Source organism: Microbulbifer mixtoriginis (SeqCode), assembly GCF_052466695.1.
On record NZ_CP174285.1, the window covers coordinates 2,937,671 to 3,168,356 of the forward strand.

The window sequence follows — 230,686 nt, forward strand, 5'->3', positions numbered from 1 at the left end:
TTGCCTCTGGGTAATTTGCCACTACTTCCCCCGCAACGATATGACGAAAACCTGGTTCGTCTGCCGTAATAAGAAAGTGGTTTTCTTTATTACCAATTAAGATTTTTTCTCTGGCCATAGCATAAACCTGGAATTCCCACATCCCCCAGGAGCTCCATTTATTCATAACCAGGCATGTAGACAGGGTTTTTAGAGGTTGCTGCTGCTCAATAGCAAATGAAGAACTTGAGAACAGCAGTAGGAAAAATATAATTATTCTCATATTCAATCCCTGAATACTTATAGCAGTAAATAAGTTGACAGATAATCGCAATATCAGTAGTAAATAGCACTACCCAAAGAGAGGTATACTCATCCCAACTATGTCACAAAATTGAGAAGCACTTCAAGATATGATAATATGATTTACCTTTTGGGCATTTATAACCCAAACTTCACTGAAAAAACATAGAAATATCTTGCAGATTTTATTGATAAATAAAGCAAGCTAGAATATAGAAAGTATTTCATTTATTAATAACAACATATCTCCACACTGATAAATATAGCCACTTACACTTCTACTAAACACTCATCCAAGAGGATGATATATCTCCACCATAGAGGATAAGGCACCCCATCAAATATCAACTTTCTTTAGAAATATACCACTGATATTAATTAGAAAACTCAACTCTTGGATCACCAAAGTCACGTCCCATATAATCCGGTGCGCAAGGAATAAGCTCAGCAGCTGGGATACCTGCATCAATCAAATAACGCTCAACTTTTCGACTGCGCTCTAAGGCTAGCTTCTCAAATTCTTCCCTCAAGAAAATAGGCGGCCTACGGTAGAAATTTGATAAAAATCTGCGACTACCGCGTAGACCAATTGTTGAATTTGGATACATTGCATTCCAATCCCTGGCATTGGCAATACCACAAACACCAGGACGGGCATCTGGATGTTTATGTAACACTGCAACCATTTGCTGAAGTTGTGCCAACGCCAATCCACTTAACTCCGCACTGCCGGGAGCAAAATCAATAGAATTAAAGGACTTCGCCATAAATCGCCCCCAGGCCAATTTAGCCAAAAGATAAATACCATAGGGGGTGAAGTAACTGAATAAAGCATCCATAATGGCTTTATGTAATAACTCGCTGAAGACATACTCCATAGAAAACTTTGGATCGCGGATATTGCCGGTTACGGGCATACCAAATTTCACATTCCCCTTACCATCTTTTAACAACCAAAGGGCAAGATTCAGAGGGATAAACCTCTTCTTAACTGGTAATTGATCATCTTTTCGTACACGCCGAACCTTTATTTTTTCCAACACCACATCGGCAAAGGCATTTAATTGATTTTCATAGACATGGATATTCACCACCGCATCCATCTGCCCCTGCAGTATCTTGAAACCAAGTAGCTTGGCCATATAAGGCGTAGCCGGTATCAGGTTTACATTAGCCAGGTAACCGGTCAGATCTGCATTCCATTTTTTTTGCCCCAAGTAGTCTATTGTCCCCCCTAATTGAATATCGCCAAATCCACCGGGGCGGCCATTCGCGACAATCACAGCTGGAGGATGCTCCCCCACATTGCTGATATCACTGAGATTAAGATTGATATCGCGTACTGGCAGCCGTGCGCGAAACTCATGTTTTCGATCCACCCAGGTAAAAGTACCATGGCGTAGGTGGATATCACCAATATGGTATAAGAGTGGAGGCCGGTGTTTTTTCTTCCTATGCAGATATTGATTAATCGGTATCCCTCGCAGTTCGGCAATCTCCCAGGTTACCGGAAACTGGCCCTGCTCATCCCTCAACAAGATAAAACGTGGGCGCAGGAAATCGATAAAATCAATCGTCAATAACTCCATACGCTTATGGAAACTCAAGCCTTTAATATGCAACAACCTAAAGTCCCCAACGGTACTGTGGCGTTCAAACTCGGGAACACCAGGATCCCGGTTGAAGAAATGGAAATGTACGGCCTCCCCCCAGGCGAAGTACCATTCTTCTGAATTCAGAGAAAAGTGGGCAATCTCAATACTTTCCCCCTCTACTAATAATTCGCCTCGTGGTGAAAAAAGATCAATATTCTCAACCTTAAACAGTGGAAGAGTTAGCCCGTGTACGCCATTGAAGTTACCATCCAACTCAACGGCTCCGAGTTTGAAGCAATGAATCCCTTGATCAAAATAACCGGCGGGAATACAGCTGGCGATACTCAGAAGCCGTAGTTGTTGTACTCCTAGAGATCGTCCCTCCAAACGCAATTGCTTCACTTGCAATCTCTGCGTCTTCAACAACGGGAAAGACAATGCTTGCGTAAAGCCCTTCTCATGCATTTGTATTTCCGCCACACTGATGTCCCTGAGCAGAAAAACCCTCCCGGTCGCCCCTTGTAGACTTTCCATACCTCCCAAGCGTAATTGGCTCAACTGATAACAAGGGGCAATATTTTTGTCTTTCAAAAGTCCGGCGGGTAAACAGCCACTGGCACCCTGCACCCGTACCAGTGCCTCCCCCTCAAAAGAGATATTATCCAGCTGAAAGTTGGGTATTTTAATTGGCTCAGTACTTTTGCGTGGAATAGAGAGACCAGCTAAATGTAAAGAGCCCTCAAGAGTAAAAGGCCGACTTAAGGATACGCGCTGCAAACCTGGCATATACAGCTCATCGACGCCATAACAGCTCCGCGTATCTCCAGCTCTGGATCGCTCAAGCCTTTCTATCGTTACAATCTTGCCGGAGTCTGGCAGGCACACCCGGGTATTGAGAATCTTTAAGTCGGCAACAGAAAAGTCCTTCCCACCATTCCAGTTGACTCCCCGCCAACTCAACTGTTGCAGGCCTGCCTGCAGGAAATCTCTGCCTTTTTGCCAAAAAGCGATTGGACCAGTGTAAACAGCGCCAGAACTAATCCGATCAATGCTACTTTCAAAGCCGATACTAATTGGGTTACCCGTAAATTTTATCTGTGGTGTTTCAATACAGTCAGCCAGGTTTGCCCTATCGATTTCACTAGGGAACAGGCGCTGTAAACCACAAACTAAGATATTGTCGATCGTTAAATCGTAGAGATCGATGGAGCCGGGGGAAAAATAAATCCGAGGAATGTCAAGTTTTGCAAACTGCCAAATGGGCTCGGCAGAGGCAGCACGGGTAAATTCCGTCACTCCCAGTGACACCCCACTGCTATTGATAGAGTGCAAGTCCCGACTGTATATACAATGGGGGAGTTTTCCCATTATGCCCTGTCGCTGTGGTAGACAAGCCAAAAGGGACTCTGCAGACAGCTTGTCAAACTTTATTTCTGAAGTGGCAGCACCATTGCGGGACCAGAGAAATTCTAATTCTGGCAGAGAAAGCCGTTGAATATCCAGTGCAGCTATTCCGTCCATCTCCAGCAGTTGAATCTGAGCAATGCTGGAGTCATTCAAATTGGCCGATGCTTGCTGTCGACCAAACTCCAAGTGGAAGGCTTCGCCTAAATGCAATTTCTGAAGGTCTATACAGCGAATGTGAATATCAGAAAGTACCGCGATATCCGGTAGGCAAATATCCAGTATTTCCAGTGCACTTTCAGGCAAGGCAATATAAGTGCTGAGCGCCGCAGACGGTAAATAACGGATTCTAACTAATGGGAAATTCAGGTCTTCAATATTTAGCAGGGAGCGATTTTGTGTCGTGTGTGCCAGAGCACGTTCGATAGAAAATTCTGCAGTGGCAATATCAAAGCCTCCGCGCCAAGCAATGCGAAGAGGCTGTTGTTGGCGCAAGTCACGAAAGTCAAAGCAAGTGGGCATTTTCTCAAGCGGCAGGGAATCCCGGTAAATTAACCGTGCCCAAGAATCTGGTAAGCAACCATCTAAGCGCTGCAAACTGGCATTTTCCAATTTGAAGTTTGGCGCATTGACACTGGCCATTTGGTTACTGGCTTGAGGCTCCTGTTCCTCTAGATTGCCCTTCTCCGTACCATAATCCGCCTCTATCGGGCCGATACTTGATGCCATGGCGCTGGCAGCCCAGGGATCTTCAACGGCTTCGCGGCGAAAATATCCGCTGCCGTTGGCCATTTTCTGTAGTAAAAGCCCTTTATTACCGCTGGGACTATCTCCCAACATGAGTCGTTGCACCCCCAATTTGCCAAAAATGGCATACCCATCCTCACCTGGTTGCCAGGCAAAATTACCTCGTCCCTTAAGACTGCTGAGCTGGGCACACAAGGGCCCCAAGCCCTCAGGCAGCAAGCCACGCGATAAGCAGCCAGACAAGGATTCCAGGGAAAAATCCTGAATTGAGTAAGGTGTATCCGATGCTAAAGTGTCGATACCCTCCCACTTTAATTGACGCAGTCGCAGCCTCTCTTCTGCCAATCCCTCTAGCTGCATCTGTCCCAGATACATTGGCCCACTAGCAGCTCCCCATGGAATCGACTTTGACTGCGAACCAAAACGCAGTGCTACTTTTTCCTCTCCACGTAAACCGGCTAAGCGCACGCAGTGATCGGGTTTACCCCACAATTCACCGGGCACACAGCCGCTGGCACTATTCACCGATAAACTGCCCACCGAGAGAATTCGGCTGGCCTTATCAAACTCCAGTGGACCCAGCCGGGCTTGCTGTGCTGTCAGAGGCTGCCTGTGGGGCTGGGCGACATCCACATAGCGCACCTGTTGGGCGCGACTAGGACCAGTAACTATTTTGAGCGGTTGATTCCAGTCAAACTTGGTAGGACCGGGGAGGTTCAGGGTAGTGGCTCGCACACAAAAGTGGTGTTTGGCATCGCGTAAGTGCTGTGGACACCAATCGAAGGCGGTAGCGCCCGCACGACGCCAGCGCAGCCGTTTAATCGGGCGAACATAATCAAAATCGCGGATAGCAATGGTTTCTGCGCGCCAGTCCTGCCAACGCTGATCGCTGCGCCGTAATATAACGCCTTCGCCATTGGCACGGCGCCACTGCGCCATAGCGACACGACCAAAATCAAATTTTAAATCCCCAGCGGCTTTCAGGCGACGCGCTGCGGCACAGTGGCCGATCAGGCGCTGTAATCCGTGAATCGCATCGGCCCACTGTTGTGGTGGGCAACTGGAAAAAAATTCTGCGTGGAAGGCATCCGCTTCGGTGCGCAAACTAGGCCAACGAAAATCCCCAGACTTCAAGTGCAGATGCGCCAAAGTCGTGTTATATAGCGCAGACTTTCTCTCTCTGGCTAATAATTCGTGTAATTCAATCCCAGCAGCGGCAATATCAACTTTTAGGGGAACATTTCCTTTGCGCCACAGCCCCAGGGTGAAATCCCGCGCTCTTATATCGCCAATGTAAACGCAGGAGGCTGTAGACCAGATGGGCTTGTGTAAATAGCAGAGTTCGCTATTACGAATTCGTGCTCGGTCGATTGCCAGCTTAAAATCCCTATCCTTGCGCTCAACCTGTGCCAAATCCCAGCCGCCCACCTCCCATTCTCTGCGCCATTCTCCCGGCACAGATTGCAGATCCATATAGGCGCCACTAATAGAGACTCGAGGCAGATTGGCGCGACCACGCAGCAACTGCCACCAACTGTAATCCAGCAGAATTTCCTGGGCGGAAAACCCTCTCCCCTCGCGGTTGATTGCACGCGCATCTACAAGCAACAAGCTTAAATCCAGCAGAGACACTCGAAAGTGTTGCGCCTGAAAATCCAGGCCGCGCTCGGCCATCCATGAACTGGCCTTATCGCGTACCAAACCGGAAAGCACGAATGAAAAGCCTTCCAGCAATAATAATCCGCCAATCAACCACCACAGCAGGTGATGAAAGCGGGCATTATGACGGGCAGGCTCTGTTGGCATTGGAAAAATCGCGCCGCGAAATGAGTTGAACGCAAGCTGCAACGACAGCCAAGCCCATAAAGTAAAGACCAGCCCCACAGTTTTTTTTACCCTGGCGTCGCGATTCGCGATAATGAAGGTTGACGTCGTGTGATCAGTCTCGCCCCAACTCACGCTGTCTAAAATTTATCCAGAAGTGAATTTGCGCGGCGGGAGAATTTGGCTGGCGGGCAATGGCTTTACCCCAGCAACTGTTGCAGAAATCAGTAGTGAGCAAAAATGCAGGAGCATCCTAACTACCAGGATATCGTTCTGGTCGGCGGTGGCCACACCCATGCCATAGTGTTGCAAATGTGGGCAATGAACCCGCTGCCGGGTGCGCGCCTGACATTGGTTTCTCCACAAATCCAAACCGCCTATTCCGGCATGTTGCCGGGGATGGTAGCGGGCCACTATTCACTGGATGACACCCATATCGATCTGGCGCGCCTGTGTCGCGCTGCAGGCGCTCGTTTTATTCAGGCCTGTGCCCACCATATCGACGTAAAGGCGCACACGGTATCCCTGCTCGGGCGTCCACCATTAGAGTACGACCTCTTGTCCCTGGATGTCGGTGCCACCCCGGTGCGTGAACTGCCCGGCTCAGAATTGGCAATCCCCATCAAGCCTATCGGGCATTTTTACAACTTCTGGCAAAAACTGCAGAGACATGTACAGAAAAATCGCACATCTCTGCGCCTGGGTATTGTCGGCGGCGGTGCCGGTGGTTGCGAACTGGCCATGGCAATGGCTTATAGCCTGGAGGAGCAGATCTATTCCGGGCGCGTACAAATACACCTGATACACGGAGCTGATGAAATACCGCAAGGCTATCCTTTCCTCGCGCGAAAACTAGTGGCCCGTGAGCTCGATAGCCTCGGCGTAGAGATACATCACAACTGGCCGGTATCAGAAATTACAGAGCAGGGCGTACGCAGCAACAATGGCGAGCTACTCAACCTGGATCAGGTGCTGCTCTCAACCAACGCTTGTGCTCCCCCCTGGCTGGCGGATTCCCAGCTAGCTCTGGACGATAAAGGCTTCGTAGTAGTAGACCGTAAACTGCGTGCCCAGGGACATCAGGAAATCTTTGCCGCCGGTGACGTGGCCAGTTTTTCCGCCGGGCCGCTGCCCAAGGCAGGTGTCTACGCAGTGCGGCAAGGGCCGGTGCTGTTTCACAATCTGCGCGCCACTCTCACCGGACAGCCATTGAAAAATTACCGACCGCAAAAGCGCTTTCTGAGCCTGTTGGCCTGTGGCGGCAAGCGCGCGGTTGCGGTGCGCAATGGACTTGCCGCAGTGGGAGCCCCCCTGTGGCGCTGGAAAGACCATATTGATCGCAACTTTATGCAGCGCTTTAGCGATCTGTCCATCAGCATGGAAGAGATGCCGAGCGCCCAACCTCGCGAGATACTCAACCAGCGCCAAGGCATCTCTCTGGCGAGCATGCGCTGCAATGGCTGCGGTGCCAAGGTAGGCCCTGAAGTACTACGCGGCGCTCTGGCCAAGCTTCCCATACAGCAATCTGAGTACCTACTGCGCGGACTCGGAGATGATGCCGCCGTGATGGACCTGCCCGCCTCGCAATTATTGGTGCAGAGTTCCGACCAACTGCGCGCCCCGGTTGCAGACCCCTGGCTGTTCGGGCGACTTGCCGCTTTGCACGCACTCTCTGACCTGTTCGCTATGCATGCCCGCCCGGTGAGCGCACAGGTATTGGCCACCTTGCCCACCGCGGCAGAAGAAATCACCCAACGGGACTTACAACAGCTGCTCGCCGGTACGATTTACGAACTCAACCGCCACCATTGCGTACTCTCCGGTGGCCACACTGCCGAAGGAGCGGAGATGCAGTTGGGCCTCACTGTGAACGGCCTGGCTGAGCGCGAGCAACTGCTGGAAAAATGTGGGGCTCACACAGGAGACTGTCTGATATTGAGTAAACCCTTGGGCATCGGCACCATTCTCGCCGCCGAGGGGATGGGGGAAGCCAAAGGTCGCTGGCTGCAAAAGGCATTGGAGACCATGCTGCACAGCAATGCCGCCGCTTCCGGGGTTTTCGCCCAACACGGCGCCCACGCTCTCACTGATGTCACGGGCTTTGGTTTACTCGGCCACTTATTGGAAATGCTGAAACCCGACGGGCTCAGTGCCACTCTAATCGCCGAGCCGCTGCCACTGATTCCCGGCGCCCGTCAGTGCATTGAGCGCGGCTGGTTATCCAGCCTACAACCGCAGAACGCCAGTGCCTATTCCTTTGTGGAAAACCCCCGGGAGTGGCAATCCCTACCACACTGGGCGCTACTCACTGATCCACAGACCTGTGGTGGCCTGCTCGCCGCTGTTCCTGCCAGTAAGGCTGAAGCCTGCGTTCGCGCCCTACTACAGAGTGGCTGCAGCCAGGCCGCCATCATTGGAGTGATCAACACTAGGGGCAACCCCAAGCCAAAGATACGCCTGCGTCGGGATGGCCACTGGCGGCAGTTAATCACTCACAATAGCGAGGCGGAACACAGCCAAGTGTAATCATTCCGCTTTTATTTCTATTTATCATCACTTGTTCGGGCCTGTTGATATCACTGCCAATGCGGAGGATACTGGCAGCAAAACAAGCGCCGCTAACCATGTATTGCGGCGATAGGTCTTCACAGATTGGGGAGTCGGCTTATTAGTAATCGACAGGAAGACCACCCACCATGAAAAAAATTGTGATCATCGGCGGCGGCGCTAGTGGGCTACATCTAGCCACGCGGCTCGGGCACTATTTCAGTTTTACTCCGTTCATGGGAAAAAGACACAACTCTCCCACAGCACAAATTACTCTGGTCGATAAGAATCGTACCCATATCTGGAAGCCCCTCCTCCATCAAGTTGCCGCTGGCGCATTAGACGCCAATATGGACGCCCTTAACTATCAAGTACACGCCCGCGCTAACGGCTATGAATTCCAGCTCGGCGCGCTACAGTCTCTCGACAGAAAGCGTCGGGTTGTCACTTTGGGGGCGGTGTTGGATGACGAGGGCCATGAGTTGGTGGCTTCTCGCGAACTGGAATACGATTATTTAGTTCTCTGTATCGGCAGCAAGAGCAACGATTTCCACACTCACGGCGTACGTGATCATTGCGTCTTTCTCGACAGCAGTGAGCAGGCACAGAAATTCCACCAGCAGCTTCTCAATCATTTTTTGCGCCTGGAAACCCACACTAAGAACAGCTTGCAGATTGCTATAGTTGGTGGCGGCGCTACCGGAGTGGAGTTGTCGGCAGAGCTGGTGGATGCAAGCAAGCAGATGGGCAACTATGGGCGAATCAGCTCGGACGCTATTGGTATCACCGTAGTCGAAGCCGGACCGCACCTGTTGCCGGCCCTGCCGGCGCGCTTGGGCAATAACGCCGAGCGTGAACTGAGTAAAATGGGAGTGCGCGTACTCACCGGTTGCAGTATCGCGAGTGCCAATCCCACGGGTCTCACCACCGGTGACGGCATGGAAATTCCCGCAGCGATTCGCGTCTGGGCCGCTGGGGTCAAAGCTCCCGATTTTCTCAACCGTCTCGATGGGCTCGCCACTAATCGCCTCAATCAAATAGAGGTGAAAACCACACTGCAAACTCAAACTGATCCCAGTATTTTTGCCATGGGAGATTGTGCCAGTTGCGTCGATGGTGACGATCAACGGGTACCGCCGCGCGCTCAAGCAGCACAACAGATGGCCAAACTCACCGCCTCCAATTTGATCGCTTTGATTGAGAACAAACCCCTGGAACATTTTTACTATCGGGATCGTGGCTCTCTGGTTTCACTGAGTAAATACACTGCGGTAGGAAATTTGATGGGCACCCTGGTAAAAGGCAGTCTCACCGTAGAAGGGCGTATTGCAGGTTTTGCCTACCGCTCACTCTATCGCATGCACCTGGCAGCAATCCACGGCTGGCCAAAGGCGATGCTGCTTTATCTCATTGGACAGGCCAACCGCGCGGTGAGCCCTCGTCTTAAATTACACTGAGGAAACCAAAAAAGTTATCTCAATAAATTAAGCGGTCAATCTTGGCCGCTTTAACTTGGCCATCTGATTTATGCCTATCAACCGTAATATTTTTCTTGCTCTACATAACTAAAGCTTTCAGGCTTTCGATGAAATATTGATCTCCGTAAACTGTCCAATATATTTTTATGCCCTAATCACAGCAGCTTGACGAAATTATTTCCTATGCAATATCAACGTATCGTGGTGCTGACCGGCGCCGGTATCTCCGCAGAATCTGGTATCCGTACTTTTCGCGGGGCCGACGGCCTATGGGAAAACCAACGTATCGAAGATGTCGCTACCCCCGAAGCTTTTGAGCGTAATCCCCAGCTGGTACAGCATTTTTACAACGAACGTCGTCAACATCTAATATCTGGAGATGTAGTACCCAACGCAGCTCATCAGGCTTTGGCCGAACTGGAAAAAGAATTCACCGGGGAATTTTTGTTGGTTACCCAAAATATCGATGACCTCCATGAGCGCGCCGGCAGTCATCATCTGATCCATATGCATGGCGAACTGCTCAAAGCGCGCTGCAGCAGCAGCGGCCAGCTGTTTTCCCTGCGGGAGGATCTGTTGGTTAGCGATCACTGCAACTGTTGTGGACTATCAGGTACCTTGCGCCCCCATGTGGTGTGGTTTGGGGAAATGCCGCTGCAAATGGAGGCGATTTACGAAGCCCTGAGCCAGTGCGACCTGTTTATCAGTATTGGCACCTCCGGCAATGTCTATCCGGCTGCCGGATTTGTAGAATGTGCCAACCTGGCGGGAGCACACAGCGTGGAATTAAATTTAGAACCCAGCAGTGTGGGCGATGCTTTCACCGAGCACCGATACGGACCGGCCTCAGCGATTGTTGGAGATTTTGTGCGCGAGCTGCTCGACTGGCGTATACACAACTAAGCGGCTACTGCGTTTGTGAAAGTTCAGCTACGTGATGTTGTCTGCTGTCCTTACCGTAGCGTTGTAACAGAGTGGTTACCTGGCCTCGATCACGAATAACAATATAGAGGCGATCGTATTCATTGGATTCTCTAATTGGAGCACCTTGTTCCCCTCCGAGAAGGGCCACCATTTCCGGCGTAGTATTACTATGCCCAACGACCAAGATTCGATCGCCGGCCTGGTCCAAATCCACGGCAAACTCTTTTAATTTACGGTAATCATAGCTTTGTACCCGCAAACCTCGCTGTTCAGCCAATGGGCGGGCAGTTTCCCTGGTGCGAGTAAAATCGGTGCTGTATACCGCATCAATTTCCACACCTTTGAGTATCCGCGCCAACTGCTCGGCACGGGCCTTGCCAGCTTTTGCTAGTTGTGGATCTTTGCCAGCATTAGGCCCCAGCTCCTTTTCCCCATGGCGCACCAAATAAATAACCTGGCTATTGGTCTGGCTATTGGTATTTGATGTCGCGCTTTCCGCCCAAGTGTTGACCCAAGGCGAACTTATAAAGCCAATGATTAGCAGACTGGTAATTCGGGTAAACACAAGAAGATACTCTCAATCCAATAGTGGTTGGAGGTTATGCAAAGGATATAGGGGCAGTAAACCCATATTCGATGAAATACAGGAGAATGCGTTTAAATTTTTAAGAAATGTAAAGAATACCCTGGTGGAGATTATCCAGCACCGGTATTACCGATGCTGGATAGGAAACCTGAGCAGAATTAGATCTTCCACTCTTTAACGGTTTCCAGACCGTATTCATCGATCCACTGGCTCAGCGCTTTAGGGTTGCGCTTTTTCTTCTCTACAGTGGCACCGGTATACGGATTGCGGTAGTGGCCGGTTTCCAGCTTCGGCTCTGCAGACTTGCTCGCAGTAGCTGCAGCACGGCGGCCGCGACGGGGGCTATCACCCTCTTTTTTCAGGTGACGGGCAACGCGAGACTTAAGAGTCTGTACGTAGTCAGGAGCGTCTTCATCATTCAGCTGGTCTACCAGCCACTCAACGACCTGGCGGCCACGTGCAACGAAGAATTCCTCTTCTTCCATCTGATATTCGGCAGCCAGATTAACCAGTGCCTTATCAAACGCGATAACGCCATCTTTTTTGCGTTCTGCCTGAGCCATTTGCTCCTGCAGTTCTTCGATTCTTGCCTGATGCTCGGCAATTTGCTGTTCGAGTTGTTCGTATTCCTGGAACATTCAATAAACCTCAACGACGGTTATTAAAAATACAGAGAAAACACTGTGGCGGAGGCCGACACAGAGTCGAGTCCGGTTATTCGAAATATCAAAATTGTTAACAGCACCACTAGCCGATTACTGGCGGTTAAGTGATGTTATATTCGGCATATTACGAATTAGCCGAATGAAAAACGAGATACCCTTGCACCGGTCGACTCCAGCGCTAGATATATTCGGCAAATGCATTATTAAAAGCTAGCCGACTTCAGCCTTTTCCGGTATTGAAACCGAAACACTGATTATATTTCTCGGCTGAGGTCGCGAATAATAATCTTTCGCCAACAAATATCAACCGTTTACGCTCTATCATTTGAATATAATAGGAATCTTCACGGTTATTGCTAACAAAATGTAACAAAGGCGTGGATATTCGCCTGAACAAAAGGATATTCAAACATCCCTATTTTGTCTATATTGTAACCGCAGTCGCCAATTGCAAATTATTGCGCTGACTTTTGTTATAGCGCTCATTGCCAAAAACCATTGGATACCTGACGCTCGCTATGTCCAATACCCATAATATTCATCACATGCCCACTTTAGCGGCTCTGATGACGCCGTTTCCCTATCACATCGATATTGATGCCACTGTTGAGGATGCCCTTGCGCTAATGGAAGAGCACAAGGTGCGTCATCTGCCAGTAACCCGTGCCGGAGACCTGGAAACGGTCATCTCCAAGGGAGATATCGAAAGGGCCAACGCCCCCGGACACCGACTGGAAGAGCAACAACTCTATGTCCACGACCTGTGCGCGCGCCGGCCCTTTATTGCCGATATCCACGATCCGTTGGATAAAATCCTAATGGCTATGGCCGATACGGGTATCGGCTCGGTGCTGGTCATGCGCGAAGGAGAACTGGTGGGTATCGTCACAGTGACCGATATACTGCGATTTTGTAGCAACTATCTTGCGGAATTAGCGCAGCCTGTGGACGACTCCATCGCCTGAGCTTAGAGCGGCCATACCCACAGCAACATGGGGATACTTACAAGCACCACCAGTATCTCCAGGGGCAGCCCCATGCGCCAATAATCACCAAAATCGAACCCCCCCGGCCCCAGAATCAAGGTATTGTTCTGGTGGCCGACCGGGGTTAGAAAAGCGCAGGATGAGCCGATGGCCACAGCCATTAGAAAGCTGTCCGGATTCACCGCCAGTTGTTCAGCGGTACTAATGGCAATTGAACACATCACCGCCGCAGTAGCTACATTGTTCATAAAGTCCGACAATGTCATGGTAACGATCAATATCAACACCAGAGCTAATACCGAACTACCCTGAGCCAAACTATCCAGCAGCACCTGTGCCACCAAGTCCGCCGCCCCTGTACTTTCCATCACCTCGGCCACAGCAATCAATGTGCCCAACAAAACAATCACAGAGCCATCCAAGGCCTCGTAAATGTTTCGCAGCGGCACAACCTTGAGTGCCATAAAAGCCAGCACACAGGTAGCAAATGAGACCGCTGCGGGGACCAGTCCAAAGGCTGCACCCGCAACTCCCAATGCCATAGCAAGCAGGGCAATGACTGCCTTCTCCTTGTTCGGCATGCCGATATCCCGCTGAGCCAGAGGCACGCAGCCCTGTTCCCGGGCAAACCTATTGAGATGGTTATCCGGGCCCATCATCAGCAGGGCATCGCCCGCCTGTAACGGCGTAGAACGCAGGCGCTTCACCGATCGGCGCCCCCGCCGGGAGAGGGCCAGCAGATTAATCTGATAGTTGGTCGAAAGGTGCAAAAACTGAGTCGAACGCCCCACCAAAATAGAATTGGGCATTACAACCAGTTCGCGTAACTGCATTTCCTCACCGGCGGGGACGCTCTTTTCCTTACTCTTATCCCGAGAATCCTCGTCCTGCAGCGGCTTTGCCCCTCCCAGCTGTACAACCACTTTCTTGTCTTTTTCTGTCTCAGCCCCACCAACCATGGTGAGTCCAAGCCTGGTAAGACTCGCTGCTAAGGATGCCGGCTCTGCCTCGATTACCAGAATGTCCCCGCTTTGTATCCGCTGCCAGGGCGCTACTGCCGCTACCCGAGCATCGCTTTGCACCAACCCGACTACCTGTGCATCCTCAGCCCCCAATACCTTGCCAATTTCACCCAGGCTCTTACCTACTGCCGCGCTCTTTTCCCCAACCAGTGCCTCGGTGAGGTAGGTCCCGGTATCGAAACTGGACGCACCCGCTTGGCCGCGACCTGGCACCAGGCGCCAGCCAAGCAGACCGATAAAGAGCAGGCCAACCAGGGTCACTGCCAAGCCCACCGGGGTGAAATCGAACATTCCGTAACTGCCCGCCCCGGCGCTGTCGCGGAAACCGGAGACCACCAGGTTTGGCGGCGTGCCAATCAGGGTAGTCATGCCACCGAGTATCGTGGCGAAAGACAAGGGCATTAGCACCTTACCCGGAGCCAGGCCCTGTTTTTCCGCCATATCCGCCGCTACCGGCATCAACAGCGCCAAAGCCCCCACATTGTTCATAAACCCTGATAGAAGAGCACCGAGCCCAGTCAGGAGTAACATTGATACTGTGATATTGCCGCTTCGAGGCACTACCCGCTGGGCCAGGGCTCCCATAGCTCCGGTATTCTGCAGGCCACGACTGAGGATCAGCACGCAGGTCACAGTGACCACTGCCGGATGACCAAATCCAGCAAATGCTTTTTCAGGGGGAATTAATCCAAAAAACACACAAGCGAGCAGGGAAGAGAGCGCCACCATATCGTGGCGCCAAGGCCCCCAGATAAACAGCGCTATCGTAATCGCGATAATGATTAGAATAAGCAACTGATCTAGGGTCATAAATACGTATTTCCTGAATGTAGCACTCGTGAAGAATTCCACGGGGCAACTCATTCAGGGTATACAAGGATAAGGTATTGACGGGAATAAAGGCGCCGGAAGACCACTCTTCACTGATCGTTTAGAGGCATAATTTGCGCCAACCAAGTTCAATGGCTCGGTTTCAATGGAAGTCGAGAGCAATCTTCCAATAGTTTTATGGACCAATAGGAAATCTATATTTATTATTACAATTAAGGAAAATTTTAATTGGACTTATGCTAATAGGGCAAAGTGTAAAATTAGATAAAAATATTGGAATATCCGGAGATATTTTCTGCCCAGGTATTTTAGTGGCGTCAAATTTCACCAAAAATTATGATATCCAAACCATAACGGATACCAAATTATTAATAACTGCTCCCTATTGAAATTCTCACCCTATTATTAGCCATATCTTTTCTTCTTATTTATTAATTGAGCATAAAGGGCCCTGCCCTAAATTAACCCAAAGCGTTACATACACCTTCAGCTAATTAGCCACAAGTACTCGCGACTAATGCTCTACTAGCTCCTCAATTATTGGTGGTGACATACCCTGGAGCCATTTTATTCGATTAACCGCTAAAGTGGATTGGCGTACAAACAAGCAAAAGCCTTACAATCGACCAAAGTTTCTTTGATTAACTCTATAAGAGCCTCAGAGTGGTCAGCCCTCATTAATGAGTGAAGCTCTCCACAGCAATATTGGAGACCCTCCTTGCGTAAAAATACTACGAATTACCGTGATCTATTCCTACACGATATTCCGCTAATGGATGTACGAGCACCGGTGGAGTTTCAGCGCGGTGCATTTCCCCATGCAGAAAACTACCCGTTATTAGACGACCAACAACGGGAGTTAATTGGTACCGAGTACAAACAGCAGGGGCAACAGGCCGCTATTGATTTGGGATGGCAACTAGCCACGGATAAAGTCGTAGAGCATAGGCTCAACGCTTGGAGTACATTTATTCATCGCCACCCCCAGGGTTACCTTTACTGTTTTCGTGGCGGCCTGCGCTCGCGCACTACACAGCAATTATTGCGAGATGTGGGAATTGATTATCCACTGATTGATGGTGGCTACAAGGCTATGCGCACCTATCTGCTCAGCAAGTTGGAAGGCCTGAGCCAAGAGCTGCCGCTGATCGTTATTGCCGGTCACACCGGCAGTGGTAAGACAGAGTTAATTCAGGGTGCAGAACGGGCACTCGATCTGGAGGGAATTGCCAGGCACCGCGGCTCCAGCTTTGGCCGTACGGGTTGTGATCAGCCTTCTCAAATTGATTTTGAAAACCAAGTGGGTATCGATTTACTCAAGCTGTCGCAAGCTACCGGACCAGTTTTTATCGAGGATGAAAGCCGGCTTATTGGCCGCTGTGCCCTGCCCCCAGTATTACAAAATGCCATGAAAAGCGCTCCCAGAGTCCTGGTGGAGGAACCGCTGGAGCAACGAGCCCGGCGTATTGTGCAAGATTATGTGTGTGAGGCCCTGCCGCGCTTTAAAACTGCTGGCAACTCCGCAGCGACATTGGGAGAAGAACTGCGCAACAACCTGAGTAAAATCCGCAAGCGCCTCGGTGGATTACGCCATCAAACATTGGATGCACAACTTATGGATGCAAATCGAGAATTACAACAGAGTGGAAACAGTGAGGCCTATATTCCACTGGTGATGTGTTTATTGCGAGAATATTACGATGGTGGTTACAACCACCTGATGGAAAAGCGTGACAGCCCTATCCTATTTCGCGGTAGTTTTTCAGAAGTGAAGGACTGGCTGAATCACAGGCGCGACTGTTAGTTAATGGCTAAAAATTTTTTGTGGATAATTTTAGTAATGCATCGAGCAGAAAAGTAATTAATCACTCAAATGAAAAACACCGGGGAGGCAGTCCTAAGCCTCACTTATACCTTGTGCGCCAAACGGTTTAACTTGAAACGGCGCAATAAAATCCAGTCCCGCAATTTATGCGGTAACCAGCGCGCAAGCCAGGGCAACAGGCGGCTGCGATTGCCGATACGCACCAGTGTGCGCGGCCGTTTACGTAGTAGTTCACGTACCAACTTGCGTGCCAGGGAACTGGCCAGGGTGGCATTTTGTTGAGATTCCTGTGCGCGGGCGCGCACCACCTCCTCCTGGCGCTTATACATTGAATCCGGAGGCAGGAGACCGCGCAGTGATACTTCCGCGTGGCGGCCGAACTCCGAGGCAATAGCCCCGGGTTGCACTGTCATTACGCGAATGCCAAAAGGTTTCAGTTCCAGGCGCAAGACTTCCGAGAGTGTGTGCAGGGCCGCTTTGGAAGCGCAGTAGGCCCCAGAGAAAGGGGTAGCCAAAACACCGGATACGGAACCGATATTACAAATTACAGCACTCTTGCACGAGCGCATCAACGGCACACTAGCGCGCGCCAGTGCCAGCGGTGCAAATACATTGGTGCGAAATTGATTTTCCAGGGAGCGGGTATCCAGCTCCATCAGCGGGCCCATCTGCCCGTAACCGGCGTTGTTGATCAATATATCCAGGCGACCGTAGGCGGCCTTGAGAGCGTGTAGCACCCGGTTAATATCTGCCTGGCTATTAACATCCAAAGCTTCGGTAGCGATGCCCAGGTCCGCCAGTTCCTGCAGGCTTTCCGGGCGTCGCGCCGTAGCGATAACAATAGTACCGCGGCGATGCAAGGCCAGGGCCAGCTCGCGACCAATACCACTGGAACATCCCGTAATCAGAGCGACTCTGTCTGGCGCCACATAGCCACGGCCAATTTGGGCAAGGCTCTCTGCGGCAAAGCTATCAGGAGATTTTCGAAAACTGGAAACTGGTGGTTTGTTCACGGGGACTGCTCCGTTTACTGGTTCGAATCCTCCGACACGGCCTGGGATTGCTCAATCAGGCCAATAATATTGCCGTAAGGATCGAGAAAACTCGCCATCAGTACGCCCTCGCCAACATCCACCACATCGCTGTGTTGTCGCGCACCCATGGCTCCAAGACGCTCGACCTGTGCGGCCATATCCGCTACCGCCCAGTAGGCGATCACCCCATCCGCGCGGCTGATCGCGCTGCGCGCATCCGGATTCAGGCCCAGTTCACAATGGCCGAGATGAAAACCCACATAGCAATCGCTATCGAAATAGGGCTCCTTCTGCAGCAGCTGCGCATACCAGGCACGGGCCTCTGCAATATCTGTTACACCGTAAATTACTGTACTCAGGCCAAGAAACTGCTCCATTAAGACACCCCGTTGTTTAATTTTTATCCGCTGGGTAGGGCACTATGGCGCAGCTTATTGCAGCTCCTGCTCCAATTGCTCCAGCAGGTCGATGGGTTCCAGCTCCACACCTTCCAGCTCATTGTTCCAGTTCAGCCCCACCAGCAGTACATCCTCGTGCATACCGGTGAGCCAGTCATCCATAAATTCTTCCAGGTCGATAGCTACTGCCTGGTATTCCGCCCAATCGCCCTCACAGTGTGCCTGGGCAAATTCCCGCTGGGACCAAAAGGGCATCACTTCGGTCTGTGGGCGCTTTTCGGATTCGCACAACGCAAAGCCCTCTTCCCCCTGCAGCGCCCAGACGCAGCCCTGTTCGGCTGCCTCTGGCAAAAAACGTGCGCAGTTTTCTTCAAAATCATCAGTTAAGGGTTCGCTTTGCATAACATCTTCGCTTGATAAGTTTGCCAGCAGTTTACGCCAGTTTGCCCCCCGCACCAACGCACAGGCCACTGCTCTGGCATCAGGTAAAACTGCTTTACCTCCGCTCCTCAGGACTTTTTAAATGACACACAGAGACGGAAAAAAATTGAATAAATGGCTTTAGGAATCCAGCTCAAATACCGCCATGGATTCCACATGGGCTGTTTGCGGAAACATATCCATAACACAGACCTGCTTAAGGCGGTAACCCAGCTGCGTCAATTCTCCCGCATCCCTCGCCAGAGTCGCCGGGTTACAAGATACGTAAACAATTTTCTGCGCCTTGAAACGGGCGATACCACGCACCGCCTGCAGGGCGCCATCGCGCGGTGGGTCCAGCAAAATTTTATCAAAGCCGTCGCTGGCCCAGGCCTTTTTCACCATTTCCTCGTTCAGGTCGGCAGTGTGAAAGCGCACATTGTTCAGCCCATTAATTTCGGCATTATCCTTGCCCCTTTGAGTGAGAGCACCCAGGCCTTCGATACCGATGACCTCCCCGGCGCGGCGTGCCAATGGCAGGGTGAAATTTCCCAATCCGCAGAAAAGATCCAACACCCTCTCGCCGGGTTGCGGGTCCAATAACTGCACAGCCCGACTCACCATCTGTCGGTTGACCTCGAAATTCACCTGGAAGAAATCCATTGGCTGGAAGTGCAGGCTCAGGTCAAATTCCGGCAGACGATAACTGAGGTAATTCTCGCCATTCTGTGGCCACAGAGGCTGAATCGAAGCCGCATCACCAGGTTGTATATACATGTGTATACCTGATGATTTAGCGAAGTCTTGCCAGCGCTGTCGATCCCTTTCCGATAAAGGCTGCAGGTGTCGTAACACTAAGGCCGCCACATCATCACCGACCGCCGCTTCCAACTGGGAAAAGTGCGCGCGCCCCTCGCTCTCCGCCACCAGTAGCTTCAACGCGGGAATATGTTGAGCGATGGAGGGGTGCAAAACATGGCACTCATTGATATCGGTCAAATCGTTGCTGCGCTTTTTGCGAAAACCAAAAACGAGTTTTTTACCTTTTGCCGATTTCACCAGGCGAATACCGATACGCGCCTTGCGCCGGTAGCCGTAAGGTTCTGCTAGTAGTGGAGGCAAAATTTCCTCAGGTTTAATACCACCAAAACGGGCCAGCTGATCCAACAAGATTTTTTGTTTTTCGACAATTTGCGCATCGGCCTGCAGGTGTTGCAGGGAGCAGCCCCCGCACAGGGACACATGGGGGCAGCGCGGTTCACAGCGCAGTGGCGAAGCCTGAATTATCTCACTGGTAACACCTTCATCGAAGCGAGCCCGATGAGTGCTATAACGAAAACGCACTTCTTCACCAGGCAGGGCGTTATCGATAAATACTGTTTTTTTACCCACACGGGCAAGACCGCGCATATCGTGGCTAAATTTTTCCACACAGGCTTCTGCCTGGGTGGGCAAAGATTTTTTTACCGTCTTACGCGGAGTGATAAAACGCGGTTTTCTGCTCATAGGAAATTACTGAATATTCAAAACATCTGAAATCAATGGGACCTGTCGGTAAAGTCTATACCGTGAGGCGGTGGCCATTATCGCGCAACCAGCGGCGTAGCTCCTTATAGCGAGGGCAAACACTCTGTACCAGCAGCCAAAAATCGCGGCCGTGATTATGGTGACGCAAATGGCTGACCTCATGGGCCACCAGATAATCCACCACCGGTTCCGGTGCCAGGCATACCAACCAGTTGTATTGCAGGTCTCCACGAATACTGCAGTGCCCCCACTTACTCTTGGTGCGGCGAATTCGCAGTGTGGAAAACTGCAAGTCCAGTTGTTCGGCCAAGCGCTGGGACTTTTCTGTTAACAGGGCCAACGCCTCGCGCTGGTAGAGGCGCTGTAGGGCCCCCTGTAATTGCTGCGCTGTGGGGGTTGGCGATAAGGTATAGAGATGAATGGCCTCTTCGGTGATTGCCGCACCACCTCGATTAGACGCGCGCTCCAAGGGGCGCATTTTACCCAGCCAAGGAAAGTGCTCACCAAACTCAAACCGATATTGTGGCACCTGTGCTGCACGCTGGTTGGCAGCGAGCAATTGGGCGCGTACCCACTGGATATTTTCCTGCAAAAACTGATGGCCGTGGCGGGCAGCGCAGCGCTGAGGAATACGTACTTCCACGCCGGATTGAGCCAATACCAGACCCAGGCGCTTGCGCCTTGCCGAACGCACCAAGCGGTAGGGAATATCTTCAAAAAAATATTCCCGCACTTCACTCATAAAAACCGCCTCAATAAAACCCGGTAAAGTTTACCCAGCGGCATGAGCCACAACTGCCATGGTAATTCGGGAGATACAACTCAGTTTGCCATTGGGGGCGTAAATCAGAATTTCCCACACCTGGCTGGTGCGCCCGATATGTACCGGCTTGGCCCGGCCAGTAACTTCACCCTCCGGCACAGGACGCAGATGATTGGCATTAATCTCCTGGCCAACGCAGTAAAACTTACTGGTATCCACCAGCAGATTGGCACCGATAGATCCCAGGGTTTCCGCCAACACCACATTGGCACCGCCATGTAGAATACCGAACGGCTGGCGAGTGCGATGATCCACCGGTAACTTGCCCTCCAGATAATCCTCACCGATTGCGGTAATCTCCAGGCCCAGATACCCGGGCATACACTGGGCGGTGCCCCGGTTAATCTCTTCCAGGGTGGGAGTAACGTGCCAAATTGCCATGGGAATAACTCTCTTGAAAATCCAAACTGGGATCGGGGGAAATGACTGAATTGACTAGCCATATCAGCCCACTAAATTCACCAGTAAAAAAAACCGGATGAAAAAAAGCCGCGCGGATAAAAACCCGGCGTGAAATAGTCTGGGCCAAAAAGGCCATAGCGGTGCAGTTCTAAATCCAACATGCGCAACTCCCATTCGAGTCGGCTGTGCTGGAAGTAAAGCGCACGCCTCTGCTTGTCGCTATCACTGTGCCTAAGGGCGCGATGTAGGGAATAAAGCTCACGTTCTAAATTATCCCGACGCCACAATAAATCGCGATACTCCTGCGCTACGCGATAGTCGTCCAGGCCACGCTGGTAATTCTGCAAAAAAATATCTGCGGTGGGCCCAGTGCATACGCCCTCATATTTTCGCCCCTGACGTCCCTGAGCGTAGCCATTTTCAGCGGTACAAAATTGTTCCACACCCTCTTCGTGGCCCCTCAACCAAGCCTCGCTGTCCACATAGATTTCGTAACTTTGGCATTCCTTGGCGATATCGTACACCAGCTCTTGGGAGCGCCCGCGGGCGCCGTCATGTAGGCCGCGCTCATACCAGAGCCCACTGCGGCAATCCGCCTCGGAAATAACAGCGCAACCACTAATAGCAGTGGCCAGAATCAACAGGAAAACACTCAGCTTTACAGGCATGGGAAGGGTCTCCCGATGGATTATTGTTTTACCGGTACCGCCTATCAGCCGAAACGTTTATCGGCGACGAACGGATTGGTCTGACGCTCCTGACCAAAAGTGGACATAGGACCGTGACCCGGGACAAAGCGTACATCGTCACCCAGTGGCCACAGGCGCTCGGTGATCGAACGAATCAAGGTATCGTGATCCCCCTGGGGGAAATCGGTGCGGCCAATAGAACCAGCAAATAGCACATCACCCACCAGTGCCAACTTGCTCGGACGATGGAAAAAGATCACATGTCCCGGGGTATGGCCAGGGCAGTGATGCACCTCCAACTCCTGGTCGCCGACAGTCACGGTATCGCCCTGCTGCAACCAGCGATCCGGGGTGAACACCTCCACTGAAGGAAAACCGAACATCTGCGCCTGCACCGGCAACTGCTCGATCCAGAAACCATCGCCCTCATGGGGGCCCTCAACCGGCAACTGTAATTGTTTGGAGAGCGCCGCAGTACCACCCACGTGATCCAGATGACCGTGGGTAAGCAGGATTTTCTCAATGTTGAGCCCGCGCTCTTGCGCAGCCGCCAGAATTTTGTCGAGGTCGCCACCTGGATCCACCACTGCGGCACGCTTGCTGTCTTCGCACCAGAGCAGGGTGCAATTCTGCTGAAAAGGAGTGACCGGGACCGAGTGAAATTGCAGCGACATGGTAAAACCCATCCTTATTCGGGAGTAGTGGCTAGTGCCGCGATTATACCGCGACTGCCCGCCGAGATCGCTGTGCGGATGCGCCTGCCTTCGGCTTGGTGTTTTGCAGAAGAGTGCTCAGGTCCTTGCCGAGCTGCTCCCACACCAATTCATTGCGCCAGTAATCCTCCGGTGGCAGTAGCTGCGGACCGGCCAGGGCCTCGTCTGGATCGGACAGTGGCCTTGTCGCGTAATCCCGAAATACCGCTTGGTTATAACTGGGGCTGAGAGGCTTTAGGGGCCAGCCGAGCAGGTCATCTGGATGGTAGAAATTTTTCCAACGGAATTGATACCCGCGGGAGGCCGTAGCCACCGCCTGGATCTGATCCCGCTGCTTGGCCCCAAACCACAGCGGCGTGCCGGCCCCGAGGGTATACCAATGGCTGAGCGTTTTCAGGCGCAAAAAGCGCTCCCGCGCGGAGCCCTTGCGCACCTCGGCTGGCCCGCCATCGCGCCAGACACCGTGGTTAACGCTGGGCCGCTGGGCATCCCACAAATAGTTGGACAAGCTAATACAGCTGGCCGAATGACTGATAAGCAACACCGGAGCGCAATCGCCAGCGGCGGCTGCAGCCTTTTGTAGAGTTTGATAAATGGCTGTCTGGGTCCTCTCGTAGAGACCACTACGGCTATGGATATCCCCCAATTGCGCCGAGTTCTCAGCCAGGGTGTTGAGCAGGAATTTGCGCGCGCGCAGACTATCCACCTCGCACTTGCGCATATCTTCAAATACTCGCTGGGTATTACCTGGCAGTGCTTCCACAGTAGGAAAAGTATCGCAATGAAGGCGCGCCCAGTCGTCATCCAGGGTTTCCCTGAGCATGGAAAACAAGTGCTTTACACAGTTCCTGTGTGCGGCATCCACAGCCGGCGCTGCCAAAACCACAATATCGGCCATAACTCCCTCTTTTTTATTATTGTTGTCGAAGCCGCACCTACTTCCCTGACGGCATCAGTTATTCACCAAATTTTTTTCGGAAATAACTCTGTTTTTTCATAATCCAGTGATCCAAGAATTCCCCACTGCGTACAAACGTTGGTGTATTACGACAATGAATGTCAGCCGGGAAAGCAGATAACGCTGTCGGGTAGCTCTACGCCGGTCTCGGTGAACACAGGGATGTGTTCCTGACACCGGACACCGGACACCGCAAGCCAAAAACTGGCCGCAGGGTCTCTTTCTGATTGTTTTGTCTCTTTGGGCTGGATCGGTAAGACTGATTGGATCCGCCGATCAATATACCGTCATAAGCAAAGCCACTTCTAGTATTAGCCAAAGAGAATCCAGCAAGTCGTCCTATCCTCAGCGCAAATCTGTCACAAAAGCGCTCTGCTAGTGCATAATATCCCTGTATAAAAATCAGACATTTAAAACAATCCTGCCCGCAGCGATGCTTTTAACTTCCAAATACAGCCTGCCGGACTGCCCCGAGCATACCCTGGTGCGCCCGCGCTTACTGGCACTGCTCGACGACAGCCACAGCGACCAGCTGCTGCTTGTGACGGCACCGGCAGGCTACGGTAAAACCACGCTGGTCACTTCCTGGGCCTCGGCGCAGGAAAATCCAATGGCCTGGTATACCCTTGATGCCAGCGACAATGAACCGAACCAGTTTTGTCGTTATCTGGTAGAAAGCGTGCATCGCGCTACCGGCAAAGGCGTACCGCAAACCTGTCGCTTATTGGCGGCGCCACAAAGTCCGGATCCAACAACTGTCATCAGTCATCTGCTGGGTGAACTGCGCAGCTTGCCCAGCGAACTGCGCATAGTGCTCGACGACTACCACCATATCGACAACCAGGCGGTGCACAGCGTCACTCGCTTCCTGTTACGCCACGCACCACCAGGCGTCGGGGTCCTTCTCACCAGCCGCAGCCAGCCGCCCCTGGGGCTGGCCACCCTGCGCGTACAAGGCCGCCTATTAGAGCTGGGCAGCGATCAACTGGCCCTGAATACCGAAGAGATCGCACGTCTGCTGAAGCAGCGCTTGCCATTTAATCTCGATGGCGACCGCGCCGCTCAACTGCACCACCTGAGCGAGGGTTGGCCACCGGCGGTACAACTGTTCGCCCTGTCGGTGCGCGATCGCCAAGAAGTAGACCGCTACCTGACGGAACTGGAGCAGGGCCACAGCCATATCCTCGACTATCTGGCCGAAGAAGTGCTGGAAAGGCTGGAGCCAGAGCTGCGCGAGTTACTCGCTCGCACTTCGATCCTCACCCGTGTCAATGCCCAGCTGGCGGAACGCCTGAGTGGCCGCAACGATGGCCAACAACTGCTGGAAGAGGCGGCGCGGCGCGGACTCTTCCTGCAGGCACAGGACTCCAGCCGCCAGTGGTTCCGCTTCCACCCGGTATTCGCCCGCTTCCTGCAGCGCCAGCTCACCAATCGGGAGCAGCTGTTGCACCTACACGCTCTCGCTTGTGATTCCTGGCAGGAAATGGAACAGCCGGTGGAAGCCCTGCGCCATGCCCTCGCTGGCAGTGACCGCGAGCGCCTGTGTCAGCTGCTCGATAGCCAGGGAGAAATACTGCTGCGCGGCGGGCAGTCGCGCTTGTTGCGTGATTGCCTGGAGTGGCTCGGCAGTGAGGCGTTGCAGCAGAGTGCGCGCTTCACCCTGCTCTCGGCAAAAATGGCGCGGGAGAATTTTGAATACGACCAGTGCGAAAAAATGCTCGCCAGCGCCGAGAGCTGGCTGCAACGGCAGGACCCACAGCAATGGCGCCAGTTTGAAGGGGCCTTCGCCACCATGCGCGCCCAGGTGGCCATCGCTCGCGGCCAGACCCTGCAGGCCAAAGAGTATGCCGAAGAGGCCCTGGGACTTTTACAGCCCAACCAATTAGGCGAGCGGATTTCGGCACTGCTTGTCACCGGTGAGACCAGTTTTTGCCTGGGCGCATTAGAGCCCGCCGCGACCCATATGTTGGAGGTGGAGGCCCTGGCCATCGCCGAGGGAGATATTCCCAGCGCCGCCTGGGCCATCTGCCAACAGAGTGAGATTGCCTTCGCCCAGGGGCTTCTACAAAAATCTGCCTCACTGCAGAAAAAGGTGTCCAACCTGGTGCAGAAACACCACCTCTCCACCCTGCCCATCGCCGAGTTTGTCTGCCGCCTGCTCGGACAGCTGCAGTGGGAAAAGGGGGATTTGGAGAGCGCCGAGCACTCGGCCCGGCGGGGAATGCAGATCAACCGCAAGGTGGGTGAACACTGGCTACTGCCGGAATACACGCTGCTCCTGAAACTCGCCCAGGCGCGCGGAGAAAAAGAGGAGTCGCTGGAGTGGCTGGCCCGCATCGACCGCTTACTCTCAGATGGGCGCTACCACCGCGACTGGGTTGCCAATGCCGATGCCGCGCGTATTCGCACCTGGCGCGCCCTGGACAACCAACAAGCCATTGCCAGCTGGTTGGAGCAAGCTGCGCCAGTTGCAGACAGGCCCAGTAATCACTTTGAACAGTGTCACGGCCGCAACCATGTGCGCGCACTGATCGAACTGCACCGCTGGTCCGACGCCAATCGCCTGCTGAGCCGCCTGCAACAGGTCGCGGAAGAGTGTCATTTAGTCACCGATCGCCTGCGCAACCGTGTGCTGGAATCCCACCTGTTGTGGCTGCGCGAACAGCACGGTGAGGCCGTGGAGGCCATTAGCGAGGCACTACTGCTGGCCGCAGGTAGAGGATTTCGCGCCAGCTTTCTACAAATTGGCAAACCCCTGATTGTGATTCTCAAGGCTGCGCTGGAACGAGGCTTGGATGAGGCGTCCACCGACAAGGCCCAAGTACTGATTAAACTCGCCCAGCAGCAACCTGAGTTGGACGGTGGCATTCGTATTGAGCTGGACGACACTATTATTCGCGAGATTCTCGCCAGCGACGCGGTACCGGATTTTCTGCGTCACTCACCACTCACTCCGAGGGAGTGGCAGGTTTTAAACGCTATTCATTCAGGCCTTTCGAACGAGCGTATCGCCAGGCACTTCAAAGTGGCGCCGAGTACCATCAAAACCCACATCCGCAGCCTCTACCAAAAGCTGGATGTCAAAGACCGCCAGGAAGCGATTACCCTGGCCGAACAGATGCTGCGCTCGGTGCAGGACCGCCCATAGGATAAGCCGCAGCTCGGGGCACAGGGATGTGCGCAAAACCCCACTGCAGGATTTCTGCACATCTCTATTTGAGCAGTTCCCGAAACTTGTTACTCCTGCTCTAAATCCCCCCGGTCAGCCCCTCCCCCCCTCTATGGGGAGGAGGAACGCGGCTCCGCCCTTCGCCATACTCACCCTATCCTTTCCTGAGTGGGCCCGCCCACCCTTCGAATAATGAGACAAGGCAGTAATCCATGAGCGGCAACAGCACCGAGTGGTGGCGCAACAGCGTTATTTACCAGATTTACCCCCGCAGTTTCTGCGACGCCAACGGCGATGGTATCGGCGACCTGCCAGGTATCACCCAGAAGCTGGATTACGTGAAATCCCTCGGTGTGGACGCTATTTGGATATCCCCATTCTTTAAATCCCCCATGGTGGATTTTGGGTATGACGTGGCGGACTATCGCGATGTGGACCCGATTTTCGGCAATCTGCAGGACTTCGACCGCTTAATTGAGGCCGCCCATGCCCGCGGCCTGAAAGTTATTATCGATCAAATTCTGAGCCACACCTCAGATCAGCACCCCTGGTTCGAGGAGAGCCGTTCCAGCCGCGACAACCCCAAAGCCGACTGGTATGTGTGGCAGGACCCTAAAGCCGATGGCAACCCACCCAATAACTGGGTATCTGTTTTCGGTGGTGGCTCCTGGCGTTGGTGTACCCGCCGCCGCCAATACTACCTGGCCAACTTCCTCAAAGAGCAACCGGATCTCAATGTGCACAACCCCGAGGTGCAGGCGCAGTTGCTGGCGGATATGAAATTCTGGCTGGATCGCGGTGTGGATGGTTTCCGCCTGGATGCGGTGAATTTTATCTTCCACCAACAGGCCCTCAGCGATAATCCTCCCCGCCCGCTTAAGCTGGATCAAAAAGGACTGCCGCCGGTCAATCACTACGATTACCAATGGCACAAGAACGACAAATCCCAGCCAGAAAACCTGGTGTTTTTACAGCGTGTGCGCCAGCTGATGGATCAATACCCGGGTACCGTTACCGTGGGCGAAGTGGGTGACGATAATACCCATAAGATCATGGCGGACTACACCACGGAACAGCGCCTACATATGGCCTATTCCTTCGATTTATTAACCGAGGATTGCAGCGCGCAATTCCTGCGCGAAACCCTGGAAAAGAACCGCGCGGTAATTGAAAAAGGATGGCCCTGCTGGTCCATTAGCAATCACGATGTTCCGCGCTCTATCACCCGCTGGAACCGCGGCCTTAGTCCGGAGCTAGCGCAAAAGCGCGCGCCCCTGTTCCTACTGATGCAACTTGTACTGCGCGGTAGCGTATGCCTGTATCAGGGGGAAGAACTGGGTCTGGCGGAAGCGGATATCGCCTTTGAGGATTTGGTGGACCCCTACGGTATTAACCTTTGGCCCGAGTTCAAAGGTCGCGATGGCTGCCGCACGCCTATGCCCTGGACCGATACCGCTGATCAAGCCGGCTTCACCAGCGGGAAACCCTGGTTACCGATTTCCCAGAGTCATCGGAACTTAGCCGTGAATCTGCAGCAAGACAGCCAGCACTCTATGCTCAACCAGTTCCGTACATTGATCGAATGGCACCGGCAACTACCCCAAAGCCTGGCAACCGCACATCAGGAAGTGCTCGATACCGGCAATGATTTATTGGTGTTCGTGCGCCGCGCAGAACAGGAAGTGTACCTGGTCGCCCTGAACCTAGGCGCCACTGAGGAAAGCTACACTGTGCCACAAGAGTTTTTTGGGGCCGAGGATATTACTCCAGGCCTGTTTGCAATGGAGCTGAGAGAAAACACGCTGGTTTTGCCCGCCGCTGGCGCCGCTGTATTGCGAAACAATAATTAATTTCAGGAATTAATTTCAGACTTTAACAGCCCGTCAAAAAATTTTACCAGCTGGTGGCAACAACCACCGGCTGCCAATTTCAGAAAAACGGCAGTATCTCTCCCAGGGCTATAAGTTGGTTTTTCTGTCTCTCTGCAACGTCATTTATCCTTTCGACGTCTGCTTCTCCGCCGGCCCAAAGCCGGCTTTTTTCTTTGCTTTATTTTACTTTGCTGTGCGCCTCATAGATCAGATTGCTTCCAGAGCTACCTTAGCCTGAGTTAAGGCCGTCTCTTTGTGGTCATCCCCCATATTCAGCCCTTCGGCATAAATGACCGTGACATCGTCAATGCCAATAAATGAGAGAAAATGCCTGATGTAGGGCACATGAAAATCAATAACAGAATCTTTATAGAAACCCCCAGATGTCGTGACCAAGACCACTTTGGTATCTCGAATCAAACCCTCTGGTCCATTTTCTGTGTACGTAAAAGTCACTCCGGCCCGCGCTAAGTGATCAAACCAAGCTTTCAGAGTAGATGGGCTACCAAAGTTATACATGGGTGCTGCAATCAGTACCGTATCTGCATTTTTGACCTGTTCAATAAGATTGTTCGAATACTCCGTTAGCTCTTTCTGGGCTGCACTTTTCTGTTCCTCAGGGGTGAAGAAAGCACTTACCATTTCACCGCTCAAATGCGGAACCGGGTTAAGACTTAAATCCAACTCGGTGACTTCAGTGGCAGCCTGTCGTGACAGCCAGTGCTTAGCCAGTGACCTGGAAGTCGAATGGTCCCCTAAGGCAGAGGCATAAACGGCAAGAATTTTGTGACTCATAGTCTCTCCAGCTAGTGAACATCAATGATGCGGAGACTATAATCTCTGCAAATTGGCAGCTAAATTATCAATTTATGCAATTTATAATTGCATATATGCAAAATGATGGACTGGAACGATCTTCGATACCTGATAGCCGTGGCAGATCACGGCTCCCTACAGAGTGCAGCCAAAGCCTTGGGGGTAAACCATTCCACCGCCTGGAGGCGTCTGCAGGCCTTGGAAAAAGATCTTGGCTGCCAGCTTTTCGTGGCAGACAGGCAGGGCTATTTCCTCACAGACGAAGGGAATGCGGCTTTAGAACACGCCAGAAGAGCCGCTGAGAATATCAATGCCATTGCCTTGAATACCGGCATTAAAAACCTGGAAATGGAAGGCATTATCCGTATTACCTCAATCGGCTCTTACTCTTATGAGGTGATCCCAAAACTCTGTGCCGCCTTTCGCTTACACCACCCCAAAGTTGAATTTGAACTCATAGACTCGGCGGAACACCTATCACTGGAGAAGAGGGAGGCGGACATTGCCTTTCGTGGATCACCTAGCGCTCCGGATAACCTCATTGCCAAGAAGCTCTTTGATATCAACTGGCATATTTTTGCCCATCCAGACTTGGTTAGCGGTCCAATGACACTGGATGAGATTAAGCAGCAGAATATTATTGGTTATCGCGGTTTGAGTTTGCCGATTGGTCGCTGGAGTGAAAAAATATTTAAGAATAGCCGCAAAGTAATTTACTGTAATTCGGTATTGGCGGCGGCAGGTGCAGCCAATGCAAAACTGGGTTTTGCCATTTTGCCCGAAGGGGACCAAAAAATGGTGCAACCTTACAAACTAAAGAAAGTATTCGAGCTTAAAGAGTTCCAAAGCCATTTCTGGTTACTCTCTCATCCTCAAATGCGCAATTCAGCACGCGTTAAAGCCTTTTGGGACTTCAGCCTGGACACCTTTAAAAAAGGATGTCTTTAAGCTGATCAAGGTGAAAATTATTAGCTACGGGTGCCTATCAGATCACAGCCTATAATGTTCAATTAATATGGATGCACCGCCCAATCATTCAATAACGATTAGCCGTATTTAACCCCAACTGTCGTTAACAGGCGGACCATTCGACGGGAAATTATTTTCAACAGGCGGAATCGATCCGTGCCAATACCCGGGCCAAAATCCGAAAGCGGAAACGTTAGTAAAGCCGACTTAAAAGGCTCCCAGGTTGACCTGCAGAAAGCCGATTTACCCTCCATTTACCAGGCACTCAACACCTCACCTCAGGGGTTAAGCCAGGCCGAGGCCGAGACACGTCTACAACGCTATGGCCCCAATAGCATCCAGGAGAAAGAACAAAGCGCACTACTCAAGTTTCTGCGTTTTTTTTGGGGGCCCATTCCCTGGATGATCGAAGCCGCCGCCCTGCTATCGGCACTTATCGGTCACTGGCCTGACTTCGCCATTATTATGGCGCTACTACTTTACAACGCGGTGGCGGGATTTTGGCAGGAGCACAAGGCCTCCAATGCTCTGGCCGCGCTCAAGGCCAGCATGGCGCCGCAGGCGGAGGTGTTGCGCGATGGTAGTTTTCATACTATTGACGCCGCCGATGTAGTTCCCGGGGATATTGTGCGAATCAAACTCGGCCAGGTGGTGCCCGCAGATGTGCGCTTTTTCGATGGCAAATCCATCAGTATCGATCAGGCTGCTCTTACGGGTGAGTCATTGCCGGTCAGCAAAAAAATAGGAGACATCGGCTATTCCAGTAGTATCGCCAAGCGCGGCGAAATGACCGCCGTTACAATTGGCACCGGGCGTAATACTTTTTTTGGCCGCACCGCAAAGCTGGTAGCCGGTGCCGGCCAAGGCGCCTCCCACTCGCAAAAAGCCGTTACTCATATTGGCGATTTCCTGATAGTGCTGTGCCTGGTGCTGGCTTTGTTACTGGTAGGTACCCAGCTCTATCGGGATATCGTAGTGGCCCCCAGCTGGCACTGGTCGGACATTATTAATATTTTACGCACAGTCCTGGTGCTATTAATTGCCTCGATTCCCGTTGCAATGCCCTCCGTAATCACTGTCACTAACGCACTCGGTGCCCTGGCGCTATCCCGAAAAAAAGCCATAGTCTCACGACTGGAGTCCATAGAGGAGCTTGCCGGGGTCGATATACTCTGCTCCGATAAAACCGGAACGCTCACCAAGAACCAACTAAGCCTGCACGACCCCAAATTATTTGTCGCCAAGAGCCCGGAACAGTTAATTCTCGCCGCGGCACTCGCCTCGGAAAAAGGTTCTAGTGATCCGATCGATCAGGCAATTTTTGCCGGCCTCAAAGATAAGAAAGCACTTAATAATTACCAGCTCAAAGAATTCACTCCTTTCGACCCAGTAATCAAGCGTGCCCAGGCCCAAGTAGTCGATGACAGTGGAAATTCTTTGTTTTATTGCAAAGGTGCGCCCCAAGCGGTGATGCAATTGTGCAAGCTCAGTGGTGATAATGAAAAGAAAGCCTCAGACTGTGTGCAAGAACTCGCCGCACGGGGTTTACGCTCCCTGGGTGTGGCGAGTTCCAATGATGGGAAAAGCTGGAACTTTCTTGGCATCCTCTCTCTAGAAGATCCGCCTCGGGATGATTCCAAACAAACCATCAGCCGGGCCAGGGAGCACGGGCTGCAGGTAAAAATGATTACTGGCGACGACGTCGCTATCGGCAAAGAAATCGCTGCTCAGGTGGGGATTGGGCAGAATATTTACGCCGCCGCCGATGTTTTTACCGACTCGGAGAATATGGACCACTTATCCAAGCAGGTGGTCGATTGTGTTGAACGTGCCGACGGCTTTGGCCGTGTTTTCCCCGAGCATAAGTACGCAATCGTAAAAGCCTTACAAGAGAGAGGGCACCAGGTGGCAATGACCGGCGACGGTGTCAACGATGCGCCTGCCCTAAAACAAGCTGATTGCGGAATTGCTGTTAGTGGCGCCACCGATGCGGCCCGTGCCGCAGCGGCGATTATTCTCACTGCTCCGGGCCTCTCCACTGTAGTGGATGCTATCGACGAAGCACGCAAGATCTTTGAGCGCATTATTAATTATGTGCTCTTTAGGGTATCCATGACCCTGGATATTATGGTGGTGGTGGTGTTTGCCACTATCCTCTTCGGTTTTTCTCCCCTCACCCCAGTCATGATCGTATTAGTGGCACTGCTCGACGATATCCCCATTATGACTATTGCCTACGACAACACCCTGCTGCCTAAAGAGCCAGTGCACTGGGAAATGCGTGATTTATTACTGGGTTCGACCATTATCGGCATTTTTTCTATCGCACAAACCATGGGGCTCCTCTTGATTGGTATGGAATGGCTTCAAAATAGCCAGTGGCAATCCTGGATACCCCTGGATAAGTCTCAGATCCAAACGATTATTTTTTTACAAATTGTTGCCGGCGGTCACTTACTACTTTTTGTCGTGCGCTCCCGCTCTGCCTTCTTCGCAAAGCCACTGCCCGCAATGAAGTTATTTATCGCTATTGTCGGCACTCAGGCGCTCACGGTTTTAATGTGTGGATTTGGTTGGCTGGTACCTGCTATTCCCTGGCGTATTATCGGGCTCGTTTGGCTCTATATGATTTTGTGGATGTTTATCCTGGATCTGGTGAAGAAGCTACTCTACCAACGTCTGCAGGATATTTAATCCATTCTGTATGGATAAATCATTTAACTTATCATGAAGAAATAAAACTATGAATTGCTTCGAAGCATTCCAGGTGAAACCTGGCAGCAAGATACAGTTAGATAAGATCGATGCCAGTTTTAAAGATTGCTATAACAATCGCGAAGAGGCTCAGCCGGTCATTGATAAATTGGATGAAAGAATTCGCGCACAGCAGTATCTTATGTATGCTGAGCACAAGCGCTCTCTATTGATCTGCCTGCAGGGTCGGGATGCCTCCGGGAAAGATGGCACGATTAATCATGTGCTTGGAGCAATGAATCCCCAAGGCTGTACAGTGACCAGCTTCAAGCAGCCTTCTAAAGAAGAAGCCGCCCATGATTTCCTATGGCGATGTCACAAAGTCACCCCCGCACAGGGACATGTGGCGATTTTTAACCGATCCCACTATGAAGATGTATTAATTCAACGGGTGCATAATATGGTACCAGAGAGCATCTGGTCCAAGCGCTACGATCATATCAACCACTTCGAACAATTATTAGCCGACCACAACACCCTGGTATTAAAATTTTTCCTGCATATTGATGCAGATGAACAACTGAAACGCTTTAAACAGCGTATTGATGACCCAAGCAAACACTGGAAAATCAGCGAGAGCGATTATACGGAGGCAAGCTACTGGGATGCCTACACCCAGGCTTTTGAGGATATCCTAAAAAAATGCAGCCACTCTCATGCTCCATGGTTTGTTATTCCCGCAAACCACAAATGGTTTAGGAATCTTGCGATTGCCTCCATAGTGGCAGATGCAATGGAGTCCTTAAAAATGACTTTTCCCAAGCCCAGCGTGGATATCAATGAAATCAAGAGGAAATATCACCAGCTGGACAAAAAAGAGCTACAGGAAGGGCTAATAAATACCCTCCCTTCAAAAAACAAATGATCTTAAAATATAGAACCACTTGATCAACAAATCAGGACATAATACTACTGCCTACTTGCACACAATTAATCCTTTTTATCACCTAAATATTTAGCATTAAAAATTTTATCAAATGCATCATATACAGCAAGATGCAGCGTATCACCATGATCCAGCTGTTCAAAATAACCGAAGTGTATATTATTTTTATTACCATCTAACTTATTGAATAAAGTTCTTGCCAGCCGCTCCATGACCTCCCCTTCTTTCCCCACACCTACATAGACCGACTTATCATCACAGCAATCTTTAGGAACTTGTTTCAAAAGAGACTCTCCGCTCCACCACAAGCTTGGACTAATAATGATGTAATTATCGAAGAGATCTGCATGTTTAAATAGAATTTCTGTAGCCAAAAGCCCCCCAAGGGACTGGCCAATCAAAGTAGAATCTCCATTTACACGATAATTATTTTCAATTAGAGGCTGAACTTCTCTATCAAGAAAACCTATAAAATTATCCGAACCACCAGAGGTTGGAAACTCTTGCCTATCCAGCTTCTTAGCTGAGGGGAATGTAAAATCCCGTTTCCTGTCTACATTTACGACTCCAACAAGAATCGACTCCGGTAGCATATTAATCCAGGAAAAGGATCCAAATTGCAATAAACCAGCTATATGAACAAAATCTTCATTCATAGAACCATCTAAAAGATAGATTACCGGGTAACTTCTTTTAGTGTCGCGTTGATAACTCGCTGGTAGGTAAACATTCAACATGCGCTTTTCATCTAAGATTGCGGATGAAAAGCTTATCGAATCGCCAACTATCAATGGTGACTTGTCAACCTCTACCCCCAAAGAAAAAGAGGACATCAAAAATAAATACGCAAAAATCCAACATCTGAACATGAGCTCACCCCATATGAAATTTTATTTTTATTAATAAAAAAGTAAAGCTTACCCAAATTCACACCTATCAAACCAACAATGTTTAACTTTAAGCCAGCCTCAACCTTACTCGAGATACTACATCTATACGGGGGAACACTTAACCACAAAAACAACAAACTGAAAAGATATTGATGATGCAGAAATCACCTTCTATCTATAATTTTTCTAATCTTCCCTGATTTCTGACTAATTATACCAGGCTGCAGGATATCTATATTTAGTCTTGACGCAGACTCAAGCCCAAGGAATATCATACGAAGCGTTAGATCAAAACTAGTCAACTCTCTATAAAACTCACCCGCCAAATACTCTTTCTCCTGATCATCAACATTATCTTTAGCTTCAATTTTAAATGATAATTGATCGTGCCCATCAATCTTATCAATAATGCAATGGTAAAAGGAGCTGAGTCCAGGAATGGCTGTAACAATATTTTCCAACACAATTGGATATATATTTCCCCCATTGATTGTGAACATATTATCGCGACGCCCTCTGATGGGGCCCAAATAGGCTCCAGTTTGGCCACACTCACATGGCTCCTTATACATTTCAACCAAATCGTGTGTGTTAAAACGAATCAGAGGAAGAGCTTCACGTTTCAGCGCTGTTATTACTAATTCCCCTGTAACGCCATCTTCACATAACTTACCCGTATCTGGATCAATAACCTCTACATGAAAAAAATCTTCCCAGACATGTAAGTTATGATATTGGCATTCACTCGCTATTAGCCCAAATTCCGTACTTGCATACATGTTAATCAACTTGGCGTTGAATACCCCCTCATAGTAACTCCGAAAAGTCTCTGAAAACAATTCACCCACTACGAATATTTTCCTAACACTCAAAGACGCGGGCGATATGTTTTTTTCCAGACAGTAACGCTCTAGCCTCGGTAACAATGAAGGTAAGCAAACCATATAATTCAGCTTATCTTTTTGTAGACTCTGTAGCTGATGATCAATTCCTAGAAAAGAATCTGCAGGAATAGTGAGACCAAAAATTTCACTGGCAGCATGACAGATCATCCCACTAGGCCAAGGACCATAAGTCATTGCACATAAACACTTATCGAATGGTTCAACACCTGCAAGCAAATAGCTTCGAGCCTGAGAGATTATTGCCAGCTCAATATCTTTACGTGTATAAGGCACGCGCTTGGGTGCACCGGTACTGCCTGAAGTATGGCAATAACGAACAATATTGTCATAACTCATACTAACTTCTGACATAGAAGTTGAAAATACTTCCGAACTTATAATCGGTAGCTTATATAAATCTTCAAAACTTCTTATTTCCTCTATGTCAATGTTATTATTTATAATTAGCTTGCGATAATAATCAGATTTTTCAAAGGATTCTCGCAATAATCGCCTCACCTGTTCATCTTTTAAACTCTGCCTTTCAATTTCAGGCTGACTATTGACATGTAAAAATTCAGCTCGTAGCTCATAATAATTCATAAAATCCACCAATTAATCACTTATAGTACTTAATCGGTTTTTCAGCAGAAAAATGTACACGATGTAATTCTCGTCGTTGATTGTAATCATTGACGGCATAGTGTAAGACTTGGTGATTATTCCAAATAACCAAGGTCCCAGGACGCCATTGCACTCGACAATTGAATTCTGGTTTTTCTATATGCTGAAATAAATAATTCAAAAGCCCCATACTCTCATCGCATGTCATTCCCTCAAATTGCGAGGTGGTAGTTCGGTTTAAGTAGAGAAAAGGCTTACCGGTTACAGAATTTTTACAGACTGCTGGATGTATAGCAGATTCTAGTGGCATCAATTTTAGTGCTCGTTCTATACTTGAATCATCTCCATCTTTACCTTTTACTGATTTCTTCAGCGGCTGTTTTTTAAGCATCAACTCTGTCGTATGTATCACATTGAGTGAACCGACTAACTGTTGCATTACAGTTGACAGATTCTCATAAGCAAGCGTTGAACTTGTAAATAGGGTATCACCACCCCTAGGAGGAATATCAATACCGTACAATGCGATACCTTTTACCGGGTTGGAGTAATAGCCCTGATCGTGATGCCATATTCCTCCTGTATTTTTCTTTTCACCAGGCTCTTTAATAATTTTAGCAACTTGTGGATAACCCTCTGAGTGACCTTGAAAGAAGAAATAGTTCTTCTGAAGCTCCCCAAACAAGCTGCAGAACCTAACAAATGCCTGAGTATCCAGGTCCATATCTCGGATAACTAAAAGTTCATGTTCAAGCCATAAATTTTTTAATGTTTTCTTAGTGTCCAGATCTAATTCAGAAATTTCTTTAGCGGAAATCTCAATACCAAAATTTCCTGTTAAATAGTTAAATTTCATAGAATGCTCTCTAATTGAGATGTTGTATATTGCGGCCAATTCACTAATTTTAATGCTTCTGGCAAATCGCCACTTGAACGCATTATTGCTGCCCTAGCTGAGCAAAAAGTCGCTGCTCGAATAATTTCCCTTAAACTATCCAGTTGGTCACTGATATTATTGAGAGCAGTCATTCCGCAGGGAACCAAATCCTGATTATTTCCTTCACACGAGAAACTCATCTGACGCACAGGTGTCGATCTAGCTTTTATTTCCTGGAATAGAGCCGACGATAACTGATGAATTCCTTTACAGTGGTTAAACGATTCGGCATTTAAATTATCCGGCAGTCCTCCATTCAAGCGATGATCCATCAAAATCAATATTTGTCGATCAAGCATTTCGGCTAAGCGATGGATAATTTCCTGCATAAACTCGGCAGAAGCTGCCAATCCAATTGCATAAAACAATCCGCCATGCCATGGACCTGATTCAAGAATTAGAGGGTTATCTGCAACGGCAGTGGCTTCGGAACGAATTTTTGCCTCTGAATAATCCAATAGGTCAAGGCAGTGGCCTAATATCTGGGGGGCACAGCGAACAGAATATCGGGCTTGTAATAAGCTTTTTTCACCCTCGATAACTCTTGAGGAGCGCAGGTAATCACGTCGTAACAGGGTAAGTAATTGGCCAGCACGAGCATAACTACCGTGCACCTCTCCGTAGCTCAACCCTTCGGAGAAGTGTTCATCTCCCGCCCCTATGGCCATGGAGGTTAATGCCACAGATTTGAAACAATCTCTTAATAGCTTTCTTAGCTGATAATCATGCTCAATAGCCCAGGAAGCCATCATAGCATTGGTATTTACAAGCCCAATGACATCACGGGGGCCTCTTGGCCCTTGTTCAAATAGTGGTGAAATAGCATGGGCCATGGAAATCAAATCACCACTGGCTCCAAGGCTCCCTTTTCGAGGTACTCTCGGAAGCGTTTCACTGTTGGCCAGCTTAAGAAGTGCTTGATAAGTGGAAGGATGGATACCAGATAAGCCGTGCGCTGTTTTTAGAGCCTGTAACTTTAATGCACGCCTGACTACCGATTTCGGTAATGGCGCACCAACACCAACTCTTAAGTACTCCAGAAGATTGACTTGTGTCTCTTTCCACTGATTTGGATCTAAGCGATTGCGTTCATTCTCTCCATAACTTGTGTGCAAACCGTAGATAGGGTTTCCATCATCTCCAAGCTGTTCCTGCAGTAATGCATAGGAGTGCTTAACTCTAGAAAGGTCTATGTCACTCGCAGTAATTGGATTATGTAAGTATCCCCACTCATACCAAGCATGTAGAGGAAAAGTTAAAACTGAATTGAAATTAGTTTCATAAGTTACCGCACTACCATTCGCTACCGCCGGATAGCTTAGAGATGATGTAGACACCCTGACTCCAGAAATAATTTGAATACTAGGAAGGCGAAGAAATTAGCATGGGAGTTGAAACTTGAAAAATAGATGTCGTCGCTGGTTGCCATAGGCAATATCTATGGCAACAAAATAAATGTCGATGTAGACTCAACTTAAACACACTGGCTTTTTAAGTGGCTAAATAAGTTATACCTATGTTTCCACACGCTGATGAACTCAATTATTTTATTGAAGTTGCTAAAACAAAAAATATCTCAAGAGCTGCAGAGAGATTAGGGATTCGGCAGCCGAGTTTAAGCGCGGCTATCAAGAGGCTGGAAAGACAGCTTGGTACAGAAGTAATCATACGAGAAAAAACTGGTGTGCAATTGTCTCGTGCAGGGTTAAGACTATTAAAAAGTGCTCAACAGTTACTTGATGATTGGGATGAGGTAAAGTACTCAGCGCTGCGCGAAAACAAAGAAGCTGTTGGTCACTTCACTATCGGGTGTCACAGCTCCATCTCACTACATATGCTGCCTGAAAGGCTAGCCGGATTCATTGCTCAAAATCCAGGTATCGAATTAAGCTTCCAACACGCGCTTTCTCGGGAAATTGTCGAATCAGTGATCAGCTGGAAAATTGATATCGGCATTGTGGTAAATCCCGTATCCCATCCTGATTTGATAATAAAGCACCTCTGTCATGATATGGTGAGTTTTTGGCATAACCCTGAAAAAATACAGTCTAGGGACGTATTAATTTATGACCCAGCGCTGATGCAAACAGACTGGCTGATAAAAAACATGGAAAAAAATAACAAATATAAACAATATATTACTTCCTCTAGCCACGAACTGATCACAAATATGACACTTGAGGGGGTCGGGGTCGGTATTATTCCTGGTCGAGTTGCTCAAACAATTGGAAGAAATCAGCTTCAATGGGTTAGTAAAGACCAACCAGGCTTCAAAGATGAAATCTGCTTGGTGTATCGAAGAGAAATAACCCATAGCTTAGGTGCAGAGAAGTTAATTAAAGAATTTAAACTTACAAATTACAAAAAATTTGGTTAACAGAAGATATATTTAAACTACAAAATTCAATTATTTTTGAACTTCATTTTAAGTTTATTCGCGATAAAATATTGCCAACCATACCGTCGCCTCATCAGAGGATGTCTTAATCACCCGGTGCTTTCTTCCAGCCTTTATCAATAAGCAATCACCAGACTTCAGCTGACATATCTCCCCGCAGTCAAACTCCACCACACCATAACCACTCAGTACAAGCACCCATTCGTGTTCACTCTGATCATACCAACCTTCCTTCGGTGAAGACTGTCCGTATGAAACAATTCTTTCAATTCGTATAGCATCACTTTTTACGATGTCCTGGAAGTGCTCAACCTCAGTGTTTTTCGGAAGGTTTTCTAGAATATTTATCATATTTACTCCTGCCAACTAGAAAAGTGATCCATTAGATAATCAATGGCCATTCTCGCTCGTATTGGTAAAAAGCGGCGATTCTGATACACAATCCAGCTGCTGGCTCCGCGCCCCCAAAAAGGCTCCAGTACGGGCTCTAATAGCTGTGACTCTATAGAGCGGTTAAAACTGCTTTTTGGCATATAGGCAATACCTAGGCCTTTTTCACATGCGTTAACCACTGTATGGGCATTATTACTTCTCCAGCGTCCATTAACGCGAATAGACTCCTCGGTGCCTTCTATATCAAATATCCAGTTCTCATTATTCGCAACAATACAACTGTGCGACTTTAAATCCTGTGGGTGGATTGGCCTGCCGAATTGATCAAGATATTCAGTGCTGGCAACTGCCATCATCTGGCGTCCAGCCAGCTTGCGAGCCACCAGCCCAGAGTCCTCAAGGCGGCCATAACGGATCGCAAAGTCGATACCATCCTCTACAAAATTGGCCATTCGGCTGTTGAAATCAATGTCGATCTTTAAGTCAGGGTGTTGTAAGGCGAAATTCATCAGTGCTGGAGCCACATACTGTTCAGCAAATAAACCAGCGCAGCTCACGCGCAACGTGCCACTCAGCTCATACTGCTGCAGGCTTAGCTGTTCATTGGCCTGTTGCAGACCCACAACCAGCTCTTTACAGCGCTGGTAATAAACAGCCCCAGCCTGAGTCAGGCTGACCAAGCGCGTTGTTCTAGCCAGAAGCGCACTCCCCAGACGCTCCTCCAAGCGAGCCACCTGCCGGCTCACATGGCTGGTACTGCACCCCAGCTGCTTGGCGGCCGCAGAGAAACCCTGGCACTCAGCTACAGCAACAAATTCGACTACACCGTCAAATGTATCCATACCCCACCATTATTGCTATTTAGCAAAAGTATTTCACAGAAATCTCATATTATCATCTAATCAGGGACAACCTAGAATCCTCCCCACTGAATGCTTAACACAGAGGACAGATTCATGAAGAAAGTACTTATTCCCGTAACCAACCATGCAACCCTCGGGGAAACCGACCAAGCTAATGGCACCTACTCCCCTGAGCTGACTCACGTCGTGCATGTACTTAAAGAAAATGGCATTGATTACGATATTGCCTCTATTAAAGGTGGCAAAGCACCACTCTACGGTACAGATATTGAAGGAGATGAGGTCAACAGCCAGGTATTGGCCGATGAAGACTTCCAGAACCGTGTCAACAACACTATTCCAGTAAACCAGTTGAATACTGCTAGTTACGATGCGGTGTTCTACCCAGGTGGGTTTGGTCTACTTTCCGACTTAGCAAGCAATGAGGACTTTGCCAAGTTATCTGCAGAGCATTATGAAAATGGCGGCGTACTTGCTGCCGTGTGCCACGGACCAGCTGGCCTGCTGCCTATCACTTTGAGCAATGGTGAAAGCTTACTGGCAACTAAGTCTGTGACTGCATTTACCCGAGAAGAAGAAATCGATTTTGGCACCATTGAAGATATCCCCTTTCTGCTTGAAGAGGCTATCAGCAGAAAATCTGCTCGATTTAACAAAGTGCAACCCTGGCAGGAATTTGTCATCGAGGATGGCCGTGTGATTACTGGACAAAACCCAGCCAGTGCACATGCTGTTGGTAAAGCGATCGTTAAGCAGTTAATAAACTAGCCGTTTATAACGAATCAATAATGCTGGCGCAAACTGATGTCCCTGCGCCAGCTTTCCATAACCATTCAGCTTCCATTGTGAGTCAACACAACTCATCTACATGAGCAGTTATAGCCTTAAAACCCCTTCCGTGAGGTTCCAGCAGTGCCTAGCTCTATTCTTTATCCGTCGCTAATGTTAATTGCCGGAATCGGCATCCCGGTGATGGCCACGTTAAATAGCGGTCTAGGTGTGAAGCTTGGCAGCTCTGCTCTCGCTACGACGATTTTGTTTTTTGTCGGACTGACCATCTCTATTATTTACTTATTTAAAACTGAAGGTTTCCAAATAGCCGGTTTTCACAAAGATATCTCCTGGCACCTTTATCTTGGCGGGATATTAGTTGCTTTTTACGTACTCAGCGTCACCTGGGTTTCACCAAAATACGGCGTTGGCAATACTATATCCTTTGTGTTACTTGGCCAGCTCTTTGCTATGGCCACCATCGACCATTTTGGCCTCTTTGGCGCACAACAAACCAGCCTGGACCCCAAAAGAATTATTGGATTTATTCTGATGATTACAGGCATCTTACTAGTGGTAAAACGCAATTCATAAATATATCTGGAGATCCGACAATGCCCAATCTATATGTAATGGCAAAAGTGAAGTCTAAACTTGGAGAAACACAGAAAGCTAAGAACATTCTGGCAAGACTGGCAGCGAACTCTGAAAAGGAGAGCGGATGTTTGAGTTATCAGATTTTATGTTCGAGTGAGGAAACAGATACCTTTATGACGTTAGAGATATGGGATTCAAAAGAAAGTGAAAGAAAACACTGGGATGAGCCCCATTTAAAAGAATCATTAAAAGAGTTAGAACCAATTTTAGCTAAAGAACCAAGAATCGAAAAATATCAGCATACTTCCGATTAAAAACATACGATTTTCTCCAGCAGAATAAATAATCATAGGCCCACAACAAAATTAGTGTGGGCCAAGGAGAATATTCAGAAAGTAACAGGAGACACTTGAATCATAAAAGGGCAGTACATTTATAAGGTTCATCAGCAGTGAAAAAAAATCTATTCCCACTGAATTAAAAAACTATAAGGACCACTCCCCCTAAACGCTTGTGTCATTACTCAGGAAAATTAAAAACAGGATTGGTGGTCAACATTTCCGACCAACTAACACGCTCTGCTCGGTAAATCGTGCTATCGTACACTTTTAATTCCCACGCAGTTTCCGCTGGGCTAGTCGATGTTACCTCTATCAAGTAAGCATTGCGATCACTCCCCGTACTGATATCCGATGGGCCACCGGCACATAGTAATATATTTCCACCGGCAAGCTCATCAACATCACCCAATGATTGAGTATACTTGGGCGCTATGTATTCCCAGGTTTGCTCAGCACTCATTGTCGATGTATTGAGCAGAAACTTTACTGCACGGCTATTGTAGATATTGCCACTCAACTCAGCTTCATTTCTGTTATCGTAAATCAGAATTTCATGATTACTTGTCAACATTGGCGCATGCTGCGAAGCCATCCAGGAACCAGTATGTAGTGTAAAGAATTTATCCTTCAAATCGCTCTCAATATCTGAATCCCTCCCCATTATCCAATTTACCGCACCAGACTGATGATCAATACTGACCACCCAGCTCTGAGAGCGGCTAGAAAGCAAAATGGAATTATCCTGAGGAACATAATGCAGTGCATTAGAGTGGCTCCAGTCAAGGGCTCCGTTATCCAAAACCCTACTGGCCAAAGCACCGGGGAAACGGCTGGTATCCAAGTGATCAAATGCTGACCATCGCCAAACTGTGTTCCCTTCAGTATCGATTTCCAAAATGGCATCTCCTTGTAAAAAATGCTCACCAAACTGGCCAGTTTCGTTGGTTAACACCAACAGATTGCCATTCTCCAGCAAATGGACATCGTGGTGATAACTCGGCAATTCGAAAGAGGACAACACCTCTCCGGAGAAGGAGATTACTCGGGCCTCCCCACTGAGTAATAAAAGTAAACGCCCATCCTGTAGGTTTCTCGCTACTGGGGCACCAGTTAATGGAACATCACCGTGCAGATACCAAACAACCTCTCCCTCTTCATCAAATCCCCAGAAAGTACTATCCCTCTCCGCTGATGGCGCGAAGATAGTGATGCCACCCTCGGACTTAACCGTTTTATTCAAAAGCCCAACAGCGGGGACCCCCTCAGGCACCGACCCTGTTTTAAACTCTACGATTTCACTGTGAACAACCTCACCACTTTCTAAAAGTGCAACCGCAGTAAACCGATAGGTAGTATCAGCGCGCAGGCCGACCACGGTTACTTCGTGGTCTGTGCCTGGCTCACTATAATCTGTACGTCGTCGGCTGGTATCTGCAGATTTAAACCTTATTGCCACTCTCGCCGCTTCCGCAGTAATCACGCTGGCATTCACCATTAGATGGTTCTCTGGGTGAGCGCTGAGTACTAATTGAACAGCATCATCTTCCTGCGCAAAAACCTTAGGGACAATACCTGTTAAAAACAGTAAGAATACTGATTGAAAAACAGCCAACCTAATATATTTACTCATTGGGGGTCTCACAGTTTGTTATGAATACAACTGTTTAACGCAACCATTGCCTCCTGGTTTACAGAGAAATTGACTTTTCAAGAGACTGTAATCGATAGTAATGGATAATTATTGACTAAGCGCACCTAATGCTGCACTATGCGCCAAAATTGATAACTGGTACGCATTTACCAAACTTCAAAAAATGCATTACAGAATTTGATACTTCACCTCTCTGCCAATTCATCACCACAAAATACTCACCGCTGCCTACTTATCCAGGTAGGTGGTCTTTTATATTGATGTAAGGATATCCTTTGAAAAGATTTATTCTCAGCTCCGTTATCGCTCTTTCCGCATCCAATACTATGGCAATGGAAAACAGCTTCTACCTTAAGTCATCTTATGGAAAGGTAGATACAGATGTTTCTTCACAAGAAGCTCAGGAACTGTTCGGAACAAAACTCTCAGATCCTAACGGCTGGTCTTTAACACTGGGATACCGCTTCAATAATTTTCTTGCCATCGAAGGCGGCTATGCAGACTTAGGCGAGGCTGAAGCTAAGAAAAGTGATAATGATGTAATTCCTGACATGAACGGAACTTACTATTACGACTATAGCTATAAGGCCGTACTTAACGCCCAAACTAAAATGCTGGGCATGTTCCTCTCCACCGATGTCAGTAAAAATTTTTATGCTGGCATTCGTGCTGGATATCAAACATGGGATGCAGAATTAAAAAGAAAGGGAAATTTCAATGCAAAATATGAATGGAATGATGACTTCTCTCAAGTCTTTGATGATATTTCTTATAATGAAAGTTTAGCTAATAGTGAGTCTACTGATGGTAGCGACCTCTATTATGGTGTTTCCGCTGGTTGGAGCTACAACAACTGGAGCCTAAGCCTGGAACACACTATTTTCGAAATGGATGAGCAAAAGCCCAGCCTCTCCTCCCTGGGACTAACTTACAATTTCTAAAGACCGCTCTTACTTTTTTCAGCAGCCAAATCGGCTGCTGAATTTATCTCTAAAAAACTCTAAAGCTACTTTATCCCCGCAAACAATACCTCAAACCAGCGCAAATCCTCCGGCCCCAATTGAGCCTTTTTGGCCAGTCTCTTATCTCGATACACATCCTTATATACATGATAAACCGCTCGCTCGGTCAACTCGCGCCAGCGCTCGCTATCCAGCTCAGGGATTGAGCCATCGGCTAAATTGGGATCGGTCAATGGGTCGTGCTGGGCTTCAGTGGTTCTCAGCGCTAATTCCAATTCTTGCAGAATAGGATTGATCACCTTGAGGGTATTCGATTCGGAAAACTGCTTGGCAACATCTTCCTCTGCCTGACGAAGCATTTTTTTGCTCTGTAATTCCGATAGCTTTTCTCCGGCTGGGCGCAAGCCGAATTTATTGACCAGGCCACTCATACCGGGCAGCACCGCCTTGGCTGCCAGCCCGGCACCGATCAGGGGATTAAACACTGCGGCAACACCCCCAACTAACAGCATACCAACGGTCAATTTTCTATCGAGTTTGTCGATATCATCCGCCAGTCTTTCGAGCGAACTCTTTCCAGAATTTCCCCTTTCCAGGGATAACTCTACGGCGCTCTCCACCATAAATTTACGTAAACTCCCCTCATAATGGGAGTTGGGAAAGTGAAATATTCGGCGTTTGGGTAGATCATTTACCTCTGGGGCATCATCAGGTAAACAACGCATTGTGTGCAGAGTAAAGCCAGTTTGTGAGAGCTGATAGGGAATCACAAAGTAATGTTTTTCATCGTATCTCTGCATAAAATTCTCACTGCGCTCCGCAGAAGAAAATATTGGCAGTCCGGCAACTACTTCTTGAAAAACTTTTAAACTGCCGGTGATTTCAGCTGGCACTTTACGGGAAAGGTCAACCAGGCCCTTCTTGCCTTTATCGAAATATTGTTTCATATCTATTGATTCACAGAGAAATCGAGAAAAAGCTGGCCTGATCTGCAGTATCCGCATCCCCTCGGCCATCCCCCCCTGTGAAACACCTCCCTATGCCCTCTAATAAAAGCATAACTACCTTAGTAAATGACGTCTTTAGTTTGCCTCAGCATAAATCCAGGCTTCTATACCAGATTTCAATTTGGCGGCAACCCGCTGATAGGCATCCACTTCATAGGCATCAGACTGAGCAAGCTCTTCGGCAGAGATTTCAAAAACTGTACCCTCAACCGTATCAAAAGAACGCCCTGTGTACTTCAGTATGGGGTGAAACTCCTTGCCGCTAGTTTGCACAACTTGTGGATCTATAATTCTTATTTCAGAAAGCTGGTAACCAATTAAAGTATCCTCAGATCCTTGTAACTTACGGCCAAAAGTCTCCAGTTGTACATTCTCTTGCTGAAGAGTGCCATAGGTAAATAAACGCTCCATAAATTAACCCCTGATCCCGCTAGTGAATAGTTCACTAATGTGGCAAATCCGCTGGTACTTTATCGGCTAAAGACCCCGCTAAAGAAGTCTCTTTAAGATAATTCCTCAGATTGGAGCTCTAACGCCTATCAATCCCTTCGCAAACCATTCTTGCAAATGTCTGTGAGATTAATAACCAGCAATTCACTTATTCCTTTTTGATGTGACTGGCCCAAGACACGGACCTTACCATCCCTTGGACCTGCATTGGTGAAAACCTGTGCTAACCCATCCCGCAGCTGAGGCCGAGTATACGGGGAGCTGCTTTGGGGAAATCTCTGACCTGCGCCGTGCTTCTGATTGGGTGCTAGGGATACCGCACCCTGGCAGGCAATGGTTAGGCTCTAAATCCATGGTTGTTTACACGGCCCACTGGCAATAGAGAGGTGTGTAATGCATAACCGACCTTCGCTGCAAAACCATCAAATTATACCTACACGACAGAAAACATCCCTACAAAAGGTACAAGGAGCTCTACGCAAAAACGCTTCGTTCGCCGCTGCGCTGATGGTTGTTGGATCGGCAATATTGGCCCCCCTGGCCTATGCTGCGGATTATTCCAATCCCTATTCCCGCCAGGGCTCAAGGTATGTCGCTCATCAGGGGCATGGAGGGCATTATGACCGGCACTCCAGATATAGCAGAGATTACAGGTACCGGAGAGAGTATAGGGGACACTCCCGATACAATAGGAATCAAAGGAGCTACTCTCGATACAGCAGGAACCAAAGGGCATATTCTCGATACGGCAGATACCAACAAGCTCAACCACAAAATAGCCGGCATATGTGGTTTAAAGGCCATGTACAAGGTACACCGCGTATTGTGATCGACTTAAGTGACCAGATGGCCTACTTCTATAAGGGAGGACGTCTCGCCGGCATGTCCCCGGTCTCTACCGGTAAACCAGGCCATCGAACTCCTACTGGTAACTTTCGTATTTCACAGAAGAAATACAGCCACCGCTCCAACCTGTACGGTCACTATATAAGCTCTCGTGGCCAAGTACTGCGCAGTAATGTGGATGTACGCCGCCATCGCAAGCCTGCCGGGTCTCGCTTCCGCGGAGCCTCAATGGATTACATGATGCGGATTAATGGCCCAGTCACCATGCATGCCGGTTATGTACCCGGTTACCCGGCCTCCCATGGCTGTATCCGCATCCCCTGGCATATGGCGAAGATTTTCTACCGCCACGCCAGAGTCGGCACAAAGGTGTCCGTTGTACCTTAGGTAAAATCTAGACACTTGTGAAAAGGCACCATAAAAAAGGCGGACTATTAAGTCCGCCTTTTTCTTTGCCTGGAAAAACGTCTGCTATTGAGAGGACTCTGCCCCCTCCCGCTTTGCGACTTCCATACGGGTGAAATACGCATGCGCTGCACGGTTTACATGCCGTGCCAGCAGTAATGTGGAAACCATAGTGGGCACAGCCATTACGGCGTACATACCAATAATAATGCTATTGACCGCGCTCAGAGAAGCCACCGCACCCAATACAATCAGTATCATATAGAGCCCAGTATAAAGACCCTGCCAGCGGCCACCGAAAAGAAAAACATAGCACTTCATACCGTAATACCAGCAGGTAACGATAGTGCTGAAAGCCAGCGGAAGGACCATTAGCAGTAGCAAAATTGGGCCGAACTGCCCAAACACCTGAGAAAATGCCTGTGCAGTCAGGGTGACGCCGGCAATATCCCCTTCCTGCTGCCAAGCGCCAGTCAGTAGTATCACCAGGGCAGTGCAAGTGCAGATAACCAGTGTATCTACAATAGGGCCCAGCATGGCAACCACGCCTTCTCGAACGGGCTCACGGGTTTTAGCTGCACCATGGGCCAAAGACTCTGTGCCTATACCCGCTTCATTAGAAAATGCGCCCCGGCTCACCCCTACTGTGATGACCGAACCCAGAGTACCTCCAGCAATAGCTTGACCGCTGAAAGCATCCGAGAAAATTAGCGCAAATGCTGCCGGTACCTGCTCCCAGAAGCTGGCAATTACCACAAGGGTCATGCCCAGATAAAATAGCACCATGCCCGGCACTACTCTTGCGGAGAATTTACCGATACGCTGGATACGACCGGCTATAACATAGGCCGATGCAACAGCAATTAACAAGCCAATAACAAAATCAAAAGTGAATGAACCTCCGGGCGCTACCCAACCCAAGGGCTCAGCAAAAGACTCCCGCAGTAGCTGCGTGGTTTGATTGGACTGAAACACCGGCAACATACCGCAGAGTCCCGCCACGGCAAACAGTACCGCGAGCGGCATCCAGCGTCGGCCCAACCCCTCGCGAATAACATACATAGGGCCACCTTGCAGTTCCCCGGAGGCATCGCGACCGCGAAACATCACCGCCAGCGTTGCTGTATAGAACTTGGTAGCCACCCCCACCAGGGCAGTTACCCACATCCAGAAAATCGCCCCAGGCCCACCAATCGTAATTGCGATGGCAACCCCGGAAATATTGCCAAGTCCCAGGGTTCCCGAAAGCGCTGTGGATAGCGCTTGGCTGTGATTCACTTGGCCAGGGTCATTGGGGTCATCATATCGGCCACTTAAAAGCCCAATACTGTGCCCAAGATGGCGGTAGGGACGGCCACGAGAATAGATTAATAGCGCGAGGCCTCCACCAACGAGTAGCACTAATAAAGGGGGACCCCAGACAAAACTGGCAAAAGCCTCTAATGCCTGATCAATAGCAGGGAATATCGACATAACTTAATTCATTTCCGGTGAGATCCGCCCAGTCTAGGTACGCTCACACCAGACTGTCAAAATGCTGCCATAAAACTCCGTAGCCCCATAAATGCGAAAACTTTGGGAAAACCTGGAATCCCGGCAATAAAAAAGCCCCTAACAGGGGCTTTTCTAACAATCTTTTACAACTTTTTATCAAGCTGTAGTAGTTGCCTTTAATGCGGGCTCGGGTTCAGAACTCTCCCTCACAAGCGTCACCGATATAGCTCCAAGCAACATACACACCCCCGCCAAAACAATGATGTAAATTGCCTGGTTTTCGAAAACTGTTTTCAATATCAAGCCAGCAACCAGGGCGGAAACAATCTGCGGGGCTGCGATAGTGAAATTAAAAATCCCCATATAAACACCAGTCTTATCCGCCGGCAGCGAGTCAGAGAGGATCGCATAGGGCATCGCCAGAATAGCGGCCCAGGCAATGCCCACACCCACCATCGGTAGCAATAATCCCAGGGCGCCACTGGGTACGGAAACTTCTGTAATCAACAGATTCACCTGTGTGGGATCGCCCCCCTGGAAGAACAGGAAGCTGATGTATCCCAAACCGCCCAGTGCCAGCGATAGAGAATAAGTGAGCTTACGCCCCAGCACCTGAGACAAACGGGCCAGGACAATAGAGAAGATCGCTGCAAACAGGGAGTAAGCAGCAAAAATAATTCCTACCCAGTCACCGGCAGCACCCTTAGCGGCAGCGATATGTGCGGGAATTTCTTTGACGCTTTCCAGATAGGCGGGATCAAACCACTTGGCTTCCACTCCCCAAACGTGCTGAGTGATCGCAGGCGTGGTGTAAACCCACATAATAAACAGGGCAAACCAGGAGAAGAATTGCACCAGGGCCAGCTGGCGCATGGTGCGCGGCATTTTAATTAGCAGCTGGAAAAAACCGATCAAGCGCTTTGCCAGTGGGGCTTTTTGCTGTCTCTCCCGCTCAAGTTGCGCGGAGTCGAGACCTTTATAGGCGTTGTACTGCTCCGGCGGATACTCCTTGGTACGCAGCACAGTCCACAACACACTGCCCAGCAGCACTGTGGCGCCGATATAGAAAGCCCATATAACGGAGGGCGCCACCTCTCCCGCACGGGCAGTATTTTCCAGACCGATCACATTAGTCAGGATGAATGGCAACATGGAGCCGAAGATGGCGCCAATGTTAATCAGCAAAGACTGTATCGAGTACCCCAGGGTGCGCTGCTCTGATGGCACCATGTCGGACACCAGGGCGCGGAAAGGCTGCATGGTCACGTTAAAGGCCGCGTCCATCAGGGCCAACATAACGCCGCCGAAAATAATTGGGGCCACTATCGCCACCACAATCCCGGCATTGGGCATAAACGCCATCCCCAGGGCTGCGGCGATGGCACCAAAAAGGATAAAGGGGTTGCGGCGACCGAAGCGACTCCAGGTTCGATCCGAGGCCGAACCCACGATCGGCTGTACGATCAGTCCCATGAGCGGCGCTACTATCCAGAACAGGGATAGAGAATGAAGGTCCGCCCCCAGGTCAGACAAGATTCTACTGGCATTGGCATTTTGCAGAGAAAAGCCAAATTGCACCCCGAGAAAACCGAGACTGACATTCCACACCTGCCAAAAGGGCAGACGGGGCTGTTGAATAGGATTGGGCTCTGATTGGCTCATAGGGTCACCGCATCTCTCGTTATGCTTATTTTGCCATTCTGACACGCCCACCACAGACCTCCATCCTCCCCCCACCGGGGAGGATGCGGGCCAGATTCTGCGCTTTAGGATAAACTCAGGCCCAGCGTACGCGTCGGGCCAACACGAAACTGTGAATCCTAATCAAGCAACTGAAGTCCCGCGCGATGATCCTAAAACTCCCACTCCTGCGCCTGGTGTGCCTCGCAGCTACACTCTGCCTGAGCGCTCAATCCCTGGCCGCTGAACAGCGCAACTACCGCGATCACACCATGAGCGAAGACTCACTAACTTTACAGACGAGTGAGGGCGAGGTCACCCTCACCCCGGTTGGTCCGTCAGCGCTATCGGTGCACTATCGACGCGAAGGCCTGAAGCAGTTGCCCTCATTCGCGTTGGCCACCAATTCTGCTGGCCGATCCGAGGCGATGCTGGAGCAACAAGGGGACAAGCTCGTTTACCGCACTGGCTCGCTTACTGCAGTCATCCACAAGTCTCCCTTCCGAATCGAGTACTTGCGCGGTAGCGAACAAATCCTGAGTGAAGAGAGTGGTTTCTTTGCCACCGAAACGATGCGCGGATTCCGTTTCGCACTGTCGCCAGAGGAAAAACTGTTGGGTGGCGGAGAGCGGGTTATGGGGATGGACCGTCGCGGTCAACGCCTCCCTCTGTATAACCGTGCCCATTACGGATACACCACCGAATCCAACCAGATGTATTTTTCCCTGCCAGCAGTACTGTCCAGCAACAAATACATTCTGCTGTTCGACAACTCTGCCACCGGCACCCTGGATCTGGGCGCAAACGAAGAAGATATCCTGCAATTTGAAGCTGTAGCCGGGCGCACCGCTTACATCGTGGTAGCCGGTGAGACTTATCCACAGTTGCTGGAAAATTATGTATCCACCACCGGCAAACAGCCCCTGCCACCCCGTTGGGCCCTGGGTAACTTCGCCTCCCGCTTTGGCTATCACAGCGAAGCTGAAGTCCGCGCAACCGTGGATAAGTTTGCCGAGGAAGATTTCCCCCTGGACGCCATGGTGTTGGACCTCTACTGGTTTGGCCCGGATATCAAAGGCCATATGGGCAACCTGGCCTGGGATAAGGAGGCCTTTCCCGAGCCAGAAAAAATGATGGCCGACCTAAAAGATCGCGGCATCAATACCATCCTGGTGACCGAGCCTTTTGTCCTATCCACCTCCGAACGCTGGCAGGAAGCCGTGGCGAATAATGCCCTGGCGAAAAACCTGGCCGGAGAGCCCAAGCGTTTTGATTTCTACTTCGGCAATACCGGCCTGATCGATGTCTTCTCCGAAGATGGCCGCAACTGGTTCTGGAATATTTACGATGGGTTATTGGAACAGGGCGTAGCCGGCTGGTGGGGCGACCTGGGTGAACCGGAAGTTCACCCCTCCGATACCGTTCACGCAATCGGTATGGCCGATGAAATCCACAACGCCTTCGGCCACGCCTGGGCGCAATTACTGCACGAACGCCAAACGGCAAAACACCCTGAGCGCCGCCCCTTTATTATGATGCGCGCCGGTTTTGCCGGCTCCCAGCGCTATGGCATGATTCCCTGGACCGGCGACGTCGCTCGGGAATGGGGTGGCTTACAGCCCCAGGTGGAATTGGCTCTGAGTATGGGCTTGCTGGGCTTTGGCTACACCCATTCAGACCTGGGCGGCTTTGCCGGCGGTGAGAAATTTGACCGCGAACTCTACATCCGCTGGTTACAGTACGGCGTATTCCAACCGGTTTACCGCCCGCACGCCCAGGAGCATATTGCTTCCGAGCCAGTTTTCCACGACCGCCGCACCCGCGATATCCTGCGCGAATATGTAAAACTGCGCTATCGCCTGCTGCCCTACAACTACACCCTCGCCTTCGAAAACAGCCAGACCGGCATGCCACTGATGCGCCCGCTGTTTTTCGAAAACGAAAGTGACCTATCTCTCCTGGACTACAAGGATGCCTACCTGTGGGGTCAAGATTTCCTCGTTGCCCCAGTCGTGGAAGAAGATGTGGATGAGGTCGCGGTAAAACTGCCCGGCGGCACCTGGTTCGATTACTGGAGCGATAAACAATATTCTGGCGATCAGGCCCTGGTAGAAGTGACTCTGAAAACTATTCCTGTACTGGTGCGGGCCGGCGCCATTATTCCCACCATTGACGATGTCCACAGCAGTCGTGATTACTCCAGTAAAAACCTGGCCCTGGACTACTACGCGCACCCATCAGCAGTAAAGTCCGAGCGCTATGTTTATGAAGATGATGGCGCTACCGCGCAGGCTTTTGAAAAAGGCAAATACGAGAAGCTACATTTCTCAGCTGAAAACAAACAGCAGGGTTTAGCCTTCGCCTTTAATCGCGAAGGCGACGGTTATACCGGTATGCCGGAATCCCGCACGGTCACTTTAAAGATTCACAACTGGCAACAAGTGCCCGTGCAGCTGAATATTACCGGCGAATCCCTGCCTATTTTCGACAGTGAAAAAGACTTTGCTCAGGCACCCCGTGGGGCCTGGTACAACAAGCGCAAGCAGCAACTGCTGGTTAAATTTGACTGGCACAAAGAACCGCTGGATTTAGTGCTCAAAAATCACTAATTCAGCAAACCGCTGTTCACTGACAAAAAAATTTAAAGTCATCAGGAAACAATGAAGAAGTTACATTCCCTGTTTATTGCCAAACTCATTTCGGCTTCCCTACTAGGTGCTGCTCTATTCGGCACTGCCGGCTGCAGCCAGGAGAGCAGCCCGGAAGAAATACAGCCCGCTGAAAAAATTGCGGAGAAAAAAGCGGTGATCTACCAAGTGCTGCCGCGCTTATTTGGCAACACTAACAGTACCAACAAACCCTGGGGCACACTCGAAGAGAATGGTGTGGGCAAGTTCTCCGACTTTACCCCAAAAGCACTGAATGAAATCCACGCGCTGGGCGCCACCCATATCTGGTACACCGGCGCCCTGCACCACGCGCTCGTTGGCGACTATACGGAATACGGTATCAGTAACGATGATCCAGATGTGGTCAAAGGCCGCGCCGGCTCTCCCTATGCCATCAAGGATTACTACAGCGTAAACCCAGACCTGGCCAATCACCCGGCAGAGCGATTACAGGAATTCCGCGAACTGGTGGAACGCAGCCACGCGGCCGGCCTGAAAGTAATTATCGATATAGTGCCTAACCATGTAGCCCGCGCCTATCATTCTCTCGATAAGCCCCAAGGCGTGCAGGATTTTGGAGCTGGCGACAACACCCAGGTTACCTATGCCCGCAACAACAATTTCTACTATGTGGTGGGCGAAGACTTCCGTGTGCCCGTTGCAGAAGACAGTTATCAGCCTCTCAATGGCGAGGCCAATGATCTTGTCGATGGGCAGTTTATAGAAAGTCCAGCCAAATGGACCGGTAACGGCGCGCGCAGTGCACAACCTGCCATGCACGACTGGTATGAAACCGTCAAAATTAATTTTGGCGTTCGCCCCGATAACAGTAAGAATTTTTCTGAGCTACCCCAGGAATATGCCGAGCGCGACTACCGGGCCCACGCCCAGTTTTGGGCAGACAAGAAAGTCCCGGACACCTGGGAAAAATTCCGCGATATCGCCCACTACTGGCTGGACTTTGGCGTCGATGGATTCCGCTATGATATGGCCGGTATGGTACCGGTAGAATTCTGGAGCTACCTGAATTCCTCCATCAAAATGCGCAACCCCAACACACTGTTACTTGCCGAAATCTATACTCCAGAGCGCTATCGGGATTATCTGCATCTGGGCAAAATGGATTACCTCTACGATAAAGTCGGCACTTACGACGCTATTCGTGCGGTCATGGAGAACAAGGGCAGCACAGATAAAATCGCACAGGTACAGGCAAGCCTGATAGATATTTCCTCTCATATGTTGCGCTTTATGGAGAACCACGACGAGCAGCGCATTGCCAGCCCACAATTTTCTGGCAACCCAGAGGCTGGCAAACCTGCAATGCTGGTATCCGCCGCGCTCTCTCCAGCCCCTACCCTGGTTTACTTTGGCCAGGAGTTAGGAGAGCCCGCCAACAAAGATGCCGGCTTCGGCAAAGCCAGCCGCACCACCATTTTCGACTACTGGTCAGTACCCAGTGTGCGCCGCTGGAATAATGAGGGCGCTTTTGACACTGCTCTGCTGACAAAAGAAGAAAAAGAATTGCGCAGCTTCTACCAGCGCCTGCTCAACTTCTCCAAGCAAAGCTCTGCCTTACGTGGTAACTATTTAGATTTGCATAACTACAATCGCAAGCAAAGTACTGGCTATGGGGAAAAGCAATTTTCCTTTGCGCGCTGGAATAAAACGGAAAAACTCTTGATCGTTGCAAATTTTGATCGAGAGGCCAGCAAATTCGAACTGCTGATCCCCAATGAGCTACTTAAACAGTGGAAACTGAAAGACGGCAGCTATGCATTAGAAGGGCAGATCAGCAATGCGAAGCAACAGCTGGTTATCAAAAATGGCCAAGGCAGAATAACACTTAATCTTCTCCCCTTTGAAGGCCATATCTTCAAGCTTGACAATTGACTAGAAAATACAGTCTTTTATTACAGAAAACCCGGCTCGAAGCCGGGTTTTCTGTATCAATACTAGATAATATTCACTGGGCTACCAGACTATAAATCAAGGTCTGATCATTCATCTGCACCTTATAGTTCCCTGTAACGGAGGTGTAAATATCAGAACCACCCTGCTCCAAAGTTCCATTAGAGTCACTATCACCATAGTTTTCACTCCAATCGCCACTCACATCAAACTTAAAACGCTGCTGGGATTGACCATCGAAGTTAACTGAAATTTCCCAAAGGTTGTCCGCCACTAACTGCATAGCCTCAGCTCCCCAGTTATTTGGCGTTCCACGAAAGTGTAGAGAGGCAAAATTAGAGGCATGGCTGCCGCAATCCACACAAGTCAGGGTATAACTAAGTGTTTTATCATTCACTTCAACAAGATAAGTACCAGCAACATTGGTATAAATATCATCGCCACCCTGTTCCAGAGAACCATCGGCATTGTTGTCCCCGTAATTTTCATCCCAGTTAGTGCTTACATCAAATTTAAAACGCTGGTTGCTACTGCCATCAAATGCCACTGTAGTACGCCAGATATTATCTGCTATCAGAGTCATGGCCTGGGTGCCCCAGCTATTGGGCGTTCCCCGAAAATGCAGTGCCGTGAAGTTCTGTGCATAACCTCCGTTGGGGTCAGTCACAGTAATGGCGGCAGTGGCACTGTCAGTCAGGCCATCGTTATCCGTTACCGTTACGGTTTCTACATAGGTTCCAGCGTTGGCAAAACTCAGGGAAGTACTAGCGTTGCTGCCACCACTACTCCAACTATAAGACACCACACTGCCATCGGTATCGTTAGAAGCGCTGGCATCCAACGTGATACTTTCATGCACCGCAACGGTTACTGCTGAGGGAGTGACAACCGCAACCGGTGCCTGCTGTGAGGAAACTTCAGTTAGGCTATAGCTCAGGCTCTGGTCGTTAACTTCGATTCGGTAATTACCGCTCACAGAGGTATAAATATCTGCACCGGTCTTATCCAAAGTACCATCGGCACCATCATCGCCGTAGTTCTCTGTCCAATCACCATAAATATCCAGCTTAAAGCGCTGGTCCGCCTGACCATCAAAGTTCACAGCTAATTGCCAGGTATTATCACCCACTTGTTCGAATGCTGTACTACCCCAGTTGTTGGCGGTACCGCGAAAGTAAAGGCTGGGGAAGCCAGGTTCTGCGCAATCGCCACAAGGTGTCGCCAATTGCCCACCATGAATTGCCACGGCAGAGTTGGCAGCGACATTAAAAGTGGCATAGCCGCTACTATCTACAGTAATCACCTCGCCACTACACTCGTTATCGCCCGCCAACACATTGCAATAATCCCCTGCAGGCATGCCGGTGTAGAGCGTCTGGTTCAGAGAGCCCTCCTCATTATTGATCACCACAAATCCTTTGTTGCCACGGCCAAAGGCAATCTGGTTGTTGTCATTGTCCCACCAATTATTCATGGCAGTGCCATTGGTATAGTTACGAAAACCTACCATGTTGGCGATATTGCCCCAGCGATGCTGGCAGACCCAGGCACCATTTTGACAGTTATTCGGGCCACTGCTGGGAGGGCCAATGTCGGTATCGGTAAAGTTATACCCGGACATTACCTTGGGGTAGCCATAGGGATGAGCCAGCATAAAGACATTGGCCAGATTGTATTTGGCCCCATCGTGATAAGTCAGATTCCCACCGCCACCATGGCCCCGCTCACGATCGTGATTATCAATAAAATGAACGGCATCACTGGAGGAGAGCAGTCCCCAGCTTTCACCAATAGTGGCAAGATTTTTAATCTGACCGTTAAAATTGCTGGCTACATCAGTGCCATATTTAAATTCAGTAACCCGGCCTAGAAAGGTATAATTGTAAGGCTGGATTTCTGAGGCCTCACCGGCAGCACCAATAACCTCGGAAAAGACCCAGGGGTTGCCAGCTTGATTCACAATTGCCTGTAAATCACCGGGGGACATGTGCTTGACGGCATCAATACGGAAGCCATCAACTCCCATGCCTTTTAATTTACTCAGGTAACCAGCGAGTTTTCCCTGCACATAACTGGAGCCAGTATCCAAATCTGGCAAACCACTCAACCGACAGCTCCACACATGATTGGCATCATTGTAGTTATTAATGGTGCAATCAGAGTGATAGTCGTTATCAGAAAACTCCGGATGGTCCAGCAAGGTCCACTGAGTGCCTCCCCAACCGGTGCCACCACCATTCCAGGCCGCCGTATGGTTAATTACCGCATCGGCGTAGACTTTTACTCCTGCTGCATGACAACGATTGATCATGCTTTGCAGTTCCTGCTCAGTACCGCTGCGACTGGTTAAGTTGGTATAAGTCACTGGCTGATAGCGCGCCCACCAGGTGGACAGGCTGATATGCTCATTGGGTGGAGATATTTGCACCGCATCAAAACCCTTAGGCCCGAGAAAGTTCTCACACTCACTGGCAATATCATTCCAGCTCCACTCGAATAAATGTACAAAAGCGGTACCGGCATTAACGTGGGCACTAGATAGTGTACCAAGTACAAGGCCTGTACTGGCCAGTAGCCTTTTTAGGGGAAATGGACTGTTCATTATTGCTTTCTCTTAGTCATCTTTTCGCTGTTATTTTTTATAAGCCAGGTATCTGAGCCCTCAATCACACAAACAGCGGATCAAGAGGACTAGATTTCCTGAATTTGAATACCAAAGTCACCGATTGAGAAACAGTAAGCTCTGAAGCTGAGAAAGGTTCTTCCAACAAAGGTTAAAGAAGCCAAGGGCACAACAGTCAATATGAGGTTAAAATTGCCAGGCATTCACGGCTAGGCTCAGCAGCCGGATACATCCAAGCGAAAAGCTGGTATCCGTATGAGCAAATGACTGCCAGAGAATGACAGGCAAGGAAATAGATCAACCTAGTTATTGTTGTTATACCTAACTCAAAGAGTGCTTCTAACCTAGCAACTCTGACACAAGTGCCCACCCTCTCTGGGGTGTGACCTATTGCAGAGTAAAGAAATGGTACTAACGCACACATCCCCCTTCAGGGGGGCGTAGTAGTTTTATCTGCAGGGATTTGAACTTAGTGACATGAGAAGCAGTGCGGTGCTCAAAAAAGCAACAGGATTGATTTTTAGTGGCCGCCAGTAAGTTAAGATGAATTAGTGAGGATGGAGAGCTTAAAACCCAGCATTTAAATCAAGTGACTTAAGCTGGTAGAAATCAACTTATGATAAACAAAGCAATTATAGCCCTAATTACACAAGGTTTGTTGTAGTCTCAAGCAGTATAGGGTTCTAACCTACCGCTTGTAGACAGCCCTTAAAATTTTTAATTCTCTTTTTCAAGGCCACCCTTCCTGCTTAATAATAACCATTGCTGTAGCACCTGAATAACTCAGATCCTTTTCACATAAGTGATCAATTTGACCATGATTTTTAGCTCTTTGTGACTGTTATTTCTGGATCAAGCCAGATACAAGAAAAAATAATTGAGGTCAATATCTTAAGCCAACAAGTAATTATTAGGGTAGTGGTCACTATAACTACTACTTCAAATATGAAATTAGTACCAAATTAATATAAGTTACTGATTTAGCTTACTTTTCAGAAAATTGATGTGAAATTGCCCCCGGAATAATAATCAGGATAATAGTGGTCGTGATTATCACTATATAAATCTTAAATTTCATTATGGTTATATTCGCTGTTACAAGAAAAGGCTACTTAGAATTAGAGCCGATAATTAAATCAGCCCTATATCCAGTATGGGTAGGGGGTGATGTGCTGAATGAACAGGAGCTAGATTCGCTACGTTCAAGTAATATTGATCTAACCAACTTCAGTTACACGATTGCCCCTTGCGATGATAGAGCTCTAGATGAGGCATTAATCACGATTGCAGAGCATCATCCGAATGAGCGGGTTTGGCTAGAGTGTTTGCCTAAAATTTAAAAAGCGGTTGAAGTCTCTGCATAATACGAGGCTGGCATAGCTTACGCTATGCTCCAGCCGCCCCTAACCCGAACGCCATAAATCATGAACAGGCTCAGCACACAAGACACATAGAAATCTAACAAGTAATAGTGTAATCATGATCACTAGTTATCTAACAATCATAAGCAGTAGATCACTTATAAAGTCGCACCTCTACTTTAAGGGATATGATGCACGATGAGTAAATTCAAGTCGACTACCATCGCGATTTATGGCGGTGCTTTAGTGTTAGTAATTGGGCTCATTGCATTTGCGCTAAATTGGAATGTCTGGGGCGGCGGTATGCCTGGGTACAAGATATTTCTATTTCCAGGAAACTTGACTCTTGTATATGTTTGGCACCCACTGCTAACTGAGGAAATAGATTTCTGGCCGAAACTCTTTCTCCACTCGCTAGGTCAATTTACAGTAGCATCTGTTATTGTTTGGTTAAATACTGTTACGATAAGAAAACTACTCGCTGTTCGTTCCTTGTAATGTGCAGAAGTAACTTTGATCTTACAGGCCTGTACTCACTACGTTACAGTGGGTGTTTTACTCAAGTAGGGAAACATGAGAAAACTAATCTCCTCAGGTTCTCATCTGGAAGAGCTGGTAGGCTTTTCCAGAGCGTGCCGAGTTGGAAACCTAATTTCTGTTTCTGGTACGGCACCTATCAAGGATGGCCAGACCGCTTACATTGGTGATGTGTATGCTCAAACGAAATACTGTCTGGAGCTTTCGATGAAGGCCATAGTAGAAGCGGGTGGAAAACCGACGGGTATCATCAGAACCCGTATCATGCTTACCGATATATCCCGCTGGGAAGAAGCAGCAAAAGCACATGGAGAGCTATTCTCTACAATAAAGCCTGCGTGCACGTTTGTCTTTATAGATCTGGCATGGCTTGTGGAAACAGACATGGATTGTGTATTGGGCCAGATATAAAAATTCGCTGAAGTACGCTCCACCCGTCACTGAACAAGTTTACGACGCGTTAATATTACCCGAACCGCCACCTTATCCCTGTATTAAGATTTTATATGAACTGGAAGGCACTAATAGAATTCGGAACCCCTAGGCAACCTCATCAGCCGCCAATTATCAACTTGCTGATAGCTTCAGGTATATTTTTAGGGCTAATTCCTTGGCTTGTGCTGGATGGAAAATTCCTCCTAACAAAGGGAAATTTCCGTCCAGAAGAAATTCTTTTAACTGTCAAAGATCAGCCTGTATTTTTTTGGATTCTAGCCTTCTTCGCCTTCATTTGCGGTGTTGTGTGCTTGCTATCTAGCGTTGGAGATTACCAACTGAATGTTCGAGCACAAAAACTTAATAATCGCAGGCAGTAAACTGGAGTTCTTACTGGCTCCTAGAGGACTGCTCAGGCAGCACCAGCGGTGAAAAATCATAATGAGAAATGGAACACTTGTATTAGTTTGTTTGACTCCACTTATGATAGTAGCCTCACATGTATTTTATGAGAAAAATGACTGTATGCCTGCATCAAAAAAGGAAAACATCTATAATCTTTCACTGATAAAAGAAAGCCAAGGAAATTCTCGCGAAGCTTATTACCTGTTCAAAAAATTGATGTATATACTTGTGATAACTACGAGTTGAGAAGCAAAGCTCTCAATAAAGCCAAGTGCCTAAGAAAGTATTTAGACCATAGAACGGCAGCTAGCGATTCAAGTAAACCCACAATGTAGAATAAAGGCACTCACTGCTCTGTATTCTACCTCTATAAATTAATATTAGTCTTCCCATTGTATATAAAAAGGATTTATATCATTGAACATTAACTTACGAGAAATAACAAAAGATAACTGGGTCGATATGATTGACCTTGACATCACAAAAGAGCAGAAAAACTATGTAGCTCTTCCATCAGAAGCTATTGCTGCATCCAAGTTTTATGATCATTATATCAATCGAGGCGTTTATCTTGGAGACAAGCCAATTGGCTTTATCCAATATTATCCAAATCATAGGGATGGCAAACCAAACGAAATCTTTATAGATCAATTATTGATTGATCTCAGCTTACAAGGTCAAGGCTATGGTTCGGAAGCCGTGAAACTTGTGTTAGCTGAAATCAAGCAGCTTAATGGCTTTAATTCTGTATCCATTTGCTACGTTGAAGGACATGACATCATGAAACCTTTTTTCGAGCGTTTTGGATTTAAAGTCGTAGATCAAGATGAGTTCGATGAAACGATTATGGAGCTCCATTATACTTAAGGGCGCTTCTTCGATATATATTTCAGATAGCGGTAGGGTTCATATTTAGCAGGTTAAAACTGTTTAATGATTTTATAAACTGTTAAGGTATGTTGGCCGGCCTAGCAGTGTCGGCTACATATTTTTATTTATGAAATATACGATAAAGCCACTATGTAGAAGACTTCATCTTTAAAATTCTAGTAGTTAGTAGACCATGAATTTAACCAAAAAATGTATCATCACTGATGGCACAGCAACTATCAAAAGAAATTCTTATTGTGTGTGTTATCTTTATTGTTTTAGCAGGATTAATCTTGCTAACTTTATATATCGCTAATATCACGCTGGATCTTGGTCCTGAGTGGGTTGTTCTCTGTGTATCTCCTATATGGCTCTCCGCGTTATTGGTTTAAGGGGACAGCTCTTCCCTGTGCAGAAAAAAATAGACTTTAATAGAGAGATAGTGTTCATGAGAGAACTAATCCCACGGAAATGGAAGCCCATGTGCAGATTAAAATGGGGACTAAAAGATCTATATATTTCAAGCTATATTATGAACACTAAGCACACACCAGCCGCAAAATTTAATACACTCTGTCTCAAAGCAGGATTGCGCGAATATATGTTATTTGAAAGCATGGATGATTCGGCCATAAGAATGAAAGACTATATTTACGAGAATTCCCTCAATAAGAAAAGGCGTAAATAAACCCACATAGAATAACTTATCTGCCCACTAGTTAATCTCTGGAACACCTATAATAAACACCCCCTAGCACGCACAGCATAAGAAAAATACTACCTGCGTAGACCATTACTTCCAGAGGGGTTGGTGTTGCTTCGTAACCAGCTATAGCAAAGAGTAGCTGCCCGGGGATTGAGTCCTCCCTTAATAGTTGGGAGCTATCCCAAAGGGGCTCTTGCCCAGGCAGTAAATTTGCTTGAATAAATAATTGCGCGGCCTGTAGGATCATTCCGGCAGCCAAGATGATGAGTAATATACAGGAAATCCCCAAAGTATATTGGGGTGGCAGGCTACATAAAAAATAATATAGCAATGCACCTAAGCTATAGCCGATACCAGCACCTAGCAATGCACCGATTATTACAGAGGGTAAGAGTGGTCGGTGCAGCCAAAAGGAAGTGAGGTAAACATAAACTTCTGACCCCTCTCGCATAATCGCGAGTGTGACAGCCAGTAGCATAGCGCCCTGTATGATGGATAAATGGTATTGCTGCTTACGCCAGTTAAGTAACAACAAGGTGGTGACTATTATTAATAATATATAGATTATGATTAATATTCCGGCATTCACCAGCTCCTGGCCTGTACCATTTATTGCCTGGGAGACTCGCGCAAGGTTTTCACCATAGACGATTGCAGCCAATCCACCGAGTAATAGCGCGATATAAAACCAGCGAGCGCGAAGATCCAGTATTCGGGTAGTCGCCAATAGCACACTGAGCAGCAGCGCCACTTCCAACACTTCCCGCAGTACTACCATTACAGAGGTTAACAACATAAGCCTTTCGCTACTGTGCGATAATTTTTCCCTGAGCCGTTATGGGATGGAATTCACCAAAAAACAGATATTCTCCCGCGGGCAAAGGGCCAATAAATAGCACTGCCTTGCTATTGCCCATGATCACTTTTTTTCGGTTGAGCTGGTAACTCTCAAATTCTTCTGGAGAGGCATCTCGATTGTAGATCACCAGTTTAATCTCCGTATCAGCGGGTACTATCAGTTCTGAAGGGTTAAAAAGATGGTTGTGGATTTCTAATTTCACAGTGGGTTTATTGGTATCTGGAGCGCAGGCACTGAATAAAATTGAAACCAAGATCCAAATGCCAGCAGCCAAGGCACCACTCTTTTTCTGCTTGTTATAGTTTTTTCTTCGCCCTTGTAAGCAACTAAGCATCCTTGCTCTCCTTTGCTTTTTTAAAACGCACGGTTATTGAAAGCCCATGGCCAAAATGTGACTGGCCGAGTTCGATTGAAGCTCCGTGAAGGCGTGCAATATGCTGCACAATGGAAAGGCCCAATCCGCAACCGGGGGCAGTGCTCTGATGGCGGTCGCCACCCACTCGGTAGAACCGTTCAAAAACCCTAGGGTACTCTTTCTCTGGAATCCCCGGCCCGGAATCCTCCACTTGTAGAAGAATATCCCCTCTGATTAACCGGGTACTCACTTGCACATGACCCTTCTCAGGAGTGTATTTCGCCGCATTGCGCAGGAGATTTTTTAAAAGAATAGTCAGTGCGAAGCGATCGCCACGCAGAAATACCCTACCGCCCAGTAGCTCCACCTGTTGCTTTCTCAGGGCAAAGATCGGGTATTCCTCTGCCAATACCTCTCGGGCCAGGGCATGAAGATTGAGTATTTCAAAGCGCGCCGGGTAGTGTTCGGGTGTAGTGCGGAATAAATCCAGCATTTGCTCTACCAGGTGCGCCATACGCTGAACACTATCTTCCAGCTTGACCAGACTCTGGGGCATTACTGTTTGCCCTGCCCCCTCAAAATCACTCTCCAGATTATGCGCGTGTACCTGTATGGCGGCGATGGGCGTGCGCAGTTCGTGGGCAGCATCGGCGGAAAAACGTCGCTCGCGCTCAAAAGAGGCCTGCAGGCGCGCGAGTAACGCATTAATGGATTGCACCACCGGGAGCAGTTCCTGTGGGGGGCTACCCTCTGACAGTGGTGTCAGGTCTTCGGCGCGTTTGCTATGCAGGTCTTCGGCGAGTTTGCGCAAACTGGAAAGGCCGCGCCCCACTACAAACCAAATCAGCAACCCGGCAATCGGTAGGCCCAACAGTATCGGTAGTACTGCGGCAATCGCCAATTTTTCTGCCAGTTGGTAACGCAGGTCAGATCTCTCCGCAACGATAATCCAGTGGCCATTATCGGGAAAGTATTCTGCGAGACTGCGCCAACGATAGCCCGAGAAATTTATTTCCTTAAAGCCAACGGCAAATTTACTGAGGGGTTGCTTCGGGGCATCGGCGGAGCGCACCAGTAATTTCTTATCCTCCGACCACACCTGCATCACCATAGCCTCGGGCTGGGCCACCACCCGCTCGGCCCCTGTTGCCACCGGCATATCTGCCAATAACCTGGCGGAGGCGCTTAATTGGCGGTCAAACAGACGCTGCGCTTCCGCCATGGTATCGCGGTAGCCGTGCAGCGCCGAGACAAAATTGACCAGCATGATGATGCTGAGCAACGCGATCAGCAGAAAAATACGGATAGATTTCATGCGCCGCCAGCCGCTTCCAGTTTGTAGCCAACGCCGCGAATGGTCTGAATAAACTCTGGATAGATTTTTTTGCGTAAATTGTGGATATGCACATCCACAGTATTGCTGGAAACCTCCTCGCCCCAGCTGTACAGCTTATCTTCCAGCTGTTCGCGACTGAGAATATGGCCCGGGCGCTCGGCCAAGGCGCGCAGCAGGCTGAATTCCCGTCGCGACAGTTTTATTTCCTGCCCAGCCCTGGCCACGGTATGGCTGGATAAATTAATGGCCACATCGCCAATCAGGATTTCCGCACTGAGACCGCTGCCACTGCGCCTTTCCAGAGCACGCAGGCGCGCCAGTAGCTCGTCTACCGCAAAGGGCTTGGTCAGATAGTCATCGGCACCGGCATCCAGGCCCTGCACTTTAGAGGGGAGATCATCGCGGGCGGTGAGAATCAATACCGGCGAGCGAATCGATTTTGCCCGCAACCGTTTCAACACCTCCACACCATCCAGGTCGGGCAGGCCCAGATCGAGAATAATCACATCCGGTATCGCCGCCTGTGCCAGAGCAATGCCCTCACTGCCGCGGGCCGCGTGATCAACGGCATAGCCCCCTCTCTGCAGGGCGGTGACCATCCCCTCGGCCAGGGATTGGTTATCTTCGATCAGCAGGATGCGCATTGGCCTGGGCTCTTCAGCAATGAAAACAGGTAAGGAGAGCGCGGTGCAACGCCCTCCCCCACCGCCAGAGCATAGTGCCTTTGCCGGGGCAGTGGGTGGTGTGGGAGCGGTTGTTGAATTGGTTGTTGAATGAACAGGCCGGCGCGCTCAAAGCGCGCTGGGAGCCGTCTTATCCTGTACTGTTGGCGGAGTTTCCCCGCGGGCAAATTGGCGAACCAGGGGCAGTTTCTTTGCCAGCGCGCTATCTACCAGAGAGGGCAGGAGCGCATTGACCTTGATAAACAGGCGTTCGGGCCAGCCGATAAAGCGTCTGCGGGCGTGTTTACTCTGGAGCAGACGCAGACATTGGGCGGCGACAAATTGTGGCGAGTCGGACTTGTTACCGAGTGCCCGATTCAAGTCGTTGACTGCGTCACTGTTGAGAGGGGTATCCACCGCCCTGGGCGCCAGGTAGTGCACACGTACCTTACTGTCCGCCAACTCCCGGCGCAGGGTCTCGGTAAAGACGTGCAGCCCCGCTTTACTGGCACCATAGGCCCCAAAGCCCGGATGACCGATATGACCAAAGGCCGAGCCGATATTAATAATCGCGGCGCCTTCGCTGCGTTGCAGTATTGGCAGCAGGTCGCGGGTCAGCGCCATGGGCGCGATCAGGTTGGTATACAGCAGCTGACTAAGTTCCACATCGCCGATATCGCTGAGCAGGGAAAAGGACGCGATAGCGGCATTGTTGATCAACACATCCACACCAGCCGGTAATTGCTTGCAGCTGCGCACCAGGTCGGCGCGAGCGGCCCGATCACACAGATCGGCCACGAGTATCTGATGCCTGTCACTGTGAGGTAGCTCCGCTTTTACCCGCTGCAGGCGCGCGGCATTGCGCCCCTGCAGTAGCAGCCGGTGGCCCTGCTCGGCTAGCAGACGACTGATGGCACCACCAATTCCGCCGCTGGCGCCGGTGACCAGCACCGTGAGCGTTTCTTTTGCTGTCATATCAAGCGGCCTCCTGCACGTTAAAGGGGTTGTCCAGTTCGCGGAAAATATCCCCATACAGGCGGCACATAACCCGCGAGCAGTGCAGGATCGCGGCCTGGTCATCGGGATGATTGATACGATTCATCAGCCCCTTGAAGAAGTCCACATGGCCGATATCCAGATCGCCGTGAGAGAGCAGATAACTGAACGCTTTGTTTGGCAGTCCGTGGGTTTTCTGAATCGCGCGCGCGGCTTTAGTGGCCACGGCGGTACTGGTGCCTTCAAGCACATGCACCATGCCGAAAAAACTGAGAGGGTTGCCGCGGGCGATATTGTCATAGGCGTAGGACACCATCAGTTCGGTACTCAGGTTGGGGCGGCCGTTGCGCACCGCTTCCGCATCGCCGCCACAGGCGGCAATATCGTTGAGCACCCATTCCTGGTGACCGGTTTCCTCCTCGATATATTCCGCAACCGCCTCGCGCAACCATTCCTGTTGCTGAGTCAGGCGACTACCACAGGCCATCAGCAGAGGCACCGTGTGCTTGACGTGGTGATAGGCCTGAGTGAGGAAGGCCACATATTCCTGCAAGGCAATCTCACCTCGAGCGGCGCGCTGGATAAAAGGTACCTCCATCAGAGACTGGCGGGCGTCGGCAGTTTGCTGTTCAAGAAGATTGTAAAAACTCATGAGGAAATACCTCCATAAAGGCTATCGATAGAATTTTGGAACTGCGCGGCGATACGATCGCGGCGCGGGCGGCCATTGGCGGTGAGCAGGCCATCGGCAAACGTTAATGGCGCCGGCAGTGCGGTCCAGGTGCGCACCTGGGCGTAATCCGGCAATTTGCGATTCACCGCCTGCAACCAGCTGTCGAGCTGCTCACGGCTGCTGCCGGGGCGTGCAAAAATCAGGGCGGCACAGTGGGGACGAGCGTCGCCGACCACCACGCACTGTTGCACTATCGGCTCCAGCAGTACCTCGCTCTCAATCCACTCCGGCGAGATATTGCGCCCAAAAGCGCTGATCAGGATGTTCTTGCAGCGCCCGGTGATGTGCAGAAACCCTTCTGCGTCTAACTCACCCAAATCACCGGTGGCGAGCCACTGGCTTTCACCACCCTCGGCACTATCCAGGTAACCCAGGTAGCGGGGACCACGCACCATCACCTCGCCATCGCGAATGGCGATATCACAGTGAGACAAGGGCCTCCCCACACTGCCTGGGCGATCGGCGCCGGGCACGTTCAGCGCAACCACCGAGCCACATTCGGACAAGCCGTAGCCTTCATAAACCGGCAGGCCAAGACTGCGCGCCTGCAACAACAGCCGGTCCGAGACCTTACCGCCGCCCACGGCGACAAAGCGCAGTGCGCTCGGCGGCTGCCAGCCGTTGCGCTCACTGTGTTCCAGCAGCGCTTTCAGCATCTGCGGCAGTAGGATCACGCTGTGGGGACGATACTCATCAATACAGCTCGCCAGCTGGGCTACATCCAGCCCCGAGCTGCCACTGAGGCCCAGACGCGCCGTAGTCGGCACCACCACCTCACCACCACGCAGCCAGCTACTGTAAGCCCCGGCCACGTTCTCCAGCAGAGTGGCCAGAGGCAGCAGGCACAGGTGCACACGGTTGCCCTGAGGATGCAGTTGCCGTGCCAGTACATTGGCTGTGGTGAACTGGGTTCGGGCTGACAAACAGACACCGCGCGGCGTGCCGGTAGAGCCAGAGGTGAAAGTAATTTTGGCGGTGTGTTCCGGCAGCGCCGATGTCGCTTCCGCATGGATATCGATCAGGGCCATACCGGCCAACTCAGCCCGCGCCTGCCCCACCATTTCGAGCGCGGTAAAGCGTTCGCAGCTATCGCTCAACAGGGCCTGCATGCCACTCACGCTCAGGGTATGTGTCAGCTGCTGCTGGGAAAAGAAAACTGGCAGCGGCACTAAAGTGATCTGCGCTATCTGGCAGGCCAGATCCACCAACAACCAATTGGGACCATTGTCGGCGTAGAGCCCCAGCACGCGGATATCGCGCGCCTGCAGCTCCTCGGCGATTTCCTCGGCGGCCGCCAGCAGCTGCCCATAGCTGAATGTGCACTCCTCGCCCCGCAGCGCCAGCTGTTCGGGGTGATTCACAGCCTGCTGGCGAATTTGATCTATCAGTTGCATAGATTGGCACCTCCCGCCGAGGTTGTGAGCACAGGCGACATGGCCTGTGCCGAAGGGCGACAGGCCAGCAGAGTCTCGCGGGTACGAGGATTTGCCAGCAGGGCGCGGTGCTCGGCGACCATATCGATGGCGGTCACCGCCGGAGCCGACTCGTAATAACGACCCCACTCGTCCAGGTTATCCCCCAAACGCCGGCCGTCTGCTTCACATAAAACCGTCTGCCGACCCACTAATTTCTGCAATAGGCCACGCACTTCCGCAGTGGCGGTATAAATGGCCCAATGCACACCGGCGGCGGCAAATAATTCAAACAACATTAGGAACAGCATCTGGCTGCCACCGCGGCTGGTGGAGATCAAATTGCCGATTTCGACAATCTCCGTGCGTTTTACCGAGCCCCCACTGAAGGCGGCAATCTCCTGTTCCACCGGATGGTCGAGATACTGTTCTAGGAATAGAGATCCGCTATCGGCGCGGCGTAGCCCGAGGGCACTACTGAACGCGCTCTCCTGCCAGGCGGATAACAATAGCGGGGCAAACTGGTTCACCTGCGCACCATAGGTATCGGCAAACTTCTGCGCGATAAATCCCTGCACCCGGCTGTGGCCTGCCTGCCCTATACGGGTCAGATCGAAATCCAGTTTGCGCCGCCGCAGCCTGCGCTTGGGCAACGCACTCTGGTCCAGGTATTGATAATGTCTTTGTAGCGCCATTGAAAACCCTCTTTGGGAGTGTCACGGCGAGAGTCTACGGAGACAAAATTAAGGCAAACTTAAGAAACGCTGGAAAAACTCGCCATGTATCCCTCCCCCAGTCAGTGCTTGCCAAACCGGCGGCAGGTCTTGATCTGGCTCAATACGGACTTTCTCCTTTACTTCATCATGCGCCGCTAGCAAGGCCTATCTGGCGCGCTTTTCCTCGTATTGAGACGACAAATTCCCCGCGCCAGAGCCTCTCCGTGATAACTTAGACCCAGGAGTCAACTGCATAAGGCAGGGACCAGAAAGACCCATTGATCTGGAGGAAAGATGGAGCAGCAAAACACCGTATTCGTGGTCGTGGACCCCAACGATGACAGACATGTGGCCCTGGAACGCGCCCTGACCACTTCCCGCGGGCGCAAGCCCCAGCCGCGTTTGGCAGTGTTTGTCGCGGTGGATGGCGAAGCAGTAGATACCCGCGCGGTGAACGACCACCTATTCCGCGATGAATCCTGGTTCCGCGAGCAGATCCGCGAACCTATCTCCGAGGCCGGTCTCTCCTGCGAGATTACTGTGTGTTGGTCCAGCGACTGGCAGGCGGCCATTGTGCAGGAGGCCAAGCGCTGCGATGCGGAAATGATCTACCTGCCAGTGCACAAGAAGTCCAGCCGCCGCTTTACCTTCGCTGAATCCAAATGGCGGGTGCTGAAAACCGCACGCTGCCCGGTGGTACTGATTCGCCCCGGCGCCAAGGCCGAGCGCAAAGTGGTGCTGGCCACCGTCAACTATCAGGCGAAGACCCTGGAACAGCGCCAGCTAAACCGCCAGATCAGTGAGCGCGCCACCTATATTGCCGGCCATTACGGCGCCGAGCTGCACCTGGTAAATGCCTATCTGGACTCCATGCGCTACCCAGATCGCGGCGCCCTGGCCAAGCTCGCCGATAAAACCGGCGTACCCACGCACCGCATTCATGTGAAGCAGGGCTATACCAGCGATGTAGTGGAAGCGGTGGCTAAGGAAGTTGATGCGGATCTGGTGGTAATGGGCACTCTCAACCAGTTCGGTGAAACCGGCTCGCTGTTGCGCGGCAATACCGCCGAGCGGGTGATCGGCCAGTTGGACGTGGATGTGATGGTGTGCAACCAATTCACCAACACGGAAGTGTAAATCCCGTTCGAAACTTCTGCGAAAGCCCGGCAATCATTTGCTGGGCTTTTTCTTTCTTGGGCCGGTTAAAAACCAGGACTACTCTGATTTAGCTGAAAGCAGCAACAGATCCCCACCGGTATTAAAAGTCACACTACCACCCTCAACTTTTGCATGCTCACCGGAATAGTAATCTGTTAACACCGTACCATCGGTAAACACACCTTTTACAGAAATGCGTTTCTCCCCACGGGGCAGCTCCATTGCCACCACCACCGGCTGCTCCCCGGCTAAAGTGCGTGCAAAGGTGTAGGGGTTATCGGCGAGTTTCTTGTGCACACCAGCGCCCAGGGCGGGGTGTGCTCGGCGGAACTGACCGAGCTTCTGCCAATGGGTGAGCAGTGCACGAGTTTCAGCTTTTTTCAGATCACCCCAATTCATGGGGCTGCGCATGGCCGCATCGCCAAAAGCGCGAGCATCGGTCATGGGGCGCGCCAGCTCATCGCCGTAATAAATTTGCACCGCCCCCGGTGCCAGCATCAGTTTACTGGCGGCAATTCGGGTCTGTTGGCGCTCGCGATCGAAGGAGTGGTGGTCGTCATGAGAGCCCAGATAATTGAGCACCCCCAAGCCCTTTAACGCACCAGAATTCAATGCGCTGGAATAACTGGAGAAAATTTTCTCCGCGGGCTCGCCGGCCACCTGGGCAAAATCGAAGTTGATCAGACTATCGAAACCATACTGGTAAAAATCCACTTGTTGATCGCTGTAATCGTAAACACGACCAACGGTGGGACCATAGTTATTCACACCAAAGTGATAAACCTCACCCAGCATAAAGAAATCGCGATCATCGAGTTTTTGCTGTGGATGTTTTGCTTTCCACTCAGCCAGAGCCAGATCCGCCTCTTTTTTCAGAATTGCCCAAGCTTCGGGCTCGACATGTTTTACCGTGTCCACACGAAAGCCATCCACACCGTATTCCCGCACCCAATCGGTCAGCCACTTGATCAGATAGTACTTGGGCGCGCGCGGATAGCCGGTGCGCTCGAAAAATGCATCCAGCTCACTCAGTTCCTGTTGCAAGCGGCCCTCTCGCTGCCACTTATCCACAAGCTGCGGCGGCAGCGCCACGGGCTTATCGCTCTCGGTGAGGATATCGGTGAGGTTGGCGTGGATCGCGCACTCCACATTGCCGGCGTAATCAGACCAATCGCACTGCGTGCCTTTGCGCAACCAGCTAGCGGGCCACTCCGGGTCCTTTGCGGTTATCGGGCCGGTGTGGTTGAGAATCACATCAAGTAACACACGAATACCGCGCTTATGCGCGACCTCTATCAGCTCCGCTAACTCGGCCTCAGTGCCAAGGTTGGCATCCACTGCGGTCCAGTCTTTGGGCCAGTAGCCGTGGAAGGCATAGGTGCGCTTGTCAGAGTCATTGTGACCGTGGATATTCTCAATGACCGGAGACATCCAGATAGCATCTACCCCCAGATCGTTGAAATAGCCCGCCTTAATTTTTTCGATCACCCCGCGCAGATCGCCACCGGCGAATCCGCGCAGATGGGCCCCGTCATCCTTGCGCCCGTAGGGAAAGTCATTGCCCTTATCGCCGTTATAAAAGCGGTCCGGCAACATAAAATAGATGGTAGCGTTACGCCAAAAGGGATCAATTGGCCCCTCGGCCGCCGCTGCCTGAACAGCTCCCAGAAACAGACCTATTAATAAGCTGGTAAATTTAACCATTGCTCTCTCACTTATTCGCCGCGCACATTTTCACCAGCCAACTCTAATCGGCAATGGGATTCCTACATCCTCCCAAGTGGGGGCGTAGCCAGTACTTGTTTTCGTCACTTTCGCAAACAGCAGACGCACAGGATTTTCGCAATAGGCAAAAAGCGAAGCAAATCCCCTTTGCGACCGGCTTCGGCGGAGAGTAAGGTAAAACCCAGACACCACGGAGAAACCGAAGGGCTTTGCCGTGGTCAAAGGGGCACATTCTGATAGCAGCAAAAGGAGGCAGGGAATGTCGGAACAACAGTCTAGGCATGGGTGGATCATCGGAATTATTGTGGTGATCGTCGTCGCCGCGGCAGCCTATTGGCTGTGGACTGGCGAGGAAAAAAAGAAAGAAGTTCCCCCTACCAAAATTATTGAAGAACCCCAAAGCACCCCGGAGCCAGAAACTCTGGAGCAACCCCAGGAACAGGCCACCACGCCTGAACCTCAGGAACCCGCTCCGGTGGAAGAGCCCAGCAGGGAACCACCGCCTCCACTCAATGAGAGCGACAAGGCCGCTTATGACGACCTGATGAGCCTAGCCCCAGACAACGCCCTGTCGCGCTGGTTGGTAAACGATGAGGTGATTCGCAAATGGGTGGCTGCGGTCAACTCCGGTGCACGAGGAAACCTGATCCACAAGCACCGCCCACTGAAAACCATACGCGGCCCTATTGTTGTTACCGGCTCCTCGATAGAGGGCTACCAATTGTCGCCGGACAATTACCGTCGCTACGATAAGCCTGTGCGCCTGTTCGCCTCAATGGATACCGATACCGCAGTGGGCCTTTACCAGTACTGGTATCCGCGCTTGGCGCAGGCCTACGGTGAGTTGGGCATGCGCAATAAAACCTTTCACCAGGTGGTGATTGAAGCCATCGATAAGGTACTGGCAGCCCCTGAAGTTGAAGGTCCTATCAAGCTGGTGCGTCCATCGGTCTACTTTAAGTTTGCCGACCCCAAGCTTGAGAAACTGCCCGGTGTACAAAAATTGATGATTCGCATGGGCCCGGATAATGCCGCGCGGGTGAAGGAAAAGCTCAAGGAACTGAAGCAAAAACTGGAGGCCATGCCGGTTCAGCAGCCAGAACAGTCCCAATAATCCTTCAAAGATCACCGGGCCTTTACAGAGAAGGGCTCGGTGATACCGACTCTTCCACTTCGTCGTTTATACCCCCACACAGATCAACCTCTTATTCAATACAGGCATGGGGTATATTTACCGGCACACTTGGCGGTTAACGGAGTACCGTCACCCGGCGCTGTTCCAAGATTTACAGGCAGCGCTCGAGAAGCTCAGGAGGAGCTACCGGTTTGCTGGGGCCAACCGGTAATTACCTGCATTTCAGCTTTAGCTCGCTCGGTATCCTAATCAGGGCTTATTAGCGCCCATTGCAAAACTATTGAGGCTCACCTTGAAATATCGTTTCCCCGGCCAGCTGCTGGCTGCCGCACTCATCCTTGTCACCTCACTCGCACAGGCAGCCCCAGAACTCTTATTCAGCACTACTCCCGAGTGGGTGGAAATATTAGAACCAGTAGAGTCAAAACGCCCATCGCAAGGCAGTGTGCGGGTGCACCTATCCAACTCCCAGCTACGCCACAGGGGAAAAGAGCAACAGTATTACTTTCAGATCGTGGTCGAACCCCTGAATCAGCAGGGGGTCAGTGAAATTGCCGAGCTGAACTTCAATTTCTATCCGGCCTTCCAAAGGCTGCAGGTGCACGATATCAGTGTACAGCGTAACGGCGAACACCTTGATCGCTTGCAAAAGGATGGTTTCAAGCTTTTCCAGTCTGAGCAGGAACTCTCCAATAAACTCTACTCCGAACAATGGAATGCGCTGTATATACTGGAAGATATTCGCCCCGGCGATATTATCAGCTACGCCTATACCATTGAGGGCAGCAACCCGATTTTTGCCCGTAGTGATTTTGGCCGTTTGTACCTCTCCTGGCCCCAGGCAGTAGATCGTCGTTTTGTAAAAATTAGCAGCGACAAGAAGCTCAATTACCGATTTAACAAGCGCGAATATTCTGTCCAACAAAGTCACCTGCAGGACAATCACACCTATACCATCGATCTGCGCGATGTGGCCGGAGTGCCGATGGAAAGTGAATATCCATACTGGCACGATCCGCTCAATTACTTCCAATACTCCAGCTACGACAACTGGGGACAGGTTAATGACTGGGCCCAGAACCTTTATCAGATCGATCGCACACTACCGGAGTCATTAAAAAACAAACTGGATAACTGGCGAGCACAGCTAGGGTTGGAGGCAGCAGTCAGCAAGGCGATCGAGTATGTACAAGAAGATATTCGCTACTTTGGCATTGAACTGGGTATCAATTCCCACCAACCCAGAACACCACAGGAAACTCTGGAGAAACGCTACGGGGACTGTAAAGATAAGGCCCTACTGCTGACCAGTATGCTCGCCCACCTGGGGGTACAATCCCATCCCGCCCTCGTGTCTTCCTCCCGCGGGCGGGATATCGGCAAGGATATTCCCTCCCCGGAGACTTTTAACCATGTGATAAACCTAATCGAAATGAATGGCCGGGAATACTGGGTGGATGCCACGGCTTCTGGCCAGGGGATTGATATAGAGAACAAAGGCTTTTTCGACTATGAATTGGCACTCCCTATTACTAAGCATACCAACGCGCTAAAAACCGTAAACCCAAGTACGGAAAGTGTTGCCAATCTAAGTGCTCGTATCGAAGAACAATACGATATCAATGCGGCAGAAAATCGTGCGGAGCTCCAGGTAAACTCCCGCTTCTCTCATCGTAAAGCAGAGCAGGTGCGCCAGTTCTTCCTCTCTGCAGACACAGAGCAAATCAAAAATAGCTACACCAATTTTATTGCCGGATATTATCCGGGAGTGAACACCAGCCCCGAGATCACCTACAAAGACAGCCTACAGGAAAACCAGCTAGTGGTATCCGAGCACTATCAAATTGGTGACTTTGCCCAGATAAGTTCCGCACGTAAGATATTTTCCCTGTATGGTTCCGCCTTGGTACCCTATTTATCCAAGCCTCAGCACCCCATTCGTCAGAGCCCGCTGGCCCTGACACACCCCGTGGATATTCAGCAGAGTGCAAGGGTGAATATTCAAGGGGAGTTGCTCTGGCAGGAGGAATTGGGCACAACCACGATCGATAATTCCTGGTTCAACTTCACTCGCAGCGCCAAACTGGAGAACAGTGCCCTCCAGGTGGTCTACAACTTTAAATCCAAAGTCGATCATGTAGAGCCACAGGAGGTGCCTGAATATTTAACCGAGTTCAATAAGCTCGACAGAGCGCTGCAATATAAATTCTGGGCCAAAGGGGAAGCTTCTTCCAAACGCAATAAGAGCCAGGAAATGAAAAACCTGATTAAATCTTTGATCAGGAAGTAAGCCATGAAGAAGCTGCTTTTTGTTCTCACTCTATTACTGCTGGCCTCCTGTGCCTCGCAATCAACAATACATACACCGGTCGATCCCTTACAGGACTTGACCCGACAAGTGGTACTCGCACCCGAATCTGTGCAATACCCCATTTATTGGAGCGAGTACCTAAAGTCTCCTCAATCTCTCAATTCACTAGAAGCGCAGGGGCGTTACCAGGCAGAAATGACTGCGCTAGAGACAGGCAAAAAAAGCTGTGCAGAGGTAAATTGGCAAGAAGTTACCCAGCTCAATAGTATTTCTCTGCTGCCGCACCTGAGTGCCACAGAGTGCTATGAGTCCATTGGTAATGACGAACTCGCCAGCTACCACCAAAATATTTTTAATTTTATTGCCAGAGGAATACTGTCAACGCGCAGAGGTGATACTTTCTATAGCGCTTATGAAGTGGCCAGCTGGGGCGATGCCGAAGACCTGCTCAATATTTCCGGTTTTGAAATACTCGATAGCTATTTTGAATTTGCCGCGAGTCGCAGTGGTCTATACCGGGTTTACAATGTACGAGACCCCAATAACGGAAAAGTCCGAAAAATTTATTTTGACAATAACCGTTTTCTACATCGCTTGCTCGATATCCAATACCCATTCGCGGGTCTCTCCGATGCCCTATATAAAAATATACTGCTACCTCTGGCAGATTCTGACTACTCTGCTCTACACGCTGTAGGCCAGGTTCAAGAAGCCGAAGGGAATTTCCAGCAGGCCGAACAAACGTACTTGAAAGCCATTGGCATGGGCTCGCTCACTGCCAATATCAGCCTTGGTAATTTGTGCCTTGAGGGTAACAGTACAAAGTTCGCAGTGGATGAATGCGCACAACTCTTTGTTGCCGCCGCAGACCTGGGGCTGCAGGAAGGCAAAATTATGCTTGCCTATATCACTACCATCGGCCTGGGAATAGAAGTAGACACGGAGTTGACCAGCCAGTTATTGGCAAGCGCAGCGGAAACCCTACAACGGGGCGAAGCCGAGTACGCAATGGCCTTGCTATTAGCATCTGATCAATACGATATGCCAAGAGCTGACTTGGCAGCACATTACCTGCAGCTTTCCGCAAAGCAAGGCTATGCCCCGGCACTACTAGAGCAGGCGGGCACCCACCTAAAAGATAAGCCTGGGCAACAGAAAATTTTCACAAACCTGATCAGCCAGGCGGCTAAAGAAAACTATCCTCCAGCGCAGTATTACTATGGCAAGTACCTGCTTGAAGTGACAGACGAAAATCAAAGCCATCAAGGCATGTATTTTCTACAACAATCCGCAGAGGCCGGCTTTCCCGCAGCCTTATATCTAAGGGGAAAAATTAAAGAAAATGGTCTCTACCAACAACCACAAGATGCACTTTCTGCGCTGAAAGACATCGAAGCAGCAGCCCTTCGTTGGCACTTGCCTGCACAATTACGTATGGGTCTATTCAACTCCAGAGGAAAAATTGTACGAACCGATCACGATCGTGCCTATGGCTGGTATGCCCTCTGTGCAAAAGTAAACAATCTCGATTGTGTAACCAACCTAGGTTATGCCTCCGCTCTAGGTGTGGGTGTTAAACAGGATTACCAGCGCGCAGCTAAAATCTACCAATATGCCGCAAGCCAGGGATCCACAAGAGCCAGCTACAATCTTGGTTTACTCTACCAAAATGGTCAGGGAGTGGGCCAAGATCTACAGCAGGCTAAGACTTACCTGACGCAAGCCGCCGAAGCAGGTTCTGTCGATGCAATGAATGCCCTCGGGCTTTTATATCTTTCTCAAGATACGGATCAGCTGAATTATGCTGAAGCACTAGCATGGTTTGAGCGCGCCTCTATACGTAACTCTAAGTATGGTTTCTATAATCAGGGGCGCATGTATGAGAAAGGACTAGGCGTAGCCGCCAACAGTGAACGAGCCCTAAGTCATTACCGAAGCGCTTCCGAGCTTGGGCATACCGGCGCCTCCCTAAAACTGGCCAAAGCATATAGTGCGGGAGAGATCACAAATTATGACCTTAAAATGGCCCTGCATTATTTAAAATTGGCCACAGAACAAAGTGGCAACAAAACCATAAAAACGACTTTGCAAAAGTGTCAAAGATCACAATATTGCAACCAAATAGAAGTCGCAGAGTTAATAAGTCTCTTGTCTACTGAAGAATAGTCACTCAAAACACATCTAGAATAAGTGACCAAAAAGAGTTTGGTCACTTTACTCCCCTCTTAGAACATTATTGACACTCAAGTGAAGCATTGCATATTTCTTGCACACAAATTCAATTAAATGCATGAGTACAGACTCAGAACAAAATTTTATTTCGCGGAGTAATATGTGTTTTATTCATACTATGGATATCCAGAATTTACCCGTGTCATAGCTTTCCGTAGAAACCTCAAATATTTATCTGACTTCACAGAATAATAAGCTGGCCTCCCTATAATTCGGTCCGAATTATACCAAATGTAATCGAATCGATCGGGACAGACATGAACGAGCCATTAAAGTTACTTACAGCCATAAGTTTATCCGCTTTTCTTACAGCCTGTGGAGGGGGAGGGGGAGGCTCCGATAATGACAGTAACAATGGTGGCAACCCTGTAAGTGGTGATACAAGTACAGACACAGGCACAGACACAGGCACAGACACAGACACAGACACAGACACAGACACAGACACAGACACAGACACAGACACAGACACAGACAGTGATAAGGACTCACCAGGAGTGATCACTGGCGGTGAAGGGATTGTCACTGAAGATATAAAAACCTCAGCTTCCGGCCAGTTGAGTGATAGCTCTAAAGCCAATCAAAATTTTGAGGAATCAGATCTTCAGGGAAAGTATGGCAACCTCAAAGTTTCCTCAGATGGCAGTTGGAACTACTCTCTAAATAGTAAACTTGCTGATCCACTAAGTGCTAATGAAATTGCCACAGATAAGTTCACAGTTGGTTTTGGCAGTAACGAAGAAACCACTACCATAACCATATCCATAACTGGAACTGATGATCCCTATACATTTGATCCAGGTTCACCTCTCGCAAAAATGGTTGTAGATAGTAGGGAGCACGCTCAAGGAATTATGATAATAGAGGATATCGATGGCGATACTCCGAAATTTGTCGAAGGCACCTTCTCTGGCAATTATGGCGAATTTAAAGTTTCCAATAACGGAGGCTGGGATTACACTCTTAACAACAACACTAATAACCTGAAAGAAGGTGAAACAGTAGAAGATACCATCAAATTCCACTTAACGGATGGTATAGAGCAGTCGGTTACGTTTACTGTAGCTACTATAGATCCGACAGAGAGCAGCATTGTATTTATTCTAATGAACTTCTCCGATGGGGCTGCAACAGACCAAGGCGATCTTACTCATATAGCTAACACTGTATTCAATGATGTAGATTCACTCGATAACGCTTATAGAGAAAACTCTTTCGGACAACTCAAGTTCCTTCGCCATCGTGTCAAGGATAAGTCATTACAGCACTATTGTTACGGTGAGCAAGGCAAGGAAGAAACTTCACTGGATTGCATCGTCTTCGACATTCCCGATAGTGAAAATGGCGGAATCTTGAGTATAGAAAATGCTGTTGCCCGAGCACAGGCCGGCCAAGAAGGGGAGTATACAGATGGTGGCTTTGAATGGCGTGATAAGGCTTATCAATGGGCAACAGACAATCTTTTTGATGAGAATGGCAAACCCCTAAATCTGCGCAACTGGCGTCATCAAGTTTTTATTTACCCAAATGCATCTTACAGAGCAGGTCTTGTCGGTGCAGGCATCGCCAGTGTCGGAGGTGGTATGAGCCTGGTCGCTTCCTTCTCTGATCAAAATGTTATGGGACATGAATTAGGTCACAATATTGGCCTCAGCCATGCAGGCCTCGACAGTAATAATGATGGAGACACTAACGACAGTGGTGATAGCGAATACGGTACTGATGGCTCCCTCATGGGCAACCGATCCCAATCAAGATTATTTGGCAGTGCTCACCGAGAGTATATGAAATGGTATGATCTCTTTCCTGAGTACACCAAAACTGTTGAGCAAGTTGTCCCCTCCTCCCAGGATTTAGAATTAGAAGCCATTGAATTAACAGCCGGAGAGCTTTCCGGCTCTCTGCCTCAACAGCTAAAGATAGAAAGCGCTGGCAGCCAAAATGGCGGAAATCATTATTACGTCAACTATCACATAGCTCACGATATACTTAACCCACGATCACAATTTGAAGGTTCAGTAACCGTTCATTATCTTAATGGTAGAACATCCAACCATGTTGCTGTACTTAAACAACCAGGTGACAGCTTTACCGACTCAAAAATTGGGCTCTCAATTACATATAAATCTAAGAACTCTTCCAGTAAATCAGCTGTTGTTAATGTAAGCTATGGACAATAGTTTCTGAGCAACTTGACCTACTCCAATCAGAATGGTTATTAAAAGGATAAATATTATGTTAAGAATTTTTACACTGATCGCGGGGTTGACTCTCACTTTCTTTGCTCAAGCAGAAGAGGTTGTAACTGGAACCCTGGAGGAAATCATCTCTGAAGATTTTGAGACTGGGAAAGTAGAAAGACGCTTCGCCTTGAAAGATGAGCAAAGTGGCCACTACTATTTTATTGAAGTAGATGAATTAAAACGCAAGGGCATGAAATCTGGAGACCGAATAAAGATTCGTGGTGAGCGTGGCGAAAGGCGTATGCTACACATCAGGGAAACACAGAAACTTAAAGCCGAAGGAGAGGAATAATCCGGATGGCTTACCCTAACAGCAAACCAGTGCTTGAGTTTCTTTAGCAAATTATTTTTAGATCGTGAAAGTGGAATCGTAACCCCAAGCACTTACTTCTTATCGACTTTTAGCCCTGCCTATTGCAGGGCTTTTTACACTTCCCATTAATTCAGCCACCTCCTCCCAACGACAACAAATGAAGCTGCTGCAAATGAGACTTAAAATTAAGGGCGCAACGGCGATTAAAATCCTTGATCTCCTTAATTTTATATTTATGTGCGAGTTCATTCCCCGATCGTAATTGCTCCTGGCTCGGATAAACACCCTTCCCGGTCAACAGGCAATTCCAGGATACATTCGGGAAATAGACATCCAGTTTTTGATCCAGTAGCTCATCAGTAATATTCTTGCCTGCTATCCAGGACATCAAGATTGAACGCAGGGAGGGAGATATCTTTTCATTAGTGCCATTGGCAATCCAATAATCTGTATCTGTTCTCGAACTAATACGGTAGTGACAGACGATATAGTCCCGCACCGCATCAAAACGAGCGCTGATACGATTATTAAAGTCATCTCTATACTTATCTGTATGATCACCATTGTTATAGGCCTCTATAAAGCGCACAACAGTCTCCTGAACCATATCCAACGCCGTTGCCTCCAAAGGCTCAATAAAGCCCTGAGAGAGCCCCACCGCCAAGCAGTTCTTGGCCCAGTGTTGGGCAACCCGTCCCACCTTGAACTTTAATCTACGCGCCTCGACATCACTGTCCAACAACCCCAAGTGAGCGCGAAATTCCGTTTCTGCCTTGTCATCGTCGACAAAGCGAGAGCTGTAAACATAGCCGTTGCCATTGCGATTAGTCAGCGGGATTTTCCAGGCCCAGCCATATTTCATTGCAGTAGAAATAGTGTGCGGTGCATACTCCCTTTCCTGGTCTGTAGCAAATACAACCGCAGAGTCGTTAAACAGACTCTCAGCACTGCTGATAAAAGGAACTTTCAGGGATTGTTGTATAAGATTTCCACGGAAGCCGGAACTGTCCACATACAGATCCGCTTTGAGAACCTCACCGTCAGTAGTTTTCAGGTGATCAATATTCCCCTGTGCATCGAGCATGGCACCAGCCACTGTCGCCACCTTATAGCGAACCCCTTTTTTTTCGGCAACACGCCGCAGGAACTGGCCCAATAAACCAGAATCAAAATGGTAGCCATAGGCAATTTCAAAAGGGAAGTTTTCCGGCGCGACTGGAGATAATTTTTGCCGGATCATCTCAGTTGCTAGAAAGAAGTGGTCCGGGTGTCCCTCCAAGTCAACACCTTTCCTGCGCAGGTAACTATTATGAAAAAATGCCGGAATAGTAAATTGGTCCGGCTGGCCGACAAAGGGATGAACATACTCGGTAAAGCCCGGCTTAACCGACCAATCCCTAAAAGTAATTCCGACTTTGTAAGTAGCGTTACAGGCAGGCATCCACTCCGATTCGCTAACCCCTATAGTCTCCATAAAACCTTTTAGTGGCGGAGTTGATCCCTCCCCCACACCGATAATCCCAATATCCGGTGATTCCACCAGGGTGATTTCAAACCCTTTATTCTGCCAATGGGTCGCCATCAGATTAGCGGTTATCCAGCCAGCGGTACCCCCGCCAAGAATAATTATTTTTTTGCGTTGATTGCTCATGGCGACTCTCAATAACTCGGCACCGCACTTATTGTCGGTCCCTTTAACATTTCAAAAAAAAACCGCCCGGCAAGCGTAGCTCAGCGGGCGGTCTCTTATCACATCTTCGGTTTACACCGAAAGAATCAGCGATACTTAGTAGCTATAGTTCAAGCCGAGGTAGAACTGACGCCCAAACTCAGTGTATTCACCGAGGACGCCATCTACTCCGTAGGATTTCACATCAGCTTCATCAGTAAGATTGTTTGCTGAGAAAATCACATCGATACCGTTATCAAATGCATAGGATATCTGTGCATCGACAGTGGTATAGGCTTGTGCTTCCACAGGTGTTGAGCTACCTGGTACCGGCATATTCAGGATAAATTCATCCCGATAGCGAACATTGACGTGGGAGCTGAAATTACCGATGTCCCAGAATACTGTAGTGCTCCAGACATTTTCAGAGAGGCCCGGCAACGGCAGGTTTTCACCATAGAGGTTACCGCCACTCACTTCGGTTTCACTCTCAGTATATGAATAGCTGGCGGTCATACCCAAGCCAGCCCAAATACCCGGCAGCTGATCAAAGGTTTTGGTACCCGCAAGCTCGATGCCTCGAATATAACCACCCTTGTCGTTGTTCACGTAAGTTTCGAAGGCGCCGGCTTCCAGACCAACGGGAATTTCAATACCCAGGGAATCAAACAGTGCCGTTCGATCAGCCTGGCTGTCCAGGTAGATATACTGCTTTTCTACCAGACTTTCGATATCTTTCCAGAAAATGGCTGCAGTTACCGCGCCGCCATCTTCGAAATAGTGCTCGTAAGCCAGGTCAAACTGGTTTGCACGGAAAGGATCTAGGTAGGGAGAACCCTTGGTCCAAACGTTGTACTCCGTAGCGCCATCGTTGTTAACACTGTTCCAGGAGCCAGCGCCGCCCTTCAGCTGCCCAACCGGCGGACGGCCCATCACTTTAGCTGCAGCAAAGCGAATGTAGTCCTGCTCGGTCAGCTCAAAGTTTAAGTTAAGGGAAGGCAGGGTGTCTGTGTATTCGGGGCCGTACTCAACATAGTCGTAGCTATCTGAAGTTACACCCACGTCATCAGTAATTTCGATACCATTGCCAGCACCCACATTTTGGATACCGCTGGACTTCACATCGGTTTCAACAACCCGTACACCGAAATTACCAGTTACTGGAATACTACCCAACTGGGTTTCGATATTGGCCATCAGGTAGTAGGCAAAAACTTCCTCTTTCACAGCACCGGACTCAACGAAAGTCCAGTCCTGGCTAAATACCTTTTTACCTTCGTAATTACCGGCACCAAAAATACTGGAAGCCAGGGCATCCATATCGTTGACTACGAATTGGGGTATCCCATTGGTAGATTCAATGCTGACATAGCCGTCCAGTAGTTGCGGTTCACAATCGATGTCGGACAGGTTATCCGCACAGTAGTCATTGAATTGACCATCGCGGCTACCATAAAGGAAAGCACCACGCTCAGAATCGAAAGTACGCTCAGAGACACGGAATCCAGTCTCTATAGAGGCAATGGCTCGCCACTCCAAGTCAAACTTGTAATCGAACTTGAAGGCTTCAACTTTATCGGTGTACTCGTGGGGGTACTCTTCGTAGCGCGACAAACGCATGGTATCCAGATCGGTGAAATCTACACCGGAGAAAACGCCTGAGGGAATACCATCACCATTAAGGGAATAGGCAAAGCTCTGCCCAGCAGCTTCTTCCCAGGTCTCTAAGTTCCCATTGTCATCGTAGGTCAGGTCATAAGCGTGCATGGATACAATCTGATCCTTGCGCGTCTTGGTGCCCTTACTGTAGGAGTAGTCAACGGCCAGAGTGTGGCGGTCACCAAAATTCCACTCCAGGTTCAGGCCAATACTATCGCTGTCCGCCTGAGTGGATTGATCCTCAGAGCGGGATTCAAACCAGGGGCTGGAATCGTAAACAGTTTTTGGATCGGTAATAATTACCGTTCCATCGGTAACCACTCCGCCGTTTACTTCGGTATCGGAAAGGGTATACATGTCTGTATTGGCCAGGCCACCAACCGTAATACCGTGGCGAGTATCCACACGCTCAAAGTCAGATTTGAAGTAATCCAACTGGGCCTTGAAACCATCGGTAGGCTCAAAAACGACGCTGGCCAGGTAACCATTACGAGTATCGGTACCATCACCGGACTGCCATTGGAATGCGCGCGGCAAAGCATCTGCGCTGCCGTCACCATCGTAATCGCTTGCCGGCGGTTCATAACCGATCTGGGCGTCTGCACCCGTGCGGGATTTTACAAAGCTATTCGGCTGTTCGAGGTGGGAATAACCCAGGGCTACGCCCACCTTGTCATCCATAAATTTACCCATGTACGACAGCGTGACGCGCTCACCGAATTCGTCGGCACCGACATCGTCTGCTGCGTCGTTAAACGACATACGCACATTGGCATTAAAGTTGTGTTCTTTCTCGGCGTCGAGAGGATTGGCTGTTTTCAGCTCTACAGAGCCCGCTACACCACCTTCGATATGAGAGGCTTTCGGAGTCTTGTAGACCGCTGCCTGATTAATCAGCTCAGCTGGGTACTGGTCAAAAGATATCCAGCGAGTACTTTCGGTATAACCACTGGTAGAGGCCTGCTCACGACCATTCAGAGCGGTCTGCAGGAAGTCGCCGTTCATACCGCGGATATTTAGCTGTGAGGACTGACCGTTGGATCGCACGGTGGTCACGCCGGGCAGGCGGCCCAGGGCATCGGCGATTGATTGGTCGGGAAGAGATGACAGAGCGCCCGCATCTACCACATCGGCCACAACATCGGCGGCGCGCTTGGCTTCAACGGAGTCCAAAACGCTGGTGCGAATACCGGTAACTGTTACTTCTTCCAGTGTTTCCTGCTCCTGCGCATAGGCCCCAACCGAGGTGGACACGGAGGCCGCGATGGCAGCAGATAGCAAAGTGGGTCTGAGCACCCCTTTACCTTTATTGGATAGACTCATCATCTTCTCCCTGGACTTATCGTTATGTTGAGACCCTGCATCCTAGGGCGGCCCCTAATCCATAACATCCTCCCCTGAGGGGGGAGGAGGTGGGAGAAACTGTGACTGCTGTCACGCAGCTATGCCGCTTAATTGTACGCGATAGAGTTAACGTAAAAGATACCTGACAGAAAAGGCGAAAAAGGGATTTATAGCTTCAACACTGTGAAACCTCCTGGAGGCTAGGAGTAAGGGGGTCCTGAGTATCCTCTCAACTATTTTTGTAGCGCCCCTGAAATGGTTGATCTCCTCTTTTCAGGGGCAAAATAGGCAAATCAGCCTTCTAACTGCACCGCAGCACCGATTAGAGCTTGGTAACCGGCATTCAAGGCATATACCGGCACGGCTTCCAGCCACGGTGCAACCCGACCCTTGTTAAGGAAGCGCTGTTCGAACTCACTTTCTGGCAGTAGCTCAGCGATCCGAGGCAGGATGCCCCCTCCCAGGAAAACACCACCGCGAGCCCCCATATACAGCGCAGCATCTCCCGCGGCACTGCCAAGGAAATTGAGGAAATCCAGCAGGGTTTCACGACACATAGGATCGGTATTATCCAGGCCACGGGCGCTCACATCCGGCGGTGTCAGTGCCTCAGGAGTACGGCCATTAAACTCACACACGGCTCGGTAAAGGTTCACCAATCCGCTGCCAGAAAGAACCCACTCATTAAAAACCGGACACCGGCTCTTCATCAGGATCTGTAGAAGTTGCAGTTCGCGTTCAGTGGATACCGTCAGGTTGGCATGGCCACCCTCGCCTGCAAGCACATGATAGCGGCCATCTGCCTCGGCTAGGCCTGCCACGCCAAGGCCGGTTCCCGGACCCAGTACTACCATCGGCGCACCCTGTGGACGAGGCACATCCCTCAGCACGGTATAATCGCTACTGGACAGGCGCGGTAGCGACTGAGCCAGCGCGGCAAAATCATTAATCAGCTCCAGATGGGGGAACTGAAATTCCTCGGCCAGGGCCGTTGCATCAATGCTCCAGCCCAGGTTCGTCATATAAACGCGCTTTCCAGAGGGAGTCTTCTCCAGCGGGCCTGCAGCAGCAATACACACTTTCTCTGGCCTGGGCTGATCGAGGCTATCGAGCCAATGCTGCAACGCAGCATCAAATCCTTCAAAGCGTTTGCAGTCCACTACTTTCAGCCCCTCTAGCTGATAGCCCTCTGCAATTGGCTTGGCTATCGCAAAACGGGCGTTGGTGCCGCCGATATCCGCTACGATACTCGTCATAGTTATCCCTGTTCAGATCCCCAAAAAAAAGGAATATAAGTTACGGTGTCAGAGAAGATATTGCCAGTCCCAAAAGTATTCCTACCGGACTATTCAACCCAAAAAGAAACCGGTTAACCCAGAGAGCCTCTGACATATTTGCAGTAAAATACCGAGTAACCACAATAATTAGACTGCAAGCTTTTGATTGGTCACAGGAAAGAGCTTATTTAAGTTTAAGCAAAACTTTAGCGCGCCTCTGGAGCTACCGCCTTCAGCGATGCAGCAAAATCTCGCATCTCCTCTTTACTGTAGCGACTCAAAACCCGCTTTTGCGATGCAGGCTGAAATTGAATCCCCACCCCTTGGCGTCTCGCCACTTGCGGCCGTACCGGACGAGGGCAAAATCCACCTCCACAATTGGGACAGACATTGCTCAAAATCTCCTCAACACAGGCCTTGCAAAAGGTACACTCATAAGTACAGATCATCGCCTCTACAGAATTAGGGGGGAGATCTTTATCGCAACTCTCACAATTCGGTCTTAATTCCAGCATTCTAGACTCCCTTTATTAGCTAGAAATTTTTGATAATAATCGTTTTCATTACTTACTGTTTATGTGGATAAATTTACCAATACGAAATTTTTAGGTGATTCATATTTCGTCATATCAGGCAAAGAAAAAACCACCCTTTTTTTTGCAAAAAATACAGACTGCTTTCCCAACCGGGACAAATAAGAACGTTCAAAGAAAACCGCCAATATTATCGCAAATTTTGCAAAAATAATGGTATAAAAATGACAATAAGTCGTAATAATCCGTCATATACGTGCGGAACGGAATACACAGCAGTTAATCTTTCGCTTCCCGACCTAGGCAATTAGCATCGCAAGGGCTAATCACAGTCGCACATAATCAAGAATAATTTCTGGTAAAATGTGTTTTTTTCAGAAAGAAAAAGATTTACCTAAACACTACCTTCAGATTCCACAACCAGAATACGAGCCTCACCAACAGGATGAGCTACATGTTCCGTGCCCTCGGAAGCGTGGAATATATCACCAGGCCCAAGAAGTTCCGATTCAGTTCTACCCGCTACTTTGTAAAACATTTCTACATGACCATCGAGAACAGCAAAGACTTCCTGGCCATCATTGATATGCCAAATATAAGGTTTATTAGTCCAATGCAGTTTAGTGGTAATCCCGTTCATATTTGCGATCAGTTGCGATTCCCAGGGCTTACTACCGGTAAAATCTCTGCTACGCACTATTCTCATAATGTTTATTCCAATATCGCTTTATAAAATTTCCGGCACCGTCATTTAGAGAATGGTAACTATAAGGCGGGTTCTTCAGGCGCAGGTGAAGTCATGACACCATTTTCATCAGTCTTTTTTTCTGCCAGCTCATCAACTCGCCTCACCCCAAAAGTCACCGTTGGTGGAATTCCCATCCCCAGATCGATATCCGCAACACGGTAATTGCATCCCCTGGCTTTGAGAATGGCATTCACCTTCTCCTGCTTTTCAACCGCTTTGATAACGGTATTGGCTATCACTTCATCACTGCTAAAAGCGGATACGGACTCATTGACCCTTTCACCGAGTTCCTTGGCTTTATCAAAAATACCCATAATTTTCTATTCATCCTCTATTCATTCGCGGCCGAAATCATAGGTTAATTATCTATTTTTAGGAACCGCAAGCGGGTAGCCTTGACTCCACCTCGGAGCCACAACAATCAAAGGTTAAGACGAGCTGGTCATTTACAGCAGAGACTTTGAGCAATCGATTAAAAGGGGCCCATTAGTCAGCACTCGGCCTTTGTACCGAATAAGCTGACCACCTATTCATGAACCGGCAAATCCGCTGGATTACTCATGACAAAACCTATTTACCCCTATAATTTTGAGACTCTCCCCCTCTCGTCTTGCCCCCCCCAGATTGATATGTCACTATCATTTTTTTGAGGTTTGGTAACGATAAATGAGTGGGCGCAAGCAGTTCGATGAGTCACAAGTACTAGACAAGGCCATGCGCGTTTTCTGGGAAAAAGGCTACAAAGCAACTTCCTTGTCGGATCTTGAATCAGCCATGGGACTGAATAAATCCAGTATCTACAACACCTTCCAAAGCAAGGAAGGGTTGTATGGCCGCTGTCTGGAACATTTCCACACCCAATATGCCTGCGATGCTATGGATACCTTAAACCACCCGGACTTCCGCACAGCTATGGGCGGCTTCCTGGAAATGCTTCAGTCTGGTATGGAGAGCTCTGAAACTCCTGAAGGCTGTATCGCTACTATGGCAGCAATGGAGGTGGGTGCCAGTGAAGGATTTCTCGCTGACCTGGTAGCAAAAGGTACCAATGATATGCTGAACCGGATCGAAACCCGTATGCGAAAAGCTATTGACGATGGCCAATTGCAGGCCGGTGTCGATTGTGCCGCCCTCGCCGCGATGGTTATGGCGGTAAGCCGAGGCGTAGTAGCCCTGAATAAAGGTACGGGCAGTACCACAGCAGGCAAAAACAGTTACCAACAGCTATCCACAATTCTGGACCAGTATACACTTCCCTAAAAAAGCCCACCCCAAAACTTCTTGCCTCTTTGGGGTGGGAATGGGGGTATTCCTGTGAGAATTAACTTTTAAAAATAGCGGCGTAATTCCAACTGAAAATAGTCGTCGTTGCGCAAATTGTAGGTAGGGTCTTCTTCATCGGCATTACCGAAAAAACGCGCCTCAGCTTCCATTAACCAGCGGTCATTTAGTCGGTGGGTCAGTTCCAGATTGGAAAAACGACTACCGTTATCCAAATCGGTACTTACGGCAAATAAAAGCTCCGTATCTTGGGTATTATTTAGGGCGTATCGCGCACCTATCGCAATGTCATTTTGACTGGCCGTAGACCAAGGTCCGGTACGATCATCAAATTGATACTCCATTAATACCCCAAGATCTGAGACCGTTTCGCCAATACCATAAAATGTATATTCGAAACCGCCGACAGCCGCTGTCTGGCGACCTTCACCGCGAGGTTTAAATGAAATAGCTTCAAACTTCCACAACCAATTTCCACGGGTAGTTTGGATGTCCACACCCGTCTGATCGATCTGTGCATAGTAAGGCGCAAGCAAGCCATCTTCCGTAAGCAATAATAATGGATCCCGATTAGTGCCGGAAAAATGGCTGAGGCCCAGGTCCCAATCTCCAAGTACATGGCTGTAACGCAAGGCCCAATCTATGTGCTTCTCCTCCCGGTCAGATTGATAGACCGCAGCATCCTCATCCACCGGCAGCGGAGCACGCAATCGTCCTTCCCGGCCAGCAAACTGACGCTCACGAAAACCCAGTAAACCGTACACCTCCAGTGTTCCCCAATCACGCTCCATCAGGAGGTTAATCATGGGTTGGCCAAGCTTGTCTTCACCATCGATATTTTCCAACGCATCATCCTGGTTAATCACATCCACCAAATGCACGGTTTCAGTAACTCCCCAAAATACTTTGCGCACCCCGGCGTAAAGCTCGAAACTATCGTAAGCTTTCCACCAGTAAAGCTCGCCGAGATCCGCGTGATTGCGATCGCTATCCTCACTGTCCCAGCGCCCAAAGACACTGGCCACAACACGCTGGTTTCCATCGTCAAAATCCCGGTAGTACTCGAGATTTAAAGACGCAGAAAGACCGGCATCACTTTGTGCTGAATCCAAAGGGTCTGCGGTGAATACGCGGGCCTCCAGGCCCGCATAACCGCTCAACTCATTTGCTCCAGCCATATGACTCAACGCCGCCAATAGTGGCAACAAAGTGAGTATTTTTCGGTTAACCATGGGCGCAATCCCTATTTCGCCCTGGAGAGACTATTTTTGGTGAAGTCGCGATCGGTAAAACCATTGCCAAATACCCAGTCGCCGTACAACAACTCTGTGGATTTACCAGTCTGGTGATTAACCATTTCCATTTTATTGGCTCGCCAGTATTGATCGCCGTACTGGTTGTAGTCGGAAATCGTGAGGGTCTTCATCAGGTCCCCTTTTCGATCATAGTAATCCGTTCTCCATGCGCGGTACTCCTCTGTATCAACCCAAAGGTGTTGAATGGAATAACCAGATTTAGGATCAACCGGGTCCAACTCCAGAACAAAGTGATCGCGGCCATCGAAAGACTCGTTGCGCAAATATTTGTAGGTGTATTTCTCCACCTCCTGTGAGGCGATATCTTCATAGGAGAATTCACTACCCATAAATGGTCCAGACTTGTTACTGGAGGAAATACGCTTTACTCGCTTTAAAGCAGGCAAATAGAGCCACTGGTCATCGGAGCCCACTTTATGAGTAAAGGACAAAAATGCTGTGCCCTTTACATCCCGAGGGTTGTCAAAAATCACCAGGGATTTATCTCCGTCATTTTCCTGCTCCAGAGTTTTGGTGCGCATAGCCCGCACACTCTCCTCACCATATTTATTTCGCAGGGTCATTGTAAGGCTGTTGCTGAGATCGCCGAATCCCAAGTCGCGGCGGTCCGCCTCCTTGGCAATTTCCAGACCTTTTTCTGCGGCCAGATCCAATTCACTGGCAGAAACAGATAAAGCTGCCAGAGCCAGGGCACCTGCTAGGGCCCGTGTCAAAAACTGTTTTTTAGAGCGGCTGGGTTGCATAGTTTTGCTCCTTATTTTCAATAGGGGTAATAGCGGGGTCGTATGCCTTGGCATCGAGTTTCATCAAGAGAATCGGAAGAAGTAGGAAATCCGCCAGCAAGGCCATCAAAATGCAAATTGCGGTCAGAAGTGCCATGGAGGAATTCATACCGAAGGAGGACTGGGCCAACACCATAAATCCGGCAATCAGAATGACTGAGGTCACAACTATCGCTACCCCCACTGAAGAGAAGGCGTAACGCAGTCCGTCCTCCACGTTGTAGCCTGCACGGCGCTGGCGCAGGTATTTACTGAGGAAGTGCACTGTATCATCTACCACAATACCCAGTGCCATACCGGTCACCATAGTGACAGCCACATTGACTTCAGCTACCAGTGCACCCCAGAGGCCAAATGCCAGGCCGGCCGGCAACAAATTGGGAATTAAGCTTAAGAAACCGAGTTTGACACTGCGCAGGGCAATACCAATCAGTGCAGAAATTAACACCAGCGCAACCAGAGTGCCCACCAACATGCCCTCCATATTGCGCTCGGCAATATTGGCAAACATGATCGCCGGACCTACGCCATAGGCAGTTACACCAATGTTTTTCTCCAGCCAATTACTGCCGGCATCAGCTACCACTTTGAGTTCTTTCGACTTGAGATTATCGAGAGTTACAATAATCTGCGTCGACGACTTAGCCACATTCAGCTGATTATTTAAATCCAAGCCATAGGGGAGAGACAGCTCGTACAGTAACAAATACTGGGCTGCCAATTCCTGTTCTTCAGGCAACCTGTAGTAGGCAGGATCGTCAGCATGCAGATTTTTGTTCAAGCGCTTGAAAGTATCGCCAATGGTATTGACATGGCGCACCCCAGGCTGGGCCTGCATCCACTCAGTGAAACGCTCCAGATTGGCAAGAAACTCCGGATTGCTAACACCATTGTTGTCACCGGATTCGATCGAGTAAATCAGCTGGTAAATACCAGAGAGGTTGTCATTGATATAATCTGAATCAGTTCGAAACTCCACAGACTCATCAAAGTAACCAACAAAGTCATCATTAATCTCATTGTTTGGAATCATTGCCAATAATCCCAACGAGACAATTACTCCCGCCAGTAGTATCGGGCGCTGACGGCGAATCACAAATTCTCCCAGAGTATCCATGGAGCGTCCAATTTTGGATTCACTGGCGCGACTTTTGGCCGGCAGTATCGCCATCAATGCAGGCAGTAAGGTAACCGATAAGAAGAAGGCCACCATCACACCCATCGCGGTAATATTACCCAGATCGTGGAAGGGAGGCGCATCGGAAAAGTTCATCGACAGAAAGCCAATGGCGGTAGTGATCGAAGTTAAGAACACAGGCCCCATGTTGAGCTGCAAGCTCTCTTTAATTGCATCGTGCTTGCTGAGTCCACGGCGCATTGCAGCAAACAGACTCACCAATATATGTATCGAATCCGCCACTGCGAGAGTCATAATAATGGTGGGCGCAGAAGCGGATGGCGGTGTCAATTTAACACCGATAAAACCGGCCAAACCCATGCCTGCGGCCATGGAGAAGACGATAACCAACAGCGCTGCAAAAGTCGCACTGAAGCTCCGCACCAACAAAAATACAACTGCAATAATCACCAGGTACATGAGCGGAACTAAGGTGCTCATATCTGACTGAGAGGCCTCAAAAAATGCATTACTCAGTAAAATAATACCGGTCGCATAGACCTCTACATCGTATTTTTCTTCAATCTCTTCCATCAATGCCTGTGCAGCTTCAGCCGCTTCAGGGGTTTCATGCATGGATTTTTGTGGAAGCTGGAAGGTGATATTTATCCCTGTAACGGAACCATCACTATTTACCAGGCGCTCCTTCAAGGTGGGATCTGCCAGCGCTACAGCCTTGATAGAGGCCAGGGTTTCTGCATCTAAATTGCTGGCATTTTCCACCAAGTCCTGTACCAGGAGATCATCTTCCTCGGCAATGGTGTGCTGGAAGTTGGTAATTGAATCCACCCGCAGCGCATAAGGTAACAACCAGGATTTCTCCGTCATCTCCTCTACGGCTGCCAGGGCATCATTGGAAAAGGCATTTCCGTCTTTAGGCACTACCGCAAACAGAATATTGTCATTCTTGGTGTAAGTGCGCTGGATTTGCTCATAAGCTTGTAGTTGAGGATTGGCTTCACTAAAGAATGCCCGGTAATCATTGTTGAAACCCAGAAATCTTGCTCCGCTTACCGCAAAGAAGGCTAACAGTAGTGCGCCAATGGCTACCAGCCATCGATATCGAATAAGCCAATCCGCATAACGGCTGACCCAATTCGAGGGTAATTGGGGGGATGACATTAAATCAGCTCCTTCAAACAACTTGATAGAAAATAATTAATCAACAACCTAAGCAAATGGGTATTTACTTACGGCCACAGAATCCCGTAGTAGCCAATATAAGATCAGCTACAAAAGATAAAAAGGCACACTAATGCCATCAGCCAAACCGTAAATATGGCCGAGACATCAATAAGAAATCATCACTTTATACGCTATAAGAACCACTTATTTTTAATTAGCAGTAATCAATCATTAAGCAGAGCTTACTCTCCCCAATACAGAGGCGATTGCCGAAGGGTTTCAGAGTTAAGAAAATATCTAATTTACGTCGATGTAAACCTAACAAAAAATAGAATAATTATTTATATATGCCTAAGACATACAGATATATTAGTTACCTGCCTATTATTATCACTATAAATTAACTCGTTAATTATCCTCTAAGAAAAAAATAGAGCACTCTACAAGTTAAATCATTCTGATTTTTCCCAATCATTACTTTAATCGCGCATTAAGGTCCAAAATGATTGGTCAGCAATACCAATAATCTTGGACCCCGCAGATATTGCTCGATATTCCATTGTGCCTACTGAAACAGAGCACAACAGCTTGCCAAATCCATGACCAATCAGTATCACCCAGTCTCGTGAAAATCTTGAGAACCTCCTGTCATCGTCATTGTCCTGTGGTTACAGCTCTTTCCACAATCTATGCAGAACATCTTGAACCGTTCAGTTCATCATGTCAACAACGGAATTTCAAAATATGTAAAGGCAAACCAGCTCGAGGGAGTCGGTTGCGCAAAATCTGGGTTAGAATCGGGCGACGATAATGAGAATGAAGGAATTGTGCTGTGAAAAAACTGCTCCTGCCCATCGCAATCGGTGCATCGTTGCTGGCTACCCATACCTTTGCAAGCGACCCTAAGCCTCAGCAATTGCTGGAAAATACTGAGCCCAAAGTAATTGAGTGGCGTCGCCACCTGCACCAGAACCCAGAGCTGGGCAATCGCGAATTTGAAACAGCCAAATATATTGAAAAACACCTACGTGCACTGGGCCTTGAGGTTGAAACCGATATCGCCCATACCGGCCTTGTGGGCTTTTTGAGAGGCGGCAAACCGGGGCCAACTGTTGCCTTGCGCGCGGACATGGATGCTCTGCCAGTCACCGAGAGAACCGATGTGCCCTTCGCTTCCAAAGCCAGAACCACTTACCAGGGTAAAGATGTTGGCGTTATGCATGCCTGTGGCCACGATACCCATGTGGCCATGCTGATGGGCGCTGCCGAGGTCCTGACAGGCCTTCGCGATGAGCTGGCTGGAAACGTCTTGTTTATATTCCAGCCTGCAGAGGAAGGCGCACCGGACAATGAAGAAGGTGGCGCAGAGCTAATGCTCAAAGAGGGCATTTTCAAGAAGTACAAGCCGGACGTGGCCTTTGGCCAGCATGTCACTTCCTCACTACCCACCGGTGTCATCGGCTATCGCTCGGGCCCGCTTATGGCCGCTGCCGATGAGTTCCGTATTACTATCAACGGCCGCCAAACCCATGGTTCACGCCCCTGGAGTGGAGTGGACCCTATTGTCGCCGCCGCACAAGTCGTAATGGGCACCCAAGCCATTGTCAGCCGCCAGATCGATATCACTAAAGAGCCCGCAGTCGTTTCCTTCGGACGTATTGACGGTGGTGTCCGCAACAATATCATTCCCGACAGTGTCTATCTGAACGGCACCATCCGTAATTTTGATATGGATAACCGTGCAGAAATTTTCAAACGCTTAAAAACCACTGCTGAGTTAATTGCTGAAAGCTCCGGGGCAAGCGCGGATGTGGAGATTCTGGAGGGCTATCCGGTAACAATAAATAATGCAGAGCTGACAGAAATGGCCCTGCCTATTTTGAGGTCTGTTGTTGGCGAAAAGAACGTAATCGAAATCCCGAAAATTACTGGAGCTGAGGATTTCTCCTACTACGCTAATGAAATCCCAGGCTTATTCTATTTCCTGGGGGTAACTCCAAGAGATCAGGATGCCAGCCAAGCCCCAAGCAATCACTCACCGCTTTTCTATGTGGATGAAGATGCTTTGCGTAAGGGTACTGAAGCGATGACCCTGTTAACTTTGGATTATATGGCAAACTATAAAAAACAATAAAATAAAAAGGGCCTCTTTCGAGGCCCACAACAACAATTGTTCTTAAATTTTATTCAACCAGAAGCATAATTATACTTCTATTAATATCTCCCTGGTCATCCGTGACCGTCAACTGAAATGCTAAAGAAGTATATTCCTCATCACTTTTGTTAGGAGCAATAAATGTTGTTATCGCTGCACTAGCATTTTCTAGTGAAACCTCTGGCCCACCAACTTGCTGCCATTGGTAACTAATTATAGTTCCATCTTCATCTATGGAATTAGATCCATCCAGGGTGACAAGACTATTTTGTTTTACATTTAGCGGAGTAACGATTTGCGCCTTAGGGCTAGAATTACCAACTATTCGGATCGCTAAAAACCCCACCCCGGTATAACCATCATCATCTTTCACACTAAGAGTTACCATTATCACTCTCTGTGTATCAGCAGCAATCTCAGGAGCAATAAAGCTGGCGGTTCCGTCTGGATTATTATTTATCTCCAAGCCTGACGCGCTCCAATTGTAACTTACGATTTTACCGTCTGAGTCATAGGATTCACGACCATCCAATTGAACTAACTGCCCAGGCTTGACCTCTTGAGGCTCCCCAGGCACAACTATAGGAGCCTTCAAACCCTCCGCTATAAAAGCGATTGTTCTTTTTGATTTCTGCCCACCATTATCTTCTACTTCAACCTCAAATACATAACCTTTCAGTAACCCTAATGGCCCACCAAAGACAGGAACGGTAAAAGTAGCAACCCCACGTTCAAGTTGCATTAACTCAACAGGATCACCACTCAACTGAGACCAGCGGGCACTTACAATTTCTCCATCCATATCAAAGGATTCACTGGCGTCCAGCCTGACACTTTGCCCAGCTTTTATCGTTCCGATATTCTCAACCACAATAACCGGTGCCAAGTTAGTTCCCACACGTACTGTGCTTTGATCGATACTGACAAGACCATGATCGTCCTCAACCTCAAGCTCAAAAACCAACTCTTGCACTATGCCTTTTTGCTCAGCTGGAGCAATAAAGTTCACCACCCCATCCCCCGAGTCCATCAAGCTTACAGGCGCGCCAGAAAGTTGCTTCCAATGATATGCAACAATATTTCCATCAGGATCTGAAGACTGGCTACCATCGAGCACAACCAGGGAGCCTCCACCAACAGATTGATCACCTCCAGCAATGGCTTGAGGCGGCTGATTTAATACTACCAAACTCCCTTTTAGAGTTATTAGTCCCTGTTGAGGATTAGCGATAACAATATCAATGGCCCCATCACTATTTATATCTCCCGTAGCTATACTTTGTGGATTGGAATAGTTACCAACAGGAATATTTATTTCGTATTTAGAAGCCTCCAAATTCTGGATAAAATCTCCATAAGCGGTCAGAGAAAATCCCTCCTTGGGCAGCATTAATACCCTAGCGGATTCTTTATCTTGTAATAATGTAGTTAAAATTGGTCCAGGATTATTTTGTGTGGAGAAAAAAACAGGGATTTGCAACTTACGTTCACTATCCTGAAAAAAAACTGCCAAACCGCCTCCTGCAGCGCTATCCCCAAGAGAAACAACCACATCATTGAATCCATCGCCATTGATATCTCCCGTCGAAATACCATTAGCCTGGACTTTACTACCAAAATCATAATAGGCAATTTGGCTGCTAAACGGATTAGACTCCATTACCGCCAACTTTGTACTCAGCGGTTGCTCACTGAGCATCACAATATCATCGACATAATCCCTGTTGACATCCCCCAGAGTCAGCAAAGCGGATTCATGGCCCATCACAAAACTCAGACTTCTTACCTGACCAAAGGGCTGGGGTGCCTGGCGAATACTCTCAACACCATCGCTGGTTTTACTGACCCCAACAATCTCATTGACTCCATCTCCCTTTAGATCTCCAATAGCAATATTGGTAGCATAGCTGGAGAGGTAAGTTTCTCCGGCTGTCAAACCTCCATCTTCAGTTTGTAAAAAGGTTTCAATTTTTTCACCTGCAAACCCAATAGCAATATCCTTGCGACCATCACTATTGATATCACCCACTGCGAGAGACTTCGGCAAGCTCTCTGTCTCACTGGACAGAGGGTAATTTACTGCGTCTTGTAACTGTCCAGCCTGATTCTGAAGAAAGACTTTTAATTGGAAGTCATTGTCTGGATCAAAAGCCTGGGAAGTAATAATAGCCACATCATCTCGTCCATCATTATTCAAGTCAGCTACGGTAACAGCTTCAGCTCTGGAACCTATTGAGTAAATTTCGGCAGGCTGGAATTGAGCCTCACCACTTGCATTACTGGTCAGCAGTAACACAGTAGAAGGAAGAACGAAAAACTTTGAGAGCAACTTCAATTTCACAACATATCCTTGTGTAAATTTTCTTAAATAAGCAAATTTAACTTAACACAAATTTCTGAGAGCAAATGTGATCAATTATGGAATTGATATATCCAAATTAGCCCAAAATAAGCAGACACTGGTTCCAGCTTTTAGTATGGATAATACAAATCACAATAATAATATAAGAATAAAAATAACAACTTCACTCACAAAAAAAGATAAACTTTTCTCAAGCATCTCTGCTGAATAAAACGATAAAAGTAAACAGACAGTGAAAGAAAATAAAGGCGAAAAAAAAAGCGGCCTAGGCCGCTTTTTTATTACCAACAACTCAAAATGCTAAGCGCTTTCCGAACGCCCTCTACTGGGGCGGCGTCTCGGAGCTCTCTGTGGTTTTTGGCCATCACTGCGACCCGATTCAGCGCTGCGAGCCCTGCCAGTACCGCCGGAGCGATTTCCATTGCTTCCTTTACCTGCGGTGGCATTGCTATTGCGACCACCGGTTCCACGTCCTTCTGGTTTACCGCGACCACTTCCGCGATTACCACGGCGCTCATCGCTATTGCCACGAGCATCTCGTCCGCCCTCACTATTTCGGGAACCTACAGGGCGATTACTGGCGCCAGGTTTTTGCTGGCCGCCACGCTTGGGGTTGCCAGAGGCTGGCAACTGATGATCTGGCTCAAAGTCCTCGATTTCCTCGCGGGGAATTGGCTTACCAATTAAGCGCTCGATATCGCGAAGCTGCTTAATTTCATCGGCACTAACAAGGGACACCGCTTGCCCCTGGGCGCCCGCACGTCCTGTGCGACCGATACGGTGAACATAATCTTCAGGAACATTGGGCAAGTCAAAATTTACCACCTGGGGTAATTGATCGATATCGATACCCCGTGCAGCAATGTCTGTCGCAACGAGGATCTGCACCTTGCCAGCTTTAAAATCCGCCAGAGCCCGAGTTCTGGCATTTTGGCTCTTATTACCGTGAATAGCCGCTGCCAGGATGCCATCTCCTTCGAGCTGTTTCACCAGCCGATTGGCCCCATGTTTGGTACGGCTAAATACCAGTGCTTGATGCCAGCCATTCTCTCGAATCAGGTGACTTAACAGTTTTGTTTTTCGAGCCTTATCCACAGGGTGGAGCTTCTGTCGTACTGTTTTGGTAGTGGAGTTTCGCGGGCTGACATCAATCTCCAGCGGGTCTTTCACCAGACCTTTGGCTAGCTGGCGAATCTCAGGAGAAAAGGTTGCCGAGAAGAGTAGATTCTGACGCTTGGCCGGTAAGATCCTCAGCACTCTCTTAATGTCATGGATAAAGCCCATATCCAACATGCGGTCTGCTTCATCTAAGACCAAGGCTTCCAGGCGATCAAAGCGGATTGCCCCTTGATTGTGCAGGTCCAATAGACGACCAGGGGTCGCTACTAGAATATCGGCACCGCCTCGCAGTCGGGAAATCTGGGGATTGATCTTCACGCCACCAAAAACTACCGCATGACGCATTGGCAGGTACTGGCTATAGCTCTGCACATTATCAAACACCTGTGCGGCCAGCTCGCGGGTTGGGGTGAGTACCAATGCGCGCACCTGCCCTTTTCTGGCACGCTCTCCCTGGCTTAAGCGGTGCAACAGCGGCAATGTAAAACCAGCGGTCTTACCCGTGCCCGTCTGGGCTGCAGCCATAATATCACTGCCCTTCATTACCGCCGGAATGGCCTGGGCCTGGATTGGCGTGGGCTCAGTATAGCCCTGCTCTGCAACTGCACGGGCAATCTCCTGGGCAAGGCCCAGATCTTCAAACAACATAAATAACCTCAAACTGCGCCCTGGGCGCAATCAAACACATTCGCACCACGAAGGAGCAAATAGAAAAATCGGAGTTGGCATCCAGAGCAAGTGAGGCTCGATGCACACAGCCGTCAATTCAACGGCCAGCCGGCGCGCGGCATTCAGTAGAGGGTTCCGGGAAGAATTTAGAAAAGTTCACGGGGGGATACCGGTAGATCACCGGCCTACAAATGACGCAGCTGAGAAAAATCAGCTGCAGCACTATACCATAATGAAACTGACTGTATAGTTCTCTCGGCTAAAACTGCTCTTCATAGGCATAGACAAAGGGGTTGTTGGGGACCCAGGCCAAGCGAGCGTAACATAGTTCCACGTTCGCAACTTGAGCGTCTATCTTTGTGATATCCAACCCCCGTTGCGAACCAAAGATGATGCAGCCAGGTGCTGCCGGGATACTCACAGCCATGTCAGAAAATAGCAATGTCAGTAATGAGCACCAGATAGAACTAATTACTCTCGGTAATGGGCGCAGGGTATCAATACGCCCCATCTGCCGCAGTGATAGCCAACTGGAGAAAGAACTGATAGAAGACTTATCTCCAGAAACCCGGCGAGACCGCTTTATCGGCGGCAGCTGTAAAGCCAGCCAAAAGCTGATTGAGCTACTCACCGATAACGACCATCAAGTTCATGAGGCCTTTATTGCACTCTGCACCAGCGACCATGCGCAAAGGGCCGTTGCTACCGCACATTACGCCGTAGATGCAGACGGGCTAGCCTGCGAGTGCGCAGTTGTGGTCCGCGATGATTGGCAGGGATTGGGGCTAGGTCGATTAATGTTAAAGCGCCTGATCGACTGCGCAAAAGAACAGGGCCTACAGCGAATTTATTCCATTGAGTCCGCCGACAACAAACGCGTGCAGACATTTGCCCGTTCGATGGGATTTATTTGTAAAGCCGATCCGAAAGACTACACCCTATTAACTTATACACTCGATTTGCAGGCTGGCCGACAAGCCAACGGCTTTGATACGGCCTCCAGGGAGGCCGGAATTAACCTAAATTAAATACACTCTTAATATTCATGGCGGTTAGCAAAGGTTATTTGGCTGCCGCCATCCTCTAAAAGCCGAACAATTTCCTTTTGCGAGTTCACAACCTCCCCTTACCTCATCAACTTTACCCATAGGTGACCTTCCGGTCAGCATATTCATAGATCTATTTAACTACAGGCATAGCCGATCGGGCACAACGCCAGCTGTAAAAGCTTTAAACTCTCCTAAAGCAATCAAAGAAAAAGTGAAACTTTGCTTACATAAATTTTAGAGAAATGAGCAATTGCCAAAAGTTGATTCAATTTAGCCTAACCACATGTAGTGCGCCGCTACTGATACAACCATAATTCATGGCACTTTATTTTTTTGATTAACACTAGATTTTAGTGACAATTTATGCCTATAAAAATGCAATCAATAAAACTGCTTCTGACCATATCAATTTGTTTACTTATATCATCTTGCGCAGTGAACATCAGAGATTATATTGCAAGCTCAAAAAGCTTCCCTTACGACCACGTAGTTTCAAATGAGCAGATAAAATCATGGGGATTCCATAAAAATAATTACTGTGACAAGCTAAGAAACTTATGTATTAGCTATTTCTCTGCTGCCCCCCTTGAAAAAGGTAAAATTAAATACTCCATAGAAACTGACTCTGGCAATCAAACCAGCCAAGTTAATCTATCTATAAATAAAGAAGCCCTAAACAAACATTATTCTGGGACCATCATTCTTTTACATGGATTCCGAATTTCAAAAGAATTCATGCTTCACTCAGCATTATATTTTCGCCTCCTTGGATTTCAGGTAGTTATTCCAGACCTACTCGGCCATGGTGAATCTGAAGGCCGTAAGGAATATGGGGTTGGTGATAGCGAAGTGATTAACAGGCTAATTGACGAGCTTATCCATAAAGACCTGATAGAAAGCAAAAACGTTTATCTTCTTGGAAATTCCATGGGGAGCCTTACTGCGGCGAGAATCACTCAATCTCGACAAGATATCAGCGGCCTAATATTACAAGCCCCCATGTTGGAATTTGACCAGGCTGTTTATAATTATGCCCAAGAGAATTTTCCCCTACTTAGTAGAGCATTCTCTGAAAAAGAAATAAAAACAGGAGCGTCAATGGCGCTAGAGGAAGCCAATATAAGTCTACTGGAAACACAAATTGAACCTTTACTAACCAACACTCCTGTACCCGTGCTTTTATTTGCTTCCAATACTGACCCAATTTCACCCTATGATCACTTTCAAAACCTGCATCAGGACCATATCAAAATAGTGCTCCTGAAAGATAGAAATCACCCGAGTATGGCGGTTATTGGGGAAATTGAGCATAGCGCTCTACAGGATTGGCTTCCCAAGGCAAGTAATATCACTATTCAATACCATTAAACCTGCTGGCCTAGTATAGGAAGTAGCAAGGCGAAACTCACTAGTTCGGCCTTGCTAAAAAAGACAATTAGCTATTCCTTGAAAAATATCACATTTCAGTTGAAGAAATCTTCACAAGCTAATGGGCCACTAAACTCTAGAAGCCCCTGAGGCATCTGGACAGACTCAACCAAATTTCCCTTTTTATACAAAGAGAAGTTAATATTAGCCTGCATGGATTTCATATATCTTTGCTCACCGCCAAAGATGATAACCGAGGGAAAAAGAAGTGGATAAAAGCTATTAATATCTGCTTGCGCCTCCATAATCAACTTATACTTTATTTTGTTTAGCTCAACTTTGAGACGACCGGCGCAAGCATCCAGCTCCCTTTTTACGGAGAGATTATTAAATGCTGGGTGAAAAATCAGATCATACTCATCTGAAATATATCGGCCTGCCCACATCTCAAAATTAGACTCTCCCAGTTTTGCTCCGGTAAACATATAGTAAAGTTCATCAGACAGGCCCATTGAATAGATCATTCCGGCACTGGATTCTTTGTCATACCATCCTTTATCCAGCTGTGCAAACCCCTGCCCTATTAGGGACTGACCTGCATCACTAAAGTTGTATTCAATAGGAGTCCCAACTGTATAGAGAAACCATCTTCCTCCAACTCCCGGCAGCTCTGGAATAATACCGAACGGTGTCTGACCTGGATTTAAACCATGCCAATAATGATGATGCTCCCCGGCCCAATGCATGGAAAAATTAAAGTCTGAGTGACTTACTCTAAGACCCTCCTCATCTGCCACAACGACCCCCGGAACCTCGTAATAAAAACCATCAGAGCCATCTGGATTAGACAAAATTACTTCGTCCCGGAAAATATCATATTTGACCTCAACACCGCTTCTAGGTGAAAACGCCAAGTGGATATAGGCTTTAGGTGCGGGCGCAACAAAATCAGGGGCAATATAGGTTTGGAGACTTATCTTGAAGTATCCAACATCCGGCACAGCAATATTGTAAAACCATTGTTCTGCCCAGGTTTTATCTGACGTAGGTGTATGGGCCCGGAGATCCTCCAAAGTGGTTGCCGATAGTAAGGAACTGAAAGATCCAAAAAGAAATAAAACGAATACCTGAAATATTTTTCTATAAGACACCGTTTACCCTCTTTCTTAAACTAAATGAATAGAAAACCTCACAAATTCACTACAAATCTACAGAGAGGGCATACTAACAGCATGATTACGGACAAAGCTTGAAAACAAGCAGGCTATTTTTCAGGTTGAGAAGGTGCGCACAAAAATTCAATATTGCAAACAAAAGCTGGAAGCTCCTCAGCTAAAACTCTCATCGATATTCATCCCGAAATACACCACAAAACAAGGCCGATATTCTTCATCTCAAGAAGCGGCGTAAAATACCTCTTTTTTCACTCAGGCAACGCCTAAACTGTTTGGCAATTTCCCACCGGTTACTGGTAAGGCAAATAATATGAATAAATCCATCCCTTCACGCCTTCCTCTATTCATTGATGGCGACTGGGTGCAGTCCACTACCAAGGAGTGGCTGGATGTGACAAACCCCGCCACAGGTGAGGTTTTAACCCAAGCCCCCTATACCACTGAGGCCGAACAACTCCAGGCAATCACCGCCGCCAAGCAGGGATTCATTTCTTGGCGGAACACCCCAGTTCCTACTAGAGCACGTATTATGCTCAAGTACCAAGCTCTCCTGAAAGAGCACCAAGAAGCCCTGGCCGAGATTCTCGCAGAGGAAACTGGTAAAACATTTGAAGACGCCAAGGGGGATGTTTGGCGAGGCATTGAGGTGGTTGAGCATGCCGCCAATATTGCTACCCTGCTAATGGGGGAAACCGTTGAAAACGTTGCCAGTGCTATAGATTGCTATTCCTATATTCAACCCATTGGCGTCTGCGTCGGTATTACGCCATTCAACTTTCCCGCAATGATACCGTTGTGGATGTTTCCGCTAGCGATTGCCTGTGGCAATACCTTTATTCTTAAACCTTCTGAACAAGACCCCATTACACCTTGCAAACTGGCTGAATTATTTGAGCAGGCAGGAGCACCCAAAGGGGTTCTACAAGTTATCCATGGTGGTCGCGAGCAGGTAGATTTCTTACTAAAAAATCCGGATATTAAAGCTATATCTTTTGTCGGTTCCGTGCCAGTTGGGCGCCATATCTATCAGACAGGCACTCAATATTTAAAAAGAGTACAGGCCTTTGCCGGGGCAAAAAACCATATGGTAGTGATGCCGGATGCAAATAAAAATGCCACTATTAACAATATCATCGGCTCTTCTGTAGGGGCTGCCGGTCAGCGATGTATGGCTATTTCGGTTGTGGTATTAGTGGGTGAAGCGCAAAGTTGGATTCCTGAAATACAGGATGCGATGGCAAAGATAACACCCGGGCATTGGAAGAATCCACAATCCGACTACGGCCCCTTAATTTCACCTGCTGCAAAGGAACGTGTGCTGGGTTATATCGAGACAGGCAAAAAAGAAGGGGCGGATTGCCTTCTGGATGGTTCAAAAATTACAGTGGATGGATATCCCCATGGTAACTGGGTTGGCCCTACATTATTTGCCAATGTTACTACCGAGATGTCAATTTACACTGATGAAATTTTTGGGCCAGTGTTATGTCTGGTGAATGTAGATCACCTAGATGATGCAATAAAACTGGTGAATGACTGCCCTTACGGCAATGGAACTTCCATATTCACTGCCAGCGGTGCAGCGGCACGTAAATATCAGCACGAAATTCTTGTGGGCCAGGTAGGAATCAATGTGCCTATCCCGGTTCCATTACCTTTCTTTAGTTTTACTGGCTGGCGCAGTTCATTTTATGGGGATCTCCACGCCTATGGTAAGCAGGCCGTGCGTTTTTATACCGAAACAAAAACCATCACAGCCCGCTGGTTCGATTCAGATATTGAACACGCTGAACAGGCAAATATGACGATACAGTTAAAGTAACTGCACATACCAATAAAATTTAATTTTTTGGATACTGCCATGAATAAAATCACAGCCTTCCTTGGTCTGGGGCATATGGGTGCCCCAATGGCTTTTAACTTAATCAAAGCTGGATTCCGTGTAAGAGGTTTCGATCCAGTAGAGGAGTTGCTTCAGAAATCTGTAGAACAGGGAGTTGAAAAATGTTCATCAGCAACAGAAGCGGTGAAGGGAGCAGATTTTGTTATTAGTATGTTACCCAGCAGTGCTGCGGTAGAGAGCCTTTATATTGAAAAAGATCATCTGCTGGAAGCTATCGAAGAGAGATCCTTAATTATTGATTGCTCCACAATTTCAGCAAGCAGCTCAAAACGCCTACTTAACGCCGCACGAAATAAAGGCCTTCATGCAATAGAGGCTCCTGTTTCTGGCGGAGTCAAAGGGGCCGCTGCCGCAACTCTCAGCTTTATGTGTGGCGGTGAGCACGAGGATGTCGAGCGAGCCAAAACAGTTCTACAGCATATGGGGGGCAACGTTTTTTTTGCAGGCCCTGCCGGAGCTGGGCAAACGGCAAAGATCTGCAACAATATGTTGCTGGCTATTCATATGATTGGCACCGCCGAGGCACTCCAATTGGGTGTGAATAACGGCCTAGATCCCAAAGTGCTAACCGAAATCATGGCGAAAAGCTCAGGCGCCAACTGGTCCCTACAAACTTATAATCCTTATCCCGGTGTTATGGATAGTGTGCCCGCTAGTAATCAGTATCGCGGAGGCTTTAAAGTGGGGTTGATGTGTAAGGATCTGGGGCTTGCTCAGCAAGCCGCCGACAATAGCAAAAGCTACACACCGCTCGGCTCACTGGCCAGAAATCTATTTGGCTTACACAGTCTGAAGGGCAATGAAGAACTGGATTTCTCCAGTATCCAAACAATTTTCAGGAAGGAGGCCGACCAATAGCTAGATTGTTCAGCCTCTTTCCCGATCTAACTCATCTATCGATCCTGGCCTGTAGCGGCTATCTGCACTTCTCGGATATTCACATGCTGGGGCTGGCTGTACATAAACAACGCCGTGCGAGCGATGTCCTCTGCATTAATGGCGCCACCTATGGAGGCCTTCCACTCTTCGTAAGCTTTGATAATCTCTTCAGAAGTGGTATGACTCAGTAGCTCTGTCTCCACAGCTCCTGGGCATAGGGCCATAATACGTACTCCGCTTGCGGCAACCTCTTCACGCACGGTTTCGCTAATCGCCGACACTGCGTACTTGGTTCCGCAATAGGCAGCATGATTGATAAATGTCTTCACGCCGGCAATCGAGCTGATATTGAGGATAGTACCGCGACCACGAGACTTCATATCGGCCAAAACAGCCTGCATGGAGTTCATCAAGGCGAGCACGTTGACATCAAACATCTCCCGCCACTCTTCAGCACTCTGGGTCTCTATGTTCCCCAACAACATCTTACCGGCATTGTTCACCAAACAATCTACAGGCCCATAAAGAGTCTCAGCCTCCTGAATTGCTGCAGATAACGCAGCAGGATCGGTGACATCGACCTGTCTGCAGAGGGTGTTCGGTAAATTCATCGCTTCTAATTTTTCCAAACGACGCGCCAATAGCAACAACGGATGCCCGGCATCCGACATATGCTGAGCTATTGATGCTCCAATTCCAGAGCTGGCACCTGTTATTACAATCAATGGCTTAGACATACTGACTCTCTCTTCTGCAATCAATGATTAAAGACTACGGGATAACCCTTTTGTATCGGCAGTATAGAATTTAGAATTACGTCTATTAACTCAACTAATGTGAAATCATTGTTTGGAATCAATGAACAATATCTCTTGGCGAGCCATACGCGCCTTTATTGCTGTGGCTGAGCGGGGCAGTTTTACTGCTGCTGCGGATCATACAGGTTTCTCCAAAGCTACACTCAGCCAACAAGTCTCCGAATTAGAGTCCACCCTGGGTGTTCAACTGTTACACCGCACTACCCGCAAGCTGCGACTTACTGAGGTCGGTGAAGGCTATTACCAGCGATGCAAGCAGGCAATACAGCAACTAGATAGTGCCGCAGAGTGGGCAACACATGCCAAAGAGGAAATAAAGGGGAAAATTCGTATCAATGCGGTGGGTGGGATTATCGGCGAGGAGATCATTGCCCCCCTAGTCATTAAGTTTCAGAAAACTTATCCCGAAATACAAATACAGCTGGATTTTTCCAGTGTGCGTGTCGATCTCATTGAAGATCGTTACGATTTAGTAATACGTATGGGGCAGCTGCCAGATTCCACCCTCGTAATACGCAAACTGCACAGTATCAAAACCCGCTATGTTGCGAGCCCGGATTTTATCAAAATGCGTGGCCCAATTCTAAAGCCCATGGACCTCTCGAAAGTACCCCTAATTTACGGCAGTGTTAACCAGTGGGTGCTAACGCGTGGTAAGACCAGGCATAAGATTGAGGTGGAACAGGGTATCAAACTGGTTAGCGGCCGGGCGATGCACCTTGCAGCACTGACAGGACTTGGTGTAACTCGCCTGGCAGACATCTACGTCCAGGCAGATATCGAAAAAGGTAAATTACAGGAAATTTTGCCTGGGTGGTCAGAATCCACCCAGCTCTCTATGGTTTGCCCCCCGCTGCGCCATCAATTAGTTCGCGTACGTAGCCTGATGCAATGGCTAAAAGACCACTTTTCCAAAGAATATGGACAGCTACTGAAAAGGGAACCAGCAGAAGACTAATAAACAATAAAAGATATGAACCTATATACAGTAATGCTTACAAACACTAAGCAATTTCATCCGTCCTTTCCTGCTCTTTTTTCAAAATGTCTGCGGGGCTTTCAGCGCTGTTACTATACTCAGGTTCTACCACTTCTTGCCTTTCAGTATTAATGAACGGGTAAATACAAAAGACCAGTGCCAGGAGTACCCAAAAAGCCGTTGCCTGTGCCATAGGCACAGTTAAATAAAGCCAAAATACCTTTTCACCTTTTAGCGCTGCATTAATATAGACCGCTGAGCCACCAAACCCCACCAATACGGGGCTTATATAGGGAATAAAGTTGATCCAGTACCCCTTTAAATCCTTGGCCATACGCTCACACCAGCGAACCATAAAAGGCAAAGGAAAATTAGCAAGAATGATTCCCAGTAAAACTTCAAGAAGCCCAACATTCCAGCCCAAGAGGAAGGCCAGATAAGCAAAGACCAGTATATTCAGGGTAATGCAGAACCATAAAACACCACGAAAATAAGCCACGCTATAAATCCCTTTTAAAAAATCTTCTGATTATTGATCATATCACCATTAGCTCCCAATATCCTTGAGAGAGAAAAAACCATAGAGTTAATCTTATACATTGAATAAAAATATTATTAGACTATCTAGAACAACCCAGGCAAGGATCCTTGCAGCTGTTCAATAGCATCCAGCTCTTCTTCTGTTAAGGCTTTATAACCCCGCAAATAGGGCCAACCATAGCCCCAACGGAATGAGGTTGGCAAGAATAGCGTCCCGCCAACTCTAACCCCTACCAGCAACAACAACGCAATTTCCCTCTCCCCAGTTTTGGCAACACAAACTTCTAGGTCACAATCAGCCTCTTGCCGCTGAGAATAGCTTTCCCCCTTCCAATAGGCATGATCATGGGCATAGCAGCAATCAAGCCATAACTCACTCTGTTCAAGAGTGCCATCAGGAAAGATACTGCAACCATCGGAATGAAACTCCTGTATCTCCACAGCGGACAAGGGAATCACTTTTTACTGACTGCATTGGGTAAAACTAAATCTACTGGCTTTCTAGAATTTACATAATCACGGAATTCAGGAGCTACATATTCAGATCGCAACTCCCATATCCTCTTAAAGGGAATCATCGATAAATATGCAGTATATTGACGAGTCATTGAGTCCCAGATAGTAAAATCCAGCCTGTTTGCCTTATATTGAAAATAGGCCTCCTCTCAAATTTTAAAAAAACGATATACAAAACCAATGATTCTCAAAGTGTCAGCACTAGATAACGAATCAAAATCCTTCATCGCCTTCGCAAAAACATCTGCCATCGGACCTTCACAAATTGCCGCCACAGCTTCTCGATGAGCAATAGATATCTCATGCATAGAAGCAATTTTGGATTCTTTATTCTGAACTCTTATTAAAGTAGCAAGATAGACTAAGGACGCGACAACTGCGAAGGCTCCAACAAGCTCGCCAACGGCACTTAAAGTATCCCACACCATAATCCGACTCTACCCCATCGAACAAGACGGTAATTTAAATAACTTTTAGAACCAACTCTTAGCTCTTACAGGTATACCAACAGATAACGCTCTACTACCAAAAGTATACAATCACCTAACTTAGAACGTTTATTTCCTCTTTATAGGCGTCTGGAAGACTGACAACCTCTAAGAAAACATGAAGATGGTTAACGTATCCAAAACTCTAATATTGTTGTCATCTAACAGATCTCACCAATCAGAAACAAATATTTATACGCCTGAGCACCCTATATACAACCAGCCAACGACATAACCTTTAAATAAAAGAAAAAATAATCCCCCCACCATTAAATTTCAGAGATTTCAAATTAGTAAGTAAAAGTATCCACCAAGGATAAAGCGAGAAGGAAGAGGTGAAACATATCAACCTAAAAAAATCGCGGCATATTTGTTAAACATATTTCTATGCCGACAGAAAATAAGAGAGGAGAATGAAAGATGAGTTGTGAGCGAAATGCAAAGGCATCTCGCTCAGTTGCAGCTACCTAGTTAAGAATTTTCTTCACGTGCCTTCTAATTTTTCTGTGTACATTTCTATCATCAGCGATAGAACTCAGGAATTCCTTGTACTCACTTTTATTAACCGTACCTAGAGCTTTGCAATACCAGGCAAGTGTATCGATATGTAGTTTGTCTACAGGCTGCCTAACATCCTTTTCTACTGCCCTGTAAAACCACTCCTGAATTACGGTTTCAGCAGCTCCATCGCGGACAACTTCCTCAGCGGCAAACCGCTGCATGATCATATCGTTACTATTGAGCAAATTTAGTAAGCGTGTAGTATGCAAGCTATTAGTAGCTACATGGCCTTCCATATTCTGCATCAATGCATTGCGCTTTTGATAAAAACTAAACTTGGTCAGCACATGCTTCGCTCGATTTCTAATCGCACGATTACCACTTTCACGCATTATCTTATTGATAGTGGGTGAATATTTTGTATTCCCAGATGATGAAAGTGTACGTAACAAATTGACGATTTCACTAATCACTTTCTCATCACGTTGAGCAACTGTCATATTCGCCTGGTGTTTTTCCAGGAGAACCTGTTCAGCCGCATCAAATAAACGTTCATCACTTAATCCAGATCCTGTAATACGATTAGCAGTTTTAGTTAAGACAAAGTTATCTTCGCCTTTTAGTTCTGCTATAAAACTATCTATCTCCTGATTAAGTAAAGACTGAATATCTTTTGCCAACCCGGTTAAAGGAGAAACGAAAAAAATAAAAAAGATAAATAAATGGGTTAATTTCACAAAATACCTTCCATAGAGCTTTAAATTGTTGCCCTAGTAAACTAAGGCAACCTAAGAAAAATAGATCAGAGATTAATTAGGGCTTAACCCACTTCAGCCAGATTCCCTTTACTTTCCAGCCACTGCTTGCGATCCCCGGCACGCTTCTTGGCCAAGAGCATATCCAAAAGCTGATTGCTGTCATCGCCGGCATCAATATACAGTTGCACCAGACGGCGGGTATTGGGGTCCATGGTGGTTTCACGCAACTGCATGGGGTTCATTTCACCCAGACCTTTAAAGCGGGTCACCTGTATTTTGCCCTTTTTCTTTTCTGCGCTTATACGATCGAGGATACCCTGCTTCTCCGACTCATCCAGCGCATAGTAAACATCTTTACCGATGTCTATACGGAACAGTGGCGGCATGGCGACATAGACATGACCGTTAGTTACCAGCGGACGGAAGTGACGTAAGAACAGAGCGCAGAGTAGTGTGGCGATGTGTAGGCCATCGGAGTCGGCATCGGCGAGGATACAGATTTTGTTGTAGCGCAGCCCTTCCAGATTGTCACTGCCTGGATCAACACCCAGCGCCACGGCAATATCGTGCACTTCCTGGCTGGCGAGAATCTCTGCGGAATCCACTTCCCAAGTATTCAGGATTTTACCGCGCAGCGGCATGATGGCCTGGAACTCGCGATCCCGCGCTTGCTTGGCGGAACCACCAGCGGAGTCCCCCTCCACCAGAAAGAGTTCGGAGCGGGAGGTATCGGCACTGGAACAGTCCGCCAACTTGCCCGGCAGCGCGGGCCCCTGAGTGACTTTCTTGCGCGCGACTTTTTTTGCTGAGCGCATTCGTTTTTGTGCATTACCAATGCACAACTCGGCAAGCTTATCACCCTCTTCCGTATGTTGGTTCAGCCACAGGCTGAACGCATCCTTGGCCACACCAGAAATAAACGCGGTGGCCTCACGGGAGGAAAGGCGTTCTTTTGTCTGCCCGGAAAACTGCGGGTCTGCCAGTTTGGCGGAGAGTACGTAAGAGCACTGCCCCCAGATATCCTCAGGGCCCAACTTAATACCGCGGGGTAATAAATTGCGGATCTCGCAGTACTCACGCATGGCATCCAGAAGACCCGCACGCAGCCCATTTACGTGGGTACCGCCCTGGGCGGTAGGGATCAAGTTAACGTAGGATTCGGCGGTAATCTCACCGCCCTCCGGCAGCCATTGCACTGCCCAGTCTGCCGCTTCGGTAGAAGCGGCAAAGCTACCCACAAAGGGCTCGACCGGCAAGATTTCCCAGCCTTGATTGGCAGCGGCGAGGTAGTCTTTGAGACCGTCCTCGTAGTACCACTCGTCAGATTCACCATCCTGCTCATTAATAAAAGTGACCGTCAGGCCGGGGCACAATACCGCCTTGGCGCGCAATAGGTGACGCAGTCGCACCACGGAGAATTTTGCGGAATCAAAATACTTGGGGTCGGGCAGAAAGCGTACACTGGTGCCTGTGGTGCGCTTGGCACAATTACCGACAACCTCAAGATCCGAGGCCTTTTCCCCATCTTTGAAACCGATACGGTGCACCTTACCATCCCGCTGGATGGTCACTTCCAACACTTTGGAAAGAGCGTTTACTACAGAAACACCCACACCGTGTAGACCACCGGAAAACTGGTAATTTTTGTTGGAGAACTTACCACCAGCGTGCAGGGTGGAAAGAATCACTTCAACACCAGGGCGCCCCTGTTCCGGGTGAATATCCACCGGCATACCGCGACCGTTATCGCTAACCGAGAGCGATTGGTCTTTGTGCAATACCACTTCAATTTTTTTCGCGTGCCCGGCAAGCGCTTCGTCGACACTGTTGTCGATCACTTCCTGGGCGAGGTGGTTGGGGCGGGTGGTATCTGTGTACATGCCCGGGCGCTTTCGCACCGGGTCCAGCCCTGTGAGTACCTCAATATCTTCGGCGGAATAATTGGCCATAATTTTTATAAATTACTGCTGGTTAAATAGAAATTCGACAATGGGATCGCAGTAACGCGCGAAGCCCTGAAAGCTGTGATCGCCCCCCTCCTCGACAGTTTGACGTTGCCCTTGATAGAAAGACTCTGCATCGCGGTAATCGAGGGTTTCATCGCCTCGCTGTGCCAAAAGCCAATAGCGGCTCAGCAGTGGACTGGGTATCTCTGCTTCCAATTGCGCCATGGTATCAACGTCCGCACCGCTTAGGCGATACTCCTGGGACTCACCACTGTAGGGTTGTAACACCTGGCCGACGTAGGCCGGCATAAAGCGAGATGGGCGAACGGCCGGATTGATCAGCACCGCTGGCAAATGGTAGCGCTCGCCTAGGTAGGTACACCAGAATCCCCCCATAGAGCTACCAACCAATCCTATGGGGCCGCAGTTGTCTGAGCCAAGGAAGCCATCCAATAGCCGCAGTAATGATTGCTGAGCATTTCCTGGATAGGGAGAGACCTGTGGTGCACAGAAAATGATCTGTGGGTGATTGGCAGCCAGCCGGTCCCGCATCAGCTGGCATTTAAAAGACTGAGGCGATGAAAGAAAGCCGTGCAGGTAGATCAGCAGCGGCCTTCCGTTGAGATTTTGTGTTTGCATAGTCGGGGATTATAGCGCCCCACGGCAGCGATGGGGTTGGTCTCCTCACAGTTCCTGCTCTTCTCAGGGACCGATTACAGCAGCGATCTGTTCAAGCTAGCAAAAGCCCGGCGAATATCCACACGCATATCTGACCAAAAGGTAACACTGGTGAAACGTTCCAGCCGTCCACCCGGCCCAGAGGAACCGAGATTCTCACCAATATCCCGCCGATCGCGAAAATGCATTACTGCACTGCCGTTACGATCGTACAAAGTACCTACCAGCTGTGCGTAGGCGCTCTGCTCTGTATAGACACGCCAAGTCCAGGGAGATGGATCGAGCGGTGCAGCCAGGGAAAAATCTTGCAGTGACAGGGATAAGGTGTAGTCGGCTTCCGCCTGCTCCGACACTTGCTGGGCATTGCGCGGTTTTAGCAGCTTATTACTAAAGCTCTGCGCCAACAGTGTATTCAAACGCTGTAGATCCCTCTGATCCAGCTCGTAATCTTTTTCCCGATATTGGCGCCTGGGCAAGGAAGAGAATCGCTTGGTGTAGTCAATTTGAACCGGTGCGATATAAACCTTAGCGCCATTGAGATCCAAGGCGAAAGCTGCCGCGACTTCATCGAGCTGGCTGGGGCGTGCTTCCAGGCCATCGCTACGATCCTGTAAAGTGGACTGCTGACTACAAGCCGTAATCAATAATAAAATTGCGAGGAGAGGTATAGAAAATAATTGTTGCATTTACAAGCTCCTGAATTTTCGAAAAATATCCATTCGGCGAGAGGCTCCAATCACATTATCTATCACCGTTAGGATTCAAACCTCGGCAATTCTAGAAACCACACTTGAATACTTTATTGGCTCACCTTTCACCACGCTTTTCCCATATTCAAAAATCACCGCTCAATACAGGTAATCTCATTGTACGGGGAGGATAGGGGAAAAACACAAGGGATTGGTTAAGAATGGTTTTATTTGGTTTTTTGCTAAAAAGAGAGGGGAAAATACATTGTGCTCAGGTCGCACAAAATAGGAATGGTTGTTACCAATAGGCAGTGATCTGTTTGCTGCCTATTCAGAAAGTAATGCATTCTTTACTGGGGAGCCAATAGCAAGAAGGAAGACTTGAGAGCTTTAGTGAAAGTACCGCTGCGAATTCGCAGCGGTTTGACTTAAATCAATAACCGGATGAGGCGAGATCGACACAATACTTGGAGATAGCCACCCGCTCCACACCGGTTTCGTAGGAGCCATCGCTATACAGTTCAAACCAGCGGTAGCCGGGCATCTCTTCGTCGACAGCGAAGGGGCCACTGCCGGGAGTAAACTGTACCGAAGTAGAGGGAGTGGCATGCAGACCGAGATGGCCTCGGTTGCTGTCAAACTGCTGGTGTACATGCCCCCAAACCAGGGCTTTTACCTGGGGAGCCTGATCAACTATTTGCAAAAATGTCTCACAGCCCTCACGCAGCATATGGCCATCAATCCACTTACTCCCCACAGGGACCGGCTGGTGATGCATCATAATAATCACCGGATGATCGCGAGTCTCCCAAAGGAGCAACTGAAGGCGCTCCAGTTTCGCGCTGTCCAAGCCACCACAAATCTGCCCTGTCACACTGGTATCCAACAGCAGCAGGCGCCAATCCCCCAAGGAGACCAAATCGATACAGCGATTGGGGGCCAGTTTTTTCATGCGGGCACTCACATCGTGATTGCCGGGCAGCCAGTACCAGGGCATGGAAAGTATGCGGGTCTTTTCTAAGAACCGGCAGTAGGATGCCTCAGAACCATTGGCGCTGATATCGCCAGTGGCGACCAGAGCCCGGGCATGGGGCTGCCGGCTTTGGAGAGAGGTCAAAACTTCATCGAGGGTGTGGCCGGTATCCAGACCCAATAATTGATAATCGGGCCTGCTGCCGATATGTGGATCTGTGATCTGGATAAGACGGTGCGAAGTCACCCCCAGGGGTGAATCCGACTTGTTGTGCTCGCGAATCACTTGCTCACCTTGTGTTCACATCCGTGTGTTCTGCAGCAGAATTAAAATCTCTGGCCATCCAACACCAGTTCAAATTCTGCACGACCATTTGCAAGACAGTACTCCAACCATTCACCAAGGAAGCGATTGGCTTGGGGTCTCTCATCTGCATGCTGCATACGGGGATTGGGGTAGGCGGTATCCACTCCTTTACCACCCACCGGCCCGCGACCATTGGCTTTAATCACCTCCGCCATACACGCATCGTGGTAGAGGCGTACAGTCAAGTCGGGAGGTTCCAGCCATTGGCACTCGTTAAGATTTACCTCCGCCGCCAGAGACACCTCCGTGGTATATCTGGAGCGCTCCACTACTCTCAACACCAGAGTGCCGCCGGGCAACTGGTAGCGCCAAAGCGCTCTTTGTGAAAGCTCAGGCAACAATTTGCTCAAGCGCAGGTAGTTGGCGTCACAATCGGCATGATAAGACGGTAGATCGACTCGATACACCGCCCTAGCGTTGCCATTTGGCGACATTTTCAACTTCCGTTGCTGCCGCGCCTTCGCTTCTCCCAGTAGAGCCATTATCAACACTCCAATTCATTGGCCGCCGTGACTCAGATCTCAGTTTGCTCTATACGCAGGTAACATTGCGCAACGCAAGTGACCGTCAGGCAGTTGGCCTGTGTTTTGTTAATTTTGCCCGGTTCAACTGCAGCCACTGCATACAAATAATGGTGGCCGAATTATCGATAGGGTTCTCTCCTGGAGCATAGTCCCCCGCCATGGCGGCGAGTACCGAGTCCCTGGAAAACACCCGCAAGCGGATATCTTCGTTTTCCTGCTCCAAACCAAAGTAACCTTCCGCACAGTTCAAGTCCACCAGCGCACAGTACAGGTGTAGCCGTTCGGAGCTCCCGCCAACACTGGGCATATAACTGTGGATAAAGTGCAATTCCTGCACTTTGAGCCCCGCTTCCTCCAATACTTCACGCCGAGCTACATCTTTTAGGTCTTCCCCGGCTTCCACCATGCCGGCCACCACTTCCAGACACCAGGGGCCTGCCGGCCGCTCTAGGGCGCCAATACGAAACTGCTCGGTAAGCGCAACAAGGTCTCGCTCAGGGTCGTAGAGCAATACCCCTACTGCCGGACCGCGTACAAACAGCTCCCGGGTAAAGATTTCACTCCAGCCACCACGAAAAAGGCGATGGCGCAGCCGTAGCCGCAACATGGAAAAAAATCCCTTATAAACCGTTTCCCTGGAAACAACTTCTACAGAATCTGCGGAAAACTCTGGGGACAACCCCTTTTGACTCTTCATTTTTGACATTAGTTCGCTGACCTTCTGCGCGAGTGGGGTCTGCATACTCGAACACTATATGACCGGGATGCAGCTGTTATACTCTGCGCCCACCGTACCAGCCTCTCTAGCAAGCGGCCATACGTAATATCTTCCTGGATTTTTTTAGAGACCGCACCACCATGAGAGTGCTCAATATCGCCTACCAGCAACTGCGCCGTTACGGTAAGACGCGGGTTAGCTGGGCACAGAAACTGACTTTTGGCCTGATCAAAAACGATCACTATACGCAGGTGTTCAGCGACCGGGATGTGGCAGCCTTCGAAGCGCCCTTCGGAATCCGCGACCTAGGGGTGAGCAAAGCCAATCGCCGCCTGTTAGAAACGGTTGAAGCATTTGAGCCCGACCTGATCATCGCCGGCCACTGTGACATGATCAGTAACGACACCCTGAAGGCGATCAAGCAACAACAGCCCAATTGCCTAATCGCACACTGCAATAACGATCCACTGTTCGTGCCCAGCAATGTTGAGCGTATCAAACATCGCGCCGAAGTGGCCGATGCCATCTTCGTCTCCACCGGCCGTCGCGAGCTGAGTATTTTTGAGGGCATTAACGCCCGGGTTTACCATATGCCCAACCCGGTCGAACCCTCTATCGAAAACCTCAATAATGCCGAACGCACTGATCTGTCTATTGATCTGCTGTTTTGTAGCAACAGCAATAATTTCACCAAGCGCCTGCAAATGGTGAAAAATCTCAAGGATACCCTGGGAGATTCACTGAACTTCAAAACCTTCGGCAGCTTTGGTGAAGCGCCAGTATGGGGACGAGACTACGATCGCGCACTCGCGCAAACTAAAATGGGACTAAATTTTAATCGCCAAGACACCCATTACTGGTACTCTTCTGCGCGAATGGCCCAGCTTGCCGGTAATGGTATTTTGCAATTCACCAGTGACAAGCTGCACTTCGACGAACTATTGCCCCCAGAGAGCGTGGTTTACTTTTCTGATGAGCAGGACCTGTTGGAAAAAATCCGCGAGTTTCATAGCGACGATGCCAAGCGCCGTGCTTGGGCAGCTAAAGCCCGGGAATTTTTCCACACCGAAATGAACTCGAAGCTTTACGCCCAATACATTGTTGAGGCCACCAGCCTGCAACCCTTTAGTCACGATTACGCCTGGGCCCGTGATGTCAATCTGGATGGCACACTGAAATAACGGGTCACCGAAAGAATTACACAGAATACGTTGGATTTATGAGTAACAAGCCAATTCGAGTGGCGCAGGTCCTCGCCGGTGCCGAGCACGGCGGTGCGGAAAATTTTTTCGTGCGCCTGGTGAGCGGTTTGAACCCGCGCACTGAGATTAATGAGAAAGCCTTTATCCGCAACCACGATCACCGTGTGCAAGCTCTGCGTAACAATGGGGTTGAAACCGAAGGTTTTAAGTTTGGTGGCAAACTGGATTTTCTAGGCCGCAGAGTTTATCGCGAGGCACTGAATAACTGGCAGCCGGACATCGTTATGACCTGGATGGGGCGTGCCACTATTATCACTCCCAACTCAAAAAACTATCTACTGGTCAGCCGGCTCGGCCATTACTACAACCTGAAGTACTATCGGCACGCGGATTATTGGATCGGTATCAGCAAGGGTATTTGCCAGCATATGGTTGATGGTGGCATTCCCAGGGAGCGGATTTTTCATATCCCCAATTTTGCCGATGAAACTCCAGTAGAACCGCTGCCACGCAACAGTTTCGATACACCGGAGGACAAGCCCCTCATTCTCGCTGCAGGCCGCCTGCACATCAACAAGGGCTTCGAAGTCCTGCTGCACTCCTTGGCTCAAATACCCAATGCTACCCTGTGGCTCGCCGGCGTAGGTCCAGAAGAGGCCAACCTGAAAGCCCTGTGCCATAAACTCGGTCTGGACCAGCGCGTGCGCTTCCTTGGTTGGCGCAACGACGTCACTACCCTGATGCGCACCGCAGATTTGTTCGTATGCCCATCACGGCACGAGGGGCTGGGTTCAATTGTGATGGAGTCCTGGGCACACCGATGCCCCATTGTCGCCACCAATTCCCAAGGCCCGGGGGAAGTCATCAGCGATGGTCATAGCGGCCTGATCACTCCTATCGACGATGCCGATGCCCTGGCTAAGGCCATCCGCTCCGTATTGGATAATCCAGAGTTGCGCCAGAGTCTGATCGAGAATGCTGCGGAAGTGTATGCGAATGGCTACTCGAAGCAGTTTATCGTGGACTCCTACATTGAGCTCTACAATACCCTGATGCAACGTGGGCGCCCCTAGCCCTTAGCAAAAATTGCAGACTGCCTTCAAAGTATTTTTGCAGCCCTACCTGTGCGGGCCGTAAAAAAACAGGCCAGTAAAAAATAGTAACTGGTAGTTTTCTGATATTTGAGGGGTTTCGCCGGCCAACGGCCGGCGATGAGGAGTCAGTTGGAGGAATTATAAAGAGCCGATAATTTTTCAGTTTACTGGTAGGCCTGAGGCAAATCCCTCAACAATTCATACACGCCCCGTGAGATCAGACGCTGACGCTGCTCAATACTGTCTGGGCGAGTCAGGAGTTCACTGGCCCTACCCCCCCAAATTATCGCGCCGTCGGGGCGACCAATCCCCACACTCATAATTACCAGCGGAGCATCGGTGAGCGGCGGCAGCTCCACGACATCCTGGGGTGCATTGCTATCAAACTGCTTGTCCCAGCTTGGGTCTCGTGTATCGCCGGAAAAAAATTCATCAACCACAGCCACCTGATAATCCACGACCATGTCTGCATTCTGGTCCTGGGCCACCTCTCGGTAACCGCGCTGCTGTAATTGCGCCGCCACCGTATTGCGCATCTCCTCATCTAGCTCTACCAATTGTGCTGAGGCATCCGCATCATTGAGTGGCGTCACCCCCCATTTATAGGTAGAAAAAGCCACCGGTTGGGCCCCCGTACTCACCCGCTCCACTTGCATTTCCTGGCACCCGGCCAAGAACAGCAGAGTCATTAATCCCATGGTTATATAACGCATAAATGCTCCTTACCTTGTTATTTATTTGACCGGTTCCGAATAATTATAAAGCTCTATTTTGGGGCTCCACTTATACCACTTGGGTTCCGCCCGCGGGTAGAGTGGAAAGTGGCTACCGGATTCCACTTCGAACCCCATAAATGGCGGCTCGGGCGTGGCGAAAGCAATGCCCCCTTTAATTAGAGCCTGAGCAGACTCGGTATTAACATTAAGACCACTTTTCAGCCCAAAATTCACATCCACACCACTGGCGTTCCAAAAAACTGTATGCTCACGCACCAGCGGGCGATATTCTGGCTCGATGTGCACAAAGATATATACCCGGTCCGCCCACTCTCCCAGCTCAAAGCCAGTAACCTCCCCCACTTGCACCTGCCGATAATAAACGGGGCTGCCCGCCACCAGAGAACCGCGTCTGGCTGCATCGAGTATTACCGTCAGGCCGGGTCGACTCATAGTTTCGGCAAGATCCTCCTTCGGGGCCTGAAGCTCGGCGTAGAACTCTGTCTCCGGCGGCCCGCCGCCGGGCTCCAGGGCGAGGTAGCGGCCAGTAATCAGTGTGTCCAGGTGCGCGACTTTACTGATACCAATCTGCGGGGACACCACCCAGATACGAGTGCCGGCACGGGCAAAATTGCCACCGCGATGGTAGAGCTTTGCTCGTGCCTGAACTTCACCGAGATCCCTGCCGAGGCGCAAGCGGGTTATTTCTCCAATTTGCACACCTTTGTAACGCAACGGAGCCCCTTCCTTAAGCCCCTCAGCGCTGGGTAAATTAATACTGATTTCAATCCCCTCTTCCATCGCCGCTTCACGACTGCGATACAGAGGAAACTGATCGCCATTTTGCGCAGGTCCACCCTTTTCGTACTCCCCACCCCGGATGCCAAAAGCAACACCACCACGCAACAAAGACATCAACGAATCCGCCTGTATTTTGATGCCACTGCTCAGGCTCGCACTAGCGCGCAATCCACTGATATTCCAAAAGCGGGCACCTGGCCTAACCAGGTGTGCATAGCGCGGTTCAATCACCACATACACTTCTACGCCTTCGCCATCTCTGCGCAATTCCATCCCCTGTACCTTGCCCACTTCGATACGGCGAAAATATACGGGGGCACCGCGCTGCAGTGAGCCCGGGTTGCGGGAAGTGAGGCGTAAGTGCAGTCCAGGGACCCTAGGGTCCATTTGTGGCGCCGAAGCCCGCGCGGAAAAAGTGCGCTGAGAACGCTTCCCCCGACGCAGATCTACCTCGATACGGTTACCCTGTATTAATTCATTCAAGCCGCCACTAAAATCAAAAGTGGGCGGCGCCAACCAGAAGCGAGTATTTTCACTGAGCAGGTCATCGGTCGCCGGGTCCATCAGGACACGTACTTCCATTCCATTCATACTCTTGTTGGCTTTAGCGCGACTGACTTCACCCACTTTGATGCCCTGGTAATACACTTTGGTACTACCGGGTGTCACATCGACACCTCGGTCAAAATTTAAAGTGACGGCAATACCCGCATCTGCGGCAGCGAAGTTTTTATATAACTTAAATTCTGTGCCATTGACCGCCAATGGCGACTGGCGCTGGGATTCCGGCGTGTAAAAACTGACACCACCGGCAAAAAGAGCGGCGAGAGATTCCAGGTTGATACTAATACCGCTGATTCCTCCTTCAATCGAAATCCCGGAACTGTTCCAAAAGCGACTGCCACGATGCACCAAATAGCCGTACTCGCGCCGGATAAATAATTCGATACTGACTTCTCTACCATTTTCGTCGAGGCTGTAATCGGCCACCTGCCCCACACGTAACTGACGGTAGTACACCGGTGAGCCCCGGCTGAGGGAGCCGAGCCGGCGGGATTTCAGTACCACGCGTAAACCGTCTCCGCGTATAAATGCCGGTGGACGATCCAGAGCGACAAACTCCCGTTTACGCTTGCCACTGCCGGACTCCACCGCAATGTAATTACCCGATAGCAAAGTCTCCAATCCGCTGATACCGGTAATGGAGAGTTCCGGCTTCACCACCCAAAATTCGGTGCCCTCAACCAACAGGTACTCGGCACTGCGGTTAAGACTGACTTCAGCCAAAACACCGTCGGCACCATTTAATTCTTTGGCATTGGGTACCAGCCGCACATCCTGCACTATGCCGATATCCACACCGGAATATTTCACCACCGTTTTGCCTTTCACCAGACCATCGCCGGAGTGAAACAGGATGCTCGCGTGCACATCTCCCTCAGCCATATCCTGGTAAAGTAACCAGGCGGCAATCAAACCCGCTACCAGGGGCAATATCCACACAAGCGGCAGGCCGCGACTCCGGCGCACTTGTCCCCGCTGAGGTCCTTCATAGGCGCTGGGTTCTATGGTGTCATTATCCACTGGCGTATTGTCAGCCATTCTCCGCCGCACTCCTGTGAGCCGTTTCCGGCTCTACCGCGGTTGCATACAGGTCGCCATCATGGGCATCCCATATTAGGCGCGGATCGAAAGAACGCGCCGCCATCATGGTGACCACCACCACCGAGGCAAAAGCGGTACTACCCGGCCCTGCTTCCACTCGGGCGATAAATCCCATGTCCACCAGCGCCGCCAGAATAGAAATCATAAACAGGTCCAGCAGCGACCAACGCCCGATTCCGGAAACCACTCGATATATTTTCATCGCTTGAGAGGGCACAAAATGCAATCGCAATTGGATCTGTACCAAGAGCAGTACCAATCCCAATAGTTTCATTACCGGCACGGCGATACTGGCCACAAAGACAATAAGAGCGATGCCCCACATGCCGCTGTTATACAGTTGCATAACACCGCTGATAATTGTGCTGGGTTCACCGGCGCCAAGGTAAACAACACTCATAATCGGCAGGATATTTGCTGGAAGTAACAACAAGGCACCGGTGATTGTCAGTGCCCAGGTAAGCATCAAACTGCCATCAATGCGTCCATAAACACTCGCACCACAACGAGGGCAGCGGCAACGCCCTCCCCGGGCCGGTAAAATAATCAGCTGATGACAGCTCAAACAGCTGCTCATTCCATTTTGGAGGGCTTTCTGCGGGGCACTCATGTGGCCGCCTCACGCAGGACACGCCGCAGCGCAATTCGCTGCCAAATGGCATTTTGGTCGAAACTAAGAGAGGAGAGGTTTGCCACTAACATCATGGCACCAAAGCAGTAGAGTCCCGGCTCCACATCCATTTTGCCCAGGTCTTTCAATTTAATTAATGCCACCAGAATACCCAGCATATAGACATCCAGCATGCCCCACTCTTTGATGTGTTGATACCAGCGTACGGCAAAGGCAACCGCTCGATCCAAAAGCCTCCAGGCACTGCCACAACAAATAAATAACAACAACAGAAATTTGCCCAGGGGCGCCAGCACGCTGCAAAATAAAACCAGAGACGCCAGCCAGATAAATCCTGCTTTGTAGAGAGAGTGAACCCCGTTCAATAGGGTATTATCGGCACCAAAAGAGAAAATTGAGAATTTGAGTAATGGCAGGCTGGCAGAGGGAATAAATAACAACAGCCCGGTGAGACTCAGGGCAATAGTGTAATAGACACTGTGATTGCTATTGCGGTGCAACGTGCAGCGACACCGGGGACAAACCAGCTTTTGACCGGGCGGTGCCACACTGCCGGTCAATAACAGGTCGCACTCGTGGCAGGCACGCTGCCAGGGTATCGGCTCTTTGATGCGCAGCTGATCCATGTGCCAGAGGTCCTTGCCTTATTCTGCACAATTTTTGCCGCATCCAAATACTTCCATGGCGCGTCTATTGCAATGTAGGGGCATTGCCCTATTCAATGCTGCCCTGATACTGCCAGGCAGATACCGGTAAACGCACATTCGCGTCGGTTTAACGAAGATATACCAAAAAGCCGAAAGCGTCGCCTCGACGCTTAGACTGGCCGCGGGTACACTCTCGCGACTGCTAATTGGGGAGACTGGCAGCAACATCGGACCATGCGAGCCAAGGGAACCCACCGAGAACCAAAACTCGAGTGCCGCTCCAGAGAACTGACAGAAGCTTGAAGACCGCACCCGCCACAGGAAGTTGAAACAGATGAAAAGAAGTAACCGCAAAGCGCCGAAAGGCCGCCAGTTGCGTCCACTGAAGAAACTAATCGCCGCCACCCTGCTGGGCTTCGGCGCCATGCAGGCCCAGGCCGACACCCTGTGGGATATTTATATGCAGGCGCTGGATAACGATCCCCAGCTGGCTGCAGACCGCGCAGCCTACCATGCTGGAATTGAGGCAAAAAATCAGCTGCGTGCGCCCTTGTTGCCACAGGTGAATGCTCAGATACAGGCGGCAAGAAATCACGAGTTCAGGCAATTTGGAAATTCAGAACCTGTTGATGAAAACGACGACAACAATCTTGAATTGGTCGATTTCCTCCAACGGGATACAGGTACTTTTGACGACAGAACATATAATGCGAGCCTTAGCCAGGCGATATTTGATGCCCCCGCCTGGTTTGGCTATCAGCAAGGTAAGAAACTAACCGAACAGGCTACGGCAGAGTACAGCGCCAACCAGCAGGATATGATGATCCGCGTAGCCACTGCCTACTTCGATGTATTGCGCGCCTATGATGTACTGGAAGCGGCCGTCTCTGAAGAAAAAGCTCTAGCAAAGCAGCTGGAACAAACCCAGCAGCGTTTCGAGGTGGGGCTGACGGCAATCACCGACGTCTATGATTCCCAAGCGGCTTTCGATAGCTCGGTTGCCCGCCGCTTAACGGAACAGGATAACTTACTCTCTTCCTTTGACGCCCTCTCGGTACTGACCGGTGGCTATCACGATGAGGTAGCCCCTTTGATAGAGAGCTTTCAGGTAGCGCCGCCAGTACCGTCAGATCGAGCCGACTGGGTCGATTTCGCCCTGGCAAATAACTTTACCCTAAAAGCCGCAAGACTAAACGCCGAGGCAGCCCGCTACAATGCTCGCTCTGCCGCCAGCCAGCATCTGCCTACGCTTACAGGTTCTGTCTCGTACAATAAGTTCACCTCGGAAGGTGATCAAAGAACTAGATTTTTATTTGATGAACCTTTTAGGGAGCGGAATCGATCTACGGTATTTCCACGAGATCAGGATTTTCGCGATACTACCGCCGCGATTATCTTAGATATTCCCATTTACACCGGTGGCCTGATTAGCGCCAATCGCCGCGAGGCGCGCAACCTGTCCTTCCAGGCCCAGGATCTGCGCAACCTGACCGAGCGCAACACCATCCAGTCCACCCGTACCTTACACCGTGCGGTAGTGACCGATGTTTCCCGGGTGGCGGCTCGGCAACAGGCGGTGGTCTCCGCCAAGAGTGCACTGGATGCCACCCAGGCCGGCTATGAGGTGGGCACACGTAATATCGTCGATGTGTTATTGGCCCAACGGACCCTGTTCCAGTCTCAGACGGATTATGCCAACGCCCTCTACGACTACATCATCAACAGCCTGAACCTCAAGTTGGTGGCGGGGCTATTGTCGCCAAAGGATCTGCAAGAATTGGATAGTATGCTGAATCCAGCACACAATGTGTTCCGCGTAGGCGAGTCCAGTCCTCCCGGTACACCAGCGCCTTCTAAGTAAGCGCCTATTTATTAGTAGTACCTCTATCAGTGAGTGGACTCTGATCCACTCACTGATCTTTCAAATCAGGCATCAGACTCTCAATTTCATCCAGCAGACGTCGTAAAGCGCCACTATTTTCCTGTGCGACCACTCTGGCATTCTGCCCTGCAGCCATACGTAGGCGATCGTTTTTCAACCAAAGACCCAGCTGTTCAGCTATGCTCGCTGCATCTTCGGCAATCACCATGCCGCCAGCGTCCTTTAGCAATTGGGCAACGGTGGAAAAGTTATGCAGGAAAGGCCCGCATACCACCGGGACCCCCCAGGCTGCTGGCTCAATCATATTGTGTCCGCCCACAGGAACCAGGCTGCCACCCACAAAGGCCATATCACTCGCGCCAAAGAAGCGCAGCAGCTCTCCCATCGTATCCCCCAGGAGTATTTGATCACAGACAGATGGCGCCCGCCCTTCACTGCGCCTAACCACCTGGAAGCCCCTTTCCTGACAGAGCCGTGCAACACTTTCAAAGCGCTGTGGGTGTCGGGGAACCAACACCAACAGCAAATTTTCACTGGTCTTTAGCAATGCCCGATAGGCATCCAGAATAATTTCATCCTCACCGGCATGGGTACTGGCAGCCAGCCACACCTTGCGCCCCTCAGATCCACGCCACTGGTGGGCCAAGGCCTGGGCCTCACTGACCAACCCTAAATCGATATCCAGATCGAACTTGATATTGCCACTGGCCAGCACCCGCGGCGCCGGCATGCCCAACTCTACAAAGCGTTGAGCATCCACATCATACTGAGCGACGACCTTATCCAGATTTGCCAGCATCAATTGGGTAAATTTTGGAAATTTTCCATAGCCGCGCGCAGATTTCTCGCTGAGCCGCGCGTTGGCCAGCAGCGTCGGTATATTGCGCTTTCTGCAAAGGTGCAGGAGATTCGGCCACAATTCAGTTTCCACAATGACAAGCATATTCGGACGTAAAGCCTGCAGGAATGGCGCCAGACACTCTGGCAGGTCGTAAGGCAGGTAGTAATGCAGTAAACGGCCGCCAAGAATAGGGCGCAGCGCCTCAGTCACCCGCTCAGAACCTGTGGGGGTGCTCGTCGTCACCAGCCACTGCCACTGAGGGTAGCGAGCCGCCAGCTGGGTAATCACCGGTATCGCCGCCAGCGTTTCCCCCACAGACACTGAGTGCACCCAGAGTAAAGGCGCAGAACTAAGGCGCTTCGGCACTTTTCCCAGGCGCTCAGCCAGGCGCAGCCGATACTCGGGCTGGCTGCGGCCACGCCACCACAGACGCAGCAAAATAAGTGGCATCGCCGCTCGAAAAATAACGTTATACAGAACTCGCATCGACAAAAGTGCTTCACGGGGAGAAAACAAATACTGGTAAGGCGTACCACCAGCTGTACTGGTTCAGGCTTCACTGCATATAATGAGATCCCTGCCAGGAAGCCAAAACCTGGCCATCATATCATTGGCAGAACATTTTCTTCTTGGTCACTCGGAGCTGGTCACTTGAAAGTTGTGCAACTACTGCCCGCCTTAAACTCGGGCGGAGTTGAGCGGGGAACCCTGGATTTTGCCCGTGCACTGGTCCATGCCGGCCATGAATCCATTGTCATTTCCAGTGGTGGCCGTATGGTGGAGCAGCTACAGCATGAAGGCTCACAGCATATCACCCTGCCAATCCATAAAAAGTCCCTCACCAGCCTGCTACAAGTGCGCCCTTTGCGTAATCTGCTGCAGAAATTAAATGCAGATATCTTGCACGTTCGCTCCCGGGTGCCCGCCTGGCTTACTTACCTGGCCTGGAAAAAAATGCCCGTGGACAAACGTCCCCGGTTGCTGAGCACAGCGCACGGGCTCTACTCGACCAACCGCTACAGTGCGATCATGGCAAAAACCGAGCAGGTTATCGCTATCTCACAGTGCGTAAACGATTACCTGCTGGAGAACTACCCTAATGACCTACAGAGGCCCCCTCAGATTGTCTATCGCGGGGTCGATACCAAAGAGTTTCACCCCCAAATTTGTCTCCCAGCTGACTGGATGGAGCGGACTTGTAAGGAGTTTCCACAGCTCCAAGGGAAACGCTGGTTGTTATTGCCGGGACGCTTGACCCGCTGGAAAGGTCAGGAAGATTTTATTGAGCTAATTGCTAAACTCGCCCCCTTAGACCCCCATATTCATGGAGTAATCCTCGGTGGCAGCGAAGCGAATAAAGCCCATTACGAAGAAGAACTAAAAGAAAAAGTACGAAATCTGGGGATAGAGGATCGTGTCAGCTTTGTTGGGCATCGCTCTGATATCCGCTACTGGTATAAGCAGTCCGATTTGGTTTTCAATCTCTCGCAACGCCCAGAGCCATTTGGACGCACCGTTATTGAGGCCGCCGCAATAGGCACACCGATTATTGGTTATGATATCGGCGGCCCGGCTGAATCCCTGCAGGCCTGCTTCCCACAGGGTCTGGTCAATAAGGGGGACAGGCAAATGCTCCTCAAGAAGACCCTGGAGATACTAGACACTCCTCAAGAAAGACCCCAGCTCACAGAAGCCTTTACCTTAGAGCGACAAGCCGCCCACACCATGGAAATCTATCGCACTATGCTTAACAACAATAAGAGAAATATGGCGCCATGATAGATTTGAACAATCGTGAACCCTTCGCCAGTGGAGGCAATCGCTTTTGCTATCAGCATCCGCAGGAGCCTCACTTGTGCGTCAAAGTGATGCGCCCTGGGCGCACTCAAATACTATTGGATAGGGCCCCCTGGTATAAGCGTGGACGCGGCCTGGATAGCTTTGACGATAACTTGCGTGAGCAGGAGGGCTATAGCCAAAGTGCCCTTCAACGGGATAGCGCCGGACTGTGGCAGCACCTACCCCGCTGGTATGGAATCCAGCAGACCAGCCTCGGCCCCGCCGCAGTGACCGATATGATCTTAGATGAGAGCGGAACTCCGGCACCTACCCTACGCCAATATTTAAACAAACACGGCTTGGATGAAGAGGTGCGTATTGCACTACAAGAGTTTGCCAGTTGGCTCTTGAAATACGGTGTACTGACCAAAAATCTGATCGCGCACAACCTAGTCTTACGCCGAGAAAACGGGCGTTTGCAGATTTACCTTATCGATGGCCTGGGCTGCGCCTCGTTCCTGCCACTACCGAAATTTTCCAGTTTCTTTGCCAGGCGTTATATCCACCGCCGTATCCAACGTATGTGGTTGCGCGTGGAATGGGAAGTCTCCGACAAGAAGATACCCTGGCGAAAGTTTGAAGCCCGCGGTCTGAAAGGCTAATTGGCCAATAGTCCACAACGGCGCAATAGTGCCCTGGCACATAAAAGGTACTGATCCAGAGGCTGGCGAGGCGGCTGCGCTAACACTTCTTCCAGGTGTTCACTGATGACCCCCTGATCGATCAACCTTTGCACCGCAGCTCGGACCTTATTGGACTTATCCCGGCCGGGAACCCGAATTACCCCCACCCTCGCGCGGCTCTGTAAGGACTCAAACAGCATGGAAACACTATCTTCGCTCACCCAAATCTGCTCAGTCGTGGCCATCTGCTCCTGAATCCAACCGGGAGGACATGAGCGCCAATCGATAAAGCGGGCATTGCCCTCGGACAAGGCTTCCAATGTACCCCCTGGCGTTCGGCGGCTATTGGAAATCTGCCAATCAAGGGGTTGTCTTATCAATGGCTCTATCTGTGCCCGGATAGCCTGAAGATCCCAGGAGTAGTGTTTACTCGGTCCACCGAGCAAAACTAACCCCTTTCCAGCCTGAGGACCAATATCGGGTAGAGGCTCCGTTAGGGCACCCTGGCTTAGGATAATGTTCTCCAGAGGTGGTGGCCGATCGTGCTCCGGCACAATCGCAAAATCAAACCAGCCAAAAGGTAGCTGCGGACGATTTATCGACACTGCGCGACCACCGTAACGGCGGCGCGCGGCCAACATCGGCATACGGCTCTTGCGGCCGGTTCCAATTAGGAAATCCGGTTTAGGCAGCTGATCGAGTTGTTGTGCCCGTCCCAGGAAAATGCGCGAAGCGCTCAACTCTGCAGGGATATCAAAACTCTGTACCTGCCCAGCAAAACTTTTACCCAGGCCACAAACCAGCGCCGCACTCTGTTTCTCATGCGCCCGGTTACCATCGAGAAAACGCCATACCTTCAGCTGCAAAGCCAATGAACCCCTGCCAGTAAAAGGCCGCAAGCATAGCTTATTGCCCACTTGTCGGCGAATATGAGAACACGGGATATGCCAATTGCGCCCCAAGGCCTAGAGGCAATATCTGGTACACTAGCGCGCATATTTTTGGGCGGCACAGCCCCTCCAGTGACAGGTAATGGGATACTCATGAATGTAACGGTATTTGGCAGCGGTTACGTCGGCTTGGTTCAGGCCGCAGTTTTGGCTGAAGTTGGCCACAATATTTTGTGCATTGATATCGATGAGAAGAAAGTCGAAGATCTGAAAAAAGGGATCATCCCCATCTATGAACCTGGCCTATCCCCACTGATTGAGCGCAACTTAAAAAATAGAACGCTGAATTTCAGCACTGATGCGTCACAGGGCGTAGAGCACGGGGAAGTCATCTTTATCGCCGTCGGAACCCCTCCTGACGAAGACGGCTCAGCCGACCTTCGCCATGTGCTGGCAGTGGCCGAATCTATCGCCACTTATATGAGCGAAACCAAGGTGATCGTCAATAAATCTACAGTTCCCGTGGGTACTGCAGATTTAGTGAGTAGGGCCATTGCTGATCGACTGGCTACACGTAATGCCGAAGATATCCCTTTCGAAGTCGTTTCAAACCCAGAATTCCTTAAAGAAGGCTCTGCAGTGAGCGATTGCATGCGACCAGATCGCATCATTATTGGTACTCGCAGCACCTCCGCAGAGAATGCACTGCGTCAGCTCTATGCGCCATTTAACCGAAACCATGAAAAAATCATCACCATGGATGTTCGCAGTGCGGAGCTGGCCAAATACGCCGCTAACTGCATGCTGGCCACCAAAATCAGTTTTATGAATGAGATGGCACAAATCGCCGATCATGTGGGCGCAGACATCGAGCAGGTACGCCAGGGTATTGGCTCTGACCCCCGCATTGGCTACCAGTTTATCTACGCCGGTATCGGTTACGGCGGTTCATGCTTTCCGAAAGATGTGAAAGCATTGATTTCTACAGCAACTCAAATGGGGGTATCCCCGGGTATTTTGAATGCTGTGGAGGAGCGTAACCAAACCCAGAAAAGCTACCTGCTACAAAAAATCACAGAGCATTTTGGCGAGGACCTGAAAGGAAAAACCTTTGCTTTGTGGGGGCTTGCCTTTAAACCCAATACCGATGACATGCGCGAAGCGCCCAGCCGTACCTTGATGGAACAACTCTGGCAGCTCGGTGCAAAGGTTCAAGCCTTTGATCCTCAGGCAATGGAGGAGTGCCAACGGATATACGGTGTGCGCGAAGACATGCAACTCTGTGGCACTAAGGAAGTTGCGTTATCTGGGGCAGATGCCCTGATTATCGCTACCGAGTGGCAGCAATTTAAGGCCATTGATGCTAAGGCCGTTACCAAGGCGTTAACTAATCCGGTTATTTTTGATGGCCGTAACCTCTATGAACCCCAACACATGGCTGAGAGCGGCATGGACTATTATTGTGTGGGACGCCCAAAAGTATAAGTGCCCTACAAGACATTGAGGGGCTTAGCCCCTCAGGTTCTCACTTAGAGATTCCGGCCAGGTTCAGGCCTAAATTCACTCCTGCAGCGAAAAATATGGGTAGCAATACCAGCAACCACTATGCCAAAAATAAAATGGCCACTGGAGTAAAAAAGATAGGATTCAAAGCAATTCGCAATCAGCCAGAGAATCATAAAACCGATATAAAATAAGAAGAAGTCGCCAGGTAAAACACCCCTGCGCCAGCTTTTATAAGCCAATATGAATACCCAGCAATTGAGGACTCCCCATACCAACGCGCCCAGAACTCCATAGTTCACCAGTAAATCAAGATAACTATTGTGTAGATGCCCAATAGTATTTTTGAACTCCGATGGCATACCTTGCAGATTTTGAATAACGAGACGTCGACCTTTACCGCCCCAGCCAAGCAATGGGCGCTCAGCTATCCAATTCATCGCAGCATGCCAGCTATGGATCCTGACACCGATACTAGAATAGGGAATCGAATCAAGATTACCTGAAAGCAAAGCATCAACGGTGTTCCTCTCGAGCCCGAGGCGCTTGCTCACCACATCCCCAACTTTCACCCAAAGGGCGACCATGGCCACACCGATGACCGTCCCCCAAGCTATTAAACGCAACCAAACTCCCTTACCCTGCTTGCGAAGAACTATAAACACACAAACGATTAAGAGAGTGAAGAGAGATACGGCCAAAGCAAACCAAATCGCACGAGTCTGTGAATAAAGCACGGCCAGAGCACATATACCAACAGCAACAGCCCAGGCTAAGCTCGATATGGATAACAGTCCTGTATACCTAAATAAGCGACGAGAGAAAACGGCTAGGCCCAACAGTGCAACACCAAAAAGAATGGCGGTATGCTGGGCATTATGGAAACCAAATTCGACTCGCTGCCCCCTAGCTCCATCTATCCACTCAGCAAATCCCCCTCCCGCTACCCAGGGTGCCAAAAGCAGAGCAAGTAGTGCCGTCAACCAGAGAATTAAAGTATTGCGAGTACTGCCGCCCAACCAGCAGGCTATGGCAGCGAATACAAACCACTGCCCCAGGCGGTGGAATTTCGGGGAAGACTCGGCCCATTCTGGGCATGCCATTAACATACCAGCCCAGGACAACATCTGAACTAATAAAGCAGCAGCGAAGAACCATCCGACTGGTGAGTTGAGCCAGTTTCTTCCACGGGTAAAAAGTACCCAAAAAGTAAGAACAATAAATAGAGTTTTAGCGGTATCTGCAAAATCGCTCCCCAAAGGAAATAGTGCTGCATATAAAAGCAGCAGAGCGCCTCCTAGCATTTGCAAGTTTGTAGATACATCGATCAGCTCATTGCGCTGCCAAAATTGAGCAAAAATGCCTTTCCAATCCTTCGCAAGGTTTTTAATTGGTAACACCAATAACTCCCACAGCCCTTAATGACTTATTTACCAACACCCCATTAAACAGGGGTAAAGATTGAATTCGCTATGCAATGCTTTCGATTCACACCAAGTCTGCAATGGGCAGACACCTATTGAGTACAGAGGGATAATTTACTTGAGCATTCTACGAGAACAACAGGCAGGGTACTACTTTCCCCTGGAGACTGGTCAGGGAAGGCACTCTAAAGTGCCCTCCACCTGAAATTGGGAGGATCTGAACTTAGCCCAAATCTGGTGAGTTAGGCTACAGCAATATGGCTTGTGTCATGAAGGCCGGTGTCATCTACATCACTCAGCCAACCCCGGTGCGCGGTACTGCGACCATGCACTACATCAAAATAAAGTCCCTGCAAGCGACCGGTGATTGGGCCGCGGCGACCACTGCCGATGGAGCGGCCATCGAGCATACTGATAGGCAGCACCTCTGCGGCAGTACCTGTAAAAAAGGCCTCATCGGCGATATAAACCTCATCGCGAGTGATACGCTTCTCCACCAACCTGTAGCCACACTCCCTGGCCAATTCAATCACCGTATCCCGGGTAATGCCATCCAGGCAGGAGGTCAGCTCCGGGGTATAAATAATCCCATCCCTGACGATGAAAAAGTTTTCCCCACTGCCCTCGGCCACATAGCCCTCTGGATCGAGCAATAACGCCTCTTCGCAACCGTTGCGAATCGCCTCCTGCAGGGCCAGCATTGAGTTGATGTAATTACCGTTGGCCTTCGCCTTGCACATGCTGATGTTGACGTGGTGACGAGTATAAGAGGACGTATTGACCTTGATGCCACGCTCCAATGCCTCTGGGCTCATATAGCTGGGCCACTCCCAGGAGGCGACGATTACGTGGGTACTAAGCCCCTCTGCACGCAACCCCATCCCCTCAGAGCCGTAAAACACCATTGGGCGCAAATAGGCGTGCTGGAGATTATTTTCCCTGACTACAAGACGCTGAGCCTCATTCAGCTCATCCGCTTGATAGGGCATAGGGATATTCATGATCTTCGCAGAGCGAAATAAACGACGGGTATGATCCTGCAGGCGAAAGATACTGGCTCCGCGATCGGTCTCATAAGCGCGCACCCCCTCAAAAACACCCATGCCGTAGTGCAGGGTATGGGTTAGGACGTGCACGCGCGCATCGCGCCAGGGAACCAACTCACCGTCAAACCAGATAACGCCATCACGGTCGGCAAAAGACATAGGGCAACTCCCACTAATCCTGAAAAACAGTTTAATCGGGCAGCAGGACCAAGCCGGTTTTAACCGAGTAATTGCTGCCAGTTTGTTAGAACGGTCTTTCTTTCCGCTGTGAAACGGTCATCGCTCACTGTCCCTGGCAGTTGTTGTAGTGCCAGGCGATGACCTTCAGATCGGTAGGCTTTGTAGGCGTCGATCAGATGCTCGACCTGTTTGGCCGGCATCAGGCCCGCGTCATTCAGACTTTCGAGAATGCGAATGTTATCGGTGTATCGCACGATCGAGGGCGCAGTTTGCGCCCAGGCCAGAGCAGCATATTGAACCAAAAATTCAATATCGACAATACCGCCCGGGCCGTGCTTGAGGTCGAAATTTTGATCATTGCTTTTATCCAGGTGAGAGCGCATTTTATCGCGCATTCCAACCACTTCCTCGCGCAATTTCCCCTCATTTCTGGGCTCGCAAAGCAATTTCAGGCGTAGAGCCTCAAAGTCCTTGCAGAGCTGTTCGCTACCCGCAACTGGGCGGGCGCGCACCAACGCTTGATGCTCCCAGGTCCAAGCACTCTCGCGCTGGTATTTTTCAAAGGCTTTCATTGAGGTGACCAACAGGCCCGAATTGCCCGAAGGGCGCAAACGAGTATCCACCTCATACAGCGGTCCGCTCAGGGTACGGGTTTGCAGGATATGAATCAGGCGCTGCGCCAGGCGGGTATAGAAGCGCAAATTGTCGATACTGGTTGCGCCGTCGGTAGCAAGCTGGGGGTCCGCATCGTGCACAAAAACAATATCCAAATCGGAGCCGTGGGATAATTCCAGCCCCCCAAGCTTACCGTAGGCGACAATGGCAAAGTGCATATCTTCAGCTGTGGCGCCGGCCGGCTGTCCATATTTATCCACCATTTGCGCCCAGGCTACGCTGAGTGACTGCTGCAATATGCCTCCCGCCAGCCAGGTGAGAGAGTCGCTTACCTTCATCAGCGGTAATGCCCCGCTGACCTCTTGAGCGGCAATACGCAGACTCTGGCTCTGCTTGAAATAGCGCAGTGTTTCCATCTGCAGCTCCAGATCTGCTGGATCGACACGCAACAGTTCGCGGCGAAGCTCATCGGCAATATCTTCAGCCGTGGCCGGTGCCAGCAGGCGGCGAGAATCCAGTAGTTCATCCAACAGGATGGGGTGACGCGCCAGCTGCTCGGCGATTCGTGGGCTGGCACTGCACAGTTGTACCAGCTGGCTGAGTACTGGGGGGTTCTCATTGATAAGCACCAGGTAAGCGCTGCGGCGCAACACTGAGCGCACCAGGGGGAGTACCCGACCGAGCACCAACAATGGTCTTTCCTGCAAACTGGCTGCGGCCAGCAACAAGGGCATAAAGTGATCCAGGCGCTCACGCGAAGATGCTGGCAGTGCCACTACCATTGGAGAGTGATTGAGATCCCGCAGCAACTCCAGAGCCTCCGGCGCCGGACTGAAGCCTGCATTCTCCAGGGTCTGCAGATTGATCTCTTCACTACTCTCATCGCCACAGCTACTCCACAATCCCTGCCACTCTTCCGCCACATGGGGCTCGGCAATCTCCTCCGGCGGTGCAATAACCGTGTCGAACTCTCGCTCCACCACATTGCGAACGGCAGCCAATTCCCTGGACAACTGATCCCAGTTGTCGCGACCGAGGGCGAATGCGAGCCGCTCGCGTTCTGCTGGGTCCTGCGGCAGCGCTTGGGTCTGCTGGTCTTTATAAGCCTGCAAGGCGTGCTCCACCCGACGCAGCAGCAAATAGCAGTTGCCCAACTCATCGGCGACACCAGGTTCCACATGGCCGTCAGCTTCCAGCAAAGGCAGGATTGTTAACAAATTGCGCTCTCGCAACGCCGGCACACGTCCACCGCGGATCAACTGGAAAGCCTGCACGATAAACTCCAGTTCGCGAATACCTCCGCGCCCCAGCTTGATATTGTCAATCAACCCACGGGCGCGTACCTGTCGCTGAATCAGCGCTTTCATCTCGCGCAAGGCATCAATAGCACTGAAATCAATATAGCGACGGTAAGTGAATGGCCGCAACAGCTCCATCAACTCGGCGGCAACGCTTTGATCGCCGGCCACCGGACGCGCCTTGACCATGGCGTAACGCTCCCACTCGCGCCCCTGGGTCTGATAATAATCTTCCAGAGCGGCAAAATGGCTCACCAATGGGCCGCTGTCACCATAGGGGCGCAAGCGCATATCCACACGAAACACGAAGCCCTCCGCCGTGATGGCATCCAGGGATTTAATCAGACGCTGACCCAAGCGCTGGAAAAACTTCTGGTTTTCCACACATTGATCGCCATCGGTATGCCCGGGGGCGGGATAGGCGAAGATCAGATCGATATCCGAGGAGAGATTTAGCTCGCGCGCGCCCAGCTTACCCATACCCAGCACCACCAAAGACTGCGCCCTCCCACTTTTATCCCGGGGCTCACCATAACGCTGTGCCAGCTGGCGGTGGTGCCACTGCAAAGCCGTGCTAATAGCGAGCTCTGCCAGCTCGCTGAGACGCAGACAGGCTTTGGGAATATCCCACTGACCGGCAAAATCGCGGAAAATAACCTCGGCGGTCGCTCGGTTGCGCAGCTGCCGCAGGGCCAGATCTAAAGTTTCATCGCTATCAGAGCAAGGCAATTGCAGGCCCAGATCATCCTGTTGCAGTAGTTCCAAGAGGAAATCCGGTTGGCGGCAGCACTGTCGATAAAGGAATTCAGAACCGATAAAACTACGTGCCAGTGCCAGCTCGAGCGCTTTCTCTTGTAGCAACGCCTCTGCCTCAGCCGCCAATGCCGGGCCCGCCGCCTCGCGCCAGTCTTGCCACAGACTCTGCAGTTGCAGGCGCAGGGGTTCGGGGCAGATGGCGCTATCAATCATGGGAAATCGATCCTTATTTCCAAATGTGGAATTCTGCAGGGGCAGCACTCCCGCCCCACAATTTTTAAACCCAAATTACCTTGGGAAAGTTAGGCACAATTAAAAAGCGATATCCGGCGGCGGTGCCACACGCAATACTTCCGCCACCGTAGTCAGGCCAGCGGCCACTTTCTTGGCCCCCGACAGACGCAGACTGTTCATACCCTCGCGCATAGCCTGGCGACGCAGCTGTTGTAGGTCGCAATCGGGGGTGACGATGGTCTGCACCGCTTCGCTAAACGGTAGGATTTCATAGATCCCCTGGCGGCCCTTGTAGCCAGTGTTACGACATTCCAGGCAGCCCTCGGGGGCATACACTTTTTCGGGTAGAGGCGCTTTCCAGGGACGAACCAGAGAATGCCAGTCTGCCTCATTGATGGTGTCTTCACGTTTGCACGAAGGACAGAGAGTCCGCACCAGGCGCTGGGCCATAACACCGAGGATGGTGGACTTAAGCAGGTAGTGAGGCAATCCCAAATCCAACAGACGAGTAACCGCCGTGGGAGCATCGTTGGTATGTAGAGTGGAGATCACCAAATGGCCGGTGAGCGCTGCCTGTACCGCCATCTGCGCGGTTTCCAGATCGCGAATCTCCCCCACCATGATGATATCCGGGTCCTGGCGCATCAGGGTACGGATGCCCGCGGCAAAATCGAAGCCGATAGAATGGTGGACCTGAGTCTGATTAAAACTCTCCTCTACCATCTCGATAGGATCTTCCACGGTGGAGACATTCACTGCACTGGTGGCGAGCTGCTTGAGGCCGGTATATAAGGTAGTGGTCTTACCCGAGCCAGTAGGGCCCGTAACCAGCACAATGCCGTTGGGCCGCGCCAGCATCGTCTGCCAGCGGGCCAAATCAGTGCCGGAGAGCCCCAGGTCACTGTAGGAGCGCGCCAGTACCTCGGGATCGAAAATACGCATCACCAGCTTCTCGCCAAAGGCGGTAGGCAGAGTGGAGAGGCGCAGTTCCACCTCACTGCCATCGGGCCGTTTGGTTTTTATGCGGCCGTCCTGAGGTTTGCGCTTCTCCGCCACATTCATTCGTCCAAGGATTTTTAGACGACTGGTTACCGCCGCATTGACCTGATCGGGCAGTTCATGGATCGGATGAAGTACCCCATCGATACGAAAACGAATACGCCCCACCTGACGCCGCGGCTCGATGTGAATATCACTGGCGCGCTGATCGAAAGCGTGCTGTAACAACCAGTCGACGATATTGACAATATGCTGGTCATTGGCCTCCGGGTCTTTAAGGCTGCCCAACTCCAGCAGCTGCTCAAAATTATTCGCCGCAGAGGTACCCTGCAGTCCACTGGCGCCGGAAATGGAATTCGCCAGGGAGTAAAACTCCACACAGTAACGCTTGATATCTGCGGGGTCTGCCACCACCCGCCGCACCCGACGCCCACTAGTATGTTCCAGCTGCTCCTCCCAACCGTGGGTGAAAGGCTGGGCCGTGGCAACGGTTAACTCTTCTGCACCAGCCTCGACACACAAAATCTGGTGGCGCTTGGCGAACTGGAAGCTCATTACCTCGGTTACCGCGCTCACATTCACTTTGAGCGGGTCGATATGATAGAGGGGGTGGTCTGCACACTCCGCCAGCCAGGCACTGAGTAGCTCGGCGCCCAGTAAAGTGCCTGGGCTCTTCTGGCTGGCCAGATCGCAACTGGCGATATAGCTGAGCGGATGCATCTGTGCCTGCTCCGCAGTGCGCGGAGTACCCACAATACGGTTCGCATCCAGCCTGCTCACGTAGCCCTGGGCAACGAGGTCCTCCAGTAATCCACGCAAATCCAGCAACCTGTCCGCCGCTCTACTCTCTGTCATCGGCATGCCCCCTTATTCTCATATGACGACGCATTGTAGCCCTATCAATCAAAGCCGACAGTGCATCGTTAACGCACTAATACCGAAGTGGCTCCGATTGGGGTACCATGCCGCCGTTTCGCACCCTGAGCAATGGAGCTAACCATGGCCCTGTCGAATATTGCCAATTTGTTTGGCCGCTCACCGATCAAGCCGATCGAGAAGCATATGGCTACGGCCCACGAGGCTTCAGCCGACCTGATCCCCTTCTTCGACGCCCTCATCAAAGGCGACCTGAAAGAAGCGGAGCAGATTCAATTGCGTATCTCTGCAGCAGAGAATCGCGCCGATGACATCAAGAGAGACCTGCGTCTGCACCTGCCAGACAGCCTGTTTATGCCTGTCTCCCGCTCCGACCTGCTGGAGCTGCTGCACGCCCAAGACGAAGTGGCCAACACAGCGCAGGATATTGCCGGGCTGGCGGTCGGTAGAAAAATGCAGATCCCTGAGAGTCTGCAGTCTCTGATGACCACTTTTGTAGAGAGCGCCGTGGCCACTTCTGCCCAGGCCCTGCGCGCGATCAATGAACTGGATGAGTTGCTGGAGAGCGGCTTTGCCGGGCGCGAGGTGACCATCGCCAAGCGTATGACCGAAGAGCTGGATGAACTGGAGCGTAAGTCGGATAAATTGGAAGTCGAAATTCGCGCCTCCCTGTTCACTATTGAAAAAGACCTACCGCCGGTGGATGTGATGTTCCTCTACCGAGTGATTGAATGGATCGGCGAACTGGCCGATCGTGCCCACAGCGTGGGTAACCGTTTGCAGTTGTTGTTGGCACGTTAGGGGGTTCAACGTGGAAATTCTTAGTCAATATGGCCATATTCTGTTGATATTGGCCTGTGTCGCGGGCTTTTTTATGGCCTGGGGTGTTGGTGCCAACGATGTCGCCAACGCCATGGGCACTTCAGTCGGCTCGCGAGCACTGACTATCAAACAGGCGATTGTCATCGCCATGATTTTCGAGTTTGCAGGCGCCTATTTAGCCGGTGGTGAGGTAACCGCCACGATCCGCAAAGGCATTATCGATTCTGATATCTTTGCCTCACAGCCCGAGCTGCTCGTCTACGGCATGTTGTCCGCCCTGCTCGCCGCCGGCACCTGGCTACTGGTGGCCAGTATCCTCGGCTGGCCGGTATCCACCACCCACTCCATTGTCGGCGCTATTGTCGGTTTCTCCGCAGTGGGTATCTCCCCCGATGCGGTGGCCTGGGGCAAGGTGGGTAGCATTGTAGCGAGCTGGGTAGTCTCCCCGCTGCTGGCAGGTACTATTTCCTTCCTGCTGTTCCGCAGCGTGCAACGCCTGATCCTCGATACCGAGGATCCATTTGCCAACGCCAAGCGCTACATTCCTTTTTATATGTTCGCCGTGGGCTGGATGATCGCTATGGTGACCCTGACCAAGGGTCTGAAGCACGTTCTCAAAGACGCAGATATCAAGCTCAGTTTCCTGCAGGACGCCGGTATTGCCGCGATTGTAGGTCTGTTGGTCGCAGGCGTTGGCGTCACCATGCTCAAGCGTATCAAGCGTGACACCTCCATCGAAGCAGAAAACCGCTTTGCCAATGTGGAGCGTGTCTTCGCGATCCTGATGATTTTCACCGCCTGTGCCATGGCCTTCGCCCATGGTTCTAACGACGTGGCCAATGCCGTTGGTCCACTGGCGGCGGTAGTCAATACCATCCAAGTGGGTGCAGTAACCGCCAAGGCAACCATGCCTTCATGGATTCTATTGCTTGGGGGCCTGGGTATTGTGGTGGGCCTCGCCACCTATGGCTTTAAAGTAATGGCGACGATTGGCCGTAAAATTACCGAGCTAACACCCAGCCGTGGCTTTGCTGCAGAGCTCGGCGCCGCTGCTACCGTGGTTATGGCCTCCGGCACCGGCCTGCCCATCTCCACCACCCATACCCTGGTGGGCGCGGTACTGGGTGTTGGCCTGGCCCGTGGTATCGGTGCGCTGAACCTGCGTATGATTACCACCATCGCCGCTTCCTGGGTAGTTACCCTGCCCGCTGGCGCTGGTATTGCAATCCTGTTCTTCTACTTCTTCAAGGGATTGTTTGGCTAATTGCGGCTGCGCAATATCCATCAAAAAAGGGAAGCTCAGCTTCCCTTTTTTATTTCAAACGAACCGCTCTTGTCCTACTGGCTGGCCAGAGCCACCCCCTCATCACCCTCTCAGAAACTGAACTAAGCTGTCCCAGATCTACCCGAAACCGTCCCGCCCGCCGAGTAGCGATCACCGGCTGAGAATGAATATCGCCACATGACGACACGTGACATTACACATTGGACCGTTGGCACCTACCTGGCACAGCGCTTGAAGGATGTGGGTATCCGCCACTATTTTGCCCTGCCTGGCGATTACAATCTGGTATTGCTCGACCAGCTACTGCTGGAGCCAGACCTAAAGATGATCAGTTGCTGCAATGAGCTGAATGCAGGTTATGCCGCTGACGGCTACGCTCGGGCAACCCAGGGACCAGCCGCAGCCGTGGTCACATTTTCTGTTGGCGGGCTCAGCATGATCAACGCAGTCGCAGGGGCCTTTGCCGAGGATCTCCCTCTGATTGCCATTTCCGGGGGCCCAAATACCAATTCGGAAGCCGAGTGGGAGTACCTGCACCACACTCTGGGCGAAGTAAACTACAGCTATCAGCGCGAGATGTACTCTTACGTCACCGCCGAGACCGTAATCATCCACCACCCCAAACTGGCACCGGCCGCTATAGATCGCGCACTGGATACCGCCATGTTGCGGCGCAAACCAGTGTATATAGAGGTCGCCGCCAATGTCGCCAATGCCCCAACCTCGGCGCCAATTCCGCGCGGCTTTGCCCGGCGCCCTACCAGCGATCCCGACTCCCTCGCCGCCGCTGTGAAGCATATCGTCGATTTCTTAAATGCTGCCGAGCGCCCGGTTTTAATTGCTGGCAGCAGGGTACGTGCAGCCAGTGCGCAAAAAGCCCTGTGCGATCTGGCCCATAGCTGTAAATATGGTCTCGCCTCTATGCCCGATGCCAAGGGTTTACTTCCCGAGACCCTTGAGAGCTTTATGGGTATCTATTGGGGCCCTGTGAGCACCCCTGGATGCAGTGAGATTGTGGATACAGCAGATGCTCTATTATTTGCCGGTCCCCTGTTTACCGATTACACAACAACGGGCCATCAGCTGTGTTTTCAGGGTGATAAAGCCATCCTGGTGCAACCTACTTCTGTTCAACTCGGGGACACCTGCTACAGCAATGTGCATATGAGGGATCTGCTAAATGCCCTTGTAGGAAAACTAAGTGCAAACGATGGGGCCTTGAAGGCCTACCACAGGGTGAGCAGCCCTAAACATATCCCCAAACCCGGTAAACCCGACACACCACTCACCACTAGACAACTGTTCGCACGAATACAGAAGCTGCTCGATCGCAAAAGTACCTTGCTGGTGGAGACTGGGGACTCCTGGTTTAACGGTATGGAGCTTTCATTGCCCGAGGGAGCACAGTTTGAGATTCAGATGCAATATGGAAGCATCGGCTGGTCTGTGGGAGCCAGCCTCGGCTACGCCCTCGGAATGAGCAAAGGGCGCCTGATCTCCTGCATTGGCGACGGCTCCTTCCAGCTCACTGCCCAGGAAATATCCACCATGATTCGCTACGGGGTTAACCCGATTATTTTCCTGATCAACAATGGTGGTTATACCATTGAGGTGGAGATCCACGATGGCCCCTATAACACGATTAAGAAATGGGATTACGCCAAGCTGATCGAGACTTTTAGTGCAGGGGAAGGCAACGCCTGGGGGTGTAGGGTCACCACCCAGGGCGAGCTGGATCAGGCAATCACTGAGGCCAAGAAGCGTAGTGGCCTGTGCCTGATCGAAGTGCTGATCGACCGCAACGACTGCAATGTAAACCTACTGCGTTGGGGCAACCAAGTTGCCCGCAATAACAGCCGGGCGCATCGTAGTATATGACAGCCATTCCAAACGGTGAGGGCGATGTTTTTGTCCCCCATTTTCGATTGAGCAAGCTTCATTGAACGCTACTCATCGGAGTAAGTGGCAACCTCTTCCATTTATTCTTCGCCCGCGCAATACTCACCAGCCACTAACTATTTGCCGCATATCATCCGTTCCTGAGAAAGCATTCCCATGCCTTTATTGATCCTTGTCACCCTGCTCTGGGCCTTTTCTTTCAGCCTGATCGGAGTTTACCTCGCCGGTCAGGTCGACAGTTATTTCTCGGCGATGACTCGGGTTTTATTGGCCGCTCTGGTATTTCTGCCCCTGTTACAGTGGCGACGCTCTAGTGCTCGCGACGCCATTATTCTAATGGCCATTGGTGCCGTACAGCTGGGGGCCATGTACCTTTTTTACTATCAGTCATTCCTGCTGCTGAGTGTGCCTGAGGTACTGTTGTTTACCATATTTACCCCTCTATACATTGCACTGTTTTATGATCTGATTGAGCGACGCCTATCACTGTGGAATTTGGCCATCGCACTGCTGGCAGTCTTCGGGGCGGCCATTATCCGCTGGGACTCCCCCAGTGGCGATTACTGGTTAGGCTTTGCCGTGGTTCAGGGGGCCAACCTGTGTTTTGCCATCGGCCAGGTTGCTTACAAGCAATTTATGCAGCGGGATCAATCTCTCCCGCCCAGGCAGATTTTTGGCTGGTTTTTTCTAGGTGCGGCAGTCATTACGGTATGCGCATGGGCTTTTTTGGGCGAGCCCAGGTATCCACAAACCCTAACCCAATGGGGAGTATTGTTGTGGCTCGGCCTTGTGGCCTCCGGCCTCGGTTATTTCCTCTGGAATAAGGGCGCCACCCTAGTCTCCGCGGCGACTCTCGCGGCTATGAACAATGCCCTGGTACCCGCCGGCCTACTGGTAAACCTGTTAATCTGGAACCGCGATGCGGATATTCCCAGACTCGCTCTGGGTGGATGCGCAATCGCACTGGCGGTTATTCTCAACGAGCGACGCAACAAAATAGGGGACAATTCCCATGGCGCCTATCGCAGTACCTGAGTTAAAGACCCAGCTTCGACAATTAATCGCCTGCCCCAGTGTCAGCGCCACCGATCCAGCGCTGGACATGGGCAACCGCCCGGTGGTGGAAAAACTCGCAGACTGGCTCGATACCCTAGGGTTCACCGTGGAATTGATGCCCCTGCCAGACAGCACGAATAAAGCCAACTTGATTGCCACCCTTGGCGCACATGAGGGCGCTGAAGGCGGCCTGATCCTTTCCGGACACACCGACACGGTTCCCTTCGATGATGGGCGCTGGCATTCAGACCCGTTCAGCCTGCAGGAGCGCGACAATCGCCTCTATGGATTGGGCACCAGTGATATGAAAAGCTTTTTCCCACTGGCCATCGAAGCCACCCGCAGCTTTATCGATAAACCTCTGCGCCAGCCCCTGACCATTCTCGCTACCGCCGATGAAGAGACTTCAATGACCGGCGCCAGAGAATTGGTCAAAGCAGGGCGACCGCAAGGACGCTACGCAGTAATTGGCGAGCCGACTGGCTTGCGCCCGGTTCGCATGCACAAAGGAGTGATGATGGAGGCCGTGCGTATCACGGGACAATCGGGGCACTCCTCCAATCCTAGCCTCGGTGCCAATGCCCTGGAGGCCATGAACTTGGTTATTGGGGAGTTATTACGTCTGCGTGGGGAGTGGCAGGAAAAGTACAATAACCCCGGATTTGTCGTCCCCGTACCCACCCTCAACCTTGGCTGCATCCACGGTGGTGACAACCCCAACCGAATTTGCGGCCATGCGGAGTTACAGTTTGACGTACGCCCACTACCCGGTATGTCACTGCAGGAATTGCGCCGTGAGTTAAATACAAGGCTGCAGGCATGTATCGACAACAGTAGAATTCATCTCGATATGGTTTCTCTGTTTCCCGGTACCGAACCCTTCGAACAGGATCCTAATTCTGAGTTGGTCAAGGTTGCAGAAAAGCTCACCGGTTACAGCGCCCAGAGTGTCGCCTTCGGCACTGAAGCCCCCTACTTGAAGAGCATGAATATTGACACTATTGTGCTTGGCGCCGGTGATATAGATCAGGCTCACCAACCGGATGAATACCTGGAGCTCGATCGTATAGAGCCGATGGTAAAAATATTGCGCAACTTGATCGGACGCTTCTGCCTCTAAACCATTCAGGCCGGCCTGGCTTCAGTTAAATTTTTATCCGCCCCTTACACAAGCAAATATATCGACAGACGGAAGGGTATTAGTGACCGACGAGAACGCCTCCCTCAACTGGTTCCGCCATGCGGCGCCCTATATCAATGACCTGCGCGGTCGCACTCTGGTAGTCGGCATTCCCGGCGACGGGCTCGAACACAGCAACTTTCGTAACCTGGTCCACGATCTGGCGCTGCTCGCCAGCCTTGGAGTCCGCCTGGTAGTGGTGCATGGCTGCCGTGCACAAGTCAACCGCGCCCTGCAAGAGCGCGGCATTGAGGGCCGTTTTCACGGCAACAAGCGTGTTACCAACCGGGAAAGCTTGGAAGTGATAAAAGCCGCAGTGGGCAGATTGCGCTTCGATATCGAAGCGGCCTTTTCCCAGGGGCTCCCCGACTCCCCCATGGCGCGCTCAGCGCTTAAGGTAATCTCTGGAAATCTGGTTACTGCACGCCCATGCGGTGTTTTGGATGGTGTCGACCTGGGTTGGACCGGCACAGTAAGGCGCATGGAAGTCAACACTATTGAACAGGCACTAGACCAGGGCGCACTGGTGCTACTATCCCCCTTGGGGACCTCTTTGACCGGCGAACTGTTCAATATTAACTACCTGGACTTAGCCGCAGAGGCCGCTAGAGTCCTGCGAGCCGAGAAACTGGTGCTGTTCCGCGAGCCGGCGCAATTGATGCTTGATGGTAATCCAATCAACGAGCTCAGTATTGTGCAGGCCGAGCAAGCCGCCACCCGAATACAGAGCAAAACCCTACAGTGTGCCATCCAGGCCTGCAATTCAGGTATAGCCCGGGTCCACCTGCTCAGTTACTGCCAGAATGGTTCTCTGATCCAGGAGCTTTTTCGCCGTGAGGGCGCCGGTACCATGATCTACCGGGATAGCTATGAAGTGGTGCGCCGGGCGCGAATCACCGATGTGGGGGGGATTCTCGGCCTGATTCGCCCACTGGAGAAGCAGGGCGTTTTGGTAAGGCGCTCGCGGGAAAAGCTCGAAGCCGAGATAGATCATTTCACCCTGGTGGAAGTCGATGGTACACCCGTAGCCTGTGCCGCACTCTACCCTATTGGAGACGACAGCGACGATACTTCTGCCGCTGAGATTGCCTGCGTGGCAAGCCACCCAGATTTTCGTGGCGGTGGGCGCGGCGCCAAGCTGATGCGCCACCTCGAACGCCAAGCCCGAGCGGTCAATATCCGCGAGCTCTATGTGCTCACCACCCAAACCGAACACTGGTTTATCGAGCAGGGGTTTGATCAGGTCGGGGTGAGTGATCTGCCTGCCTCACGTAAATCCCTTTACAACATCCAGCGCAATTCACGCATTCTGCGCAAACAGCTCGGCCAGGGCGGTACGCCTTAACTCTCTCCTATCGCAATACCTATCCTAGTAAGTAGCGCAGTGGATCCGCACTGCGCGAAAACATCCCAGATATAGGCTTTTTTTGCTAAGCTGACGCTCTAATTTACACAGCCGGATGCTTGTACCATGCCCAGATATCGTTCCCGTACCTCCACCGCCGGACGCAATATGGCCGGCGCCCGAGCCCTGTGGCGTGCCACAGGTATGACCGATGCGGATTTCCACAAGCCGATTATCGCCATCGCCAATTCATTCACTCAGTTTGTACCGGGGCACGTACACCTCAAAGATATGGGGCAGCTGGTGGCAAGGGAGATCGAGCGAGCCGGCGGTGTCGCCAAGGAATTCAATACCATCGCCGTAGACGATGGTATTGCCATGGGCCACGATGGCATGCTCTACAGCCTACCCAGCCGTGAGATTATCGCCGACTCGGTGGAATACATGGTCAACGCCCACTGCGCCGATGCCCTGGTATGTATATCCAACTGTGACAAGATCACTCCGGGCATGCTGATGGCCGCTCTACGCCTGAATATCCCGGTTATTTTTGTATCCGGCGGACCAATGGAGGCTGGCAAGACCAAACTGGCCGACCACAAGCTCGATCTGGTGGATGCCATGGTGATCGCCGCCACAGATACAGCCTCTGACGAAGAGGTTGCGGAGTACGAGCGCTCTGCCTGCCCCACCTGCGGTTCCTGCTCCGGCATGTTCACCGCCAACTCCATGAACTGTCTGACTGAGGCGTTGGGCCTCTCACTGCCAGGCAACGGCACCCTGTTGGCCACCCATGCTGACCGCAAAGAATTGTTCCTGCGCGCCGGACGAGAAATCGTCTCGCTGACCAAGCGTTACTACGAAGAAAATGACGAGAGCGCCCTGCCTCGCAATATCGCCAACCGCGCAGCCTTTATGAATGCCATGGCTCTCGATATCGCCATGGGCGGCTCGACCAACACGATATTGCATCTACTCGCCGCAGCCGAGGAGGGCGATATCGACTTCAACTTACAGGATATCGATCGACTCTCCCGCGAGGTGCCGCAACTGTGCAAAGTCGCACCTAACACAGAGAAGTACCATGTGGAGGACGTCCACCGAGCCGGTGGGGTAATGGCGATTCTCGGCGAATTGGAATCTGCTGGGTTAATTGATGCCTCCCTGCCCACAGCCTACGGTGGCTCATTAGCGGATGCACTAAGGCAATGGGATATTTCTCGCACCGATCAGCAATCGGTGCATGACTTCTACCGGGCTGGTCCCGCAGGTATTCCCACACAGACCGCATTTAGCCAGGCCTGTCGCTGGCCAACTCTGGATGCCGATCGTCAGCAAGGGTGCATTCGCTCAGCCGAGCACGCTTATTCTGCTGAGGGCGGGCTGGCAGTTTTATTCGGCAACCTGGCCCCTAATGGCTGTGTAGTAAAAACCTCTGGTGTGGACGAGACACTGTGGCAATTTGAGGGCCCGGCCCATGTTGTCGAGAGCCAGGAAGAGGCGGTTGCCCATATTCTCGAAGGTAAAGTACAGAAAGGCCAGGCGGTAATTGTTCGCTATGAGGGCCCTAAAGGCGGGCCCGGTATGCAGGAAATGCTGTACCCCACCAGCTACATAAAATCCAAGGGCCTTGGGGAACACTGTGCCCTGATTACCGATGGACGTTTTTCCGGGGGCACCTCTGGCCTCTCTATCGGCCACGTTTCTCCAGAGGCTGCATCTGGAGGGAATATCGCCCTGGTACAGGATGGCGATCCAATCCGAATCGATATACCAGCGCGCAAAATTGAGATTGCCCTCAGTGAAGAGGAACTTGAGAATCGCCGCCAGGAAATGGAGAGTCTAGGCCAGCAGGGCTGGAAACCCCAAAAAGAGCGCCCCCGCAAAGTCAGCAAGGCCCTAAAAGCCTATGCATTACTCGCCACCAGCGCTGATCGCGGTGCGGTAAGGGAAATTGATTAAGCAGATATACAGAAAATAGAAAACGGCCCAAACGGGCCGTTTTTTTATTGTGCAAGTTTATAGGTGATCCGATTGCGAACACCATACCGCTCGACGGGGTGGCCATCTTCCACTTGTGGCTGATATTTAAACCGCTCTGCCGCAGCCTGTGCCGAACGATTAAATACATTGGTTGGATTGCCGGCGCTGTCATAGCCAGCAACAACACGCACATCGCGCACCGCACCGGTTTTGCTTATCGTAAACTCCACAACTACATAACCTTCTATACCTCTGCGTATAGCCGTGCTCGGATAACGCGGTGTAGCCTTATAAACAGGCACAGGCTCTCTCGATACGATAGCTGGATTATTACCAGTTTCAGTAACCGGAGGAGTAATCGTTGGGATGGTATTTATAGTCTCCACTTTTCTAATCGTCTCAGTACGCTCAAGCGGTGGCGGAATATCCTGAGGGCTTGGCGGAGCCTGATACTCTTGCTGGGTAACCACTTTCTTGTCGGTCATATCTATAGGTTGAATCGTCGGTAACGGCTTAGCCACCGGTTCCACAAAATTTGTGGAGATCAACTGGCTCATTGCAAAAATCAAACCGAGAGTAATCAAGGCTGCGTAGGCCAAGCCTTTAACATAACCGGCAAGCAGGTGGGTAGGGAAAAAATCGGGGCTGGAAAATGGCGTGCAAGCTCTATCCATAACACCTCTCCTATTGTTATTAGGGTGCGTAAAAGGCATCTAAGTGCCGAAATGGAAAAAGCTGATCAGCTGACTTTAATCATTAGCCAATTCACGAAAAAATGCAAATAGTTCGTAAATACAGGTTATAGCAACATTTAATATTATTGAAAGAGGAAACAGAGGCATAAAAAAAGCCGCACATCTCTGTACGGCTTTTCTGGGATTGAAAAGTAACTAAGCGATTAAATCGCCAATTGCTTTTCCCTCTCCTGCTCACCCTTGACAAATTCCATCCACTGCTTGGCAAACTTCTCAGAGCGCTCATCTTTCGAGGCTTCTCTAAGACTTTTTATTGCCGCGTCATAGCGCTTCAGGTTGGCATTAGCCATGCCTAACACAATATGTAGAGTGTCGACACGCTTGATCTTGCCCTTTGCCAGAGCTTTTTTGCCCATGGAAACGGCCTTCTCATTCTGGTCCAGGTCCAGGTAGATCCCGGCCAGGCGCGAGTAGATTTCACCCTTATCAGACAATTGAGCTGCAGCTTCCAGCTGGGGAATCGCTTTTTGCAGCTCCTGAGCCATCTGATACGCCTGAGCAAGCGTTTCCAGGTTCTTGGCTGTACGAGGGATCTTCTTCTCTTGGATACCTTTGGCAATCACCTTGGCACCTTTATAAGGCATTTCGTGCCCCATAAAGAGATAACCCATATTCAACAGGTCCCGATCCTTCTCCAGCGCACCTGCCAAATAAGCGGCTTCCATCATATGCAGCTGATCTTTATCGCGCTTCAGCTCGCCATACATAGCCGCCAGTGTTTTGTAGTACACAGGCTTGGGATAGTGCTGTACCAGCTTCTCAAGAACACCAGCTACTTTTTTGTAGTCGTTGCGCTCGAAGTACACGTACTGCTGAAGACCGTACCAACCTTCCTTGGGCACCTTGCCTTCTTTCTCATACATGGATACCGCAATATTGATATCCGCCAGCGCTTTGCTCTGATTACCAACCTGGTTATAGGCCTGGGCACGCAATGCATAAGAGTCGGCAGTTATACGATCAGAGACCTTGAACCATTTATTTAGGTAATTAATCGCCTGCTTGTAATCCTCGGTAACAAAGTAGAGCTGCGCGAGGGTAAACAAGGTTCCCACTTCAAGTGCAACCGGCAAGTTTTTTTCGCCCTGGTTTAGCACCTTCTTAAAGTAGGGGATGGCCTCTTTGTAGCGCTCGGTACTGTAGTAAACCACACCGAAGAAATTGTACATCTGAGCTATCTCATAGCCGTTGTACCGTTTCTTACTCGCATCCATCTCTTGAAGTGCAACTAAAGCGCCCGCCCAATCTTCTGCATCAGCAGCTTCCTGGGCTTTCTCCAACTTTTTATACGCGGCTTCGCGCATAGCCGGTACTTTGCGGCTCTTCTGGTTGCTGGGCTTTTTTTGCTCCTGGGCCTGGGCAGAGGCGAAAGGTGCGGAAACACCCGCTGCTTCGAGCACGGTAACACTGAGTGCTGGTGCCAAGACCAGGGGCAATGCTACTGAGGTGCGCAGCGCGAGCTTGGACAAACTTTTGCTAATGCTTGTCAACTTCATAGTGCTTCCTCCTTAGTCCTTAGCCATATTAAAGCTGATCTTAGTCCGCACATTCGGGACTTCGGTCGGCTTGCCATCAACTACCCGCGGCTTGTATTTATACTTCAGCGCGGACTTGAGTGCGGCCCTGTTAAAAACAGAGGTGGGCTTGCCATCCAGGGTAAAGGCTTCGATCACAATAGGATCGCGCACAGAACCATTGGTGGTCACCGTATACTCTACGATTACATAGCCTTCCATACCCCGCTGAAGTGCACGGCGTGGATACTGGGGCTGAACCTTAACGATGGGCAGGTAGTCACCCTCACCAAAGCTAAAACCAGACAGCTTGACACCGCCAGACGCCTTGGGCGCAGAGATACTTATACCGCCATCGATGTCCGGCTCCTCAAACTCCGGCTCAGGCATTTCCGGCGGCGGAGTTTCAGGATCCTCCGGTTTCACCGGCTTGGTCGTGTCGTATTGTGTTTCGATCTTCTGCTCAGGCATCACCACATCGGCAACTTTGAACTGCTCCTTTTCCTCTGGAGCGCCCATATTTGCCTGAATCAGCTGATGCATGGTGAAGATGAGGCCAAAGGTTGTGGCTACTGCCAGCGTACCTGCCCCAAGAAGTCTTACCGGATTCATAGCTGTTAACTCTTTTCTGTCGCGACCGAAACTTTCTTGATACCAATCTTCCTGGCTGCTTCCGCAATCAGGGCGATCTTTTCAATACTCGCTTCCTTATCGGGCTGAATCACCAACCACCCTTTCGGGTTTTCCGAGTAGAGGCGCTCCAGGACAATTCTTACCTGGCGCTCATCAACTTTCTCTTTGGCAATCCAGATCTCATCACTATCGTTGATCGCTACCAGAATAGAGGTGGCTTTGAGTTCTGCGGTTGTCGCTTCCGGCTTAACAACATCAGCACCCGGTTCCTTAATAAAGGTCGCAGTGACGATAAAGAAGATCAGCATGATGAACACCACGTCCAGCATGGGCGTGAGGTCAATAGCGCCGGCTTCTTCTTCTGCCGTATTTTGTCTTTTGCTCATAGCAACTCTCTTAGCGAACTTTCTCGTCGGGGGCCCTCAGAGAGCGCCCCTGGCGAAAATTTCTGGCTTGGCTAAACCTTCACAGCAAATAAGCTGGCCTATTCGCTGATGTGTGCTTAGTGATCCATGGTCAGATGATCTTCCAACAACTGGGTCTCACGCTCGGCCTTACGGGCGAGGTAGGTGTTGGCGAATACTCCGGAGAGGGCCGCAACCATACCCGCCATCGTCGGGATGGTTGCCATGGATACACCACTGGCCATCTGCTTAGCGTCACCGCCACCGGTAATTGCGAGAACATCGAACACGTTGATCATGCCCCAAACCGTGCCCAGCAGCCCGAACAGGGGCGCTAGGGCAACACAGGCCTGGATCATGTCCATATTGTCCTGAATCTTCTCGGAAACCCGGGAGATCATCGCGTAGCGGATCTGGTGGGAGGCCCAGGATTTGCGCTCACTGCGCTCTTCCCACTGGTCTACCGCACCCTGAACGTCACTCTTTAACGCTTTGTTAAAGTAGAAAACACGTTCAAAAATCAGCGTCCACATAAAGAAGGTCAGGCCGGCGATCAGGAACAGTACTGGCCCGCCCGACGCCATAAAGGCGTTGACGGCGGCCCATGCGTCGATTAATGCGTGCATGTTGCCGCCTCCTCTTATTTACGCTCGGCGTTTTCCGCCACGATACCAGCGCTCTGCTCTTCAAGAATATGCAGGACGCGCTTAGCACGAGCATTAACAATGGTGTGCATCAGTACAGTGGGGATAGCCACACACAGACCGAGAACGGTGGTGATCAAGGCAGAGGAAATACCACCAGCCATTGCGCGGGGGTCACCAGCACCAAAGATGGTAATTGCCTGGAAGGTTACGATCATACCGGTAACGGTACCCAACAGACCCAGCAGCGGAGCTACCATGGCAATAATCTTCAGCAGGTTGAGGCCGGACTCGATGGCCGGACGCTCTTTCAGGACCGCCTCTTCCATCTTCAGCTCGAGAGTTTCACCGTCGACACCTTTGTTCTCTTCCGCAACAGCCAGTACACGACCCAGCGGGTTATTGGTGTTCGGGGTAGAAGAGCGCAGCTGAGCACTTACCTTGGCACTCACGCCAGTCAGTACGATCAGGCGGAAGATAGCCAACAGCATGGCGAATACACCAACGGCAGTGATGATATAGCCAACGATGTCACCCTGGTGCCAACGCTCAACAATATCGGGGCTGTTGATCATGGCTTTCAGGTAGGAGCCGCCGGTAGGACCAGTCGGGTCGATACCAAAAGCACTGAAGCCTGCGGTAGAGGCCTGTAAACCTTCCGCCATCTTCTGGAAGCTGGCATCTGGCTGGCGAATCAGCTCGGCCAGCTGGTAGGCGTCGTTCATTTCCAGGTATTTGCCGCTGGAAACCAGGTTGAAGTTACCAACACGAACAACTTCCTGCTGAACCTGCTCACCATTGGGCTTGATCACGGTAGCGTTGAACTTAACTACTTTGCCGGATTCCACGGTTTCGCGCTGAACCTCAAACCACAGGCGCTCGATTTCCTCGATTGTCGGCAGCTTGGTAGCGCTGTTCATCTTGGCCAGCAGACCGTCGATAAATTCGGTACGGTTAGGGTACTGGGCGGAAACCAGAGAGGAACCGATATTCGCACGCAGATCTGCCGCAGTAGAAGACATATGGCCGAACAGCTCTTTCAGGGAGCCCAGGCGCTCGTCCAATTGCTGGCGTTTCTGATCTACAGCAACTTCCTGCTCCTGGTATTTCTTTTCCAGTTCAGCAGAGCGCTTTTCTTCTGCAGTGCGAGTGTCTTTAGCCTTTTTCAGCAAAGATTGCTGATTGGCCTTTTGGCGACGGAACTCAGCTTCACGCTGCTTGTGCTCTTTGGATTCAGCAACCTTGGATTGTTGAACCATTTTCAGCAGGTCATCGAGAGAAGCTGCTTTTTCCTGGGCGACAGCAGAGAAGCTGATCAGGCCAGCCGCTGCTGCAACTAGTACGCGTTTGGCGATAGAGGATTTCATTGCGCTGCCTCCGGAGCCGCGATCGGCATAGTCATGATATCGATAGTGGCCTGCTTCTTGGCGATTTTCAGACCGTTCATGAGAGCGCGGCGGTATTCGCCAGCATCGATCTCAACCCAGGCTTTCTGGCCTTTGTCATAGGCGAGGGAGATCGAGGAGTCGGTGGTCTGAGCCAGCAGGGCGATACGGCCGATCTGCAGCACGTTCACCTGGCGCTCTTGGCCATTTACGTTCAGGGTATCGCCGTAAGTGTCGATCTTACGCGCGTATTCCGCTTCGAAATTGTACAGCTCCAGTACCTGGCGGAATTTCTCCGCAACAGTAATATCGGAACGATCCATATTGTTCTTAACGCCTTCGAGGTTGGCCATACGCTCGTCCAGCTTGAACGGTGCGTCCAGTTCGATGAACTGCTCCAGGCCGTCCAGCATACGCAAAATCAGCGGCTGGATCTGACGTTCGATTACAGTAACGTTGGCAATGGACTCGTCCAGCTCATTGATCACTTCGAGCTGGTTGGCCAGCTGCTTTTCCAGCTGACGGTTGTACACTCGCAGACCATCGATTTCTTTATTGACCACCTTGAAGTCCTGCAGCAGGCTGCTGGTTTCTTCGGCAATCTTGTCGATGCGTTTTTGCGATGCCTGGGCCGCAGTGGTTTTCTGCTGGCCGACGGCGAGTACGTTATCGAGAGTATCCGCAGTGGCTACGCTGCCGTAGAGCGCGCCGGCAGACAGCGCAGTGGTCAGCGCCACAGCCATGAATCGCTTGGTTTTCATTAGACCCCCCAGTGGGTTCAATATTTCACAACATGGTCGCGATGAGATAGCTGCCACAACGCGGTGTCCTTTTGTTTTAAAAACATTGGTTAGAAGACAGCTAAGAGCCGCACATTGTAAACAGCCGATTTGATTATTCAAATGCCGATTGCCAGCATCGGCCCGCGTGGGTAGCAAAGTAACAACCGGGTAACAAGACCGGGTCGCTTGCACACATTGACGGCGCTATTCCCTGTGTTGGCTGTCGCAGAATTTAACAGATTGATCAACTTTTAATCAAATTGTTTTTATTTAAATCTGTCGTACTGAACTAATGCGTAGTTATACTCATTCTTGTCGCAAGCAGGGTAACACTCTCGTGCAACTTCGACCCATGAGTCATTAACTTCAGGAAAAAATGCATCTCCCGCCACTTCAGCATCTACTTCGGTAACATAGAGCCGCGCGGCATAGGGCATACTGAGGCGATAAATCTGTGCCCCGCCGATCACCATCAGCTCGCCGGCCCCTGCTTCCTGTGCGTGCTTATCGGCAAGTTCCAGTGCGGCTTCCAAGGTGCTTGCCACCTCAACACCGTCGGCCTGCCAATCAGGGTTGCGGGTAATCACGATATTGACACGTCCAGGTAGCGGGCGGCCAATCGACTCAAAGGTCTTACGTCCCATCACCACAGGCTTGCCCATAGTAGTGCGCTTGAAGAACTGCAAGTCGCCAGAAAGACGCCAGGGCAACTCGTTATCTCTGCCAATGGCACCGTTACGGGCCACAGCCGCGATTAAGGCAATCGGGGTATCCACAGTGTCTCTCCTATTCAAACCGCAACTGGAGCCGGAATATGTGGATACGCCTGGTAATCCTGCAGATCGAAATCCTCGAAACGGAAGGCGAACAGGTCTTTGACATCTGGATTGAGGTGCATTGTCGGTAGGGGGTGTGGTTCCCGTTGCAGCTGCAGATCAACCTGCTCCAGATGATTGGAGTAGAGGTGGGCATCGCCAAAAGTATGAATAAACTCACCTGGCTCAAGGTTACACACTTGAGCCAGCATCAACGTTAGCAAGCTGTAGGAGGCAATATTGAAAGGCACCCCAAGGAAGATATCCGCACTGCGCTGGTACAACTGGCAGGATAACTTGCCATCCGCCACATAAAACTGGAACAAGGCGTGGCAAGGGGCGAGCGCCATGCGCCCTTCACGGGCATTTTCCGCCGGGGAGACGCCCTCATCGGGCAGGTCCGCCGGATTCCAGGCACTGATTATCAGACGGCGGGAATCTGGACGGGTTTTCAACTGCTGCACCAGCTCTTCCACCTGGTCAATTTTACGACCATCAGGCGTGGGCCAAGAGCGCCACTGGTGGCCGTAAACTGGCCCCAAATCCCCATCTTCGGTAGCCCATTCATCCCAGATTCGCACCTTGTTTTCCTGCAGGTAGCGAATGTTGGTGTCCCCCTGCAAAAACCACAGCAGCTCGTGAATGATGGAGCGCAAATGACACTTCTTTGTAGTGATTAAGGGGAAACCCTCTGCCAAGTTAAAGCGCATCTGGTGGCCAAATACGCTCAGGGTGCCGGTGCCGGTACGATCCCCTTTTACTGTGCCGTTTTCGCGCACATGGCGCATTAGATCGAGGTACTGCTTCATTTCTAACTAGGCTCCGCCATTTACTTGAGAACGGTTTTCTTTGTTTCCACCCTTGCCTCGCCCTTCGGGCAGCGGCTGGGTACGATAGCTCCAAACCAATAGAGCGATACCGGCAATAATCATCGGCAGACTCAAAAGCTGGCCGCGAGTCATCCAGCCGAACAAGTCGAAGCCGATATGACCGTCCGGCTCCCTGACAAATTCCACCAGGAAACGGAAAATACCGTAGAGCAACACAAACATGCCGCCAACGGCGAGGCGCGGGCGCGGCTTGCTGGAGAACCACCAGAGCACTGCGAAGAGCACTAGCCCTTCCAGGAAGGCCTGATATAACTGCGACGGATGCCTGGCCAACAGTTCCGGGTCCTTGGGGAAGACCATTCCCCAGGGCCCTTCTGTTGGGCGGCCCCAGAGTTCCTGACCGATAAAGTTACCCAGACGCCCCAGTCCCAGGCCGATAGGTACCAGTGGGGCGACAAAATCAATCAGTGCGGGGAAAGTTGAGCCAATTTTTCGGGCATAAATGACGGTGGCCAACATTACGCCTACCAGGCCACCATGGAAACTCATGCCCCCTTCCCAGACTTTGAACAGAGAGAGCGGATTCTCCATCAACTGCGGCAAGTTGTAGAAGAACATGTAGCCGAGGCGCCCACCGACCACCACACCGATAGCGCAGTAGAGAATCAAGTCCTCCACTTCCGATTTAATAACTGGAGACCAGGGCCGAGTGCTACGCCGCAGTGCCAACCACCAGGCAGCAACGAAACCGAACAGGTACATCAGCCCGTACCAATGTACTTTTAAAGGGCCTATAGCAATGGCCACCGGATTGATTTCTGGATAAGTCAGCATGGGGGAATCGAGATTGTTGGCGAAGAGCGTATTATGGTCGCAAAGCGCCCCCCAGCGAAAGAGGCGCGCTAAAAGCCCACCTTCAGGAAAACACTATGTGTCTACTTTTGTTTGCCTACCGTTGCCATCCCGACTACCCGCTGCTACTTATCGCCAATAGAGATGAATTTTACGTCAGGAAGAGTGCCCCCGCCGAACCCTGGAAGAATGGGCCAGAGGGGGGGCAAATAGTCGCTGGGCGCGACCTGCAGGCTGGCGGAACCTGGGCAGGGATCTCTGCGCGGCGGGTGGCCGCAGTGACCAATATCCGCGAGCCCGGAAGGGCAGAGCCCGAAAATGTCCTATCTCGCGGGGAAATTCCTTATAAATTCCTAACCGGCGATGATTCCCCCGAGCAGTTCGCAGGGGAACTCGAAGGACAGCACTATCGGGGCTTTAATGCGCTGCTATTCGCACTGGATAAAGCCCCCCCCCTCTACTGCGCGGGCAATAGGCATAAGCCCTTCGCTTTCTCTGCCGGAGTACACGGTATCTCCAATGGCGCACCCGATGCTCCCTGGCCCAAGGTGGAAAAGGGCAAGGCGGGGCTGGCACAAATTACACGGCAAATTGAAGGCCCCATTGGCCGGGAGAACTTTATTGAACCGGCCTTCAACCTTCTGCAGGACAGGGCCCCCGCTGCAGATGCGGAGCTGCCAGATACCGGCGTGAGCTTGTCAATGGAGCGCGCCCTGTCGCCAATATTTGTGCAGATATCCCAGAGAAAGAATCAACTGCCAGGCGGGCAAGATTTAAGCGACACTCAGCAAGGCTATGGCACTCGTGCCAGCACCCTCATAGCAGTTCACCGGGATGGCCAGACCCAGTTATGGGAACAGAGCTTTTCCCAGGGCAATCCGTATGGGCCAATTCGCCACTTTTCCATCCCCTGAATCCTTTATCCCAAGCCCCTGAAATCTGTAGGGTTTTTAGGGGTTATTGAAAAAATTGGCCGTATCTAATCGCCCAAGCCCCGAAGCCATAGCAGACAAATTTCTGTCAATAACAGAACCATATCGCGGTAAGGGCTAAGATTTGCGTGCCTTCATCACAGATTACCAAGCCTCATATCCTCAGAGGAAAGAAACGCCAAGCAAATTCCGCATTTATTGCCATACTTAGTTTCACAGGCTGAGATTGGTTGAGTTTCGCGCAAGCGTGACGCCAATTGTGGTCTTACATTAGAGGAAGTCGCGCGGGACGCATGACAAGTGCGAGTCAACGCTAGACACCTAACAGTCTCTGGATGGGCTCGCCACAGGTTCGGAAGGTATGAACGATCTGGCGCCCGGCATTATCCACAAGACAACACCGGGCCCCTGCAGTATCGCTGAGGTACCATGTCTTACTTCAACCCAGAGCAGCGCAAACGCAAATCATTACTGCCCCTGCTGGTGCTAGGCAGTCTCTGTGTCTCCATCCTCTATTACGCCTTTTCCGCTAACCAGAAAACGGTGCCAGTATTGCCTGAGAATGCAGTACGCCCACATTTGGTGCATTGGCTGGAGGAAAACCCAGACGCATGGCCGGCCCAAGATCCCATTTTCAACCCGGCGGCAGTGCGCAGGATTTACCAGCGTACTAATTATCGCCTGCTGTGGTTTGATAATTACAACCTGAGTGACAGCGCCAATGACCTCCTCAAGCAGCTAACAGCTGCCAGCTCTGGCAATCCAAGCAGCATGGTGGATTATCGTTACCACCTGGGGTACTTCGACCGCACTTTGCGGGACACTCCCCAGCGCCTGCAAATGGCCGCAGTACTGGATATTCTGCTGACAGACGCCTTCGTCTCTTACGCACAAGATACCCAGCTCGACAGAATCACCCCCAAAAGCCGTCCGCGCCGAGGAATTACACCGGTTCTGCGGGAGCACCAAGGATTTCGCATGGTAGCCTTCGGCAATGCCCCACAGCAGGCATCCAACGAGCCCAGCGGACGCAAGTACTTTCGCGGCTATGATCGAGCGCGCATGATCGGCAGTAAACCACGCAGTCGCTACTACTCCCGCGACTACAACACTGACAACCAACGCAGCTCTTCAAGGCCTTCCGACACTCGTCGCTATCGCACGCGCTACAACACCTCCAGTGACAGTGGTTCCTCTGGAACGACGAGAGGCGGCAGCAGGGTTTACTACAATCAGGGCCGCAATAGTCATCCCCAGGAAAGAACCAGGGCAGCTCGCTCAGAAAACAGTGAGGGGCCCTATTTCGAAGAAAACACGCCTTACGGTAGCGACGTCTATGCCCTGCGAAACGAGCTGGAACGCCTGCGCAGAATCTCCGACAGTGGCCGCTGGCGCCCGATACCTCCGGGGCCGGTGATGACGATGGGTGCTCGCCACCCCCATGTGGCCCGCCTGAGAGAATTGCTCACCCTCTACGGGGACTATCAGAGCCGCTATAGCTATGGTGGAGGAGACCCCAACCGCTTTGACCGGGGCCTGCATGAAGCGCTATTGCGCTTCCAGAAGCGCCACGGCCTTAAGCCTGACGGAATTGTGGGCCGCGGCACACGCAAGCGACTCAACTTATCCCCCTCAGCGCGAGCAAAAATTGTTGAGATGAATATCCTGCGCAGGGAAGAGCTTCCCGCCAGCCTTGGGGATCGCTTTATCCAGGTGAATATACCCGCGTACCGCCTCCAGTATGTGGAGAACAACCGGGTAAAACTGGCCATGAATGTGGTCGTGGGCAAGAAGAAACACGCTACTCCCGAGATCACCACCCGGGTCAGCAAGGTGGTATTCAACCCCACCTGGACAGTGCCACGCAGTATCCTGGTGAATGAAATTCTGCCCAAGGCACGCAAGAATCCTGCGGGCATGGAGAATATGGGTTACCGAGTCGTCAATGGCAGAGGGGAACACCTGCCGCTGACCGCTAGTAACTTGTCAGCCGCCGGTGCTGGATCTTTCCTTATGCGCCAGATGGGTGGAGAGGAAAATATTTTGGGGCGAGTGAAATTCGAAATTCCCAACAAGCACGATATTTACCTGCACGATACTCGCGCCCGCACTCTCTTCTCTCTCACAGACCGGGATTACAGCCACGGCTGTATCCGCCTGGAAAAACCCCGCCACCTGGCTGAGGCTCTTCTGCGCCCTCAGGGGGACTGGGACCAGTGGCGCATCGACCAGCTCACTGTCGGAGAGAAAACCACCGAGGTCGACTTAGTCCGCTTGGTTAAGGTCTATATCACCTACTGGACTGCCTGGGTGGACGGAAAGGGCCGGCTGAATTTTCGCCCCGATATCTATCGCAAGGATGGTTTGAGCGACAATCAATTTTGAGCAAGTATGGGGCGGCCTTCGGGGCCGTCCCTTAGCCTCCAATAATAACCCCCCATAGTCTTTTTCCTTGGCGCATAGCCCCGATCCATTCCTCAAAATTATTTAGGGCTCAAGAGTCACAAGTTACCAATGTGAGCAGGGTGATCAGTCTCTCTGATCCGATTTCGCTTACTGGGGTGACTTATGGGTGCTGGCTATCTCTCCTCCTTGCAGAGCAAATCAATCCACAGTGGCACCATGGCTTTTATATTGGCCCTTGTGCTGGGGTTTGATAGCTCCCCGTCCTCGGCGAGCGCAGGGGCAGACCTTGATTTGCCTGTGCCAGGGAGAGATCCCTTTTCCCCCTATGGCAGGCAGTACACTCTTCTCAGTGAGGAGCTGGCTCGCTACCAGACACTGGCCGAGGGGGATCATTGGCAACCGCTGGATGGCGGACAGCCAATCACTCCGGGAAGCCGGGGACCGAGAGTAGCTCAGTTGCGCAGCTTATTAATGCTTTACGGCGATTTCCGCCCCAGGGATTTTCCCAGCAAAGGTTCCAAAGAAACACTTACAGGTGACGTCTACGACAAGCCCCTCCAAGAGGCTGTGCGCCGATTCCAGCGCCGCCACGGCCTGAAAGGGGATGCCCTGGTGGATGAGCGCACCCGCAGTCGCCTCAACACTAACCCGGATAAGCTGGTTCGGATTCTGGCAGCCAATATTAAACGCTGGGAAAACCTCCCAAAGGATTTAGGGCCCCGTTATATCGTCGTTAATGTTCCCGAGTTCAACTTGCGCTTGATCGACGACGAGCGCGAGCAATTCCGTATGAAAGTGGTGGTGGGCAAGCCCAAGCACAAGACCCCACAGTTGACCACGCGCATGACACGCCTGGAATTCAATCCAGTTTGGCGAGTCCCCCCCAATATCGCCTTACGGGAGCTTCTGCCAAAGGGCAGCTCGGCGCTGAGTGCCAAGGGCTACCGCTTAATCAATCATCGCGGCCGGGCAGTACCTTTCACCCGTGGAAATGTCGCCGCAGTGCGCCGGGGCCAGGTAACCCTGCAGCAAAAAGGAGGACCGGGAAATGCGCTGGGGCGGGTCAAATTTGTGATACCCAACCGTCACGCCATTTACCTGCACGATACCAACAGCAAGCACCTGTTCAAGAAATCTCAGCGCGCTTTCAGCCACGGCTGCATACGCCTGGAAAAACCCCTGAAATTTGCTCGCATGATGCTCGCCCAACAAAACCGCTGGAACAACGCCCGCATTGAACGAGCGCTGATGAGCGGTCGTACCCATGGCGTAGCGCTGAAAAACCCTTTACCGGTATACATCGCCTACTGGACTGCCTGGGTGGATGAAAACGGCCAACTGCAGTTCCGCCCGGATATCTATCAACGGGACAAAGCCGGAAAAGGAGCCAATCGTGGCTGAGTATCATCAATCTGGTGGGAGTTCACTATGGCTTGGTATCCCCGCCATCTAGGGTTAGCTGCTCTCCTGACAGTGGCCATTGCCTCGGCCGCCTCAATAAGCGGCGGCCAGTCTTCCAAGGGTGCTGCAGCTCTGGATATTGCCCTTATGGGAGACCAACTGCGCAGCGAAGCCCTGCATTACAGAAACCTAGCCAAACATTGGCGCCCTATACCCCAGGGTGGCCCCCTGCAAGCCGGAGACAAGAACGAGCGGGTGCTGCAATTGCGAAAACTGCTCGAACTATACGGCGATTATCGTGGACAACCCGGCCCGGTATCATCTCCACAGAAGGACCCTATGCGTTTCGACAGCGCATTGCAGTCGGCACTTGAGCGCTTCCAGCGCCGCCACGGCTTGGTGCCAAGTGGTGTTGCCGAGGGAGAAACCCTCACGGCCCTGTCGGTTTCCCCGATCGAGAGAGCTGAACAGATGGTTAGAAATGCACAGCGCTGGGACAAGCTTCCCTCTCAGAAAGAAGGGCGCTATGTGCTGGTAAATGTGCCCAACTACCGCCTGCAATTGGTGGAAGATGGACATATCAAGCTGGATATGAAAACCGTGGTGGGCAAGAACAGCAGCCGCACACCCAATTTACACACCCGCATTACCAGTGTGGTATTCAACCCCACCTGGACAGTGCCGCGCAGTATCCTCATCACAGAGTTACTCCCCAAAGCACGGCACAACCCTGCAGCCATGCACCGCCGCGGTTATCGGGTCATCCAGTATCGCGGTGGCAAAACTTCCCCGATCACCGATGAGAGCTTGGAGAGGGCCGCAGGTGGCCACGCCACCATGCGCCAGGTCAGCGGGCCAGATAACACCCTAGGTAAAGTGAAGTTCGTTATTCCCAATAAGCAGGCCATATTCCTACACGACACCCAGGCGCAAAGCCTGTTCACAGAGCACCATAGAGCTTTTAGTCACGGCTGTGTGCGCCTGCATCAACCCGAGGAATTGGCCTATAACCTGCTAGAAACCCAGGGGTGGGACAGGACCCGTATCGCCGAGGCTGCAACCGGGGACGAACCTCTAAAAGTAGCCATCAAACCCGCCCCTAAACTCTTTATCGTTTATATGACAGCTTGGATAGACGCCGAAGGGCGCCCTCAATTCCGCCGGGATATTTATCACAGGGATAAATAGGTCAATGCCCCAGGCGCCCCCCAAAAAAGTGCCCCTGCTTTAGGAAAAAAACTGAATAGTCGCAAAAAAAATGATTTTTTAAGCATGCCCACTGAATGACAACGCTGTCTCCTGTTTCTAATGCTAATTCCCCCGCCAGCAGCTACGAGAACGCAATGGGAGTAGCATCCGTAAAAAAATTTACCAACGAAAGCCTTCAAATATTTCCTAATTAGCAGGTCACAATTTGTAACAAATGGTTATTTTTTGTACATTTTCCGCCGTACCCGGATGCGCTCAATCAAGAGCACACCGAAGAGATTTAACGACGAGGCGGAATTATGAAGAATCCATCCAGACGTCGATTCCTGGCAGTGACCTGCGCAACTGCGGCGGCGGTCAGCGCCGGACCGACTTTCGCGAAAGTAGGTAGCTCCCGCACCCTGAAGATGCGCAACCTGCACACAGGGGAGAAGCTGGAGGCCGCCTACTGGAGCAACGGAAACTACAGCAACGGTGGTTTGAAACAGTTCAATAAGCTGCTGCGGGACCACCGAGCTAACGAAGTGACCCGCATGGACCCGAAACTATTTGATATCGTGTATAAGCTGAAGGAAAAGTTCAATTACACCGGTACCATCGAGATTATCTCCGGGTACCGTTCGCCCAAGACCAATGCGAAGTTACGCGCTGCGGGTCGGGGCGTGGCCAAGCGCAGCTACCATACCCGCGGTATGGCCTTGGATATCCGCATGCCCGGTGTACCCCTGTCAAAACTGAGGCAGGCGGCGCTGAACCTAAAGGCAGGTGGTGTCGGCTATTACCCGAAGAGTAACTTCGTGCACGTGGATACAGGCCCTGTACGTCGCTGGTAAGCTTATAGGCATCTCACAAAAAACCCCGGCTATTGCCGGGGTTTTTTATTTCCTTTAGCCCTCAACGGCCGGTAAAGACACCGGCATCACATCCTTCTCTGATACTGGCACCTCTGTGGTACCGGTCATCAAACCTGCCATCCGCTCCAGCAACTTGCGCGCTTTGGCCAGCTGCCCAAGCTCTGCCAACTCGAATGGATCCTCCATCTTTAACAATAGGGCCTCAAAATCTGAAAAGGCCTCCTCCAAAGCATTGACCTGATGGCGGTCAAGAAGCACCTCGGCCAGACCACCACCTCCGGAGGGGATCCAGTTAGACTGCAAGGTCGCCATAATTGCCAATAGCGCCTGCTTCGAGTCTGCCGCGCGGCCACTTTCTACATCACTCTCCGAGCCCTCGGGGAGACGGCGCAAAAGCTGCTCATCAATCACCTGGGTATGTGCCGCGCGAATCTGCTGCAATCGCGCTACCGGCCCTAAGGCCAAATACTCACGGGATAGGTTATTGGCCGAAGTGGGCCAGCGACGTGCCAGCCCGGCCATATCTTCTTCAATCCCCTTGGCAATCAGGCTGGTTAGTTCACGTCGACGATTGGCCGCCAGAGCCTCCGGCCTCTCCCCTTCGCTAACAGCCACAAAGTCCTCCGCCATGCGCTCACTTGTGGGGCCCCAGAGCATCACCTCAAGTGCGTGAAAGCCGGTGCTCGCCTCTTCGTGTGCAGTGAGGCGATGTTGTTTGCGCAGGTTTGTCAAAGTCAGTTCGATAGCGGTGTCGTTGACGATGCCGCTATCGGAATAACCCGGCACAGTATCCAGATAACCGGGCTGGGCGGGCCAGCTATCGAGTGCCAATAAGAGCTTGCGCCCTTGACTGCGCAGGTCCGAGGGCGAAAAAGCCAGTTGGATATAGGGCAAAGTTGCTGCGAACTCGCGGTGCGCATCCAGCCAGGCGAGCCTGGCCTCCTCCAATTGCTCCTCATCGGGCTGGGCAAGCAAGGCATCGACAGCTCTCCGCAACGTTTCCACGGAGGCATGAGCGTGCAATACCTGAGCCTGTCCCGCCTGCCAGATTGCCAGCGAGAGATCCGAGGCCACCTTTTCATCAACCTGTTGGGCCTCTGGGGCACGCTTCTGTTCCTTTAAAGGCTGAGAGGTTCGCTGTTCGCAGCCAACTACGATAACCAGTACTCCCAGCAATAGGGCTGTGGCCAGAGACCGAAGGCAATATCCGTTCACTCACTTCCTCTTTTCATGTTTTCCAAGGCCGCACTTTTCTCTTGGCCAAAATCGCCATTTAGCCCTGATCGCGCAAGCTGATAATTGGCCATCCACGCACTTGCGCCTCTGCTCGCAGTTGGGCATCTGGGTCGACCGCCACCGGATGCTCCACTTCCGTGAGCAGAGGCAAATCGTTGATGGAATCGCTGTAGAACCATTTCTCCCTACCCGCGTATTCAGGGTTTTGCGCCAGCCATTGGCGCAGGCGCAACACCTTGCCAGCCTGATAGCAGGGCTCTCCCACGACACGGCCGGTGAAGTGGCCCTCGTGCTCTTCAGGCTCAGTCGCCAACAGGGTATCCACCCCCAGGCGGGCGGCAATCGGCTCCACCACAAAGCGGTTAGTGGCGGTAATAATCATGATGTGGTGTCCCTTGCGACGATGTTCGCCGATTAGCTCTTGCGCTGCCGGTAGCCACAGCTCGCTGATCACCTCCTGCATAAATTCACTTTGCAGATTCTCCAGTTGGCCCCGAGAAATTTGTGACAGCGGCTCCAAGGCAAACTCCAGGTAGGCAAAAATATCCAACTCACCCCGCTGGTAGTCCTGATAGAAGCGATCGTTGCTCAAACGATAGCGTTCGCTATCCACATGCTCGCGCTCCACCAGAAACTCACCCCAGGCGTGATCGCTGTCTCCGCCGATCAGCGTGTTGTCGAGATCAAAAATTGCCAAGTGCATCGCCAACTCCCCCGTAAACTATAGATTCGCAAAGGCTATTTCACCGCCAGGGTAAAGCAACCACCACTAGAGTGGCGGTCGATTTTACCGCGCACTCGCCCCTATCACACGGACTGCGTCACTGAATTGCTGTAAACCCACCTCTGTGGAACAATGCGGGACAAGTAAGTGCAGCGCACGGCCGCACACAAAAGTATTGAGGACGGTATTTTGGGCGACGGCAAACCGGCACCTGCCGGGCGAAGAAACCGCCGTAAGCCTGCCAAGCAGTCAAATCGCAGCGACAACCCCAGTAGCAACAATCGCAACCGGGGACAGGGTGGCGACAACAGCAGCAATATAGACTCAGAGGGCTTTCGCCCCAATGTCGGTATCATTGTGCTGAATGCCCGCGGTCAGGCACTGTGGGCTCGGCGGGTAGGTGGCAAGGACGCCTGGCAATTTCCCCAGGGCGGTATAAATCCGGGCGAAACTCCCGAACAGGCACTATATAGGGAGCTATACGAAGAAGTAGGGCTTACACGCGATCAGGTCAGTCTTATCACCTGCACCCGCGGCTGGCTGCGCTATCGCCTGCCACAGCGCCTGATCCGCCGGCGCTCTGAACCCCTGTGCATTGGCCAGAAACAAAAGTGGTTCTTACTGAAGTTAGAAGCTGAAGAGTCTTGCATCAGCTTCGACAACGGCTATAAGCCCGAATTTGACCACTGGCGCTGGGTGAGCTACTGGCACCCACTCAGTAAAGTGGTGACCTTCAAGCGCGAGGTTTATCGGCGCGCGCTGGCCGAACTGGCCCCACAACAAATTCAGCTGGAAAGGCGCTGGTTGCGCGAGCGGGGCGAGTAACTCCGCAGCGTCTGCTGCGCTCCAGCACCACCAAGCCCAGGCTCTCCTGGGCCTAATTCATTCTCCGTTGACTGGCGAGGAAAGGCCATTGCTCGGATCTTTGCGCAGTATCGTTCAGGAAGTTAACTCCGCCAGGGACCTGCCGGCGGTGCTTGAAATCATTGTGCGGCGAGTGCGCGAAGTGATGCACACCCGTGTCTGCTCTGTTTACCTTCGCGACAAAGAAACCGGCAACTATGTCCTGATGGCCACCGATGGCCTGCTACCAAGTGCCGTGGGCCAGGTGCAATTAGCACCCGATGAGGGCCTGGTTGGTAATGTGGTCACCCGCGAAGAGCCCATCAATCTAGAAAAGGCCGAGGCACATCCCGCCTACCAATATTTTCCCTCGACCGGTGAGGAGCGATTTAGCGCTTTCCTGGGCACACCGATCATCCACCACCGCGCAGTGCTCGGTGTCCTAGTTGTCCAGCAGGAAGAGCAGCGACGCTTCGATGAAGGTGAAGAAGCTTTTCTCGTCACCCTCTCTGCCCAGCTTGCCGGGGTGATTGCCCACGCCGAAGCCACTGGCATGTTGGCTACCATCCGCCGGCAGCGCCAGGAAACCCACTTCTCCGGTATTCCCGCCTCGCCAGGTGTCGCCATAGGTCGTGCTCATATCGTTACTCCCAGGGCCAACTTGGCTACCGTGCCCTACTCCCTGTGCCTGGACATCGAAGAGGAATTGATTTTGTTCCGGCAAGCGCTCACCTCCGCCAGAGAGGAGATTCGCGAAGTGGGTGAGCGCCTCAAAGACGAACTCAACCGCGAAGAACGCGCACTTTTCGATGCCTATATCAGTATGCTCGACGACGACTCTCTCGCCGTAGAGGTTTGCGATCGCATTCAACAGCAGCTGAGCGCCCCCAGGGCCTGGGCCGAAGTCATGCTCGAACACGTACGCCGTTTTGAGGCCATGTCCGATTCCTATTTCCGCGACCGCGCCGCCGACGTGCGAGACCTGGGAGCCCGTGTCCTCACCCACTTACACCAGCAACAGCAGAGCGAGCGCGATTATCCAGACAACACCATTCTGGTTGGGGAAGAGCTCACTGCCGCGGTGCTGGCCGAAGTGCCGCGGGAGAAGCTGATCGGTGCTGTTTCCGTAAAAGGCTCCTCCAACAGCCATATGGCCATCATTGCCCGCGCTATGGGGCTGCCGGCGATTATGGGCGTGCAAGACCTGCCCTACGAAACTATCGACGATGTGGATATGGTGGTGGATGGCTACCGTGGCGACCTGCACATTCATCCTGGCGTAGAGCTCAAACGCCGTTACGACGAGATCGTCGCCGAAGAGCAACAACTCGCCCACAGTCTGGATCACCTGGCAGAACTACCTGCTGAAACTGCCGATGGACACCGGGTTCACTTGCTGGTCAACACCGGCCTGATGGCTGATGTCACTCGCTCCCTAGAGCGCGGTGCCGAGGGTGTCGGCCTGTTCCGCACCGAGGTCCCCTTCCTTCTGCGCGACCGCTTTCCCTCCGAGGAGGAACAGCGGGAAATCTACCGGGAACAACTCGAAGCCTTTGCCCCCATGCCGGTAACCATGCGCACCCTCGATGTAGGCGGCGACAAAGCACTGGCCTACTTTCCCATTGAAGAAACCAACCCATTCCTGGGGTGGCGCGGCATTCGCGTAACCCTCGACCACCCGGAAATTTTCCTGGCGCAAGTTCGCGCCATGATGAAGGCCAGCCAAGGGCTCAACAACCTGCGTATCATGCTGCCCATGATCAGTGGGCTCAATGAACTCGAAGCCGCACGCAAACTGATCGAACGAGCCTACCGGGAACTTCTGGAAGAAGATTATGAAATTGAGATGCCGCCGCTCGGGGTCATGGTGGAGGTGCCCTCGGCGATCTATCAGATTCGCGAATTAGCCGAGCGCGCTGATTTCATCTCAGTGGGCAGCAATGATCTGACTCAGTACTTACTGGCTGTGGATCGCAATAACAGTCGCGTTGCCAATATCTACCACGCCCTACACCCCGCAGTGTTGCGTGCTCTGCAAGAGATTGTCAGCACCGCGCACGCTGAAGGCACCAGAGTCGGCATCTGCGGAGAATTAGCAGGAGAACCCGGGGGCGCCCTATTGTTGGTGGCCATGGGCTACGACATGCTGTCGATGAACGCCACCAATCTACCGCGAGTAAAGGCAACTCTGCGCGCGGTACGCCAAGCAGATACCAAGTTACTACTGCAACAAGTGATCCAAATGGATTGTGCTGAGGAAATCGAGCACACCGTCGGCGCATTCCTACATAAAATAGGTCTGAAAGGCATCCTTCACCCGGCAAGTACCGAATAAACACCATCTATAAACAAAAAACCGCTGCCAATAGCAGCGGTTTTTGCACTCAGTGAGCGTGAGGAATTAGTCCTCAGACTCCGAGCGATAGGTATCGGCATCCAGCATATTGTCCAGCTCTTTCACATCGCTGGGCTTGATACGGAAAAACCAACCGTCATCGTAAGGAGAGGAGTTCACGGTCTCCGGGGACTCTTCCAGAGTTTCATTCACCTCTACGACCTCACCGGATACCGGAGAGTAGATATCGCTAGCGGCCTTAACAGACTCAACTACACCGGCCTCGTCGCCGGCAGCCAGAGTGCTGCCCACTTCGGGGGTTTCAACATATACCACATCACCCAGAGCGTCCTGGGCATGGTCACTGATGCCGATAGTAACTGTGCCATCCTCTTCCAATCGCGCCCACTCGTGGCTGGAGAGGTATTTTAATTCATTGCGGATTTCGCTCATGCTGTGATCCTTTGATTAAGCATCTGTATATATTGTCTGAATGGCGCTGACACCTGTGGTGCGGCGCTTAAATAACCGATTTGCCGTTGCGCACAAAGCAGGGCTTAACCACCTTGACCGGCTGCAGTTTCTTGCGGATTTCCACTTCGGCGGTATCGCCGACGCTGGCCGGTACCCGCGCCAGGGCGATGGAGTAACCCAGGGTAGGCGAGAAGGTTCCGCTGGTGATGATACCGCGCTCTTCGCTACCGTCCACCATCACATACTGGCCCCCACGCAGAACACCGCGTTCCTCAAGAACTAGGCCGACCAGCTTGTGTTCGATGCCCTTAGCCTTTTCCTCTTCCAGCACTGCGCGGCCGATAAAATTGCGGCTCTCCGGTGCCCAGGCGACGGTCCAGGACATATTGGCGATCAGTGGAGAGGTTTCCTCATCCATTTCATGGCCATACAGGTTCATACCCGCTTCGAGGCGCAGAGTATCCCGCGCACCCAAGCCACAGGGGGCAACGCCAGCCTCGGCCAAAGCGCGCCAGAAACCACTGGCATCTTCGCCGGGCAGCATGATTTCCAGGCCATCTTCACCGGTATAGCCGGTACGCGCCACAAACCACTCGCCGCGGGCCACGCTTTGGAACACTTTCAGCGCATCAATCGCCGCAGTCCAGTCGATGCCCAAAACTTCTTTCGTCTTGCTGAGAGCGTTAGGGCCCTGGATGGCGATCATCGCCAGCTGAGGCCTTTCAGTGAGAGTGACCTCAAAAGATTCCGCCTGCTTGTTCATCCAAGCCAGGTCTTTTTCGCGGGTTGCGCAGTTTACCACCACGCGATAACCGGGGTCGCGCAGGTAGACGATCAGATCGTCAATCACGCCGCCCTTTTCATTCAGCATGCCGGTGTAAAGTGCCTTGCCGGGATTGCCATCGAGCTTGGCCACATCGTTGGCCAGCAGGTAGCGCAAGTAGTCGCGGGCGTCAGCGCCATCGACATCGACCACGGTCATGTGGGAGACATCAAACATCCCCGCATCGGTGCGCACCTTGTTGTGCTCATCCAGCTGCGAACCGTAGTGCAGCGGCATATCCCATCCACCGAAATCCACTATTTTGCCGCCCATAGCGACATGTGTGTCATACAGAGGCGTTCTGTTTCCCATTTTAAAATCTCAGTCCGTCAGGTTCCGAAGCGGCGTATTCTAGCGGCTTGGGTACAGACCTTGCCAGCAGGCAATGGCCTGCGACATATCTGCACAGAAGCCTAGCAGCCATCGGAATCAAAACCTGTACAGCCCGCCGGAGGCCGTCAAAGATTCCGCCGGGGCCACCGGCAGGGAAAGCACAAGCTATCAGATGTGAAATTTAGCTATCGCGCCCCTCTCGGCCATCACGACCCTCACCAGCCTCCTCAATATCCTGCTCCTGCTGCGCAGATTCATCCACCTTGAGGCCGTGTCTCTTTGAGCGCCAGCGCCACAAGCGCTTGGCCAGCTCCTGGCGATCCGGAGTTTTATCCGCTTCATCGACAATCTCTTCACCGAGCAGAGTCTCGAGAAGATCTTCAAGGGTAACCACCCCTTCCAGGCTGCCGTATTCATCCAATACCGCACTGATCTGCACCCGGCGCGACAGCATTTTCTGGAAGGCCTGATATATAGTGGCGGTTTCCGGCAACATCAACATTTCGCGGCGGAACTCGGACAATTTACGTTCGCCCTCACCCTTGGCATAGGCGAGCAGTAGTTCCTGTTTAAGTACAAACCCCACCACACAGTCCTGATCGCGGTTTTCATATACCGGGATACGGGAGAAGCGCCCCCTTTCCACCTCCTCGTAGACCTCAGCCAGAGTGGCGTCCTCGGGCAGGGAAAATACCACAGTGCGCGGCGTCATCACCTCGCGTACAGAATGGTCGCGCAGGGTAAAAAACAGGTTGCGCAGAATACTGGACTCACGCTGCTCCAGCTGGCCCTCGGCCTCCCCGATCTCCGCCATAATCGCAAACTCATCGCGGCTGAAGCCCGTAAGGGTGGGTCCGTGCGATAAGCCCCGTGTGAGCCACTCGGACATTTTCACAAAGGGGTAGAGCAACCACACCAGTCCGCGCAACGCGTAGGCAGTAAATGGAGCCAGCTGACGCCAGTAAACCGCCCCTAGGGTTTTAGGAATAATTTCGGAGAACACCAGAATCAACAAGGTGAGGATTGCCGAGGCAATACCCAGATACTGGTTGCCAAAAACCGCTGCAGCCTGGGCACCAGCACCAGCGGCACCAGCAGTATGGGCAATAGTGTTCAGGGTAAGGATCGCGGCCAGGGGCGCATTGATATCCCCTTTCAGCTTGCGCAACAGAGGCCCCGCTTTGTGCCCTTCCCTCTCAAGAAGTCTCACATAGGGCGTGGTGACGCTGAGAATGACCGACTCGGCAATCGAGCACAAAAAGGAAAAGCCGAGAGCGATAAAAATATAGGTAATTAAGAGAAACATATATCCCTTGTTACAGCAGAATTAGAGCTGAATTCTTGCGCACTGTCCGTGACACAACAAGCCCAGAAAGCATCAAAGCCGCAATAAAAATGAATTTAACCGGCCAATCTTCCCTTGAGAGTAAGGCATTGGCCAGAAAAGCGTTTTATCCAGGACTTATTGCGTATACCTGGAGCCTCATGCCGTTACCGACAGAGGCTCCAGGACAAACCAAGTGGAGAGAAAGCCAACTCTCTCCAGCTGCCAACGAGCTTTACTTCGTTACACTTGCAGAAGCTTCGGTGCCCCTATTAGGTGCGGCAAAGCGCTCAACCCACTCGCGCACCTGTCCGTACCAGTGCAACGAATTATTCGGTTTTAGTACCCAATGGTTTTCATCGGGATAGTAAATCAGGCGCGATTCAACACCGCGCTCTTGCAAAGTGCGAAACAACTCGAAAGATTGACCAACCGGCACTCTCAGATCGTTTTGACCGTGAATAACCAAGCTCGGCGTCTTGAATTGAGCCGCATAAGTATGCGGTGAAATTGAGGGGTAAATCTCCGGGCTCTGCCAATATTCGCCAAAGCGAACCCCGTGTACCGAATAATCTGCTGCCAGCATGGAGTAGAGGTTATACACCGGAGCATGAATTACCAGGGCATTAAATGGATGTTCGCGACCCAATAGAATACTCGCCAAATAGCCACCGTAACTGCCTCCCGCTGCCACTAATTGATCCTTGTCTATCCAACTCTGCGATTTAAACCAATCGGCTGCAGCGATGGTGTCGGTATACGGCCGACTGAGCCAGTCTGGATTGATGGAATCTGCAAATGCCTGACCAAACCCGGAGGAGCCATGGAAATTAAACCAGGCGGTAACATAGCCCCAAGAGGCAAAGGTTTGCGCATTCCAGCGAAAATGAAAGGTATCGGTGACGGCATTGTGTGGCCCACCGTGGAGTAACAGCATTAATGGATACTTCTGATTCCGATCAAAGCCCGGTGGATAATGCACCCACATCTGTATATCGGCACCTTCCGCTCCGGTAAATGTCACCGACTCGTAAGTTCCCAGATCGACATTGGCAAATAAATCATCATTAAAGCTATCCAGCCGCTCCACTCCCCCATTTCTTGCATCAATACTGACCACCCTTGGCGGATAGAGAAAGCTCTGGTTAATACCTACCAGAGTGCCATCACTGGCAACAGACAAATTACTAAAGTCGGTCGAATCGGTGATTACTCTTGGGTCGCCATTACCGACGGGCAGATAGTAAATTCGCCGAGTGCCCTGGTCGTCGACTGCGGCATAGAGACCACCCCCACTGGGTGCCCAAACCATACCATCCGTGGATCTATCCCATTCCTCATGTAAAACAGTGTTCTGCCTAGAGCGCAACCTGTGTACCACCAGGCGGCGCGTATCACCATAAAAACCCGATATAAGCTGGCGATTAAAGGCTAACAAACGGCCATCCGGTGAAAACTTTGGATTGAAGTCTGGCGCCTCATTGGCCAAGGTCAAATTTCTGGCTTTAGGGGAACCGGGCTCCAGCAGGAACACATCGAAGTCTGGGCGAGTACCACTTTTCTTAGAATCGGCCACAATAGCGAGGTGTGACTCGTCGGGCGATACGTCATAACTTTCTGCCCCCTGGATCCAGTTGGGAAGCTTTAAACCCGTTCTCAAAGTCAGATTTTCTACCGCACCGCCTTTGGCTGGGATTCTGAATACATGCGCCTGCCGCTGCTCATCTATCCAGTTATCCCAAAAAGAAAAAGGCAATGCATTCCAGACATAGGCAGACACCTTTTTCTCTTTTTCTTCCTTAACTCGGCCAGCCATTTCTTCCGGCGCTTTATCCGGCCAAATACGCGAGATAAAATAAAGGTGGTCCCCCACCCACTTTATCGATGAGACACCAGTCGGTACCTCACTCAAACGCACCGCCTCTCCGGGAGCAGCCATAGGCAATATCAAAATTTGCTTGATATCGTCATCACTTCGTTTGCCAATAAAAGCCAAATGTTTACCATCTGGGGAAAATACCGGCTCCGAAACACTGAGCCCAACAGCCGTTAATGGCCTCTGGATATCACCATCAGTAGAGAGCAACCACAAGCGGGTTTCCCCCTTATCCTGTTCAAGATCAAAAGTTGTCACAGGGGCTACTACCTGATCACCAGAGGGAGAAATCACTGGAGTGCCCACGCGCTTTATTTTCCAAAGCACTTCGGCTGACAAGCGCTGAGCCTCTTCAGCTCCAGCAGCCATTGTTAGTAAAAGCGAGGATATCAGTACGAAAATACATCTCATAAGAGTTCCTTCCTGGATTTATTGATATTTTCGGAGGTATATGGGGAACGCTTAGGGCAAGGCGGCGAGAGAGAAAATACCGACTCTTAATCTCAACATTAACAGTCCATGCCTAATGCTGAGTAACAATGCAGAGAGATATTTTATGCCTTTTATGTCAAACGCACCCTGGGGAAGATAGAGTACGCAATTATCCACTGGCCCACTATTCCGACCAGCTCTCAGGCCACTCAGCTCGTCTCAATCAATAAGGAAATAAAGACTGAATCAGACCAATTCATTGGAACAAAGATTGGGTACTTTTTGTTAACTTTTCCATCCTGAGCCTGAATTCAGATAAACATTAACGACCCCTATAAGACATTTCGATAACCATAAGAGATCGCACTACGCGATAATGGCTTATCATCTTATATTTAAACTCTCTACACGGAGGCAAATCTTCGCGGACCTCCTAATACGCTGTACACAAGAGCAATTATTAAGCCACTGAGTAACCCACCGATATGAGCGGCGTTAGCTACCCCAACTCCAGTTAATAGAGTCACAACACCCAGAGCGCACAATAACAGCCACACCAGGGCTACAGTGAGAATTCCTGCAGGTATATCCCGCCACAGAGGCTGAAAACGCTGTAAAACCAAGGCGAAACCGACCAAGGCATAAACGACGCCAGACATACCGCCAAAACGAATCCCAGGCTGCCAAAAATACTGGGCCAGATTGGAGGCGGCGGCGCCGAGCAGCACCAACACAACAAATAAAATACTGCCACCACGGGCCTCTATTGGCCTGCCCAGAATCCAGATCCCCAGGGCATTAAACAGTGCATGGGGTAGGGAGAAGTGCACAACTGCTGGTGTGAATATTCTCCACCACTGCCCCCGCTCCAAATGCCAGGCCAGTGAGGATTGTGAAAAAGAGTCCGCAGCATTTGGATCGGGGTAAATTAATAAGCCAGTGGATAAATTATTAACCTGTAAAAACCAGCCGAAAAAACACAGCGCAATTAATAAAAGACTGAGTGGAGTCCTGTCCAACGGAAAACTTGGCAGGACAGAGACCGCATCCCTGTGTTTTTTACCGGGATTATCCCCTGTATTTCCAAGCTGACTGTCAGTTGCAGCCGCAGAGGTTTGCACCCCTTCACTGCCAGACTCTCGCTCCTCTACCCGCTGCATTTGTACCTGATCGAGATCCAGCTCACCAGAATCCCACCGCTGCAGTAGAGGCTTAAGCATTTCTGCCAAACCAGCATCCGGGCAGAGTAGTAACTGCTGATTTTTTTCCTCGGTGATACGCAAAGGTAACTGGTGGCGCTGGATAAACCGCGCCAGCGCACCGAGATCCTTGGAGAGGGGGAAACTGTAAACAAAAATCCACTGACTCAATTCGGGAAACCCTTAATTCCGACTTGTGTTACGGAGGTAAATTATCAGCTGGCAGGCAGGCTGCTCTAACGGTTTTATTGATATGCCCATCGGCCAGCTTTGGTCTGGCCGATGGGCAATTTAAGACAGATCCGATTTAAACCGCCATGGCCCGCAAGATAATACGCTTCTTTAGCATGGGACTGGCGTCCACCATACTCAAGCCGGTATTACGCAGCCAGCGCCAGTGCAAATCTCCAGCACCAAACAGGGATTTAAAGGCGCTCATGGCCTTTAATGTCGAGGCATTATCTCCACGGCGGCGGCGTTCATAGCGCGCCAATACCGAGGTATGTGCCGGCTCCAGGCCGCGTGACAAAGCGCGATCTATTTCATCGGTGAGTACGCGTACGTCCTGGAAGCCCAGGTTAACCCCCTGCCCCGCAAGTGGGTGAATACTGTGAGCGGCATCCCCAATCAGCACCGCACCGGGTCCGTGGTAGCGCTCTGCATGGCGCGCGCGCAGGGGGAAAGAGAAACGCTCACTGACGGATTCCACTTTACCGAGGCGGCTCTCAATGGCCTTTTCAAGATTGAGGGCAAACGCCTGGTCATCCAGCATCAGTAATTCACGCGCGAGAGAATCATCCGCCGACCAAACCACGGCACAGTGGTTGTCGTCTCCGAGACCGGCCATCGGCAAGAAGGCCAAAGGGCCGCTTTGCATGAAGCGTTGCCAGGCGGTGTGTCGGTGGGACTTCTCACAGCGGGCTACACAGACCAGAGCGGTCTGGTGGTAATCGGTTTCCTGGCAGCGGATGCGCAATAAATCACGGACCTTGGAACGAGCCCCATCAGCGCCGATCAGCAGGCGTGTTTGCACTATCTCAGCCTGCTCGCGCAAACCTTCGACCCCATCATCAGACTGCTCGCCCCGCGGCTGTAAATGCCAGAGTCCACAGTCGCGCCACCAGCTCTCCAAGCGGAAGCTGTTAACCAGCTCAACATTGGACAGGGCCTCTAGCCGCGCGCGTAAAGCGGCGACGATAATATTGTTCTCGACGATATGTCCCAGATTGGGCAATTGCACATCGCGGCTGTTAAAGCGCACCGAACCAGTACCATCAGCATCCCAAACGCGCATCTCCACGTAGGGGCAGGCCCGTTGCGCGGAGATATCCTCCCAGGCTCCAACCTCTTCGAGCAACTCACGTGACGCCTGGGTAAGCGCCACAACCCGCGGCTCGTAGCTATCGGATTGCTGCACAGTGGTCTCTGGAGAAGCCTCCAACAGCGCCAAGCGCATATTTGGGTGGCGCACAGCGAGCAGTGCTGCCTGAGCCATACCCACCATTCCCGCGCCGACAATGGCAAAGTCCAAACGGTGTCTATTCATATCTAGCCAATTCCACTGTTGTGCCAAATTTAACGCCCATCGCGGTGCAACGTTTGAAACCCCGCCATTTTGGCTTGGGGTTAAAGCCCAAACCCTGCCGCCTGCCCGGCAAACTGCTGCCGCAGTGGCGGTACCAGTGTAAGGCCAAGCATCCCCAGTTGGCGTACTACTTGTTGGAAAGGGTTAGCCGAGGAAAACAATGCCGGGATTCGGTCACTGAAACCTACGGTTAACTGCTGGTCGAGCCTTCGGTTTTCCCCATAGGCCGCCAGCCACTCCAGCTGCCCCACAGCACCACTCTGCACTTGCGACCGCGCCAGTGACTGGGCCAGGGCATAACAATCGCGCAGGGTCAGGTTAAACCCCTGACCCGCCACCGGGTGCAAGAAGTGGGCACAATTACCCAACAAAACCAGGTTGCGACGCCACTGCTCACGAGCCAGAGAAAGACTGAGAGGATACCCTTGTAGGGCCCCAGCTCTGATAAATCGACCGGCTCGCCACCCAAATTGCTGTTGCAAGCGTTGCAAGCGCTGCTGCTCTGGCAGCGCACAAACTACATCGGCCTCCTCTTCTGCACAGGCCCAAACCACAGCGGCGCGGTGTACTCCCTCACGACGAGGTAGAGGCAACAGCGCCATGGGGCCGGATGCAGTGAAGCGCTCATAGGCAACGCCATCGTGGTCCCGTTGTAGAGCAACAGTAGTGACCAACGCCCTCTGTTGGTACTTTACTGTGTCAATTTCCATGCCCAGCTGCTTGCACAGCGGTGAATCGACACCGTCAGCAACAACCAAAAGGTCACATTTCATTACCTGTTCCGAACCGCCATCCACGGCTGACCAACGCAAGTTAGCGCCCTCATTATCCATCTGCACCGAAGTTACCCGAGCTGGGGAGATAAGCCTGACCGCAGTGTCATTTAGAGCATTGTGCAGAATGGGCCCCAGCGCCGCATTTTCGATGACTGCTCCCAGCATTCCAGCAAAACTGGCCTGCTTCTGTGCGCCTGCAGAGAGGGCCGCGCCAAAGGCATGGCCGCGATCACTCACCTGGATACGTTTGATTGGAGCACTGTACTCCCGCAGTGCCGGCCAGAGACCCAGCTGCTCAAACAGCTGCAGACTGCCGGCAGCAATCGCTGTGGCGCGGGTATCAAAGCTGGGCAATTGCACACTCGCTGAGGCATTGGGCAGAGACCTCTGCTCCAATAACTGGACGCTGAGGTGAGGACAGAAATGTGCCAGCATCAGTGCCAGACTGGCACCGGCCATACCACCACCAACAATGGCCACATCTACCCGCTCTAGCGGCTCACTCATGGAAACCTCCCCTTACCCAGTGGTTTGAATAGCTATGCCCACTGAATAATAAAATCTCAAATTAAATTAGCGGGTCAGTAAATCCCGCCCATGGCGCATGGTGTACTCAATGTCTGCCACGGCTTTTGGAGCACCCTCAGACAAAACCCTCACACCTTCGGCAGTGAGCGCAACATCGTCTTCAATACGAATCCCCATACCGCGAAATTCCAGAGGTATGCGATCATCGTTTGCAGGAATATAAATACCGGGCTCTATAGTCATCACCATACCCGCTTCCAACTGCCGCCAAGCGCCCTGTACCCGATAGTCGCCCACATCGTGGACATCCATACCCAACCAGTGCCCTACACGGTGCATATAAAAACGCTGATAGGCACCCGAATCGATCAGTTCACGAAAGTCTCCTTGCAACAGCCCCAAGTCCAGCAAGCCGCGTGTGATTACCTCAACACTGGCACCATGAGGCTGATCCCAGTGGTTGCCGACACAAACCTGCTCCATTGCTGCCGCCTGCGCCACCAAGACAATTTCATACACTGCTTTTTGCGCATCACTAAAACGGCCATTGACCGGATAGGTTCGGGTAATATCGGCGACGTACCCCCGGTATTCACAACCCGCATCGACCAATACCAAGTCGCCATCGCGCATCCGTGCCTTATTGCTGCAATAGTGCATAATCAGGGCATTGCGACCGCTGCCGACTATTGTCGGGTAGGCAGTTTCCCGGGCACCAGCATCCATAAAGCTATGTAAGAGAGCCGCCTCCAACTGGTATTCGTAAAGTCCCGGCTGGCAGCGCACCATGGCGCAGTGATGTGCAGCAGCGCTAATTTCCCCTGCACGGGCCATCAAATCCAATTCCCGTTCGCTCTTGAGCAGACGCAGCTCGCGCAACTGATAATCCAGGTCAAGCATTTCCGGCGCCCCCTTGCTGGAGGGCGCCTCCTGTATCGCCTGTAGATAAGCGCGCAGCCGTCGATCCAAATGGGCATAGCGCCCCATAGGGAAGTAAATACGCTCTCGCCCTTCCATTAATCCGGGCAGAATATCGTCGAGGTCGCCGATGGGAAAAGCATCCGAAAGACCAAATTGAGCTACTGCGCGTTCTGGTCCCAGACGTGGCCCATCCCAAAGTTCCTTCTCTTTATCGCGCTCGCGACAAAACAGCAACGTGTCTCCCTGACTGCGGCCGGGTAGAAGCACCAGTAATGATTCCGGCTCATCGAATCCGGTTAAGTAGAGAAAGTCGCTGTCCTGTCGAAAAGGAAAGTAGGTATCACGGGAGCGCAGCTGTTCCCCAGCCGATGAGATGATCGCCAGGCTATCCGGGGCCAACCCCGCCATAAGCCGGGCGCGTCGCAGGGCATATTCCGCCCCGCTAATCAGCGGATCTTTTGCGCTTTCGCTGCCGCTCATCAGTGGACGGTGGGGCCGCTGCCGGAGTGGCTGCCGCGCACTTCGGTAAATATGTTGAGCACCGCAACCCGCACATACTCCTGCAACTCAATTAATTGCTGTTCAGCTTCTTCACTCTCTTCAACGTGATCAGCATCAACTTGGGAGATAGCTCCAATATCTTTGAGCGCCTCTTCACTGGTGGGCTGCATCTTTACTTCTGCTCCACCGATGCCAAACCCGTGTAAAAAACCCTCACACCAGTGCCCCAGGGCCAGAGTGCGGCTGACAATATCTTCATCGTCGCAGAGGAGCAGCTGAAAAGAGAAATCCGATCCACCCAGCTGCTTGCGGCTTTCCTCCGCCAATTGCAATAAGTCCCGATCTAGATCTGCGGGTACCGCCTCAAGGTCGAGCAACTCCGCCAGTTCTTTTTGCCAGCGTTTTTTATCCGGTTCGGCGCCAGCAGCCAACACGCCACAGGTAAAGCCGTGTAACTCACTCGGGTCCACCTGACCACCCGCGGAGAGAATGGCATTGGCGAGCTGCTCAAATCGGTTGTTTTCTGAAGTCATGATTACCGCACAGTTTTTCTTAATCGGGATGGATTCGATGCGCTGCGGTGGCAGCAGCAGGCATGAGAATCGGGGTTCTAAGGACAATTTTGTGATTGTCCACGCAGGTGGAGCGATTGACCCACCATTTCGCCGGCAATATAGTAGCGGAATCCCTCGCAGTCTGTCGTGTTGCGAACTCAGACGTAGACCTCAAACGCAGGAAATATGGATAAGCTGCAAGCGTTAGAAAGCACCGTGGATTCACTGATCGCCCGCTGCCAACAGCTGGCTAATGACAATCGTGAACTGCGCCGGCAGGAAGCCGACTGGCTGCGCGAACGCCAGCGCTTAATTAAAAATAATGAGGCCGCCCGTTCGCGGGTTGAAGCCATGATTAATCGTCTCAAAGGGCTTACGCAAGAATCCTGATGGCAGACTCTGCATTAACTTCTGAAACCGTCACCGTTTCCATTCTCGGCAAAGAGTACCGCGTTGCCTGTGCCGACGGCGAGCGTGCGGGACTACAGGCTTCCGCTCAATTACTTAATGAGCGCATGTCTCGAATCCGAACCACCGGCACCGTTATTGGCGTAGAGCGTATTGCCGTGATGGCCGCGCTCAATATTGCCCACGAACTTATCCAAGCGAAAGCGGAATTAAGCAGTATTCCCCTGCAGAAAGAAATCCTGGAACGGCTTCAAAATAAGATGCAAAACGCCCTGGGGGATACCGACCCAGAAAGCGAGGCCCAGTCATAACTTTGCCAGCAGTGCCGCAAAACATCCCAATTTGCGGTTAACAGCCCCCCTTTCAACAAGTTATAATTAGTACATACCCTGGGGTGTTGGCCAGCAGACTATGTCCTTGAGCCGATAATCTTACCCTGGTGGTTTCCAGCGGGTGCTGGTGTGCAGGTCCGCCATGTAGCGGAAAGCCTTATGTACCCCGGAGACTGCCACCTTGAACCTTACGGTTCAAGGCTCCGTCTACAGCCGCACACTCGGGGTTTCCATTTCTTTTTCTATTACTCCCCCAATTCATGAGCGAAAATAAAACGCAGCTGCGACGGCGTATGCGCGCGGGGCGGAGGCAGCTTAGTGCCTACCAACAGCGTCTGCATGGCCGCTCTGCCATCACTTTGCTGAACCGAATTCCGCAGATGAAGCGCGCCCTCCATATTGGTATTTACTGGCCAATGGATGGTGAGTTAGATGTTCGCCCTCTATTACAACGCTTTCCGAAGAAGCGCTTCTACCTGCCAATACTACCGGTGGAACCACACCCACACCTGGGCTTCAAGCAGTGGAATGGCAGCCCGCTACCTTTTCGAAACCGTTTCGATATTCCTGAGCCAGTGCGAAGCCCCAGTCGGGCCGCAGGCATATTAGACCTAGTGCTGGTACCACTGGTGGCTTTCGATCCCAATGGCGCCCGTCTGGGGATGGGCGCGGGTTTTTATGATCGTACCTTTGAACACAAACAACTGCTGCCCGGTAGTGGACCACTGCTAATTGGCGCCGCCCACCAATTGCAATGTGTGGATCAGCTGCCAACGGATAACTGGGATATTCCTCTCGATATGGTGGTGACAGAGAAGCGTATCTATCGTTGCCGGTAATTCGTGAGCAGCAACTCTCTGACAAACATCACATAATGCCAAAGTTTTTGAGCACTCAACGGCCTATAAAAAACTAGCTAGGCGCAAAAGCACAAACAAAAAAGGCCGGACACCATAGGTATCCGGCCTTTTTTGTTGTGCTTGGGCAGAGCGCCCCCCGGCATCAGCCTAACGGGTAACCACTCCCTCTTGCAGAGCAGCTGGCGGTTCTTTTTCCGAGGCAAATACCTCGGTCAAACCACTAGTACTCAGCAGAACGCCCGCGACAAAGACAACCACGGCGATTGTCAGCGCATCGGCTTTCATTGGGACCATCCTGTACGATCAATTTTTTTGTTATATGCGTTTCACCCCGCTTATGACCTAAGCCATAGCAAAAGTTCCACGACAAAAGAAGATACTGAACAATCGTCGGAATAGTAACCGTTTATTGAATAATTTCTGCGTTTTTTGTCGCATTTTTGCTCAAGGGGGTTCGACAAAACTTAAACCCTGGTCTACCCGAAAAGAAAGTGAAGAGATACCTTTCTCGCCATGCCCCCAAATTGGGATCAGCTACCCAGAAAGAAGCTGTAAGCGGGATTTTCAGTTTCATCCCAAAAGGGAAACTGCAGTTGCTCCAACAGATCCAATAACTCCTCGCGCTCAGAGGGCTCAACCTGCATACCCGCTAGAACCCGGCCGTAAGCGGCACCGTGATTGCGGTAGTGAAACAGGGTGATATTCCAACGGCCCGCTAATTGCTCGAGAAATTTCCGCAGCGCACCGGGGCGCTCCGGAAACTCAAAGCGGTAGACCACCTCGTGGCACAAGCCCGGAACTCTCCCACCGACTAAATGGCGGATATGTAATTTGGCCATTTCATTATCGGTGAGATCTGTCACGCTATAACCTTTGCGCTCCAACTCTTCTACCAACTGGCTGCGGTCGCTGCCGGCAGAAACCTGCAAGCCGACAAAAATATGCGCCTCACCATCGCCTGCATAACGGTAATTAAACTCGGTGATAGCACGGTCCCCAAGATCGCGACAAAAGCGCAGGTAGCTGCCCGGTCGCTCTTCAATACGCACGGCCAGCACCGCTTCGCGTTTCTCACCAATTTCTGTGCGCTCACTGATATAGCGCAGCCGGTCAAAATTAATATTGGCGCCACTACACACCGTCGCCAGAGCCACATTGCGGCCACCACTCTGCTCTGCATATTTTTTTAAGCCGGCCAAGCCTACTGCCCCGGCCGGTTCGGCAATTGAGCGAGTGTCTTCAAAAATATCCTTGATCGCCGCGCAAATTTCATCGGTACTAACCGTGATCACGTCATCCACTGTTTCGCGCAACACACGGAAGGTCTCCTCGCCAATTTGTGCCACCGCAACGCCATCGGCAAACAACCCTACCTGCGGCAAGCGGACACGCTCACCACTCTTCAGGGCCGCTTTAAGACAAGCCGCCTCCTCTGGCTCCACCGCATAGACACGGGTCTCCGGCCTCACATATTTAATGTAAGCCGCCATGCCCGCAGCAAGCCCACCGCCGCCTACGGGGATAAAAACCGCCTCGAGATTACCCGAATGCTGGCGCAATAACTCCATGGCTACGGTGCCCTGCCCGGCGATCACATCCGGATCGTCATAAGGATGTACAAATACCAAGTCGCGTTCATTCACCAGCTGGCGGGCACGGCTGGCCGCCTCATCAAAAGTATCCCCGTACAGCACCACCTCAGCACCGCGCATACGAACGGCACTGACCTTAATTTGCGGGGTGGTCTTTGGCATCACAATAGTCGCGCGCATCCCCAATTGTGCGGCACCCATTGCCAACCCCTGGGCATGATTTCCCGCAGAGGCGGCAATTACTCCGCGCGCACGTTGCTCCGGGGGCAGTTGCAGTAACTTGTTATAGGCGCCTCGAATCTTGAAGGAAAAAACCGGCTGCAGGTCTTCCCGCTTGAGCAAAATTCGGTTTCCCAGACGGTGGGACAACTGGCGCATTGGCTCCAAAGGCGTCTCAATGGCGACATCGTAAATGCGCGCGTCTAAAATGCGCTTGATATAGGACTTGGGCATGGCGTGTATCAACTGCCGTTGCGGTTAATTTCTGTGCGCGACTCAGGCAAGCGTAGTAGCAGGAGTGGGCGGTCATGGAGCCGCCGCAAGCGCAACACCGGCAGGCCAGTCTAAGCCTTGACCAGCATAATTGCCATTTTTTTAGATTTATTGCGCTTTTTTTTATCGAAAGAAATAGATAAAGCAGAAATAATTGCACAGGAAACTATCCAGCGTATGACCCAGGATGAACTGAAGCAGGCTACTGCTCGCGCCGCCATCGACTATATCTCCCCGCGCCTGGAGGCCGATTCCATCGTCGGCGTTGGCACCGGCTCCACAGCCAATTTCTTTATCGACTACCTGGCAGAGATCAAAGGCCAATTTGACGGCACCGTCGCCAGCTCTGAAGCTTCCGCACAGAGACTCAAGGCCCACGGTATCCCAGTCTATGAACTGAATAGCGTGGATGGCATGCAGTTTTATGTGGATGGTGCCGATGAGACTAATCCCGCCCTGGAGCTGATCAAAGGTGGCGGTGCGGCCCTGACCCGCGAGAAAATTGTCGCCGCCTGTGCTGAGGAATTTGTTTGTATTGCCGATGACAGTAAGTGGGTAGAGACTTTGGGCGACTTTCCCCTGCCGGTGGAAGTCATTCCCATGGCCCGTTCGCTGGTAGCCCGCGAGCTGGTAAAGCTGGGGGGAGACCCGGTCTATCGCCAGGGTGTGATTACCGATAATGGCAATGCCATCTTGGATGTGTATAACTTGAAGATTGAGCAACCCAAGGAACTGGAAGACGCAATCAACAATATCACCGGCGTTGTCACTAACGGAATCTTTGCCAAGCGCCCAGCGGATGTACTGCTGCTCGGCACCAGCTCTGGAGTGAAAACCATCACCGCTGGATAATCTAGAGACATTATGGGACACAAGAATAAGAAACTGCTGGCGGCACTGTTGGGTGCCGTGACACTGAGCGCGGGCTGTGCCACAAGCCCGCCGAGCAACCTCGATAATATCTGCTCTATTTTTCGTGAGAAGAAGAGCTGGTACCGGGAAGCCAAGGCTGCCGAGGAGAAATGGGGATCACCTGTGGCCGTTATGATGGCCATTCTGCACCAAGAGTCGCGCTTTGTGCATGATGCACGCCCCCCGCGCACCAAGATCCTCGGCTTTATTCCCGGTCCCCGGCCCTCAGATGCCTATGGCTACGCCCAGGCACTCGGCAACACTTGGCGCGGATATCAACGCTCCAGCTTTAACTATGGCGCCGATCGAGATGATTTTGGCGACGCCATCGATTTTGTTGGCTGGTATAACAATACCAGCGCGCGCCGCTGCCAAATCCGCACTCGCGACGCTTACCACCTCTACCTGGCTTACCACGAGGGACACGGCGGCTTTAATCGGCGTAGTTTTAAAAATAAAGCCTGGCTCAAGAAGGTTTCCCACAAGGTTTCGGCAAAAGCGCAGCGCTACCAGCAACAACTCAACAGCTGTGAGCAGTCTCTGCCAAAACGCAGGAAGTTCCTCGGCCTGTTTTAGCCCTGAGCCACCGCCGATAAAAATTGCTGCGGTGGCGGGGAATGGCGCCACAGCCGCTCTGAAACTGACTACCCTGAAACTAATGTCTCAGAGTTGATTGCCAACGCTTTCAATTACCGATGGATTCCGCAGCAACACCCAGGCATTTGAGCAGTGTGACTGGGTATTGCTCTGTAGAAGCAAAAGCGCCCCCCAACTTTCAGGAGTGCCCAATGAAATTCCCTTTTAAATATCTCGCTCTTTTCGCCTTGTTGCTCACAGTGCCCTTTGCGACCGCCCAGACAGCAACTTCACAGGCCGAGGCCCCAAAAGTCTCCTTCAGTGAACCTCAGCTCAAGCAGTTTGCTGATGCCTATCGCTCAATCGTGATGTTGAGCCGGGAGTATGCCCCCAAGCTCAAGGCCGCTGCAGATATCAAAGAGGCTGAAGCCCTCAACAAGGAAGCGCAGGGCAAGATGGTCGCAGCTATTGAAAAGGCAGGGTTATCAAAGAGTAAATATCAGGAAATTGCCAGCAGTATTAAATCTAATCCTGCCCTACTGGAAAAGGTCAATAAAATACTGCAACAGGGACACAACCAAAAACCGCAGTAATTCCGATACAATAACTCACTGCACCGCCAATCTGCTCAATTAACAAATAATTGGATTTCGTCGCCGGCCACTGGTCGGCGCAACTTTTCAATTGTGCATGCGTGTTTGTGCTAATTCCGGTCAGCTGGTTTTCAGAATAAATAAGATGCTTTATTGGTGAGTATCCACGAAGAAAAGGCTATTCGATGCTGACTCCCAGCACCCGACAGATCACCGATAAGTTGCTTTTTACCCAATTGCGGTCGAATGAGCCCCAGTCGTGAAGCCGGTAATAGCCATCATTATGGCGCACCCCCTCCTGAATAAACTCCACCTGTGTGCCGTGGCCTGGTAACCCCTTGGCAATAATGTCCTGAACCGTACGTCGCGGCCACCCGGTTGCCTCTTCCAGGGCTGGATTGTTGGGGCGGGGAATCTGTTCAATCAGATAGGCGATCAACATACGCCGACAAATAGTCGGATTCAGCTGGCTTTCGACGGATGCTGACGGCATCGGGCCACTCCCTCATTGGCATGTTTAGGTTATTCTTATCTTATCTGACTTTTCAGTCTAATTTATAGCCACCCTACGAGACGCTTTATCCAAAAGCTGATCATTGGGTTTGTTGGACCATTTATACTCCCTACGCCAGGAGAAAAACATAGCCAAATACTGGAGGACTTGCTCCTCACGCAAAGAGCGAAGAAAAGTGATATTGCTACCACCACTTACACTCTATCTGATAAGTGGTGGCGATAAATCAATGAACATACGTCTAACTTCGTGGAAAAAGCTGCAATAGCTACAGTTTTCATTAGCGCTCCTTTACCGTGCAGCTCGCCAGAGTTGCCCTTTTCTTACACCCGCTGGGGATAAACCTGACTTTCACGCTCGCTTTGCGCATAATCTCTGCTTGCACGTAAAAATTACACCCAGCAAACAAGATCACGTTGAGGGCTGAGACAGTGGAAAGCGAGACTCCCAAACTCCGCGATGCGGACCCAGGTATCCTCGCCGCAGTAGTTCGCGCCCAGCTGGTGGGCGCCCAGACAGCGGGGCTGGATTGCCAACAGTTGCTGCGGGACAGTGGGATAGATCCCGCCCATCTTGAAGATTCCGACAGCCGCATCGGCCGTGAGCAGATGGCCAGTCTACTGCGCCTTGAGTGGGATTTATTGAATGATGAGTCAGGCGGGTTTTTAGCCCGCCCCTGGCTACCGGGTACTTTTGCCATGATGGGCCACGCCTGCATCAGCTGCCCCAACCTGCGGCGAGCTCTATTGCGCTCAGCACGCTTTATCAGCATGGTCAGCGACGACCTGCATATCAAACTGGTAGAGGATGGCGAAGAGGCCAGGCTGATCATTCATCACAGCAACGAAAAACAATTGCCTAATCAGATTTTCGTAGAGTCCATTGCCGTTATCTGGCTGCGCTTTTTCAGTTGGCTGATCGATCGCACCATTTTGCTCGAACGGGTGTTATTGGCCTTCCCGCCACCGGATTACAATGAGGACTACTGCGATATGTTCCCGTGCCGGCATTACTTCAACCAGGCTGAAACCTGCCTGGTTTTTAATACCCGCTATTTACAAATGCCGCTGGTGCGGGATGAGCAGCAACTGGCAGACTTTTTATCCAGAGCACCGGAGTGCCTGCTCACCCAATATAAATCTGACCACAGCTTTACCGGTCGTATACGCCGTATGCTGCAACAACAGAACAGTATTGAGAATCTCTCCCTCGACGATGTGGCTGCACGCCTGTTCACCTCCCCACAAACGCTGCGCCGGCGCCTAAAAGACGAGGGCAACAGCTGGCAGGACATCAAAGACTCTGTACGCCGCGATATGGCCGTGTACCAGCTAAAACAGCAGGAAACCGCAGTGGCAGAAATCGCCGAACGACTCGGCTTTTCTGAACCCAGTGCTTTCAATCGCGCATTTAAAAAATGGACCGGCCTCGCCCCCGGCGCCTACCGCGAGAAATTTCGCAGCTGATTGCCAGTATTAAATTTCCAACATTAATGGGCGTTTTTTATCGCTTCACAAAATAAATAGCCCCACAGAAATGTAGGGCTATTTGCTTGCCAAGATTGTGAAAATATCTATTCGGTATTAACCACTCGTACACTAATACGCTCATTGTTCATCGGCTGCGGTGTTGTTTGCCCTGTCTCACTTTCCTGCACAGGTTTAGCGGATCCCATACCGGTGGCCGTCATACGATTAGCCGCAATCCCCTTTTGCAGCAACAGCTCCCGCACAACATCCGCTCTCTCTTGCGAAATTTCCTGCTCTTTAATTTCATTGCCCTCCCCTTGTACATGCCCTTCAATAGCAACCGTAAGCTGTGGGTTTTCCTGCATAATTTGTGCAAGTGCATCAATATCTGCGGACTGGGGATCAAGAATTTTTGCAGTGCCCTTTTCAAACTTCACTCGCAGAATAAATTCCTGGTTCGGGTCCCGATCAAAGCTCTTCAAGTAATCCCGCAAGTTACTAGAGAATTTATCCGGGCCCAACTGAGCCTGGGCGCTATTTTCATTGGGAGGAGTATCGCCAGCAGGCTGTGAGGGCGCTTCCATAAAAGCCTGTTCCTGTGGAGTCTCAAAAGGTTGGCCTGCCGCTTCCTCCTGCCTGCCCTTGTCCATGCACATATTTAAGGCATAGAGGGCAATTAGTACCACTAATAACGGAAAAAACCAGCTGCTAAAACTTACGGGCTTTTTCTTTTCCACATGGCCATGCAGGGCTTGTTCCCGAGGTTCCTGAGGCTTGGCATGGCCATGGGTAACCAGGGCGGCCCCCAGATTATCAAACCCTTTTACATCAAGAGCATCCAGGAGTGCATCAGGGACCTTGTTGCGTAAAAACTCTCTCTGACCAATTAAAAATGAAGCCAAGTCAGAGACGTCCATTTTGTTGGCTTTTACCTGAGCGCCTAGCAGGGCCATCACCAGTGGCAGCACCAACTTTAATAGGTGGCCACCTTCATTACCCGGCAGTTCTGTAGTGGCTACTTTGCTCACTTCTTCGACCCGGGTACCAAATACTTTTTGCAGCATGGCATCACCGACTGGCAGTGAGGCTTCCAACTTTGCCTTATCTGCAAACTGCTGCAAAACACTGGGGAGATCCGCAACTTCAGTGTCCGTAACCATATTGAACAAGTAAGCCATACCAGTTTTACTACTGGCTTTATTCAGCATGCCTGCAAGAACAAATGCAATTCCAGTATCCAGTGCTGACTGACCTTTCTCTGCCGGAAGGTTGAGTGCAGATGCCAGGGTACCGATACCCGAGGTGCCCAGTTGGCTCGCCGCCAGTTCCAGTAGATTCTCTGCCATAGTCGATCCTCACTGCCAGACAACCGCAAGCTAAAGCCACTCTTTAAATGGTGTTGGTGATGAATCAACCCAGATAAAGGCTTTTTCCTGTGAGCCAAAACCCACAACTAAATTTTTCGGTGGGGCTATTGCGGCTTAAATACAATCTAATCGGCTGCTATTCGCTGGCCGAAAATAAAAAATAAAGCGCCTTATTTGAGTGTACGGCACACCACTCATCGAGTTAGTTTGATTTGGAATAAGTAAAGTAAAAAGATTCGCTGCATTAATTATCTGAGCTGACAACCACGTCACCCCCCCTGGCGTCTTTCATCATTGCGCCGAAACCCCACACAACTATGGTTGTACCCACAATCAAAAATAAAGAGGCCATAACCGTGCCCAGTGAAGCCTATATCTACGATGCAATCCGCACCCCGCGTGGCAAAGGAAAACCCAGCGGCGCGCTGCACGAAGTCAAACCCATCACCCTGCTCTCCAACCTGCTGCGCGAATTGCAACAGCGCAGCCAACTGGATACGGCCAGGGTCGATGATGTGGTAATGGGGTGCGTAACACCTGTCGGTGAGCAGGGCGCTGACATCGCCAAGGTCGCCACACTCGGTGCCGGTTGGGACTGGGATATTGGCGGCGTCACCTTAAACCGTTTTTGTGCCTCCGGTGCCGAAGCTGTTAATTTAGCCGCCGCCAAGGTCCGCTCTGGCTGGGAACAGCTTGTTGTGGCCGGTGGCGTTGAGTCTATGTCGCGGGTGCCCATGGGCAGTGATGGCGGTGCCTGGGCTATGGACCCACAAACCGCCATAGAAACAGGCTTCGCACCCCAGGGCATCGGAGCCGACCTAATTGCCACGCTGGGGGGCTTTTCCAGGGAAGATGTGGATAACTTTGCTCTGCACTCCCAGCGCAAGGCTGCAAGTGCCTGGCAACGTGGTGCCTTCAACAAATCCGTAATCCCCGTGCGGGACCAGAACGGCCTGTTACTTCTCGATCGCGATCAGTTGGTGCGCCCAGAAACCTCCATGGAGGGGCTTGCCAATCTCTCCCCATCTTTTACTGCCATGGGCGACCTCTGCTTCGATAGCGTAGCGATTTCCCGCTACCCCCAGGTGGAAGCTATCGAACACGTACATACCGCTGGCAACTCCTCAGGCATTGTGGACGGCGCCGCCGCCATTCTTATCGGCAGTGAGCAGGCCGGAAAAGACCTGGGCCTGACACCCCGGGCACGTATCGTCTCCGCCGCAGTCGTCGGCACCGAGCCCACCATCATGCTGACTGGACCCGCTCCCTCCGCTCGCAAAGCCCTCAGGGCTGCGGGCCTAAGCGCCCATGACATAGACCTGTACGAAGTCAACGAAGCCTTCGCTGCAGTAGTGCTGCGCTTCCAACATGAATTGGATATCGACCCGCAGAAAATCAATGTCAACGGCGGCGCTATCGCTATGGGTCATCCTCTCGGCGCCACTGGTGCCATGTTAATTGGCACCGTGCTTGATGAATTAGAGCAACGTCAGTTGCGCTATGGCTTGGTCACCCTATGTGTAGGTGGCGGTATGGGCGTGGCAACTATTATCGAAAGAGTCTAGGGGGAAAATATGAAATCTATACGCTTGGAAAGAGACAGCGATAACATTGTCCACCTGATTATGGACAACCCCAATGCCTCCGCCAATGTAATGGATCGGGATTTTACAGACTCACTACAGGCCGCGGTGGAGGAGATAAAACAGTGGGACTATGCGGGGATTATTGTCCGCTCCACTAAAAAAACATTTTTCGCCGGCGGCGATCTCAAGTCCCTCTATGCCGCAAAGAAAAGTGAGGCTCAGGAGTTTTTTAACTCTTGTGAGGCCCTTAAGGCAAACTTGCGCTGGCTAGAAACTCAGGGCAAACCTGTTGTAGCGGCAATCAATGGTGCCGCTCTCGGCGGCGGCTGGGAAATTGCCCTCAGCTGCCATCATAGGATCGCCTTGGAAGACAACTCAGTAAAAATAGGGCTACCGGAAGTCACCCTTGGGCTGCTGCCTGGTGGTGGAGGCTGTGTACGTATGCCCCGCTTGCTAGGTATTCAAAATGCACTGCCCTTCCTGCTGGAAGGTAAGCAGGTAAAGGCCAAGCAAGCATTGGCAAGTGGTTTAATTCATGAGACAGCCCAAAATGCCGGAGAGCTGCTCAATAAAGCTCGGGACCATATCCTCAGCAACGGTGAACAACCGAGCCTACAGCCCTGGGACCAGCCCGGTTACCGTATGCCCGGCGGTGACGCCAAAAATCCTAAAAATGCCCAGCTGTTGATGATTGCCCCCGCCATGCTGGAAAAGAAAACCCACGGCTGTATGCCCGCTCCTGAAGCGATACTGGCGACGGTTATCGAGGGCGCCCAAGTGGATTTCGACACCGCCACGCGTATCGAATCGCGTTACTTTGTCGACCTCACTTGCGGTCAAGTAGCAAAAAATATGATCGGCACCTTCTGGTTTGCTCTTAACGCGCTGAAGGCCGGCACCTCTCTCCCACCAGCCGCACGCGAATCGAAAACCACAGCTATCAAAAAGATCGGCATACTCGGGGCCGGAATGATGGGTGCTGGCATTGCCTATGCCTGTGCCAGCAAGGGCATTGAGGTTGTGCTGAAAGACATTTCCACCGAGGCAGCCTTAAAAGGTAAAAACTATGCAGAAAAGGCACTGCAAAAACGTCTGGAGCGCGGCCGAACAGACGAGGCACACGTACAGACTATCCTGTCTCATATTCACCCAACAGATAATGCCGCCGACTTGAGCGGTTGTGAGTTGATCATTGAAGCAGTGTTCGAGGACCGAGAGTTAAAAGCCGAAGTTACCCGCGAGGCAGAAGCCCAACTGGATAGCAGTGCTGTCTTCGCCTCCAACACCTCCACACTACCAATTACCGGCCTGGCTCAGGCCTCTGCTCGGCCAGATAACTTTATCGGCCTGCATTTTTTCTCCCCGGCAGACAAAATGCCGCTGGTGGAAATCATCTGTGGTAAGCAAACCAGTGAAGAGACCTTGGCCCAGGCTTTCGCCTTCGTTTTACAAATCGGCAAGACGCCGATTGTTGTTAACGATAGCCGAGGCTTCTTCACCTCTCGGGTCTTTGGCTGCTTTACCAATGAGGGAATTGGCATGCTTGGCGAAGGGATAAATCCCGCCACGATTGAAAATGCCGCATCCCTGGCCGGATTCCCAGTAGGGCCTCTAGCTGTGAGTGATGAGGTCTCTCTCACCTTAATGGGAAAGATTCGCCAACAGACAATTAACGACCTGCAGAAGGAGGGTAAAAGTGTCCCCACACACCCTGCAGAATCTGTAATTGATCATATGCTGGAACTTGGCCGCGCCGGCAAGTTGGCGGGTGGCGGTTTTTACAGCTATCCAGAAGGGGGTAAAAAACACCTTTGGCAAGGCCTGCAGCAGGAGTTTCCAGCGGCCAAACAACCCCCCGTTGAGGATATCAAGGAGCGCCTGTTATTTATCATGGCCATAGAGACACTGCGCTGCTACGAAGAAAAAGTGCTACGCAGCGTGCGAGAGGCCAATATCGGCTCAATTTTTGGTATTGGTTTTCCTCCCTGGACCGGCGGAGCCCTGCAATATATTAACCAATATGGCGTTGAAGCTTTTGTACAGCGCGCCCAAAAACTTGCCGAAACCTACGGGGACAGGTTTTCTCCCCCGGAAACATTAATAGCACTCGCCGAGTCCAGAGAGGAGTTGAAGGATACCCATTAGTCACATAAAGACTACGGAGTCGCTGATGAGCGAGAAGACTCAGCAGAATTAACGGGGCTGCCACGCCCGGGCAGTCCCGCAATTGCACAAATGCGAAGAGTCTACAATTCCAGATAATAAAAACGAATGTTGGAGTTCAGAATGATACCGAGAACCGTTTACAACGAAGACCACGAGCATTTTCGCGATACCGTGCGAAAGTTCCTCGAAAACGAGGCCATCCCCTTTCACAGTCAGTGGGAGAAAGATGGGCAGGTCGATCGTGCTCTTTGGAATAAGGCCGGTGAAATGGGCTTTCTCTGCCCTCAAATCTCCGAATCCTACGGCGGCCTTGGGCTGGACTACGGCTATAACTCTATTATCGATGAGGAAATCGCCCGTGCAGGTCTTTCTGGCATCGGCTGGGGGCTGCACTCCAATATTGCCGTACCCTACATTATTAATTACGGCAGTGAAGAGCAAAAAAAGGAGTACTTACCTAAATGTATCAGCGGTGAAATTGTAACGGCCATCGCCATGACAGAGCCCGGCGCTGGTTCCGATCTGCAAGGAGTAAAAACAACCGCAATCAAGCGTGGCGATCACTATCTACTCAATGGTTCCAAGACATTTATAACCAATGGCCAGCACGCCGATCTGGTTATCGTTGTTGCAAAAACAGACCCCAGTGAAGGGGCTTCCGGAGTAAGCCTGTTATTGGTTGATGCCAAATCGGAAGGATTCAAAAGAGGCAATAATCTGGAAAAAATCGGCATGAAAGCTCAGGATACCTCCGAGCTTTTCTTTGATGATGTCAGAGTACCCCAGGAGAATTTACTGGGAGCTGAAGGCCAAGGTTTTGTCTACCTAATGCAGGAATTACCGCAGGAAAGACTCAGTGTAGCTATTTTTGCCATTGCCAATGCAGAAGCGGCATTAGGGTGGACTATTGACTATGTACGAGACCGCAAAGCCTTTGGAAAACCGATAGCCGCGTTTCAAAATACACAGTTCAAGCTGGCGGAACTGGACAGTGAACTCTCTGCCCTCAGAGTCTTTGTGGATCGTTGCCTGGAACTCCATTACGAGAAAAAGCTTGATGTAGCCACTGCAGCAAAAGCCAAATTACTCGCTACCGACTTCCAATGTAAGATGCTGGATGAGTGTGTTCAGCTCCATGGTGGATTCGGCTATATGTGGGAGTATCCTATTGCCCGCTCCTGGGCTGACGCCAGGGTACAACGTATTTATGCAGGAACGAATGAAATCATGAAACTCATTATTTCTCGTGAAATTCTCCGTGATAACTAAGTGCAATAACCCGGCGGCCTACACTACCGCCGGGTTCAACCCGCCACTGTATTAATAAGAGAACACTTAATCGCCGATCCAATTTACGATTTCATCTACACCAATCTCTATTTGCCATCAACTAATAAATAAAACTCTTCCACAAAATTCGTTCATACTTGTCATACAAAAGATTAATTGCATGTTTAACTTCTGAAAATTTCTTTACGTAAATCTCCAAATAATAATCTATAAAATAAGCAATGAATAAATCTATCACCCCCCTGCAAGGCCTACGTATACTCGATTTCACCACCCTGCTTCCAGGTCCATACGCCACTATGTTATTAGCGGACATGGGTGCGGAGGTTCTACGTATAGAGTCGCCGAATCGTCCGGATATGCTTAGGGGGCTTCCTCCTATGATCGACAGTGAAGATCCCGTTTCCGCAGCTCATGCAACAATTAATCGCAACAAAAAATCTTTGGCTTTAGATTTAAAAAGCCATGAAGCAAAGAAAATTATTGAAAAACTACTCTCTGAATACGACATTGTCATTGAACAATTCCGCCCAGGAGTCATGGATAAGCTTGGTTTTGGCTATGAAGACCTCAGTGATATACGCACAGATATTATCTATTGTTCAATCACCGGATACGGACAAGATGGCCCTCTTAAAATGCGTGCTGGGCATGATATCAATTATCTTGCACTCTCAGGGCTCGCCAGCTATTCCGGTCGGCAGAGTAGCGGACCCAATCTGAGTGGTATGCAAGTTGCCGATATTGCCGGTGGATCCCACCATGCAGCCATGGCAATTCTTGCCGCCGTGTATCACCGCCAACAAACAGGCAGCGGCAGCTATATCGATATCAGTATGACCGACTGTGCCTATGCATTGAATGCCATAAGCGGAGCCAGTGCTCTCGCAAATGGTGGAGATCCTAAGGTGGAAATGGAACTGCTTAACGGTGGAAGTTACTATGATTATTACCGTACAGCCGATGACCGCTATCTATCCGTTGGCAGCCTTGAACCTCAGTTTGCCGAAGCTTTCTTTCAAGGAATTGGGCATCCGGATTGGATGGTTCGGGTACTAGAGAGCGATCAGCAAGAGAGCTTGAAACAAGATATCTCCGAGGTTATACAACAACGTAAGCTGAGTGAATGGATTAATATTTTCTCTGACCTCGACGCCTGCGTTGAGCCTGTTCTCAACTTTAGTGAAGCAACAGAAAGTAAATTGTTCAAAGAGCGGCAAATGGTTGTAAACGCAAAGACCAAAAGTGACAGCCCTCTCCTACAGATCAACACGCCCTTCAAGTTTAATGGAAAGAAAAATATACAACACCAAGCAGGCTCCAAACTGGGTGCCGATAGCCGATCCCTACTGAGCTCACTAGGGTTTAACACTGAGGACATTGACCGACTAATTGCTCAAAAAGTTATTGTTTAGACCAACTCAAAAAACTTCCAGAGGAATAACTTGATCCAGAATCGCCCGAACATTCAGATGCATAAGCAATATTTGAAGTAAAGCAGTGAAAGGTATTCGCTGAAGAACCGCTAAGCCTACAATTCAAGTCGTATTTACATCCTTCGGAGATCTTGAGGTTTTGATCAATTGTAACTGGTAGCAGTCAACTTTAAGGACTCTTAGGGTTTATGCCCCCCATGCTATTTCTCACTTAAATAGCGTCAATCAATAGGCAAAATAAAGCAACTATAACAATCCTAAACAGTGAACACATACAGTACACTATAATCATAAAATCAATGACTTTGGCGTAAAAGCGTAACTTCAATCTGCGATGAACTACTAAACTTTAGAAGTTATGAGACCTGAAAAGCATACAAGTAGCTTTACTCTTAACCAAATATAACCTTTTGACAAAAACTGCATTCCAAAAAGGCTTTCCTTTTGAAAACGCTACGATTAATACTCGGCGACCAGCTCAACCATAAGCACTCTTGGTATAAATCAAGCAATCCAGATATTTTCTACCATATTGCCGAGATACGACAGGAGACAGATTACGCCATTCATCATATTCAAAAGGTGGTTGCCTTTTTTGAATCCATGCAAACGTTTGCCGAGTGGCTAAAATCACATGGTCATCAAGTCATTTACTATCAGATTGACTGCAAAGAAAATCGACAAAATCTTAAAGAAAATATTCGACAAATAGTTGCCCAGCTAGATATTCAGAGATTTGAATATCAACTGCCTGATGAGTATCGCCTTGAAGAGCAACTAAATACAATAGTTCAAGAGTTGCAGATAGAGTATAAAGCCTATGACACAGAACATTTTCTAACCACCAGAAACTACTTAAAGGATTTCTTTAAGGGAAAGAAAACTCTCTTAATGGAAAGCTTCTATCGCCATATGCGCAGGGAAAACAATATACTTGTCGATAAAAAGGGGGATCCTGAAGGAAACCAGTGGAATTTTGATAAAGGGAATCGAAAAAAATGGAGTGAAGATCCTCAAATTCCTCGACAATACCTATTTCGAAAGAATGTGGAAAAAACACTTAAACGTATCCAAGCCACAAAAATAAAAACCATTGGTTCTATTAACGCCAAGCATTTTACCTGGCCAACAAGTAGAGAAGATAGCCTCAAAGTCCTTAACCATTTTTGTAAATATCTTTTACCACACTTCGGCGATTACCAGGATGCGATGGACCCCAACGAGGCCTACCTTTTTCATAGCCGCCTGAGTTTTTCTCTTAACTGCAAATTACTATCCCCCAGTGAAGTTATCAATCGCACTATTGATCATTGGAATTCCAACAAGAAGGAAATTCATATGAATCAAATAGAAGGGTTTGTCCGGCAAATTCTTGGCTGGCGGGAGTATATGCGCGGTATTTATTGGCAAGAGATGCCAAACTATACGAAGATCAACAAACTACAAAATCATAATTCGCTGCCCAATTTCTATTGGACAGCGCAAACGGATATGTACTGCCTTAAAAGCGCTATCAAAAACAGCCTTGAGCATGCCTATGCCCACCACATTCAGCGTTTAATGATAACTGGTAACTTTGCTCTTTTAACACAAACCGACCCAGACCAGGTAGATGCATGGTATTTAGGGATATATATCGATGCTATTCAGTGGGTAGAGTTACCGAACACTCGTGGTATGAGTCAATATGCCGATGGCGGACTGGTCGCAACAAAGCCTTATATAAGCAGTGGCTCGTATATCAATAAAATGAGCAACTATTGTGATAACTGCCGATACGATGTAAAGAAGAGAGTTGGTGAAGATGCATGTCCCTTCAATAGTCTTTATTGGAATTTTCTCTTAGAAAAGCGCAATTATTTTAAGAAAAACCCGAGAATGTCTATGATGCTCAGCCTCTTAGATAAATTGACAACGAAGGAAAAAAAAGATATCCAAGCTCAAGCCAGTAGTTTCATAAATTCTTTAAGCTGCAATTAGAAAATTCACTCGTCTGCTCCAGCCAAGAGGCTTAAATAAAATAACCTCGCAACCATCAACACTGCAGGCAGCACTTTCACTTATAAAATGGTTTTCAAAAACACGAAACAATAAAGGCAGGAAAAAAATAATAGGAGGTAAAAAATTTAAATTAACCCAAGATACAATACAAAAGACAATACATATGGTATCTCGGGCTAACTCAATATGTGCTAACTGTGGTCCATGGCGCTATTTAAACATCAGCTCTGGGTTCACCATAGTTTTCATTTCCAGCACATTACCGTTCGGATCTTCGATAAAGAAGGTTTCCTGTTCGTACTCACTGCCAACGAAGCGACGATATGGCTTATCCAAGTACTCCAGGCCAGCAGCTTCGATACGAGCTTTCAGGGCTTGGAATTCAGCATCCGGCAGGTGAATACCGAAATGGGGAACAGCTACCGCTCCCATATCAACCTTATGGCGTACGTTCGGCAGCTTCTCTTCACTCTGATGCAAAGTAAGTTCATTGCCCCAGAAATCGATATCTACCCAACGCCCTTCTTCGCTGTTTCCAGTTTTACAGCCAAAAACGTCACAGTAAAATTTCTTGGCTACCTCAAGGTCCCCTGCGGGGATTGCAAGGTGCAAGCAATTGGATTTCATAAAACCTCCCACTCCCGGCCGCTCTTCTTCATCCCGCTGATTGACATAAATCACAAGCCAACACCCTGGGGGATAGATTTCTCAAGCAACCAATTGGTACATACGGGGTATAGCGACCCCAATTTTTTATTTACGCCACCAGGGCCGATCAAGGGCTTCCCAGATGACATCCGGATAACAAGGCAGCTGCCAGAGCCCCGAGAGATACATATTGCACCTATTTATAGGGCGGTTCGTGAGTCTCTCCCACCAAGTGCTCAAAAAAACAACAGAAGGCGTAATCAGGTCACTACTAACCGGCAAGCCTTGAAATATCCTCCTAATTGAGTGCAGTACTTTAACACATGTGTTGCTGGGAAGAACTGACTCTGATTAATAACGAAGTTACTCACAAGTCACTCGTAAGTCACTCCTACATCAGGGCCCACTATTAAAAGAAAGCCTTACATAGAATCTTCACGATGCACCTCAATGGTGCATGCTAGTAGGATGACCCGTGCACAAGATGTACTCAGCTCCGCTTAATACTGTTCCCTTCAGGTCTTTCCACAACGCTTTGCCTTACAAACTCTTGCACCTTATTAGTGCTCCCTGTACCACCTGGCGCCCTATTTGCAGGCAGCAAGTATTGGTCCACAACCTTTCCTTATTTAAAGTACCGGTTCAAGGTAACCAAAAATCAGGCCAGCCCTTCAATAGGCCTTTTTCCCGGTTGTAGGCTTACCCAACCGCTAAAAGGTATTTAGTTTTTATTTTTAAAAATTTATTAGTACTTCATTGCTTTAAGGCTACTCACCTAGAGGCTATTGCTGAAAAAAAATACTGGAAAACACTCGGTAAACTCGGGTATATTCCGCGACTATTTTTTAACCAACTGCCGACCCAAGTGTCGGCCGCCAGTGCGGTTTCCGCCTGTCGCTGTAACAGAGGTAATACAATGAAACCAACCAAGCCCCTGCTACTACTGGCCTCCGGCCTGTTGCCTGTAGCTGCCCAAGCAGAAATGACTTGGAGCGATAACAGCCTCAGCCTGTTGTATGGCCGCGACTATGAAATGAACTACAGCCTGACCACCGATGATTCCGAGCGCTCTGTAGTGACCTTTGAACACGCCAGTGGCCACAGCTGGGGAGACCTGTTTATCTTTGCCGACTATCTGCATTCAGAAGATGGTTCAAAGGAGCTCTATTCAGAAATTTCTCCTCGTCTGAGCCTGGGGAAGCTCAGCGATCGTGAACTGGCTTGGGGGCCGGTAACCGACGTATTAGTGGCAACCACTGTAGAGCTGGGCAATATGGATGACCCCGATCACCTCACAGCAACAGGCCCGCATTTCACCAACGTTCTGACAGGTCTCGGTTTCGACCTTGCAGTTCCGGGTTTTTCCTTTGTCCAAGTAAACGCCTACCGCCGCGATAACGATGACAAGGCCAGCAACGAGCAGCTGACCCTGGTTTGGGCCATGCCATTTACCCTGGGAGACTCCAGCTTCGTATACGACGGTTTTATCGATTGGACCAGCGCCGCAGAAAATACACACCCAAGTATGAACTTTACCTCCCAGCTCAAGTGGGACGTTGGCGCCAATTGGGGTGAGCCGAAAGCCCTGTATGCCGGTATTGAATACGTGCATTGGAATGACAAATTTGGGTTCAAAGATGGAACCTTTAATACCGACTCCAACGAGCGCAATGTTAACCTGCTAGTAAAGTACCACTTCTGATATGAAACCCTCTGATATCCAAACATCAGCGACCCCAGGGTCTGGTATTCCCCAGGCGGGCGGCGACGCCTCTTTATTGGAAAAGCTGTTCAAGCTGTCTGAGCGTCAGACAAATGTTCGCCGGGAAGTGATTGCCGGTGTAACCACTTTCCTGACTATGGCTTACATCATTTTTGTAAACCCCAACATCCTGGCGGCGGCTGGTATGGATAAGGGCGCCGTGTTTATGGCGACCTGTCTTGCTGCTGCGATCGGCTGTCTAATCATGGGGCTGTACGCCAACTACCCCATCGCACTGGCGCCGGGAATGGGCCTCAACGCCTTCTTCGCCTATGTAGTGGTGGGCGAAATGGGCTATAGCTGGCAGGTTGCCCTGGGTGCAGTGTTTATATCAGGGGTAGTGTTCCTACTGCTTAGTATCTTTAAGTTGCGGGAATGGATAATCGACAGTATTCCCACCTCCCTGAGGCAGTCCCTGGCAGCCGGTATTGGACTGTTCCTGGCGATTATCGCCCTGAAGAGCTCAGGGATCGTGGTTGCCAGCCCCGCCACCCTGGTGACTCTGGGGGACCTTAAGTCTGTTGAAGCTATGCTGGCTGCTCTGGGCTTCTTTATTATTGTGGCTTTGTCCTACCGCCGTATGCTCGGCTCGGTAATGATTGGCATTCTCGCAGTTACCGTTATTGCACTGGTTATTGGTAAAGTAGAGTTCACCGGCCTGGTCTCCGCACCACCGAGCCTGGCGCCCACCTACCTCGAACTGGATATCGCCGGGGCATTTGAAGTGGGTATGATCAGTGTAATCTTCGCCTTCCTGTTCGTAGACCTGTTCGATACTGCCGGCACTCTGCTGAGTGTCTCCGACCGCGCCAAGCTTCTCGATGAAAACGGTAAGTTGCCGGGCATGGGCAAAGCCCTGATGGCAGACAGCTCCGCTTCTGTAGTCGGTTCTGTTCTGGGTTCGTCCACTACTACTTGTTACGTTGAGAGCACCGCGGGCATTACCGCAGGCGGACGCACCGGTCTGACTGCAGTGGTCTGCGCTGGTCTGTTCTTGCTGGCAACCTTCTTTTCCCCGCTGATCGGGATGATTCCCGCTTATGCGACCGCCGGAGCTCTGCTGTATGTCGGCGTCCTGATGACCTCCGGTCTGTCTTCCATCGACTGGGATGACATCACCGAAGCCGCTCCGGCGGTGATTGCGGCAGTAATGATGCCGTTATCATTCTCTATCGCTCACGGTATTGCTCTGGGCTTTATTGCCTACGCAGTCATCAAAACACTGAGCGGGCGCAGTAAAGACGTCAGCATCAGTGTCTACGTGTTAGCGGCTCTCTTTATTGCCAAGTTCGCCTTTTTCTGAGGGGTACACAGATGAAAAAGCATTTTATCAGCGCACAGCAACTGCTGATTGATTCCTACGCGCTTGCCGAACAAATCTATCAGAGCGGCTTCCGCCCTAATTACATCGTTGGTGTATGGCGTGGCGGCGCTCCGGTAGGTATCGCGGTACAAGAATTGCTTCATGTGATGGGTGTGGATGCGGACCATATCGCAATCCGAACTTCCTCCTACCTCGGTATCGGCGAGCGCGACAAGAAAGTCCGAGTGCATGGTCTGAACTACCTGATTAAGCGCCTTGAGTCCCACGACTCCCTGCTGATCGTTGACGATGTGCACGATTCCGGCCTGAGTATTGAACAAACAATTGAAGACCTGCGCGCAGCCTGTAAAAAGAACACGCCAGAGATTCGTATCGCAACGCCTTACTACAAGCCGAAAAACAACAAAGCGAAGCGCGAGCCGGATTACTTTATCCACAAGACTGAAGAGTGGCTGGTATTCCCTCATGAGATCGACGGCCTCACCCGGGAAGAAATCCTGGAGAACAAGCCTGAACTCGCCCCTTACGTTGACCGGATTGCTACCGCAGTCTGATCCTCTTTGTTACCGGGGACTCAAGTCCCCGGCACTTCCCCTTCTTTATCGTTGAGTTGTCGGTATCCTTACGACTCCTCTCGCTCCACCTCTTCCGGTCTAAAAACTACGCTAGAACCGACAAGCTACAATCAAGCCCCATACTTCAAACCTTTCTCAAAAGCCCCCACTTATGCAACTAAAGTTAGTTTTAGGCAATTTATTAAATAGAAAAGTTGGTCCAGAATTAAGAGGGCCTTGAATAAATTCACAATGTATCTTTAGGGCTTCAAGTGGTAACAACGAACTATTTAAAGATTGTCTAAGATAACTGTCCCAATTGTCGGAAAATAAAAATGAACGACAAACTTGCAGGGCTCAGCCAAACACAACTCGATGCACACTGGATGCCCTACACCGGTAACCGGCAGTTCAAACGAGACCCACGAATTATTACAGCCGCTGATGGGTGCTATTTCACCAGCGCTGATGGTCGCCAGATATTCGATGGCCTTTCAGGCCTGTGGACCTGTGGCGCGGGTCATAATCGAAAAGAAATCGCCAAAGCCATTAACCAGCAGTTGGAGACTCTAGACTTCGCCCCCTCCTTTCAGTTTGGCCACCCCGGCTCCTTCAAGTTGGCGGAACGAATCACTCGCTTAATGCCGGAGGGCCTCAATCGGGTATTTTTCACCAATTCCGGCTCTGAAGCAGTGGAGACCTCGCTGAAGATTGCCCGTGCCTATTGGCGCAAAAGAGGACAGGCCAGCAAGACCAAACTGATTGGTCGAAGTAAGGGATATCACGGAGTGAATTTTGGTGGAGTTAGTGTCGGCGGCATCGGAGCCAACCGAGCCATCTATGGTCCGGCGCTCTCCACCGCTCACCTTCCCCATACACTACTGCCGGAAAATCGCTTTAGTCGCGGACAGCCTGAATATGGGGCACACCTTGCCGAATCACTATTAGAAATTATTGAGCTACACGATGCTAGCAATATTGCCGCTGTCATCGTTGAGCCAATGGCTGGCTCCGCCGGTATTTTACCCCCACCAGAAGGCTACCTACAGCGACTTAGGGATATTTGCGAGCAACACCAAATCCTACTGATTTTCGACGAAGTAATCACCGCATTTGGCAGACTGGGCACTGCCACAGGTGCAGAGCTTTTTGGCGTAGTTCCAGATATTATCAATATCGCCAAGCAACTCACTAACGGAGTCATCCCCATGGGAGCCACGGTGGTGCAGCAAACGATCTATGAGACATTTATGCAACAAGGAGGAGCCGACTACCAGTTGGAGCTACCCCATGGATACACTTATTCAGCGCACCCAGTAGCCTGTGCAGCAGCACTTGCTACCTTAGAACTTCTAGAGAGAGATAATCTTTTCAAGCACTCAGCAGAGCTTGCCTATCTTCTGGAAGAATATATACATCAGCTGAGCAACTTGCCTCTGGTTTACGATATCCGCAACTGTGGCCTAGCCGCTGCGCTAACGATTGAGAGAGCCCCAGGGGAGCCCTTATTACACCCATTCCGCATTGCCTTAAAGATGTGGGAAAAGGGCTTTTATGTTCGTTATAGCGGAGACACCATTCAATTGGGCATGCCATTTATTACACGCCGTGAAGAGATTGATGGGCTGGTAAACGCCCTCGCTGAGTCTGTTCTTGAAGTTGCTAACGGTCAATAGTGTTTTTATTCTGTTAGCGGCTTCCCCCCTTGCTAAACAGCAATTCACCCCATAAGAACAACTCCTTAACGCTCAAGCCCTGTTAATAAAATAATCCCGAATCTACATGGGATATAATTTTGAAGACTAACCCACTTTAACCGCTTTTTATTTGGGCCATTTCATCTATTTATTGTATAGCACCAATAGTAAGATTCTCGGTGCATACATTGCGGACCAATATAGAATCACAGCAATAACAACTAACCGATCGGTGAGACCACCATGATCAACCAAACCAAGATTAAAAGATTAAGACTTATTACCACTCTCTTGTGCAGTATCATGTTCGCTGCCTGTGAGCAAAAGCCAGGTAGTACAGAAGCCGCACAAACTTCTACAACAAAACCTGTAACAAGAGCGGAGATCGCGGGGCTATCTGAGAAATATGCAAAGCTGAGAAAACAGCAAATTGCAGAGGTAGATTACCAACTGAGTATTCATCTTGATCGCAACGGAGACAGTTTTTCCGGCACAGTTGTAACTGAAATTGAATTCAACAAACCCTTACAACAGCCTCTAACTGTCGATTTCTCTGGAGGTACTGTTGAAACTGTACAGGTGGATAACCAAAAGACTCCTTTCAGTTACAATGGACATTTTATTCGTATTGATAATACACAGCTACCCAATAAGAAACATACAATTACAATAAATTATCGACATCCTTATTCAAATAATGGATCGGGTCTATACCGATTTAAAGACGCTGTAGATGGTAGAGTCTATTTATATACTGATTTTCAACCCTATGACGCCAACCGCCTTTTCCCACATTTTGACCAACCAAACCTTAAAGCTCGCTATACACTAGATGTCACAGCGCCAAAAGAGTGGGTAGTAATCAGTGCGGAGCGGGAACATAGAGTAGAGCACGAGGGTGAAATAAAGCATTGGTTTTTTCCACAAACTCCAAAGTTCTCATCCTACATATTCTCATTACACGCTGGGCCCTACCATATTTGGGAGGATAACGCCAAAGGTATCCCTCTACGCCTGATGGCCCGCCAGAGCCTGGCACAATATGTTAAAACTGAAGACTGGTTTACCTTCACCAAGCAGTCCTTTGCATTTTTCCAACCCTATTTTGGAATAGATTACCCCTTTAATAAGTATGATCAGATCCTGGTACCCGACTTCAATGCGGGCGCCATGGAAAATGTGGGATCAGTCACTTTTAATGATGCCTACGTATCTCGTGGAGAAAAAACCCAGGCCCAACGTATGCGCTTGGCCAATGTTATTGCGCACGAATTGGCACATCAGTGGTTTGGCAATCTAGTGACCATGAACTGGTGGGACGATCTTTGGCTAAATGAAAGTTTTGCCACTTATATGGCCAACCTGTCTTTAGCTGAGAACAGTGAATTTTCCAATGCCTGGGAAAATTTTTATCTTGGTACTAAACAGTGGGCTTATTACTCCGATCAAAGGCCCACTACTCATGCCATCCAGCTACCAGTAAAAAATACCGAAGAAGCTTTTAGCAACTTTGATGGTATTACCTACGGCAAAGGGGGCTCTATACTCAAACAATTACCCTATTTCCTCGGTAAAGAAAAATTTCGTCAAGGCGTTAGCCGTTACCTGAAAGAGTTTTCTTACAAAAACTCTACACTTGATGATTTTATTAATCATCTGGGCAAGGCCGCCAGCATCAATCTGGAGGAATGGCAACAACAATGGCTTTATCAAGCCGGTCTTAACACTATTGAAGCAAGTTTCGAATGTGAAAATGATCGGATTACCGACCTTAGTCTGACACAGACAGCTCCAGATGATTACCCGACGCTACGCGAACAACGCACTCAGCTCGGTTTCTATCGTATGGATGAGGGGATTATGAAACGCTATGCCACCCTGTCGGTAAGGTACAGCGATTCATTAACCAAAGTAGAGAGCGCTAAAGGGTTATCCTGCCCTCAAATTCTCTATCCTAACGAGGAAGATTGGGCTTTTGCCAAGGTAACTCTTGACTCAATCACACTGAAAAATATGGCTCAATACCTCCATGCCATTGAAAATCCTTTCACCCGTCTTATGCTGTGGCAAAGCCTATTCGACAGCGCCTATGATGCAAAGCTCCCCCTTGATGAATACATCAGTTTTGTTATTAATAATGGTGGCGTCGAACAAGATATCAGTGCTATTCGACTCAATGCGCGCTATTTAAATTATGTCCATAGTTATCTAAACCAAGTTCCTATTGATCAACAGCGCCGTACTAAAATTCTAAAAAACATGGAGGATTTTGTGTGGGAGCGGCTACAGCAGGCACCTGCAGGCAGCGATCAACAAAAGACTTGGTTTGAGCTATTTACCGAAATAGCTCATTCGAACAGCGCGCTCAACAATGCCAAACTATTACTGATGGGTGAACTCTCAGTTAAAGGACTGATCTTAGATCCGGATATGCGCTGGGATTTAATTCACCTGCAAAATCGCTATTTATATTCTGATTATGAACAAGCTATTGCCCGTGAACTAAGCAAAGATAGCTCAGACAGATCAAAACTGAATGCCATTGCTGCCGAAGCGGTAAGACCTTTACCAGAAATCAAACAAAAATGGTTAGAAAACTTAATTCAGCACAGGGATAACTTCAAGTTGAGTGAACTGCGCAAGGCCTCTTATTCTCTATTTAAAGATGAACAAATCTCCCTATTTAATAATAACAGCGAAAAAATCCTTTACGCACTGGAGCAAATTAATAATGAGGATTCCTCAGAGCTAATCAGTAGCTATACCAATATTTTTCCCCTAATGTGCTCAGATAAGGGCGCTCAAAAAATAAGCACCACTCTTGAAGAAAACCCTCAATTTAAGCCCACACTGGTTAAAGCATTAAAAAATCATCTCTACACCAGTGAACGATGCATAAAAATGGGGCAAGCTTTACTCATCAAGAATAAAGGATAACATTGGATTCTATTTTTATAGATGCCCTGTAGAGCGCACAAAAAAATAAAAGAATCAATACTATAAGAATATTTAAGGGCCTCTGGGCCCTTATTTATTGAACTCGCCTTCCAATGGATAAATGCCTATAAAACAATGAAAACAATTACTACCCAACATAATTTAGCCCTGCATAAATTAAACATCAATGGTATCTATACTTAAAATAACAAAGGCATCTCTATGTATATAGCGGTTCAAAAAGACGATCTATCAGATGGTACCGTCGTAGAGTTATTGGCGCAGCACCTAAAAGAAATGCAACAGCACTCCCCCCCTGAAAGTGTGCACGCCCTCAAACCAGAAGAGTTAGTTGATCCCAAAATCACCTTCTGGAGCGCAAAGATCAATGGCGTTCTAGCAGGCTGTGGCGCCCTCAAGGAAGTCTCCTCTACTCTGGGAGAAATCAAGTCAATGAAAACCAGCCAATCTTTCCTACGCAAAGGTGTCGCTAAAGCAGTATTACAGGAGATAATAAATGAAGCCAGAAGACGGGGTTACAGTGAGGTAAAGCTTGAAACTGGTAACAGGTTAAATTTTGCTCCAGCAATAGCACTTTACTATCAAAATGGCTTTAAATCCTGCGGGCCATTTTCCAACTATAGAGAGGATCCACACAGTCTATTTTTTACAAAAAAACTTAGGCTGTAAGCAAGCTTTACCATTTAATTTAAGGGAAGATACAAACATATGCCTTACTCTAGAAGAGATTTTTTAAAAATTATCGGAGCGGCACCATTTATACTCGGTGGAATGGAGGGGAAAGCTGGAACATGGCAATCTGCCCATAAACTACGATTCATTAAACTACCAGACTTAAAAACAGCCGTTCAGGAAATATACCCCTCTGTATTCTTTGAAGAAATCTATATTTCAGGTGGTTTTATTCCATCATCTAATTCCATATTTTACGGTCTAGCCCCTACAGATCACACCTATATATTCTCACCCCAAACCAAAACTTGGCGAGATGGTCCACCACTTCCAGAAGCTATACACCATTTAGGTATGGCTGCAAACTCCAAATATCTTTATGGCATTGGAGGTTTCAATGGAGTAAAAAACAATGCTTGGCAGGCCAAGGCTACTGTTTATAAGCTGTCCAACAGTGAAGATATCTGGACCTCTGGGCCCCGCTTGCCCGCTCCCATGGCCGAAAGTATCTATGCCAACACATCAAAAGGCATCCATGTTATCGGTGGAAAAACACCTAACAACCAACTTAAAAATAGCGATACGAAAAATCATTATATATTGATAGACAATGCCAACTGGGAAACAGCAGCTCCGGCGACTATCAGCCGAAATTCCGCAGCAGGTGCGACATTAAACAATAGAATCTATGCTATTGGTGGGCGCCAAGCTAGCAATGGAAATAATAAGGCTAGGAATCTCTCCTACGCGGAAGTCTATGATCCCAGTTTGGACAAGTGGAATAAAATACGACCGCTACCCCAATCACTTGCCGGGCTAACTGCCACACCATTAAAGGGAAAGATAATAGTTACCGGTGGAGAAGCCTTTGGCCCCAACGGTTACTGGAAAACAGGCTCTGCATTTAACTCGATCTGGTCATACAACCCAATTAGTGATCAGTGGAGAAAAGAAATCTCTCTCCCTATGGCTCGCCATGGACACGGTGCTGTTACAATTAACGATTCCATTTATATTATTGGCGGAGCCGCTAAAGTTGGTCCACAAGAGACCTTAGCGTCGACTATTAAAATGAACTGGAAACCATAACCCCTAGATTTGTAATTTTCCGTATAAGCTTGGATTAATTATGCTTAAAAAAAGAGAATATCCCTTTCTACCGTCACAAAAAGGCCCTTATGTACATTCTGTTATCCATGAAAATACGCTCTACATTTCGGGCTTGACCGCACAGGGAACCACTTCTCAGAAAAAAGAATTTTTAGATCAAGCCCAAGAGGTACTCTCTCAGATAGATAATATCCTGGAATACGAGGGGCGGAGCAAGTCTGATCTGATTAAGTTAACAATCTTCATAAAGGACATCGAACAGACCAGTAACCTGCGCAAAGCGTTATTTCAGTTTTATGACGGAAACTTGCCAGCCTGTTCACTAGTAGAAGTTTCTAATCTGATTCACCCTGACCTAAAACTAGAGATTGAGGCAATAGCGGCTATGGTATAAGGCCATCAAGGCTAGAATCACCATTCGCCTCCCCGAGGAGGCCCATTACGCTCTACACCGAGATAGCCTATATATCTATCCCGTATCTCCCGCACGTACTTAACCGGCTCCCGACCCCGTACATAGCCAAAGCGACTCTGGCGATAGTATTCAGGCTTGGATAACAACAGCATGGCCTGTTCTACATGGCCAAACCATTGATTGGGATCTAACTCCATGCGCTGGGCAAGGGCTATAGCATCACGTACATGGCCATGGCCGGCATTATAAGCAGCCAAAGTAAAGTATATTTTTTGCTCCTGCGAAAGCATCTGTGGGAAGCGTTGATCAAGCCAATCGAGATAGGACACTCCCGCACGGATGCCATTCTCAGGCTCATAAAGATTATCAACCCCTAATTGGCGAGCAGTACGCGGGAGCACCTGCATCAGACCTTGAGCTCCGGCAAAGGAACGGGCGCGGGGATTGAATTGGCTTTCTTGGTACATCTGAGCAACCACCATGCGCCAGTCACGATCCGTTTTATCCGTATATTTATGGACTATAGGATCGTAGGGTGAAAGTGAATCACTACTACTGCGCAGGCGATTTTCCTGATGGCGAAGGATACGCTTTTTCTCTTTAAAGTACTTATTGTAAGTAACATTAAAAAACAAATCGCGATCGTGTTTATTTAAAAAGTTATTTAATTTTCCCAGCAGTTGGCTTTGATCTGCACGCACAGCCCAGGCTATTTCTCTGACACTGGGCAATTCAGCCACCACCCTAAAATCATCGCGATAAGTGCTCTCGATCGCAACCAGATGAGAATCTGCAATCGTATAGGGAAATAACCCCTGAGCAACGGCATCGATTAAATATTCGGTTGTTGCACCTAGCTGCTCAGATATCTGAAGTGGGGCGATTCCCTGCTCCTGCTGCAATACCACCATCTCTGAGAGACTCTCACGGTAGCTGGTTTGCGGGTTTACAGCCACCATCTTTCCCGACAGCATTTGCTCTAAAGGCACATCTCCTTGCAGGGAGATATCTTTGCTTGGAGCAATCAGCTGTTCAGTCACCTCAAGGTAGGGGCGCGTAAAAACGAGCCCCTGCTTACGGCGCATCTCGGTAATCGTCAGTGACGAGGCGATCATATCGCCCATACCTGCCTGCAGGGCATCTGCTAAATCCATATCCGCATCGGGCACGACCATACTGAGGCGAAGCTTATGGTCACGAGCAAATTTTTTCAGCAGGTCATAGTCGAACCCCATCAATTCCCCACGCCAAATAAAGTAAGAAGCTGGATGATTACGGGTCAGTACTCGCAGAGTGCCATCCGCTAAAATACCCTCCCAATCCCGCATCATTTTATTGGAGTTTTGCCCGGCCAATACCAATTCTGCCGTCAGGAATTCATTGAGCTCACGTCGTAGCTCTATGGCATTGAGACGCACTGCCCAGGCAATATCTCTGCTGGATTCCAGCTGATCGCTGGCAGCGAGCTGCGGATAATCGGGCAAAAGCGCATCGGCCAAATTACTGTCCATCACGGTTGCCTGATACTTACCTGCGACAACAGCATCTAACAATGCGCTGTTTGCCACCGCACCATCCAGGAGCGTGACCTTATAGGCCTGATCTGTATCTTCACTCAAGGTTTCGGCATAGGCACTGCCACGGCGTACGGCTACCTCCTGTAGCGGGCTATTCAAATCGCGAAGCGTAATTACTAGTTCATTCACCGTTTGTAGCGGCCGTGTGAACGCCACCTGCGAGCGTCTTTTGGCCGTGCGGGAAAAATTAGTGGCGATCACATCACCACGGCCTTCTGCCAAAGCGGGGACTAAACCGGAAAAGTTATCCACATAAACCCACTGGGGCCTTAGGTTGCGGCTGTAGGCAAATTTCTCTGCAAGCTCCCGCCACTCTCCCTGCGGCAAGCCAGAACGCGGCAGGGCATCCTCTTCAGGGCCCCTGGGGGCAAGTAAGCGCAAGATGCCTCGCTCCTGTAAGGCGGGTAGGTCTCCGAGTTCCGGGTAGTTCGCAAAAACAAATTCAGGTTCTTTAGTGGGTTCAGCGACGACCTGTTGGGGTTCAACCTGCTGTGATTCTACTTGTTGAGAAGAGCGCTTTTCACAGCTTACTGAACACATAAGAGCGACGATCAGAAAAGTTATCGCGACTATTTTTTTATGCACAGTTCAACCTTATTTCAGCGAAATTGTTATTGTTATCTATCCACTTTTGGACTAATAGCGAATTAGTGCGGCGTAGAGTATTACTCTCGCCGCAAGGCGTCGGCGTCTATAGGTATTTAAAAACAAATTCTGACTTCTGTTCGATGTCTTTCAATAGTTAAAAAGCACCGGGTAAGGCGTCATCGTTATAATGTTAGTAGTTAAGTAGTACTCCCCCTTTATCAGGAAGAAACCCAACATCAGTAACAATAAGCCAAATCGTACCAGTTTTCCGCAGCCTCAATAAAAAAAGCCCGGCAAACCAAATTGCCGGGCAAATATACGTTGGCGACTATGGGTTGTCTCTTACATCAAGTGACAGCCCCTCTATTATTCTGTGAGCATCTTATTGTTATTAGCTGGATTTAGGCTTGCCCTGTAGCTCCGCCAATCTCATTTTTATTTGTCGGTTCTCCTCCTCATCCGGGAGTTCGAACATCAGCGGCTTTGCCACCCGGGCAAAGTATTCCGCATTTTTCTGTTGATAGAGTTCTTCTGCCAGCCACTGAGCAATATGGAGCTCCCGCGGTGCGCGCTTATAAGCTTCTTCAAGCTTGGATAGATATTCCTCACGGGGATAGCTCAACATTTCCATAGCCATGGCCAGACCAAACCAGTGAGAAGCATTCTGAGGCTCTTTATTCACCAGGTAGTCGAACTCTTCACGGGCCTTTTTCAGGCTGCGTAAATCGCGGGCATCGTTGGGAACCGTGGCCTGTTGATTCACCGTCAGCCAGGCGTGGGCACTCAGGTACCAGGGTTGCCGGCGATCCTTTTTTGGCACACTGGCAAGCAAATGACTGGCCTGCGGAAAATCCCCTATACGCAGATCCGCACTCGCCTTAATGGCAGCCAGCTCAGTGCTGTAGATCCCTGTGTGGTAGGAATAGGTAATCAGATCGTCGAGGGCTTGTAGGTTGTAACCAGACTGGGCAATAAAGTTCGCCAGTACATTTACTGCTTCCCGCTTTTGCAGGCGCTTCACTCGAGGTGTCACCTCTTTAAAATCAGCAGGGATATCCCCACTGACCACCTCATATTCCCCTGAGTCAAATGCGGCTACATACACTTTTTCAAGCTCTTTTACCGACATTCCCAGGGCTTTCTCCAGTGATTTCACCGGATCTGCACCATCGTTGTAGTCTTTGACAAACTGCTTAAATTCTTCCGCCTTATCGCCCTCCATCATTAACCAGTGGGACAGCAACCAACCACTGGCATAGATATCGGCTTTCTCCTCGGGGTCGGTATCGTACACCGTTGCACGCAGCAGCCGGTCGAGCGGCATCAAGCCGGCATACATCAGAGTCTGAGCGCGCTCCTGGGGAATTTCGCCCAGTTCATAACGTCCCTTTTTAGGGAAGGACATAGTCGCCATAAATTCGGCAAAGCCCTCGCTATACCAGTAGGGGAAATGCGTGGTATTGCCGTTATAGCTAAGGAAATGGGTATATTCGTGAAAGAGAAATTCACGGGCCTTAAGCTGTTTTTTTACACTGCGGCCATCCAGGTTCACCAGGGCATAACTGCCCTCGGCGGAGGTATCAAACAGGCCGTTGGTCATCTCCGCCAACTCAGCCCCAACCAGACCCGCATAGGTTTTGCGGTCCCCGGCTGCATAAATTGTGAGCTTAGGGACGCTGGGGTCTACCTCCAACAGCTCTATGGCCACGGCGCGATAGCGCTCCAGATCGGCCACCAGGGTTTTTACCGCTTTGGGGTCGCCATCGGTAATAACCCGAAAGTTTTTACTGTCTACCTGATACCAGATCTCCTCGCCGAGGTAGCGGGATGCAGCATTGGCAGACAGTGAGAAAACGAAAAAAAGTACTAAGAAAACAGCTGAGCGAGAAACCATAGTTCAGGCCACCGAGTCATTGTTGCCGAAGCCCTCCGTGGCCAAATCGTAGAAGCACACATTACCGGTTTTTATTGATCAAAAAAAGATCGATACGAATAAGAAATGAACTTTTTAGGCGATTTTTATGTGACCATCTGGACAAAGTGAATTTAAAAAAGTCGATATAAAAACCTAATGGGGGCAGCGACAAACTACGAGACAAGCGTCTCATTTTTTAATCAAACAGCATACAAATACGCGGCCGGGTTCTATATATTGCGCTCCTGACCAATGTATTAATCATGGTCAAAAAATAAAAATAATTTACTTTGATGAGAGAAAAAAATGAAAACTACACCACTACTGGCGCTGCTTGGCGGCGCTATGATGTCAGCGCATGCCTGGTCGGCCCCTGAATATATTTCCGACCTGGATATTACCTCTTTCGACGGAACGGTACTCGATGCCAACCTGTTTGTGCCGGAAACCCCGGCACCAGCGGAGGGCTACCCTACCGTGATCTTCACCAACAGCTGGGGCTTGGAAAAACGCCAATACCACTTCCAGGCCAAGGAGCTGGCTGAAAATGGATACCTGGTTTTGAGCTACTCCACCCGCGGCTTTGGCCACTCCGGTGGACTGGTGGACGTGGCCGGAGAGAACAGCATTGCCGATGTGGGTGTGCTGATTGATTGGCTCGAGGCCAACTACCCGGTGGGCAAACTGGGAATGGCTGGTATTTCTTATGGTGGCGGTATTTCCCTACTAAGCGCCGCGCAAGACTCCCGTATTGATGCGGTTGCTGCGCTGTCCGGCTGGGCCGATGTAGTTGAAGCGCTTTACCCCAATGAAACCGTTAACTTGGTCTGGGGTAGCTTACTTGTCACCACCGCCTTCGATAAAGAAGCTGAACTTGAGCAAGTCTGGGATGACCTGCGCAGCGGCCAGAACATGGAGCAAGTTATAGAGTTCGGCGCCAAACGCTCGGCAATAAGCTATGTCGATCAACTAAATGAAAATGGCACTGCAGTACTAGTATCGAATAACTTTGCCGATTATCTTTTCAAGCCCAACAGCATGACAGACTTTTTCTCCCTACTTGAGGGGCCCAAGAAGCTAATGCTAAACCCTGGTACCCACGCCATTACCGAGACACTCTCTGGCAACGATGGACACATTTGGTCTACCAGCTTCCGCTGGTTCGATCACCACCTGAAGGGCAAAGACAACGGAATCAACCGCGAACCTAAAGTGGACATGACCGTGCGTATCAGCAACAAGCTGGAGCACTATGAGGACTACCCAGTAACCCAAGAGAGCACCACCTGGTATCTACAACCACGCTTTACCATGTTCAATAGCGGCAGTATGGAGAGCGGTAAATATGATGGCTGGAGCTGGAGTAATGAATTCCACGGGGGCTGGGATACCTTTGCTGGTACCGGTATCCCATTGGTTTCCGATGCCTTAGAAGGTTTCGGCATTCCGGTATACGCTCCTATGATGGCAATCAACGGTTACTATGCCATCGAATACAAGTCACCAAGGCAGTCTGAGACCCTGAAAGTCCGCGGCGCACCAAAGCTAGAGATGTGGATCGAGCCCAGTAAGAGCGAGGTTCAAATGAATGTACATCTCTACGATGTCAATTTCTTTGGCCTTGGCCGCCTGATCACCCACGCACCAATTACTGTGCGCACTGAACAGCCAGGTAAGAAGCAAAAAGTGGAGGTTGAACTGTTCACCACCAGCTACGATGTGCCTGCTGGTCACCGAGTAGTTATGGCTATTGATACTCAAGGCCCTATTTACAAGAAGCCACAAGATACCAACTACACCATCACTGTGCCCTATAGCAGCAGCAAGGTTTCCAGTTTAACTGTCCCACACCTGTAAACTTTCACAGCCATCACCATGCCCAGCGCTTGATCGCCGGGCATGGCATTCCCCCTGGATCTATCTCAACGCCCACAGCCCCACGTAATTTTCCGCCAAAGCGGTACAATGGCCTTTTTTTTGGCCAAGTACCCCATCGCTCTATGAACAAGAAGATACCGCTCGCCCTGCTGAGCGCGGCGCTGTTATCAGTAACAGTCGCCGGGTGTAACCCGGCGGAAAAGGCCCCGCAGAAAATCGACCAGGAATCCAGCGCTCAAATGACAGCCCTGGACATCAGAGAAGCGCCTGAGGGCAAGCTTCCCCAAGGAGTAAAGCCCAGCGCCTACCACCTGGACCTGACTCTCGATCCTCGCAAAGATACTTTCAGTGGCCGTGTCGCTATCGACATTCAGCTGGACCAGGCCGGCAACCATATCTGGTTGCACGGCAAGAACCTGTCGGTAACCAAAGCCACTGCGCAACTGGCAGACGGGCGTGAGGTGCAAGCCAGCTACCGCGAGGTCCTCGACAGCGGCGTCGCCACGGTTGAATTCTCCGAGCAACTGCCGGCGGGCAGTTTTACTCTGCAGATGGATTACGCCGCGGACTTTGATCGCAACCTGGCCGGCCTGTTTAAAGTGGAAGAGCAGGGCAATGCCTATGCCCTGGCCAAGTCTGAGTCCATCCAGGCGCGCAAATATCTGCCCGGTTTCGACGAACCCGGCCTAAAGGCGCCCTTTTCCATCAGCCTCACTGTGCCCGAGGGCTACGCCGCTATCAGTAATGGGCCGGAATTAAAACGCGAGACTGTGCCGGGCGGCATGGAGAAAGTGACTTTTGCCACCACTCCCCCCATGTCCACTTATCTGCTGTCCCTCTCGGTAGGTCCCTTCGATGTGGTTGAGCGCGCAGCTATTCCACCGAGTAAGTACCGCAAGGACCCGATCCCCCTGCGCGGTTTTGCGCGTCAGGGCCGCGGTGGCGATATGAATTACATCCTCGATATCACCCCCAAAATGGTGGAGACCTTCGAGAATCAACTGCAGCGCCCCTACCCCTTTAAAAAGCTCGATATTATCGCCGCGCCCCAGTGGCCCAGTGGCGCCACCGAGTTGTCTGCAGCCATCACTTATCGCGAGCAACGCATTCTGGTGGGCGATAACCCCGCTCCCGGCGCACGCCTGGCTCTGGTAGAGGTACACGCCCATGAAATCGCGCATATGTGGTTTGGCAATCAGGTGACTCCCCCCTGGTGGGACGACCTATGGCTAAAAGAGGGCTTCGCCACCTGGGGCGAACCACTGGCCCTGCGTATTATGGAACCCGAGGGCGGCCACGACCTAAACGCCGCCACCTACGCCATCGGCGCTATGCAGTTGGACTCCCTCGCCAGCACCCGCGCCATTCGCGAGCCTGTTAGCGACAACAACAATATCCGCAACGCCTACGACTCCATCACCTATTCCAAGAGCCTGGGCGTTATCAATATGGTGGATAACTACTTCGGCGCGGAGAAATTCCGTCCGGCCCTGGGCCGCTATCTGGAAGCTTTTAACGGTGGTGAGGCAGACTCCCCTTCTTTCTACAAAGTGATCGGGAAGGAAACCAATACCCCGGAACTGACAGAGACTTTCCGCAGTTTTGTCGAACAAAAAGGTGTACCGCAACTGGAGCTGGCCCTGGACTGCAGCATTCCGGCCCAGGCCAAACTGCATGTCACCCAGAGCCGCTACAAACCCCTTGGCTCCCCTATTGCTACAACCGCACAGCAGTGGAGTATCCCCTTCTGCTTTAGCAGCGACAGCGGCACCCAGCAGTGTCAGATACTGACCGGTAAAGAAGAGACCCTGGAACTCGCTGCAGGCAGCTGCCCCAGCTGGGTAATGCCCAACGCACAGGGCAGCGGCTACTACCGCTGGAACCTGCCCGAGCCCCAGTGGCAGGCCCTTACCGAGCGCTTCACCCAGTTCGCCCCTACGGAGCAACTTTCAATTATCGACAGCGCCTTCGCTGCCTTCGAAGCCGGTAAGCTACCTGCTCCCCGCTTGCTCGACGTTGTGCGCCAGTCAGCGAAAGCAGACAAGCGCCAGGTAATTACCATGCCTCTGCGCTACCTGCGTAAGTACCGCGATAATTATCTCGACGATGCCGAGCGCTTGGCTTTCCTAAACTTTGCCCAGAACCTGTATCTGCCACTATTGAGCAACAGCGCGAGCAGCGAAGATGCTGACCAGCAAATGCTACACAGCGCCCTACTCGGTTTTATGGCACTGGTAGCAGAAGACCCGGATACCCGCAATCAGTTAATGGAAAAGGCTACAGCCTTTACCGGCTTTAACACCGAGCGCGATCCCCAGACATTGAACTCCGACCTGTACGAAGCCGCCCTGACCGTGGCTATCCAGGATGCCGGAGAGGACTTCCTCACACACCTGATTAAAGTGCGCACCGAGCTGGATGATCCACGCTTTGAAAACGCCAGTGCCAATGCCATCGGCAGCAGTAATAGCCCCAAGCAAATAGAGACTATCCAAAAGTTAGCACTCAGCGAACAGATGGGTCCGCGGGAGTCTTTTGCAATGATTCGCTACGCCCTGGCGCAGCCGCTGGTGCAGGAGCAACACTGGGCTTGGCTGCGCAATAATTTTGTCCAGGTTGTGGATAAAATCCCCGCGCAGATCCGCCGCCATACACCCGCATTTGCCAATGCCTTCTGCGATAAAAAACAATTGGATGAATTGCAGCAGCTATTCGCCCAGCACGGCAAGCTGACGCCCGGCTACCAGCGCAGCCTAGCGCAGACTGAAGAGCGTATTCAGTTGTGTATGGCATTGCAGGAAAAAGGCCAGTCGCTGATGGAGGCTCTACCAAAATCGGTAGCGCTGGCAAATAAATAAGCCGCTATTTTTTGTTATTTATCCCGTACAGGGTGAGGAAATTTCCCCACCCTGTACACGCTAAACCTTCCAACCAATAACCGGTGCAGACACCCGAATATTGCACCGGTACCCTTCGATAGTTTTTTCAGCTTTCGCTTTTATTGTGCTTGCGCAAGCGGAATGCCAGCCAGATCATGGGCAGGCCAAAGATAATGGCATAGGCCCCGATCACCCATACCAGTGCCAGGGCTCCGGCTCCAGGGCTCACCAATATTGCCAGGCCAAAAATTACCGAGAGTACACCGATCGCAATCAACAACCACTCGTTGTCGATTTCCTTGCGCAGTCGGATCGCTCCAACAATTTCAAATATTCCCCGCACCAATGCCCAGGCACCGATAAAAATCACCAGTACCAAAGCGGTTACCTGGGGAAACATAAAAGTCACAATGCCCGCAGCCAGGCTGATCAGGCCGGACACAATCAGCCACCAAAGAGGAGTGCTCGCATGCCGCCCCATAACTGCCGCCACCAAAGAAAAAATACCATCGAGCAGGGCATAGATACCAAAGAGAAAAACCAGAGTGAGTAGTGACAACCCCGGCCAGATAAATGTCAGCACACCGAAGATTACCGCGATAACACCGCGCAACAGCAGTAACCACCAGTTGGCGGAGAGCACCTTCAATATGGGGCCGGCGGGGATAGGAGAAGTATCAGTGGACATAAGCAGTCCCCGGGTTACAGATCAGCATTGAGTGAAGCGCCAGGCTGTGAAGCCTTGCAGAGCCGAACATATTTTCCCTGGAACCAGCAAAAATAAGGGAGCGGCGGCCCACGGCCGCGACCAAATAGTCGACTCTGCAAAGACTATGATCGCGCCGCAGGCCGCTAATTTCAGTGTAGCCCTTAACGACAAATAGGCGCAGAAATCTTGTAAAAGTGAAGGCCAGGTAAGAAGCTGGCTTAGGCCCTTATTGGTTGATAGGGGAATATGGGGCGCTTCAACAGCCTCTGGACCTATCGCCGGATGAGCATCCAACAGAGACTTAGTAACCCGTGTCGTGAGCGCGAGCTGACCCAGCAACAGATGACCGACGCCATTGGGGTGCATGTCAATCAGATTCAGCGCTATGAAGCCGGGGCAACACAGCCTTCCCCGGAAGCGCTAAAGACGATTGCTGTCGCCATGAGTATCACCTTTGGCTCACTGGTACTCGATGAAAACGAGCGCGGACCGGACAAGCAGCTAAGGCTGCAATTTGAAGCTATCAACCAACTGCCAATGTAGGAGAAAGAGGTCGTTAAGGAGTTGCTGGAAGGAATGAGCATCCAATATCAATCCCGGTGCTGGGATACCAAGCGGCAGACCAGTTAAATAAAAAGCCCACCGGGATTATCAGTGGGACTTTTTAAAAGTTAATTATTTTCACTTTTTTTCATTAAGCGTAAAAAACGATTTGAAGACAGCGCACCTAAAAATAGAAATAATACCCATAAAAAATATCTATGACACAACTATAAAAATTTATCCCCACTTCATAAAAAAATAAATACTAGCCACTAACATTAATTACCAAAGTAAATATAGGTATCAGTAACCCAGCTAAAATTACATTATCCACCAGAGCACTTTAACAAAACTTGAAGATCTAAACGTTCCTCAAAATGGAGCCCCGTGCCATATAGACCACTCGATGCATTAATCACCCCTGACGAAGCCATCGAAGCAGCAGCCGTCGAAGACATAAAGTCGTATACATATTTGGGCACCTAATAAGCCATTAAAAAAACAATAACAGCTTCCCCCAAATAGACTTGGTTGCACCGATAGCTTCGAAGTTTTCGCAGTGGTAAAGGAAATCACCGCAACCTAAATGCCCGCAAGTTCTAAGCTCCATAGCATTTTACATAGATCGTGTAAGACACTACACAAGGCACCAGGTTCATACAGGCATAATTCTTGGCTACCCGCTGTATAATCTGCGAAAGGTTTTCACCAAGCGAACAGTAAACCGTGAGATCGGTAAGGGCCATGGGATTGTCGCGTACATAGCTGTAGCGATTTGTAGCCCTGACTCCATCGATTTGAGGATCGGCCTGCATAAAGCGGCCTAATACTGGGTTGTAGATACGACCCTTCATAGGGATCAGGCCCGCTTGATCAAAGTGCTCCTGCCTGGTGAAGCTGCGCGCCGCGATTTCCAGGATATTATTGAGGGGATTTCAATTCATGGCACTCCGCCAGCCCCCGCATTGTGCCGTTGGCCCCAGAGCTTAGAGCTCAACTGCTCGATAACTTACTAATCTATGGGTACCCTGAATTTATCTCTGCTGATTTTGACCTAACTTCGCCCTACTATTCCCTCGGTTTTTTCTAAAACTACTGTTTTGAAACCGAAGCATAATCATTCTTTGTGCCATCACTTCTTAGTGCTAAACCAAAAAGGAATAGTTGCTAAAGCAAGGGTCAGCAACGTTACTGACCCTCCTCTCTAATCTGTAGGTATCTTGAATGTTCACTTTGAGCGAACTAGTTTATGATTTTTGACAGATCCCTTCACCCCTATTACCCTGATGTTACGGATTTGCTATATGCCGCCAGTCCAGGTAGAGAGCAGAAGCCGGATACCAATTATTTATATAAGATATCAATAATGACTCGCGCCCTATAGAAAGTCGCTCTCTCCGCCTGCCTTTATTCTCATACAACAAGCAACGAAAGTTATCTGGCTCCACCTCTTCTATTCGTGCTGTTAACGAGGCATCCTTACATACTGTACCTTCAAGCTCCGCAGAGATCATTGCCGAGAGTTCTTCGACGCCCTCTTGCAAGGCAGCCTTCAATTTTCCACTATCACTATCTGTCCACAAGTTCTTAAGGCTTTGCTCTTCTCCAACGAGTTCTAATCTTTTATCCAACCTCTGCACTTCTTTTCTAATTTTACTGGAAAGCTGCACCCTTTCAGTAACTCCAGAAGCCGAACCAAGATCATACTTATTTTTAATTTTACCTATGATTTTGGAACGACTATCACTTGTTACAGGAACGAGGTGGCGACCATACACATTTGAAAAATATACAGCCTTTCCCTGACGAAGTAACTTACCAGTTAGCGTTTCATATAAGTAATATTCAGAAACCAATTCTACAGCTGCAGTGTCATTTGTTATATAAAAACCGGTATCTACTACTATAAGAAAATCTTCTTTAATTTTTTTTACATTACCCTTGAGCTGTTTTCCGTATCTAAAATCAGCAGTTCGGAAATCCATCTTTCCAAATAAACTTTTCGTGGAGAGATAAGATTTCAAAGTTTTATGCATTACTTCACCCCCTAAAAATTCAGGAAGATTCTTTTCAATAAAGGATATATCTGCACGATTCTTAGAATATATTTGAATCCACTTCTGTCTAGATTTGACGTATTCATCAAGAGCCCCCTCAAACAAAAGGCTTTCCGCAAGATACAGTGGATGAGCAGGAAAGTAACTAAAAGCCGCTAAAGATACAATAGATTCACCTTTTATTAAGTTAGTGTTTGACTGAAATTTAGGCGCGCCCATATATAAGAAGGCATCACCAAGCTCGCCCTTTAAAGATGCATCATAGTTTTCCTTATTTGGGGGAATATGATCAAAATAAGCAAATAAAGGATAGTGATCTGGAGCGTTACGCTGCACTTGAATTTCTCGATTCATAACACCAGAAATTACACGAACCGATGACCCCTGCATCAGATCCTTATCTATTTCCCTCACTCCATTTCCGGCACAACTTGCAAGTGTAATCAGGCCAAACAAACCAGCGACCACACTATAAAAATTTTTCTTTCTTACCATAAAAATCTCCAACAAAAAAACTATTTTACGAATATTATCATGGTCAGCCAGGAACCATTAGTATAAAAAATTCAGTCATATTGTCATAGGAATACAAAGGGCAAACACTATAAATAAATGATTCATACCCTTGCCGACTTATCGCAGGGTGCGCAGCTAAGGCTGCAATTTGAAGCGATCAGCCAACTGCCAACAGAAGAGAAAGAGATCGTCAAGGAGTTGCTAAACGGGATGATTATTAAGTATCAATCCCGGCGATGGGATACCAAGCGGCAAGTCGGTTAAACAAAAAGTCCCGCTGGGGTCACCAGTGGGGCTTTTTAAGAGGGGCCAGAAACAGGCTTCAGATTAAGGGAGCCTGTAAATAGTAGACTTAGTAGTGCGACTTAAACTCTTAAATACAACCGTAAAGCAAGTATCTTCTACCAAAGAACTATCTACAAAAAAGTACGCCTCACCCACCGGCAGAAGTGCTTCCCGTTTATTAGTACTCAGAGAGACATTTATTTTTTTAGCATAAATAAATGATGTTTCTCGCTGCTCACCATTCAAACACCTAAGCAATTCCACCTTAAGCACCCCTCCCTCTTCAGGGAGGACTTCTAGCGTTTTTTTGTCAAAATCGAATTCAACAATTGAAATTGAAACAGACTGCCTAACATTAAAAGGTAATCTTTGATCGTCAGGAATTAGTTTTTTTGCTTCTAAGCGATCAATTTTTTCCATACGAATGTTTGATAGTTCAATTTGTTTTTCACCACAACCTACCATAGGATAAACTACAACCAAAACCACTAGACAATGAATAACTAATTTCATACTAAGGCCTACAATACTGGAAGCATATTTCCACATGATCTTTATTAATTGGAATATGAGCATCTGCATACCATTCCGGCTTATGCCCATACCAACCACCAGCTCTAGCGACAAGGTTATTCCTATTCATACCGCCACCGGTAGCCACGTAATTTGTCCATGTTTCCGAGTATAGAGCTACATTCGTAAAATTAGGTTTAAATCGACCAACAGGATCAGCTGTAATTAGGTGATCTACACGATGGCCAGCAGCGATTACTCTTGCGGCAGAATTACCACCATAACTATGACCAATTACTGTTAGCGAATATTCAGAATTATTTTCATCAATCCAAGCAGCTAATTCTTTCTTCTGATGATGCTCGAAATATATATCTCCTTCTTTGCCATAAGCTTCATACATGCTTTTAACAAATTCATTTTTATCATCCATAAAACCGCCAACATAAGCGGTCCTAGATCCCTTTTGTGCAAAGACATCACCCCGAGGCCAGTCGTACCTTAACTTTCCATTTTTCCTAACGCAATCAACGAGTTAACAACCATTTTTCCCGGCGCCACTGGCTCTTCACCATTTTTTTGCCCCGACGCGGGTTTTACCTTAGCCGGATGTTTTTCCTGAGGCAACGGACCTTTCTGTTTAGCCGCGCAGGCGCGCCAGCGCCTGGCCGCCGACAGGCGGCTAAAGCCGAGGGGCGTTTGCCCCTCTTGGTGGTTGGCTAGAACGAAGCGGGGGCAACACAGCCCTCCCTGAAGGCACTAAAGAAGATTGCTATCGCCATGAGCATCACCATTGACTCACTGGTATTCGATGAAGACGAGCGTGGACCGGATGAGTAGCTAAGGCTGCAATTTGAAGCTATCAGCCAACTGCCAACAGAAGAGAAAGAGATCGTCAAGGAGTTGCTGGATGGGATGATCATCAAGTATCAATCCCGGCGCTGGGATACCAAGCGGCAGATCAGTTAAATAAAAAGCCCCACCGGAGTTATCCTTGGGGCTTTTGTAGGAGTTCAGAAACTGGCTGTGCACCGCTCTCTAAGCTATGGATGTCTTGATTTCATACTATTATGATGATTCCGGCAATTGCTTTTCAGTAAAATTCAATCAGAAAACCGCCCTTTAAATAACCATAAAAAGATATATATGAATACATAGGTGGCCACTATTGCAATAACACCAACACCAAATAAAGCAAAGCCATTTACACCTAAAATAGACAGCCTCTCATCAAAAAAAGAAAGCGCAGTTATTACAAGAAGAATCAAAAACTCAATCGGTGCAAGTGACACCCCTCTATTTTTACGTTCATCTTTCGACCAAAAAAAAGTTACTGATATTGGAATTATTAAATTCCATAACAACTTCAACGCTAACAAGGCAGCGCAAACATAAAAGACAAAAAGCATATAAAAAATCCTCTATTTAATTTGCCGTTGCCCAAATATCCCCCTCCACTTCTCTGCCCCAGCGGGCCACTTCACTTGTGACCTAGGTAAAGTGCCAGTAATAGAGTTTGAGAAGGGATTCTGACGGTAACCTCTTAATATAAGCTGCCCACCTCTCACTTGAGGCCCCCAAAGCATCGTTTTGAAATAATTCCAACGTGTTGCGCCGCCAACCATAACCCAACGTCCCGCAGCCAAATCAGCCGTTTGTCCTACCCCCGCCCAGGAAGTCACGGAAACGTAACTACCGCGTAGTAGCTGTAAACCTTTTACTATCGGTGCTAGACAAGCAATAGCGCACACCTGCCCACCTGTACCGGTCTCTATCGGATTAATTAACGTCCCAGTATTAGAATCAAAACTATAGGCTGTCGTACCATCTGCGCTAACTGTGTTACCAAACGGCCCGACCCCAACGGTAACTGGAACACCATTTTCATCAAAATAGGTTCCTGGTACTGGAGAAAAATTACCAGTCGGTCCCTTTTGTGCATCCTCATGGTCCCCATCCCAATTCATCGCATACTGCATTCCCGCAGTAATCGCTCCATTGGCAAACTTACCACCACTTAACTCCGAAGTGGTACCGCCAACCACCATACTGGCAAGCCTCTGCATGGATCCCGGCAGCTTGCCGATCGCCGGTGATAACCCTTTGGTGAGGGCCGCAGAGACAAATCCGTGCCCAAACTTACCGCCCTGCAACTTCTCAGCTATACCGCCCACCAAACCATGTGCCATCACCATAGTGGCATAGACCCCCTTAGAGGCCCAAACTCCATTGCTAACCTGCACCGCCCCAGGGGCATTGGCCCCTACCTTATTGGCCGCCCCATAATCGCCGATCGCTTCATAAGCTTTGGCTGAGGCGAAGGAGATTGCAGCAGCCTTGAACCCTTGCATCAATGCTTGCTGAGTTGAAGCTCCAGAACCTTTGGCATAGATCGCGGTGGCTGCCGCATATACCACCGGGTTCATATAGGCGTAATTCATGACTACGGCCTGCATAATCTGCGGAAGGTTTTCACCAAACGACCAGTAGCCGGTAGGATCGGTAAAGGCCATGGGATTGTTGCGTACATAGCTGTAGCGATTGTACCCCTGGCTGTTGGTGGCCCCATCGATTTGCGGGTCGGCCTGCACAAAGCGGCCTAATACCGGGTCGTAAATACGACCGTTCATATGGATCAGACCCACCTCATCGAGGGATTCGTGCCCGGTAAAGCCGCGCGGCGTGATTGCTAGGATATTGCTGAGGGCGTCGCCGTCCAGGGCACTCTGCCAGTCCTGGGCATTACGCCGCTGACCCCAGGGGTCAAAGCTCAATTGCTCGATAACCAGCCCGGCTTCATCCGTCACCGCATCCAGCGAGCCCAGGTGGTCCCTGAGCAGGTAGCGGTTTTTGGTCCCGCTCAGGTAATCCGTTGCATGCTCGCCTTCGCGATTTCCAGCGAACCTGTCCGCCTGCCACTGGCGCAAGTCGGTGTCGTACTTTTCCGTGGTCAGGACAAACCCTGCAATCGTGCGGCGGATCTCGGTGGAGCCGTTTTTATAGACTTTTTCCACATTGCCCAGGTACAGGGTCTCCGTCACTGCGCCGTTGGCATCATCAATGCGCTTCCAGCGCTCGCGCCCGGGGCCGTAGCGGAATTGGGTTCTGTGGTTGCCTTTATCGATACTGAGCGGCTTGTTAAACACGCTGTAACGCAGGGATCGGCCCGTGCTATCCGCAATCAGGTTACCGTTGTTGTCGTAGTGGTAGCTGGTGGTGACACTGCCATTATCGGTTTCACAGACCGCGTGGGGGCCGTAGCTGCTCGCGCACTGGGCGCCGTAGCGATAGTTGCCCACACCGGTTTTGCTGAGAATATTGCCGCTGGTGGAATAGCCGACTCCTACTTGACTGCTACCATCGGCACTTTTCAGCGATACTCCAGTAAGCCGGTTGAGGCCGTCATAGCTGAAGTCCTCGCGCAGGGCTTTTTCCAAACCGGCTTCGCCAGAGTAGTCCTGACGATAGTCCAGGTTGCCGTTGGCCAACCAGTTAAACTGAAGCTTCTGCACATTGCCCAGCCCAGGCATCAGGCCACTGTCGATACTCTTCAGGCGGTTAGTGACAGGATCATAATTCTGCACAACCGTGAGACCATTACCCAGTAGGGTTTGGGTACTGTTACCGCGAGCATCCATACCCTGAAGTTGGTAATAACGCTGGCCTGTGCTGCCTGCGATATAGTCGGGGCTGGTCACTTCGGTAATATAGCCCCACTGCGGATGGTAGTGATTCCAGATGCCCTTGGTATAGGAGGCATCGATCGCTGCCATCTCGTTAGCAGCGTCATAGCTGAGCTTCACCCGACCAAAGCGGTCGTACTCCAGCTTCTGCCAGTGATCGCCGTCCGCACCGGCATCCCCCAAGATGGTGATGGTTTCTTCCGGTCGCGCATAAAAGTCGTAGCCAAGCATTCGGGCGTAGCTGAGCTGGTCAAAGTCTACGGTACAGTTACTGGCAATAGGCGCACTGCTCTCGGCGACAAACACCAGCTTGCCCGCAGCATAGGATACTTTACTGCAGTCCGGGTCGCGGTCGTAATACCAGCGCGTGGCCTTTTCCAGGGCGCCACCAGCTTTGCGATCCTCCCGGTAAATCATGCGACCTAGGGCGTCGTAGTGCATCTCCTGGTAATTGCCTTCGGCATCGGTCTGCCGCTGCAACTCGCCAAATCCGGTATAGATGTAATCCCAGCGCCCCTTGTCGGGATCAACCATGTAGTCTTTGCGCCCGAGCGCATCGTAATGGAGCTGGATTGTAATATTGGCCCCCTGCTCCATATCCACAGTGGTGGTATGGGTCAGATTGCCCTGGATATCGTACTGGTAGGTGACAGTATTGCCGGCATTGTCCGTCACCTTCAGCAATTCACCCAGCACATTGCGATCCTGGTACTTGGTCTGGTTACAGCCGCTGCCACCGGAAGTTGTCGTACTGGTGCGTGCTGTGCCGTCACTTTGCAGCTGGTCGTAAGTGACCGTGATATCACACTGATTGCCGGGCACATCGGTATGCTCAGTGCGCCCGAGCAAGTCGTAATCAAACTTGGTCCAAGCGGCCGTATCACCAGAAAAGTAAGGCAGGCTCTGGCGATCAACACGGCCTAGTTCATCGTACTCCTTGTCTTCAAAAATCCAGCGACCAGCAAATCCGGTGCGGCTACTGCGCAGCTGCCGCCCCAGCTTGTCAAAATACTCAACTGTAGTGCTGCTATTGAAGGTTGTGGTGGTGATTTTATAAGCCGCGCCCGCAGGGCCATTGCTACAGCCTGCGATAGCACAATCCGCTGCCAGGGTTTTGTTAAAAGCTCCTGTCTCAACCCATTTAAAGTAAGATTTACCAAAATCGGAGTAAGCGGTACCCGCGAGTACACCATTAATATCGGCGACGACCTGCGCCTTACCATAATGAGTAAAGCTGGAGGCAAAGGATGTTACCTGCCCGAGGGCATTCTCTTCTGCAACCAGGTAGCGACCTGCGGTGTCATAGTGCCACTTGGTAGTACGATCCTGCTCTCCCTGAGCGCTTGATGTCGCTGATACTTTATTACCAAATTTGTCATACCCATAAGCAGTAGTTACCGAGAGAGCCGGGTTATCCGGTTCAACGGTTTCGCTGTTGAGCAGACCACTGTCAGGATCATAGGTAAAGGCCGATACGCGGGTTTCCGAGGGTAATCCAGTCAATGGCTTAGTGGTTGTCACCTCCGTACGAGTCAAACGTCCCAGATACCAGAGCTCAGCATTGTTGTCATAGGTATTCTGAGTGGTTTTTCTGAATAGAAGCCGATCTAGGCCATCATAATTTTCAATCTGCAATGAAGAGATATTGCCGAATTTACGATCATCACCTGAGTTGTAGGTCGTTGTGGTAACCGTCTTCTGTGCTTTTTCCAGGTTCAGAGTAAAACTGGTTTCGGTGGCGGTACGCACATAAGGTAAAACGGTTCCCGGTACCGGTACAAAACTATCCAGCGTATTCACCGCTGTAGAGATCAGTTTTGAAGACGGATCATCAATCTCACAGCTCACCAGCTTCGTAGGCTCCAGGCACTTGGCTGTACTCGCCGGCATGCCAACAAACGGATAATCCTGGCGATACACGGTGGTAGTTACCACCCCTGTTTGCTCATCAATAGAGGAAACTTTCTCGAAACCGAGATGACCGCGTCCACCAGCCTGGATTCGGGCCGCCTCATATTTATAAGACACTGCAACCTGATGATTGGTATCGGCCGCAATCGGCGCCGTGCTCTCAACTCGGGAGACCAAAAAGCTCGGAGCAATCAGATCTACAATACCGGAGCCGCTGCCAAACTCCAGGGCTGCGGCGCCGGTGCCCTTGGTGTAAGTATGCTCTGTTGAAACCCCCGGTAAATTCATTCTACGGTAGTGAATATCAGTCACCGAACCCAGCCCATGGGTAATCTTGGTGATTTCGTCCGTGGGCATTAGGTTGTTACCAGAATCATGGTAAGCCACAATATCGCCATGTTTTCCGCTATTGCTGTAGCTCAGCTGCATATGACTAGCGAACCCATCCCCCTCCAGGTCCAGAAAGAAGTGCGCATAGTTACGATCAGCTTGAGGGGAAAAATCATATCCAGGTGCTGCAAACAGTTCCTCACGCTCAAAGCGGTCTCCATCCCAATAGTGGCGTACCATCTTAGGGGTGCTCAGGGTAGTGTCGACAGCCATCATGTCGAGCACCCCATCGCCATCGTAATCGGTGAAAGCTATAGGTTGGCCAGCGGGAATCGTATGATTACTAGCAATAAATCTTAAGCCAGTATTGATATTCGCATACCAATTTCCCTGTGCTTTGCTTTTATATAAATAATCGGTTAAACCATCGCCGTTGATATCTGCAGGCAATAATTCTGAACCACTGGGATCAGCAGAATAAGCTATCTCGTAATCGCCCCAACTGGTTTCAACAAAACTTCCACCTTCCGTATGGAGAAGCATCCATAGGTGTGTGTCGTTGGTGGAATCACAGACCCCGTCTATCCGTCCAACTGGTGTACACTTCCAATGAATTCTCGCATACAGGTCGACACGGCCGTCGCCATTAAAGTCGGCTAAGCGGGTGCCGGCCAGGCTAATATCTGGCCAGAAGTCTCCACTCTCAATATCACCCAATTTCTCCAGGGAATCCCCAAACACCAGTGGGAACGTCTTCTCTTTTGGATTGAATCGGTACCCACCGACACCGTCACGCTGCATGGAATGAATAACCAGCTTGGGCAAATCCCCTCCGGGCACTCCAGCAACAAGACGCACCAAATCTGGGAGACCGTCACCATCAATATCTTGTAAAAGGGAATTGCTTGTACCCTTGGCTGGTATCCCAGTATCGATCGGCGTGCTGGAAAAACCTGCTCCTGAATAACGGTGTACTTTCCAGTTGCTATCGGTAGCAACAATGAGGTCCAACTTCCCTGTGCCAAAGTAATCCGCCAAGTGCCAAGACATAGGCTGATCAACGTGGTTTTTGGGCAATTTTATATCCCCCGCATCCACATAATTCAGGCGATAGTTGCCAAGATAGCTTTCTGCAGTTGCTACGCTAACGAAGTAATCACTGCCACTACTATTTCGACGCACCCAAGTCAGATCCTCGTGTCCATCACCGTCCACATCGGCTGAGCGCGGGGAGTAGAAGCTAGCGGTTAAATCTTGATTACCGCTAGTGAAATCTTCAGATTTATCGCCATAGCCAATATTTGGTTGACTCCAATTAAAGGTGGTCGGAGCCAGGCAATTTGCCCCCACGCACTCCTGAATAGATTCAAGTAAGGATCGCCCCGTACTCGCACTGGCGATATAGCCAAGCTTGTAAGTGCGAAGCTCTTTGTTCTCAGAGTAAGAGGTTATGGTAGCCAGGCGCTTGGTTTGAGAGGTGACAGTGCCAAGCCAATAACCGGAAGAAGTATCGGCTCTGCTATCACTGTAGTGAAATTCAATACGGTTTGAGGCAGCCACCCCATCGTTGCTCGCATACTCTATGCGATTAATCAGGTGCTCCCCTTTTGCTACATCTTTTTGGTAGTGATAAGAAATCGTGTTACCGACACTGTCACTGAAAGTCGACTGGGCCCACATCAACTTCACTGCACTATTCCTGCCAACACCAGTCAAATAGCTGTCAGTCGTTACACCATAATAGGAGATTGAGCCATCCTTACGGCGCACCTCAAAATAGTCCGGGCCATTACGGTCTCCGAACTGTGTTACCAGTGTGAATGAGTCCACCGCTGTTCGATATTCGGTGCCAGCTTCACCGTAAGCCCCAGAGGTTGCCACCAGTCGCTGGCCATCCAGACAAAAGCGGTCTCCCAATCCAAGCGAAAGGTCATTATCAAACCCATCTTGTTCCCGCGTCATCCGGCAGCGAATAATGGTTGAAAGGCCCGAGATACCCCAGCCTACACCAGCAGGTCCATTACCACCCGATCCCGCGTAACTGAGCGCAATTTTCGGAGCAACATCACCGGAAGCTGGCCCGGTAAGAATCGGTATTGAATAGGATGGCGTTCCCGATTCTGTCACTCTAAATTGCCCGGCGGTTTCACCCACCAAGTCAGAAGCCACCACCTCTGAACTGGCTGCTGAAGGGATATTGATCGCTGACGGTGCCTCCCCCGAAGGAAGGG

Annotated in this window: 184 protein-coding genes and 1 other RNA gene (2 of these 185 cut by a window edge); 81 read left to right on the forward strand and 104 right to left on the reverse strand. The window is 50.4% G+C overall.

The window, feature by feature from the left end:
• Positions 1 to 262: the 5' portion of a hypothetical protein gene (locus ACJJI0_RS12760; protein ID WP_444882876.1), read on the reverse strand. Its footprint begins 104 nt before the window's first position; the window shows 262 of its 366 coding nt (coding positions 1–262); the start codon lies at positions 260 to 262; the stop codon falls past the left edge of the window.
• 394 nt (positions 263 to 656) lie between these two features.
• A complete protein-coding gene (locus ACJJI0_RS12765; protein WP_444882877.1) occupies positions 657 to 5,834 on the reverse strand; it encodes a DUF748 domain-containing protein in 5,178 nt (1,725 codons plus the stop codon).
• 258 nt (positions 5,835 to 6,092) lie between these two features.
• On the opposite strand from ACJJI0_RS12765, the gene ACJJI0_RS12770 reads away from it, so the two are divergent.
• From ACJJI0_RS12770 to cobB, 3 genes are all read left to right on the forward strand, one after another.
• On the forward strand, positions 6,093 to 8,378 hold the full coding sequence (locus ACJJI0_RS12770) for a slr1591 family oxidoreductase (RefSeq protein ID WP_444882878.1): 2,286 nt from the start codon (positions 6,093 to 6,095) through the stop codon (positions 8,376 to 8,378).
• A gap of 170 nt (positions 8,379 to 8,548) precedes the next feature.
• Positions 8,549 to 9,856, forward strand: a complete 1,308-nt coding sequence (locus ACJJI0_RS12775; protein ID WP_444882879.1) for an NAD(P)/FAD-dependent oxidoreductase — start codon at positions 8,549 to 8,551, stop codon at positions 9,854 to 9,856.
• 204 nt (positions 9,857 to 10,060) lie between these two features.
• Positions 10,061 to 10,780, forward strand: a complete 720-nt coding sequence (gene cobB / locus ACJJI0_RS12780) for a Sir2 family NAD+-dependent deacetylase (RefSeq protein ID WP_444882880.1) — start codon at positions 10,061 to 10,063, stop codon at positions 10,778 to 10,780.
• 4 nt (positions 10,781 to 10,784) lie between these two features.
• Here cobB and ACJJI0_RS12785 read toward each other — a convergent pair whose 3' ends face one another.
• Entirely contained in the window at positions 10,785 to 11,366 is a 582-nt protein-coding gene (locus ACJJI0_RS12785; RefSeq protein WP_444882881.1) for a SixA phosphatase family protein, read from the reverse strand.
• 179 nt (positions 11,367 to 11,545) lie between these two features.
• Complete coding sequence (locus tag ACJJI0_RS12790) at positions 11,546 to 12,025, reverse strand: DNA binding protein (RefSeq protein WP_252083443.1); 480 nt, start codon at positions 12,023 to 12,025, stop codon at positions 11,546 to 11,548.
• Positions 12,026 to 12,570: 545 nt separating this feature from the next.
• Between ACJJI0_RS12790 and ACJJI0_RS12795 the strand changes: the two genes are divergently transcribed.
• Positions 12,571 to 13,017, forward strand: coding sequence for a CBS domain-containing protein (locus ACJJI0_RS12795; RefSeq protein WP_252083444.1), 447 nt, complete (start codon positions 12,571 to 12,573; stop codon positions 13,015 to 13,017).
• A gap of 2 nt (positions 13,018 to 13,019) precedes the next feature.
• Here the strand turns inward: ACJJI0_RS12795 and ACJJI0_RS12800 are convergent, their stop codons facing one another.
• On the reverse strand, positions 13,020 to 14,870 hold the full coding sequence (locus tag ACJJI0_RS12800; RefSeq protein WP_444882882.1) for an SLC13 family permease: 1,851 nt from the start codon (positions 14,868 to 14,870) through the stop codon (positions 13,020 to 13,022).
• A gap of 739 nt (positions 14,871 to 15,609) precedes the next feature.
• Between ACJJI0_RS12800 and mnmH the strand changes: the two genes are divergently transcribed.
• Positions 15,610 to 16,695 carry a tRNA 2-selenouridine(34) synthase MnmH gene (gene mnmH, locus ACJJI0_RS12805; protein ID WP_444882883.1) on the forward strand — a complete coding sequence of 362 codons (1,086 nt, stop codon included), beginning with the start codon at positions 15,610 to 15,612 and terminating at the stop codon, positions 16,693 to 16,695.
• 104 nt (positions 16,696 to 16,799) lie between these two features.
• Here mnmH and ACJJI0_RS12810 read toward each other — a convergent pair whose 3' ends face one another.
• The 9 genes from ACJJI0_RS12810 to ACJJI0_RS12850 form a co-directional block, all read right to left on the reverse strand.
• Positions 16,800 to 17,729: an SDR family oxidoreductase gene (locus tag ACJJI0_RS12810; protein WP_444882884.1), complete on the reverse strand. Its 930-nt coding sequence runs from the start codon at positions 17,727 to 17,729 to the stop codon at positions 16,800 to 16,802.
• A 14-nt stretch (positions 17,730 to 17,743) separates the two neighbouring features.
• Complete coding sequence (locus ACJJI0_RS12815; protein ID WP_444882885.1) at positions 17,744 to 18,127, reverse strand: VOC family protein; 384 nt, start codon at positions 18,125 to 18,127, stop codon at positions 17,744 to 17,746.
• Between the two features lie 54 nt (positions 18,128 to 18,181).
• A complete protein-coding gene (locus tag ACJJI0_RS12820; RefSeq protein ID WP_252086029.1) occupies positions 18,182 to 18,550 on the reverse strand; it encodes a DUF2750 domain-containing protein in 369 nt (122 codons plus the stop codon).
• Between the two features lie 159 nt (positions 18,551 to 18,709).
• On the reverse strand, positions 18,710 to 20,074 hold the full coding sequence (gene rlmD / locus ACJJI0_RS12825; protein ID WP_444882886.1) for a 23S rRNA (uracil(1939)-C(5))-methyltransferase RlmD: 1,365 nt from the start codon (positions 20,072 to 20,074) through the stop codon (positions 18,710 to 18,712).
• Between the two features lie 55 nt (positions 20,075 to 20,129).
• On the reverse strand, positions 20,130 to 20,837 hold the full coding sequence (locus tag ACJJI0_RS12830; protein WP_444882887.1) for a M48 family metallopeptidase: 708 nt from the start codon (positions 20,835 to 20,837) through the stop codon (positions 20,130 to 20,132).
• 30 nt (positions 20,838 to 20,867) lie between these two features.
• The gene (locus ACJJI0_RS12835; protein WP_152455066.1) at positions 20,868 to 21,299 is read right to left on the reverse strand and encodes a hotdog fold thioesterase; all 432 of its coding nucleotides are present in this window, start codon (positions 21,297 to 21,299) and stop codon (positions 20,868 to 20,870) included.
• A gap of 77 nt (positions 21,300 to 21,376) precedes the next feature.
• Positions 21,377 to 21,988 carry a DUF2799 domain-containing protein gene (locus tag ACJJI0_RS12840; protein WP_444882888.1) on the reverse strand — a complete coding sequence of 204 codons (612 nt, stop codon included), beginning with the start codon at positions 21,986 to 21,988 and terminating at the stop codon, positions 21,377 to 21,379.
• A gap of 44 nt (positions 21,989 to 22,032) precedes the next feature.
• A complete protein-coding gene (locus ACJJI0_RS12845; RefSeq protein ID WP_444882889.1) occupies positions 22,033 to 22,683 on the reverse strand; it encodes an MBL fold metallo-hydrolase in 651 nt (216 codons plus the stop codon).
• Positions 22,684 to 22,726: 43 nt separating this feature from the next.
• Positions 22,727 to 23,620 (reverse strand): hypothetical protein, encoded by an 894-nt coding sequence (locus ACJJI0_RS12850; protein ID WP_444882890.1) that lies wholly within the window; start codon positions 23,618 to 23,620, stop codon positions 22,727 to 22,729.
• Positions 23,621 to 24,113: 493 nt separating this feature from the next.
• On the opposite strand from ACJJI0_RS12850, the gene malT reads away from it, so the two are divergent.
• Both malT and ACJJI0_RS12860 read left to right on the forward strand, forming a co-directional pair.
• Complete coding sequence (malT, locus tag ACJJI0_RS12855; protein ID WP_444882891.1) at positions 24,114 to 26,828, forward strand: HTH-type transcriptional regulator MalT; 2,715 nt, start codon at positions 24,114 to 24,116, stop codon at positions 26,826 to 26,828.
• Between the two features lie 233 nt (positions 26,829 to 27,061).
• Positions 27,062 to 28,699, forward strand: a complete 1,638-nt coding sequence (locus tag ACJJI0_RS12860; protein WP_444882892.1) for an alpha-amylase family glycosyl hydrolase — start codon at positions 27,062 to 27,064, stop codon at positions 28,697 to 28,699.
• 228 nt (positions 28,700 to 28,927) lie between these two features.
• Here the strand turns inward: ACJJI0_RS12860 and ACJJI0_RS12865 are convergent, their stop codons facing one another.
• On the reverse strand, positions 28,928 to 29,515 hold the full coding sequence (locus ACJJI0_RS12865; protein WP_444882893.1) for an FMN-dependent NADH-azoreductase: 588 nt from the start codon (positions 29,513 to 29,515) through the stop codon (positions 28,928 to 28,930).
• Between the two features lie 102 nt (positions 29,516 to 29,617).
• Here ACJJI0_RS12865 and ACJJI0_RS12870 point away from each other — a divergent pair, with 102 nt between their 5' ends.
• The 3 genes from ACJJI0_RS12870 to ACJJI0_RS12880 all read left to right on the forward strand — a co-directional run bounded on the left by ACJJI0_RS12870 (position 29,618) and on the right by ACJJI0_RS12880 (position 34,124).
• Positions 29,618 to 30,484 (forward strand): LysR family transcriptional regulator, encoded by an 867-nt coding sequence (locus tag ACJJI0_RS12870; protein ID WP_444882894.1) that lies wholly within the window; start codon positions 29,618 to 29,620, stop codon positions 30,482 to 30,484.
• Between the two features lie 177 nt (positions 30,485 to 30,661).
• Complete coding sequence (locus tag ACJJI0_RS12875; protein ID WP_444882895.1) at positions 30,662 to 33,199, forward strand: plasma-membrane proton-efflux P-type ATPase; 2,538 nt, start codon at positions 30,662 to 30,664, stop codon at positions 33,197 to 33,199.
• A gap of 49 nt (positions 33,200 to 33,248) precedes the next feature.
• A complete protein-coding gene (locus ACJJI0_RS12880; protein WP_444882896.1) occupies positions 33,249 to 34,124 on the forward strand; it encodes a polyphosphate kinase 2 family protein in 876 nt (291 codons plus the stop codon).
• A gap of 65 nt (positions 34,125 to 34,189) precedes the next feature.
• On the opposite strand, the gene ACJJI0_RS12885 is transcribed toward ACJJI0_RS12880, so the two are convergent.
• The 4 genes from ACJJI0_RS12885 to ACJJI0_RS12900 form a co-directional block, all read right to left on the reverse strand.
• Positions 34,190 to 35,014 carry an alpha/beta hydrolase gene (locus tag ACJJI0_RS12885; protein WP_444882897.1) on the reverse strand — a complete coding sequence of 275 codons (825 nt, stop codon included), beginning with the start codon at positions 35,012 to 35,014 and terminating at the stop codon, positions 34,190 to 34,192.
• Between the two features lie 185 nt (positions 35,015 to 35,199).
• The gene (locus ACJJI0_RS12890) at positions 35,200 to 36,522 is read right to left on the reverse strand and encodes a phenylacetate--CoA ligase family protein (RefSeq protein ID WP_444882898.1); all 1,323 of its coding nucleotides are present in this window, start codon (positions 36,520 to 36,522) and stop codon (positions 35,200 to 35,202) included.
• 16 nt (positions 36,523 to 36,538) lie between these two features.
• Positions 36,539 to 37,399, reverse strand: a complete 861-nt coding sequence (locus tag ACJJI0_RS12895; protein WP_444882899.1) for a TauD/TfdA dioxygenase family protein — start codon at positions 37,397 to 37,399, stop codon at positions 36,539 to 36,541.
• A complete protein-coding gene (locus ACJJI0_RS12900) occupies positions 37,396 to 38,817 on the reverse strand; it encodes an aromatic amino acid ammonia-lyase (protein WP_444882900.1) in 1,422 nt (473 codons plus the stop codon). Before ACJJI0_RS12900 ends, ACJJI0_RS12895 begins: the two co-directional genes overlap by 4 nt.
• 179 nt (positions 38,818 to 38,996) lie before the next feature.
• Between ACJJI0_RS12900 and ACJJI0_RS12905 the strand changes: the two genes are divergently transcribed.
• The gene (locus ACJJI0_RS12905; protein ID WP_444882901.1) at positions 38,997 to 39,857 is read left to right on the forward strand and encodes a LysR family transcriptional regulator; all 861 of its coding nucleotides are present in this window, start codon (positions 38,997 to 38,999) and stop codon (positions 39,855 to 39,857) included.
• Between the two features lie 54 nt (positions 39,858 to 39,911).
• On the opposite strand, the gene ACJJI0_RS12910 is transcribed toward ACJJI0_RS12905, so the two are convergent.
• Positions 39,912 to 40,229, reverse strand: a complete 318-nt coding sequence (locus ACJJI0_RS12910) for a cupin domain-containing protein (RefSeq protein ID WP_444882902.1) — start codon at positions 40,227 to 40,229, stop codon at positions 39,912 to 39,914.
• 2 nt (positions 40,230 to 40,231) lie between these two features.
• Positions 40,232 to 41,113 carry a LysR family transcriptional regulator gene (locus ACJJI0_RS12915; RefSeq protein ID WP_252083465.1) on the reverse strand — a complete coding sequence of 294 codons (882 nt, stop codon included), beginning with the start codon at positions 41,111 to 41,113 and terminating at the stop codon, positions 40,232 to 40,234.
• Positions 41,114 to 41,227: 114 nt separating this feature from the next.
• Here ACJJI0_RS12915 and ACJJI0_RS12920 point away from each other — a divergent pair, with 114 nt between their 5' ends.
• The 3 genes from ACJJI0_RS12920 (at position 41,228) to ACJJI0_RS12930 (ending at position 42,816) form a co-directional block, all read left to right on the forward strand.
• A complete protein-coding gene (locus tag ACJJI0_RS12920; protein WP_252083466.1) occupies positions 41,228 to 41,902 on the forward strand; it encodes a type 1 glutamine amidotransferase domain-containing protein in 675 nt (224 codons plus the stop codon).
• 144 nt (positions 41,903 to 42,046) lie between these two features.
• A complete protein-coding gene (locus tag ACJJI0_RS12925) occupies positions 42,047 to 42,499 on the forward strand; it encodes a DMT family transporter (protein ID WP_444882903.1) in 453 nt (150 codons plus the stop codon).
• Between the two features lie 20 nt (positions 42,500 to 42,519).
• Positions 42,520 to 42,816, forward strand: coding sequence for a putative quinol monooxygenase (locus ACJJI0_RS12930; protein ID WP_444882904.1), 297 nt, complete (start codon positions 42,520 to 42,522; stop codon positions 42,814 to 42,816).
• Between the two features lie 205 nt (positions 42,817 to 43,021).
• On the opposite strand, the gene ACJJI0_RS12935 is transcribed toward ACJJI0_RS12930, so the two are convergent.
• The gene (locus ACJJI0_RS12935) at positions 43,022 to 44,473 is read right to left on the reverse strand and encodes an aryl-sulfate sulfotransferase (protein ID WP_444882905.1); all 1,452 of its coding nucleotides are present in this window, start codon (positions 44,471 to 44,473) and stop codon (positions 43,022 to 43,024) included.
• Positions 44,474 to 44,769: 296 nt separating this feature from the next.
• On the opposite strand from ACJJI0_RS12935, the gene ACJJI0_RS12940 reads away from it, so the two are divergent.
• Positions 44,770 to 45,435 carry an outer membrane beta-barrel protein gene (locus ACJJI0_RS12940; RefSeq protein WP_444882906.1) on the forward strand — a complete coding sequence of 222 codons (666 nt, stop codon included), beginning with the start codon at positions 44,770 to 44,772 and terminating at the stop codon, positions 45,433 to 45,435.
• A 65-nt stretch (positions 45,436 to 45,500) separates the two neighbouring features.
• On the opposite strand, the gene ACJJI0_RS12945 is transcribed toward ACJJI0_RS12940, so the two are convergent.
• Both ACJJI0_RS12945 and ACJJI0_RS12950 read right to left on the reverse strand, forming a co-directional pair.
• Positions 45,501 to 46,403 (reverse strand): hypothetical protein, encoded by a 903-nt coding sequence (locus ACJJI0_RS12945; RefSeq protein ID WP_444882907.1) that lies wholly within the window; start codon positions 46,401 to 46,403, stop codon positions 45,501 to 45,503.
• A gap of 135 nt (positions 46,404 to 46,538) precedes the next feature.
• Entirely contained in the window at positions 46,539 to 46,874 is a 336-nt protein-coding gene (locus ACJJI0_RS12950; RefSeq protein ID WP_444882908.1) for a gamma-glutamylcyclotransferase family protein, read from the reverse strand.
• A gap of 628 nt (positions 46,875 to 47,502) precedes the next feature.
• On the opposite strand from ACJJI0_RS12950, the gene ACJJI0_RS12955 reads away from it, so the two are divergent.
• Both ACJJI0_RS12955 and ACJJI0_RS12960 read left to right on the forward strand, forming a co-directional pair.
• Positions 47,503 to 47,742 carry a hypothetical protein gene (locus ACJJI0_RS12955; RefSeq protein ID WP_444882909.1) on the forward strand — a complete coding sequence of 80 codons (240 nt, stop codon included), beginning with the start codon at positions 47,503 to 47,505 and terminating at the stop codon, positions 47,740 to 47,742.
• A 17-nt stretch (positions 47,743 to 47,759) separates the two neighbouring features.
• Complete coding sequence (locus tag ACJJI0_RS12960) at positions 47,760 to 48,146, forward strand: L,D-transpeptidase family protein (protein WP_444882910.1); 387 nt, start codon at positions 47,760 to 47,762, stop codon at positions 48,144 to 48,146.
• A gap of 84 nt (positions 48,147 to 48,230) precedes the next feature.
• On the opposite strand, the gene ACJJI0_RS12965 is transcribed toward ACJJI0_RS12960, so the two are convergent.
• Together ACJJI0_RS12965 and ACJJI0_RS12970 are read right to left on the reverse strand one after the other, a co-directional pair.
• Positions 48,231 to 49,637 carry an alanine/glycine:cation symporter family protein gene (locus ACJJI0_RS12965; RefSeq protein ID WP_444882911.1) on the reverse strand — a complete coding sequence of 469 codons (1,407 nt, stop codon included), beginning with the start codon at positions 49,635 to 49,637 and terminating at the stop codon, positions 48,231 to 48,233.
• A gap of 177 nt (positions 49,638 to 49,814) precedes the next feature.
• The gene (locus tag ACJJI0_RS12970) at positions 49,815 to 51,320 is read right to left on the reverse strand and encodes an MFS transporter (protein WP_444882912.1); all 1,506 of its coding nucleotides are present in this window, start codon (positions 51,318 to 51,320) and stop codon (positions 49,815 to 49,817) included.
• 185 nt (positions 51,321 to 51,505) lie between these two features.
• On the opposite strand from ACJJI0_RS12970, the gene ACJJI0_RS12975 reads away from it, so the two are divergent.
• Positions 51,506 to 53,947 carry a glycoside hydrolase family 31 protein gene (locus ACJJI0_RS12975; protein WP_444882913.1) on the forward strand — a complete coding sequence of 814 codons (2,442 nt, stop codon included), beginning with the start codon at positions 51,506 to 51,508 and terminating at the stop codon, positions 53,945 to 53,947.
• Positions 53,948 to 53,998: 51 nt separating this feature from the next.
• Entirely contained in the window at positions 53,999 to 55,900 is a 1,902-nt protein-coding gene (locus ACJJI0_RS12980; RefSeq protein WP_444882914.1) for an alpha-amylase family protein, read from the forward strand.
• Between the two features lie 73 nt (positions 55,901 to 55,973).
• Here ACJJI0_RS12980 and ACJJI0_RS12985 read toward each other — a convergent pair whose 3' ends face one another.
• Entirely contained in the window at positions 55,974 to 58,520 is a 2,547-nt protein-coding gene (locus tag ACJJI0_RS12985) for an alpha amylase C-terminal domain-containing protein (protein ID WP_444882915.1), read from the reverse strand.
• 1,580 nt (positions 58,521 to 60,100) lie between these two features.
• Here ACJJI0_RS12985 and ACJJI0_RS12990 point away from each other — a divergent pair.
• The 4 genes from ACJJI0_RS12990 (at position 60,101) to ACJJI0_RS13005 (ending at position 62,146) form a co-directional block, all read left to right on the forward strand.
• The gene (locus ACJJI0_RS12990; protein ID WP_444882916.1) at positions 60,101 to 60,400 is read left to right on the forward strand and encodes a hypothetical protein; all 300 of its coding nucleotides are present in this window, start codon (positions 60,101 to 60,103) and stop codon (positions 60,398 to 60,400) included.
• A gap of 75 nt (positions 60,401 to 60,475) precedes the next feature.
• Complete coding sequence (locus tag ACJJI0_RS12995; protein WP_444882917.1) at positions 60,476 to 60,850, forward strand: Rid family hydrolase; 375 nt, start codon at positions 60,476 to 60,478, stop codon at positions 60,848 to 60,850.
• A 95-nt stretch (positions 60,851 to 60,945) separates the two neighbouring features.
• Positions 60,946 to 61,254 (forward strand): hypothetical protein, encoded by a 309-nt coding sequence (locus tag ACJJI0_RS13000; RefSeq protein WP_444882918.1) that lies wholly within the window; start codon positions 60,946 to 60,948, stop codon positions 61,252 to 61,254.
• 442 nt (positions 61,255 to 61,696) lie between these two features.
• The gene (locus tag ACJJI0_RS13005) at positions 61,697 to 62,146 is read left to right on the forward strand and encodes a GNAT family N-acetyltransferase (protein ID WP_444882919.1); all 450 of its coding nucleotides are present in this window, start codon (positions 61,697 to 61,699) and stop codon (positions 62,144 to 62,146) included.
• 722 nt (positions 62,147 to 62,868) lie between these two features.
• Here the strand turns inward: ACJJI0_RS13005 and ACJJI0_RS13010 are convergent.
• The 8 genes from ACJJI0_RS13010 to ACJJI0_RS13045 form a co-directional block, all read right to left on the reverse strand.
• Positions 62,869 to 63,651: an FTR1 family protein gene (locus ACJJI0_RS13010; protein ID WP_444882920.1), complete on the reverse strand. Its 783-nt coding sequence runs from the start codon at positions 63,649 to 63,651 to the stop codon at positions 62,869 to 62,871.
• Positions 63,652 to 63,661: 10 nt separating this feature from the next.
• The gene (locus ACJJI0_RS13015; protein ID WP_444882921.1) at positions 63,662 to 64,048 is read right to left on the reverse strand and encodes a cupredoxin domain-containing protein; all 387 of its coding nucleotides are present in this window, start codon (positions 64,046 to 64,048) and stop codon (positions 63,662 to 63,664) included.
• The gene (locus tag ACJJI0_RS13020; RefSeq protein WP_444882922.1) at positions 64,041 to 65,384 is read right to left on the reverse strand and encodes an ATP-binding protein; all 1,344 of its coding nucleotides are present in this window, start codon (positions 65,382 to 65,384) and stop codon (positions 64,041 to 64,043) included. Before ACJJI0_RS13020 ends, ACJJI0_RS13015 begins: the two co-directional genes overlap by 8 nt.
• The gene (locus tag ACJJI0_RS13025; protein WP_444882923.1) at positions 65,381 to 66,049 is read right to left on the reverse strand and encodes a response regulator; all 669 of its coding nucleotides are present in this window, start codon (positions 66,047 to 66,049) and stop codon (positions 65,381 to 65,383) included. The genes ACJJI0_RS13020 and ACJJI0_RS13025 overlap by 4 nt, the downstream gene beginning before the upstream one ends.
• A 147-nt stretch (positions 66,050 to 66,196) precedes the next feature.
• The gene (locus tag ACJJI0_RS13030) at positions 66,197 to 67,042 is read right to left on the reverse strand and encodes an SDR family oxidoreductase (protein ID WP_444882924.1); all 846 of its coding nucleotides are present in this window, start codon (positions 67,040 to 67,042) and stop codon (positions 66,197 to 66,199) included.
• Position 67,043: 1 nt separating this feature from the next.
• Complete coding sequence (locus tag ACJJI0_RS13035) at positions 67,044 to 67,715, reverse strand: iron-containing redox enzyme family protein (RefSeq protein ID WP_444882925.1); 672 nt, start codon at positions 67,713 to 67,715, stop codon at positions 67,044 to 67,046.
• Positions 67,712 to 69,190 (reverse strand): AMP-binding protein, encoded by a 1,479-nt coding sequence (locus tag ACJJI0_RS13040; RefSeq protein WP_444882926.1) that lies wholly within the window; start codon positions 69,188 to 69,190, stop codon positions 67,712 to 67,714. Before ACJJI0_RS13040 ends, ACJJI0_RS13035 begins: the two co-directional genes overlap by 4 nt.
• Positions 69,181 to 69,903, reverse strand: coding sequence for a thermostable hemolysin (locus ACJJI0_RS13045; protein WP_444882927.1), 723 nt, complete (start codon positions 69,901 to 69,903; stop codon positions 69,181 to 69,183). Before ACJJI0_RS13045 ends, ACJJI0_RS13040 begins: the two co-directional genes overlap by 10 nt.
• 315 nt (positions 69,904 to 70,218) lie before the next feature.
• Here ACJJI0_RS13045 and ACJJI0_RS13050 point away from each other — a divergent pair, with 315 nt between their 5' ends.
• Positions 70,219 to 71,061 carry a universal stress protein gene (locus tag ACJJI0_RS13050; RefSeq protein WP_252083498.1) on the forward strand — a complete coding sequence of 281 codons (843 nt, stop codon included), beginning with the start codon at positions 70,219 to 70,221 and terminating at the stop codon, positions 71,059 to 71,061.
• Between the two features lie 78 nt (positions 71,062 to 71,139).
• On the opposite strand, the gene ACJJI0_RS13055 is transcribed toward ACJJI0_RS13050, so the two are convergent.
• Positions 71,140 to 72,786 carry an alpha-amylase family glycosyl hydrolase gene (locus ACJJI0_RS13055; RefSeq protein WP_444882928.1) on the reverse strand — a complete coding sequence of 549 codons (1,647 nt, stop codon included), beginning with the start codon at positions 72,784 to 72,786 and terminating at the stop codon, positions 71,140 to 71,142.
• Between the two features lie 280 nt (positions 72,787 to 73,066).
• On the opposite strand from ACJJI0_RS13055, the gene ACJJI0_RS13060 reads away from it, so the two are divergent.
• The 5 genes from ACJJI0_RS13060 to ACJJI0_RS13080 all read left to right on the forward strand — a co-directional run bounded on the left by ACJJI0_RS13060 (position 73,067) and on the right by ACJJI0_RS13080 (position 81,020).
• Positions 73,067 to 73,921, forward strand: coding sequence for a DUF3014 domain-containing protein (locus tag ACJJI0_RS13060; RefSeq protein ID WP_444882929.1), 855 nt, complete (start codon positions 73,067 to 73,069; stop codon positions 73,919 to 73,921).
• Positions 73,922 to 74,234: 313 nt separating this feature from the next.
• The gene (locus ACJJI0_RS13065) at positions 74,235 to 76,232 is read left to right on the forward strand and encodes a DUF3857 domain-containing transglutaminase family protein (protein ID WP_444882930.1); all 1,998 of its coding nucleotides are present in this window, start codon (positions 74,235 to 74,237) and stop codon (positions 76,230 to 76,232) included.
• A 3-nt stretch (positions 76,233 to 76,235) separates the two neighbouring features.
• Complete coding sequence (locus ACJJI0_RS13070; protein ID WP_444882931.1) at positions 76,236 to 78,419, forward strand: hypothetical protein; 2,184 nt, start codon at positions 76,236 to 76,238, stop codon at positions 78,417 to 78,419.
• A 563-nt stretch (positions 78,420 to 78,982) separates the two neighbouring features.
• Positions 78,983 to 80,665, forward strand: coding sequence for a VCBS domain-containing protein (locus ACJJI0_RS13075; protein WP_444882932.1), 1,683 nt, complete (start codon positions 78,983 to 78,985; stop codon positions 80,663 to 80,665).
• A 55-nt stretch (positions 80,666 to 80,720) separates the two neighbouring features.
• Positions 80,721 to 81,020: a hypothetical protein gene (locus ACJJI0_RS13080; protein ID WP_444882933.1), complete on the forward strand. Its 300-nt coding sequence runs from the start codon at positions 80,721 to 80,723 to the stop codon at positions 81,018 to 81,020.
• A gap of 151 nt (positions 81,021 to 81,171) precedes the next feature.
• On the opposite strand, the gene ACJJI0_RS13085 is transcribed toward ACJJI0_RS13080, so the two are convergent.
• The 6 genes from ACJJI0_RS13085 to ACJJI0_RS13110 form a co-directional block, all read right to left on the reverse strand.
• Complete coding sequence (locus ACJJI0_RS13085; RefSeq protein WP_444882934.1) at positions 81,172 to 82,692, reverse strand: tryptophan halogenase family protein; 1,521 nt, start codon at positions 82,690 to 82,692, stop codon at positions 81,172 to 81,174.
• Between the two features lie 135 nt (positions 82,693 to 82,827).
• A complete protein-coding gene (locus ACJJI0_RS13090) occupies positions 82,828 to 85,692 on the reverse strand; it encodes a TonB-dependent receptor (RefSeq protein WP_444882935.1) in 2,865 nt (954 codons plus the stop codon).
• 314 nt (positions 85,693 to 86,006) lie between these two features.
• Positions 86,007 to 86,969 (reverse strand): glucokinase, encoded by a 963-nt coding sequence (glk, locus tag ACJJI0_RS13095; RefSeq protein ID WP_444882936.1) that lies wholly within the window; start codon positions 86,967 to 86,969, stop codon positions 86,007 to 86,009.
• Positions 86,970 to 87,196: 227 nt separating this feature from the next.
• Positions 87,197 to 87,505, reverse strand: coding sequence for a DUF1272 domain-containing protein (locus ACJJI0_RS13100; RefSeq protein WP_444882937.1), 309 nt, complete (start codon positions 87,503 to 87,505; stop codon positions 87,197 to 87,199).
• A gap of 412 nt (positions 87,506 to 87,917) precedes the next feature.
• On the reverse strand, positions 87,918 to 88,229 hold the full coding sequence (locus ACJJI0_RS13105; RefSeq protein WP_444882938.1) for a cupin domain-containing protein: 312 nt from the start codon (positions 88,227 to 88,229) through the stop codon (positions 87,918 to 87,920).
• 59 nt (positions 88,230 to 88,288) lie between these two features.
• Positions 88,289 to 88,585, reverse strand: a complete 297-nt coding sequence (locus ACJJI0_RS13110) for a hypothetical protein (RefSeq protein ID WP_444882939.1) — start codon at positions 88,583 to 88,585, stop codon at positions 88,289 to 88,291.
• Between the two features lie 352 nt (positions 88,586 to 88,937).
• On the opposite strand from ACJJI0_RS13110, the gene ACJJI0_RS13115 reads away from it, so the two are divergent.
• Entirely contained in the window at positions 88,938 to 89,531 is a 594-nt protein-coding gene (locus ACJJI0_RS13115; protein WP_444882940.1) for a TetR/AcrR family transcriptional regulator, read from the forward strand.
• Between the two features lie 68 nt (positions 89,532 to 89,599).
• Here ACJJI0_RS13115 and ACJJI0_RS13120 read toward each other — a convergent pair whose 3' ends face one another.
• Genes ACJJI0_RS13120 through ACJJI0_RS13130 form a run of 3 tightly spaced genes read right to left on the reverse strand, consistent with a single transcriptional unit; the run spans position 89,600 to position 93,949 of the window.
• Positions 89,600 to 90,784 carry a hypothetical protein gene (locus ACJJI0_RS13120; RefSeq protein WP_444882941.1) on the reverse strand — a complete coding sequence of 395 codons (1,185 nt, stop codon included), beginning with the start codon at positions 90,782 to 90,784 and terminating at the stop codon, positions 89,600 to 89,602.
• 11 nt (positions 90,785 to 90,795) lie between these two features.
• Positions 90,796 to 91,611, reverse strand: coding sequence for an outer membrane lipoprotein-sorting protein (locus ACJJI0_RS13125; RefSeq protein WP_444882942.1), 816 nt, complete (start codon positions 91,609 to 91,611; stop codon positions 90,796 to 90,798).
• Positions 91,592 to 93,949 carry an efflux RND transporter permease subunit gene (locus tag ACJJI0_RS13130; RefSeq protein WP_444882943.1) on the reverse strand — a complete coding sequence of 786 codons (2,358 nt, stop codon included), beginning with the start codon at positions 93,947 to 93,949 and terminating at the stop codon, positions 91,592 to 91,594. The genes ACJJI0_RS13125 and ACJJI0_RS13130 overlap by 20 nt, the downstream gene beginning before the upstream one ends.
• Before the next feature lie 835 nt (positions 93,950 to 94,784).
• On the opposite strand from ACJJI0_RS13130, the gene ACJJI0_RS13135 reads away from it, so the two are divergent.
• Positions 94,785 to 96,086 carry an amidohydrolase gene (locus ACJJI0_RS13135; protein WP_444882944.1) on the forward strand — a complete coding sequence of 434 codons (1,302 nt, stop codon included), beginning with the start codon at positions 94,785 to 94,787 and terminating at the stop codon, positions 96,084 to 96,086.
• Between the two features lie 49 nt (positions 96,087 to 96,135).
• Here ACJJI0_RS13135 and ACJJI0_RS13140 read toward each other — a convergent pair whose 3' ends face one another.
• Both ACJJI0_RS13140 and ACJJI0_RS13145 read right to left on the reverse strand, forming a co-directional pair.
• On the reverse strand, positions 96,136 to 98,448 hold the full coding sequence (locus tag ACJJI0_RS13140; protein WP_444882945.1) for an FG-GAP repeat domain-containing protein: 2,313 nt from the start codon (positions 98,446 to 98,448) through the stop codon (positions 96,136 to 96,138).
• A gap of 321 nt (positions 98,449 to 98,769) precedes the next feature.
• Positions 98,770 to 100,236 carry a DEAD/DEAH box helicase gene (locus ACJJI0_RS13145; protein WP_444882946.1) on the reverse strand — a complete coding sequence of 489 codons (1,467 nt, stop codon included), beginning with the start codon at positions 100,234 to 100,236 and terminating at the stop codon, positions 98,770 to 98,772.
• 446 nt (positions 100,237 to 100,682) lie between these two features.
• Between ACJJI0_RS13145 and ACJJI0_RS13150 the strand changes: the two genes are divergently transcribed.
• Entirely contained in the window at positions 100,683 to 101,285 is a 603-nt protein-coding gene (locus ACJJI0_RS13150; RefSeq protein ID WP_444882947.1) for a GNAT family N-acetyltransferase, read from the forward strand.
• A 384-nt stretch (positions 101,286 to 101,669) separates the two neighbouring features.
• Positions 101,670 to 102,674 (forward strand): alpha/beta hydrolase, encoded by a 1,005-nt coding sequence (locus tag ACJJI0_RS13155; protein WP_444882948.1) that lies wholly within the window; start codon positions 101,670 to 101,672, stop codon positions 102,672 to 102,674.
• Positions 102,675 to 102,769: 95 nt separating this feature from the next.
• Here the strand turns inward: ACJJI0_RS13155 and ACJJI0_RS13160 are convergent, their stop codons facing one another.
• Positions 102,770 to 103,825 (reverse strand): hypothetical protein, encoded by a 1,056-nt coding sequence (locus tag ACJJI0_RS13160; protein WP_444882949.1) that lies wholly within the window; start codon positions 103,823 to 103,825, stop codon positions 102,770 to 102,772.
• Positions 103,826 to 104,159: 334 nt separating this feature from the next.
• Between ACJJI0_RS13160 and ACJJI0_RS13165 the strand changes: the two genes are divergently transcribed.
• Positions 104,160 to 105,671 (forward strand): CoA-acylating methylmalonate-semialdehyde dehydrogenase, encoded by a 1,512-nt coding sequence (locus ACJJI0_RS13165; protein WP_444882950.1) that lies wholly within the window; start codon positions 104,160 to 104,162, stop codon positions 105,669 to 105,671.
• Positions 105,672 to 105,710: 39 nt separating this feature from the next.
• On the forward strand, positions 105,711 to 106,610 hold the full coding sequence (gene mmsB / locus ACJJI0_RS13170) for a 3-hydroxyisobutyrate dehydrogenase (RefSeq protein WP_444882951.1): 900 nt from the start codon (positions 105,711 to 105,713) through the stop codon (positions 106,608 to 106,610).
• 35 nt (positions 106,611 to 106,645) lie between these two features.
• Here the strand turns inward: mmsB and ACJJI0_RS13175 are convergent, their stop codons facing one another.
• Complete coding sequence (locus ACJJI0_RS13175; RefSeq protein ID WP_444882952.1) at positions 106,646 to 107,368, reverse strand: SDR family oxidoreductase; 723 nt, start codon at positions 107,366 to 107,368, stop codon at positions 106,646 to 106,648.
• A gap of 121 nt (positions 107,369 to 107,489) precedes the next feature.
• Between ACJJI0_RS13175 and ACJJI0_RS13180 the strand changes: the two genes are divergently transcribed.
• Positions 107,490 to 108,407 carry a LysR family transcriptional regulator gene (locus ACJJI0_RS13180; protein ID WP_444882953.1) on the forward strand — a complete coding sequence of 306 codons (918 nt, stop codon included), beginning with the start codon at positions 107,490 to 107,492 and terminating at the stop codon, positions 108,405 to 108,407.
• A gap of 46 nt (positions 108,408 to 108,453) precedes the next feature.
• On the opposite strand, the gene ACJJI0_RS13185 is transcribed toward ACJJI0_RS13180, so the two are convergent.
• From ACJJI0_RS13185 to ACJJI0_RS13230, 10 genes are all read right to left on the reverse strand, one after another.
• Complete coding sequence (locus ACJJI0_RS13185) at positions 108,454 to 108,927, reverse strand: hypothetical protein (RefSeq protein ID WP_444882954.1); 474 nt, start codon at positions 108,925 to 108,927, stop codon at positions 108,454 to 108,456.
• 125 nt (positions 108,928 to 109,052) lie between these two features.
• On the reverse strand, positions 109,053 to 109,427 hold the full coding sequence (locus tag ACJJI0_RS13190) for an FAD-binding oxidoreductase (protein ID WP_444882955.1): 375 nt from the start codon (positions 109,425 to 109,427) through the stop codon (positions 109,053 to 109,055).
• 206 nt (positions 109,428 to 109,633) lie between these two features.
• The gene (locus ACJJI0_RS13195) at positions 109,634 to 109,912 is read right to left on the reverse strand and encodes a hypothetical protein (protein WP_444882956.1); all 279 of its coding nucleotides are present in this window, start codon (positions 109,910 to 109,912) and stop codon (positions 109,634 to 109,636) included.
• Between the two features lie 527 nt (positions 109,913 to 110,439).
• On the reverse strand, positions 110,440 to 111,210 hold the full coding sequence (locus tag ACJJI0_RS13200; protein ID WP_444882957.1) for a hypothetical protein: 771 nt from the start codon (positions 111,208 to 111,210) through the stop codon (positions 110,440 to 110,442).
• Positions 111,211 to 111,293: 83 nt separating this feature from the next.
• Positions 111,294 to 113,180, reverse strand: a complete 1,887-nt coding sequence (gene parE, locus ACJJI0_RS13205; protein ID WP_286036993.1) for a DNA topoisomerase IV subunit B — start codon at positions 113,178 to 113,180, stop codon at positions 111,294 to 111,296.
• A 12-nt stretch (positions 113,181 to 113,192) separates the two neighbouring features.
• On the reverse strand, positions 113,193 to 113,816 hold the full coding sequence (locus ACJJI0_RS13210) for a YqiA/YcfP family alpha/beta fold hydrolase (RefSeq protein WP_444882958.1): 624 nt from the start codon (positions 113,814 to 113,816) through the stop codon (positions 113,193 to 113,195).
• A 74-nt stretch (positions 113,817 to 113,890) separates the two neighbouring features.
• On the reverse strand, positions 113,891 to 114,541 hold the full coding sequence (locus ACJJI0_RS13215) for a hypothetical protein (protein ID WP_444882959.1): 651 nt from the start codon (positions 114,539 to 114,541) through the stop codon (positions 113,891 to 113,893).
• Between the two features lie 436 nt (positions 114,542 to 114,977).
• Entirely contained in the window at positions 114,978 to 115,802 is an 825-nt protein-coding gene (locus ACJJI0_RS13220) for a phosphodiesterase (protein ID WP_252083544.1), read from the reverse strand.
• Between the two features lie 41 nt (positions 115,803 to 115,843).
• On the reverse strand, positions 115,844 to 116,365 hold the full coding sequence (locus ACJJI0_RS13225) for a DUF1249 domain-containing protein (protein ID WP_444882960.1): 522 nt from the start codon (positions 116,363 to 116,365) through the stop codon (positions 115,844 to 115,846).
• An 85-nt stretch (positions 116,366 to 116,450) separates the two neighbouring features.
• Positions 116,451 to 117,149 carry an NUDIX domain-containing protein gene (locus tag ACJJI0_RS13230; protein ID WP_444882961.1) on the reverse strand — a complete coding sequence of 233 codons (699 nt, stop codon included), beginning with the start codon at positions 117,147 to 117,149 and terminating at the stop codon, positions 116,451 to 116,453.
• A 116-nt stretch (positions 117,150 to 117,265) separates the two neighbouring features.
• On the opposite strand from ACJJI0_RS13230, the gene ACJJI0_RS13235 reads away from it, so the two are divergent.
• Both ACJJI0_RS13235 and ACJJI0_RS13240 read left to right on the forward strand, forming a co-directional pair.
• Positions 117,266 to 118,306, forward strand: coding sequence for a glycosyltransferase family protein (locus ACJJI0_RS13235; protein ID WP_444882962.1), 1,041 nt, complete (start codon positions 117,266 to 117,268; stop codon positions 118,304 to 118,306).
• Positions 118,307 to 118,344: 38 nt separating this feature from the next.
• Positions 118,345 to 119,400 (forward strand): glycosyltransferase, encoded by a 1,056-nt coding sequence (locus ACJJI0_RS13240; protein ID WP_444882963.1) that lies wholly within the window; start codon positions 118,345 to 118,347, stop codon positions 119,398 to 119,400.
• Positions 119,401 to 119,585: 185 nt separating this feature from the next.
• Here the strand turns inward: ACJJI0_RS13240 and ACJJI0_RS13245 are convergent, their stop codons facing one another.
• From ACJJI0_RS13245 to ACJJI0_RS13260, 4 genes are read right to left on the reverse strand one after another with little or no spacing between them, the layout of a single operon-like run.
• Positions 119,586 to 120,134: a DUF4136 domain-containing protein gene (locus tag ACJJI0_RS13245; protein ID WP_444882964.1), complete on the reverse strand. Its 549-nt coding sequence runs from the start codon at positions 120,132 to 120,134 to the stop codon at positions 119,586 to 119,588.
• A gap of 21 nt (positions 120,135 to 120,155) precedes the next feature.
• Positions 120,156 to 122,540, reverse strand: coding sequence for a PqiB family protein (locus ACJJI0_RS13250; RefSeq protein ID WP_444882965.1), 2,385 nt, complete (start codon positions 122,538 to 122,540; stop codon positions 120,156 to 120,158).
• Positions 122,533 to 123,213 (reverse strand): paraquat-inducible protein A, encoded by a 681-nt coding sequence (locus ACJJI0_RS13255; RefSeq protein WP_252083550.1) that lies wholly within the window; start codon positions 123,211 to 123,213, stop codon positions 122,533 to 122,535. Before ACJJI0_RS13255 ends, ACJJI0_RS13250 begins: the two co-directional genes overlap by 8 nt.
• Positions 123,210 to 123,860 (reverse strand): paraquat-inducible protein A, encoded by a 651-nt coding sequence (locus ACJJI0_RS13260; RefSeq protein ID WP_444882966.1) that lies wholly within the window; start codon positions 123,858 to 123,860, stop codon positions 123,210 to 123,212. Before ACJJI0_RS13260 ends, ACJJI0_RS13255 begins: the two co-directional genes overlap by 4 nt.
• 355 nt (positions 123,861 to 124,215) lie before the next feature.
• Here ACJJI0_RS13260 and ACJJI0_RS13265 point away from each other — a divergent pair, with 355 nt between their 5' ends.
• Positions 124,216 to 125,742: a TolC family outer membrane protein gene (locus ACJJI0_RS13265; protein WP_444882967.1), complete on the forward strand. Its 1,527-nt coding sequence runs from the start codon at positions 124,216 to 124,218 to the stop codon at positions 125,740 to 125,742.
• A 49-nt stretch (positions 125,743 to 125,791) separates the two neighbouring features.
• Here the strand turns inward: ACJJI0_RS13265 and waaA are convergent, their stop codons facing one another.
• On the reverse strand, positions 125,792 to 127,090 hold the full coding sequence (gene waaA / locus ACJJI0_RS13270) for a lipid IV(A) 3-deoxy-D-manno-octulosonic acid transferase (RefSeq protein WP_444885934.1): 1,299 nt from the start codon (positions 127,088 to 127,090) through the stop codon (positions 125,792 to 125,794).
• Between the two features lie 174 nt (positions 127,091 to 127,264).
• On the opposite strand from waaA, the gene ACJJI0_RS13275 reads away from it, so the two are divergent.
• Complete coding sequence (locus ACJJI0_RS13275) at positions 127,265 to 128,383, forward strand: glycosyltransferase family 4 protein (RefSeq protein ID WP_444885935.1); 1,119 nt, start codon at positions 127,265 to 127,267, stop codon at positions 128,381 to 128,383.
• On the forward strand, positions 128,380 to 129,045 hold the full coding sequence (locus ACJJI0_RS13280; RefSeq protein ID WP_444882968.1) for a YrbL family protein: 666 nt from the start codon (positions 128,380 to 128,382) through the stop codon (positions 129,043 to 129,045). The genes ACJJI0_RS13275 and ACJJI0_RS13280 overlap by 4 nt, the downstream gene beginning before the upstream one ends.
• Here ACJJI0_RS13280 and ACJJI0_RS13285 read toward each other — a convergent pair.
• Entirely contained in the window at positions 129,042 to 129,932 is an 891-nt protein-coding gene (locus ACJJI0_RS13285) for an ELM1/GtrOC1 family putative glycosyltransferase (RefSeq protein WP_444882969.1), read from the reverse strand. The genes ACJJI0_RS13280 and ACJJI0_RS13285 overlap by 4 nt on opposite strands.
• A gap of 177 nt (positions 129,933 to 130,109) precedes the next feature.
• On the opposite strand from ACJJI0_RS13285, the gene ACJJI0_RS13290 reads away from it, so the two are divergent.
• Positions 130,110 to 131,441, forward strand: coding sequence for a UDP-glucose dehydrogenase family protein (locus tag ACJJI0_RS13290; RefSeq protein ID WP_444882970.1), 1,332 nt, complete (start codon positions 130,110 to 130,112; stop codon positions 131,439 to 131,441).
• 44 nt (positions 131,442 to 131,485) lie between these two features.
• Here ACJJI0_RS13290 and ACJJI0_RS13295 read toward each other — a convergent pair whose 3' ends face one another.
• The 4 genes from ACJJI0_RS13295 to tfpB form a co-directional block, all read right to left on the reverse strand.
• Positions 131,486 to 132,859, reverse strand: coding sequence for an O-antigen ligase family protein (locus ACJJI0_RS13295; protein WP_444882971.1), 1,374 nt, complete (start codon positions 132,857 to 132,859; stop codon positions 131,486 to 131,488).
• Between the two features lie 266 nt (positions 132,860 to 133,125).
• Positions 133,126 to 134,088: a branched-chain amino acid transaminase gene (locus ACJJI0_RS13300; protein ID WP_252083558.1), complete on the reverse strand. Its 963-nt coding sequence runs from the start codon at positions 134,086 to 134,088 to the stop codon at positions 133,126 to 133,128.
• Positions 134,089 to 134,147: 59 nt separating this feature from the next.
• Positions 134,148 to 136,991: a bifunctional [glutamate--ammonia ligase]-adenylyl-L-tyrosine phosphorylase/[glutamate--ammonia-ligase] adenylyltransferase gene (glnE, locus tag ACJJI0_RS13305; protein ID WP_444882972.1), complete on the reverse strand. Its 2,844-nt coding sequence runs from the start codon at positions 136,989 to 136,991 to the stop codon at positions 134,148 to 134,150.
• Positions 136,992 to 137,090: 99 nt separating this feature from the next.
• Positions 137,091 to 138,866 (reverse strand): type IV pilus assembly ATPase TfpB, encoded by a 1,776-nt coding sequence (gene tfpB / locus ACJJI0_RS13310; RefSeq protein WP_444882973.1) that lies wholly within the window; start codon positions 138,864 to 138,866, stop codon positions 137,091 to 137,093.
• A gap of 144 nt (positions 138,867 to 139,010) precedes the next feature.
• On the opposite strand from tfpB, the gene ACJJI0_RS13315 reads away from it, so the two are divergent.
• The 7 genes from ACJJI0_RS13315 (at position 139,011) to ilvD (ending at position 148,436) form a co-directional block, all read left to right on the forward strand.
• Entirely contained in the window at positions 139,011 to 139,688 is a 678-nt protein-coding gene (locus tag ACJJI0_RS13315) for a TIGR00153 family protein (protein WP_252083561.1), read from the forward strand.
• A 10-nt stretch (positions 139,689 to 139,698) separates the two neighbouring features.
• Entirely contained in the window at positions 139,699 to 140,973 is a 1,275-nt protein-coding gene (locus ACJJI0_RS13320) for an inorganic phosphate transporter (RefSeq protein WP_444882974.1), read from the forward strand.
• 198 nt (positions 140,974 to 141,171) lie between these two features.
• On the forward strand, positions 141,172 to 142,872 hold the full coding sequence (locus tag ACJJI0_RS13325) for a thiamine pyrophosphate-binding protein (RefSeq protein ID WP_444882975.1): 1,701 nt from the start codon (positions 141,172 to 141,174) through the stop codon (positions 142,870 to 142,872).
• A gap of 177 nt (positions 142,873 to 143,049) precedes the next feature.
• The gene (locus ACJJI0_RS13330; protein WP_444882976.1) at positions 143,050 to 143,928 is read left to right on the forward strand and encodes a carboxylate/amino acid/amine transporter; all 879 of its coding nucleotides are present in this window, start codon (positions 143,050 to 143,052) and stop codon (positions 143,926 to 143,928) included.
• Positions 143,906 to 145,069 carry an acetylornithine deacetylase gene (argE, locus tag ACJJI0_RS13335; protein WP_444882977.1) on the forward strand — a complete coding sequence of 388 codons (1,164 nt, stop codon included), beginning with the start codon at positions 143,906 to 143,908 and terminating at the stop codon, positions 145,067 to 145,069. Before ACJJI0_RS13330 ends, argE begins: the two co-directional genes overlap by 23 nt.
• A gap of 82 nt (positions 145,070 to 145,151) precedes the next feature.
• A complete protein-coding gene (gene argA, locus ACJJI0_RS13340) occupies positions 145,152 to 146,474 on the forward strand; it encodes an amino-acid N-acetyltransferase (RefSeq protein ID WP_444882978.1) in 1,323 nt (440 codons plus the stop codon).
• A 126-nt stretch (positions 146,475 to 146,600) separates the two neighbouring features.
• Entirely contained in the window at positions 146,601 to 148,436 is a 1,836-nt protein-coding gene (gene ilvD, locus ACJJI0_RS13345) for a dihydroxy-acid dehydratase (protein ID WP_444882979.1), read from the forward strand.
• Between the two features lie 44 nt (positions 148,437 to 148,480).
• On the opposite strand, the gene ACJJI0_RS13350 is transcribed toward ilvD, so the two are convergent.
• The 10 genes from ACJJI0_RS13350 to lgt form a co-directional block, all read right to left on the reverse strand.
• Positions 148,481 to 149,131, reverse strand: coding sequence for a TonB family protein (locus ACJJI0_RS13350; protein ID WP_444882980.1), 651 nt, complete (start codon positions 149,129 to 149,131; stop codon positions 148,481 to 148,483).
• Positions 149,132 to 149,355: 224 nt separating this feature from the next.
• Entirely contained in the window at positions 149,356 to 150,708 is a 1,353-nt protein-coding gene (locus tag ACJJI0_RS13355; protein ID WP_252083569.1) for a tetratricopeptide repeat protein, read from the reverse strand.
• Between the two features lie 12 nt (positions 150,709 to 150,720).
• Positions 150,721 to 151,338 carry an energy transducer TonB gene (locus tag ACJJI0_RS13360; RefSeq protein ID WP_252083570.1) on the reverse strand — a complete coding sequence of 206 codons (618 nt, stop codon included), beginning with the start codon at positions 151,336 to 151,338 and terminating at the stop codon, positions 150,721 to 150,723.
• Between the two features lie 5 nt (positions 151,339 to 151,343).
• Positions 151,344 to 151,745 carry an ExbD/TolR family protein gene (locus ACJJI0_RS13365; protein ID WP_252083571.1) on the reverse strand — a complete coding sequence of 134 codons (402 nt, stop codon included), beginning with the start codon at positions 151,743 to 151,745 and terminating at the stop codon, positions 151,344 to 151,346.
• Positions 151,746 to 151,861: 116 nt separating this feature from the next.
• Positions 151,862 to 152,389: a MotA/TolQ/ExbB proton channel family protein gene (locus ACJJI0_RS13370; protein ID WP_152455321.1), complete on the reverse strand. Its 528-nt coding sequence runs from the start codon at positions 152,387 to 152,389 to the stop codon at positions 151,862 to 151,864.
• A 14-nt stretch (positions 152,390 to 152,403) separates the two neighbouring features.
• A complete protein-coding gene (locus ACJJI0_RS13375) occupies positions 152,404 to 153,774 on the reverse strand; it encodes a MotA/TolQ/ExbB proton channel family protein (RefSeq protein WP_444882981.1) in 1,371 nt (456 codons plus the stop codon).
• Positions 153,771 to 154,553, reverse strand: a complete 783-nt coding sequence (locus ACJJI0_RS13380) for a DUF3450 domain-containing protein (RefSeq protein WP_252083573.1) — start codon at positions 154,551 to 154,553, stop codon at positions 153,771 to 153,773. The genes ACJJI0_RS13375 and ACJJI0_RS13380 overlap by 4 nt, the downstream gene beginning before the upstream one ends.
• Before the next feature lie 287 nt (positions 154,554 to 154,840).
• A complete protein-coding gene (locus tag ACJJI0_RS13385) occupies positions 154,841 to 155,350 on the reverse strand; it encodes a dihydrofolate reductase (RefSeq protein ID WP_444882982.1) in 510 nt (169 codons plus the stop codon).
• Positions 155,351 to 155,364: 14 nt separating this feature from the next.
• Positions 155,365 to 156,198 carry a thymidylate synthase gene (locus ACJJI0_RS13390; RefSeq protein WP_444882983.1) on the reverse strand — a complete coding sequence of 278 codons (834 nt, stop codon included), beginning with the start codon at positions 156,196 to 156,198 and terminating at the stop codon, positions 155,365 to 155,367.
• A gap of 6 nt (positions 156,199 to 156,204) precedes the next feature.
• On the reverse strand, positions 156,205 to 157,053 hold the full coding sequence (gene lgt / locus ACJJI0_RS13395) for a prolipoprotein diacylglyceryl transferase (RefSeq protein WP_252083576.1): 849 nt from the start codon (positions 157,051 to 157,053) through the stop codon (positions 156,205 to 156,207).
• A 95-nt stretch (positions 157,054 to 157,148) separates the two neighbouring features.
• On the opposite strand from lgt, the gene ACJJI0_RS13400 reads away from it, so the two are divergent.
• From ACJJI0_RS13400 to mepK, 5 genes are all read left to right on the forward strand, one after another.
• A complete protein-coding gene (locus ACJJI0_RS13400) occupies positions 157,149 to 157,985 on the forward strand; it encodes an NRDE family protein (protein WP_444882984.1) in 837 nt (278 codons plus the stop codon).
• A 447-nt stretch (positions 157,986 to 158,432) separates the two neighbouring features.
• A complete protein-coding gene (locus ACJJI0_RS13405) occupies positions 158,433 to 160,388 on the forward strand; it encodes a L,D-transpeptidase family protein (protein ID WP_252083578.1) in 1,956 nt (651 codons plus the stop codon).
• 183 nt (positions 160,389 to 160,571) lie between these two features.
• Complete coding sequence (locus ACJJI0_RS13410) at positions 160,572 to 161,810, forward strand: L,D-transpeptidase family protein (RefSeq protein ID WP_444882985.1); 1,239 nt, start codon at positions 160,572 to 160,574, stop codon at positions 161,808 to 161,810.
• Between the two features lie 27 nt (positions 161,811 to 161,837).
• Entirely contained in the window at positions 161,838 to 162,998 is a 1,161-nt protein-coding gene (locus ACJJI0_RS13415; RefSeq protein WP_444882986.1) for a L,D-transpeptidase family protein, read from the forward strand.
• A gap of 320 nt (positions 162,999 to 163,318) precedes the next feature.
• Positions 163,319 to 163,852, forward strand: a complete 534-nt coding sequence (gene mepK, locus ACJJI0_RS13420; protein ID WP_252083581.1) for a peptidoglycan L,D-endopeptidase MepK — start codon at positions 163,319 to 163,321, stop codon at positions 163,850 to 163,852.
• A 54-nt stretch (positions 163,853 to 163,906) separates the two neighbouring features.
• On the opposite strand, the gene ACJJI0_RS13425 is transcribed toward mepK, so the two are convergent.
• Both ACJJI0_RS13425 and ACJJI0_RS13430 read right to left on the reverse strand, forming a co-directional pair.
• Positions 163,907 to 165,088 (reverse strand): imelysin family protein, encoded by a 1,182-nt coding sequence (locus tag ACJJI0_RS13425; protein WP_252083582.1) that lies wholly within the window; start codon positions 165,086 to 165,088, stop codon positions 163,907 to 163,909.
• A gap of 58 nt (positions 165,089 to 165,146) precedes the next feature.
• On the reverse strand, positions 165,147 to 165,812 hold the full coding sequence (locus ACJJI0_RS13430) for a histidinol-phosphatase (RefSeq protein ID WP_444882987.1): 666 nt from the start codon (positions 165,810 to 165,812) through the stop codon (positions 165,147 to 165,149).
• 339 nt (positions 165,813 to 166,151) lie between these two features.
• On the opposite strand from ACJJI0_RS13430, the gene ACJJI0_RS13435 reads away from it, so the two are divergent.
• Together ACJJI0_RS13435 and ptsP are read left to right on the forward strand one after the other, a co-directional pair.
• Positions 166,152 to 166,658, forward strand: coding sequence for an RNA pyrophosphohydrolase (locus tag ACJJI0_RS13435; protein ID WP_252086035.1), 507 nt, complete (start codon positions 166,152 to 166,154; stop codon positions 166,656 to 166,658).
• An 88-nt stretch (positions 166,659 to 166,746) separates the two neighbouring features.
• Positions 166,747 to 169,011: a phosphoenolpyruvate--protein phosphotransferase gene (gene ptsP, locus ACJJI0_RS13440; RefSeq protein WP_444882988.1), complete on the forward strand. Its 2,265-nt coding sequence runs from the start codon at positions 166,747 to 166,749 to the stop codon at positions 169,009 to 169,011.
• A gap of 66 nt (positions 169,012 to 169,077) precedes the next feature.
• On the opposite strand, the gene gcvH is transcribed toward ptsP, so the two are convergent.
• From gcvH to ACJJI0_RS13485, 9 genes are all read right to left on the reverse strand, one after another.
• On the reverse strand, positions 169,078 to 169,464 hold the full coding sequence (gcvH, locus tag ACJJI0_RS13445) for a glycine cleavage system protein GcvH (RefSeq protein WP_252083585.1): 387 nt from the start codon (positions 169,462 to 169,464) through the stop codon (positions 169,078 to 169,080).
• Positions 169,465 to 169,531: 67 nt separating this feature from the next.
• Positions 169,532 to 170,620 carry a glycine cleavage system aminomethyltransferase GcvT gene (gcvT, locus tag ACJJI0_RS13450; protein WP_252083586.1) on the reverse strand — a complete coding sequence of 363 codons (1,089 nt, stop codon included), beginning with the start codon at positions 170,618 to 170,620 and terminating at the stop codon, positions 169,532 to 169,534.
• A 202-nt stretch (positions 170,621 to 170,822) separates the two neighbouring features.
• Positions 170,823 to 171,947, reverse strand: a complete 1,125-nt coding sequence (locus ACJJI0_RS13455; protein ID WP_444882989.1) for a CNNM domain-containing protein — start codon at positions 171,945 to 171,947, stop codon at positions 170,823 to 170,825.
• Between the two features lie 253 nt (positions 171,948 to 172,200).
• On the reverse strand, positions 172,201 to 174,252 hold the full coding sequence (locus ACJJI0_RS13460) for an alpha/beta hydrolase family protein (RefSeq protein ID WP_444882990.1): 2,052 nt from the start codon (positions 174,250 to 174,252) through the stop codon (positions 172,201 to 172,203).
• 425 nt (positions 174,253 to 174,677) lie between these two features.
• Positions 174,678 to 175,643: a rhomboid family intramembrane serine protease gene (locus tag ACJJI0_RS13465; RefSeq protein WP_444882991.1), complete on the reverse strand. Its 966-nt coding sequence runs from the start codon at positions 175,641 to 175,643 to the stop codon at positions 174,678 to 174,680.
• A gap of 136 nt (positions 175,644 to 175,779) precedes the next feature.
• On the reverse strand, positions 175,780 to 177,018 hold the full coding sequence (locus ACJJI0_RS13470; RefSeq protein ID WP_444882992.1) for a UbiH/UbiF/VisC/COQ6 family ubiquinone biosynthesis hydroxylase: 1,239 nt from the start codon (positions 177,016 to 177,018) through the stop codon (positions 175,780 to 175,782).
• Between the two features lie 80 nt (positions 177,019 to 177,098).
• A complete protein-coding gene (gene ubiH / locus ACJJI0_RS13475) occupies positions 177,099 to 178,340 on the reverse strand; it encodes a 2-octaprenyl-6-methoxyphenyl hydroxylase (RefSeq protein WP_444882993.1) in 1,242 nt (413 codons plus the stop codon).
• Between the two features lie 66 nt (positions 178,341 to 178,406).
• On the reverse strand, positions 178,407 to 179,762 hold the full coding sequence (locus tag ACJJI0_RS13480; protein WP_444882994.1) for an aminopeptidase P N-terminal domain-containing protein: 1,356 nt from the start codon (positions 179,760 to 179,762) through the stop codon (positions 178,407 to 178,409).
• Positions 179,762 to 180,403 carry a UPF0149 family protein gene (locus ACJJI0_RS13485; protein ID WP_444882995.1) on the reverse strand — a complete coding sequence of 214 codons (642 nt, stop codon included), beginning with the start codon at positions 180,401 to 180,403 and terminating at the stop codon, positions 179,762 to 179,764. Before ACJJI0_RS13485 ends, ACJJI0_RS13480 begins: the two co-directional genes overlap by 1 nt.
• Positions 180,404 to 180,523: 120 nt before the next feature.
• Here ACJJI0_RS13485 and ACJJI0_RS13490 point away from each other — a divergent pair, with 120 nt between their 5' ends.
• The 4 genes from ACJJI0_RS13490 (at position 180,524) to ACJJI0_RS13505 (ending at position 181,916) form a co-directional block, all read left to right on the forward strand.
• Positions 180,524 to 180,727 (forward strand): TIGR02449 family protein, encoded by a 204-nt coding sequence (locus ACJJI0_RS13490; protein WP_152455364.1) that lies wholly within the window; start codon positions 180,524 to 180,526, stop codon positions 180,725 to 180,727.
• Positions 180,727 to 181,056: a cell division protein ZapA gene (locus ACJJI0_RS13495; protein ID WP_252083593.1), complete on the forward strand. Its 330-nt coding sequence runs from the start codon at positions 180,727 to 180,729 to the stop codon at positions 181,054 to 181,056. Before ACJJI0_RS13490 ends, ACJJI0_RS13495 begins: the two co-directional genes overlap by 1 nt.
• A 72-nt stretch (positions 181,057 to 181,128) precedes the next feature.
• Positions 181,129 to 181,309: non-coding RNA, 6S RNA (gene ssrS, locus ACJJI0_RS13500), on the forward strand.
• A 28-nt stretch (positions 181,310 to 181,337) separates the two neighbouring features.
• Positions 181,338 to 181,916, forward strand: coding sequence for a 5-formyltetrahydrofolate cyclo-ligase (locus tag ACJJI0_RS13505; protein ID WP_444882996.1), 579 nt, complete (start codon positions 181,338 to 181,340; stop codon positions 181,914 to 181,916).
• A 168-nt stretch (positions 181,917 to 182,084) separates the two neighbouring features.
• Here the strand turns inward: ACJJI0_RS13505 and ACJJI0_RS13510 are convergent, their stop codons facing one another.
• On the reverse strand, positions 182,085 to 182,222 hold the full coding sequence (locus tag ACJJI0_RS13510; RefSeq protein WP_252083595.1) for a hypothetical protein: 138 nt from the start codon (positions 182,220 to 182,222) through the stop codon (positions 182,085 to 182,087).
• A 245-nt stretch (positions 182,223 to 182,467) separates the two neighbouring features.
• The gene (ilvA, locus tag ACJJI0_RS13515; RefSeq protein ID WP_444882997.1) at positions 182,468 to 183,982 is read right to left on the reverse strand and encodes a threonine ammonia-lyase, biosynthetic; all 1,515 of its coding nucleotides are present in this window, start codon (positions 183,980 to 183,982) and stop codon (positions 182,468 to 182,470) included.
• Between the two features lie 216 nt (positions 183,983 to 184,198).
• Here ilvA and rpiA point away from each other — a divergent pair, with 216 nt between their 5' ends.
• The 3 genes from rpiA (at position 184,199) to ACJJI0_RS13530 (ending at position 186,102) form a co-directional block, all read left to right on the forward strand.
• Positions 184,199 to 184,873: a ribose-5-phosphate isomerase RpiA gene (gene rpiA, locus ACJJI0_RS13520; protein ID WP_444882998.1), complete on the forward strand. Its 675-nt coding sequence runs from the start codon at positions 184,199 to 184,201 to the stop codon at positions 184,871 to 184,873.
• Positions 184,874 to 184,885: 12 nt separating this feature from the next.
• The gene (locus ACJJI0_RS13525; RefSeq protein WP_444882999.1) at positions 184,886 to 185,509 is read left to right on the forward strand and encodes a transglycosylase SLT domain-containing protein; all 624 of its coding nucleotides are present in this window, start codon (positions 184,886 to 184,888) and stop codon (positions 185,507 to 185,509) included.
• A 212-nt stretch (positions 185,510 to 185,721) separates the two neighbouring features.
• Positions 185,722 to 186,102 carry a DUF4168 domain-containing protein gene (locus tag ACJJI0_RS13530; protein ID WP_252083599.1) on the forward strand — a complete coding sequence of 127 codons (381 nt, stop codon included), beginning with the start codon at positions 185,722 to 185,724 and terminating at the stop codon, positions 186,100 to 186,102.
• A 178-nt stretch (positions 186,103 to 186,280) separates the two neighbouring features.
• Here the strand turns inward: ACJJI0_RS13530 and ACJJI0_RS13535 are convergent, their stop codons facing one another.
• The gene (locus ACJJI0_RS13535) at positions 186,281 to 186,595 is read right to left on the reverse strand and encodes a helix-turn-helix domain-containing protein (RefSeq protein WP_444883000.1); all 315 of its coding nucleotides are present in this window, start codon (positions 186,593 to 186,595) and stop codon (positions 186,281 to 186,283) included.
• Between the two features lie 452 nt (positions 186,596 to 187,047).
• Here ACJJI0_RS13535 and ACJJI0_RS13540 point away from each other — a divergent pair, with 452 nt between their 5' ends.
• Complete coding sequence (locus ACJJI0_RS13540) at positions 187,048 to 188,082, forward strand: AraC family transcriptional regulator (RefSeq protein ID WP_444883001.1); 1,035 nt, start codon at positions 187,048 to 187,050, stop codon at positions 188,080 to 188,082.
• 107 nt (positions 188,083 to 188,189) lie between these two features.
• Here ACJJI0_RS13540 and ACJJI0_RS13545 read toward each other — a convergent pair whose 3' ends face one another.
• A complete protein-coding gene (locus ACJJI0_RS13545) occupies positions 188,190 to 189,431 on the reverse strand; it encodes an OmpA family protein (RefSeq protein WP_444883002.1) in 1,242 nt (413 codons plus the stop codon).
• A 377-nt stretch (positions 189,432 to 189,808) separates the two neighbouring features.
• On the opposite strand from ACJJI0_RS13545, the gene ACJJI0_RS13550 reads away from it, so the two are divergent.
• The 5 genes from ACJJI0_RS13550 to ACJJI0_RS13570 all read left to right on the forward strand — a co-directional run bounded on the left by ACJJI0_RS13550 (position 189,809) and on the right by ACJJI0_RS13570 (position 197,910).
• Complete coding sequence (locus ACJJI0_RS13550; protein WP_444883003.1) at positions 189,809 to 191,017, forward strand: acetyl-CoA C-acetyltransferase; 1,209 nt, start codon at positions 189,809 to 189,811, stop codon at positions 191,015 to 191,017.
• 9 nt (positions 191,018 to 191,026) lie between these two features.
• Entirely contained in the window at positions 191,027 to 193,183 is a 2,157-nt protein-coding gene (locus tag ACJJI0_RS13555) for a 3-hydroxyacyl-CoA dehydrogenase NAD-binding domain-containing protein (RefSeq protein ID WP_444883004.1), read from the forward strand.
• A 141-nt stretch (positions 193,184 to 193,324) separates the two neighbouring features.
• Positions 193,325 to 194,473 carry an acyl-CoA dehydrogenase family protein gene (locus tag ACJJI0_RS13560; RefSeq protein ID WP_444883005.1) on the forward strand — a complete coding sequence of 383 codons (1,149 nt, stop codon included), beginning with the start codon at positions 193,325 to 193,327 and terminating at the stop codon, positions 194,471 to 194,473.
• A 242-nt stretch (positions 194,474 to 194,715) separates the two neighbouring features.
• A complete protein-coding gene (locus ACJJI0_RS13565; RefSeq protein ID WP_444883006.1) occupies positions 194,716 to 195,909 on the forward strand; it encodes a CaiB/BaiF CoA transferase family protein in 1,194 nt (397 codons plus the stop codon).
• Between the two features lie 465 nt (positions 195,910 to 196,374).
• Positions 196,375 to 197,910 (forward strand): cryptochrome/photolyase family protein, encoded by a 1,536-nt coding sequence (locus ACJJI0_RS13570; protein WP_444883007.1) that lies wholly within the window; start codon positions 196,375 to 196,377, stop codon positions 197,908 to 197,910.
• A gap of 231 nt (positions 197,911 to 198,141) precedes the next feature.
• Here ACJJI0_RS13570 and ACJJI0_RS13575 read toward each other — a convergent pair whose 3' ends face one another.
• Positions 198,142 to 198,558: a VOC family protein gene (locus tag ACJJI0_RS13575; RefSeq protein WP_444883008.1), complete on the reverse strand. Its 417-nt coding sequence runs from the start codon at positions 198,556 to 198,558 to the stop codon at positions 198,142 to 198,144.
• Between the two features lie 937 nt (positions 198,559 to 199,495).
• On the opposite strand from ACJJI0_RS13575, the gene ACJJI0_RS13580 reads away from it, so the two are divergent.
• The 8 genes from ACJJI0_RS13580 (at position 199,496) to ACJJI0_RS13615 (ending at position 209,050) form a co-directional block, all read left to right on the forward strand.
• A complete protein-coding gene (locus ACJJI0_RS13580; protein WP_444883009.1) occupies positions 199,496 to 200,281 on the forward strand; it encodes an outer membrane protein OmpK in 786 nt (261 codons plus the stop codon).
• A 1-nt stretch (position 200,282) separates the two neighbouring features.
• Positions 200,283 to 201,644, forward strand: a complete 1,362-nt coding sequence (locus ACJJI0_RS13585) for an NCS2 family permease (protein WP_444883010.1) — start codon at positions 200,283 to 200,285, stop codon at positions 201,642 to 201,644.
• Between the two features lie 11 nt (positions 201,645 to 201,655).
• The gene (locus tag ACJJI0_RS13590; RefSeq protein WP_252083610.1) at positions 201,656 to 202,219 is read left to right on the forward strand and encodes a phosphoribosyltransferase; all 564 of its coding nucleotides are present in this window, start codon (positions 201,656 to 201,658) and stop codon (positions 202,217 to 202,219) included.
• Between the two features lie 335 nt (positions 202,220 to 202,554).
• Positions 202,555 to 203,895: an omega-aminotransferase AptA gene (aptA, locus tag ACJJI0_RS13595; RefSeq protein WP_444883011.1), complete on the forward strand. Its 1,341-nt coding sequence runs from the start codon at positions 202,555 to 202,557 to the stop codon at positions 203,893 to 203,895.
• 264 nt (positions 203,896 to 204,159) lie between these two features.
• Positions 204,160 to 206,853, forward strand: a complete 2,694-nt coding sequence (gene pepN, locus ACJJI0_RS13600) for an aminopeptidase N (protein ID WP_444883012.1) — start codon at positions 204,160 to 204,162, stop codon at positions 206,851 to 206,853.
• Between the two features lie 222 nt (positions 206,854 to 207,075).
• Positions 207,076 to 207,543, forward strand: a complete 468-nt coding sequence (locus ACJJI0_RS13605; RefSeq protein WP_252083613.1) for a GNAT family N-acetyltransferase — start codon at positions 207,076 to 207,078, stop codon at positions 207,541 to 207,543.
• Between the two features lie 39 nt (positions 207,544 to 207,582).
• Positions 207,583 to 208,635, forward strand: coding sequence for a Kelch repeat-containing protein (locus tag ACJJI0_RS13610; RefSeq protein ID WP_444883013.1), 1,053 nt, complete (start codon positions 207,583 to 207,585; stop codon positions 208,633 to 208,635).
• A 40-nt stretch (positions 208,636 to 208,675) separates the two neighbouring features.
• Positions 208,676 to 209,050 (forward strand): RidA family protein, encoded by a 375-nt coding sequence (locus tag ACJJI0_RS13615; protein ID WP_444883014.1) that lies wholly within the window; start codon positions 208,676 to 208,678, stop codon positions 209,048 to 209,050.
• 17 nt (positions 209,051 to 209,067) lie between these two features.
• Here ACJJI0_RS13615 and ACJJI0_RS13620 read toward each other — a convergent pair whose 3' ends face one another.
• Together ACJJI0_RS13620 and ACJJI0_RS13625 are read right to left on the reverse strand one after the other, a co-directional pair.
• Positions 209,068 to 211,233 carry an MltF family protein gene (locus ACJJI0_RS13620; protein WP_444883015.1) on the reverse strand — a complete coding sequence of 722 codons (2,166 nt, stop codon included), beginning with the start codon at positions 211,231 to 211,233 and terminating at the stop codon, positions 209,068 to 209,070.
• Positions 211,234 to 211,627: 394 nt separating this feature from the next.
• Positions 211,628 to 213,130 (reverse strand): hypothetical protein, encoded by a 1,503-nt coding sequence (locus tag ACJJI0_RS13625; protein WP_444883016.1) that lies wholly within the window; start codon positions 213,128 to 213,130, stop codon positions 211,628 to 211,630.
• Positions 213,131 to 213,457: 327 nt separating this feature from the next.
• On the opposite strand from ACJJI0_RS13625, the gene ACJJI0_RS13630 reads away from it, so the two are divergent.
• Both ACJJI0_RS13630 and ACJJI0_RS13635 read left to right on the forward strand, forming a co-directional pair.
• A complete protein-coding gene (locus ACJJI0_RS13630; RefSeq protein ID WP_444883017.1) occupies positions 213,458 to 215,008 on the forward strand; it encodes a CocE/NonD family hydrolase in 1,551 nt (516 codons plus the stop codon).
• A gap of 143 nt (positions 215,009 to 215,151) precedes the next feature.
• Positions 215,152 to 217,887 (forward strand): M1 family metallopeptidase, encoded by a 2,736-nt coding sequence (locus ACJJI0_RS13635; protein ID WP_444883018.1) that lies wholly within the window; start codon positions 215,152 to 215,154, stop codon positions 217,885 to 217,887.
• A gap of 127 nt (positions 217,888 to 218,014) precedes the next feature.
• Here ACJJI0_RS13635 and ACJJI0_RS13640 read toward each other — a convergent pair whose 3' ends face one another.
• Positions 218,015 to 218,596 (reverse strand): HdeD family acid-resistance protein, encoded by a 582-nt coding sequence (locus tag ACJJI0_RS13640; protein ID WP_444883019.1) that lies wholly within the window; start codon positions 218,594 to 218,596, stop codon positions 218,015 to 218,017.
• Positions 218,597 to 218,863: 267 nt separating this feature from the next.
• On the opposite strand from ACJJI0_RS13640, the gene ACJJI0_RS13645 reads away from it, so the two are divergent.
• The gene (locus ACJJI0_RS13645; protein ID WP_252083621.1) at positions 218,864 to 219,160 is read left to right on the forward strand and encodes a helix-turn-helix domain-containing protein; all 297 of its coding nucleotides are present in this window, start codon (positions 218,864 to 218,866) and stop codon (positions 219,158 to 219,160) included.
• A 599-nt stretch (positions 219,161 to 219,759) separates the two neighbouring features.
• On the opposite strand, the gene ACJJI0_RS13650 is transcribed toward ACJJI0_RS13645, so the two are convergent.
• Positions 219,760 to 220,080, reverse strand: a complete 321-nt coding sequence (locus ACJJI0_RS13650; RefSeq protein ID WP_353505493.1) for an RHS repeat domain-containing protein — start codon at positions 220,078 to 220,080, stop codon at positions 219,760 to 219,762.
• A 369-nt stretch (positions 220,081 to 220,449) separates the two neighbouring features.
• Positions 220,450 to 221,712, reverse strand: a complete 1,263-nt coding sequence (locus ACJJI0_RS13655) for a hypothetical protein (protein ID WP_444883020.1) — start codon at positions 221,710 to 221,712, stop codon at positions 220,450 to 220,452.
• A gap of 117 nt (positions 221,713 to 221,829) precedes the next feature.
• Here ACJJI0_RS13655 and ACJJI0_RS13660 point away from each other — a divergent pair, with 117 nt between their 5' ends.
• Positions 221,830 to 221,997 carry a hypothetical protein gene (locus tag ACJJI0_RS13660; protein WP_252083624.1) on the forward strand — a complete coding sequence of 56 codons (168 nt, stop codon included), beginning with the start codon at positions 221,830 to 221,832 and terminating at the stop codon, positions 221,995 to 221,997.
• Between the two features lie 63 nt (positions 221,998 to 222,060).
• On the opposite strand, the gene ACJJI0_RS13665 is transcribed toward ACJJI0_RS13660, so the two are convergent.
• From ACJJI0_RS13665 to ACJJI0_RS13680, 4 genes are all read right to left on the reverse strand, one after another.
• Positions 222,061 to 222,531 (reverse strand): hypothetical protein, encoded by a 471-nt coding sequence (locus ACJJI0_RS13665; RefSeq protein ID WP_252083625.1) that lies wholly within the window; start codon positions 222,529 to 222,531, stop codon positions 222,061 to 222,063.
• 1 nt (position 222,532) lies between these two features.
• The gene (locus ACJJI0_RS13670; protein ID WP_252083626.1) at positions 222,533 to 222,964 is read right to left on the reverse strand and encodes a hypothetical protein; all 432 of its coding nucleotides are present in this window, start codon (positions 222,962 to 222,964) and stop codon (positions 222,533 to 222,535) included.
• A 670-nt stretch (positions 222,965 to 223,634) separates the two neighbouring features.
• Positions 223,635 to 223,940 (reverse strand): hypothetical protein, encoded by a 306-nt coding sequence (locus ACJJI0_RS13675; RefSeq protein ID WP_444883021.1) that lies wholly within the window; start codon positions 223,938 to 223,940, stop codon positions 223,635 to 223,637.
• A gap of 12 nt (positions 223,941 to 223,952) precedes the next feature.
• Positions 223,953 to 230,686 carry the 3' portion of an RHS repeat-associated core domain-containing protein gene (locus tag ACJJI0_RS13680; RefSeq protein WP_444883022.1) on the reverse strand. 2,884 nt of this gene lie beyond the right edge of the window, so 6,734 of the gene's 9,618 nt are visible here — the last part of the coding sequence; the start codon falls outside the window, past its right edge; the stop codon is at positions 223,953 to 223,955.

Coding starts and splice junctions, on each gene's coding strand:
- ACJJI0_RS13655 (WP_444883020.1), bottom strand. CDS start 221,712: ATGGTAAGAAAGAAAAATTTTTATAGTGTGGTCGCTGGTTTGTTTGGC.
- ACJJI0_RS13180 (WP_444882953.1), top strand. CDS start 107,490: ATGAACAATATCTCTTGGCGAGCCATACGCGCCTTTATTGCTGTGGCT.
- ACJJI0_RS13045 (WP_444882927.1), bottom strand. CDS start 69,903: ATGGCGCTACAAAGACATTATCAATACCTGGACCAGAGTGCGTTGCCC.
- ACJJI0_RS13350 (WP_444882980.1), bottom strand. CDS start 149,131: ATGGATAGAGCTTGCACGCCATTTTCCAGCCCCGATTTTTTCCCTACC.
- ACJJI0_RS13495 (WP_252083593.1), top strand. CDS start 180,727: ATGGCAGACTCTGCATTAACTTCTGAAACCGTCACCGTTTCCATTCTC.
- aptA (WP_444883011.1), top strand. CDS start 202,555: ATGAACGACAAACTTGCAGGGCTCAGCCAAACACAACTCGATGCACAC.
- ACJJI0_RS13625 (WP_444883016.1), bottom strand. CDS start 213,130: ATGGTTTCTCGCTCAGCTGTTTTCTTAGTACTTTTTTTCGTTTTCTCA.
- ACJJI0_RS13165 (WP_444882950.1), top strand. CDS start 104,160: ATGAATAAATCCATCCCTTCACGCCTTCCTCTATTCATTGATGGCGAC.
- ACJJI0_RS13660 (WP_252083624.1), top strand. CDS start 221,830: ATGATTCATACCCTTGCCGACTTATCGCAGGGTGCGCAGCTAAGGCTG.
- ACJJI0_RS13060 (WP_444882929.1), top strand. CDS start 73,067: ATGTCGGAACAACAGTCTAGGCATGGGTGGATCATCGGAATTATTGTG.
- ACJJI0_RS13490 (WP_152455364.1), top strand. CDS start 180,524: ATGGATAAGCTGCAAGCGTTAGAAAGCACCGTGGATTCACTGATCGCC.
- pepN (WP_444883012.1), top strand. CDS start 204,160: ATGATCAACCAAACCAAGATTAAAAGATTAAGACTTATTACCACTCTC.
- ACJJI0_RS13235 (WP_444882962.1), top strand. CDS start 117,266: ATGAGAGTGCTCAATATCGCCTACCAGCAACTGCGCCGTTACGGTAAG.
- ACJJI0_RS12820 (WP_252086029.1), bottom strand. CDS start 18,550: ATGCAAAGCGAACCCTTAACTGATGATTTTGAAGAAAACTGCGCACGT.
- ACJJI0_RS13110 (WP_444882939.1), bottom strand. CDS start 88,585: ATGGGTATTTTTGATAAAGCCAAGGAACTCGGTGAAAGGGTCAATGAG.
- ACJJI0_RS13195 (WP_444882956.1), bottom strand. CDS start 109,912: ATGGTGTGGGATACTTTAAGTGCCGTTGGCGAGCTTGTTGGAGCCTTC.
- ACJJI0_RS13365 (WP_252083571.1), bottom strand. CDS start 151,745: ATGAGCAAAAGACAAAATACGGCAGAAGAAGAAGCCGGCGCTATTGAC.
- ACJJI0_RS13255 (WP_252083550.1), bottom strand. CDS start 123,213: ATGAGTGCCCCGCAGAAAGCCCTCCAAAATGGAATGAGCAGCTGTTTG.
- ACJJI0_RS12775 (WP_444882879.1), top strand. CDS start 8,549: ATGAAAAAAATTGTGATCATCGGCGGCGGCGCTAGTGGGCTACATCTA.
- lgt (WP_252083576.1), bottom strand. CDS start 157,053: ATGCTGACTTATCCAGAAATCAATCCGGTGGCCATTGCTATAGGCCCT.
- ACJJI0_RS13155 (WP_444882948.1), top strand. CDS start 101,670: ATGCCTATAAAAATGCAATCAATAAAACTGCTTCTGACCATATCAATT.
- ACJJI0_RS12790 (WP_252083443.1), bottom strand. CDS start 12,025: ATGTTCCAGGAATACGAACAACTCGAACAGCAAATTGCCGAGCATCAG.
- ACJJI0_RS12970 (WP_444882912.1), bottom strand. CDS start 51,320: ATGAGCCAATCAGAGCCCAATCCTATTCAACAGCCCCGTCTGCCCTTT.
- ACJJI0_RS13000 (WP_444882918.1), top strand. CDS start 60,946: ATGAACTGGAAGGCACTAATAGAATTCGGAACCCCTAGGCAACCTCAT.
- ACJJI0_RS13215 (WP_444882959.1), bottom strand. CDS start 114,541: ATGCAACAATTATTTTCTATACCTCTCCTCGCAATTTTATTATTGATT.
- ACJJI0_RS13290 (WP_444882970.1), top strand. CDS start 130,110: ATGAATGTAACGGTATTTGGCAGCGGTTACGTCGGCTTGGTTCAGGCC.
- ACJJI0_RS12910 (WP_444882902.1), bottom strand. CDS start 40,229: ATGATAAATATTCTAGAAAACCTTCCGAAAAACACTGAGGTTGAGCAC.
- ACJJI0_RS13565 (WP_444883006.1), top strand. CDS start 194,716: ATGAATAAATCTATCACCCCCCTGCAAGGCCTACGTATACTCGATTTC.
- ACJJI0_RS12880 (WP_444882896.1), top strand. CDS start 33,249: ATGAATTGCTTCGAAGCATTCCAGGTGAAACCTGGCAGCAAGATACAG.
- ACJJI0_RS12770 (WP_444882878.1), top strand. CDS start 6,093: ATGCAGGAGCATCCTAACTACCAGGATATCGTTCTGGTCGGCGGTGGC.
- ACJJI0_RS13070 (WP_444882931.1), top strand. CDS start 76,236: ATGAAGAAGCTGCTTTTTGTTCTCACTCTATTACTGCTGGCCTCCTGT.
- ACJJI0_RS13020 (WP_444882922.1), bottom strand. CDS start 65,384: ATGAAATCTATCCGTATTTTTCTGCTGATCGCGTTGCTCAGCATCATC.
- ACJJI0_RS12845 (WP_444882889.1), bottom strand. CDS start 22,683: ATGTCGCTGCAATTTCACTCGGTCCCGGTCACTCCTTTTCAGCAGAAT.
- malT (WP_444882891.1), top strand. CDS start 24,114: ATGCTTTTAACTTCCAAATACAGCCTGCCGGACTGCCCCGAGCATACC.
- ACJJI0_RS12870 (WP_444882894.1), top strand. CDS start 29,618: ATGATGGACTGGAACGATCTTCGATACCTGATAGCCGTGGCAGATCAC.
- ACJJI0_RS13610 (WP_444883013.1), top strand. CDS start 207,583: ATGCCTTACTCTAGAAGAGATTTTTTAAAAATTATCGGAGCGGCACCA.
- ACJJI0_RS13030 (WP_444882924.1), bottom strand. CDS start 67,042: ATGACAGCAAAAGAAACGCTCACGGTGCTGGTCACCGGCGCCAGCGGC.
- ACJJI0_RS13460 (WP_444882990.1), bottom strand. CDS start 174,252: ATGAGATGTATTTTCGTACTGATATCCTCGCTTTTACTAACAATGGCT.
- ACJJI0_RS13230 (WP_444882961.1), bottom strand. CDS start 117,149: ATGCAGACCCCACTCGCGCAGAAGGTCAGCGAACTAATGTCAAAAATG.
- ACJJI0_RS13410 (WP_444882985.1), top strand. CDS start 160,572: ATGGGTGCTGGCTATCTCTCCTCCTTGCAGAGCAAATCAATCCACAGT.
- ACJJI0_RS13315 (WP_252083561.1), top strand. CDS start 139,011: ATGGCCCTGTCGAATATTGCCAATTTGTTTGGCCGCTCACCGATCAAG.
- ACJJI0_RS12980 (WP_444882914.1), top strand. CDS start 53,999: ATGAAGAAGTTACATTCCCTGTTTATTGCCAAACTCATTTCGGCTTCC.
- ubiH (WP_444882993.1), bottom strand. CDS start 178,340: ATGAGTGAGCCGCTAGAGCGGGTAGATGTGGCCATTGTTGGTGGTGGT.
- ACJJI0_RS13355 (WP_252083569.1), bottom strand. CDS start 150,708: ATGAAGTTGACAAGCATTAGCAAAAGTTTGTCCAAGCTCGCGCTGCGC.
- ACJJI0_RS13640 (WP_444883019.1), bottom strand. CDS start 218,596: ATGTCCACTGATACTTCTCCTATCCCCGCCGGCCCCATATTGAAGGTG.
- ACJJI0_RS13630 (WP_444883017.1), top strand. CDS start 213,458: ATGAAAACTACACCACTACTGGCGCTGCTTGGCGGCGCTATGATGTCA.
- ACJJI0_RS13105 (WP_444882938.1), bottom strand. CDS start 88,229: ATGAGAATAGTGCGTAGCAGAGATTTTACCGGTAGTAAGCCCTGGGAA.
- ACJJI0_RS12890 (WP_444882898.1), bottom strand. CDS start 36,522: ATGAATTATTATGAGCTACGAGCTGAATTTTTACATGTCAATAGTCAG.
- ACJJI0_RS12915 (WP_252083465.1), bottom strand. CDS start 41,113: ATGGATACATTTGACGGTGTAGTCGAATTTGTTGCTGTAGCTGAGTGC.
- ACJJI0_RS13325 (WP_444882975.1), top strand. CDS start 141,172: ATGACGACACGTGACATTACACATTGGACCGTTGGCACCTACCTGGCA.
- ACJJI0_RS13545 (WP_444883002.1), bottom strand. CDS start 189,431: ATGGCAGAGAATCTACTGGAACTGGCGGCGAGCCAACTGGGCACCTCG.
- ACJJI0_RS12840 (WP_444882888.1), bottom strand. CDS start 21,988: ATGCCTGTAAAGCTGAGTGTTTTCCTGTTGATTCTGGCCACTGCTATT.
- ACJJI0_RS13415 (WP_444882986.1), top strand. CDS start 161,838: ATGGCTTGGTATCCCCGCCATCTAGGGTTAGCTGCTCTCCTGACAGTG.
- ilvD (WP_444882979.1), top strand. CDS start 146,601: ATGCCCAGATATCGTTCCCGTACCTCCACCGCCGGACGCAATATGGCC.
- gcvH (WP_252083585.1), bottom strand. CDS start 169,464: ATGAGCGAAATCCGCAATGAATTAAAATACCTCTCCAGCCACGAGTGG.
- ACJJI0_RS13175 (WP_444882952.1), bottom strand. CDS start 107,368: ATGTCTAAGCCATTGATTGTAATAACAGGTGCCAGCTCTGGAATTGGA.
- ACJJI0_RS12800 (WP_444882882.1), bottom strand. CDS start 14,870: ATGACCCTAGATCAGTTGCTTATTCTAATCATTATCGCGATTACGATA.
- ACJJI0_RS13555 (WP_444883004.1), top strand. CDS start 191,027: ATGAAATCTATACGCTTGGAAAGAGACAGCGATAACATTGTCCACCTG.
- ACJJI0_RS12795 (WP_252083444.1), top strand. CDS start 12,571: ATGTCCAATACCCATAATATTCATCACATGCCCACTTTAGCGGCTCTG.
- cobB (WP_444882880.1), top strand. CDS start 10,061: ATGCAATATCAACGTATCGTGGTGCTGACCGGCGCCGGTATCTCCGCA.
- ACJJI0_RS13505 (WP_444882996.1), top strand. CDS start 181,338: ATGAGCGAAAATAAAACGCAGCTGCGACGGCGTATGCGCGCGGGGCGG.
- ACJJI0_RS13405 (WP_252083578.1), top strand. CDS start 158,433: ATGTCTTACTTCAACCCAGAGCAGCGCAAACGCAAATCATTACTGCCC.
- ACJJI0_RS13040 (WP_444882926.1), bottom strand. CDS start 69,190: ATGCAACTGATAGATCAAATTCGCCAGCAGGCTGTGAATCACCCCGAA.
- ACJJI0_RS13585 (WP_444883010.1), top strand. CDS start 200,283: ATGAAACCCTCTGATATCCAAACATCAGCGACCCCAGGGTCTGGTATT.
- ACJJI0_RS13560 (WP_444883005.1), top strand. CDS start 193,325: ATGATACCGAGAACCGTTTACAACGAAGACCACGAGCATTTTCGCGAT.
- ACJJI0_RS13055 (WP_444882928.1), bottom strand. CDS start 72,786: ATGGTTAAATTTACCAGCTTATTAATAGGTCTGTTTCTGGGAGCTGTT.
- ACJJI0_RS13360 (WP_252083570.1), bottom strand. CDS start 151,338: ATGAATCCGGTAAGACTTCTTGGGGCAGGTACGCTGGCAGTAGCCACA.
- ACJJI0_RS13670 (WP_252083626.1), bottom strand. CDS start 222,964: ATGGATGATAAAAATGAATTTGTTAAAAGCATGTATGAAGCTTATGGC.
- ACJJI0_RS12885 (WP_444882897.1), bottom strand. CDS start 35,014: ATGTTCAGATGTTGGATTTTTGCGTATTTATTTTTGATGTCCTCTTTT.
- ACJJI0_RS12960 (WP_444882910.1), top strand. CDS start 47,760: ATGGCCTACTTCTATAAGGGAGGACGTCTCGCCGGCATGTCCCCGGTC.
- ACJJI0_RS13580 (WP_444883009.1), top strand. CDS start 199,496: ATGAAACCAACCAAGCCCCTGCTACTACTGGCCTCCGGCCTGTTGCCT.
- ACJJI0_RS13525 (WP_444882999.1), top strand. CDS start 184,886: ATGGGACACAAGAATAAGAAACTGCTGGCGGCACTGTTGGGTGCCGTG.
- ACJJI0_RS13590 (WP_252083610.1), top strand. CDS start 201,656: ATGAAAAAGCATTTTATCAGCGCACAGCAACTGCTGATTGATTCCTAC.
- ilvA (WP_444882997.1), bottom strand. CDS start 183,982: ATGCCCAAGTCCTATATCAAGCGCATTTTAGACGCGCGCATTTACGAT.
- ACJJI0_RS13535 (WP_444883000.1), bottom strand. CDS start 186,595: ATGCCGTCAGCATCCGTCGAAAGCCAGCTGAATCCGACTATTTGTCGG.
- ACJJI0_RS12835 (WP_152455066.1), bottom strand. CDS start 21,299: ATGGCAATTTGGCACGTTACTCCCACCCTGGAAGAGATTAACCGGGGC.
- ACJJI0_RS13470 (WP_444882992.1), bottom strand. CDS start 177,018: ATGAATAGACACCGTTTGGACTTTGCCATTGTCGGCGCGGGAATGGTG.
- ACJJI0_RS13240 (WP_444882963.1), top strand. CDS start 118,345: ATGAGTAACAAGCCAATTCGAGTGGCGCAGGTCCTCGCCGGTGCCGAG.
- ACJJI0_RS13080 (WP_444882933.1), top strand. CDS start 80,721: ATGTTAAGAATTTTTACACTGATCGCGGGGTTGACTCTCACTTTCTTT.
- ACJJI0_RS13025 (WP_444882923.1), bottom strand. CDS start 66,049: ATGCGCATCCTGCTGATCGAAGATAACCAATCCCTGGCCGAGGGGATG.
- ACJJI0_RS12975 (WP_444882913.1), top strand. CDS start 51,506: ATGATCCTAAAACTCCCACTCCTGCGCCTGGTGTGCCTCGCAGCTACA.
- ACJJI0_RS13300 (WP_252083558.1), bottom strand. CDS start 134,088: ATGTCTTTTGCCGACCGTGATGGCGTTATCTGGTTTGACGGTGAGTTG.
- ACJJI0_RS13085 (WP_444882934.1), bottom strand. CDS start 82,692: ATGAGCAATCAACGCAAAAAAATAATTATTCTTGGCGGGGGTACCGCT.
- ACJJI0_RS13400 (WP_444882984.1), top strand. CDS start 157,149: ATGTGTCTACTTTTGTTTGCCTACCGTTGCCATCCCGACTACCCGCTG.
- ACJJI0_RS12995 (WP_444882917.1), top strand. CDS start 60,476: ATGAGAAAACTAATCTCCTCAGGTTCTCATCTGGAAGAGCTGGTAGGC.
- ACJJI0_RS12920 (WP_252083466.1), top strand. CDS start 41,228: ATGAAGAAAGTACTTATTCCCGTAACCAACCATGCAACCCTCGGGGAA.
- mepK (WP_252083581.1), top strand. CDS start 163,319: ATGAAGAATCCATCCAGACGTCGATTCCTGGCAGTGACCTGCGCAACT.
- ACJJI0_RS12955 (WP_444882909.1), top strand. CDS start 47,503: ATGTCGCTCATCAGGGGCATGGAGGGCATTATGACCGGCACTCCAGAT.
- ACJJI0_RS13100 (WP_444882937.1), bottom strand. CDS start 87,505: ATGCTGGAATTAAGACCGAATTGTGAGAGTTGCGATAAAGATCTCCCC.
- ACJJI0_RS12905 (WP_444882901.1), top strand. CDS start 38,997: ATGTTTCCACACGCTGATGAACTCAATTATTTTATTGAAGTTGCTAAA.
- rpiA (WP_444882998.1), top strand. CDS start 184,199: ATGACCCAGGATGAACTGAAGCAGGCTACTGCTCGCGCCGCCATCGAC.
- ACJJI0_RS12830 (WP_444882887.1), bottom strand. CDS start 20,837: ATGAGTGAAGTGCGGGAATATTTTTTTGAAGATATTCCCTACCGCTTG.
- ACJJI0_RS13615 (WP_444883014.1), top strand. CDS start 208,676: ATGCTTAAAAAAAGAGAATATCCCTTTCTACCGTCACAAAAAGGCCCT.
- ACJJI0_RS13530 (WP_252083599.1), top strand. CDS start 185,722: ATGAAATTCCCTTTTAAATATCTCGCTCTTTTCGCCTTGTTGCTCACA.
- ACJJI0_RS13430 (WP_444882987.1), bottom strand. CDS start 165,812: ATGCACTTGGCAATTTTTGATCTCGACAACACGCTGATCGGCGGAGAC.
- ACJJI0_RS12990 (WP_444882916.1), top strand. CDS start 60,101: ATGAGTAAATTCAAGTCGACTACCATCGCGATTTATGGCGGTGCTTTA.
- ACJJI0_RS13675 (WP_444883021.1), bottom strand. CDS start 223,940: ATGCTTTTTGTCTTTTATGTTTGCGCTGCCTTGTTAGCGTTGAAGTTG.
- ACJJI0_RS13265 (WP_444882967.1), top strand. CDS start 124,216: ATGAAAAGAAGTAACCGCAAAGCGCCGAAAGGCCGCCAGTTGCGTCCA.
- ACJJI0_RS13665 (WP_252083625.1), bottom strand. CDS start 222,531: ATGAAATTAGTTATTCATTGTCTAGTGGTTTTGGTTGTAGTTTATCCT.
- mmsB (WP_444882951.1), top strand. CDS start 105,711: ATGAATAAAATCACAGCCTTCCTTGGTCTGGGGCATATGGGTGCCCCA.
- ACJJI0_RS12815 (WP_444882885.1), bottom strand. CDS start 18,127: ATGGAGCAGTTTCTTGGCCTGAGTACAGTAATTTACGGTGTAACAGAT.
- ACJJI0_RS13575 (WP_444883008.1), bottom strand. CDS start 198,558: ATGAAATCCAATTGCTTGCACCTTGCAATCCCCGCAGGGGACCTTGAG.
- ACJJI0_RS13480 (WP_444882994.1), bottom strand. CDS start 179,762: ATGAGCGGCAGCGAAAGCGCAAAAGATCCGCTGATTAGCGGGGCGGAA.
- waaA (WP_444885934.1), bottom strand. CDS start 127,090: ATGCGAGTTCTGTATAACGTTATTTTTCGAGCGGCGATGCCACTTATT.
- ACJJI0_RS12765 (WP_444882877.1), bottom strand. CDS start 5,834: ATGCCAACAGAGCCTGCCCGTCATAATGCCCGCTTTCATCACCTGCTG.
- ACJJI0_RS12950 (WP_444882908.1), bottom strand. CDS start 46,874: ATGGAGCGTTTATTTACCTATGGCACTCTTCAGCAAGAGAATGTACAA.
- ACJJI0_RS13120 (WP_444882941.1), bottom strand. CDS start 90,784: ATGGTTAACCGAAAAATACTCACTTTGTTGCCACTATTGGCGGCGTTG.
- ACJJI0_RS13370 (WP_152455321.1), bottom strand. CDS start 152,389: ATGCACGCATTAATCGACGCATGGGCCGCCGTCAACGCCTTTATGGCG.
- rlmD (WP_444882886.1), bottom strand. CDS start 20,074: ATGAGCAGAAAACCGCGTTTTATCACTCCGCGTAAGACGGTAAAAAAA.
- glnE (WP_444882972.1), bottom strand. CDS start 136,991: ATGATTGATAGCGCCATCTGCCCCGAACCCCTGCGCCTGCAACTGCAG.
- gcvT (WP_252083586.1), bottom strand. CDS start 170,620: ATGGGAAACAGAACGCCTCTGTATGACACACATGTCGCTATGGGCGGC.
- ACJJI0_RS12965 (WP_444882911.1), bottom strand. CDS start 49,637: ATGTCGATATTCCCTGCTATTGATCAGGCATTAGAGGCTTTTGCCAGT.
- ACJJI0_RS13390 (WP_444882983.1), bottom strand. CDS start 156,198: ATGAAGCAGTACCTCGATCTAATGCGCCATGTGCGCGAAAACGGCACA.
- ACJJI0_RS13260 (WP_444882966.1), bottom strand. CDS start 123,860: ATGGATCAGCTGCGCATCAAAGAGCCGATACCCTGGCAGCGTGCCTGC.
- ACJJI0_RS13375 (WP_444882981.1), bottom strand. CDS start 153,774: ATGAAATCCTCTATCGCCAAACGCGTACTAGTTGCAGCAGCGGCTGGC.
- ACJJI0_RS13035 (WP_444882925.1), bottom strand. CDS start 67,715: ATGAGTTTTTACAATCTTCTTGAACAGCAAACTGCCGACGCCCGCCAG.
- ACJJI0_RS13245 (WP_444882964.1), bottom strand. CDS start 120,134: ATGCGTTATATAACCATGGGATTAATGACTCTGCTGTTCTTGGCCGGG.
- argE (WP_444882977.1), top strand. CDS start 143,906: ATGGCGCCTATCGCAGTACCTGAGTTAAAGACCCAGCTTCGACAATTA.
- ACJJI0_RS13115 (WP_444882940.1), top strand. CDS start 88,938: ATGAGTGGGCGCAAGCAGTTCGATGAGTCACAAGTACTAGACAAGGCC.
- ACJJI0_RS12895 (WP_444882899.1), bottom strand. CDS start 37,399: ATGAAATTTAACTATTTAACAGGAAATTTTGGTATTGAGATTTCCGCT.
- ACJJI0_RS13015 (WP_444882921.1), bottom strand. CDS start 64,048: ATGCTTAGTTGCTTACAAGGGCGAAGAAAAAACTATAACAAGCAGAAA.
- ACJJI0_RS13225 (WP_444882960.1), bottom strand. CDS start 116,365: ATGGCTCTACTGGGAGAAGCGAAGGCGCGGCAGCAACGGAAGTTGAAA.
- ACJJI0_RS13150 (WP_444882947.1), top strand. CDS start 100,683: ATGTCAGAAAATAGCAATGTCAGTAATGAGCACCAGATAGAACTAATT.
- ACJJI0_RS13125 (WP_444882942.1), bottom strand. CDS start 91,611: ATGCAACCCAGCCGCTCTAAAAAACAGTTTTTGACACGGGCCCTAGCA.
- ACJJI0_RS13635 (WP_444883018.1), top strand. CDS start 215,152: ATGAACAAGAAGATACCGCTCGCCCTGCTGAGCGCGGCGCTGTTATCA.
- ACJJI0_RS13645 (WP_252083621.1), top strand. CDS start 218,864: ATGGGGCGCTTCAACAGCCTCTGGACCTATCGCCGGATGAGCATCCAA.
- ACJJI0_RS13280 (WP_444882968.1), top strand. CDS start 128,380: ATGATAGATTTGAACAATCGTGAACCCTTCGCCAGTGGAGGCAATCGC.
- ACJJI0_RS12860 (WP_444882892.1), top strand. CDS start 27,062: ATGAGCGGCAACAGCACCGAGTGGTGGCGCAACAGCGTTATTTACCAG.
- ACJJI0_RS13130 (WP_444882943.1), bottom strand. CDS start 93,949: ATGTCATCCCCCCAATTACCCTCGAATTGGGTCAGCCGTTATGCGGAT.
- ACJJI0_RS13330 (WP_444882976.1), top strand. CDS start 143,050: ATGCCTTTATTGATCCTTGTCACCCTGCTCTGGGCCTTTTCTTTCAGC.
- tfpB (WP_444882973.1), bottom strand. CDS start 138,866: ATGACAGAGAGTAGAGCGGCGGACAGGTTGCTGGATTTGCGTGGATTA.
- ACJJI0_RS13605 (WP_252083613.1), top strand. CDS start 207,076: ATGTATATAGCGGTTCAAAAAGACGATCTATCAGATGGTACCGTCGTA.
- ACJJI0_RS13455 (WP_444882989.1), bottom strand. CDS start 171,947: ATGTTTCTCTTAATTACCTATATTTTTATCGCTCTCGGCTTTTCCTTT.
- ACJJI0_RS12850 (WP_444882890.1), bottom strand. CDS start 23,620: ATGGCCGATATTGTGGTTTTGGCAGCGCCGGCTGTGGATGCCGCACAC.
- ACJJI0_RS13145 (WP_444882946.1), bottom strand. CDS start 100,236: ATGTTGTTTGAAGATCTGGGCCTTGCCCAGGAGATTGCCCGTGCAGTT.
- ACJJI0_RS12985 (WP_444882915.1), bottom strand. CDS start 58,520: ATGAACAGTCCATTTCCCCTAAAAAGGCTACTGGCCAGTACAGGCCTT.
- ACJJI0_RS13210 (WP_444882958.1), bottom strand. CDS start 113,816: ATGCAAACACAAAATCTCAACGGAAGGCCGCTGCTGATCTACCTGCAC.
- ACJJI0_RS13510 (WP_252083595.1), bottom strand. CDS start 182,222: ATGAAAGCCGATGCGCTGACAATCGCCGTGGTTGTCTTTGTCGCGGGC.
- ACJJI0_RS12930 (WP_444882904.1), top strand. CDS start 42,520: ATGCCCAATCTATATGTAATGGCAAAAGTGAAGTCTAAACTTGGAGAA.
- ACJJI0_RS13380 (WP_252083573.1), bottom strand. CDS start 154,553: ATGAAAACCAAGCGATTCATGGCTGTGGCGCTGACCACTGCGCTGTCT.
- ACJJI0_RS12935 (WP_444882905.1), bottom strand. CDS start 44,473: ATGAGTAAATATATTAGGTTGGCTGTTTTTCAATCAGTATTCTTACTG.
- parE (WP_286036993.1), bottom strand. CDS start 113,180: ATGGCCAATTATTCCGCCGAAGATATTGAGGTACTCACAGGGCTGGAC.
- ACJJI0_RS13250 (WP_444882965.1), bottom strand. CDS start 122,540: ATGGCTGACAATACGCCAGTGGATAATGACACCATAGAACCCAGCGCC.
- ACJJI0_RS13010 (WP_444882920.1), bottom strand. CDS start 63,651: ATGTTGTTAACCTCTGTAATGGTAGTACTGCGGGAAGTGTTGGAAGTG.
- ACJJI0_RS12945 (WP_444882907.1), bottom strand. CDS start 46,403: ATGAAACAATATTTCGATAAAGGCAAGAAGGGCCTGGTTGACCTTTCC.
- glk (WP_444882936.1), bottom strand. CDS start 86,969: ATGACGAGTATCGTAGCGGATATCGGCGGCACCAACGCCCGTTTTGCG.
- ACJJI0_RS13050 (WP_252083498.1), top strand. CDS start 70,219: ATGGAGCAGCAAAACACCGTATTCGTGGTCGTGGACCCCAACGATGAC.
- ACJJI0_RS12865 (WP_444882893.1), bottom strand. CDS start 29,515: ATGAGTCACAAAATTCTTGCCGTTTATGCCTCTGCCTTAGGGGACCAT.
- ACJJI0_RS13090 (WP_444882935.1), bottom strand. CDS start 85,692: ATGAGTCTATCCAATAAAGGTAAAGGGGTGCTCAGACCCACTTTGCTA.